The sequence below is a fragment of the Butyrivibrio sp. VCB2001 genome, assembly GCF_000423965.1.
Classification (GTDB): Bacteria; Bacillota; Clostridia; order Lachnospirales; family Lachnospiraceae; genus Butyrivibrio.
This window is the reverse complement of sequence record NZ_AUIZ01000003.1, coordinates 115,343-313,923: the sequence shown is the minus strand read 5'-3', so window position 1 is coordinate 313,923 and position 198,581 is coordinate 115,343. Positions and strand designations below refer to the sequence as shown.

Annotated in this window: 175 protein-coding genes, 7 tRNA genes, 1 rRNA gene and 2 other annotated features; of the genes, 96 read left to right on the top strand and 87 right to left on the bottom strand. The window is 44.9% G+C overall.

Annotated features, from left to right (window positions below):
* The 25 genes from G589_RS0106165 to G589_RS0106040 form a co-directional block, all read right to left on the bottom strand.
* A 16S ribosomal RNA gene (locus G589_RS0106165) occupies positions 1-452 on the bottom strand; the annotation flags it as partial.
* A gap of 492 nt (positions 453-944) precedes the next feature.
* Positions 945-1,032 (bottom strand) — tRNA-Ser (locus G589_RS0106155).
* Between the two features lie 99 nt (positions 1,033-1,131).
* Positions 1,132-1,689 (bottom strand): Fe-S-containing hydro-lyase, encoded by a 558-nt coding sequence (locus tag G589_RS0106150; protein ID WP_026521470.1) that lies wholly within the window; start codon positions 1,687-1,689, stop codon positions 1,132-1,134.
* A gap of 62 nt (positions 1,690-1,751) precedes the next feature.
* Entirely contained in the window at positions 1,752-2,594 is an 843-nt protein-coding gene (locus G589_RS0106145) for a fumarate hydratase (RefSeq protein WP_026521469.1), read from the bottom strand.
* A 12-nt stretch (positions 2,595-2,606) separates the two neighbouring features.
* Positions 2,607-3,014, bottom strand: a complete 408-nt coding sequence (locus G589_RS0106140) for an HIT family protein (protein WP_026521468.1) — start codon at positions 3,012-3,014, stop codon at positions 2,607-2,609.
* On the bottom strand, positions 3,014-3,661 hold the full coding sequence (locus G589_RS20990; RefSeq protein ID WP_051192215.1) for a rhomboid family intramembrane serine protease: 648 nt from the start codon (positions 3,659-3,661) through the stop codon (positions 3,014-3,016). The genes G589_RS0106140 and G589_RS20990 overlap by 1 nt, the downstream gene beginning before the upstream one ends.
* Before the next feature lie 15 nt (positions 3,662-3,676).
* A complete protein-coding gene (locus tag G589_RS0106130) occupies positions 3,677-4,684 on the bottom strand; it encodes an SCP2 sterol-binding domain-containing protein (protein WP_026521467.1) in 1,008 nt (335 codons plus the stop codon).
* A 47-nt stretch (positions 4,685-4,731) separates the two neighbouring features.
* Complete coding sequence (locus G589_RS0106125; RefSeq protein WP_081668947.1) at positions 4,732-6,111, bottom strand: DUF6382 domain-containing protein; 1,380 nt, start codon at positions 6,109-6,111, stop codon at positions 4,732-4,734.
* Positions 6,108-6,575, bottom strand: a complete 468-nt coding sequence (locus tag G589_RS0106120) for a hypothetical protein (protein ID WP_155832504.1) — start codon at positions 6,573-6,575, stop codon at positions 6,108-6,110. Before G589_RS0106120 ends, G589_RS0106125 begins: the two co-directional genes overlap by 4 nt.
* Positions 6,562-7,011: a hypothetical protein gene (locus tag G589_RS0106115; protein ID WP_155832503.1), complete on the bottom strand. Its 450-nt coding sequence runs from the start codon at positions 7,009-7,011 to the stop codon at positions 6,562-6,564. Before G589_RS0106115 ends, G589_RS0106120 begins: the two co-directional genes overlap by 14 nt.
* A 5-nt stretch (positions 7,012-7,016) precedes the next feature.
* Complete coding sequence (locus G589_RS19055; protein ID WP_155832502.1) at positions 7,017-7,835, bottom strand: TadE/TadG family type IV pilus assembly protein; 819 nt, start codon at positions 7,833-7,835, stop codon at positions 7,017-7,019.
* Positions 7,825-9,153 (bottom strand): DUF5702 domain-containing protein, encoded by a 1,329-nt coding sequence (locus tag G589_RS0106105; protein WP_026521463.1) that lies wholly within the window; start codon positions 9,151-9,153, stop codon positions 7,825-7,827. The genes G589_RS19055 and G589_RS0106105 overlap by 11 nt, the downstream gene beginning before the upstream one ends.
* A gap of 94 nt (positions 9,154-9,247) precedes the next feature.
* Entirely contained in the window at positions 9,248-9,457 is a 210-nt protein-coding gene (locus tag G589_RS0106100) for a Flp1 family type IVb pilin (protein WP_022769412.1), read from the bottom strand.
* Positions 9,458-9,493: 36 nt separating this feature from the next.
* Complete coding sequence (locus G589_RS0106095) at positions 9,494-10,960, bottom strand: type II secretion system F family protein (RefSeq protein ID WP_026521462.1); 1,467 nt, start codon at positions 10,958-10,960, stop codon at positions 9,494-9,496.
* On the bottom strand, positions 10,953-11,717 hold the full coding sequence (locus tag G589_RS19050) for a type II secretion system F family protein (protein WP_155832501.1): 765 nt from the start codon (positions 11,715-11,717) through the stop codon (positions 10,953-10,955). Before G589_RS19050 ends, G589_RS0106095 begins: the two co-directional genes overlap by 8 nt.
* Positions 11,653-12,879: a CpaF family protein gene (locus tag G589_RS0106085; protein ID WP_035775507.1), complete on the bottom strand. Its 1,227-nt coding sequence runs from the start codon at positions 12,877-12,879 to the stop codon at positions 11,653-11,655. The genes G589_RS19050 and G589_RS0106085 overlap by 65 nt, the downstream gene beginning before the upstream one ends.
* Before the next feature lie 10 nt (positions 12,880-12,889).
* A complete protein-coding gene (locus G589_RS0106080; RefSeq protein ID WP_026521460.1) occupies positions 12,890-13,921 on the bottom strand; it encodes a hypothetical protein in 1,032 nt (343 codons plus the stop codon).
* Positions 13,918-14,310, bottom strand: a complete 393-nt coding sequence (locus G589_RS20985; RefSeq protein ID WP_196811849.1) for a prepilin peptidase — start codon at positions 14,308-14,310, stop codon at positions 13,918-13,920. Before G589_RS20985 ends, G589_RS0106080 begins: the two co-directional genes overlap by 4 nt.
* A 253-nt stretch (positions 14,311-14,563) precedes the next feature.
* Positions 14,564-15,040 (bottom strand): flagellar export chaperone FliS, encoded by a 477-nt coding sequence (locus tag G589_RS0106070; RefSeq protein ID WP_022769366.1) that lies wholly within the window; start codon positions 15,038-15,040, stop codon positions 14,564-14,566.
* A gap of 21 nt (positions 15,041-15,061) precedes the next feature.
* Positions 15,062-16,249, bottom strand: a complete 1,188-nt coding sequence (locus G589_RS0106065; protein WP_026521459.1) for a flagellin N-terminal helical domain-containing protein — start codon at positions 16,247-16,249, stop codon at positions 15,062-15,064.
* A 29-nt stretch (positions 16,250-16,278) separates the two neighbouring features.
* The gene (locus G589_RS0106060) at positions 16,279-19,368 is read right to left on the bottom strand and encodes a DUF6240 domain-containing protein (protein ID WP_026521458.1); all 3,090 of its coding nucleotides are present in this window, start codon (positions 19,366-19,368) and stop codon (positions 16,279-16,281) included.
* A gap of 85 nt (positions 19,369-19,453) precedes the next feature.
* Positions 19,454-21,379 carry a 1,4-alpha-glucan branching protein GlgB gene (gene glgB / locus G589_RS0106055; RefSeq protein WP_026521457.1) on the bottom strand — a complete coding sequence of 642 codons (1,926 nt, stop codon included), beginning with the start codon at positions 21,377-21,379 and terminating at the stop codon, positions 19,454-19,456.
* Between the two features lie 20 nt (positions 21,380-21,399).
* Positions 21,400-24,438, bottom strand: a complete 3,039-nt coding sequence (locus tag G589_RS0106050) for a hypothetical protein (protein WP_026521456.1) — start codon at positions 24,436-24,438, stop codon at positions 21,400-21,402.
* Between the two features lie 59 nt (positions 24,439-24,497).
* A complete protein-coding gene (gene rsmA, locus G589_RS0106045; protein WP_022769359.1) occupies positions 24,498-25,358 on the bottom strand; it encodes a 16S rRNA (adenine(1518)-N(6)/adenine(1519)-N(6))-dimethyltransferase RsmA in 861 nt (286 codons plus the stop codon).
* Positions 25,359-25,369: 11 nt separating this feature from the next.
* Positions 25,370-26,140: a TatD family hydrolase gene (locus G589_RS0106040; protein WP_026521455.1), complete on the bottom strand. Its 771-nt coding sequence runs from the start codon at positions 26,138-26,140 to the stop codon at positions 25,370-25,372.
* Between the two features lie 146 nt (positions 26,141-26,286).
* Here G589_RS0106040 and G589_RS0106035 point away from each other — a divergent pair.
* A tRNA-Lys gene (locus G589_RS0106035) sits at positions 26,287-26,359 on the top strand.
* Positions 26,360-26,680: 321 nt separating this feature from the next.
* Here G589_RS0106035 and sufU read toward each other — a convergent pair.
* Genes sufU through sufC form a run of 5 tightly spaced genes read right to left on the bottom strand, consistent with a single transcriptional unit; the run spans position 26,681 to position 31,704 of the window.
* Entirely contained in the window at positions 26,681-27,124 is a 444-nt protein-coding gene (gene sufU / locus G589_RS0106030; protein WP_026521454.1) for a Fe-S cluster assembly sulfur transfer protein SufU, read from the bottom strand.
* Positions 27,114-28,334 (bottom strand): aminotransferase class V-fold PLP-dependent enzyme, encoded by a 1,221-nt coding sequence (locus G589_RS0106025; protein ID WP_026521453.1) that lies wholly within the window; start codon positions 28,332-28,334, stop codon positions 27,114-27,116. Before G589_RS0106025 ends, sufU begins: the two co-directional genes overlap by 11 nt.
* A 10-nt stretch (positions 28,335-28,344) precedes the next feature.
* Positions 28,345-29,514: a SufB/SufD family protein gene (locus tag G589_RS19040; RefSeq protein WP_051192211.1), complete on the bottom strand. Its 1,170-nt coding sequence runs from the start codon at positions 29,512-29,514 to the stop codon at positions 28,345-28,347.
* 14 nt (positions 29,515-29,528) lie between these two features.
* Complete coding sequence (sufB, locus tag G589_RS0106015; RefSeq protein ID WP_026521452.1) at positions 29,529-30,947, bottom strand: Fe-S cluster assembly protein SufB; 1,419 nt, start codon at positions 30,945-30,947, stop codon at positions 29,529-29,531.
* A 1-nt stretch (position 30,948) separates the two neighbouring features.
* Positions 30,949-31,704 carry a Fe-S cluster assembly ATPase SufC gene (gene sufC / locus G589_RS0106010; RefSeq protein ID WP_022769350.1) on the bottom strand — a complete coding sequence of 252 codons (756 nt, stop codon included), beginning with the start codon at positions 31,702-31,704 and terminating at the stop codon, positions 30,949-30,951.
* A 155-nt stretch (positions 31,705-31,859) separates the two neighbouring features.
* Here sufC and G589_RS0106005 point away from each other — a divergent pair.
* The 3 genes from G589_RS0106005 (at position 31,860) to G589_RS0105995 (ending at position 33,408) form a co-directional block, all read left to right on the top strand.
* Positions 31,860-31,930, top strand: a tRNA-Gly gene (locus tag G589_RS0106005).
* A 95-nt stretch (positions 31,931-32,025) separates the two neighbouring features.
* Positions 32,026-32,922 (top strand): putative manganese transporter, encoded by an 897-nt coding sequence (locus G589_RS0106000; RefSeq protein ID WP_026521451.1) that lies wholly within the window; start codon positions 32,026-32,028, stop codon positions 32,920-32,922.
* A 21-nt stretch (positions 32,923-32,943) separates the two neighbouring features.
* A complete protein-coding gene (locus G589_RS0105995) occupies positions 32,944-33,408 on the top strand; it encodes a Fur family transcriptional regulator (protein ID WP_051192210.1) in 465 nt (154 codons plus the stop codon).
* A gap of 79 nt (positions 33,409-33,487) precedes the next feature.
* Here G589_RS0105995 and G589_RS0105990 read toward each other — a convergent pair whose 3' ends face one another.
* The 4 genes from G589_RS0105990 to G589_RS0105975 form a co-directional block, all read right to left on the bottom strand.
* Entirely contained in the window at positions 33,488-34,258 is a 771-nt protein-coding gene (locus G589_RS0105990; protein ID WP_026521449.1) for a hypothetical protein, read from the bottom strand.
* Positions 34,259-34,291: 33 nt separating this feature from the next.
* Entirely contained in the window at positions 34,292-35,377 is a 1,086-nt protein-coding gene (locus G589_RS0105985) for a DUF3810 domain-containing protein (protein ID WP_035775470.1), read from the bottom strand.
* A 9-nt stretch (positions 35,378-35,386) separates the two neighbouring features.
* On the bottom strand, positions 35,387-35,740 hold the full coding sequence (locus G589_RS0105980; protein WP_026521447.1) for a hypothetical protein: 354 nt from the start codon (positions 35,738-35,740) through the stop codon (positions 35,387-35,389).
* A 76-nt stretch (positions 35,741-35,816) separates the two neighbouring features.
* Positions 35,817-36,593 (bottom strand): Cof-type HAD-IIB family hydrolase, encoded by a 777-nt coding sequence (locus tag G589_RS0105975; protein ID WP_035775468.1) that lies wholly within the window; start codon positions 36,591-36,593, stop codon positions 35,817-35,819.
* 64 nt (positions 36,594-36,657) lie between these two features.
* On the opposite strand from G589_RS0105975, the gene G589_RS0105970 reads away from it, so the two are divergent.
* The 3 genes from G589_RS0105970 to G589_RS19035 are packed head-to-tail and all read left to right on the top strand — an operon-like array spanning position 36,658 to position 40,110.
* Positions 36,658-38,079, top strand: coding sequence for an MATE family efflux transporter (locus tag G589_RS0105970; RefSeq protein WP_051192208.1), 1,422 nt, complete (start codon positions 36,658-36,660; stop codon positions 38,077-38,079).
* A gap of 36 nt (positions 38,080-38,115) precedes the next feature.
* Complete coding sequence (locus G589_RS0105965) at positions 38,116-38,790, top strand: response regulator transcription factor (protein WP_026521444.1); 675 nt, start codon at positions 38,116-38,118, stop codon at positions 38,788-38,790.
* A 21-nt stretch (positions 38,791-38,811) separates the two neighbouring features.
* Positions 38,812-40,110: a sensor histidine kinase gene (locus G589_RS19035; RefSeq protein WP_051192207.1), complete on the top strand. Its 1,299-nt coding sequence runs from the start codon at positions 38,812-38,814 to the stop codon at positions 40,108-40,110.
* A 78-nt stretch (positions 40,111-40,188) separates the two neighbouring features.
* Here the strand turns inward: G589_RS19035 and G589_RS0105955 are convergent, their stop codons facing one another.
* Together G589_RS0105955 and G589_RS0105950 are read right to left on the bottom strand one after the other, a co-directional pair.
* Complete coding sequence (locus G589_RS0105955) at positions 40,189-40,878, bottom strand: DUF4956 domain-containing protein (RefSeq protein ID WP_022769336.1); 690 nt, start codon at positions 40,876-40,878, stop codon at positions 40,189-40,191.
* Positions 40,879-40,913: 35 nt separating this feature from the next.
* Positions 40,914-41,663, bottom strand: a complete 750-nt coding sequence (locus G589_RS0105950; RefSeq protein ID WP_026521443.1) for a polyphosphate polymerase domain-containing protein — start codon at positions 41,661-41,663, stop codon at positions 40,914-40,916.
* 165 nt (positions 41,664-41,828) lie between these two features.
* Between G589_RS0105950 and G589_RS0105945 the strand changes: the two genes are divergently transcribed.
* Complete coding sequence (locus G589_RS0105945; RefSeq protein WP_026521442.1) at positions 41,829-42,314, top strand: hypothetical protein; 486 nt, start codon at positions 41,829-41,831, stop codon at positions 42,312-42,314.
* Here the strand turns inward: G589_RS0105945 and G589_RS0105940 are convergent.
* Genes G589_RS0105940 through G589_RS0105925 form a run of 4 tightly spaced genes read right to left on the bottom strand, consistent with a single transcriptional unit; the run spans position 42,307 to position 46,698 of the window.
* On the bottom strand, positions 42,307-43,737 hold the full coding sequence (locus G589_RS0105940) for an O-antigen ligase family protein (protein WP_026521441.1): 1,431 nt from the start codon (positions 43,735-43,737) through the stop codon (positions 42,307-42,309). The genes G589_RS0105945 and G589_RS0105940 overlap by 8 nt on opposite strands.
* Positions 43,722-44,468, bottom strand: a complete 747-nt coding sequence (locus G589_RS19030; RefSeq protein ID WP_035775466.1) for an RluA family pseudouridine synthase — start codon at positions 44,466-44,468, stop codon at positions 43,722-43,724. The genes G589_RS0105940 and G589_RS19030 overlap by 16 nt, the downstream gene beginning before the upstream one ends.
* 3 nt (positions 44,469-44,471) lie before the next feature.
* On the bottom strand, positions 44,472-45,161 hold the full coding sequence (locus G589_RS0105930; RefSeq protein ID WP_022769330.1) for a response regulator transcription factor: 690 nt from the start codon (positions 45,159-45,161) through the stop codon (positions 44,472-44,474).
* A 22-nt stretch (positions 45,162-45,183) separates the two neighbouring features.
* Complete coding sequence (locus tag G589_RS0105925) at positions 45,184-46,698, bottom strand: sensor histidine kinase (RefSeq protein ID WP_026521440.1); 1,515 nt, start codon at positions 46,696-46,698, stop codon at positions 45,184-45,186.
* 153 nt (positions 46,699-46,851) lie between these two features.
* Here G589_RS0105925 and G589_RS0105920 point away from each other — a divergent pair, with 153 nt between their 5' ends.
* Positions 46,852-48,432, top strand: a complete 1,581-nt coding sequence (locus G589_RS0105920) for a glucose-6-phosphate isomerase (RefSeq protein ID WP_026521439.1) — start codon at positions 46,852-46,854, stop codon at positions 48,430-48,432.
* Between the two features lie 78 nt (positions 48,433-48,510).
* Here G589_RS0105920 and G589_RS0105915 read toward each other — a convergent pair whose 3' ends face one another.
* The 3 genes from G589_RS0105915 to G589_RS0105905 are packed head-to-tail and all read right to left on the bottom strand — an operon-like array spanning position 48,511 to position 50,589.
* Complete coding sequence (locus G589_RS0105915) at positions 48,511-49,206, bottom strand: 5'-methylthioadenosine/adenosylhomocysteine nucleosidase (RefSeq protein WP_081668945.1); 696 nt, start codon at positions 49,204-49,206, stop codon at positions 48,511-48,513.
* Between the two features lie 15 nt (positions 49,207-49,221).
* Entirely contained in the window at positions 49,222-49,701 is a 480-nt protein-coding gene (locus G589_RS0105910) for an S-ribosylhomocysteine lyase (RefSeq protein ID WP_026521437.1), read from the bottom strand.
* Between the two features lie 18 nt (positions 49,702-49,719).
* Positions 49,720-50,589: a MurR/RpiR family transcriptional regulator gene (locus G589_RS0105905; protein ID WP_026521436.1), complete on the bottom strand. Its 870-nt coding sequence runs from the start codon at positions 50,587-50,589 to the stop codon at positions 49,720-49,722.
* A 210-nt stretch (positions 50,590-50,799) separates the two neighbouring features.
* Between G589_RS0105905 and G589_RS0105900 the strand changes: the two genes are divergently transcribed.
* From G589_RS0105900 to G589_RS19020, 4 genes are all read left to right on the top strand, one after another.
* Positions 50,800-51,342, top strand: a complete 543-nt coding sequence (locus G589_RS0105900) for an NADH peroxidase (protein WP_026512544.1) — start codon at positions 50,800-50,802, stop codon at positions 51,340-51,342.
* A gap of 232 nt (positions 51,343-51,574) precedes the next feature.
* Positions 51,575-52,105 carry a hypothetical protein gene (locus G589_RS20980; protein WP_051192206.1) on the top strand — a complete coding sequence of 177 codons (531 nt, stop codon included), beginning with the start codon at positions 51,575-51,577 and terminating at the stop codon, positions 52,103-52,105.
* A gap of 3 nt (positions 52,106-52,108) precedes the next feature.
* Positions 52,109-52,300, top strand: a complete 192-nt coding sequence (locus G589_RS0105890; protein WP_022769319.1) for a helix-turn-helix transcriptional regulator — start codon at positions 52,109-52,111, stop codon at positions 52,298-52,300.
* Positions 52,301-52,360: 60 nt separating this feature from the next.
* Positions 52,361-52,735 carry a LysM peptidoglycan-binding domain-containing protein gene (locus G589_RS19020; RefSeq protein WP_051192205.1) on the top strand — a complete coding sequence of 125 codons (375 nt, stop codon included), beginning with the start codon at positions 52,361-52,363 and terminating at the stop codon, positions 52,733-52,735.
* A 1-nt stretch (position 52,736) separates the two neighbouring features.
* On the opposite strand, the gene G589_RS19015 is transcribed toward G589_RS19020, so the two are convergent.
* From G589_RS19015 to G589_RS0105820, 13 genes are all read right to left on the bottom strand, one after another.
* Complete coding sequence (locus G589_RS19015) at positions 52,737-54,716, bottom strand: methyltransferase (protein WP_051192204.1); 1,980 nt, start codon at positions 54,714-54,716, stop codon at positions 52,737-52,739.
* Between the two features lie 101 nt (positions 54,717-54,817).
* Entirely contained in the window at positions 54,818-56,668 is a 1,851-nt protein-coding gene (locus G589_RS0105875; protein ID WP_026521435.1) for a carboxylesterase family protein, read from the bottom strand.
* 17 nt (positions 56,669-56,685) lie between these two features.
* Positions 56,686-57,498: a nitroreductase family protein gene (locus G589_RS0105870; protein ID WP_026521434.1), complete on the bottom strand. Its 813-nt coding sequence runs from the start codon at positions 57,496-57,498 to the stop codon at positions 56,686-56,688.
* Between the two features lie 109 nt (positions 57,499-57,607).
* The gene (locus G589_RS0105865; protein WP_026521433.1) at positions 57,608-58,231 is read right to left on the bottom strand and encodes a hypothetical protein; all 624 of its coding nucleotides are present in this window, start codon (positions 58,229-58,231) and stop codon (positions 57,608-57,610) included.
* A gap of 21 nt (positions 58,232-58,252) precedes the next feature.
* Positions 58,253-58,999, bottom strand: coding sequence for a peroxide stress protein YaaA (gene yaaA / locus G589_RS0105860; protein WP_026521432.1), 747 nt, complete (start codon positions 58,997-58,999; stop codon positions 58,253-58,255).
* Positions 58,996-59,451, bottom strand: a complete 456-nt coding sequence (gene bcp / locus G589_RS0105855; protein ID WP_026521431.1) for a thioredoxin-dependent thiol peroxidase — start codon at positions 59,449-59,451, stop codon at positions 58,996-58,998. The genes yaaA and bcp overlap by 4 nt, the downstream gene beginning before the upstream one ends.
* Positions 59,452-59,466: 15 nt before the next feature.
* Positions 59,467-60,399, bottom strand: a complete 933-nt coding sequence (locus tag G589_RS0105850; protein WP_026521430.1) for a sugar kinase — start codon at positions 60,397-60,399, stop codon at positions 59,467-59,469.
* Between the two features lie 16 nt (positions 60,400-60,415).
* The gene (locus G589_RS0105845) at positions 60,416-61,654 is read right to left on the bottom strand and encodes an SPFH domain-containing protein (RefSeq protein WP_026521429.1); all 1,239 of its coding nucleotides are present in this window, start codon (positions 61,652-61,654) and stop codon (positions 60,416-60,418) included.
* Positions 61,655-61,805: 151 nt separating this feature from the next.
* A complete protein-coding gene (locus tag G589_RS19010; protein WP_035775463.1) occupies positions 61,806-62,612 on the bottom strand; it encodes an NUDIX domain-containing protein in 807 nt (268 codons plus the stop codon).
* A gap of 15 nt (positions 62,613-62,627) precedes the next feature.
* The gene (locus G589_RS0105835) at positions 62,628-62,870 is read right to left on the bottom strand and encodes a TIGR03905 family TSCPD domain-containing protein (RefSeq protein WP_022769305.1); all 243 of its coding nucleotides are present in this window, start codon (positions 62,868-62,870) and stop codon (positions 62,628-62,630) included.
* A 13-nt stretch (positions 62,871-62,883) separates the two neighbouring features.
* Positions 62,884-63,963, bottom strand: a complete 1,080-nt coding sequence (locus G589_RS0105830) for an undecaprenyldiphospho-muramoylpentapeptide beta-N-acetylglucosaminyltransferase (protein ID WP_026521428.1) — start codon at positions 63,961-63,963, stop codon at positions 62,884-62,886.
* Positions 63,964-64,028: 65 nt separating this feature from the next.
* On the bottom strand, positions 64,029-65,126 hold the full coding sequence (locus tag G589_RS0105825) for a hypothetical protein (RefSeq protein WP_026521427.1): 1,098 nt from the start codon (positions 65,124-65,126) through the stop codon (positions 64,029-64,031).
* Positions 65,127-65,146: 20 nt separating this feature from the next.
* Positions 65,147-66,676, bottom strand: coding sequence for an MBOAT family O-acyltransferase (locus G589_RS0105820; RefSeq protein WP_026521426.1), 1,530 nt, complete (start codon positions 66,674-66,676; stop codon positions 65,147-65,149).
* A 107-nt stretch (positions 66,677-66,783) separates the two neighbouring features.
* Between G589_RS0105820 and G589_RS19005 the strand changes: the two genes are divergently transcribed.
* Complete coding sequence (locus tag G589_RS19005; protein ID WP_051192203.1) at positions 66,784-67,710, top strand: alpha/beta hydrolase; 927 nt, start codon at positions 66,784-66,786, stop codon at positions 67,708-67,710.
* Positions 67,711-67,766: 56 nt separating this feature from the next.
* On the opposite strand, the gene G589_RS0105810 is transcribed toward G589_RS19005, so the two are convergent.
* From G589_RS0105810 to dnaA, 8 genes are all read right to left on the bottom strand, one after another.
* Complete coding sequence (locus G589_RS0105810; protein ID WP_026521425.1) at positions 67,767-68,528, bottom strand: exodeoxyribonuclease III; 762 nt, start codon at positions 68,526-68,528, stop codon at positions 67,767-67,769.
* Between the two features lie 4 nt (positions 68,529-68,532).
* Complete coding sequence (locus G589_RS0105805; protein ID WP_026521424.1) at positions 68,533-69,987, bottom strand: GGDEF domain-containing protein; 1,455 nt, start codon at positions 69,985-69,987, stop codon at positions 68,533-68,535.
* An 11-nt stretch (positions 69,988-69,998) separates the two neighbouring features.
* Positions 69,999-72,518 carry a DNA gyrase subunit A gene (gene gyrA / locus G589_RS0105800; protein WP_026521423.1) on the bottom strand — a complete coding sequence of 840 codons (2,520 nt, stop codon included), beginning with the start codon at positions 72,516-72,518 and terminating at the stop codon, positions 69,999-70,001.
* A gap of 48 nt (positions 72,519-72,566) precedes the next feature.
* Positions 72,567-74,504: a DNA topoisomerase (ATP-hydrolyzing) subunit B gene (gene gyrB / locus G589_RS0105795; RefSeq protein ID WP_022769294.1), complete on the bottom strand. Its 1,938-nt coding sequence runs from the start codon at positions 74,502-74,504 to the stop codon at positions 72,567-72,569.
* Positions 74,505-74,514: 10 nt separating this feature from the next.
* The gene (recF, locus tag G589_RS0105790) at positions 74,515-75,624 is read right to left on the bottom strand and encodes a DNA replication/repair protein RecF (RefSeq protein WP_026521422.1); all 1,110 of its coding nucleotides are present in this window, start codon (positions 75,622-75,624) and stop codon (positions 74,515-74,517) included.
* The gene (locus tag G589_RS0105785; protein ID WP_022764924.1) at positions 75,621-75,836 is read right to left on the bottom strand and encodes an RNA-binding S4 domain-containing protein; all 216 of its coding nucleotides are present in this window, start codon (positions 75,834-75,836) and stop codon (positions 75,621-75,623) included. Before G589_RS0105785 ends, recF begins: the two co-directional genes overlap by 4 nt.
* Before the next feature lie 12 nt (positions 75,837-75,848).
* Positions 75,849-76,958 (bottom strand): DNA polymerase III subunit beta, encoded by a 1,110-nt coding sequence (gene dnaN / locus G589_RS0105780; RefSeq protein ID WP_026521421.1) that lies wholly within the window; start codon positions 76,956-76,958, stop codon positions 75,849-75,851.
* A 300-nt stretch (positions 76,959-77,258) separates the two neighbouring features.
* Complete coding sequence (gene dnaA, locus G589_RS0105775; protein WP_022769289.1) at positions 77,259-78,659, bottom strand: chromosomal replication initiator protein DnaA; 1,401 nt, start codon at positions 78,657-78,659, stop codon at positions 77,259-77,261.
* Between the two features lie 548 nt (positions 78,660-79,207).
* Here dnaA and rpmH point away from each other — a divergent pair.
* The 18 genes from rpmH (at position 79,208) to G589_RS0105690 (ending at position 93,961) form a co-directional block, all read left to right on the top strand.
* Positions 79,208-79,342, top strand: coding sequence for a 50S ribosomal protein L34 (gene rpmH, locus G589_RS0105770; protein ID WP_013282343.1), 135 nt, complete (start codon positions 79,208-79,210; stop codon positions 79,340-79,342).
* Between the two features lie 57 nt (positions 79,343-79,399).
* Positions 79,400-79,747 (top strand): ribonuclease P protein component, encoded by a 348-nt coding sequence (gene rnpA, locus G589_RS0105765; protein ID WP_026519182.1) that lies wholly within the window; start codon positions 79,400-79,402, stop codon positions 79,745-79,747.
* A gap of 1 nt (position 79,748) precedes the next feature.
* On the top strand, positions 79,749-79,958 hold the full coding sequence (yidD, locus tag G589_RS19000) for a membrane protein insertion efficiency factor YidD (protein WP_022769286.1): 210 nt from the start codon (positions 79,749-79,751) through the stop codon (positions 79,956-79,958).
* 18 nt (positions 79,959-79,976) lie between these two features.
* On the top strand, positions 79,977-81,287 hold the full coding sequence (locus G589_RS0105760) for a YidC/Oxa1 family membrane protein insertase (protein WP_026521420.1): 1,311 nt from the start codon (positions 79,977-79,979) through the stop codon (positions 81,285-81,287).
* Between the two features lie 23 nt (positions 81,288-81,310).
* Positions 81,311-82,084 (top strand): RNA-binding cell elongation regulator Jag/EloR, encoded by a 774-nt coding sequence (jag, locus tag G589_RS0105755; protein ID WP_026521419.1) that lies wholly within the window; start codon positions 81,311-81,313, stop codon positions 82,082-82,084.
* A gap of 66 nt (positions 82,085-82,150) precedes the next feature.
* Positions 82,151-83,575, top strand: coding sequence for a tRNA uridine-5-carboxymethylaminomethyl(34) synthesis GTPase MnmE (mnmE, locus tag G589_RS0105750; protein WP_026521418.1), 1,425 nt, complete (start codon positions 82,151-82,153; stop codon positions 83,573-83,575).
* Between the two features lie 3 nt (positions 83,576-83,578).
* Positions 83,579-85,510, top strand: coding sequence for a tRNA uridine-5-carboxymethylaminomethyl(34) synthesis enzyme MnmG (mnmG, locus tag G589_RS0105745; protein ID WP_026521417.1), 1,932 nt, complete (start codon positions 83,579-83,581; stop codon positions 85,508-85,510).
* A complete protein-coding gene (gene rsmG, locus G589_RS0105740; RefSeq protein ID WP_026521416.1) occupies positions 85,500-86,240 on the top strand; it encodes a 16S rRNA (guanine(527)-N(7))-methyltransferase RsmG in 741 nt (246 codons plus the stop codon). Before mnmG ends, rsmG begins: the two co-directional genes overlap by 11 nt.
* Before the next feature lie 273 nt (positions 86,241-86,513).
* The gene (locus tag G589_RS0105735) at positions 86,514-87,281 is read left to right on the top strand and encodes a ParA family protein (RefSeq protein WP_026521415.1); all 768 of its coding nucleotides are present in this window, start codon (positions 86,514-86,516) and stop codon (positions 87,279-87,281) included.
* 19 nt (positions 87,282-87,300) lie between these two features.
* Positions 87,301-88,197: a ParB/RepB/Spo0J family partition protein gene (locus G589_RS0105730; protein WP_026521414.1), complete on the top strand. Its 897-nt coding sequence runs from the start codon at positions 87,301-87,303 to the stop codon at positions 88,195-88,197.
* 18 nt (positions 88,198-88,215) lie between these two features.
* A complete protein-coding gene (locus G589_RS0105725; protein ID WP_026521413.1) occupies positions 88,216-88,740 on the top strand; it encodes a DUF4446 family protein in 525 nt (174 codons plus the stop codon).
* 51 nt (positions 88,741-88,791) lie between these two features.
* Positions 88,792-90,084 (top strand): serine--tRNA ligase, encoded by a 1,293-nt coding sequence (gene serS, locus G589_RS0105720; RefSeq protein ID WP_026521412.1) that lies wholly within the window; start codon positions 88,792-88,794, stop codon positions 90,082-90,084.
* A 33-nt stretch (positions 90,085-90,117) separates the two neighbouring features.
* The gene (locus G589_RS0105715; protein WP_022769274.1) at positions 90,118-91,002 is read left to right on the top strand and encodes a DUF3881 family protein; all 885 of its coding nucleotides are present in this window, start codon (positions 90,118-90,120) and stop codon (positions 91,000-91,002) included.
* A 21-nt stretch (positions 91,003-91,023) separates the two neighbouring features.
* The gene (deoD, locus tag G589_RS0105710; RefSeq protein ID WP_026521411.1) at positions 91,024-91,731 is read left to right on the top strand and encodes a purine-nucleoside phosphorylase; all 708 of its coding nucleotides are present in this window, start codon (positions 91,024-91,026) and stop codon (positions 91,729-91,731) included.
* A 171-nt stretch (positions 91,732-91,902) separates the two neighbouring features.
* Complete coding sequence (locus tag G589_RS0105705) at positions 91,903-92,382, top strand: hypothetical protein (RefSeq protein WP_026521410.1); 480 nt, start codon at positions 91,903-91,905, stop codon at positions 92,380-92,382.
* On the top strand, positions 92,354-92,611 hold the full coding sequence (locus G589_RS22480; RefSeq protein ID WP_079484333.1) for a helix-turn-helix transcriptional regulator: 258 nt from the start codon (positions 92,354-92,356) through the stop codon (positions 92,609-92,611). The genes G589_RS0105705 and G589_RS22480 overlap by 29 nt, the downstream gene beginning before the upstream one ends.
* Before the next feature lie 5 nt (positions 92,612-92,616).
* Positions 92,617-93,306 carry a hypothetical protein gene (locus G589_RS0105695; RefSeq protein WP_026521409.1) on the top strand — a complete coding sequence of 230 codons (690 nt, stop codon included), beginning with the start codon at positions 92,617-92,619 and terminating at the stop codon, positions 93,304-93,306.
* Between the two features lie 28 nt (positions 93,307-93,334).
* Positions 93,335-93,961, top strand: coding sequence for a methylated-DNA--[protein]-cysteine S-methyltransferase (locus tag G589_RS0105690; RefSeq protein WP_026521408.1), 627 nt, complete (start codon positions 93,335-93,337; stop codon positions 93,959-93,961).
* Positions 93,962-94,001: 40 nt separating this feature from the next.
* Here the strand turns inward: G589_RS0105690 and G589_RS0105685 are convergent, their stop codons facing one another.
* The 4 genes from G589_RS0105685 to G589_RS0105670 all read right to left on the bottom strand — a co-directional run bounded on the left by G589_RS0105685 (position 94,002) and on the right by G589_RS0105670 (position 99,578).
* Complete coding sequence (locus G589_RS0105685) at positions 94,002-95,354, bottom strand: MATE family efflux transporter (protein WP_026521407.1); 1,353 nt, start codon at positions 95,352-95,354, stop codon at positions 94,002-94,004.
* Positions 95,347-96,807: a ribosomal protection-like ABC-F family protein gene (abc-f, locus tag G589_RS18990; RefSeq protein WP_051192202.1), complete on the bottom strand. Its 1,461-nt coding sequence runs from the start codon at positions 96,805-96,807 to the stop codon at positions 95,347-95,349. Before abc-f ends, G589_RS0105685 begins: the two co-directional genes overlap by 8 nt.
* 20 nt (positions 96,808-96,827) lie before the next feature.
* Positions 96,828-98,102, bottom strand: coding sequence for an MFS transporter (locus G589_RS0105675; RefSeq protein ID WP_026521406.1), 1,275 nt, complete (start codon positions 98,100-98,102; stop codon positions 96,828-96,830).
* A gap of 345 nt (positions 98,103-98,447) precedes the next feature.
* Entirely contained in the window at positions 98,448-99,578 is a 1,131-nt protein-coding gene (locus G589_RS0105670; RefSeq protein ID WP_026521405.1) for an SLC13 family permease, read from the bottom strand.
* A 107-nt stretch (positions 99,579-99,685) separates the two neighbouring features.
* On the opposite strand from G589_RS0105670, the gene G589_RS0105665 reads away from it, so the two are divergent.
* From G589_RS0105665 to G589_RS0105645, 5 genes are all read left to right on the top strand, one after another.
* Positions 99,686-100,126 carry a LytTR family DNA-binding domain-containing protein gene (locus G589_RS0105665; RefSeq protein ID WP_026521404.1) on the top strand — a complete coding sequence of 147 codons (441 nt, stop codon included), beginning with the start codon at positions 99,686-99,688 and terminating at the stop codon, positions 100,124-100,126.
* 1 nt (position 100,127) lies between these two features.
* A complete protein-coding gene (locus G589_RS0105660) occupies positions 100,128-100,601 on the top strand; it encodes a DUF3021 family protein (RefSeq protein WP_035775459.1) in 474 nt (157 codons plus the stop codon).
* 112 nt (positions 100,602-100,713) lie between these two features.
* A complete protein-coding gene (locus G589_RS18985) occupies positions 100,714-101,397 on the top strand; it encodes an ABC transporter ATP-binding protein (protein ID WP_035775457.1) in 684 nt (227 codons plus the stop codon).
* A gap of 15 nt (positions 101,398-101,412) precedes the next feature.
* A complete protein-coding gene (locus tag G589_RS0105650; RefSeq protein WP_026521402.1) occupies positions 101,413-102,204 on the top strand; it encodes an ABC transporter permease subunit in 792 nt (263 codons plus the stop codon).
* Between the two features lie 78 nt (positions 102,205-102,282).
* Entirely contained in the window at positions 102,283-103,131 is an 849-nt protein-coding gene (locus G589_RS0105645) for an AraC family transcriptional regulator (protein WP_026521401.1), read from the top strand.
* A 232-nt stretch (positions 103,132-103,363) separates the two neighbouring features.
* Here G589_RS0105645 and G589_RS0105640 read toward each other — a convergent pair.
* Positions 103,364-103,437, bottom strand: a tRNA-Arg gene (locus tag G589_RS0105640).
* 65 nt (positions 103,438-103,502) lie between these two features.
* On the opposite strand from G589_RS0105640, the gene G589_RS0105635 reads away from it, so the two are divergent.
* From G589_RS0105635 to G589_RS0105600, 8 genes are all read left to right on the top strand, one after another.
* Positions 103,503-104,567: an extracellular solute-binding protein gene (locus tag G589_RS0105635; RefSeq protein WP_026521400.1), complete on the top strand. Its 1,065-nt coding sequence runs from the start codon at positions 103,503-103,505 to the stop codon at positions 104,565-104,567.
* Between the two features lie 2 nt (positions 104,568-104,569).
* Positions 104,570-106,315, top strand: a complete 1,746-nt coding sequence (locus tag G589_RS18980; RefSeq protein ID WP_051192200.1) for a sensor histidine kinase — start codon at positions 104,570-104,572, stop codon at positions 106,313-106,315.
* Entirely contained in the window at positions 106,293-107,057 is a 765-nt protein-coding gene (locus tag G589_RS0105625; RefSeq protein ID WP_026521399.1) for a response regulator transcription factor, read from the top strand. Before G589_RS18980 ends, G589_RS0105625 begins: the two co-directional genes overlap by 23 nt.
* A 113-nt stretch (positions 107,058-107,170) precedes the next feature.
* Positions 107,171-107,383 (top strand): helix-turn-helix domain-containing protein, encoded by a 213-nt coding sequence (locus G589_RS0105620; RefSeq protein ID WP_026521398.1) that lies wholly within the window; start codon positions 107,171-107,173, stop codon positions 107,381-107,383.
* A 2-nt stretch (positions 107,384-107,385) separates the two neighbouring features.
* Complete coding sequence (locus tag G589_RS0105615; protein WP_026521397.1) at positions 107,386-108,660, top strand: HipA domain-containing protein; 1,275 nt, start codon at positions 107,386-107,388, stop codon at positions 108,658-108,660.
* Between the two features lie 155 nt (positions 108,661-108,815).
* A complete protein-coding gene (locus G589_RS0105610) occupies positions 108,816-110,222 on the top strand; it encodes a hypothetical protein (protein WP_026521396.1) in 1,407 nt (468 codons plus the stop codon).
* A gap of 172 nt (positions 110,223-110,394) precedes the next feature.
* Positions 110,395-112,221 (top strand): ABC transporter permease, encoded by a 1,827-nt coding sequence (locus tag G589_RS0105605; RefSeq protein WP_026521395.1) that lies wholly within the window; start codon positions 110,395-110,397, stop codon positions 112,219-112,221.
* Positions 112,222-112,223: 2 nt separating this feature from the next.
* Positions 112,224-113,870 carry an ABC transporter ATP-binding protein gene (locus tag G589_RS0105600; RefSeq protein ID WP_026519163.1) on the top strand — a complete coding sequence of 549 codons (1,647 nt, stop codon included), beginning with the start codon at positions 112,224-112,226 and terminating at the stop codon, positions 113,868-113,870.
* 71 nt (positions 113,871-113,941) lie between these two features.
* Here G589_RS0105600 and G589_RS0105595 read toward each other — a convergent pair whose 3' ends face one another.
* The 3 genes from G589_RS0105595 to G589_RS0105585 are packed head-to-tail and all read right to left on the bottom strand — an operon-like array spanning position 113,942 to position 118,547.
* Positions 113,942-115,138 (bottom strand): ATP-grasp domain-containing protein, encoded by a 1,197-nt coding sequence (locus tag G589_RS0105595; RefSeq protein ID WP_026521394.1) that lies wholly within the window; start codon positions 115,136-115,138, stop codon positions 113,942-113,944.
* Positions 115,135-116,502, bottom strand: coding sequence for an MATE family efflux transporter (locus G589_RS0105590; RefSeq protein ID WP_026521393.1), 1,368 nt, complete (start codon positions 116,500-116,502; stop codon positions 115,135-115,137). Before G589_RS0105590 ends, G589_RS0105595 begins: the two co-directional genes overlap by 4 nt.
* Positions 116,499-118,547, bottom strand: coding sequence for a glycogen debranching protein (locus tag G589_RS0105585; protein ID WP_035775446.1), 2,049 nt, complete (start codon positions 118,545-118,547; stop codon positions 116,499-116,501). The genes G589_RS0105590 and G589_RS0105585 overlap by 4 nt, the downstream gene beginning before the upstream one ends.
* Before the next feature lie 158 nt (positions 118,548-118,705).
* Between G589_RS0105585 and G589_RS0105580 the strand changes: the two genes are divergently transcribed.
* On the top strand, positions 118,706-121,216 hold the full coding sequence (locus G589_RS0105580; RefSeq protein ID WP_026521391.1) for a clostripain-related cysteine peptidase: 2,511 nt from the start codon (positions 118,706-118,708) through the stop codon (positions 121,214-121,216).
* 63 nt (positions 121,217-121,279) lie between these two features.
* Here G589_RS0105580 and G589_RS0105575 read toward each other — a convergent pair whose 3' ends face one another.
* The 3 genes from G589_RS0105575 to G589_RS0105565 are packed head-to-tail and all read right to left on the bottom strand — an operon-like array spanning position 121,280 to position 123,522.
* On the bottom strand, positions 121,280-122,089 hold the full coding sequence (locus tag G589_RS0105575) for a YlmH/Sll1252 family protein (protein WP_026521390.1): 810 nt from the start codon (positions 122,087-122,089) through the stop codon (positions 121,280-121,282).
* Positions 122,070-122,570: an NUDIX hydrolase gene (locus G589_RS0105570; protein WP_035775443.1), complete on the bottom strand. Its 501-nt coding sequence runs from the start codon at positions 122,568-122,570 to the stop codon at positions 122,070-122,072. The genes G589_RS0105575 and G589_RS0105570 overlap by 20 nt, the downstream gene beginning before the upstream one ends.
* Position 122,571: 1 nt before the next feature.
* A complete protein-coding gene (locus G589_RS0105565) occupies positions 122,572-123,522 on the bottom strand; it encodes a 3'-5' exonuclease (protein WP_026521388.1) in 951 nt (316 codons plus the stop codon).
* 168 nt (positions 123,523-123,690) lie between these two features.
* Between G589_RS0105565 and G589_RS0105560 the strand changes: the two genes are divergently transcribed.
* A complete protein-coding gene (locus tag G589_RS0105560) occupies positions 123,691-124,233 on the top strand; it encodes a glutathione peroxidase (RefSeq protein ID WP_022767952.1) in 543 nt (180 codons plus the stop codon).
* Here the strand turns inward: G589_RS0105560 and G589_RS0105555 are convergent, their stop codons facing one another.
* A complete protein-coding gene (locus G589_RS0105555) occupies positions 124,234-125,055 on the bottom strand; it encodes an alpha/beta hydrolase (protein WP_026521387.1) in 822 nt (273 codons plus the stop codon). It abuts the gene before it with no gap.
* 17 nt (positions 125,056-125,072) lie between these two features.
* Positions 125,073-126,524 carry a D-alanyl-D-alanine carboxypeptidase family protein gene (locus tag G589_RS0105550; protein ID WP_155832500.1) on the bottom strand — a complete coding sequence of 484 codons (1,452 nt, stop codon included), beginning with the start codon at positions 126,522-126,524 and terminating at the stop codon, positions 125,073-125,075.
* 82 nt (positions 126,525-126,606) lie between these two features.
* Here G589_RS0105550 and trmB point away from each other — a divergent pair, with 82 nt between their 5' ends.
* From trmB to G589_RS0105535, 3 genes are read left to right on the top strand one after another with little or no spacing between them, the layout of a single operon-like run.
* Entirely contained in the window at positions 126,607-127,260 is a 654-nt protein-coding gene (gene trmB, locus G589_RS0105545) for a tRNA (guanosine(46)-N7)-methyltransferase TrmB (RefSeq protein ID WP_026519157.1), read from the top strand.
* A 5-nt stretch (positions 127,261-127,265) separates the two neighbouring features.
* The gene (trxA, locus tag G589_RS0105540) at positions 127,266-127,586 is read left to right on the top strand and encodes a thioredoxin (RefSeq protein WP_022764882.1); all 321 of its coding nucleotides are present in this window, start codon (positions 127,266-127,268) and stop codon (positions 127,584-127,586) included.
* A 37-nt stretch (positions 127,587-127,623) separates the two neighbouring features.
* Positions 127,624-128,358, top strand: a complete 735-nt coding sequence (locus G589_RS0105535; protein ID WP_026521385.1) for an SH3 domain-containing protein — start codon at positions 127,624-127,626, stop codon at positions 128,356-128,358.
* A gap of 25 nt (positions 128,359-128,383) precedes the next feature.
* On the opposite strand, the gene G589_RS0105530 is transcribed toward G589_RS0105535, so the two are convergent.
* Positions 128,384-128,893 carry a hypothetical protein gene (locus G589_RS0105530; RefSeq protein ID WP_155832499.1) on the bottom strand — a complete coding sequence of 170 codons (510 nt, stop codon included), beginning with the start codon at positions 128,891-128,893 and terminating at the stop codon, positions 128,384-128,386.
* Here G589_RS0105530 and murI point away from each other — a divergent pair.
* The 5 genes from murI (at position 128,865) to proS (ending at position 135,699) form a co-directional block, all read left to right on the top strand.
* Positions 128,865-129,677 (top strand): glutamate racemase, encoded by an 813-nt coding sequence (murI, locus tag G589_RS0105525; RefSeq protein WP_026521383.1) that lies wholly within the window; start codon positions 128,865-128,867, stop codon positions 129,675-129,677. The two genes, G589_RS0105530 and murI, sit on opposite strands and share 29 nt — an antisense overlap.
* Before the next feature lie 90 nt (positions 129,678-129,767).
* Positions 129,768-132,005 (top strand): anaerobic ribonucleoside-triphosphate reductase, encoded by a 2,238-nt coding sequence (gene nrdD / locus G589_RS0105520; protein WP_026521382.1) that lies wholly within the window; start codon positions 129,768-129,770, stop codon positions 132,003-132,005.
* A 121-nt stretch (positions 132,006-132,126) separates the two neighbouring features.
* On the top strand, positions 132,127-132,675 hold the full coding sequence (nrdG, locus tag G589_RS0105515) for an anaerobic ribonucleoside-triphosphate reductase activating protein (protein ID WP_026521381.1): 549 nt from the start codon (positions 132,127-132,129) through the stop codon (positions 132,673-132,675).
* Positions 132,676-132,812: 137 nt separating this feature from the next.
* Entirely contained in the window at positions 132,813-133,835 is a 1,023-nt protein-coding gene (locus G589_RS0105510; RefSeq protein WP_026521380.1) for a sugar kinase, read from the top strand.
* Between the two features lie 138 nt (positions 133,836-133,973).
* Positions 133,974-134,189, top strand: a binding site (T-box leader).
* Between the two features lie 76 nt (positions 134,190-134,265).
* On the top strand, positions 134,266-135,699 hold the full coding sequence (proS, locus tag G589_RS0105505; RefSeq protein WP_022767942.1) for a proline--tRNA ligase: 1,434 nt from the start codon (positions 134,266-134,268) through the stop codon (positions 135,697-135,699).
* Between the two features lie 14 nt (positions 135,700-135,713).
* Here the strand turns inward: proS and G589_RS0105500 are convergent, their stop codons facing one another.
* The gene (locus G589_RS0105500; RefSeq protein ID WP_026521379.1) at positions 135,714-137,396 is read right to left on the bottom strand and encodes a sensor domain-containing diguanylate cyclase; all 1,683 of its coding nucleotides are present in this window, start codon (positions 137,394-137,396) and stop codon (positions 135,714-135,716) included.
* Complete coding sequence (locus G589_RS0105495; protein WP_026521378.1) at positions 137,389-139,110, bottom strand: GGDEF domain-containing protein; 1,722 nt, start codon at positions 139,108-139,110, stop codon at positions 137,389-137,391. Before G589_RS0105495 ends, G589_RS0105500 begins: the two co-directional genes overlap by 8 nt.
* A gap of 99 nt (positions 139,111-139,209) precedes the next feature.
* Between G589_RS0105495 and G589_RS0105490 the strand changes: the two genes are divergently transcribed.
* From G589_RS0105490 to G589_RS18970, 16 genes are all read left to right on the top strand, one after another.
* Entirely contained in the window at positions 139,210-140,583 is a 1,374-nt protein-coding gene (locus G589_RS0105490; RefSeq protein ID WP_026521377.1) for a CCA tRNA nucleotidyltransferase, read from the top strand.
* Positions 140,570-142,327 (top strand): PEGA domain-containing protein, encoded by a 1,758-nt coding sequence (locus G589_RS0105485; RefSeq protein ID WP_026521376.1) that lies wholly within the window; start codon positions 140,570-140,572, stop codon positions 142,325-142,327. Before G589_RS0105490 ends, G589_RS0105485 begins: the two co-directional genes overlap by 14 nt.
* Before the next feature lie 2 nt (positions 142,328-142,329).
* The gene (locus G589_RS0105480) at positions 142,330-142,569 is read left to right on the top strand and encodes an RNA-binding S4 domain-containing protein (protein ID WP_026512395.1); all 240 of its coding nucleotides are present in this window, start codon (positions 142,330-142,332) and stop codon (positions 142,567-142,569) included.
* Positions 142,570-142,619: 50 nt separating this feature from the next.
* Entirely contained in the window at positions 142,620-142,931 is a 312-nt protein-coding gene (locus tag G589_RS0105475; RefSeq protein ID WP_022767936.1) for a septum formation initiator family protein, read from the top strand.
* A 79-nt stretch (positions 142,932-143,010) separates the two neighbouring features.
* On the top strand, positions 143,011-144,429 hold the full coding sequence (gene tilS / locus G589_RS0105470) for a tRNA lysidine(34) synthetase TilS (protein ID WP_026521375.1): 1,419 nt from the start codon (positions 143,011-143,013) through the stop codon (positions 144,427-144,429).
* The gene (gene hpt, locus G589_RS0105465) at positions 144,422-144,946 is read left to right on the top strand and encodes a hypoxanthine phosphoribosyltransferase (RefSeq protein WP_022764867.1); all 525 of its coding nucleotides are present in this window, start codon (positions 144,422-144,424) and stop codon (positions 144,944-144,946) included. Before tilS ends, hpt begins: the two co-directional genes overlap by 8 nt.
* A 39-nt stretch (positions 144,947-144,985) precedes the next feature.
* On the top strand, positions 144,986-146,851 hold the full coding sequence (gene ftsH, locus G589_RS0105460) for an ATP-dependent zinc metalloprotease FtsH (RefSeq protein ID WP_026521374.1): 1,866 nt from the start codon (positions 144,986-144,988) through the stop codon (positions 146,849-146,851).
* A 218-nt stretch (positions 146,852-147,069) separates the two neighbouring features.
* Positions 147,070-149,163: an alpha-glycosidase gene (locus G589_RS0105455; protein ID WP_026521373.1), complete on the top strand. Its 2,094-nt coding sequence runs from the start codon at positions 147,070-147,072 to the stop codon at positions 149,161-149,163.
* A 65-nt stretch (positions 149,164-149,228) separates the two neighbouring features.
* Positions 149,229-150,092, top strand: coding sequence for a class II fructose-1,6-bisphosphate aldolase (gene fba / locus G589_RS0105450; RefSeq protein WP_022767932.1), 864 nt, complete (start codon positions 149,229-149,231; stop codon positions 150,090-150,092).
* Between the two features lie 92 nt (positions 150,093-150,184).
* Positions 150,185-150,688 carry a GreA/GreB family elongation factor gene (locus G589_RS0105445; RefSeq protein WP_026521372.1) on the top strand — a complete coding sequence of 168 codons (504 nt, stop codon included), beginning with the start codon at positions 150,185-150,187 and terminating at the stop codon, positions 150,686-150,688.
* Between the two features lie 32 nt (positions 150,689-150,720).
* Positions 150,721-151,227, top strand: a complete 507-nt coding sequence (locus G589_RS0105440) for a flavin reductase (RefSeq protein ID WP_026521371.1) — start codon at positions 150,721-150,723, stop codon at positions 151,225-151,227.
* 32 nt (positions 151,228-151,259) lie between these two features.
* Positions 151,260-152,603 (top strand): ABC transporter substrate-binding protein, encoded by a 1,344-nt coding sequence (locus G589_RS0105435; RefSeq protein ID WP_026521370.1) that lies wholly within the window; start codon positions 151,260-151,262, stop codon positions 152,601-152,603.
* A 21-nt stretch (positions 152,604-152,624) separates the two neighbouring features.
* Complete coding sequence (locus G589_RS20975; protein WP_051192199.1) at positions 152,625-155,711, top strand: ATP-binding protein; 3,087 nt, start codon at positions 152,625-152,627, stop codon at positions 155,709-155,711.
* A 24-nt stretch (positions 155,712-155,735) separates the two neighbouring features.
* Positions 155,736-156,932 (top strand): FprA family A-type flavoprotein, encoded by a 1,197-nt coding sequence (locus G589_RS0105425; protein ID WP_026521369.1) that lies wholly within the window; start codon positions 155,736-155,738, stop codon positions 156,930-156,932.
* A 32-nt stretch (positions 156,933-156,964) separates the two neighbouring features.
* Positions 156,965-158,605 (top strand): DUF5722 domain-containing protein, encoded by a 1,641-nt coding sequence (locus G589_RS0105420; RefSeq protein ID WP_242826425.1) that lies wholly within the window; start codon positions 156,965-156,967, stop codon positions 158,603-158,605.
* Between the two features lies 1 nt (position 158,606).
* Complete coding sequence (locus G589_RS18970) at positions 158,607-159,854, top strand: AAA family ATPase (RefSeq protein ID WP_081668942.1); 1,248 nt, start codon at positions 158,607-158,609, stop codon at positions 159,852-159,854.
* A 69-nt stretch (positions 159,855-159,923) separates the two neighbouring features.
* Here the strand turns inward: G589_RS18970 and G589_RS0105410 are convergent.
* A tRNA-Pro gene (locus G589_RS0105410) sits at positions 159,924-159,997 on the bottom strand.
* Positions 159,998-160,149: 152 nt separating this feature from the next.
* Here G589_RS0105410 and G589_RS20970 point away from each other — a divergent pair.
* Positions 160,150-161,241 (top strand): GGDEF domain-containing protein, encoded by a 1,092-nt coding sequence (locus G589_RS20970; RefSeq protein WP_051192198.1) that lies wholly within the window; start codon positions 160,150-160,152, stop codon positions 161,239-161,241.
* Between the two features lie 112 nt (positions 161,242-161,353).
* Here the strand turns inward: G589_RS20970 and G589_RS0105400 are convergent.
* A tRNA-Gly gene (locus tag G589_RS0105400) sits at positions 161,354-161,426 on the bottom strand.
* Positions 161,427-161,538: 112 nt separating this feature from the next.
* On the opposite strand from G589_RS0105400, the gene G589_RS0105395 reads away from it, so the two are divergent.
* The 12 genes from G589_RS0105395 (at position 161,539) to G589_RS0105330 (ending at position 178,476) form a co-directional block, all read left to right on the top strand.
* Positions 161,539-162,780 (top strand): class I SAM-dependent rRNA methyltransferase, encoded by a 1,242-nt coding sequence (locus tag G589_RS0105395; protein ID WP_035775441.1) that lies wholly within the window; start codon positions 161,539-161,541, stop codon positions 162,778-162,780.
* Between the two features lie 82 nt (positions 162,781-162,862).
* Positions 162,863-162,935 (top strand) — tRNA-Gly (locus G589_RS0105390).
* Between the two features lie 311 nt (positions 162,936-163,246).
* Positions 163,247-164,536 carry a GNAT family N-acetyltransferase gene (locus tag G589_RS18955; RefSeq protein ID WP_035775437.1) on the top strand — a complete coding sequence of 430 codons (1,290 nt, stop codon included), beginning with the start codon at positions 163,247-163,249 and terminating at the stop codon, positions 164,534-164,536.
* A 161-nt stretch (positions 164,537-164,697) separates the two neighbouring features.
* The gene (locus tag G589_RS0105370) at positions 164,698-165,165 is read left to right on the top strand and encodes a GAF domain-containing protein (protein WP_026521365.1); all 468 of its coding nucleotides are present in this window, start codon (positions 164,698-164,700) and stop codon (positions 165,163-165,165) included.
* Between the two features lie 12 nt (positions 165,166-165,177).
* Positions 165,178-166,248: a threonine aldolase family protein gene (locus G589_RS0105365; RefSeq protein ID WP_026521364.1), complete on the top strand. Its 1,071-nt coding sequence runs from the start codon at positions 165,178-165,180 to the stop codon at positions 166,246-166,248.
* Positions 166,249-166,454: 206 nt separating this feature from the next.
* A complete protein-coding gene (locus G589_RS0105360) occupies positions 166,455-168,188 on the top strand; it encodes a peptide ABC transporter substrate-binding protein (RefSeq protein ID WP_035775435.1) in 1,734 nt (577 codons plus the stop codon).
* An 84-nt stretch (positions 168,189-168,272) separates the two neighbouring features.
* Positions 168,273-169,208 (top strand): ABC transporter permease, encoded by a 936-nt coding sequence (locus G589_RS0105355; RefSeq protein ID WP_026521362.1) that lies wholly within the window; start codon positions 168,273-168,275, stop codon positions 169,206-169,208.
* 1 nt (position 169,209) lies between these two features.
* Positions 169,210-170,265 carry an ABC transporter permease gene (locus G589_RS0105350; RefSeq protein WP_026521361.1) on the top strand — a complete coding sequence of 352 codons (1,056 nt, stop codon included), beginning with the start codon at positions 169,210-169,212 and terminating at the stop codon, positions 170,263-170,265.
* A 6-nt stretch (positions 170,266-170,271) separates the two neighbouring features.
* Positions 170,272-171,408, top strand: coding sequence for an ABC transporter ATP-binding protein (locus G589_RS0105345; RefSeq protein ID WP_026521360.1), 1,137 nt, complete (start codon positions 170,272-170,274; stop codon positions 171,406-171,408).
* Positions 171,392-172,330 (top strand): ABC transporter ATP-binding protein, encoded by a 939-nt coding sequence (locus tag G589_RS0105340; protein WP_026521359.1) that lies wholly within the window; start codon positions 171,392-171,394, stop codon positions 172,328-172,330. Before G589_RS0105345 ends, G589_RS0105340 begins: the two co-directional genes overlap by 17 nt.
* Before the next feature lie 51 nt (positions 172,331-172,381).
* Positions 172,382-172,622, top strand: a binding site (T-box leader).
* Positions 172,623-172,662: 40 nt separating this feature from the next.
* A complete protein-coding gene (gene ileS / locus G589_RS0105335; RefSeq protein ID WP_026521358.1) occupies positions 172,663-175,854 on the top strand; it encodes an isoleucine--tRNA ligase in 3,192 nt (1,063 codons plus the stop codon).
* 141 nt (positions 175,855-175,995) lie between these two features.
* Entirely contained in the window at positions 175,996-178,476 is a 2,481-nt protein-coding gene (locus G589_RS0105330) for a glycogen/starch/alpha-glucan phosphorylase (RefSeq protein WP_026521357.1), read from the top strand.
* A gap of 52 nt (positions 178,477-178,528) precedes the next feature.
* On the opposite strand, the gene G589_RS0105325 is transcribed toward G589_RS0105330, so the two are convergent.
* Complete coding sequence (locus G589_RS0105325) at positions 178,529-179,443, bottom strand: AraC family transcriptional regulator (protein ID WP_026521356.1); 915 nt, start codon at positions 179,441-179,443, stop codon at positions 178,529-178,531.
* A 169-nt stretch (positions 179,444-179,612) separates the two neighbouring features.
* Between G589_RS0105325 and G589_RS20965 the strand changes: the two genes are divergently transcribed.
* The 4 genes from G589_RS20965 (at position 179,613) to galT (ending at position 184,924) form a co-directional block, all read left to right on the top strand.
* Positions 179,613-180,812 carry a 5-bromo-4-chloroindolyl phosphate hydrolysis family protein gene (locus G589_RS20965; protein ID WP_051192197.1) on the top strand — a complete coding sequence of 400 codons (1,200 nt, stop codon included), beginning with the start codon at positions 179,613-179,615 and terminating at the stop codon, positions 180,810-180,812.
* Between the two features lie 43 nt (positions 180,813-180,855).
* Complete coding sequence (locus G589_RS0105315; protein WP_022767871.1) at positions 180,856-182,028, top strand: toxic anion resistance protein; 1,173 nt, start codon at positions 180,856-180,858, stop codon at positions 182,026-182,028.
* A gap of 161 nt (positions 182,029-182,189) precedes the next feature.
* Positions 182,190-183,368 (top strand): galactokinase, encoded by a 1,179-nt coding sequence (locus tag G589_RS0105310; RefSeq protein ID WP_081668940.1) that lies wholly within the window; start codon positions 182,190-182,192, stop codon positions 183,366-183,368.
* Between the two features lie 14 nt (positions 183,369-183,382).
* Complete coding sequence (gene galT / locus G589_RS0105305; protein WP_026521354.1) at positions 183,383-184,924, top strand: UDP-glucose--hexose-1-phosphate uridylyltransferase; 1,542 nt, start codon at positions 183,383-183,385, stop codon at positions 184,922-184,924.
* Here galT and G589_RS0105300 read toward each other — a convergent pair.
* Complete coding sequence (locus G589_RS0105300; protein ID WP_026521353.1) at positions 184,893-185,522, bottom strand: hypothetical protein; 630 nt, start codon at positions 185,520-185,522, stop codon at positions 184,893-184,895. The two genes, galT and G589_RS0105300, sit on opposite strands and share 32 nt — an antisense overlap.
* A gap of 63 nt (positions 185,523-185,585) precedes the next feature.
* Here G589_RS0105300 and G589_RS0105295 point away from each other — a divergent pair, with 63 nt between their 5' ends.
* The 8 genes from G589_RS0105295 (at position 185,586) to G589_RS0105260 (ending at position 195,023) form a co-directional block, all read left to right on the top strand.
* Entirely contained in the window at positions 185,586-187,163 is a 1,578-nt protein-coding gene (locus G589_RS0105295) for a VanW family protein (RefSeq protein ID WP_026521352.1), read from the top strand.
* Positions 187,164-187,180: 17 nt separating this feature from the next.
* Entirely contained in the window at positions 187,181-188,149 is a 969-nt protein-coding gene (locus tag G589_RS0105290) for an AIR synthase-related protein (RefSeq protein WP_026521351.1), read from the top strand.
* Positions 188,150-188,199: 50 nt separating this feature from the next.
* Positions 188,200-188,688, top strand: a complete 489-nt coding sequence (locus tag G589_RS0105285; RefSeq protein WP_026521350.1) for an Lrp/AsnC family transcriptional regulator — start codon at positions 188,200-188,202, stop codon at positions 188,686-188,688.
* A complete protein-coding gene (locus G589_RS0105280; RefSeq protein ID WP_026519108.1) occupies positions 188,685-189,842 on the top strand; it encodes an aminotransferase class I/II-fold pyridoxal phosphate-dependent enzyme in 1,158 nt (385 codons plus the stop codon). The genes G589_RS0105285 and G589_RS0105280 overlap by 4 nt, the downstream gene beginning before the upstream one ends.
* A 199-nt stretch (positions 189,843-190,041) precedes the next feature.
* Positions 190,042-191,010 (top strand): glycoside hydrolase family 43 protein, encoded by a 969-nt coding sequence (locus G589_RS0105275; protein ID WP_026521349.1) that lies wholly within the window; start codon positions 190,042-190,044, stop codon positions 191,008-191,010.
* Complete coding sequence (locus G589_RS0105270) at positions 191,010-192,572, top strand: glycoside hydrolase family 43 protein (protein WP_026521348.1); 1,563 nt, start codon at positions 191,010-191,012, stop codon at positions 192,570-192,572. The genes G589_RS0105275 and G589_RS0105270 overlap by 1 nt, the downstream gene beginning before the upstream one ends.
* A complete protein-coding gene (locus tag G589_RS0105265; RefSeq protein WP_026521347.1) occupies positions 192,550-194,055 on the top strand; it encodes an alpha-N-arabinofuranosidase in 1,506 nt (501 codons plus the stop codon). Before G589_RS0105270 ends, G589_RS0105265 begins: the two co-directional genes overlap by 23 nt.
* A gap of 44 nt (positions 194,056-194,099) precedes the next feature.
* Complete coding sequence (locus tag G589_RS0105260; RefSeq protein ID WP_026521346.1) at positions 194,100-195,023, top strand: ArsR/SmtB family transcription factor; 924 nt, start codon at positions 194,100-194,102, stop codon at positions 195,021-195,023.
* Positions 195,024-195,077: 54 nt separating this feature from the next.
* Here G589_RS0105260 and G589_RS0105255 read toward each other — a convergent pair whose 3' ends face one another.
* From G589_RS0105255 to G589_RS0105245, 3 genes are all read right to left on the bottom strand, one after another.
* On the bottom strand, positions 195,078-195,974 hold the full coding sequence (locus G589_RS0105255) for a carbohydrate ABC transporter permease (RefSeq protein WP_022767859.1): 897 nt from the start codon (positions 195,972-195,974) through the stop codon (positions 195,078-195,080).
* Between the two features lie 13 nt (positions 195,975-195,987).
* Complete coding sequence (locus G589_RS0105250; RefSeq protein ID WP_022767858.1) at positions 195,988-196,905, bottom strand: carbohydrate ABC transporter permease; 918 nt, start codon at positions 196,903-196,905, stop codon at positions 195,988-195,990.
* Positions 196,906-196,986: 81 nt separating this feature from the next.
* Positions 196,987-198,468: an ABC transporter substrate-binding protein gene (locus G589_RS0105245; protein WP_026521345.1), complete on the bottom strand. Its 1,482-nt coding sequence runs from the start codon at positions 198,466-198,468 to the stop codon at positions 196,987-196,989.
* Positions 198,469-198,581: the final 113 nt, after the last annotated feature.

The following is a 198,581-nucleotide window of genomic DNA, read 5'->3' as shown; positions in this document are numbered from 1 at the left end:
GAGCTTTACATACCGAAATACTTCTTCACTCACGCGGCGTCGCTGCATCAGAGTTTCCTCCATTGTGCAATATCCCCCACTGCTGCCTCCCGTAGGAGTTTGGGCCGTGTCTCAGTCCCAATGTGGCCGTCCGACCTCTCAGTCCGGCTACAGATCGTCGCCTTGGTAAGCCGTTACCTTACCAACTAGCTAATCTGACGCGGGCCCATCTCATACCACCGGAGTTTTTCACACTGGATCATGCGATGTTGTGCGCTTATGCGGTATTATCAGTCGTTTCCAACTGCTATCCCCCAGTATGAGGCAGGTTGCCCACGCGTTACTCACCCGTCCGCCACTAAGTTTACTCAAGATTCTGCCGAAGCTTCATCAGCGAGTAAACTCCGTTCGACTTGCATGTGTTAGGCACGCCGCCAGCGTTCATCCTGAGCCAGGATCGAACTCTCACGTTAAAATAAGTTCAATTCCAGCCAGAACTAAAACGTTAGCTTTTCGTTCTGTCCGTTATTACTTTTGGTTTGTTACTTCTGAATAATTCTCTTGGAATTTTTCAGGGTTGCATTACTGTTTATTTGTCAAGGTGCTTTGTTGTTGCTCCGTATTGCCGCAACTCATTTAGAATATCATGTTCAGCAATCTTTGTCAACAACTTTTTTAAAATATTTTTTGGAACTTTTTGGAAACGGCTTGTTTCCTAGGTTCCATGCCCCTCTTCAAACGGGCAAAAGTTATTATAGCAAAGCCAAATCTTAAATGCAACACCTTTTTTTGGAAATTTTTATAAATCTTATTTTCCACAAAATGTTGTACTTTGAAGAGGATTTTCCTTCTATTTATAGTGGTCATTTAAACCGGTTATCTGATCCGGCCACCAGGGTGATTCAAAATTACACCCCGGAAGGAATAAAAAAGGAAGTCCATTGGACTTCCATTTCTTTGCTAAACGGAGAAAGCGGGATTTGAACCCGCGCGCCGCGTAAACGACCTACACCCTTAGCAGGGGCGCCTCTTCAGCCACTTGAGTATTTCTCCATGCCTGAATCCCACTACCAATATGTGAGTTTCATGCGTCCGTTAAAACCTAAGACGCAAATGTAATTATACAAAGCCATACAGTCTTTGTCAATTGTTTTATTCCAACTCCCTCCTGTAAGCAGCACCGGCAGTCTCGTAGAGATTGTTTCCTTCTGAATCAATTACTACTATTGCAGGGAATCTCTCCACTGTAAGCTTTCTGATTGCCTCAGTACCAAGATCATTATAGGCAATAACTTCAGAAGCAGTAATAGCCTTGGAAAGAAGAGCTCCTGCTCCGCCGATAGCTGCAAAGTAAACAGCTCCGTTTCTCACCATGGCATCTATAACCTCTTTGCTCCTCTTGCCCTTGCCTATCATTCCGCCAAGCCCGAGGTCAAGGAGTTTTGGGGCATACTTATCCATACGGCTTGCTGTGGTTGGTCCGGCAGAGCCGATGGGTCTTCCCTCTCTTGCAGGGGATGGCCCCATATAATAGATGAGATTTCCCCTTATATCAAAAGGAAGTTCCTCACCCTTCGAGAGAGCTTCATCCATTCTCTTGTGCGCAGCATCTCTGGCTGTATATATGGTTCCGGTTATGTATACCATATCGCCGGCCTTTAGCTCTTTTGCCAAAGCAGGATCGATAGGGGCCTGTAATTCTCTGTCCATTCTCTAATTCCTTCTATCGTAAGTTCTCTTATTCTTATATTAGAAGAGTTTCTGCAAAACTGTCAGATTGTCGCGAATGCATGTCTGTTTACATGGCAGCATATATTCACAGCCACAGGAAGTCCTGCGATATGCGTTGCGTAGGTGTTGATGTTGACTGCAAGAGCTGTTATTCTTCCGCCAAGTCCTGCCGGACCTATTCCACTTGCGTTGATCCTATCAAGCACCTCTTTTTCCATATCAGCGATGTAGGGTATGTCTGAATGCTCTCCGGCCTTTCTGGTAAGAGCCTGCTTAGCCATGATGGCGCACTTCTCGAAGGTTCCTCCGATGCCTACACCTACAACCATAGGTGGGCAGGCATTGGGGCCGGCGTCCATAACAGCCTGAACGATGGCATTCTTAACACCCTCTTCACCATCGGCGGGCTTGAGCATGAAGACTCTGCTCATGTTCTCGCTTCCAAAGCCCTTGGGAGCACAGGTTATCTCTACCTTATCTCCGGGAACTATCTCATAATGTATGATCGCAGGAGTGTTATCTCCTGTGTTCTTTCTTATAAGAGGGTCCGATACAACGCTCTTTCTGAGGAAGCCTTCTGTATATCCACGGCGCACGCCTTCGTTTATGGCTTCTGTCAGATCTCCACCCACAAAGTGCACATCCTGACCAACCTTTACAAACAGGACTGCCATTCCGGTATCCTGGCAGATTGGTATCATGTCTTTTCCGGCGATATCGAGGTTCTCACGGAGCTGGGCAAATATCTTTTTACCAAGCTCTGACTCCTCGGCGCTTTGAGCCTTCACAAGAGCGTCCTCCATATCCTTAGAGAGGAAATGATTAGCGTCGATGCACAGCTTCTTAACCGCCTCTGTAATTTGCTTAACTTCTATTTCACGCATAGCTTCTCCCGATCAGGCTCCCACAATTGTGTCTTTGATTGCTGCAAGCTCCTCAGGTGAAGGGCTTGTGGGCTTCCATAAAATGTGCTGCCCGTCGTTTGCATATCTTGGAATGATATGAAGATGGAAATGCATAACAGTCTGTCCTGCTGCCTCTCCGTTGTTCTGTACGAGGTTAAGACCGTCGCATGATAGCTTCTCCTTCATAGTTCCTGCCACCTTCTTGGCAACCTTGGCTGCATCAGCCAAAACGTCCTCAGGGAGCTCAAAAAGATCCGCATAGTGGTTCTTGGGAAGAACCAGGGCATGTCCCTTTGTTGCAGGGCCAAGGTCAAGGATAACCCTGAAGGAATCGTCCTCGTATATAGTATTTGACGGAATCTCTCCCGCTGCGATTTTACAAAAGATACAGTTTTCCATTATGCAAGTCCCTCCATATTCTTGTTGTTCTTTAAAACAATGATATTTATAACGCCTAAAACAGCTCCCGTTAAAAAGCCTCCGGTGTGAGCCGCGGTGTTTGCACCCTTCTGGAAAAAGCAGGCCTCAATAACAAAGACTCCCAAAAGCGCAAGTCTTATCATAAGGTTTCTGCTTCTTATAAAAGTCTTTCTGTTTACCAAAATCCATACTACAACAAAGCCAACCAGCCCCATAATGGCGCCGCTTGCCCCGACCGAGACCCAGCTGAGTCTGTTCTGGATTTCATAAGCCATGGATATCATGTTGCCAAAGAGCCCCGACAACATATAAAGGAAAAAGTAGAACGCATGCCCTGTGTAGTGCTCAACTATAGCGCCGCCAATGGCAAGCATCAGCATGTTATTTATGAGGTGCTGAGGATCAGCGTGAAGGAACATGGCTGTAAAGAGCCTGTAATACTGGCCGTCCCTAAGGACAACTTCAGTGATCATGGCCCCCTTTTCATACATCCAGCCAAAGGCAAAACTGCACAGCAAGAAAACGACCACGTTAATGGCCAGCAGTGCCAGTGTTATATAAGAGCTCTTGTATATCTGCTCCTGTCTTTGCCAATAATCTCCCTCAGAGACGTAAGTATCCTGCATCCGGATTTCCCCAACTTAATCTGCCATAAGGTCAAAGAACTGATCCATGCTTCTAAGAAGCTTGAAGTCTCCCTTCATCTTAATGCTTCCTGCCATAAAGGCTCTCTGGAAGCTAAGTCTCCCCCCAAGGATGTCTTCAAAGGTTCTCTGATCTGAAGTAAGTGAAACATCGCAACCTTCCTCGTCTCCCACGTGGCAGTCGCACTTACTGTTATCTACATCTATGATGATAGGCTTAAGCTTACCGTTATCGGAAAAAGAAATCTTGTACTTAGCCACAACTCCTGCAACAGGAGTGAATTTCTTGTTAAGAGTCTTAGCATATTCCTCGGAACTTCCAAGGGCATCTTCCTGTCCCATCTTGTCCCTGAATATGCTGGCAAGCTCCTGAAGGTCTTCCTTCTGCTTGCGAACGTACTTGTCATCCGAAGCATACTCCGAGAGCTGCTCAGATTCCTGCGGAGTAAGGTCTATGCTCTTGGCAACGCCGACCTTGTTGATGACCGCCTGATTACTTGCAGGGAATACCGGCATCTTCTGATTGATGGTCCTGTAGATGTTCTCCGCCTTCTTATCTATTATCTTGCCGTACTCCGAGCTGTTCTCAAGCTTGGTGGTATCCGCAATATATCCGCACATTCCGTCACACGGAAGTCCGCCCAACATCTCCCAGGCAGCTGCAAGGCTCATCATGCCTTCTCTCTCACCGTGAGTTGTGCTCATGACAACAGGCGCCATGTAGATCTGTCTGATCTTGTCCTTGTCACCGTAGAGCCAGCAGGCATCAAGAAACTGCATCATGTATCCGCCGATTCCGTACCACTCAACCGTTGATGCCAGAATGATTCCGTCCGCATCCTTAAGAGTGTTGGGCAGAGCTGTGATGCCATTTCTCTGTTCATAGAGATTGTACTGCTGTACCTTTACATTAAGTTCCTGTAAAACCGCTGTGATCTGTGAGATGACGAAAAGCGTTGGATCATCGATGATTCCGCGTCCGCCGTAATAGATATTTACCTTCATGAACTCCCCTCCGCTTAATAATCGTATTATATCACACAATCTCCTATTTATCTGCAATCAAAACAAACTCTGCCAAGCCTTATCTCGTCCCCTTCATCGATGTAGGTCTTTTGCTGGGGAAGGAGCTTAAGACCGTTTTTGTAGGTTCCATTCGTTGAGCCGAGGTCAATCACGGCAACCCTTCCCCCGTCGCTTACAAACCTGCAATGCATCCTTGAGATGCTCATATCGCTCAGCACCTTATCAACGCATCCTTCCATTTTCCCGACAGTCAGCGGCAGTTTGTCAAAGGCAATCCTTACCGTCTTGTCCAGATTCCTGCTAAAGAGTGCGATGCCTTCACTTCTTACCTCATCAAGAACAACTGTCTCTCCGCACAGGGCTGTTTCTTTGGTAAAAGAGCTTTCGGCCCTTGCAGGTTTTACGAAATCATAATCTTCTTCGTATCCAAAATCATCTTCTTCGCCCCCATAGCTAATATCCGCCTCAGGATACATCTCATCCTCATTGAGCTCTTTGGTCTTCTTGCCTTTGCCGGGCGCTTCCACACCGCCTCTAAGCTCCTTAAATCCGCCGACAAGTGCCACCACTCCCGTTACAACCGATACAAGCATTACAAAGATTGACAGCATATTCTCCTCGTTTGAAAGGATGTAGTTCATTCTTATATAAACCATAGCTCCCACTACGCAGAAGAACAGTAAAGAAAAGAGCAGCTGGAGCTTTCCGCCAAGTCTCTTTCCGGAGCGCTTAAGCCTTCTCTCACCTTCATCTTCCTCGTATTCGTCAAAAGAGTCTGCGACATCCTCTGCATCTGTCATGTCAAAGCTTTCAGTAAAGTTTGCCTCATACTTTTCCTTATAAACAGTCTCCTCTGTCTCACAAGTTCCTTCTGTCAGCGTCTTTTCCAGTGCCTCATAAATAAAATCACCAAAGGCAGCACTCTGCTCGCAAAGCCTGTAGACCAGCTCGGTAGCCTCTCTGTCATTTTCATCCACCAGCTCCAAAAGCTCCATGGCAAACTCGGGAAAGCTCTTCCCCTCATCATAAAAAGGACAGTAAATAAATCTGCACGCTCCGCTTGTAAGGTCCGTATATATGCTCCTGCTGTTAAAGACGATTCCTTCTTCTCCCAGCAGAAATTCAGACAAGCCCTCGAGAACATTCTTTATATCAGTAAGAAGGCTCTTTACCTGGGCGGCATTCATCCCGCTTGATGCGAATCTGTCCCCAAGGCTCTGCATGGAATTTATCTCGTAATAAAGAAACTTATCTCCGTTTATGCTCCTCTCGGTCAGAGGCACAAGGCCCTTTATCCTGCCACTTTCTGCGATCTTATACTGATACCTGCTCTCGCCCTCTTTGCTCTTATCCTCAAACACAAGGTAGTTATGCTTTAATTCTCTGTAATACTTGTACTCCATCATTCATCTCCTATTGTTTCCAAAATCTCTTTTCCCAAATCCTGAAGTCTCGTGAACTTTCTGATGTGCTCTGCATAGCCAAAACTCTTAGCCCTTCCGGCTGCTTCATATTCCCAGCCGCTTTGAGGCTTTAAAAAGTACCTTCCCATGGCTGAGTGCCTGGCTGTTGAGTACCCATGTACCCGGATTTCTTTTCCCGACGATGCTGCTTCAAATCTTGGAGTCGCACTGCCAAAATACTTTTTGCCCACAACCTGCGATGACTTTTCGTATACATAATTCTCAGGGCTTCCATATATTTCCTCATCTGCAACGCTTGCCCTGAAAGCCAGTATATATGCGTCCTGCGACAGAATACATCTGCCATAGAGGTAGTACGAGAAGTAGATGAGCAGCGCAAAGACGCAGATGACCATCGGCACAATGAAGGAAGCCTCCAGCGTCATATAACCTTTAAATCTGCGCAAACATCATCACCCCCATCCCTAAGGTCAGGAATGGAACAAAAGGCATTTTGGCCTTTTTCCCAACCTTTTTAAGCACCAGAAGAATCCCCGATATCAGTCCGCAGGCGAAAACTCCTGCGATCATCCCCATAACTGCTACTCCCGCTCCAAGAGCAGGACCAGCGCACAAAATCAGCAGACCATCTCCGTAGCCAACGCTCTGTCCACTGACAAAGGACAAAAGCAGGAGAAACACTCCCGGCATCAGCGACATCAGAACATCCGAAGCATCGAAGTTTCCCCCGTATATACTTACTGCCACTTTGGCAAAAGACATACCAAAGCATCCCAGTATCTCCCACAAAAACACGTCTCTGCTCCTTATATCCCCGATAGATGAAATTATCATTATTAGCAAAACACCTAGTCCAAAAAACACTTTTAACTCCTTATCCATAACGCTCATCCGCAGGTGCTGCAGGCTCTGCGCCCGCCCACTTCGGAAATCGGTATCGTATAAATCTTTCTCTTTAGTGCCAGGCAGTTAATACTGCTGTGATACCTCTCGCCATATCCTGTGATAAAAACGTTGCCTCCTCCGATGTTCTCTCCGCAGTATTCACAGGCGTAGTATATCTTCCTGTCGTTGTTGCGAAGGTGCTTTAGATCCTCGAAGGGAACGCTTTGCACCTTAAGCCTAAGATGCTCGCAGTCAATGCTCCTGTGGTAAACCTCTCCGTGCTCCGTGACATAGACCATCTCCTCTTCGACACCCTCCATATCAAGACCGGCCGAGATGTCATAACCGGTCCATGCACGTCCGAAGTATCTGGATTCCACGCCAAATTCATTAAACCCGATGACCGGAATCAGGGGATGGACCTTGTAATCCACCACAAGGTCGATGATGTCATTTCCAAAAAGAACTTTTGACTGGATAAAGCTCATGCCCTCAAATCCGTCCATGACAACGCTTTTATTTATGCCATCTCCGAGGTACTGTCTCACCTTCTCTTTTGCATAAAAAACGCCTGCTGCCCCGGCCAGTGTATCCACAGCTCCTCCGCCTTCTGCCCCGAGACTCTCCTCTCCAAACCTAAGGTCAAACGCCATAAGCGACATCTCGCTCCCCGTCTGGTGAAGCGCAGCCTCCATATCAGATTGGACCTTCACAATATTGAACATGGTCATTATGTTTGCGAAGAAGAAGATAAACAGCGGAAGCGCAAGCGAAGCCTCTACCGTCATGGAGCCAGGCAGCCTGTGGTGCCTACATCTCATATCCGTATATCCTTTCTATCTTGCAGTCGTACCCAAACCTTGTCCTTACATGGATCTCCGCACAGAAGGTATCCAGGCAGTGATCCATCTTAAAGGCCGTATTTCCTGCAGTCTTTCTCACATCCATCTCAATTATGTCCGCAAGGCGCATGGTCTTCTCCGGAAGGCTCACCATAAAGAGCCTTGCCCTTACGTAGTCTTCATAGTACATGCCCTCTCCGAGATCCCCGCCGTTTAGGAAATCCCTGAAGCCGAACATATTTGTAAGGCTTAGCCTCCAGGTGGCATCGCTCTTAAAAAGAGGAACCCTTCCACCACTGAACAATATGTTTAAGTCCGACACAGTCTCAGCAAACGTCCATGCAAAAAGTATTGAGTATTTCACAAGGTCTGCCAGCTCCGGAATACAGAACAGCGCAGTGACGACCTCAGCAATAAACTCCGCCTCCGCGACCTTGGCATCACACCCAAAGAGGTAGATCATGTTTGATGCCTCTCTCCAGAAAAGCAGATTCTCAGTCATTCTCTCAAGATTTCCCCAGTCGCTCTTCTGTCCGTAGATCATGTACTCCAGCTGATATTTCAAAAGAGATTTATCAAGCTCGCCGCCGTACCTTGAGCACTTCTCGTAGTAGTACTGCTCAAGTAAAAGCCTTTCGCCGGCGGAGATATCCTCTTGGTCATAAAGCCCTGTCCCCTTATTTAGCTGTCTGTGAGACGCATACTGATCAAGGTCTACGGTTACCTTTGATATCCTTGACTTGTCCTTGATCGCCAGGTTCAAAGCACCAATGCCCCTTTGTGAATTCACCACATCCGCAGGGTTGGCAAGACTCATCTCCTCTTCTTCTCCGTCCTCGTTTATGATGGGCGGAAGCTCAATGGCATCAATTGCCGCCTGATTTTCTGCAGCCATAGCCGCCACATCCGTGGTATCGAGGGCTCCATCGTGAATTAGCTGTGCATTGGTCTGAACATCAGCAAGAAGTCCCTCGACAGGCTCGGCGCCCATATATGAAATTATCTGCCTGTTTAGCACCGCACCTTTATTGTCCAGGGCAAAAGAGCTTCCGGTGATACTTACGCCATCGCAGTACGCAGAGAATATTGAATCATTTCCGGCAAGTCGACTCGGAACAGTCCTGCTAAAGTTCTTTTGCGCATAATATCTTAGATGCTCCTGTGTGTTTATGATGGAGGGGTTCTCGCACCCGTAAGAAGTATCCACAAACAGGAGCCCATACTGCTCATAGAGCGCTCTGCTGTACTCGGCAAGTACTGAATTCATGGAGATATCCGCAACACATTCCGTCTTCATTTTGACTGCCCCTATCCTGGCCCCCTGAAAAAGGACCAGGATAAGTGACAGGATTATCATTATGGACAGCGACAGAAATACCGTCACATAACCCTTAGTTCGTGATAACACGTGTATCCTGTCTGATTGCCTTAAAGACATCCTCAACGATTCCGGAGATCTGCTCTTTAAATACGATAACAAGTCCAATGAGCACCACTATGATAAGTATTACCTCGACGGTACCCATTCCGTTCTCGTCCTTCCAGAAGCTCTTTACTGCTCCCCCTACCTTTTTTCCTAAATTCTTTACTGCTTCGATCATTTTGTTTTCCTCCCTTTTTATTCAAAATTTGTTTGATCAAAATGCCATGTAAGCCGGTATCATTATCACTATCATTACGATCACCAGCATGATTATCATGGGCAGAAGAAGCCTTGTTCCGGCTTCCTCTCCCGCTTTGCGAACCCTGTCCATCCTCTCGTCGAAGGCCTTTTTGGACTCCTCCTGTAAAAGAGCCAGAAGCTCGCTGTTACCTTTTCTCAGGTTCTGAGACAGTAGCGTTGACAGCCTTGTGTACTGCTGCCCCGAGCACCTGAGGCCAAAGTGCTCATAGACACTCCCTTCAGATGCTCCGGCTGAGAGCTCTCTTCCCGCCCTTAAGACCTCTTCGTAGAGATATTTCTTTTCTCCTATCTCTTTCTTTTTCCGTAGGTACCCGTTTCCAAGCTTTTCAAAGATATTCCTCATGGTCATTCCGGCTCCCATATACAGAACGATCTGCGATACGAACTGTGGATAATCCCCCAGCATCTGCTGCCCTCGCTCCTCCATGGCCTTCTTCAGCTCCTTGTCCTTAAGAACGTACGAGGCTGCACTTCCGATAAGAGTCAGCATCAGAAGCAGCATGCTGTTGTCGGTTACTTTCTCTGACCAGTGGATCTCCCCCTCATCAAAGCTCTCCGGCAGAATGATCTCCTGCTTCTCTTTGGAATCCTCATCGGCTTTGTCCAAAAGCTCTTTTATCTCCAGAAAAGTTCTCTCCACAGGTGTTAGATCCCTTGGCCTTATCCGGGCGCAGAAGGACTGCTGCCACCGAAGGTCTCTGTAGCTGTAGATGGCGCTAAGGTTTACCAGCGCGCCTTCCTTTGGGATCATTTCCTCAATGAGCTCACCGTCGAAGTGGATCACCTCCAGATTGTCTATCTTCCAGCGGATATCAAAGGGATATCCCGGAATCCTCTCCGGCAGACTTAAGTCTTTCGTCACATCATCAAAGCTCTCATTCTCCTTAAGGACAATCCTCTCAAGGACCTCAGACGCCTCCTCAAACAGGGCATTTGCTTCTTCATCCGTATACTGCCTTGTCTCAACAGGAAGCGTGTACTCGCCGATCTCTTCACCGTTTTCATCAGTGGCCACCAGGTCAACTTCGTATTCCTTCTCACCAAAGGAGTTTCTCTCAATAACTCTCCCATTGTTTATCTTGGAACTCTGCCCGGCGCCGATGGCCATCATGAAGGCCAAAAAGCATCCCGCGCTGGCCATAAGGAGCACAACGCTTATCTTCCTGATAAAGTATTCGGTCTCTGCACTGTCCAGATCCTTTTTCTGCTCAAGTGTCCCCAGATACATACGTATTTTTTCCGAGGAAAAAGACCTTACTCTCCCCCTTATGTTCCTGAAGATAAAAAGAGAGATCTTCAGATAAGCCCTGCTTATCCCGGTGTCCTCAATCCCCTGCGGAAGCTCGAGATCTTTTGAGAAAAACCACAAAATGAGCATTGCAAGCGGAAATATCAAATATGTAAATGCAAGCTTAGACATTGATGTTTACTATCCTTTCCGACATAAAATATGCAAAGGCATAAAATCCCATGCAGATGCTCATGAGCACGATCCCGAACAGGTTGTGATAGAGCGGGTCAAAAAAGCCGGGGCTTGTTAGGCTTATGTAAAAGATAATGAAGAAGGGCACCATGTTCATGATCCTTGCCTCCATCCTCTTTGCGCTGATAAGCACGTCGATCTCTTTTTCCACATCCATCTTCTGGGAGATTACCGTTATAGTCCTTGAAATTATCTGAGTCATGTTTCCACCACTCCTTTTGGCCACAGCAAAGACTTCCGCAAAATCCCTGATGTCGCTGTTGCCCGACTCCTTGCCGAGCCTGTAGATGAGCTTTTCCAAGGGAATGTTGTTCTTTATCCCCTTGCCGATCTTAGAAAGTGCTGCGCAGATAAGGCTCTTTTTCCCATAGAGAAGTTCCATGTCATGGATAGCCTCAAGAAAAGCATTCTCCGGAGAGTATCCGGCCTTGAGATTTGTCAGGACCGAGCTTATCGCATCCCTGAACTGTATCCCTATAAGCCTTGTATTTCTCTCTATCTGGCGCTTTTTCTGATACACGTACCACGGGAACACAACAGGTAAAAGAGCTGCCACAGCAATCCAGGAATCGTAGAAGAGCCTGCCAAAGGCCAGTGCAATCAGCACTCCCTGCAAAAGTATCGGGATGTCATTTATCCCCCTCGGGTAAGCTAAGGCCTGCTGCCATAAGCTTTTCAGTCGCTTTAAGTTCACTTACTTTCCTCCATTTTCCTATGATTTTTCCTCTTTCATCCTCGCCCTCCTCTTCAAACCTGAAGAGGGTATTCACCTTTATCCTTCCGCTTTCGGGATCAAGCTCCTTTTCCAGCTCGCATATCTCCAGCACTTTTCTGGTCCTGTCCCTTAGCCTTCCCAGATGCACCACGATATCTATTCCCGATGCAATCTGTCCTCTTACTGCCGGGAGCGGAATCTCCATTCCCATCAGCACCATGGTCTCAATTCTCGAGAGCATATCCTCTGCACTGTTGGCGTGTCCTGTGGACATGGCCATATGACCCGTGTTCATCGCCTGTAACATATCGACACACTCATCGCCTCGGACCTCACCAACCACGATCCAGTCAGGCCTCATACGAAGTGATGACTTAATAAGGTCCCTGATGGTTATTGGCTTGCAGCCCTCCACATTTGCGTTTCTTGCTTCCATCCTCACAAGGTTTGGAACCCCCAGGATCTGGAGCTCTGCGTTGTCCTCTATGCTTATTAGTCTTTGATCCTTTGGAATAAAATCCGAAAGAGCATTCAGAAAGGTGGTTTTACCGGAACCCGTACCACCGGAAATAAAGATGTTATATCCGGCCTTTATAAGGACCTCGATATAATTTTTCAGATATTCGGATATTGAGCCCAGCTCTATGAGCCGCCTCATTGTGATGGGCTTTTCGGGAAATCTTCTTATGGTCACGATCGGACCGTTTAATGCAACAGGGCTAAGTACAATGTTTACTCGTGACCCGTTATCGAGCCTTGCATCCACAATAGGCGATGACTCGTTGACCACTCTGTTGCAGGAAGATACGATCTGCTGGACCACATCCTCAAGGCGCTGCCTTGACTCAAACCTGCAATCCGACTCCATGATCACACCGTTTTTCTCGATAAAGATGTTGTCAGTGCCATTGACCATTATCTCAGTGATGGTCGGATCATCCACCAGATGCTGCAGTACATCGAGTTTTCTAATCGAGTGAAACACCTGCTGCCTAAGGCTCTTTCTCTCCTCGAGAGTAACTGCCCTGTGCCTTAGCTGCATTGAGATCTCTCTGTCGATAATCTCAAACATCTCCCGGTCCGTGATCTCCCTGGAGAAGTCCAGTGAGTTCATGACCCGGTCCTTGACCACCGCCCTCATCTCCTGCAGCTTACGCTCCAACGCCTGTTACCTCCCTGCTTCTTATCAGGATGTCCTCAATAAATCTGTTGTAAGCAGTGATATCCCGTCCATCCGGAAGCAGACATTTCATGGTCTTTGTAAGTACCCTCTCATAGTCATTTTCCAAAAGAGCTTTATCATACCTTCCAAGTCTGTAATGGTCAGCTGAGTTGTTTCTCATAACGGTATAGACGATGTCGCACATATCAAGGATCTCAAAGAAGCCGTCAGGATAATCTTTTAAGTCAAAAAGAATGTATTGGTATCCCGCCTCTCTTGCTAAGAGCTCCACCAGCTCCCTTATCTTTTCATAGCTGATCTCCTTGACCTGCATGGCAGTCTTGGCCGGTGCTATGAAATCAAGGCCGTTCCTGGTTCTCTTTATCTTTTCAAGGTAAAGGCAGAACTTATCTCTCTCGCAATCCGCAAAATACAGAAGGTCCGTAATATCCTCTTCAGCCTCCTGTTCAAAGAGACTTGTGATGGCCGAAAAGCTCTCAAAACTCAAAAGAATTGTCCTGCCCTTTCTGGCAAGAGCCTCTCCCATCTTGATGGAAAAAGAAGTCTGTCCGCATCTCGAAACGGGAGTGTAAAAGCCCAGTAGTTTAGAGGTGCTGTCAAGCGCCTTTACCTTCAGTCCTGAAAAGCCCTCTGCTCCGCTTATACAGAGCTCTAAAACCCTGTCCACGATCTCTGCTGCCGGCAGATACTTGCTAACATGAAAGATCCCGATGCCATAACTTATGGATAATTCTTCCAACTCTTCATTTTTCCCATCTTCATCAAGGATCATAATGTTTCTGCAATTTCTGCCAAAGGTTTCTCTATTAAGCCCGCGGGCATCACTCTCCGAAACCACAAGAAGCGCTATTTCATTTTCATCAAGGTACTCTAAAAGCTTTCCGCCCTCAGTGAATGACATTATTTCAAAAGAGAGCTTAAGATGACTTCGCAGGTATTCCGAAAGCCTCTCACAGTAAAGAGCATCGCTGTCAAAAACAGCCATTGTCACACAGTTCATAACATGCCTCCTGCCACAAATAGAACACTCATAAGAATCGGCACTGCGAAATGAATGTATCTTTGTTTATTTCTCTTTAGGATTATGACCGCGACCGAGATTACTCCGGCGATCAGGAATGAGATCAGAATACAGGAAAGAGTATCCTGCACAGTTAGAAAAGATGCTGCAGACATAAAGAGTTTGACGTCGCCTGCTGCGATACCTTTAAAGAAGTACACGGGAAGCAGTATCAGAAGTGCTGCCCCTGTTGCAAGGATGGATTCGAAAAAGAACTCCTGCCCCCGGATAAGATTTGCTCCTATTCCAAGTAGCAGTCCCGGAACCACCCAGGCGTTGTATATTTTGTCTTTGAACAGATCCGTGAATACCGCGCCTGTCAAAAACAATATTAAAACTACGGCTATAACAATCTACCCCTTTCGTGATGTTTTATCGAGCTCGCGAAAAAGAATTTAACATGGAGAAAAAACTTTGTAAACCCCGGGCAAAATCGAAAAAGCGACAAATCTTAAGAATTTTGCTTTCGCTTAGTTCTTAGGGTTTGTCGCTTAATTTTGTCGCAAATACGTTTCTCTATGAAGGAAATTAATAAATTTCCCCGGCAAAAATTAATATCTTAAGATTCTCTTAAGATGTCTTTTACGCCATAAGTCCTCTGTTGTAGGAAGCTGCCGAAACATCCTCGTTTAAGCTGTATTTTCCGTAGGTAAGACCTGCATAAACCTTCTGGGTATTACCCATAAGCTTATCCGATGTGTCCTCTTTTTCAAGTTCTGCGTAAGCCTCGTGGAGGTTCTTAAAGTTCTTTAAAACTCTCCAGATGCGGTTGATACTGTAGGTTGCAGATGCTACCACCAGCTCCTTTTTGGAGAAAATATAAATCTGAAACAGATTCCTTGCCAGCTCATACTCCATGTTCAGGGAGTGGATGAGCTCGTCGATACAGTTCTGGGCACGCAACAAGCTCTTTTGCGCATCTTCCTTCTTGCCGATGCCGATATTCTCAATGGCCTCATCAAGATAGTACATCACCATTTCATAGATGATGGTGATCATCTGAGTCTTGTTGGCCTCTGAAATCTTAAGTGTAAATTCCTGTTTCTTTTCCAGTGTCATACATTATCCCTCTCTTAGCGATTACTGAAGAAGCTGAAGTACCTGTGACGGTCTCTCGTTTGCCTGGGCCATCATTGAGATTCCTGCCTGTGAGAGAACCTGCTGTGTTGAATAGGTTGTCATCTCCTCGGCCATATCTACATCCATGATCCTGGAATAAGCTGCTGTCATGTTCTCAACTGAGATATCGAGGTTACTTACTGTATGCTCAAGTCTGTTCTGATAAGCACCAAGTCTTGATCTGATTCCGCTGATCTCTGAGATGGCGTTCTTTACGCTCTCGATTGCCTCTCTTGCTCCAACCTCATTTGAAACGTCCAGGTTGTAGAGTCCAAGAGTTGTGAGAGAAACCTTCTGGATCCTGATATCAAGGGTCTGTCCCTCGTTTGCTCCAACCTGCATGGTCATTGCACCTGTGCCTGTAAGCTCAAGGTTTACAGTGCCACTGAAGGTCTCATCGATCTGAAGCTGGATCTTCTTGCCGGTTGCATCCTGAAGTGTGAGCACGTCTTCATTAACGGTTGCTGTCATACCGTTTGGCATGTAGTCAACCATTGAACCGTCCTCGAGGATCTTCTTAACGCTGATGTTTGTCTCACTGCCGTTCTCAAGGAAGATTCCCTTCTTATCAACACCGGTTGTACCTGTGAGGTTCATGAAACTTACATCAATTCCTGTTATCTGGTAATTTCCTGCCTCAACTACATCTGAGTAGGAAACCATCTTTACATTGGGATTTGTCTCTGCTGTTGAAGGATCATTGCCAACTGTTGCATATCCACGGTAATCAAAGGATCCGTCGAGAATAGTCTGGCCGTTGAACTGTGTAGTCTGCGCCATTCTTTCGATCTCTTCCTTCAGAAGTGTTACCTCTGACTGGATTGCCTCTCTGTCGCTGTCTGTGAGAGTTCCGTTGCTGGCCTGAACTGCCAGCTCGCTCATTCTCTGGAGCACCTCGTGGATCTCTGAAAGGCTTCCGTCTGCTACCTGAACGATTGAGATCGCATCCTTTGATGTGTTATTTGCTACTCCAAGTCCTTCAATCTGGGAATTCATTCTTCTTGACATGGCAAGACCGGAAGGATTGTCTTTTGCGTTTGTGATCTTTAAACCGCTGGACAATCTTCCGAGAGATTCTGAAAGAAGCTTATCATTTCTCTGAAGTGCGTTGTTTGCTACCATTGCGGATACGTTATAATTTACTTTCATCTCTACCTCGTTTCTTTAGTCGCAACTTGTCAAAGCGCCTCAACAAAGGCCTTTGCCATAGTAAGGAGTGTTTTAGTATCTGTTTGTAAGTTATTACTGCCTTCCCTGGCTCCTGAAGAAACGGTGGCTAAAGCGCCTCCGCCCTGTGCGTGATAGAGAATTGCTATATTCTCTGCCGCTGCAACGGCTCCCTCTATCTTCTCTGATAGCTTTCCGCACAATCTACTTCTTACACTTTCCAGATATTCAGACTCTTCCTGATTGCTGCTGTTCGTTGTTGTAAGCATTCCTCTTATCACATCCGCTTCCTTGTAGAGGCTTACAGTGATAAGTCCGTACATATCAGTCTGAACACTGGCATCCATCCTTGAATTTGTGCCTGCTTCGCTCTTTAGCGTCACATGCATTGAAACTACCTGACCTTCAACCTCAACAGGCACTTCGTAAGAATCTCTCTCTGCGCTCTTTGTCATCACTGAGATCTGCCTCTGCAAAAGAGATATTGCTCTTACATCAATGTAGCTGTCATTGTCAGTCATTAGCTCTTCAGATAATTTATCGGAAACATCTCCCAAAATCTTAACGTAGTTTTCCTGATAATCATCATCTTCCATTTTTTCTGTTAAAAGAGCTTTTTCTTTTATGTCACCCATCTTCTCCCAGAGGCTTCCGTTTCTGCGATCGCGCCTTACGCCGATCATCGCCTCCATATTGTTGAAGGTGGTCTCAACTTCTGCTGCCTTAAGCTCATCAAGGGCAGGCTCTGCTGCCTTTAGCTGGGCAGTCTGTCTCATTCTTGTGACCTGCTCTTTTACATATTCTCTCTCAAGCGCCTCATCTGTATCGGCTGCCTGAAGATTATCTGCAAGTTCCGGTAAAAGAGTCTCCTGCGTAGGAGCAGCCTGTAACAGCTTTTCAGGTTCGAGGTTCTCATATACGACCTCTGCCTTGGCGCTGTAGAATCTGAACGCTGCACTTATCTGTGCATCTATCTTTACTCCGGCTGATCTCTCTTCAAGACCGCCAAACTCATCATCCACCTTAAAGTCCATTCCGTGTCTTGCAGCCTTTTGATTTCTTGTAGCTTCAAGAAGGTTTCCGATGGTCATATCACGTCCCGTCTTAAGAAGTGAGCCTATGGCCTGGTAATCGGTGGTCTTAAGGGTGTGGAAAAGTCTGTATATTCCTATGAACGAGCTTCTCTCCTCACTGCTTATTCCGTTCTTTTTCTCAAGCTTATAGAGGAACTTGGCGTACTTCTCTTCGCTCTTTCCTCTCTGGTCCTCTGAATTTGATGAATGTCTGTCCAGGTTCTGTGAGAGCTCTTCGATGGTCATTGAAAGAGGGTTCTGACCGTCTCTTATAAGATCAAGGACCGCACCGGGCTTGATTCTTGAAATAACTGCCTGAAGCTTAGCATCCCAGCTTCTGACCTTTTCAAGGTTCTCCTCATTTATCTCCATCCTGTTGTATCCAAGGATTCGGATAGCGCGGCGGTTCTCATCTGTGAGTTCCTCATTAAGATCCTCTAAAATGTCGTCTGCATTTCTAAAGGCCTTCTTTATGCTATCGCCCAGGTCTGCTCTGGGAGCTGTCATGAGCTTTTCATAGCCTTCTCCGGCCTTGGCAAACTTCGCTGCTATGGTCTCTGACCTCTGGCTGATCTTAAAGATGCTGGCGCTCTCAAACTCATCTGCCATATCGCCCACGATATCGACAGGGCCGTTTGCGATCACGGAAACCCTTGTCATAGTCATGCGCATCATATAAGAAGTACCGACGCTCTTTACATCTGTTATCTCATCGATGGCCTTCCCGGCAGTTTCATCCGCCATCTGTCCCATTGTGCTCTTAAGTCTCTCAATGAGCTCCTCAATGGGTGCTGTGTCTATCGAAAAGCCTCTGTCAAGGAGCTGCTTGTTGGCTTCTGTTGTCATGCGAAGACGAACTTCTTCCATCTGGATCCTTGCAAGGACCAGTCTGTTGTCGTTCTCCGGAAGAGCCTGAACTTCTGCGAAAGTTCCCGCACCTGAAAGATTTCTGATGGTGAAATCTTTCCCTGAAATTATGGCACCCTTTATATCGTCGTCCGAGATCTCTTTTACCTTATGATCTATATCTATGGCCTTCTCAAGGTTTGAAGTCGGGTCAGAGAGATTGCCGTCGATTGCGCGCTTGCCATCAGCTATGGCTGCTGCCGTTGCCTTTGCTCCGAGCTCTTCAGTTACAGGGAGCTTTGCTGCCTTTATGGTGGTAACTGCCTCGAGATTATCTGCTGTAAGCGGAATTCCCTGAGATACCATCCACTTGGCATTTTCCTTGGTGGCCTCATCCTTAGGGTCAAGACCTGACTCCTCAATGACTTTGTCGATCTGGGGACCGAGCTGTTCCCAGTCAAAAGAGTCTGCTGTCTGCGCATAGTATCCGCCGGCTTCCTGAGCATAGAAACCTCTGCCCATGACATTTAATCCATTTGTGCTGTGGGAAGCAAAATAGATATTTTCAATGGTGGGCTTCATATTGTTTTGCACCATGTATTTGACAGCACTGTCATCAAGAGCCTTGATGTCGGCTACCTGGTCAACAGCTGTCTTGGCTGCCTTAACATTCTCTGCCGTAACAGGAATATCATTCTCATGAAAACTATCCTGCAAAGCCTTGGCAAAAGCATCGCTTCCGGTGATCTTCTTAAGCTTTTCAAAGCTGAGGTCATCGTTGTAGCCTGCGACCTCTACTCCTGACTCAAGGAGGACACTCTTTATCTTGTCCACGATGTTTACAGTCTCTGCAGAGTTTATATCTTTGATATCAAATCCGTCCTTAAGGGCCTTTTCATAGTCCTCCTCGGACATGGTATTTGATAAAAGAGCCATGAAATTATGACGGTTCTGAACATCCGTGTTCTGAGCCATATTGGAAATGTCTTCTACTGATCTGGAATGTCCTGCGTATGCGTTGTCGGTAAATCCCGATGCATCTATGTCCAGAGCATAGCCTGCCTTTGAAAGATTTGATGACTTTGAGGGCCCTGACACTATCCTTTCTTCCGCCTCCATGCCTGAAAGAATTTTGTCGCCGCCGGTTTTCTGACCGGTAATAGTCTGAAAGTTAATGTTCATATGCGCCTCATATAGTTGAGAAAAAACATTTGTGACATGCAAAAAGGTGATGGACTTATCATCCATCACCTTCTATTTCGGCAGGTCAATTCTTTTTCTTTAGCTTGGGAGTCTGGAAAACAAATACCTCGGCTCCGTAAGGCGGAAGATCAAAGGTTATGCTGTAGTCTTTGTAATCACAAAGGCCCTTTACAGCTTTGATCTTGGGCGCGATATTACTTCCCGATCCTCCGAATCTCACCTCAGCGCTGTCAAGGATGTGGGTGTAGGTTCCGGCAAACGGAACACCTACCATGAATCCCTTTCTCTCCATCGGTGTCATGTTAAGTACAAAGAGAACGTTGTCTTTGCCGTTTGATGCTCTTCTGTAGAAGCTGTAGGTGCTTCTCTCTTTGTCATCGGCATTGATCCATTCAAATCCGCCCCAGTCATCATCGACTTCGTAGAGGGCAGGATACTTTCTGTACATCTCAAGAAGCTCTGCAACATAGTCCTTCATACCTCTGTTGAGGTCATTCTCAAGAAGGAACCAGTCAAGCTCTCTCTTTTCGCTCCACTCTCTCTCCTGACCAAACTCCTGTCCCATGAAGAGGAGCTTCTTGCCGGAGTGTCCGAACATGTATGTGTAGCCAACTCTGAGGTTTGCGTACTTATCAACCTTGTATCCCGGCATCTTCTCAACCATTGAACACTTAAGGTGAACAACCTCATCGTGAGAAAGAGGCAGGATATAGTTCTCTGCGTTGTTATAGCTCATGGCAAAGGTCATCATGTAATGAGCTCCCTGCCTGAAGTAAGGATCCAGCTTCATGTATTCGCAGAAGTCATGCATCCAACCCATATTCCACTTAAAGGCAAAGCCAAGTCCGTCATCCTCGGGACGAGCTGTAACCTTAGGCCATGCTGTTGATTCCTCGGCAATTGTCAGAACCTCAGGATATGTTCCTCTTACAACGCTGTTGAAGTGCTTGAAGAATTCAATGGCCTCAAGATTCTTGTTGTCACCGTACTTGTTGGGAACCCACTGTCCGTCCTTCTTGCCATAGTCGAGATAGAGCATGGAAGCAACGGCGTCAACTCTAAGTCCGTCTACATGGAACTTGCGGATCCAGAAAAGAGCATTTGCAATAAGGAAGTTCTTGACCTCGGGCTTCTCAAGATTGAATATCTTGGTTCCCCAGTCAGGATGCTCTCCCTTCCTTGGGTCCGGATGCTCGTAGATGCAGGTTCCATCGAAGCATGCAAGACCGAACTCATCCGGGCAGAAGTGCGCCGGTACCCAGTCAAGGATTACTCCGATTCCGTTTTTATGAAGCTTGTTAACAAGATACATAAAGTCTGTAGGCTCGCCGTATCTTGAAGTTGGTGCATAGTAGCCGGTTACCTGATATCCCCAGGAACCATCAAAAGGATGCTCAGCGATACCGATGAGCTCGATGTGGGTATACTTCATCTCCTGTAAGTATTCCACGATCCTGTCTGCGAACTCTCTGTAGGTATAAAAACCGTCCTCTGTTCCGTCAGGATGTTTCATCCAGGAACCTATGTGACACTCGTAAATGGAAATGGGCATGCGCTTCATTTCCTTACCCTTTAGATTGTCGTACCACTTTTTATCAGACCACTTAAAGCCGGTCAGATCCGTTGTCCTTGATGCGTTGCCGGGACGAAGCTCAGCAAAGTTTGCATAAGGATCTGCCTTGTAGATCTTTCTTCCGTCCTGAGCTGTGATGAGGTACTTATAAAGTTCGCCTATCCCAACTCCGGGAATAAAGAGCATCCAGATGTTACCGGTCTTTGACCTGTGCATCTGATGGGCATTCTCATCCCATCCGTTGAAGTCTCCGACTACGTGAACATCTGCTGCATTGGGTGCCCATACAGCGAAAAAGTATCCCTTTTTGCCGTTCTCCTCTGAAGGATGAGCTCCCAGTTTATCGTATATTTCGTAATGTGTACCCTGTCCAAATAAATACTCGTCGTCTTCTGAAATAAATACCTTTTGACTCATTCGTGCCCCCTAAAGAAATTTTAGTCATGCATAAAGTCTTTTTCTCTAAGTATTATCATATCATTTTCATCGTACCTTTTGTGAACTATTACATCAACAAAATGGCCAACGCTTTTTTTTTCGGCATAGTATATGGCATCGTCCACGATATCTCTTACTTCTGCTACTGTAACGTCGTGGTCCAGGGTCTGTCTCTCGGAAATTCTTGTGTGGAGAGCCAGGATTCCAAGGTTATCGATTGCATACTCTTTCTCAAGGGCATACTGTCTTGCGTACGCCACAAGAGTGTCGTCATCAAGAGCTTCGATATCAACTCTTACGTTGAAACTCTGCTTAAGTGACGGGTTCTTATCAAGGAATCTGTCCATATCTTCCTTGGTGTCTTCCATGACGATCACAAGGCCCTTGTTCTCCTGCTGAAGGATCTTGAGGAGTTCGCTGACTGTCTCCTGCGTCAGATCTGCTGCCCTCTGGATGATCAGAGCACCGTTTGCAAGCTTTTCAAAGATGTTTGCTGTGCTCTTCTTGTTCAGAGTGTTGGCTGTGATCTTGGCAACCTTACCGCTGAAGTTAGAGTCTGAGGCCTGCATAGCCTTTATAAGACCCTTCGCAAGACTTACTGTGCCAGCACCCTCATCACCTGTAACGATGGCGTTTCCGGAGAACGGATCCATGCTGAGATTATCAATGGCATTGATGATCTGTCTTCTTGATTTCTTGTGATGTATATATGGTCCAAAGAGCTCTTTCTCCTCGGGAGTCATGGTTCTTACACGCTCTTCGAGCTCTCTGTTTCCGATGTGATGCTTCTTTTTCTCTGTAGGAGCAGGAGCTTTCTTGGGAGCAGGCGCAGGTGCCGGTTCTGTCTTGGCTGCCGGCTCTTCCTTTTCCTCTTCACCATCTTCGTCATCATCCTCATCTTCAGCTTCATCTGATTCTGAAGGCTCTTTTACCTCTTCTTCTGAAGGCACTTCGGCAGATTCTTCCTCTGAAGGCTCTGCTTCTTCCTCGTCAGATGTTTCTGCTGCCACCATCTCTGCATCGATTGTGGCTGTATCTGCATCAACTTCCTCCGGGAGCTCTTCCGGTATCTCCTCTAAAAGCTGCTCCTCTGAAGGCTCAGGACGGGACTCCTCGTCCATGACTTCCTCTACAGCTGCATTTATAACGTCTTCTCTCTTGACGCTCCAGTCGCCTCTTCCGGATGCCTTCTCATAGCTGTCCTTGTTGATGGCATCTGTGATGGCCTTTTCAAGCTTCTCCTGAAGGCCTTCTCTGGTCTTGGAGTCAAACTCGGCGAACATGTCGCCGGTCTCGTCAAGGACTCTCTTCTTTACACTCTCGAGCTGTTTCTGTTGCTGGGCCTTCTTAAAGGCCTCCCAGTTGTCCAGATACTCCTGTATGCTGATCTGGCCTGTGATCTGCTTCTCAACCTCAGGCTCGGGCTCAACAGCCATACTGATCTGACCGTCAGGCTCCTGTGCCAGCATTGTCTCGAACTGGCTGTGCATCTGGTAGCTTGCGTTTGGATGTATTACAGCACCGGGAACTTCATCCTCGAGTGGTTTCTCTTCATAATTGAAGGCCTTAAAAGGCTGAATAACGGGATTTTCTTCCTTAACCTCTTCTTCCTCTTCGGGCTCCTCATAGTTTTCAGGCTCCGGCTCTGAAGCTGTTGCCATGATGGCAGGCTCCTCGGGAGTTATAACCTTCTCCTCGCCAAGGATTGGTCCGTTTCCGCCATACTTGATCTCGATTCCCATCTTGGGATCAGTATCGAAAAAGACCTCCTGCATGCCGGAAGCTACAGGCTCAAATACTCTTGTATCGCTGTCAATATCAGCAGCACTCTCAGGATTTTCTTCCTGTGCTGCCTCTTCCGAAGCCACAGCATCAGGATCAACAGGCTGATAGATTATTGTAGCCTCAGCCTCTTCTGCTGCCTTTACGATCTCATCCTCAGGAAGCTCCTCTGAGATCTCCTCAGGAAGCACATATTCAGGCTCTTCCAGCTCTTCATCCTCATAGATTTCCTCTGTGATGGGCTGAACTGTGTTCTGGGCAGGCTCTGCCTCTACAGGCTCAAAGATCTTGGTGATCTCTTCCTTGGATTCATCATCCTTATCTCCGATGATCTCCTGAAGACCTGCAGCGATTGCCTTTTGAAGGTTAACTGTGTTGTATGAGCTGACATCTACCGAAGGCTCTTTTATCTCGCTGATACTTGGGTAGACGATCCTGTCGAACTCTCTGGTCTCTCCAAGGTCCTCCTCCACAGGCTGCTTGAGCTCCTCGGGAAGAGTTCCCTCGTTGTAAGAATTTATAACGGACTCGGTTACGGGAGGCATCTCCTTGGTGGGCTGCTTGATCTCAACAGTCCTGGTCTCGTCCTTGCCCACTTCGTCCTTCTCGGAAACGATGGATGGATCCACTGCTCCACCGTGCTTTTCTTTATATCTGAGGTATCTGTCCTGCTGCTCCGGTGAAAGTGGCTCATGAAGTGCCTTGAGCTCAAGTGCCTTCATGACATATCTGCCGTCACCAAACCAGAGGAACATCTCGTCACATTCCTCAATACATTCAGTGGTAAGCCCTACTCTGTGGTAGAGGTAAGCAAGTTCGTATGCCCATCTCTCCCTGTAGTCATGCTTTTTAAACTCCTCAAGTACAGCGATCCTCTCCTCAAGGCTTACTTCCTGTGCCTCGTAGAGCTTGTACTGAAGGATGTATCTACCTGTATCCCTTGGCGCGATCCTTACAAACTCTTTGTAATACTCAACCGCCTGAACAAACTCACCCATCTTGATGGCAAGCTCGCACAGTGAGTAAACGATCGCCCTTCCTGTAGGGTATCTGTCATAAGCCATCAGGAGAACGTCCTTACTCTCTTGAAAACGCCTGTTTATCTTGTACAGGTCACTGATGGTGCAGAGCATCTGAACGCTCTTAACACGCTTCCAGTCTATAGTATCTGCAATCTTAACTGCTTCGGCAAATCTGCCTTCCCCTATCAAAGCCTTGATTTCATCGGCCCTGATTCTATACTCAACTTTATCCAAAATATCCACCTCTTTGGAACCAACAATACAATATCTAGTAGTAAGTTTAACATAGCGCCCTAGCTTTGTAAAATGTCAGAAAGCTCTGCAAACTGCTCAAGTGTGAGCGTTTCACCCCTCGCTCTTTCATCGATCCCCATCTTTACAAGAGCAGCACTGACCTTATCCCTTGAAACACCCAGCGATGCGTTATTTGAAAGGGAGTTTGAGAGTGTCTTTCTCCTCTGGTTAAAAGAGGTCCTGATGATCTCAAACAGGTACTTGGCATCCTTAACATTTACCTTTGGCTCAGGGTACTTGGTGAGCTTAACCACCGCCGATCCCACATTCGGCTGCGGTATAAAGCTGCTGGGTGGAACATCTATCACGGTATTTGCTTCCGCATAGAACCCAACTGCCAGTGATAAAGAGCCGTAGTCCTTATTCCCCGGACCTGCTGCCATTCTGTCGGCAACTTCCTTCTGGACCATAACCGTGATGCTCTCTATAAGAGCCCCACTCTCAAAGAGCTTCATTATTATCGGAGTGGTTATGTAATATGGAAGGTTGGCCACCACCTTGATGGGACGTCCCTCGTTGTACTCCTCAATGATCCTGTCTATGTCAACCTTGAGTACGTCTTCGTTTATAACAGTAACGTTGTCATATTCAGATAGCGTATCAGCAAGAACTGGTAAAAGAGTCTTATCAATCTCCACAGCAACGACTCTGCCTGCTGCCTCTGCAAGATACTGGGTAAGTGTTCCGATACCCGGTCCGATTTCCAGAACGCAGTCCTTATCAGTAACTCCTGCAGCCTCTACAATTCCTTCAAGGACACCTCCGTCTATCAGGAAGTTCTGTCCAAACTTCTTCTTGGCGCTCATGTTGTACCTGGCAAGTACTTCCTTGGTACGGGCGCTGTTTCCCAAATATGCCATATGATCCTCTCTTAGGCCTTTAGCCTGTACATCTCTCTTGCGTTAGCTTCTGTGATGCTTATTACTTCTTCCTCTGAAATGCCTTTTATCTGCGCCATGGCGCTTACAACATAAGGCAGGTATAAAGAGCTGTTGCGCTTTCCTCTAAATGGCTCCGGGGCAAGATACGGACAATCCGTCTCTAAAATGATCCTCTCCATCGGAATAGTCTCAGCAACTTCCTTCATCTTTCGACCGTTCTTAAAGGTAAGAACTCCGCCGATGCCTATATAAAAGCCCATCTTAACGCACTCTTCCGCAACTTCCTTCGAATAGGAGAAGCAGTGGACAACGCCTCCAAGTTCTGCTGCATTCTCACTCTTCAAAATGTCAACCGTATCGGCAGCAGCATCTCTTGAGTGAACAATGATCGGAAGCTCCACTTCTCTGGCAAGGGCGATCTGTCTTTTAAACCACATCTTCTGTAGCTCATGTTCCGGCTCCGGCCAGTAATAATCAAGACCTATCTCTCCGATTGCTACGCACTTGGGAAAAGAGCTCATCTCTTTCAGCTTCTCAATCTTCTCATCGTCGAGCTCTGCACAGTCGCTGGGGTGTACTCCCACAGCTGCGTACATAAAGTCGTATTCCGCTGCCAGATCCAGAGACCTCTGGGAGCTTGCCATATTAGCTCCGATATTTACTATATTTCCAATGCCCGATTCCTTCATGGACCTTAAAAGGGCATCTCTATCCTCATCAAATCGCTCATCATCATAGTGAGCATGGGTATCAAAAATCATGTCAAACCCGCTCCTTTTATACCAATTCAAACTATTTTATCATATTTCACAAAAATTTTTTTGAAAAATTTAAAAAAAGTACTTGCATTTTATTTTGGGCCGTAGTAAGATATCACTTGTCGTTAAGAGCGACACAAATAAAAAATGCACCGCTAGCTCAGTTGGTAGAGCACCTGACTCTTAATCAGGTTGTCCAGGGTTCGAGACCCTGGCGGTGCACGCCGAGTACTGTTTTCGTGGGTATATCCCATGGGGATGGTACTTTTTCTTTGCGCGTAAAGTGAACCATGCGAATAAAAATAAGAGGTGTCAGATGGGAGCGCTCTTTGCTCACATTCTGATACCTCTTTTTTTATTCATACGGCGAACGCCGCGACAACGAGGAATTCGCAAAGCGAATTTCGAGTCTGTCGGCATGGTTCACTTTTTCATGTCCCGGGGTCCGAATAGTACGCTTCTGCCACAAATCCTTACAGGAAACTTATTCTTCTTGAATACAAAAAAGCACCTGCACCACGTTGGTGCAGATGCTCTGATCACTTATCCTTTTGCCTTCTCAGGGTTCTCGATCATCTCTTTCATGGTTCTCCACCCCAGCACAGCACATTTTACTCTGGCCGGCATGTGAGCCACATCCTGAAGCGCTGCTGCCTCATCGAGGCTCTCTATACTCTCCTCATCCGTAACTTCGCCCTTTATCATTCCCATAAAGATCTCGGCAAGTTTGATTGCTTCATCTGTTTTCTTGCCGATGATCTGATCCACCATCATATCCACAGAAGCCTGTGAAATAGCGCATCCTGATCCCTCATAGCCGCCGTCTTCAATGACACCGTCCTTGACCTTAAGGCTGAGTGTAATGTCATCTCCGCAGCTGGGATTGACACCTCTGAGTACCAGATCGGGGTTCTCAATGACCTTTTTGTGTACCGGATGAAGATTGTGTTCGTTAACTATCTCGCGATAAAGCTGTTTAAGCTCCATATCCCATGACCTCCCTTACCTTAGACAGTCTGTCAAGGAACTGCTTAACCTCGTCCTCGGTGTTGTAGAAATATACGCTTGCTCTTGCTGTAGAGCCAGCTCCGATAAACTGCATAAGGGGCTGAGCACAGTGGTGTCCTGCTCTGATGCATACCCTGTCGTCGTTAAGAACCGATGCCAGGTCATGAGGATGAACTCCGTCCATGGTAAAGGTTACGATTCCGCAGTGCTTCTTAGGGTCTTTTGAGCCATATACCTTGATATAAGGCATTTTAGCAAGGCCATCCATAAGGAGAGTTGTAAGCTTAACTTCCTGGGCTTCAATGGTCTCAAATCCGACATTTTGAATATACTTAATAGCTGCCTCAAGTCCCACAGCATCTCCGGCATTAACGGTTCCTGCCTCGAACTTGTGAGGAAGCTCTGCGTAGGTTGCATCTTCCCTTGTTACATATTCTATCATTTCACCGCCGCGCAGGAAAGGCTGCATGTTATCAAGAAGCTCTCTCTTTCCATAGAGTGCTCCGATTCCCATGGGTGCCAGCATCTTGTGTCCTGAAAGTGCAAAGAAATCACAGCCAAGTTCCTTAACATCAACTGCCATGTGAGGCGCTGACTGGGCTCCGTCAACAACTACAACGGCTCCCTTGGAATGGGCATACTCCGCAATCTCTTTTACCGGATTGGTAACGCCAAATACATTGGATACATGGCCTATTGCCACGATCTTGGTCTTGTCTGTTATCTTGGAAGTGTATTCTTCTCTGGAGATAACGCCTTCTTCATCGGGCTCAAGGTAAATGAGCTTGGCGCCATTCTTCTTTGCAACCATCTGCCATGGAAGCATGTTGCTGTGGTGCTCCATAACGGTGATCACGATCTCATCTCCCTCATGAACATTCTCAAGTCCGTAGCTGTATGCTACAAGGTTTAAAGACTCTGTGGTGTTCCTTGTAAAGATGATCTCCTCGGTAGAATCTGCGCCGATAAAGTCTGCAACTGCCTTTCTGGCACTCTCGTAGGCATCTGTTGCTGCCATACTCCAGTCGTAGAGTCCTCTTAAAGGATTGGCGTTGGCTGTGTTATAAAAGTTTGTTACAGCCTCAAGTACCTGCCTTGGGCGCTGTGAAGTTGCAGCATTGTCAAAGTATATGTACTCGCCGGACTTTAAAATCTCAAAGTCCTTGCGAAAATCGCTAGGTGCGCTCATGATTATCCCCTTAAACTATGTTCTGAATATAATAAAGTGTTCTCTGTTTGATCTCGGGATCCGGAATCAGGCCTGCTACGCTGTCCAGTCTTGCCTTGATCATGATCTTCTTGGCTTCTAACTCATCAATACCACGGGTCTGCATGTAGAACAGAAGATCCTCACCAAGCTCACCTATGGTTGCTCCGTGTCTTCCTTCAACATCTTCTTCCTGGCAAAGGATCACGGGCATTGTCTTATTTACAACGCCCTCACTAAGAAGGAGTGCGTCTTCCTGCTCATCGCCAACTGACCCTGAGCTTCCCTTCTTGAAATCAATGGTTCCTCTGAAGGTCTTGGAAGCATTGTCCATCAGGACTCCCTTAAACTGCATTCCTGCTTCTGTCTTTTTGCCCCTGTGATCAGCAACGTAGTTGATATCAAGGTTGTGGTCACCTCTTACAAGGTAGCCCATATTGCTGGTAAATACTGTATTCTTCTCGGCAAGGTTGACGTAAGCTCCTGTCAGGGTCTTGCATCCGCCAAGCTCCAAAGTCACAAGATCGATCTTTCCATCAGAAAGACATGCTCCGCCGATATCATCGAAGTGAACAAAGCCTTCACCAAGGAGCTGGGTCTTAACCAGATTGATCTTAGCGCCGTCCTCTGCAAAGAGTCTTGTGCTGACTCCTACAAAGCCTGAAGCGTCATTATCTGATGTGTAGGCAATGACAACAGTTACTTCTGAATTCTTCCTAGCATGGATGATCTGTCCGGAAAGAGAAGCATCTCCATTCTTCATGTCATAGCTTATGACGATTGGCTTATCTGCCTTAACACCCTCTTCTACAGTGTAGATATCAACTGTAGCACCAAGGCTTGTCATAAGGCCGTCAACATCTGCGCCCATTCCGGTACGAAGCGCCTGGTCCTTGTCCCTTGCGGAAGTATCACCGTTTGGCTCAACGTGTCCGTCAATAGGAGCCAGGATCCTGTCATTGTTTTTTCTGAATATCTCTCCCGCTTCTGCAAATGGAACTGCCTTTTCTACAGTTACGCCTGCCGGCAGCTCTTTTGCCAAAGGAGCGTTCCCACCTGTAATATTAAAATCACTTATCTGAAGGGTACTGTCGTTTACATGCAGGAAATTGTATGTAAGAACGGGCAGCACATTGACCTTCATGTTCAAATCATTACTCATCTGCTCTCCCCTTATCAGCCGTTTCCGCTCATCTCGAGCTTGATCAGGTTATTCATCTCTACCGCATACTCAAGAGGAAGCTCTTTTGATACGGGATTTGCAAAGCCGCTTACGATCATGGCCTTGGCGTCCTCTTCGCTTATTCCTCTGCTCATCAGGTAGAAGATCGCTTCATCACTGATTCTTCCGATCTTAGCCTCGTGTCCTACATCTGCATCGTTGGTACGGATGTCCATTCCGGGGATAGTATCTGCCCTGGAAATTGAATCCAGCATAAGAGAGTCACAGGAAACAGATGCCTTGGCTTTCTTAGCAGTCTTCTGGATGATGACACTACTTCTGTAGGTTCCGATTCCGCCGTCCTTGGAGATGGACTTGGTATTTATAACTGAGCTTGTGTGCTGGCCTTGATGTACTACCTTGGCTCCGGTATCGAGGTTCTGTCCCTTGCCGGCGAAGGTGATTCCTGTAAATTCCATCTTGGAATTATCACCCTTGAGGATTGTCATAGGATACAGGTATGAAGTGTGTGAGCCAAAAGAGCCTGAAACCCACTCCATGATACCGTTCTCCTCAACGATCGCTCTCTTGGTGTTGAGGTTGTACATATTCTTGGACCAGTTCTCAATGGTTGAATATCTGAGTCTTGCGTTCTTGGCAACGTAGAGCTCAACGCATCCGGCATGGAGGTTGGCCACGTTGTATTTAGGAGCTGAGCAGCCTTCTATGAAGTGGAGGTCTGCACCCTCATCAACGATGATAAGTGTGTGCTCGAACTGTCCGGCTCCGGCAGCATTAAGTCTGAAGTATGACTGCAGAGGGATATCAACCTTAACTCCCTTGGGAACGTAAACAAAGGATCCGCCTGACCATACAGCGCCGTGAAGTGCTGCAAACTTGTGGTCTGTGGGAGGTACGAGCTTCATGAAGTGAGACTTTATCATGTCTGCATACTCACCTCGGAGTGCGCTCTCAAGGTCAGTGTAGATAACGCCCTGGGCTGCAACCTCGTCTTTTACATTGTGATATACGAGCTCTGAGTCGTACTGAGCTCCTACACCTGCAAGGGATTCTCTCTCAGCCTGAGGGATACCAAGTCTCTCGAATGTGTTCTTGATATCCTCGGGAACGTCTTCCCACTTGCCCTTCATATCGGATTTATGTCTTACATAGGAAGAAATCTTGTCCATGTCGAGGCCTTCAATGCTTGGGCCCCAGTCAGGTACCTTAATATCGTTGTAGAGCTTAAGACATTCAAGTCTGAAATCGCGCATCCACTCAGGGTCGTTCTTCTCCTCGGAAACCTTAAGAACAGTCTCTTCGGTAAGACCCTCGGCCATACGGTAGAAGTCTTTTTCGCTCTCTACGTCTTTAAAATCGTATAGGCTGCGGTCAATATCGGCCACAACCTGCTTGTTGTTAGTATCAGCCATTTTAATCCTCTTTCACAAATCTCTCGAATCCGTTTGCATTGATCTCATCTACAAGACTTCCGTCGCCTGTGTGAACAATGTTTCCCTTAACGAGAACGTGTGTGTAATCTACATGAAGTGACTCCAAGATCTTGGTGCTGTGGGTGATGATAAGAAGAGCTCCGTCCTTTTTCTTCTGGTACTCCTCGATACCCTTTGAAACTGTACGAACAGCATCAACGTCAAGTCCTGAGTCTGTCTCATCCAGAATAGCGAACTTAGGCTTTAACATAAGAAGCTGAAGGATCTCAGCCTTCTTTTTCTCACCGCCGGAAAATCCTACGTTTAAGTCTCTGTCTGCATAGGACTCATCCATTGAAAGGATGTCCATAGCTGCCTTGAGTGACTTCTTAAATGCAAGAAGCTTAACAGGCTCACCTGTCTGGTTGTGATATGCGTTTCTGATAAAGCTTCCAAGAGAAATGCCGGGAACCTCGTATGGGTTCTGGAATGATAAGAACATTCCTGCCTTGGCTCTCTTATCAGCTGAAATATCTGTGATATCCTGGCCCTCAAAGAGGATGTTTCCCTGTGTTACACAGTAATGAGGATTGCCCATGAGAGTAAAGCCAAGTGTTGACTTACCTGCTCCGTTGGGTCCCATAAGTACGTGTGTCTCGCCGGGCTTAATATCAAGATTAATATTATGAAGGATCGGCAATTCGTTGTCGATTGATACTGAGAGGTCTTTTACCTGCAATAATGAATTCTCAGACATAGTTAAAATCTTCCTTTCGTAATTCCTACTAACTTGGTAGGAAAAATAATAACACCTCTATTATATGCTTGTCAAACTAAATAGGAAGTAATTAATAATAAAAGCGCTTGACATACCATGCAAAGTTAGTTATTATAATTTCTTGTCAGCACCATGCGGGTGTAGTTCAATGGTAGAACACCAGCCTTCCAAGCTGGATACGTGGGTTCGATTCCCATCACCCGCTTTTTGATAAACCAGCAATGAGCTGGTATTTTTTTGCAGATATTCTAAATGCAAATGATTTGCATTTGCATTTACCGGATCAGAAAGGAGTCTGTAATGGACGTAATTATCGATATAGTACTTGATGCAGTGATCGACTCTGTCAAGATCCTGCCTTTCCTTTATTTAACATATCTTGCTATGGAGTACTTAGAGCACAGAACAGCTGAGTTCACGGAGAACGTTGTTCAGAAGACCGAGCACTTCGGACCGCTCCTTGGCGGCGTTATCGGTATCTTCCCTCAGTGCGGATTCTCGGCAGCAGCTTCAAACCTCTACGCCGGACGTGTCATCACCCTGGGAACTCTGATCGCGATCTATCTCTCAACTTCAGATGAGATGATACCTCTTCTTATCTCTGAGCACTTCCCTGTGGGCACAATGGTCAAGATCCTGGCCCTCAAGGCAGTTATCGGTATCATCGCCGGCTTTATCATCGACTTCGCTGTCCATGCTTATCACAAGGCTCGCGGAAAAAGAGCTGAGGATCCGGTAAGGATTAACGAACTCTGCGAAAAAGAGCACTGCCACTGCGATGACGAAGAGGATGCAACCTTAAAGGGCATGGCTAAGTCAGCCTTTGTGCACACCCTTCACATCTTCCTGTTCGTGCTTGTACTCACTCTTTTACTTAATATAATTATCACCCTGATCGGCGAGGATCACCTGTCAATGCTCCTTAAGACAAACCCTGTTGTGAGCCACATTCTGGCAGGACTCATCGGACTTATCCCCAACTGTGCACCTTCAGTTATCATCACTACGCTCTACCTTGATCAGATGATAACCCTGGGAACCATGATGTCAGGACTTCTTGTCGGCGCAGGAATAGGCCTTATGGTGCTCTTTAGAGTAAACCCGGAGAAGAAGGTAAACTTCAACGTAGCTATCCTGCTGTTTTTGATCGGAACTCTCTCAGGACTTCTTATTGATGTCCTTGGGATCACCCTCTGATAGTAATTTGGGGTAAAAGATATGACACACAAAATCCATTCACATTCATTTGATGAAACAATAGAAAAGAACTGGCCCGAGGGCGTAAAAAAGACCAAGCAGAGAATTGATATCTACAAAGTTCTCTACCTGGCAGATGAGCCCCTCTCAGCAGCGCAGATCTACAGCGCTCTTAATGAGAAGGCGTCAAAAGAGATGTATGCTTTTTCCACAGTTTACAGAAATCTCCTTGCCTTTGAGAAGGCCGGAATGATCGAGAAATCCGTCCTCACAACTGAGGACAATGCAGTTTACGAACTCAAGAAGCAGACCCACAGACACTACGCAGTATGCCTTGGCTGCCACGAGAAATTCACTATCTCGACCTGTCCGCTTCACGAGATTTCAAAAGACCTTGAGACCACCCTTCCGGGTTTTGAAATAACAGGTCATCACCTTGAAATATACGGATACTGTAATAAATGCAAAAAGACCCTGGCGCATTGAGCGTCAAGGTCTTTTTTTGAGTCATTGGGGACGTTTCAGATTGACTCAAAATGAGTCAATCTGAAACGTCCCCGGTGACTCATTCTGATGTTGATTCTGTGGCAGCTTCAGTGCTAGCACCCTCTGCAGCCTCTTCTGGTTCAGGTTCCGGTTGCGGGAAGTATCCACCAAGGGTTGCCTGTCCAGTAGCAGTAGCGGAGTCGTAGTTAAGCACAATGGATGCTCCCTTTAGGTCCTCTCCCTTTAAGCTCTCGCAGCTTAAGGTGTACTCTGTGTCAACATCATTCGTGATCACAAACTCCCACTCGCTGCTGTCAGAATAGATATCAAGCGAAACTCCCATCAGGGTGTATCCGTTTTGGAGCACTATTCCGTCTCCGATGAAATTATCACTATATGTGTTCGCGGAAATATCGTGAAGAACGATCTTTGAAAGATTCATTCCCGTCTTATTTATAAAGTAGACTTCAAGCCCGGAGTGCTTTGCCTTCTCTTCCTTAATCTGAGTCTCACTTGTAAGGACGCCCGAAAGCTCTTTTCCAATATTCTGATAGCTCTCTGTTAGCTCTGTGATAGTCGGCAGGACTTCGTCAATCTTCTTGTCATTCATCTTGGTGAAATCCAGCTGCTCGATCTCAGCTTCCTTATCAGCGAGTGAATCAAGAAGGCTTCGCTGTGATGTATCTGACACATCAAGGTAAGTATCCTCTGCTGTCTGCTTAGCCTGAGCAAGTAGGTTTCTTGCTTCCTCTGCCTCGGCAAGCTTCTCATCGGATGGTCCGCAGGCCACCAGTAATACAGCCATAAGTGCTGCAATTAAGGGAATGATTTTCTTCTTGTTATTCTTCATGTTCTCTCCCAACTAAATTTACATATTTCGAAATCAATTATACGAATTTGCCTTGTAATAGTCCAGAAGCAGCGCCACTACGTGGGTGTAGCTCACCTTACCGGAAGATACTCCGTTGACCTTCAGGTTCGTGTCGATGAAAGTATCTGCTGCCTTCTTAACCGTCTTTGTCTCCAGGATCGCTCTCTTTTCAACCAACTCCCAAGCCTGCTCGGTAAGGAACTGATCATCATAGCGAACCTTATCCGATATCTTCACATGGGACTTGTACTCATCCTCATCAACTGCCTTGTAGAAATCGTTGTTTACATAATTAAGAACTCCCAGATATCCGCTGTAAACAAACACCGGATCATCTGATTTAATGCAGGACAAAAATCCCAGGAAGTTCGCCTCATCCTCATAAATGTACCCGTGAGTATGCGCCAGTTCATGGCACATGGTAAAAGGCTTGTTCATTATGTACATCATATCGTTGTAGTTGGCTTCCATTGAAAACGGGAAGTAATAACCCTGCATATACTGCTGGCTCATAAATCCCGAGAAAGTCAGCGCCTTGGGCCTTACATAATACCCATCAAGTCTCTTGTACTCTCCGGCAATTCCTGCCATGGCCACCCTTGCAGTCTCATTCATGTCGCCGTCGTAGACAACATTTCCGTCAGCATCCCTTGGCATGAGCTCCGCCATCTCATTACACTTAGACACTATGTAATCTCTTAGCGTCGCCAGGTCCTCAAGATAGTACTCCTCACCTTCTGTCTCCGTAACGCCTAGTGGCGTGCAGTGATAGAGCACGAAGCAGTTTAAAGACATTACGGCTACCACAACAGAAAGCACCAGCGCCAGCACACGTCTGTACCCCTTTGCGAAATCTCTTTTAATGAAAAAAGATATCACTAAAAGAATCAGCAGAATGGGAAGCAGCACCAATAGCCTCTCCCCCACAGACACGCGAAAAAGACTGGTAAATCTCCCGTAAATACCAGTGATCTTCGGGAAGATATTATCAGTGTAATAATCAGAAAAAGACCTGCTCATCCACGCAGCGACATTGAAGATCGCACTGCCTATGAGCAGGACACAAATTAAAAGTCTTCTTAAACTGAATTTATTCATGTCAATTCATTATAACATGGCCTCGAGCGCATTGTTCATAGCGCTGCTTACCTTTTCTGTCATATCATCGGAAATCTGGATATGAAGCATATCGATAACTCTGTTATCTATGGAATATCCAAGGCGATTTGCATGGAACTTAAGATCGTCAGAATGAGTAACCTCATAGCTGTGGCGCATGTTTTCGCTCAGCATTTTAGTAGCTATCATGGAATCATACGCTTCAGCAAACTGCTCTCCGAACTTCTTCTTGGTCTCGTCATCAAGCGCACCTATTGCGGATACTGCGCTGTTTGCTGAATTCTGATTAAGGTATGTATTTGTTATGCTATCGGCTGCTGCCAAGAAACCAAAATCCATCATAATAATAGGAATCCTTTCCTCTACCAAATCTGCATTTATAATATCGGCAGGCAGAAAAGAATCTTAACCCCTATTTTCAAAATAAATTTAGTTTCTCGCAAGCCCTCCAAATACCGTCATCTTCGAGGTTTTCCGTCACAATAGTTCCCAGATTTTTAACTTCCTCCGGAGCTCTTCCCATGACTACTGAAGTACCTGCTACTTCGAGCATTTCTTTGTCATTTATGGAGTCGCCAAACGCCACGGTTTCAGACACATCGCACCCCAAAAGCTCGCACACTTCCTTGATTCCTGTGCCCTTGTTAAAGCCCTTTGGCACCATTTCTACGATTGTATCCGTATGGAGCATGAAATCATAGATATCCGAAAGCTCTTCAAAGCACTCATCCCTTGTCGGACTGTCGCAGATACAGGAGAGTTTGTTCATCTCCCACTCTCCCCACATATCAGTGATGCCAAGAAGTCTTTCTCCCATCTCCCTGATGACCTTCTGTCCAAACATATCGTCTGCAAAGTCCGGTTTATCCATATACAGGTATGTCGGACCCTCAAGGATAGCCTTAAAGTCATGCTTTTTCACGGCTTCCATTGTCCTTATGCCCTCATCTCTGGTCATGAGCTTATTGAAAAGAACTTTATCCTCATATTCGATCATGCAGCCACAGGCAGAAACTATACCGTCAAACCCGATTCCCAAAAGCTCCTTATTATATACAAAAGCCCTTGCTCTTCCTGTATTGATAAAGCACTTGTGCCCGTTCTCCTGGGCAAGCTTAATAGCCTTTTTTGTACTCTCCGGGATATAGTTCTTGTAATCCCACAAAGTTCCGTCAACATCAAAAAATAAAATCATTGTTTCCACTTCCCATTTTTTTAATATAATACCATTTTTCCCCGCGTATGCTATACTAATTCCGATGAAACGAGATTATTTTGAACAAATACGAAACGGCAGTGAAATTACTCTGAGGGACCAGCTCTATATCATAGCAATGCTGAGTATCCCGGCCATACTTTCCCAGATTTCAACCGTAATAATGGAATATGTAGACCAGTCAATGGTAGGGCGTCTTGGCCCCACATCATCGGCAGCCATAGGACTTGTATCCTCAACAACATGGCTCATCGGTGGTCTTTGCAGATCAGTGACCATGGGCTTTACTGTCCAGGTGGCTCACAATATCGGCGCCAAGAAGTTCCCACAGGCAAGGGCTATCAACAAGCACGGCATTATATCCGTCCTTATCTTCAGCTCTTTGATCGGTCTTATTTGCTTTGCCATAAGCGGGCATCTCCCACATTGGCTCGGCGGATCAGAGGACATCGTAAGAGAAGCAACCATCTATTTTGCAATCTTTGCCCTCGCGCTCCCCATCACGAACCTAAACGGCGTAGCCTCAGGAATGCTCCAGTGCAGCGGAAATATCAGAACTCCCAGCATCTTAAATGTTGTGGGGTGTTTTCTCAATGTCTTTTTCAACTTCCTGCTGATCTTCCCCTCAAGATACATTTCACTCTTTGGTGCAAGGGTCTTTTTCCCGGGCTTTAACCTGGGCGTTGCAGGAGCTGCGCTTGGTACAGCCTTTTCCCAGGGCATAGTTGCACTTACATTTCTGTTCTTCCTTCTTATCAAGTCCCCGATACTTCATCTTCGCACCGAGGACAAGATTCCTTTCTCAGTAAAAGAGCTGAAGGCAGCCCTCCACATCGCGATCCCCTTTGCAATCGAGCAGGGAATCATGGGCTGGGGATATGTCTTTTGCACAAGGATCGTATCGCCCCTGGGTGTTACAGCACTTGCTGCCAATTCCTTCTCGGTATCGGCTGAGAGCCTTTGCTATATGCCGGGCTACGGAATCGCCAGTGCAGCTACAGCTCTCATAGGGCAGAGCCTTGGCGCCGGCAGAAACAAGCTTGCAGAGCGCCTCGGGTGGCTTGCAACCATTCTTGGAATGCTGGTCATGACCTGCACCGGAATTCTGATGTACATCTTTGCTCCTTCAATACTTGGCTTCCTCACACCGGATCCCGAGATTCAGGCTCTTGGTGCACAGGTCCTTAGGATAGAAGCCTTCGCAGAACCGCTATTTGCCGCATCAATTGTAGCAACAGGTGTGTTCAGAGGAGCCGGCGATACACTTGGTCCATCCATAATAAACTTTATCAGTATGTGGGCAGTTCGACTTACCATGGCGTTTTTCCTCGCACCCATCCTCGGGCTTCCGGGAGTTTGGATCGCCATGTGCTCAGACCTGTGCGTTCGCGGAACACTCTTCCTCATACGTCTTTGGAGAAAGCCTATCAGTAAAGCTCATTCCATCGCAGGCGCTGCGGGTTAACTTGTGATAAAATTAATGTAATTGGAGGAACATGCTATGAAACTACTTCTGGCCGATGACGAAAAAGAACTGGTAAGCGCCCTTGTAGCTATCCTTAAACACAGCAATTACACCGTAGATGCAGTATATAACGGAACCGATGCCCTGGACTATGCCCTCGCAGGAGACTATGACGGCATAATCCTCGATATCATGATGCCCGGAATGGACGGCATGGAAGTCCTTAAGAAAATAAGAGAAAAAGGTCTTCCAACCCCTGTCTTATTCCTGACTGCCAAGACTGAAGTTGATGACCGCATTAAGGGTCTTGATCTTGGAGCCGACGACTACCTTCCAAAGCCCTTCGATATGGGCGAGCTCCTTGCAAGAGTAAGAGCAATGCTCAGAAGAAAAGAGGACTTCGCGCCCGCTAACCTCACCTGCGGAAACCTTACTCTGGACAGAGCAGGGTACGATCTTTGCACAGAGGGGCACGATAAGATCCATCTCTCAGGAAGGGAATTCCAGATGATGGAGATGCTGATGACTTCTCCCGGAAGGATCATCTCCGTTGACAACTTCATGGACAGGATCTGGTCCGACGGCGAAGCAGACGTAAACGTAGTCTGGGTATATATTTCAAACCTTCGAAAGAAACTCTCATCCCTTGAAGCCACGTGCGAGATCAAGGCATCAAGAGGTGTTGGCTATTCCATAAACGAGATTTCCTAAGCCCTAAATCGAGGAATAATTATGGTAAATAAACTTCGGAAGAAATTCGTGATAACAGCCATGTTATCTCTTTTGGTGATCCTGGTGATCATGATCGCCGTCATTAACATTGCCAATATTTCCCAAAGCGTACGGGATGCGGATAATCTGTTGCAGATCCTGACAACCAACAACGGCTTTTTCCCGGGAATGCTGAAAGATAATAACAATCAGCAGCCACCAAGGCCGGATCGACCCCTTGGCTTTGAGCACTTAAACAACATGCGTTCCATGGAGATGCCCTACCAGACCAGATATTTCTGGGTGCGCTACGACTCATCCGGGAACATCCTTGAAGTTGACGTAAACCATATCGCCTCAGTCACTGAGGATGCGGCAAAAGAGGCTGCCACGGAGGTTATCTCCCGAGGAAAGGAAAAGGGGTTCTATCGCTCCTTCAGATACAGGCTGGGAAACAACGCTGACGGCACACAGATACTGGTCTTCAGCGACCTGAGCACCTCGCTTGTAAATGTGTATAAGCTTCTTCTACAATCCCTGCTCATCGGTCTTTTCACTCTTATTGCAATGTTCATCCTGGTTTTCCTCTTTTCCGGAAGGGCTGTTGCCCCGGCTGTGGAATCCATGGAAAAGCAAAAGAGATTCATCACTGATGCAGGTCATGAGCTAAAGACACCACTTGCCATCATCTCAGCAAACATCGATGTCCTTGAGCTTGAAGCCGGAAAGAGCGAGTGGACCTCCAGCATCAGAAACCAGGTAAAGAGAATGAACTCCCTGGTCAAGAACCTTCTTACACTCTCCAGAATGGATGAGGAGAGAATGCACGTTGTCTACAGCGACTTCGATATGAGTGCCACCATAAAAGAGACTGCTGCTTCCTTTGGAGCCGTGGCTGAATCTACTTCCAAGAAATATGTCACAGACATAGAAGACGGCATTCACATAACCGGAGACAAGAACGCCATCAACCAGCTGACATCGCTGCTCCTGGACAACGCCATGAAATACTCCGATGAAAAGGGCAGCATCAACGTTCATTTATCAAAAGAAAAGAACATCACTTTAGAGGTATCAAATACCACAGACTATATGCCTTCAGGAAATCTGGACAGATTATTTGACCGTTTCTACAGAGCAGATTCCTCAAGAAGCCGCGAAAAGGGCGGCTACGGAATAGGTCTTTCGGTGGCAAGAGCCATCGCCCAGTCCCACGGAGGCGACATACAGGCACTTAAGGACGGGGACAGGATAATCAGATTTGTAGTAACTCTTCCTACCCAGCTCCCTAAGAATCTTCAGAAAATAGCAGCAAAATGACATAGCTAAAGGCCGTTAGACAACTTATTCGGATCTAACGGCCTTTTATATTCAAAATATTAGGTAATAGCTTTTTTATCAGAGTTCCTCAGCCTTAACTGCTACAGGTCTTGAGCAGCTTATCTCGAGATTTCCGTTCCTCTGTCTCATCTCATCGATCATTCCCTTTGTGGATGCTCTGTTTCTCATAACGATGCTGTAGTTAAGCTTGTAAAGGCTTCCCATTCCTGATGTCTTTACTTCGCAGAGCTCAGCCTTTGTTGTGTATCTTGCAAAAATGTCATCAAAGATCCCTTCAAAATCAAGTCCTTCAGGTACAGTGATCTTAAGTGTCTTTTCCTCAGCTGCTCCGCTTCCAAAGCCGCTTCCCATGAGGATAAGATTTGCCACTGTGATGATGACCGCAAAGATTGCTGCGATACCGATGTATCCCATTCCTGTTGCAAGGCCTACTGCCATAGCAAGGAAGATGCTTGTGATCTCTTTACCTGTTCCGGGTGCTGATCTGAATCTTACCAGTGAGAAGGCTCCGGCTACAGCCACACCTGCTCCGATGTTACCGTTTACCAGCATGATGACCATCTGGACGATAGCAGGAAGAAGTGCCAGTGTAATGATGTAGCTTCTTGAGTAGCTGCTCTTTATGGTGTACATAAAAGCTATAAAGAGGCCGATGGCCAGTGAGCAAACAGTGGCGATCAAAAATGACGCCCCTGTGATAGTACCGTTTGTGATGATGCTTCCAAAAATCAAATCTGATGTAGACATTTTATTTTCTCCTTTTTTCTCAAATAATATTTTCTTTAAACTGCTCTGCGAAAGTTTTTGATGTTGCTTTTGTTTCTCTCTGTGGCGTCTTCGCCGTACATATAATCAACGTATCCTTTTCCATACTTGGAAAAAGAGGTTTTTCTGATGTTAAGTTCATCGAGTATCTTTGCAAGTTCGATTGACATTGCTCCTGCGATCTTAAGTTCCATCAGGTGCTGGCCGGGAAGAAGGATGTCTTTTCCCACATTGCCTTCAGATAAGCTAAGCTTATCCGTGCGCCATCTGATGTTGGTGTCGAAGGTGATGCGCAGGTCCGGATCCTCGATTCCTGCCATTGCTATGCGGTCATAAGAGATTGCCATTGCAGGTCTTATTCCTTTGTAATACTTAAGGAAATAATCGATCTCATCTGAAATCTGGCTTCTTTCTTCAGGTCTTTTACCATCTACCAGATATTCCATGGCCTTCTTGTATGGCATTGAGATTCTTCTCTTATAGACAACGCCCTTGTACTTTTTCTTGATCTCGATAAAAGCATTGGTGTCATCATTTGCAACGCCGTATGTCCTTAGCCTTAGCTTTTCCTTGTAGACGGGCTTTTCAAGTGACCTTTCGATCAGCTTATAATCCGGCGTGTCAAAATATATATTTAAGATGGATGTTTTTCCGTAGCTGTCAACTTCTGCCATGCCTTCCAGTCGTTTTCTCAGCTCCGTATACTGCATATCATCCAACAGATATTTCACTTCGATTCTCTGAAATACATCCTTAAATCCTGCCATTTTTTCTCTCTCCGTTTTTGTGCGTTTTTGTTACCTTATAGACACATCATAAAAGCCTTGCCTAAAAATAACTTAAAACAGATATAAAGAAAAAATAATTCGCAATTATGTTATACTAGAGGTAGGGGAACACCGCTAAAAATACAAAGTTTCTAGGAGGTGTAAATGTACAAAAAAGGGGATAAGGTTATAATCCTGGATTACAGTGGCAAGCCACTTGATCCGCCTGTGGTAGCAGAGATCGAGGAAGTCTACGGAGATGACAGAGTAAGGCTCCTTCTGCCGGACCACGCATGCTGTATGGAGTTCGTTGATCGTTTTGAAAAAATAGATGACGAGAAATACGAAGAAATTCTTCACAGTGTAAGAAAAAGGGAGAAAGCCCTTGCAGTCGATCTTCAGCTGGATATCAGGAAGTTCGCTTCCAAACATCCAAGAAGAAGGAAAGATGAGATCTTCAATGTATTTAACCAGGACAAGCACTATGTGTCCGTCCTGAATGCTTATGCCGGCAGATGCCAGATGTACGGCGAGGAAAACATAAGCGAGCGCTTCTTATATGAATATAAGGACGCACTGGCAGGAATCATCAGGACCAGAACCTTCTTCCATGATCTGGATGAGAGCATTCCGGTTCCTACTTTTAACTAACCTCGCTCCTGCAGCTTGAGAGCCCGATTCCTATGGCCAGCATCAGGTAGGGCGTTGAAGTTACAGTTGAGAAAGAGACAAGAGAATTAAGAAAATATGCAATGACAGGGAGTGCGCAGATAGTTGCTGCGCGCTCCTTTTTGTTCTTAATAAATGCGCAGAGGATCGTTCCCATAAAGAAAAGATAAGTGACAACTCCAAGAAGTCCTCTTTCTATCAGCATTGTCAAAAGCTCGCAGTGAGCATTGGTAAGCTTATTGCCGGGGAACGTGTTAAGCAGGGAATCTGCGATCTCAGGCACGGAGTAGGCATAAGAATAAAAGCCGTCCTGGCCGACGCCCACAAGCTTCCTCCAGGGCGATAGAGTATGGAACATATCTGCGCTGATGCTCCAGATAAGCCCTCTTCCGTTTCCAAAGCTATACCCGAAGCTGCTGCGCAGTTTATAAACCGCTACCGCTGCTCCAAGTCCCAGCGCAAACAGCAGAACCTCCGTAAAGAGCTTACCCCTCCACTTTCCGCTGATTTCCTCAAACAGCCTTGATAATCTGTACAGGAAAAAGGCGGATGCCATGAGGATAAGTCCCTTAAATCCGCTGCAGGCCTGAACAAGGAGATTATCCTGGTAATTATAGAGGTTTCCAAAGGCCAGCATAAGGATATCCACTATCTCCATGGAAAGTCCTAAGATAAAGAGCTGAGCTGACATCTTCAAAAAGCTCTTTCTACTGCCAAGGCTCCTGAAGAGCAGCAGCAAAAATGCGCCTATTATCACCAGTGCTCCGCTCTCGCTCCCCTGGGTAAGAAGAGCTACCAGTCCCAGAATCTCGTAGAGGGCAAGAAGAAAGAACTCTTTGGAAAAGAGCTTTTCAGTATAGCAAAGGCCTATCCCCAGCGAAACAAACACTGAAAGAAAGCCCACGTACCAGTTGATGTTACCGATGGTGGCCACAAATGAATTATTCTGATGAGCGATGGCAATTGGGTATATTCCGAATCTCCCGAGAATCCCAAGAACAAACTCAAAGGCGGGAGTCAGCAGCAGAGCAGCTGTGATATATTTTGAAAAAAGTTCCTGCCCGGAAAAGACAAGTGTAAAAAACAGCATAAGGATTACAGTAAGAAAGCCTCCTCTCCAGCCCTCAAGGCCAAAGAAGGAAACGGACTTATTTATGGAAAAGACAAAGCTTATGATGTTGGAGAACAAAAAGGCCATGAGTCCGAAAAAAGCAAAGCTCTCTTTATCTATTCCTGACAAAAGCTTTTTTCTCTCAAACAGCACAAGTACAAGGGCAAAAGCCGCGCTCACTCCCAGGTACAAAAGGCCCTTACTCTCTCCCAGCATATAGTAACCATCCTTCATATATAAAGGAAGGATGGTGCATATTATTATCAGATAACCCCAGGTTATGTATTTTCGCAATTTAGTAATTCTCCTATGGCAGCATTCTTTGGCGTTATCTCAAACTCCACTTTCTTTTTGGTGCTCGGGTGCTTAAAGACATACTTATAAGCGACCAGGCAGACATTCTCTATTCCGGCTTTTTCTGCATATTCCCGGCTTTTCTCATTTCCATACTTATCATCACCAATGATTGGATAGCCTCTGCTGGCCAGCTGGATCCTAATCTGATGGAAGCGCCCTGTAAGAAGATGGATTTTCAAAAGAGCTGTCTCACCCTTTGTAGCTATGACCTCGTATTCCAGTTCTGCCTTCTTGGCTTCTCCTCCGATGGTCTCTATCTTCTCATCTTCCTTATAAATATCGGCAAGTCCGTTGTCCGCGCGCCTTATGAGAAGGTCTGCCAGATGCCCCTTTGATTCCGCAGGAATTCCAAGACACAGGGCATAGTAGTATTTCTCTGTCTTGTGAAGCTTAATCTGCTGTGCCAGATCTGATGCAGCCTTTTTATTTTTAGCCAGCACGATAACACCCTCAACAGGCTGATCCAGTCTGTTCACAGTAGCAACATAGGGCGGCAAATTTCTTTGCCGCCCTTTGGTATTCATCTTATCTTTGCGGGCAAGATAATTTCTTGCTGCGCTCACAAGGTCCATCCTTCCGGCCTTAGCGCCTTCTGTTGCCATACCTGCCATCTTGTGGCAGACCAGGATGTCCTCGTCCTCATAAAGATAATCTATGCTGTTAGTCATTCATCATACCTTGAATCTGTAACCTACGCCCCAGATAGTCTCAATGTACTGAGGATTGGAGGTATCATATTCGATCTTCTCACGGATCTTCTTGATATGTACTGTTACAGTAGCGATATCACCGATGGAATCCATGTTCCAGATCTTGCGGAAGAGCTCTTCTTTTGTGAACACGTGGTTAGGGTTCTCAGCAAGGAAGGTAAGAAGATCAAATTCCTTGGTTGTAAAGCTCTTTTCCTGATCATCGACATATACACGTCTTGCTGTCTTGTCGATCTTAAGGCCTCTGATCTCAACGAAGTCATTGTTCTCATGGCCTGAGCCTACAAGTCTTGAGTATCTTGCCATGTGTGCCTTAACACGGGCAACCAGCTCTGAAGGGCTGAAAGGCTTTGTGATGTAGTCATCTGCACCAAGTCCCAGTCCTCTTATCTTATCAATGTCGTCCTTCTTGGCTGAAACCATAAGGATCGGCACGTCTTTCTTTTCTCTGATGCGCTTACATACTTCAAAGCCATCCATTCCGGGAAGCATAAGATCAAGTATTATAAGATCAAAGTCCTCCGCAAGTGCAGTTGCAAGTCCAGCATCCCCAGTGTTCTCAATTGCAACCTCAAAATCGCTAAGCTCAAGATAATCCTTCTCAAGGTCAGCAATCGCCTCTTCATCCTCAACAATAAGTATTCTACTCATACACTCTCTGCCTTTCTATGGATTATTGTGTTTCATTAGCTACAGTTACTGTATCAGAGTTATCCGCATACTCTACGTACTTCCTCAGTACGAAATGCATGCAGGTACCTTCGTTCTCGTGGCTGGTAGCCCAAATATATCCGCCGTGGTCCTCAATGATCTTCTTGACGATCGAAAGACCGATTCCGCTTCCGCCCTGCTTGGAGTTACGGGAGGAATCCGTTCTGTAGAACCTGTCGAAGATATTGGGGATATCCTTCTGGGCAATACCCTTACCGTTGTCCTCAATCTCGACTCTCACCGAATCGATCTCATCCAGGATCCTGATATCGATCTGTCCGGTTCCGTCGTCTCTTCCCAGGTACTTAACACTATTGTTAACAATGTTGTTTATTACTCTCTTGATCTGCTCAGCATCGGCTACTATCAATGTATCCGGCGCTATCAGATTGGAGTAGTTGAGCTTGATGTTCTTGCTCTCGAGATCAGCACCGATCTCATCTATACAATCCCCGAAATAATCAGCCACATTGATCTTGGTGAAGTTATAGGGAATTCTGTTGTTATCAATACTTGAATACAATGTAAGCTCATTAATAAGGTTGTTCATGTCGTTGGCCTTGCTATTAATGATCTTAATGTATTTCTTCTGCTTGTCGGGACTGTCTGCAACGCCTTCCAAAAGGCCCTGTGAGTATCCCTTTATAGCAGTGATAGGTGTCTTTAGGTCATGGGAGATATTACTGATAAGCTCTTTGTTCTGCTTCTCCCTCTCTATCTTCTCTTCCGCAGATTCCTTAAGACGAAGTCTCATGTCCTCGTAGTTTCGGTACATGGCTCCGATCTCACCCTTTTCCTTGACATCCGTCGGAAGTACAAAGTCGAAATTTCCATCCTTGATGTGCTGCATCGCGATGTTCAGCTGATTGATTGGCCTGAAGAAACTTCGCCCCAGCCACATGGTCAGAAGAAGGCTGGTCACGAGCAATATGAAGATTATCGCAACGCACATGTAAATGACAAGCGATGTAGTGACTGCAGTTCGAATGGTTGAGATGAAATACAGACTACCCCTTGCGCCATCGGAAAACAGAAAGTCTACCTGTCTTACCAGATGCTTGGACGAGGTGTAATAAATACCCTCGATACTGTTACCATAGCCCGGAAGCTCATTGATAACTGCCTTGGCCTTGTCTCTGCTGGCAGCATAATAAAGCTCATTGCCCTTTTTGACTATGATGAAGGAATATCTTGATTCCACCTGCGCATCCAGATCTGAAAGGAACTGTTCATTCTCCAGGATAAACGGATTGGATAACATATTGATGGCGATTTCTTTTACCAGCTCATCGGTCATCTCCGCAAAGGTACCACCCGGATCTGAGATCATACCGTAATCAAACGCGGTGGTATGCTGCTGCAGCTGCTGTTTGTAAGCCATATAGCGGCCAAAGGCCATAAATGTGCCCACTGCCAGGATAAGCGGAATGACAACAATCGCCAAGGACGTAATTAAGAGTTTTGTACGAAATCTCATTGTGTCCCCCTAAGCCATAATTAAGTATATCATATTTTGGGCAAACTTAAGATATTTTTTATAGTAGTTTTGCTTGATATGCGACTTTTACCATGCTACACTTTAATGCGGATAAAAAAACGTTTTCCACACGATTATACGGAGGCTTTGATAATGATCAATTGGAACAATCTTGATACCCTTAATTCCTTTAAGGAACTCTCTAATGTTTCTAAGGTTAACCTTCAGGAGGTTATGTCAGGCGAGAGCGGCGCTGAGAGAGTTAAAAACTACTCAGTACCTATGGCAGCCGGTCTTTCTTACAACTACGCAGCAAAAGAGGTTAACGACGAAATCCTTGCAGCACTCAAGAAGCTCGCTGAGGAAGCTCAGCTTGCCGAGAAGTTTGAGGCTCTCTACAACGGAGAAGTTATCAACACAGGTGAGAAGCGCCTTGTTCTTCACCAGCTCACAAGAGGCCAGCTTGGCGATAAGGTAGTTGCTGACGGCGTAGATAAGAGAGAATTCTATGTTAAGGAGCAGAACAGAATCGCTGAATTTGCAAAGAAGGTTCACTCAGGCGAGATCGTAAACGAGAAGGGCGAGAAGTTCACAACAGTTGTTCAGATCGGTATCGGCGGATCAGACCTTGGTCCAAGAGCTATGTACCTTGCTCTTGAGAACTGGGCACACAGAACAGGCAACTTCAAGATGGAAGCCAAGTTCATCAGTAACGTTGATCCCGACGATGCATCAGCCGTACTTAATCAGATAGATGCAGCTCATTCAATCTTTATTCTTGTATCTAAGTCAGGTACAACACTTGAGACCCTCACCAATGAGTCTTTTGTTATAAATGCTCTTAAGAACGCAGGTCTTGATGCTTCCAAGCACATGATCGCAGTTACATCAGAGACATCACCTCTTGCAAAGAGCGACAACTACCTTGAAGCTTTCTTCATGGATGACTTCATCGGCGGACGTTACTCATCAACATCAGGTGTTGGCGGAGCAGTTCTTTCTCTTGCATTCGGTCCTGAAGTATTTGCTCAGTTCCTTGACGGCGCAGCTGAGGAAGACAAGCTCGCAGCAGGAAAAGACCTTATGACAAACCCTGCAATGCTTGATGCCCTCATCGGTGTATTTGAGAGAAACGTTCTCGGATACGAGAGCACAGCAGTTCTTCCTTACTCACAGGGACTTAGCCGTTTCCCTGCACACCTCCAGCAGCTTGATATGGAGTCAAACGGAAAGAGCGTTAACCGCTTCGGCGATCCTATAGACTATGTGACAGGACCTGTTATCTTCGGTGAGCCCGGTACAAACGGACAGCACTCCTTCTACCAGCTCCTCCACCAGGGAACTGACATCATTCCTCTTCAGTTCATCGGCTTTAGAAACAGCCAGCTCAGGAACGATGTAGATATCCAGGGCAGCACAAGCCAGCAGAAGCTCTGCGCTAACGTTGCAGCTCAGATTGTAGCATTTGCCTGCGGCAAGAAGGATGAGAACCTCAACAAGAACTTCAAGGGCGGACGTCCTTCAAGCATCATCATCGGTGATGAGCTTGATCCTAAGTCTCTTGGTGCTCTTCTTTCACACTTCGAGAACAAGGTTATGTTCCAGGGCTTTGTATGGAACATCAACAGCTTCGACCAGGAAGGTGTACAGCTCGGTAAAGTCCTTGCCAAGAAGGTTCTTGCTCACGATACAGACGGAGCACTTGCAGAGTACAGTAAGCTTCTGAACATCTGATATAACTTAAGTAAATGAAGACAAAAATTAAGGGAGCTGATTTTCAGCTCCCTTTTGTTATATGTATTTATGCTGTTATTACATGGACTTCATCATTTCCATTACAAGTGCCGCGCAGTCTTTTGCTGCCTTCTTCTCAAACTCCGGATAGTCCATTACGTCAGATCCGTCAGCCTTATCTGAGATTGCTCTGATGATAACGAACGGGATCTTGTTGAGATAGCACGCCTGAGCGATTCCGGCGCCTTCCATCTCGCAGCACATTCCGCCGAGATCTTTTATAATGGCGTCCTTGACGTCCTTCTCAGCAATGAACTGATCACCGCTGCATACCCTTCCTTCAAATACTCCAAGGTCAGGTGCTGCTGTCTTTATTGCAGCCTTTGCCTTCTCAATAAGCTCTTTATCTGCAGGGAAAGACAGTACTCCCATCTGTGGGATCTCGCCCTTCTTATAACCAAAGATAGTAGCATCTACATCGTGATAAGCTGCATCGGTTGAAAGTACGATGTCGCCGATGTTGATCCTTGCATCTAAAGATCCTGCAACTCCTGTGTTGAGTACATGTGTTACTCCGAAGGTGTCTACCAGGATCTGTACGCAGATACCTGCGTTAACCTTACAGATTCCGCTTCTTACTACTACAACCTCTGTAGTTCCGATGGTTCCTTCAAAGAACTCCATGGATGCCTTATTTACTGTGTTTTTAATAGTCATGGCAGCCTTAAGAGATTCTACCTCAACCTCCATGGCGCCAATAATGCCGATTTTCACTATAGATTCTCCTTCTTATTCCGGATAAACAAGATGCTTTTCATCTATTCCGTACAATGTATTGTCCAGATATCTCTTTGAAATGAACTTAGCCATTCCAAGGTTCATGTCCAGATAATTGCCGCAGTCTCTGGGGCTTGCTCCGGGAACTTCGCCCTCAAAATCTCTTGCGAACTCAAACATTCTTGTGATAAGAGGGACAATGTCCTTTGAATCAAGGTCTCCTGCAAGAACTACATAGAAGCCGGTTCTGCAGCCCATAGGTCCGAAGTAGATGGTTTTATCCTTGTACTCAGGATCGTTTCTTAAAAATGTTGCACCCAGATGCTCAAGAGTATGGATCTCTGCTGTATTCATAACAGGCTCTTTATTGGGAGCAGTCATTCTAAGATCAAAGGTCGTTAAGGTCTCCTGTCCAACCTTATCTTTCCTTGATACATAGATTCCGGGCTCAAGATCCAAATGATTGACGGTAAAGCTAGCGATTTTTTCCATTTTAAACCATTCCTTTTATTATTCTCTGGCTGTCTTGTGGAATACATCATAGGAGTCTTTTAAATACTCTTTGATATTCTCGTAGTCCCTGTTTGCAATAGCCGTGTAGAGCGTATCTACGATATAGAGCTGAGCAAACCTTGAACTGTTCAGTCCGCTCTTTTTATCAATCTCGGGAGAGGTTGCAAAAAGAACCTGATCACAGCCGGTGGTCAAAGCATTGTTACCAAGCTTTGTAACTGCTATTGTAGCAGCTTTACGCTCTTTTGCAATATTGTAAAGCTGCATAATTTCAGTATTTTTAGCATTGTCTGCAAAAAAGATTGCCACATCATCAGGTGCTATCTGGGAAACTGTCATGAGGTTCATGTGATGATCCTGATTGAAAACTACATTGTAGTGTATTCTAAGAAGCTTGCAGTAAAGATCGTATGCAGCTATTCCCGCAGTTCCTACGCCGAATACCTGTATCTGCTTTGCTCCGATGATTGCTTCAACCGCATCATTGAAAGCTTCTGCAGCAAAGAGTCTGTATGTAGTCTGTATGGCCTGAACACTGGTTGCACAGATATTGTCGGCAATTGACTGAAGCGAAGTATATTCGTTTACATCCTTGAAGGCAATCTTAGGCGCATTCTCACCCACCTTTTCAAGGTTTGTGTTAGCCTCAGCGTAATATGCGTTTTTAAGGTCCTTGAGACCATCATAGCCTATGGCCTGTGCAAATCTTGTCCAGGCAGCCTGAGTAGTCCCCGACATTTCCGCCAGCTCTTTTATGGGATGTTTAAAGAGTGCATCCTTATGTTCCAGAACATAATCTGCCACCAGCTTCTCGGAAGAGGGCAGCTCATCATAACTACTTCTAATTTTTTCACTTACGATATTCATGTGCAGCCTCCATACATAAAATTCTCCCACTTACTAGTATATCGCATTTTTGATAACGAAATGAAATTAATTTTCAAACAATTACGAATCTGTTTCTTAAATATTTATAAAATAAAGAGTATTTTCTGTCTCTTTGTGATATTCTGAATTTACGGCAGTTATTTGTGTATTTATGCACTTAAGCGCAATGCGCAGGAAAGGAGATTTCTTATTATGAAATGGGTATGTCAGGTATGTGGTTATGTTCATGAAGGCGACACTCCTCCGGAGGCTTGTCCTGTATGTAAGGCACCGGCTGAGAAGTTCACCAAACAGGAAGGCGAAATGGTTTGGGCTGCTGAGCATGTAGTTGGCGTTGCTAAGGGCGTTCCGGAAGACATTATTGAGGATCTTCGTCAGAACTTCAACGCAGAGTGTACTGAAGTTGGTATGTACCTTGCTATGAGCCGCCAGGCATATAGAGAAGGTTATCCCGAGATCGGTGATTATTACGCAAAGGCAGGCTGGGAAGAGGCAGAGCATGCTGCTAAGTTCGCAGAGCTTCTTGGTGAGGTATTAACTGACTCCACAAAGAAGAATCTTCAGATGCGTGTAGATGCTGAGAACGGCGCTACAGCAGGAAAGACAGACCTTGCAAAGAGAGCTAAAGCTCTTGATCTTGATGCGATTCATGACACAGTCCATGAGATGGCAAGAGACGAAGCAAGACATGGTAAAGCTTTCGCAGGTCTCCTTAAGAGATATTTTGGATAATTATTCATTTTTATGCATAAAGCAGATTTTGAGGATTGCCATTTCCCGTGGCAGTCCTCTTTTTTTGTGCCAAATTTTTCCTGATATTTATATGAATTTTGATATTCTGAAAAGATTTTTGTAAAATATACTTGACATTATTCTATTGTGGTTTTACTATATGATTATCAGCTGACAGATAAGTAGTTAACATATAAACATTGTTTCATTCTTTATTAGGAGGAGAAATATAATGAACGCAGTTGCATCATATGGAATGGTATTTGGTTTAATGATTGGTCTTGTTATTGCAGTAATACTTCTTAAGTTTGCAAACAAAGATCACAGGTTTAAGACACAGTACGACGAGAGACAGGAATCTATTAAGGGTCGCGGATACAAGTACAGCTTCTACACTCTTGCTTGCCTGGAAGCAGCTCTCGCAATTCTCGAGATCGGTAATATCTCATTTGGAATTGAGAGATATCTGGTACATTTTATTGTATTACTCATCTCTTTCGCAGTTCTGTGTGTACACAGCATCTGGAACGGAACCTACTGGGGACTTAACAACAACCGCAAGCGCTATACTGCAATCATAGTTATAGCAATAGCTTTAAACCTCATCCCGGTTATTGCTTCAATCGCAAACGGAACACTTGCAAAAGAAGGCTTTAATTCACTTCCGCTTCTGAATGTGATCGTTCTTATTTGGATGGCAGTGATCGGCATTTGTGCCCTTGTTAAGAAAGCCTTCGATGCAAAAGAAAATGAGGAGGACTGATCTATGAAGAATCTGAGACTAAAAGCCGCAAGGGCCGGCAAGGATCTCTCCCAGGATCAGCTTGCCAGCCTCTGCGGAGTATCAAGACAGACCATAAGTGCCATTGAAAAGGGTGACTACAACCCCACCATCAACCTCTGCATCGCAATATGCAAGGCTTTGGACAAGACTTTGGACGAGCTCTTTTGGGAATAAGTACAGTATATGGGACACCTCTTTTGCGACAATCTAATCATCGCAAAGGAGGTGTTTTTTATGGATGCAGCATATTCAGCTTACAGAGAGATCAGAATTGAAGAGAACAGAAAGAGACGTCTTCGCATAGTAAGACGCCAGAGAATCATCCTCGGTCTTGTGATAGCACTTGTAGTTTTTAGTTTTGCATTTCTGTGTTCCAAGCTGGTGCTGTCAGCTCATTCCGAGAACGAAAGGTTTAAATACTACACAACTATAACCGTTCACAGTGGTGACAGTCTTGGAAGCATTGCAGGGGATTACATCTCCTCAGAATACAAAGACGCAGACTCCTACATAAGAGAAGTCTGCGCAATTAACAATCTGGGTGAAGACGGACGTATCAATGCCGGCGAGAGTCTTGTAGTGCCCTACTATTCAGATGAATTTAAGTAATTTATTTCTCAGCGATGATTATGCAGTTGGAGTCCGGATATTCTGCCGGATTACCCTTTTCATCAAGGAGTTCTACAAGTTTTCCGAGATTATCAGGATATCCCGGCTCAAGGAGCTCTTCTGCAAATATGATCTTAGCCCCCAGTTCGTTAAAGAACTCTTTATACTCGTTTAATGTAAAGTATCCAAACTGCTCCTGTACCTCATGGGCATAGCTCTCAGCACCCCAGGTATAAGTGTAGAGGAACTCTCTGATAAAGTTCACATCTCCGGTTACAGTAAGGGTTTTCTCATCAATAGAGGAAACCTTTTTCTCTTCCGGAATATCTTTAAGTCCCTTGAAATCATTCATATAGTTTTTAAAGAAATCAAGACCGGCTGCGGTCTTAAACCTGATGCTAAGGGGGTATGAGCCTTTTGTCTTAACACCGTCTCTTATTATTATCCTTCCGCCCTTATTTAAGCTGTCATAGGCATTTCTCAGAGCTTTTTTGACACTGTCGATCTCAAACCTTCCGCCATCCGTCTCAGTATAGGAATAAATTTCATGCAGTATTGAGGAAAAGATAATGCTGCCAACCTTAGGGTCCATGGTATCATCGACAAAGTTGTGGACCTGAACTTCCCATTTGTGGCCATCGCGGTTTTTCTTCTGGTTAAGAGTTTCAATGACATTAGCTGATATGTCTGTTCCGATTACCTTCTTGTCGGGATAGCTCTTTTCCAGCTTATCAAGAAGGATTCCTCCGCCGGATCCAACATCTACAACGCTCTCTCCGACCACGTAGTCGATGATGCTGTCCTTGGTGCTGGAAGTTACATCATTCATGGTCTTAAGATATTTATCCTCATTGTTAAGCCTGTCAAAGGCATCACGCCTGAAACCGAACATGTCATAGAGAACGATTATGCTCTTCTCAAAGGTGAGAAGTCCGCTCCTTTCTGCTTCCACGCAGAAGTCTATGAGCTTCTCACAGACAGGAGAGAACTTAAAGTCAACAAAGGCAGATCCATTTTCTATCTTCACATCTATGTCCACGTTCTGGACCGAAGAGTCGAGAATGTATTTCTCTATGATCCTCTTCTTGTAGATGTTTACGTGCTTTTTGCCCTCGTAGTCGTAGTAGAGACTATCTGAGAGAGGCTTGAAGTTAAGGTGTCTTACTTCTTTTCCTGATCTGTTTATAGCATCTAAAGTGTTTGAAAGAATTGTTCTTATCTGACCCATGTTGAAATCAGAGAGCGCTGATTCAAAATACCACAACTCGAATTTCGGGAAGATGTTTTTCTCAAAGAACTTTACATCATTTTCGAAGAATTCTATTTCTCTGGGGCACAGTTTCTGTAGTCTGTACTGGGCAGTAAACTCAGATAAGTCTCCGGCGATGATCCTGTCAATCAATGACTCAACGCTTTTCTTAATGTTGTTCCAGATATTCTCACTGGCTGCTCTGATAATGCACTCATTGAGAGACATGAGGATTTCTTTCTTCTCATCATCTTTGATCTCAAGAAGTGGAGCATTGGCGGATACGGAGATCTCGCCTCTGATGCATTGGCCCACAATTCCGTGAGTCTTTATGAGAGTATAGATTGTACCTGCATCTCCGGTAACGTCTTTGTAAATTTCAGCTGAGGCAATATTGTGGATATCCAGTGGATAACCCTTTTCAATCCAGGTTTCCCTCTCCTTGGAAAGACCTCCCTTGGCTACTTCCGACCATTTTAGGGTTGTCTCCACAATTTCTTTTACCCTGCTGCCAAGCTTATCCCTCTTGGCTACTTCATCCAGAATATCAAGGGTTCTGATGACATACATGAGAGTCTCTCTGCCGGAAAGGCTTCCCATGCTCTCAAGTCTCTCTGCATTTACATAGACATTGTCAGTGCAGGTGAGAAAGCGAAGCCATACGTGTTCTTCTAAAACTCCCTGTTTAAGGCTTCCGCCATTCTCAAAGTATTTATAAAAATTACTGCTCATTATATGCTCCTTAAAAATTTTTCAGTTCATATCATAGCACAAAAAAAGAAGGAATCAACTTCTGCCTAAGGGCAGCGTTTATTGATTCCTTCTAAATGATGTTAATTGGATTCTCTTGTTTCCATAAACTCATCAATGACTTTATAGATTTCAAGGTTTGGATCATCAGTCATCTTTATCTGTGCGCCAAGCTCAAGGAGCTGATCCTGGCCGGCTTCTCTCTTCTCCCAAACCGGAAGTATCTCTTCTGATGAAGAGCCATCAGGGTTAAGAAGATATCCGTTGGGATCGCCGTTGTAAGCAAAGTTCACCCAGTAGCTCTGCATGATCTCGGATAGTTTATAGTCTTCATCCTTGTATAGTCCAGGATGTCTCCAGAGATTGCCATAGGCATAGGGAAGCTCACCTGCGTGGTAATTGGAGAGAATATTGTTGGTCTTGGTGAAGTAATACTCGTAGGCCGGTCTGTTCTGAGAGACCATGTAATTGTTCCACACATAGTGGGAATAGCTAAACCACATGGCGCTGTACGCCGTATTCAGAGCACCCTTGGCTTCTCCCTTGGCATCAACAATAAATGACTGATCCCTTTGAGGAAGGTCCCAGGGCACAACCTCTGCCATGTCATCGCCGTATTCAGGCATATCTTCTGCAATCAGGTCCTCATAGTTCTCTCTGGTTGCCTCAGTTCCCAGCAGGAAGGCATCAGCCTCTTTTGCATTAAAGCCGTTAAGCAGAGCCTGCTCGTGATTTGCGCCTCTCTCATAGGTGAGGTAGGGCTGTTCTGTTATTGCATATCCATCAACAGTCATTGATGAATTCTGAGTATGAGTCTTAACCAGCTCCGTGGCAGGGATGTTTCTCAGTTCAGCTGATGATGATACACCAAACTCATCTCTGACCTCGTCGCCTGTTGCAACAGCATCCTCGTAATACCTGAAGGTGTGGAAAGGCTCTTTTGCCACAATACCACTGGACTCGGCTATCGCATATCTAAAAAGTCCCTCGGTAAGTGGCGATACGCACAGTGCGTTTACTGAGGATGCACCGGCTGATTCTCCGGCGATGGTGATCTTGTTCTTATCACCGCCGAAGGCTTCGATATTATCATAAACCCACTGAAGGGCTGCTACCTGGTCAAGAAGTCCATAGTTACCGGTAGTTCCGTTGGGAGATTCTGCCTTTAAGTCATCGGCTGCATAATATCCGAACACGCCAAGTCTGTAAGCAAAGTCGACAAATACTACTCCCTTGGCTGCCAGGTTCTCTCCCCTGTACTCGGAATACGAGGAATGACCTGTGGTAAGGGATCCTCCATGGACATAGAAGATGACAGGAAGGAGTTCAGCTCTGTCGTCTCCCGGTGTAAAGACATTTAAGTAAAGGCAGTCTTCACTAACTTCCTCTGTGTATTCATCCCCGAACTTCACCTGATAATCATGCCAGCCAAGGATGTGCGAAAGAGAATCGTAAAAGACCGAGCCTTGAGTCTGCATAGCTCTTGGTCCGAAGTGGTCGAATGCTCTTACGCCATCCCATCCGTCAGCCTTCTGGGGCTCCTTAAATCTGAGCTCTCCTACAGGGGGCTTGGCATAAGGAATTCCGGCATAAACTCTAGCTGAGTGGTCCTTGTTATAGACACCTGTGAGCTGTCCCTGCTCTACCTCAACAACTTCCGTAACGTCGGGATTTCTGTTATCTACAGCAGGAACTCTTTTAACAGGGGGCCTTGTCAGAAACAGATTAAGCACCAGAATTATCGCAAATATCAGAAAGGCCAGAAGCGTATTCTTTTTGCTTCCGATCTTTTTGTAAAAGACATTTCGGTAAAGAAGCAGAGCAATGGTAGCAAGTATTCCCACTACCCAGCCGATGATCATGTTCTTAGAAAGTTCAAGGACTGCTATATAAAGCAGTCCTGTCAAAATCACAAAAATATTAAATAAAACCATTACAAGATCCTCATGAATCAGAAGCTATAGGTTGCTACAAAGTCCATTCCCTCAGGAGCAGCAACATCCGGCTTGTCGCATGAAAGCACGGGCTTTCTTCCCTCTGAAAGAAGCTGAGCCTCAAAGTTATAAAGGGCAATTCCTATATCTATTTTCTGAAGGTCATAGTCAGGAGTAATGTATCCCTTGTCGTGTGCCTCAAAGAAGTGAGCCTTATTATCCTCTATCACAATTCTCCAGGGCTGCTTGTTTACAGCTGAAGGTGCAAGACGAACTACTTCAAGAGCGTCATGAAGTCCCATTCCCATGGATGCACTCTCGGTTATAGGTGTTGCAAAACTTCCGTTGTAAAAGAGCTCTTCAAAAGACTTTCTGGTATCAGCCTTAACGCCCTTTCTCATAAGGACTTCCTTGACTGACATCTTAGCTGCTGTAACTCCAAGAGGACTCATACATGGCATGAATTCTCCGTCCTTAAGGCCTGAAGCTGTCTCAAACTTATCTCTTGGCATTGTTCCGCCGATCCATACTGTACCAAGTCCCAGCTGATGTGCCTTCATAAGAAGCTTCTGGAAAGCGTATCCGTAAGCCTCTTCCATATGCTCTTCTTTCTTAACCACAGCTGATACATATAACTTCTCGCCGCTGAGCACCGGGCTTGAAAGGTTATTCTCCTTAGCATCAAGGAAAACAAATCTTACATTTACTCCGTAAGGATTTGTGATGTTCTCAGCATACTCTTTTAACTCATTAATAACATCATCAGACGGGTAATTGCCGTCAAATGCTCTGACACTGCGTCTTGTCTTTACTTCCTCAAGAAAACTCATGCGTAGACCTCCATTTGAATTACATTGTGTACAATGCAATTGTATCACACATTCATCAAAACGCAAGTGTTTTTTGAGCCCTAGGGACGGAGTCAGTGGCTCATTTTTATCACGCTCTTGTAAGTGGGATGGCAGGCACTTTCATAAACCCTAATTGTGGCTCGATATTATTAGCCACCATTTTTTCTGCATCTTCCTTACTGATCGGCATATCGACTTTAGTGGGGTCTATACCGTTTGCCTCAAAGAACTCACCCAGTCTGATACCCACAAAGGAACCGCCTTCATCAAGCATGATCATCTGAGCCCCAAGATGCGCAGCTATAGTAAATACAGATAAGAAATTAAACTGATCCTTCCTGATTGCTCCGATGAGACCGTACTTCATATCCTCAGTAACAAACCCATAATGCTGCATCCAACCTGTTGCGACATTAACATCACTAAATACATAAAGCGCCGGAACACCGCCAAAGTCTTTAGTACTTATCAGCGGAACACTTGTATTATTTTCCTTATCATATTGTTCTCTGGACAATGCAAAAAAGAGAACAGGCTGCTCATATACTGCTTTCATAAGCTCAGTATACGGTGTTTTCCAGTCTCCCTGCTCCTCCTTGGCCTTATTAAGCTGCGCCTTGAACTCCTCAAGACTTGCTTTGTCATAAGCCGGCCTTTCCGAACTAACCGGCTTCTCATCTTCTTTCTTTTTTAAAAAATCAAAAATTCCCATATCTCTCTCCCAAATTTTAAATCACGATCTTCTTTCAAACACAATCTCTGTATCGCTTGAAAGATCATCTCTATATACATATCCAAGTCTGTCAAAAGACCTGATATCTTTCGGATCTTCAATTCCGCGCTCAGCCATGAACCTAACCATCTCGCCTCTGGCCATCTTGGCATAGGTACCCTTAGTTACGAATTTCCCCTTTGCCATCTCGCCAAAGGTCACCGTTACATAGTTGTCTCCTGCTCCCAGGTACTTCTCTATACACTTTGAGTACTCCTTGGAAGCCAGGTTGACTATAACCCCGGACTCATCCCTCACTTCTTCGTACAAGCGAGATCCCCACAGCTCATATAAATCTTTATGTCCGCCAATCTCCGCTTTCGCCTGCATCTCAAGCCTGTACGGTGTTACACCGTCCATGGGCTTTAGTACACCATAAAAACCTGACAGTATCCGCAGATGCTCCTGAACATAGTCAAAAGAGCTATCCTCAAAAACTGCAGGTGCCATGTATTGAAATGCGATTCCTTCATACGCCAGTATAGCAGGCGTCAGCCTTTTGCTAAGATCCATTTCCTTGATACGCCTAAAATTCTGCTCGGCTATCTTGTCATTACAGCCCCAAAGCTTTTGCAGATCTTCATAAGACTGCTCGCGTAGCCACTCAAGAATTTCCTGTGTATGCTCCAGAAACACAGGTAATCCCTGATACTCAAGCTTATCCGTATCTACATTCATTTTCTTGGCAGGGGAAAGGATTATCCTCATTCAAGTTCTCCCAACATCTTTTCCGGATCATCAGCTGCCTTAACTTTGTCATTAGCCCTTATGATGATGCCTTCTTCATCGATCAGGTATGTTGTTCTTACTACGCCCATGGATACTTTTCCATAGTTTTTCTTTTCTTTCCAGACATCATAAGCTTCTATCACTTTGCGCTCAGGGTCAGCAAGAAGCGTAAAAGCAAGACCGTATTTTTCCTCAAATTTCTTGTGTGAAGCTACCGTGTCTTTGCTTACTCCCAAAACCACAGCACCCTTCTCTGTAAACTGCGGATATCTCTCAGAAAAACCACAAGCCTGCTTGGTACATCCTGCGGTATTATCCTTGGGGTAAAAATACAGAATTACCTTCTTACCTCTGTAATCCTTAAGTGAATGCATTTCTCCGTTCTGATCCGGAAGCTCAAACTCCGGAGCCTTAGTTCCAACCTCTAACATAAGATAACCCTCCTTTTAGCTTGTTACCAGCCTTCCTCTGCGCTCTGCAACGCCTACTGTTATCTGCATACCGGCGTTGAATTCGATGACGTCATCAAGAATTCCGTCGGAAAAGACAACTCCCTTTTCACTCATGTCCGAAGTGAGTATCAGGTTCTCCTTCTCTTTGATCTGTCCGTAAACAATATCCGCCTGTGTGAAACGGCTTGGATAAGGCTCTCTTACCTGGAAGGTAAGATTTCTGCTGCTCCAGTCATATTCCGGTTCTCTGATCGCTCCCAGGCCAAAGGCCATTGCCATTCCCTTAAACTCAGCCATTACAGATTTATGCCAGCCGGTCATTCCAAAGCCTGTTGAAATAATGATACCCGAAGATGACTGATTTTCAATACGATTCCTGTAATTTATGTGATACTTGGCAGACGTATGATTCTCTACGCCTACAAAGAAATCATTTACTGCGTAAAGAACCTGTCCGTCCTTTGATGTGACCTTACCCATTGTAACATCTTTTGCACTGAATTTCTCATCTATTACTCGTGGAAGGATTCTCTCCATATCCCCTGCTTCAAAGGGGAGCAGCACCCCGTCCCATCTTTCAGGATCGGGGTTTACTCCTATGAGGGGCTGGCCATCCAGGTACTTCATGACATTTGCCACAAGACCGTCCTGGCCTACGGCGATAACGATATCCTTCTCTCCGAAGATCATGTTGGGAATATACTCCCTGTCAATCTCCTGGAGTCTTGCTACCGGGCGGACATAGCTTCTTACCTGCTCTAGGACTGCATTATAAATCTTGTCCTCTCTCTCGTAGTCGGTAAAATCCGCACCCAGATGCTCTATGTAAAATCTTGCCTGCTCTACTGTGTTGTAGCGCCTCTTAAGTTCTTCATATCTGGTGCGTCTCTTAATGAGAACTACCTTATTCATTCCTCTGTCAGCCATGTCCGCCTCCTAAAACTTATGCCTGTTTTTTTACCAGGTTTTCTCCGATTCCGTTTGCTATTGTCTGAAGAAGATCAGGTGTCATGTTGAAGGTACCGATCTTATCAGCGTTTTCTCCGATGTTCATGAATGCCCTTGCCATGAGGGTTCCGGGATCCATCTGAGCCATTGCACATGCTTCAACCAGTGCAACGTTTAGGTTGTTGTATGCTCTCACAATGCCTTCAACTGCATAGGCTTCCTGGTCCGCCTTGATCTTAGCATTCTCGGCTTCCAGAGCTGTATACTCTTTGTTTTTCTTCTCCAGTTCGATTTTTCCAAGCATCTCTTCATTGTCGATCTCCATTTTCTTTGTTGCTGCTTTTTCTCTAAGTTCCAGTTCTTTTTCCTGTTTCTCTGTATCAAGTGCAAGATTGGCCTTCAGGGCTCTGAGCCTCATAGCCTGCTCTTTTTCCTGCTTCTCATTGTTCATGGTAAGCTCTGCCTGAAGAGCCTTGAGCTTCATTGCCTGCTCTCTTTCCTGCTCTTCCTTCTTCATGTCCAGTTCACACTGCTGGACATATTTCTTCATATCCTGCTCTTTCTCTTGCTTCTCACGTTCCTTCTCTGCAACCTTGATCTCGGTGTTGATCTCATTTTCCTTGATGATCCTCTCCTGCTCGATGGCTGCATTTCTTCTCATGTAGATCGCATCATCCTGTTCCTTAAGGATTTCCTCTCTGGCTGCTGCTTCAAGAGCTTTCCTTGTCTCAGCGTTTGGATTGATGCCAAGGATATTAACTCCCACGATGCTGACACCGAGCTTTGTAATAGATTCATCAGCTTCAAGCTTATCGACGATCACCTTGGCCATCTCATCGGCACATCTTATCACTGTCCTTACATCTTTCCTGCTGACTTCCCTGATGATGATCGCCTTGATGATGTTGTTGATCCTCTTTTCCAGAAGTGCCATCGTAACAGCTATCTTCTCATATACCGCAGCTCCCTTGTTGTAAGAGAAGTCCAGCATCTGTGTTGCCTTCTCGTAATCCGTGAGCATGTAGGTCGTAACACCCTGTACACATACTCTCTGATAATCACTGGTAACAAGGTCATCAAATGCAAATGCTCCGTCAAAGGCGGTAGAAGGCGCTACCATAATATTCGTTGTCAGCTCGTTGTAAAAAAGTGAAAGACCAAGTCCCTGTTTCACTATCTTTCCGTTCTTAACCACCATTACATAATCATTTGGACTAAACTTTTTAAATTTCATATCCTGCCCCTCCTTATTTATAGGTTTTATTAGTAGCGATTTGCTACTATTTATTTCTTGATTACATATTAGTAGTAATTTACTACTTTGTCAACAGGCAAAATAAAAAAACCTCGAAAAATTTCTTTTCCAAGGTTTTCATTCGTTATTCTTATCCAATATATCTGTATTCTGCCGACATCTTATTGCTGGTCTTGGACTTTATCTTTTCCCCTGTGGCCTCGATCTTGGGCGCTACCAGTGCTCTGAAATTGGTCTTATAGAGCTTCTTGCCAAGGACCAGCTCGTACAGAGCCTGAAGATCAGGAAGAGTAAAGGTTTCCCCGGCCATGTTAAAGGCAAGGTCTGAGTTTTCAAAGAAGGTCCTGAGCTTCATTATAGATTCAATAATGATCTCCACATGGTCAAAGGCAAGCTTCTCGCCCTTACCTTTTGTGTCTGCCACCCTGTTTTCATACTCAATCCGGCCATTCTTAAATCTCTTTATGCTGACAGGATAAACAATCTCAGCTCCGGACTCATCGTTATAAAGCCTTATCTTATCATCCTCAAACTCAAGGTCAAACCACTCTCCTGTGGTCTTTATCTCTGACACATCGCCGACCAGAGCAAGGTATGCGATACTCATAACCCAGGTTCTCGGGTCACGCCCGGGCCTTGTGAAGGTATAAATCTGGTCAAGATACACATCCTTGATACCGGCTTCTTCGTAGAGCTTCCTGGCTGCAGCCTGATAAGCTGTCTCGTCCTTTTTGATAAATCCTCCGGGCAGAGCATAAAAGCCAAGATATGGGTGTTCATCTCTTTTTATCAAAAGAGCCTTCAAATGGGCGAAAGTCTCGTCCACACCAAGGACGAGAATATCCGTCGTAACTGAAGGCTTGTCATACACCGTATCTGTGTACTTTTCCAAAAACTCTTTTTCAGTTAATCCGTTTAAGTCTCTGCGCTCTGTCATGTGAGCCACCTTTTGTCATGCATTCATTGCCTGCTCGATTGCGTAGGAGAGCTGATCCGGACAGGATGTTGGCTTAAAGCCGCACTTTATTCCGCGGAGCTTCGCAATAGCATCTTCTGCCTTCATGCCCTCAACCAGTCTTGATACTCCCTGAAGGTTTCCGTTACAGCCGCCTGTAAATTTGACCGACTTAATTATATCTCCGTCAACCTCAATATCTATCTGGGTTGAGCAGGTTCCTCTTGTCTTGTATATCATGATATTACCTCTATTACTGAATTTCTTCGTTTATTATCTTAACGATTGTGTTTGTGGCGCTGTGAAGATTACTCTTGCTCATTGCCTCAACATATTTCTCTCTGTCGTTGTAGAGCTCTTCTATTGTCTCAACAAGAATGTCCTCATCAAGGTCGTCATTGTCGATTACCATAGAGAATCCCTGCTGTTCAAAGCTCCTTGCGTTGAGCATCTGATCTCCTCTGCTGGATTTGGTTGAGAGTGGTATCAGAATGTTGGGCTTTTTCAGAGCCAGCAGTTCGCAGATTGAGTTTGCGCCTGCTCTTGATACAACTATGTCAGCCATTGCAAAGATATCTTTAAGCTCATTCTTGACGTACTCAAACTGCTTGTATCCCGGTACTGTGAGCTTGAGGTTGTCCATCTTCTCTTTTCCGCAAAGGTGCACTACGTTGAAGTTGGGAAGGAGCCTTGGAAGTGCATATCTTACTGTCTCGTTGACAGACTGCGCACCGAGAGATCCTCCGATAACCATAAGAACCGGTTTGTCATCTGTAAAGCCGCACAGCTCTTTTCCTGCCTGCTTTGATCCCTTGCCGAGCTCTTCTCTTATAGGTGTTCCTGTAAGAACCGCCTTATCTGCGGGAAGAAGTCTCATGGTCTCAGGGAAGTTGCAACAGATCTTGCTTGCTCCTGACATGCTCAGTCTATTGGCAAGTCCGGGAGTCATATCCGACTCATGGACGATATACGGAATCTTAAGAAGGCCTGCAGCTCTTACTACGGGCACGCTGACATATCCGCCCTTTGAAAAGACAACGTCAGGCTGGATCTTCTTAAGAAGAGTTCTTGCTTCGGACATTCCCTTTAAAACTCTGAAGGGATCTGAGAAGTTCTTGGGATCAAAGTATCTTCTGAGCTTACCTGTTGAGATCCCAAAATACGGAATGTTGTAGTCCTCAATAAGCTTCTTCTCGATGCCTTCGTAGGAACCGATGTAGTATATTTCAAAACCTGCCTTCTTCAGGGCTGGTATCAGGGCAATGTTAGGTGTTACATGTCCTGCGCTTCCGCCGCCTGTAAGTACAATTTTCTTAGTTGCTCTCTCACTCAATTTCTTATCCTTCTTCCAAGCTTACTTGCTGTATAAGTATATCATTTTTTAGCACATGTAAAAAGTCATTCTTCCTCTGATGCGTAGTTAAGAAGGCCATCCTTCTCGTATGGAAGGATATAATCATTTACCACATCATCAGCAAAGGCGCTCACTTCATCCAGCATTTCTTCGTAGTTATCCATAGTCATCTCATACTCCCCGGCAATGATGTGATCAAGCATAAGTCTGTTGATCTCCGGAGAAAAATGAATGGTATCCATGTAGTTATCAAGGTTTGTCGTAACTTCCTTCTCGCCCTGGAAACAGAAAATCCTGACGTTGTCATAGGACAAAAGAGCCTTCGTCATCTCTTTTTCGCATCGGATAATTGCGTCTTTCTCGCCTTCCCGAAGGCTCATATCCCACCAGAGCATTGAATAGGGCGGATAAAAGAAAATGAATTCCGTCTCGGGATGAGCCTCAACCTGCGCTGTCAAAAGTTCAATGTTTGCATTTACCTTATCAAGATACGCATCCTCTGAGAGCATCTCTTTTACCTCAGTAGGTCTGAAGTACAGACCCAGAGCCATATCCGAACCAAAGTTCTTCCACTTGGCCCAGTTATAGGAGAGATTCTCATTATAGTCTCCCATGAAGGAATTGGCCACTGCATAGGGAATCTTCTCAAATAAGACATCCTTGTTATAGAGGTACTGAATGTCATTAAACGGATTGCTGTCATAGAGATACATGGGACAACCTGTGGATTCGTAGGTAGTCTCCGCCTCTCCGTAAAGCGAGGATGGATCAATATTGTAAAAGACATATTTAAGATCATGCTCTTCGTAGGCCACATCCAAAAGGTAACACAGATCCGCTGTGGCTCCATAGGACCTGATAGCCTTGATGGCTTTAACGCCATAGGCATCGTTATACCAGGAGTTGTCGTTGTTCTCCATTACTGAAGATCCCACAAGAAGAGCATCGTAATCAAAGTTCCTGAGAGTCCCGACACACTGATATTCCTTGTCATTTAAAACCGCCTTCATTCCAAACCATGGCTTATGGTAGTGATAGAAGGGATCAAAGGCATAGACTACTGCTCCGATAAAAACAAGGAGCACCAGAACTGCTATGGCAAACCTTTTTATGAAGTTTTTCGAGTTTTGTTTATCTGACATGTATTGTTACCGTTTCAAGATTAGTACTGGAAGTAAATAAATGTGCTGACATTGGAGAGTGATATAAAGGACCAGACGAAAACTATTGTCAGTCCAAGTACAGTCTTAAAGCTAAACTTCGTCTCCTCAATCATCTCCTGAGTGTTCTTCCTTGTCATGATAAAGGCGCTGACTATCAGAAGTACAATAAGTGTCGCCATATATACTATTGTATCTCCCCCTGCGATACCCAGCTGGGAAAAGAGCTGTCTCGGGATATAGTTCTCTGCAATGACCAGCTGAGATGCTGTCCTGTAGAGGAATCCCGGGTAAGTCCAGAAAAAGAACTGCTTAAACATCTGAATTGCGTAGGTCATATCCTGTGACCTGAAGAACACAAGCGATACTACAAACATAAAGAATGTCAGAGCATTTCCCACTGCCCTCGGAACCATAAATAAAGGCTTTTCCCTAAGGAGGTATCTTCTTGGCTTGGCACTGCTTTCCTCACTCTTTGAAGGCTTAACACCTACAATTCCTAGATCATCCCACACAACCAAAAGCCCCTGCATAAGGCCCCAGCAGATATAGGTCCATCCGGCGCCGTGCCAGAGTCCGCTCAGCACAAAGACTATAAGAACATTAATAACGGTTCTGAGCTTGCCTTTTCTGCTTCCGCCAAGCGGAATATAGACATACTTGATAAAGAATCTGGACAAAGTCATGTGCCATCTCTGCCACAGCTCTTTTGCACTTGATGCCTTGTAGGGTGAGTTAAAGTTTACAGGCAGCTTAAAGCCAAGCATCATGCTGACGCCGTTTGCCATATCGCAGTAGCCCGAGAAATCCAGATATATCTGGAAAGCATAGGCGAGCATTACAGCAATCACGGTTAGCGTATCCATGTAATATGTGTAGTGGAAGCCGTAGTCCACGGATTTAGCAAGAGTGTCTGCCAGGATGACCTTTTTTCCAAGACCTATGATAAAAGACATAAGTCCTTTGGCGAAGGTGTCCGTATCAAAGCGCCTAAGGCTCTTTTGCCCAAACTGGTCTATCATCTCCTTGTGGAACGCAATAGGTCCCTGGATAAGCTTGGGGAAATACACGGTATAGAGCGCATAATCGATGAAGGAATAGTGAGGAGCTTCGCCGTTTGCTCTGTCCACAATAAACGATATCTGTCCGAAGGTAAAAAAGCTGATTCCTATGGGCATTAGTATCTCTCTTGCGGAAAGGTGTGAACCCACAAGAGCATTTAAGTTATCCACAAAAAATCCCAGATATTTGAAGTAAAAAAGCAGTGAAAGATTAAATAACACGCCTATGACTTTCAAAAGCTTTTTGGAAGAAGGTGCCTTCTCCATGACAGCGCTTAAGCAGAAGTTTACGGCAATGCTGACAAGGAGTATCACAAGAAATGATACCCCGAAGGAATAGTAGAAGTATAAAGACAGGCCAATCAGAAAAACATCAGCTATCCTGAAAAGCTCTGCCCTGTTTAAAAGATGCCAGCCTATGAGCAAAATCGGCAAAAAGGCCAGTATAAATGTAAAGGAATTAAAACCCATTCATTTTCTCCACGTGTAAACTCGAAAAGAGTATAACACACTTCGCCATCTTTCTGAAAAAAATGTTAATATAGATATATCTTTTTCAGGAAAAATGGAGATTTTACATGAGTAAGAAAAATGCACTGCTTAAACTTTCAGCCTTAACGGCTTTACTTGGAGGGGCCTTTGCCTTCTCTGATTATGCATATAAGACGTCAACCGTTCCCCGCCAGCACACCGATGACAGTGAGGATCTTGACCCGGCTATCACTAAGGGAAGATCATTTGTAAGAAATCATCCGCGCAGGAGAGACGAATTTATTGAAAGTCTCGATAATCTTCGTCTTCACGCCAGCTTCATTCCGGCTGCGGAAGATACCCACAACTATTGCTTACTTATCCACGGTATCTGGGATAACCACGAATGTAACGGCATTTACGCAGAACATTATCTCGAAAAAGGCTATAACTGCCTGATGATTGACCTTAGAGGCTTTGGCAAGAGCGAGGGAAATTACATCGGATACGGCCTTGATGACAGGCTTGATACCCTCCAGTGGATAGACTGGATTGTTAAAAGAGATCCGGAAGCTAAGATAATCCTTCACGGAATGAGCATGGGCGCTGCCACAACACTTATGACTACAGGTGAAACTCTTCCCGGAAATGTTAAGGGTGCCATTGCAGACAGCTCATTTACAACACTTCCCGAGCAGTTTGCTTCAGCCTATAAGAAATTCAAAGGCTCTTTTGTTCCGACACCACTTGCTATCATCATCTTAAGACTCAGCATTTTGTTAAGAGCCGGATATGACATCAATGACGTAAGACCAATAGATGCTGTTGCAAGATCGACAACACCTACTTTGTTCATCCACGGAGATGACGATACTTTCGTTGATCCCCACATGTGCTCAAGACTGTATGAAGCAGCTAAATGTCCCAAGCAGTACTGTATGATCCTTGGCGCAAGCCATATCTTAGGAGTCGTAAAAGACCCTGTAAACTATTGGAACAAGGTTGATACCTTTATCGGTAAGCTCTTTAGCTAAGCACTATGACCTTAAAAAGAAACCTTCCCATCCGAAGAAGAATGGGAAGGATTTTTTTATTTCAGTATAAGTCCTACAGGACAGTGATCAGAACCCAGGGCATCTGAATATATCTTGGCATCCTCAAGCTTCGGTAAAAGAGACTGTGATACCACAAAGTAATCTATACGCCATCCGGCATTCTTGGCTCTTGCCTGGAATCTGTATGACCACCAGGAATATGCTCCCTCAAGGTCAGGATAGAAATGTCTGAAGGTATCTACAAGTCCGGAAGAAACCACATTGTCAAACTTCTCCCTCTCCTCGTCTGTAAATCCCGCATGTCCTCTGTTGGGCTTTGGATTCTTAAGGTCTATTTCCTTGTGAGCTACATTTAAATCGCCGCAGTAGATAACAGGCTTTTTCTCTTCAAGGCCTTTTATAAATTTCAGGAAATCATCTTCCCAACGCTGGCGATACTCAAGTCTTGATAAGTCTTCCTTGGCATTTGGAACATAAACCGTAACAAGATAGTAGTCGGGATACTCTGCCGTTATGACTCTTCCCTCGTGGTCGTGTTCCTCGATACCCAGTCCGTAGCTGACTGATAGGGGCTTTTCTTTTGTAAAGATAGCTGTTCCGGAATAGCCCTTTTTCTCAGCATAGTTCCAGTACTCCTCGTACCCGGGCAGATCAACTTCAATCTGTCCCTCCTGGAGCTTGGTCTCCTGAAGGCAGATCACATCAGGGTTTTCCTTATCCATAAATTCCTGAAAGCATCCCTTTGAAACGCATGCCCTAAGGCCGTTTACATTCCATGATACTAGCTTTTTGCTCATAAATTTATAAGTTTCCTTTTATTCTCTGAAGGTTTTCGTCAGTTTCTTTTAACATCTCTCTAAGGGATAGATTCTCCTCATGACTGAACTCGCAGATGGAATACTGAAGATGATTCAAATATCTGCTGCGCTCAGATAAAAGCTTGGCATTCTGCTCAGACATCTCTTCTCTTAAGGATTCTGCTTTGCCTTCTTCATCTGCTACCACGATAACGGCAAATTCATCGCCTCTTATTCTGCCATAAACACCGTCACTGAAGACCTCTTCAAGGATCTGGGCTACTCTCTTAACTGCCCTGTCACCCTCTTCATGGCCGTAGAGGCTGTTGATATTCTTAAGTGACTCCATGTGGATATAGGCAACAAGAGCACTCTTTCCCGGAACAAACTTCTCCTTCAAAAGGTCATAAGCCCTGGAGAAGAATCCTCTTCTGTTAAGACCTCCTGTGAGATAGTCGTTCTCTCCGATGTGATCGAGAACTGAGTCATCTCTTGCAAGCTCTTCCTGAACCTCATAGAGTTCTTCTGTGGTCTTCTGAAGCTCTTTTTCAAGAGATGAAAGTCTGCATGCTCCGGTAACAAGAGCCATTATATTATCAAAGCAATAATCGATAAGTATACCCTCTGTAAGCTCGGAAACCATGATTCCAAGCTGATATTCTCCGGCATAAATATCTCCGAGAATATAGGACCTTCCGGGGTTCTTGGCAAAGGTGGATATTACCTTATTGGTTGAAAGAGTCATTCCCTCATCCTTAAAGGAAATATTATTGCCATCGATGATAGCACTCTTTACGCTGATCTCTTCAGGTCTTGTCCATGGATACTTTATGGTATTTCTGGCATTTTTCTCATAGAGAAGAATTCCGCAGGTGGAAATTCCGGCATTCGCAGCCATCTGTGAAAAAGCTTCCGACAATTTGTCATCCGCATATTTCTTGTGAAGGAAAATATCACTTACTCCAAGTACTGCTCTTAGTGCATCAGCTTCAGAACCATTAACAAAAGTAAAATCCTGAGCAGGCTCAAGCGGAGGAAGGACCTGATTCTTGGCATAAAATACAGCATCGCTTACTGCTTCATATCCCAGCTGCTCAAACTGATTCTTAACAGTGTTAACAGGATTAACGCTCTTGTAGCCATCTGTTTCAGTAAGAGTAAGCACAGGAATGCCTTCAAACTTTTTGAGGAAGGCCTCCTTCTTGAGGATAGTTGTCTTAGATCCGATTCGCTCGATATCAATGACAAGCGCATCAAAATCTGAGGTTACAGCATAGTCAAAAAGAGCAGAATACTGGTATTCAAAGCCTGCATTAATATCACCGGCATCTGAAATAAGATACTTACCGGGGATGACGACAAGGGATACCCCCTTGTCCTTCGCCGCCTGGTTTGCACCTATTATGATCTTTTTAACTTCTTTATCCTCAATCTCAGATATAAGCAGTCCGATGTTCATAAGCCCCTCATTTATTCTTCACTGGATTCTTCAATATCGTCGATATTGTCGATCTCTTTTTCACCGTCAGATATCTTTTCTCTTACCTTGGCAATCTTGGCAACGGTTACGCCCTTATCAAGGTTGATCATCTTAACACCTGAGGTTACTCTTCCGTGTACGGAAATGTCATTCATTCTAAGCTGAATAATGATTCCGGCATTTGTGATCATCATGATCTCATTGTCATCGTTAACAGCTTTTACACCTACAACGCTACCGGTCTTCTCGGTGATCTTATAGCACTTAACTCCCTTTCCGCCTCTGAACTGTGAGTGGAATTCTGAGAGTGTTGTTCTCTTTCCGTAGCCGTTCTCAGATACGATAAGCAGTGAATCTCCCTGAGTATCTATCTGCATTCCTACGATCTCATCGGTGTCATCGAGCATCATTCCTCTTACACCGATAGATGATCTTCCGGTTGAACGAACGTCGGATTCATCAAAGTGAATGCACATACCGTTCTTGGTAACCAGGAATATCTCTGATTTTTTCTTTACAGTCTTAACTTCGATGAGCTCATCATCATCACGAAGGTTGATGGCTGCAAGTCCTGTCTTTCTAACATTTGAGAACTCTGTGATAGGAGTCTTCTTAACAGTACCCTTCTTGGTTACCATAAACAGAGACTTATCCTCATCCTCAAAGCCTGTAACAGGGATCATGGCAGAAATCTTCTCTCCGGGTGCAAGCTGGAGAAGGTTTACTATAGCCATTCCACGGGATGTTCTTGATGCCTCAGGAATCTGGTATGCCTTGAGCCTGTATACCCTTCCTGTATTGGTAAAGAACATTACGTAGTTGTGGGTTGTGGTCATAAGGATATCTTCCACAAAGTCATTGTCAATTGTGGTGATTCCCTTAATTCCCTTACCGCCACGGTTCTGTGACTTGAAGTTATCAATAGACATTCTCTTTATGTATCCGAGATCTGTCATTGCAATAACTGTATTTACATTCGGAATAAGATCTTCCATGTCGATATCTGAATCGTCATGACCGATCTGAGACTTTCTGTCATCGCCGTACTTATCGGAGATTTCAAGGATTTCAGTCTTTATTACTCCAAGAAGTACCTTCTTGTCTGCAAGGATAGCCTTCAACTCCTCAATTCTCTTTAAGAGCTCAGCGTGCTCCTGTTCAAGCTTGTCTCTCTCCAAACCTGTCAGAGTACGAAGTCTCATATCAACAATAGCCTGTGCCTGAGCTTCTGAGAGTCCGAAACGGCTCATCAACTGCTCTTTTGCGATAGCTACTGTCTCACTGCCTCTGATGATCTTAATAACTTCATCGATATTATCAAGGGCGATGAGCAATCCCTCTAAGATGTGGTTACGCTCTTCTGCCTTGTTGAGGTCGTATCTGGTCCTTCTTGTAACAACCTCTTCCTGATGCTTGATGTAATGAGTAAGCATCTCGGTGATGCTCATTACCTTAGGCTGGTTGTTAACAAGAGCCAGCATAATGATTCCGAAGGAATCCTGCATCTGTGTATGCTTGTAGAGCTTGTTCAGCATGATGTTAGGGTTAACATCGCTTCTGAGTTCGATTACAACACGCATACCTTCTCTGTCTGACTCATCTCTAAGTGCTGTGATTCCATCAAGCTTCTTCTGTTTAACCAGCTCAGCAATCTTAGCGATCATGTTAGCCTTGTTTACAAGGTAAGGAAGCTCTGTAACAACGATCCTGTTCTTTCCACCCTGCATGGGTTCGATGTCAGTAACCGCTCTTACGATAACTTTTCCTCTACCTGTTCTGTAAGCTTCCTCTGCTCCTCTTGTTCCGAGGATGATTCCGCCTGTAGGGAAATCAGGAGCTTTTATTATCTCAAGAATCTCATCAACTTCGGTCTCTCTGTCTTCAAGTACCTTGTTGTCGATCATCTTAACTACGGCATTTATAACCTCCCTTAAGTTGTGAGGAGGAATATTGGTTGCCATACCTACGGCAATACCTGTTGTTCCGTTTACCAGAAGGTTAGGATAACGGCTGGGAAGAACTACAGGCTCTTTCTCTGTCTCATCAAAGTTTGGAGTGAAATCAACAGTGTCTTTTCCGATATCTGCTGTCATCTCCATGGAAATCTTGGTAAGACGAGCCTCAGTGTATCGCATGGCAGCTGCGCCATCGCCATCCACAGAACCGAAGTTTCCGTGTCCGTCAACAAGGCAGTATCTCATGGACCAGGGCTGAGCCATGTTAACCAATGCTCCGTAGATTGAGCTGTCACCGTGTGGGTGATATTTACCCATTGTGTCACCGACAATACGCGCACACTTACGATGTGGCTTATCGGGACCGTTGTTGAGCTCTATCATGGAGTAGAGTATTCTTCTCTGAACCGGCTTAAGTCCATCTCGTACATCAGGAAGGGCACGGGATGCGATTACGCTCATTGCATAATCGATGTAGTCCGCTTCCATGGTCTTTTGGAGATCGACCTCTTTTATTCTGTCGGTGGTTGTTTTATCAAAAACATCCTCCGGCATTTCGTTGTTGTTATTATTATTATTCTCGGCCATTTAATCGTCCTTCTTTTAGATATCTAAGTTTTTAACGAATTTAGCGTTCTTCTCGATGAACTCTCTTCTTGGTTCAACCTTATCACCCATGAGAGTTGTGAATGTAACGTCAATATCGGACTCGGATTCCTCGTCGATGTTGACTCTAAGGAGTACTCTTCTCTCAGGATCCATGGTTGTCTCCCAAAGCTGTTCGGGATCCATCTCACCAAGACCTTTGTAACGCTGGATCTTATTGTTCTGGTCTCTTCCTACATCTGTGAGGATCTTGTTGAGCTCCTCATCACTGTATGCATACCACACCTTCTTGTTCTTCTCGAGTTTGTAAAGAGGTGGCTGAGCCAGATAAACATGACCTTCTTTGATAAGCTGTGGCATAAATCTGTAGAGGAATGTCAGCATCAGTGTTGCGATGTGAGCACCGTCTACGTCGGCATCGGTCATGATGATGATCTTGTCATAACGGAGCTTGCTGATATCGAAATCATCGTGGATACCTGTACCGAAGGCAGTTATCATAGCCTTGATCTCGGCATTTCCGTAGATTCTGTCTACTCTTGCCTTTTCAACGTTGAGGATCTTACCTCTAAGAGGAAGGATAGCCTGTGTTGCACGGCTTCTTGCTGTCTTAGCTGATCCGCCGGCGGAATCTCCCTCAACGATGAAGATTTCACAGTTCTTAGGATCCTTGTCGGAACAGTCTGCAAGCTTACCGGGAAGTCCAAGTCCGTCAAGAGCTGACTTACGTCTTGTGAGATCTCTTGCCTTTCTTGCAGCATCTCTTGCTCTCTGAGCAAGGATAGCCTTATCCAAGATCTGCTTGGCAATACTAGGATTCTGCTCAAGGAAGTATGTGAGCTGCTCGCCTACAACGCTGTTAACAGCTCCTCTTGCTTCTGAGTTACCGAGCTTTTGCTTGGTCTGTCCCTCAAACTGAGGATCTTCTATCTTTACGCTTATGATAGCTGTAAGTCCCTCACGGATATCTTCTCCGGAGAGGTTCTCCTCGTTATCCTTAAGCATCTTGTTAGCTCTTGCATAATCGTTGAAGGTCTTGGTAAGTGCTGCTTTGAAACCTTCAAGATGTGTTCCTCCTTCAGGAGTATTGATGTTGTTAACGAAGGTATAAATACTCTCTGTGTAGGAATCGTTGTGCTGGAGAGATACCTCAACAGCAACGTTGTTCTTGTTTCCTTCAAAGTACATGATGTCAGGATAAAGAGATGTCTTAGACTTGTTAAGGTACTGAACAAACTCTTTTATTCCGCCCTCGTAGTGGAAGGTCTGGCATATAGGATCCTCGCCTTCTTCTACTCTCATATCTGTAAGTGTGATGCGAAGTCCCTTTGTAAGGAATGCCATCTCACGCAGTCTCTGCTTTAAAATGTTGTAATCATAGACGGTTGTCTCTTTGAATATAAGTGCATCCGGCTTGAAGTAAACTCTTGTACCTGTCACTCCTTCAGGAGCAGTGCCTACTTCCTTAAGGGCATAGCAAACCTTACCTCTTTCGTAGCGCTGCTGATAAACCTTACCGTCTCTTGTTACCTGAACCTCCAGCCACTCAGAAAGAGCGTTAACTACTGAAGCGCCAACACCGTGAAGTCCGCCTGATACCTTGTATCCTCCACCGCCGAATTTTCCGCCGGCGTGAAGAATTGTAAATACTACCTCTACTCCGGTAAGACCTGACTTGTGGTTTACATCAACGGGAATTCCACGTCCGTTATCCTTGACGATAATGGTGTTGTCCTCATTGATGGTAACTTCAATATGATCACAAAAACCTGCAAGCGCTTCATCTACTGAGTTATCAACAATCTCATAAACCAGGTGATGAAGTCCCCTGCTTGCTGTAGTACCAATGTACATACCGGGTCTTTTTCTTACCGCTTCTAGTCCTTCAAGAATTTGGATTTGATCGGCGCCATACTGTACTTCTTCGTTACTCATTCTCTACTCCTTAATTCTCGCTGCTTACTGTTCCTTCTGTAACCTTAAACAGCTTATCTATTTCAAATCTGTTATTTACAAATTCATCAAGTCCGGTACATGTGATGATGGTCTGAATATCACCTATGGTGTTTAAAAGATAATTCTGCCTGTTGCTGTCAAGTTCTGACAAAACATCATCCAGAAGAAGCACCGGATTGTCTTTTTTGGATTTCTTTACAATCTCAATCTCAGATAATTTTAGTGAAAGAGATGCTGTTCTTTGCTGACCCTGAGAGCCATACTTTCTGATATCGATTCCTTCTTGTTCCGGATCCTGTGCCTTTTTTACAATGAATGAAAAATCATCCTTGTGAGGACCAATGGTGGTCTGCTTGGCATACATATCCTTTTTTCTGGAAGCTGAAAGCTTCTTCTCGAATTCTTCAAAGCTTACATTGGGCTCATAATAAACAGAGAGAAGTTCTTTTCCTCCCGTAAGCTTCTCATGAATAGGACTGATTATTTCATTAAGCTCTTTGATGAATTTTTCTCTGGCCTTGATAATGACGGATCCATACTCACAAAGCTGCTTATCCTGAACATCCAAAAGTACACTGTTTTCAGGCTTCTCGAATAGATCCTTAAGAACTTTATTTCTTTCTACTACAAGCTTGTTGTACTTAGAAAGGCTGTTTAGATATATATGATCTAACTGACACAGCTCCATATCCATGAATCTGCGCCTTTCGGACGGACCATTCTTAATAATGCTAAGATCTTCAGGAGAAAAGAAGACCACGTTAAGTCTTCCGATCAGATCTGAAGCTCTTTTTATCTTTTGACCATCAATTGCTATGCCTTTGGATTTGTTCTTTCGAAGGTGCATATCTACGCGGTATTCAGCGTTATCTTTCTCTAAAATGGTTCTGATATGAGCCTCTTCTTTACCAAAGTTAATTATTTCTTTGTCCTTGCTGCCCTTGTGTGACTTAGTGGTTGCTGAGACATAAATAGCTTCCAGGATATTGGTCTTACCCTGGGCATTGTCGCCGTATAAAATATTGGTTCCGCTGCTAAAATCTATTTTAAGATTGTCGTAGTTCCTGAAATCGGCCAGCTCTAATGATTTGATTATCATTTTTCTACTTTTACCTGTTTGCCGTCAAATTCAAAGATGTCTCCGTCGTAAAGCTTACGGCCTCTTCTTTCTTCTATTTCTCCGTTTACTTTAACAAGCCCTGACTGGATATCCATCTTGGCATCTACACCGGAGCTCTCAAGGCCGGCCTTTTTAAGGGCCTGGCCAAGTTTTATAAATTCATCTGTTTCTCTAAGTTTAATAGTTTCCATTAGTGTCCTTTGTTAATCAACTGTTGTAAAGTTAACAGGAAGTACGAGATAGATATAAGTTGAATCCTTATCTCTGATAAAGCATGGAGCCTTAGGATTAACAAAATACATATCAATAGTCTCGTTCTCTATAACTCTTAAAGCATCAATAAGGAACTTAGGATTGAAGCCAATCATAATGTCTTTTCCCTGCTTCTCGATTGTAATTTCCTCATCCATGCTACCTATAGCGGAATTGATCTTGAGTTCCATTGTCTCGTCTGTTACTGACATGATGACAGGCTTCTTGTCGCCCTCTTTTACAAGGAGAGTTGCTCTGTCGATACACTCAAGAAGCTCTTTCCTGTTGATGCTCATCTTGGTCTCATAGTCACTTGAGAGCATCTGATCAATGCTGAAATACTCGCCCTCGATAAGTCTTGATACAACGGTTGTCTTATCAAACTCAAAGAGTACGTGCTTGTCTGTAAAGTAGATGCTGACCATCTTGTCTGTGCTGTCACTGAGGATCTTACTGATCTCGCCCAGTGTCTTACCGGGAACTATAACTTTCTTGTATGGATAGCTTCCTGAAAGCTTAACCTTCCTGATGGAAATTCTGTGTCCGTCAAGAGATACAAGCTTTAAATTCTCTCCGTCAACCTCAAAGAGCTCGCCACCCATCATCTTGTTGGCATCATTCTCTGCAATAGAGAAAATAGTCTGCTGGATAACACTGCGAAGTGTAAAGTGAGAAACGCTGACACCATCGATCTTCTCAATGGAAGGAAGATAAGTAAAATCATCACCCTTTCTTCCGGGGAGATTAAACTTAGCCTTTTCACAGCTGATAGTAACTTTGTTAGATGCATCTGTTTCAATGGTTACATCATTGTCAGGAAGCTTTCTTACAATATCAACAAAGATCTTGGCATCTATTGCAATGAAACCTCTCTCTATAATGTTACCTTCAACAACGGTCTGGATACCAAGTTCCATATCGTTGGCAATAAACTTAATAACTCCTTCTGTTGCATCAACAAGGATACACTCCAATATAGACATTGTTGTCTTAGAAGGTACTGCTTTTGATACAATCTGTAATCCGCTTACCAGATTAGATTTTGAGCAAACAAATTTCATTTAATCCTCGACTCCCTTCAACACAAAACTATAATATAAAATATTTATTAATTAATAATAAAAACAGTATTAATAGATGTTGATAAGTGTAAAACCTATTCTATTATACAATTTTAAAGGCTTTTTTACAAATTTTTAGGTGTTGAAAACAAAAAAATTGATGTTGAAAATTCTAAAGTTATAAACAAGGCAAATATTAGTAAAAAAGGGTGGAAAAACTTATCCACCCTCAATCAACAATCAATCCTCTTTTAAATCACATTATTTTTAAAAAGTTATCCACAAAATGTGGTCTATTTTTTATAAAGAAGGATTCAATTTTTTAACTATAACATCCAAATTCCTGTTAAGGTCATCATCATAAGCAATAAGTTGCTTGATTTTATTGATTCCGCTCATAACAGTTGTGTGATCTTTCTTACCAAGGATCCTTCCGATTTCTTCCAGGGAAGCATCTGTGTGTTCTCTGCAAAGGTACATGATGATCTGTCTTGGAAGAACAATCTCTGCATTTCTCTTTTTAGATACAATGTCTTCTTTCTTGGTTCCGTACTGTTCACAGACGGTATCCATGATAAGAGCAGGAGTAATAACCTTGGTCTTGTCAGGATAAATGATATCCTTAAGAGCTTCCATTGCATTCTCAAGTGTGATATCAACATTGTTAAGTCTTGAGTATGCGATGATCTTGGTGAAAGCACCTTCAAGCTCTCTGATGTTTGACTTGATGTTGGTAGCGATATAGTCGATTACATCATCGCCGATCCTTCTGCCATAGTCTTCAGCGTTCTTACGAAGAATTGCAACTCTTGTCTCATAGTCAGGAGACTGGATATCAGCGATAAGTCCCATCTCGAAACGAGATCTGAATCTCTCTTCCAGAGTAGCCATTTCCTTGGGTGGCTTATCGGATGAAAGGATTATCTGTTTACCTGCCTGATGAAGAGCATTGAAAGTGTGGAAAAACTCTTCCTGTGTTGCATCCTTACCTATAATAAACTGTACGTCATCGACCATAAGAACATCTACAGTTCTGTATTTTTCTCTGAGTTTACTCATGTTCTCAGGTCTATTACTTCTGATTGATTCAATAACTTCATTGGTGAACTGCTCAGATGTTACATAGATAACCTTGGCCTGTGGATTATGCTCAATAATAAAGTGACCTATTGAATGCATAAGGTGAGTCTTACCAAGTCCCGGTCCTCCATAAAGGAAAAGAGGGTTGTAAGCTGTTCCCGGAGATTCAGCAACTGCAAGAGCAGCTGAATGAGCAAACTTGTTGTTACTTCCTACGACGAAGGTATCAAATCTGTATTTAGGAATGAGATTTGAATTCTCGTGTGAAATACCTGATGAATACTGAGGTGAATTATTTTCTTCAGTTACATTTTCATGTGTTTCTTCATTATTAATAATATCTTTGTTTAAAATAAAAGATACTTCTATAACTGTCTCAAGCAGTTCCGAAATTGTTACCTGAAAGAATCCAACATAATGATTTACTATGTATGAAAGAGCAATGGAATTATCCGAAGGAATTAGGATCTTAACTGTATTGTTTTCAAATCCGTATACAGTAAGAGGATCAATCCAGGTTTTATAAGAAATATCAGTAATACCGGCTTCATTCTTGATGGTATTCTTGATAGATTCCCAATTTGTTCTTAATATTTCGGTGATTTCAGTAGATGATTGCATATAAGATTTCCCCAAACAAAGCATAAATTTAGACTTTTTCTATTTTATATTAAATGACTTTAAATATCAATCAGACGAAAATTGTGGATAACTTTTTTTAAAAATGTGAGAAAAACTTACGAAAAAAATCTCTGTGGAAAAATAGGTGTTTATCCACTATAAGCTATCTACTGTTATAAATGGCTTAAATAAGGCATTTCTAGGATGTTAACCACTAAAGAATAACTATCTTTTCCACAAAAATTAAAAAAAATGTGGATATCTTTTTTAAAAAAATATTAATTCACAAGTTATCCACAAAATCAACATTTTGATGTGGATAATTTTTTATGGCACTACATATTGGTGGAAAAATTTTGAAAAAAATATTTAAAATACAATAGGATAAAAAAACGTCCATTAATGGCTTGACCAAGCGGATTTTATTTATTATAATTATAAAGATTTTTTCCACACTGGATGTAATCATTGATAATTGTGAGAAGTTTCTTCTCATTTAACGGACCTTTAAATAGGTTAGTTTGTTTAAGAAGGAGGTGTTTCCGAATATGAAGATGACATTTCAGCCTCATAAGCTTCAGAGAGCCAGAGTACACGGCTTCAGAGCAAGAATGGCTACAAAGGGCGGTAGAAAAGTTTTAGCTGCCAGAAGAGCTAAAGGAAGAAAGAGACTATCAGCATGATTTTAAAGGTCACATAATAATGTGACCTTTTTTCATCTGTAATAAAGGAATTAGAAAATGCTTTTTTCAGATTCAATGAAAAAGACAGAAGAGTTTCGAAACTGTTATGAGAACGGCAAGAGTTATGCCAATAAATTCGTTGTTGTCTATGTGTGGGAAAATGGCGGTTCTAATAATAAGATCGGAATCTCATGTAGCAAAAAAATAGGGAACAGTATTGTAAGGCACAGATTTGCAAGACTGGTTCGAGAAGCGTACCGACTACATGAAAATGTATTCAATAGTGGTTTGGATATAGTAGTCGTTGCCAGAGCCTGTGCGAGAGATGCTAGTTATTTTGATATAGAAGAATCTCTTTTAAGCCTGGCAGGTAAGGCCCGCATAATAAAAAATGGCGGTGAATGAGATGAAAGAGATATTAATCTTTTTGATCAAACTTTATAGGAAGTATATTTCTCCATTAAAGAGAACAAAATGTCCATACATACCAACATGTTCCGAGTATGGACTAGAAGCAATAGAAAAATATGGAGCTATCAAAGGGGGATTACTTGCTGCCTGGAGGATTCTAAGATGCAATCCTTTTTCCAGCGGTGGATATGATCCGGTTCCATAATTCGTTAGGAGGTATGATTTGAAGGGAGTTTTACTTACCCAGTATCAGGGTAAAATTGTAGGACCGGTTGCATGGCTTCTCGGTCATCTTATGAATGGTATTTTCAATGTTTTAAATGCTATTGGTATTCCAAACATTGGTCTTGCCATCATTATCTTTACTATTGTTATTTACTTATGTCTTTTACCTTTGACATACAAGCAGCAGAAGTTTTCCAAGCTTCAGGCTAAGATGAGCCCAGAGCTTCAGGCTATTCAGGCTAAGTACAAAGGTAAGAAAGACAACGATTCAATGCTTGCAATGCAGCAGGAGACAAAAGAGGTTTATGCTAAGTATGGCGTATCTCAGACAGGTAGCTGTCTTCAGCTTCTTATCCAGATGCCTATCCTCTTTGCACTTTACCGTGTTATTTACCAGATTCCTGCTTACGTAACTATCGTTAAGAATGCATTCTCGCCTCTTGTAGAAGATCTTTTAGCAACAACAGGTGCTGCTGATTTCTTACAGACACTTTCAAGTGCTTCAGTGTTCAAGAATCAGTTTACAAATGAAGCATTCACATCAGGTGATCCTACTTATATTAAGAACACATTTATCGATGTTCTCAATAAAGCATCAACAGCTGACTGGAACAGCTTAACAGCTCAGTTCCCATCACTTTCAGCATCAATTGAAAACACACATTCAGCACTTACCAGATTCAACTACTTCCTTGGTCTTAACATCAGTGATACTCCTATGTACATGATCAAGACAGGTTTTGCTGATAAGGCATTCCTTCTGATGCTCGGTGGTGTAATGGTTCCTGTTCTTGCAGCACTCACACAGTGGATCAACACTAAGCTTATGCCTCAGCCTGCTTCGGATAACAGCAAGGCAAATGCTGATGATCCTACAGCTCAGATGCAGCAGTCAATGAAGACTATGAACCTCATGATGCCTATCATGTCAGCAGTATTCTGCTTAAGTCTTCCTGCAGGTATGGGTATTTACTGGATCGCCGGTGCTGTTGTCAGATCAATCCAGCAGGTTGTTATTAACAGACACATCGACAAGATTGATATCGATGCTGAGATTGCCAAGAACACAGCTAAGTATAAAGAGAAGCTTGAGAAGAACAAGACAACCAAGCAGATGAGTCTTTATGCTAACCTTTCAACCAAGAACAACGATCTCTCTTCAGCTAAGGATTCAAGCATTTCAGAAGCTGAGAAGGAAGAGAAGCTTGAGAAGGTTAAATCTGTTTACAACAATAAGGAGATCCGTAAGGATTCACTTCTTGCAAAAGCAAACATGGTAAAAGACTTTAATGAAAAGAATAATAAGTAATCTTTCCGGGAGGTTATATTATAATGGAATATAGAGAGTTTACAGCAAAAAACCTTGATGATGCCATCACAGAAGCTTGTGAGACATTAATGGTTACCAGCGACAGACTTGATTATGAAGTAGTATCAAGCGGATCTTCAGGATTTTTAGGAATCGCTTCAAAGCCTGCTGTTATAAAAGCCAGGATCAAAGAAGAAGCTCCTGAAGTTGAGGAAGTAAAAGCAGAGCCTAAAAAAGAAGAGAAGCCCGAAGTAAAGAAAGAAGTTAAAAAGGAAGAAAAGAAGGAAGCTCCTAAGGAAGAAGTTAAAACTGAGAAAAAAGCTTCTTCAAACATCAACGGAGATGAGCTTGTAGCTAAGGCTAATGCATTCCTTAAGGATGTGTTCGGCGCAATGAATATGGAAGTTAACTTAAACTCCAAATTCAATGACAAAGAGAACATCCTTGATGTAGAGCTTTCAGGAGATGAGATGGGAGTTCTCATCGGTAAGAGAGGACAGACTCTTGACTCACTCCAGTACCTCATTTCTCTTGTAGTTAACAGAGAGACAGAAGAGTACATTCATGTAAAAGTTGATACAGAGAATTATCGTGAAAGAAGAAAGGCTACTCTTGAGAACCTTGCAAAGAATATTTCTATAAAGGTTAAGAAAACAAGACAGTCAGTTGCTCTTGAGCCAATGAATCCTTATGAGAGAAGGATCATCCACTCAGCTCTTCAGAACGACAGATTTGTTACAACTCACAGTGAAGGTGATGAGCCATTCAGAAGAGTAGTTGTTACTTTAAAGAAATAATCTTTGGATGAAGATTAGATTGCCCCTCAAGCCTTGGTCTTGAGGGGTTTTATTTAGGGAAAAATTATGAGCAGTGTTTTAAACAACTTTAATGATGATACAATCTGCGCAATAGCTACTGCCATGTCCGATGCCGGAATTGGTATTATAAGAGTCAGTGGAAAAGATGCTCTTACAATCTGTGATAAGATTTATGTTTCTTCAAAGAAGGAGCACACTCTTTTAACCCACAAACCCAATACCATAAAGTACGGATACATCTGCAATGATCAGGGAGATATTGTTGATGAAGTCATGATCTCTTTTATGAAAGGTCCTCACAGTTATACCAGGGAAGATGTAATTGAGATCAATTCCCATGGCGGAATGCTGGTGATGAATGAGATATTATCTCTACTTCTGTCAAAAGGTTGCAGACTTGCTGAACCGGGTGAGTTTACAAAAAGAGCTTTCCTTAGCGGAAGAATTGACCTTACCAAGGCAGAAGCAGTAATGGACATCATCGGAGCACAGAACAAATTTGCTCTGGACAGCTCCAGAGCCCAGCTACAGGGAAGTATCTACAAAGAAGTTAAGGCCCTGAGGGAAGACATTCTCTATCAGATGGCCTATATTGAATCTGCAATTGATGACCCCGAGAGCTACGATCTTACAGGATATTCTGATAAGCTGAAAGAAAAAGTGACTGCAATGTCAGAAAAAATAAGAAAACTTTTAAAGACAGCAGATGAAGGTAAGATCAGAAAAGACGGAATAAAAACTGTAATTATTGGAAAACCAAACGCCGGTAAGTCGTCTCTTTTAAATGCACTCTCCGGAAATGAAAGGGCGATTGTAACTGATATCGCCGGAACAACCAGAGATGTCATTGAAGAGACAGTAAGACTTGATGATATAATTCTCAATCTTATAGACACTGCAGGAATCAGAGACACTGAGGATCTCATTGAGAAGATCGGAGTTGATAAGGCAAAAGAAAAAGTTGAAGAAGCTGATCTTTGTCTTTATATAATTGACTCCACATCTGAGATTGATGATGAAGATAAGCAGATAAGCAGTCTCTGTGCGGACAAGAAAACCATTGTAATTCTTAATAAGAACGACCTGACTGGTGATATAAAAATATCAAAAGATATCCTTCCTATGCTGTTTTCAGGAAGTGATTCTGTAGATTTTCCTGTCATCACCACTTCATTATTGAATGGAGAAGGTATAGAGGAGCTAAAGCGCGCCATTACTGAGCTTTTCCTTGATGGTGAGATTGCTCCCAAGCAGGAAATCTATATTACTAACTTAAGACATAAGGAGCTTCTTTCAAAAACTGTTGAAAGTCTTGCTCTTGTAATAGATAGTATTGAAAAAGATCTTTCGGAGGATTTTTATACCGTTGATCTGACAAACGCTTATGTATATCTTGGTGAAATAATAGGAGAAGAAATAGGTGATGACCTGGCAGAAGAAATCTTCTCCAAATTCTGTATGGGTAAATAATTTATGATCGAAGTAAGAGAAAAAATTGATGTAGCAATTATCGGAGCCGGTCACGCCGGTTGTGAAGCAGCACTTGCATGTGCAAGACTAGGGCTAGAGACTGTTATGTTTACAATGAGTGCTGACAATATTGCTTTTATGCCTTGTAATCCACATATCGGTGGATCATCTAAAGGACATCTTGTCAGAGAGATCGATGCTCTTGGCGGAGAGATGGGAAAGAACATTGATAAGACTTTCCTTCAGTCCAAGATGCTGAACACCTCTAAGGGTCCGGCTGTACATTCACTCAGATGTCAGGCTGATAAGATGGAATATTCCAAAGCTATGAGAAAAGTTTTGGAGGAGCAAGAACACCTTTACATCAAGCAGGCAGAAGTTACTGAACTTCTTTTTGAAGATACTGATGATGAGGAACTTAAGAAAGAAGGATACACAAAAGTAATAACCGGTGTAAAGATCTTTTCCGGAATTGTCTATGAGGCCAAAGCTGTAATCATCTGTACCGGAACTTATCTTAAGAGCAGATGTCTTACAGGTGAAGCGATTACTTACAGTGGTCCTAATGGTCTTTTACCATCTAACTATTTATCTGATTCTCTTATTAAAGCAGGTATTGAACTTAGAAGATTTAAGACAGGAACTCCTGCCAGAATGGATGGCAATTCAATTGACTATTCCAAGATGAGTGAGCAGTTTGGAGATACTCCTGTTATCCCTTTCTCATTTGATACAGATCCTGCTGATGTGCAGAGACCTCAGGTTTCATGCTATCTCACATATACAAATGAAAAAACACATGAAATAATACGAAATAACATAGATAGATCACCTATATATGCAGGCATCATAGAAGGTGTCGGCCCAAGATATTGTCCATCTATAGAAGATAAGGTTGTCAAGTTCCCTGACCATGACAGACATCATGTATTTGTTGAGCCGGAAGGAACTTATACCAATGAAGTGTATATTGATGGCATGAGTTCTTCACTTCCTGAAGATGTTCAGATTGCAATGTATAGAACAGTTCCGGGTCTTGAGAATTGTAAGATTGTAAAGTCTGCTTATGCAATTGAGTATGATTGCCTTTGTCCCGGACAACTTCATCCTACACTTGAGATTAAAAATGTAAGAGGTCTCTTTAGTGCCGGACAGGTTAACGGAAGTAGCGGTTATGAAGAAGCTGCTGCTCAGGGACTTTATGCCGGAATAAATGCTTCGATGCAGATTCTCGGAAAAGAGTATCTGACCATCGACAGGTCTGAAGGATATATTGGTGTTCTTGTAGATGACCTTGTTACAAAGGAAAACTTTGAACCATACAGAATGATGACTTCCCGTGCTGAGTACAGATTGTTGCTCAGACAGGACAATGCTGATATTCGTCTCAGAGGAAAAGGTCATGAAGTAGGACTTATAAGCGATGAAAAATATGAAAAGCTTCTTAAGAAAGAGGAGATGATAAACGCTGAAGTCAAGAGATTGAAAGAGACAACAGTCGGAGCTAACGCAAGGATTCAGGAGTTCATGGAGAAGTGTGGAAGCTCATCACTTAAGACTGCAACATCTCTTGCTGAACTTATATGCAGACCGGAGCTTAATTATGATCTGATTGCTGAAATAGATCCTGACAGAAAAGAGCTTCCGACAGATGTAATTGAACAGGTTGAGATTACCATCAGATATGAAGGATACATAGAAAGACAGCAGAGACAGGTTGATCAGTTCAGAAAGCTTGAAAAGAAATTGATACCTGCGGATATTAATTATGATGATGTATCCAGCTTAAGGTTAGAGGCCAGACAAAAACTTGAAAAGTTCAGACCAACTAATATTGGTCAGGCTTCCAGAATCGGTGGAGTTAATCCTGCCGATGTTTCAGTGCTGATCATATACCTTGATTCACTTCATAGAGGTACAGAGAATGACAAATGATTACAGTCAGATGATAAAGGATTTTTCTTCCTTTGATATTGAACTTACAGATAAACAGCTTGATCAGTTTGACCAGTATTATCAACTGCTTATTAAATGGAATGAGGTTATGAACCTTACAGCTATAACAGAGTTTAACGACGTATGTAAGTTACACTTTGTTGATAGTATTTCAGGAAGTAAGTATTTTGATTTTTCAAAGAAGGATTATTCACTGGTAGATATTGGAACCGGAGCCGGCTTTCCCGGAATTCCACTTAAGATAGTTTTTCCTGATCTGCACATTACCCTTTTGGATTCTCTTAATAAGAGACTCAATTTCCTTAATGAAGTAATAGATCAGCTTGGACTTAATGAGAGAGGATCAATCGAGACTCTTCATGGTAGAGCAGAAGATTATTGTCTTGCTAAGGAAGGTTCACTGAGGGAGACTTTTGACATTGCTGTTTCAAGAGCTGTAGCTAATATGGCAACTCTTTCTGAGTATTGTCTTCCATATGTTAAGGTTGGCGGATCCTTCATTGCATACAAGAGTGAGAAAGCTCAGGAAGAACTTAAGAATGCAAAAGGAGCTATTCACTTACTTGGTGGTAAACTTGTAGCTGCTGAAGAATTTCTTTTACCGGATTCAGATGTTAGTAGGACAATATGTATTGTTGAGAAGAAGGAGAATACTTCTAAGAAATATCCAAGAAAAGCTGGAGTACCTTCGAAGCAGCCATTACAGTAAACACAAATACTAGTATTCTAATCTTATAGTTTCACGTGAAACATTCAAACGAGGTACAATTCTCATCACAAAAAATTGTTTCACGTGAAACATTTTTATACTAGATATTGTGTTGTTTCACGTGAAACATTAATACAGATGGATATTGTTCTGTAAATAGAGACAATTTCAGACACAAGATATAGTTTATAGTCAAAAAGTTTACATGTTGTGCTCTATAAATAAGAAATTGTGTTACAATCAATATAGCGTTTTGAAAAAGGTGGAGGAATAATGGGAAGAGTTATAGCTATTGCGAACCAAAAAGGTGGCGTTGGTAAAACCACCACTTCTATTAACTTATCTGCTGCACTTGGTGAAGCAGGAAAGAAAGTCCTGGTAATCGATACCGATCCCCAGGGAAATACAACCAGTGGACTTGGTCTTGATAAGAACGAGTTGGAAAACACTATCTACGAATTACTCATAGGTGAGATTACAACTGACGAAGCTATTACAAAAGAAGTAGCTAAGAATGTTGATATCATACCATCTAATGTAGATCTTGCAGCGGTAGAGATAGAACTTATCGATGCCGAAGACAAGGAATTCATTCTTAGAAATGCAATCAGTAATGTAAAAGATAATTATGATTTTATCATAATAGATTGTCCGCCATCTCTTAGTATGCTGACAATCAATGCTATGACAACTGCCAACACAGTATTGGTTCCAATCCAGTGTGAGTATTATGCACTCGAGGGACTTAGTCAGTTGGTTCGCACAGTAAATCTTGTGAAAGACAGACTTAATCCTGAGCTTGAGATGGAAGGTGTAGTATTTACCATGTTCGATTCCAGAACAAATCTTTCTCTTCAGGTAGTTGAGAATGTTAAGGATCACATTGAGGAGAACGTCTATAAGACAATCATCCCAAGAAATATCAGACTTGCTGAAGCTCCCAGTTATGGTATGCCAATAAATCAGTACGAACCAAAGTCAGCCGGAGCTGAGGCATACAGACTTCTTGCCAAGGAAGTTATCGCTAGAAAATTTGATTAATAAGTTTTGGAGGAAAGACATGGCACCAAAGAATGCAAAGAGAGGACTTGGCAAGGGACTGGATGCAATGATCCCGGCTAAGGTTACTCCAAAGAAAGAAGATAAAAATACAGCAGCTCAGCCTGAGGGAGCAGTAGTTACCCTCAAGACAACAGAGCTCGAACCAAACAGAAATCAGCCAAGAAAGACATTTGATGAAGATAAGATTCTTGAGCTTGCAGACTCTATTAAACAGCATGGAGTTATTACTCCATTACTTGTTACTAAGAGAGGTGACAGCTTCCTTATCGTAGCAGGTGAGAGAAGATGGAGAGCAGCTAAGAAAGCAGGACTTAAAGAAGTACCTGTCGTAATTAAAGATTTAACTGATGAGGAAATCGCTGAGCTTGCAATTATTGAGAACTTACAGCGTGAAGACATCAATTCTATTGAAGAGGCATTTGCTTTTAAGCAGCTCATCGAACAGTATTCTTATACTCAGGATCAGGTAGCTGAAAAGATCTCTAAGAGTAGAGTATATGTTACTAACTCTCTCAGACTTTTGAAGCTGACAGAAAAAGTTCAGGAAATGGTAATTCAGGAGCTGCTTACTGCAGGACATGCGAGAGCTCTTTTAGCAATTACAGATCCTAATCAGCAGGAAGAAGTTGCGCAGCAGGTATTCGACGGAAACCTTAGTGTAAGAGAAACAGAAAAGCTTGTAAAGAATCTTGGTAAGACACCTAAGAAGAAAGCATCTTCTAAGTCTAATCCAAGCATCGATGCAGTTTATGCAGAAGTTTCCGAGAAGTGCAAACAGGCACTTGGAACCAAGGTCGAAGTTACATCCAAGGGAGATGGTGTAGGACTTATACAGATTGAGTTCTATAACAACGATGACCTCGAGAAGATCATCGATAGAATCTGCAGAGAATAAAACTTATTTGGGGGAAATATGAACAGCAATATTTTTAATGCTATAGGGCTAGGCGCATTGGATCCGGGAATTCTTTTTCTGGTTTTGATTCTTCTGGTAATTGTTCTTATTGTACTGGTTATTCTTCAGGGGAAGAAATTCAAAAAGCTGGAAAGAAAATACAATAAGTTCATGCAGGGAAAAGAAGCTGACTCACTAGAAGATGAGATCATAGGTCTTTTCCATGATAACAGACTCATTAGAAGTGAGAACGAGAAGAACCGAAAAGATATTATTGATATCAACAGAAGAATGGCAAGAACCTTCCAGAAGGTTGGACTTCATAAGTATGATGCATTCAATCAGAGCGGAGGAAAGCTAAGCTTTGCACTTTGCCTTTTGGATGAAAGCGACAATGGAGTTCTTCTTAACTCGGTTCATAGCACAGACGGATTAAACTATTCTTATTCAAAAGATATAAAAGCCGGAATCGCTGACGTGGAACTTAGCGGTGAAGAAAAGAAAGCTCTTGATATGGCACTTGATAGTGTAAACAGAAGATAAGAATTACAAAATATAATTGCATAAAATATATTTAAGTGGAGGAGATCACAAATGATCGACATTAAATTTTTAAGAGAGAATCCTGACGTAGTTAGGGAGAACATCAAGAAGAAATTCCAGGATGAGAAGCTTCCTCTTGTTGATGAGGTTATTGCACTTGACGAGCAGAGAAGAACCAATCAGCAGGAAGCAGATGAGATAAGAGCTCACAGAAACAAGATCTCAAAAGAGATCGGTGGACTTATGGCTCAGGGCAAGAAGGACGAAGCTATGGCACTTAAGGATGAAGTTGCCAAGGAAGCTAAGCGTCTTGAAGAGCTTGAGGCTAAGCAGAAAGAGCTTGATGAGCAGGTAACAAATAAGATGATGATCATTCCTCAGATCATCGATGAGTCAGTTCCTATCGGTAAGGATGATTCACAGAACGTTGAGATCCAGAAGTATGGTGATCCGTTTGTTCCTGATTTTGAGATTCCATACCACACTGATATTATGGAGAGCTTTAACGGAATCGATCTTGATGCTGCAAGAAGAGTAGCAGGAAATGGTTTCTACTATCTCATGGGTGACATCGCAAGACTTCACTCAGCAGTTATCAGCTATGCAAGAGACTTCATGATCGACAGAGGTTTCACTTACTGTGTTCCTCCTTTCATGATCCACGGAAATGTTGTTGCAGGTGTTATGAGCTTCCCTGAGATGGAGGCCATGATGTATAAGATTGAAGGTGAGGATCTTTACCTCATCGGAACCAGTGAGCATTCAATGATCGGTAAGTTCATAGATCAGATTATTCCTGAAGATCAGATGCCTATGGCTCTTACCAGCTATTCACCTTGCTTTAGAAAAGAGAAAGGTGCACACGGTATCGAGGAGAGAGGTGTTTACAGAATCCATCAGTTTGAGAAGCAGGAGATGGTAGTTATCTGTAAGCCCGAGGATTCAAAGACCTGGTATGACAAGCTTTGGCAGAACACAGTTGATCTGTTCAGATCACTGGATATTCCTGTCAGAACTCTTGAGTGCTGTTCAGGAGACCTTGCAGATCTTAAGTGCAAGAGCTGCGACGTAGAAGCATGGTCACCAAGACAGAAGAAGTACTTCGAGGTTGGAAGCTGCTCAAATCTTGGCGATGCTCAGGCAAGAAGACTTCGTATCAGAATCAAGGGCAAGGATGGAAATTATCTTGCTCATACACTTAACAATACAGTTGTTGCTCCTCCAAGAATGCTCATCGCATTCCTTGAGAACAACCTTCAGGCTGACGGAACAGTTAAGATTCCTGAGGTTCTTCGTCCTTACATGGGTGGCAAGGAAGTTCTTGTTCCCAATGCTAAGGCATGAGATCAATGTAATCGGAAATGAGGTAAAATCTTTTTGCACAAGTTTTTAAGAGCTGTTGGTTTTTCAAAAATTAAAGATAGAAAAGAACTGACTGCGCTTATCACGAGTTCTATTCAGAATGCTCAGAAGAGGTCCTATGTGACCAATAATGAGAACGTGATCCTGGCGGAGTTTGCCAGGGACTTTGCTGACAGGATCGGAGTAGCAGTATGCGGTGAATTTGATGATGAAGATAAGTTCATCTACGAGTACTACTACCCGTACCTTATTCCATCTGCTGTAAGTACCGAAGAAGATATCAATATTGAGAGACATGCAGCCACATATTCATACGCAGGAGTCTGCAATGAACCAAGGCTTGGCGTGACACTTATTTTCTATCTTCAGAACATGGTTCCTTACATCAAGTATGAGAACGAAAACAAGTTTCCTATCAAGGGGACTACACTTTCTCTTTCAGCTCTTTCAATCAAGGGTCAGATCATGATGCCGATTGCAAAGACCGAAGAAGAGAAAGAGGTCGCAAAGAAAAAACTAAACTACAGAAATAAACTTATAAACAATGCAAGACGAGGGGACGAAACAGCCATTGAGTCCCTGACTCTTGATGACATGGATCTTTACACGACCCTTTCCAAGAAGATCAGGAAGCAGGATATCTACAGCCTGGTTGATACTTACTTTATGCCCTATGGTGTTGAGTGCGATCAGTATTCTGTTTTGGGAGAGGTGGTCGATAGTCAGAAGGTCATCAATCGTTTTACGGATGAAGCTGTCTACATTATGAGGATCCTTTGCAACGAGATTGAGTTTGACGTATGCATCAACGAGGCAGACCTTCTCGGAGAGCCGGCTGTAGGCAGAAGATTTAAAGGAAATATCTGGATGCAGGGAATGATAAACTATCCGGATAATTAAAAAAGAAAAAAGGAGGTAGTTATGGCAACACCACACAATCAAGCAGAAAAAGGCGATTTCGCCAAGACCGTTCTTATGCCCGGGGATCCACTCAGGGCGAAATTTATTGCAGAGAACTTCCTTACAGATATTAAGTGCGTAAATGAAGTAAGAGGAATGCTGGGCTTTACCGGTAAGTACGAGGGAAAAGAGGTGTCTGTAATGGGACACGGAATGGGAATTCCTTCAATCGGTATCTATACCTATGAGCTCTTTAACTTCTACGATGTAGACAACATCATCAGAGTCGGCAGCGCAGGCGGACTTCAGGACGATGTAAATGTTATGGATATCATCTTTGCTCAGGGAGCACATACAGATTCCAATTACGGATTCCAGTTCGGACTTCCGGGAACATTCGCTCCTACTTGCAGCTACAACATTCTTGAGAAGGCAGTTGCTATCGCTAAGGAGAAAGGCGTTAAGTATCACGTAGGTGATGTTCTTTCTTCAGATGCATTCTACAAGAAGTGCAATGAAAGTGAGCTCTACAGAAACATGGGCGCTCTTGCAGTAGAGATGGAGACACCTGCTCTTTATATGAACGCAGCAGAAGCGGGGAAAAATGCTCTTACAATCCTTACATGTTCTGATCATCTCTTCAAGACAGAAGAGCTTACAGCAAAAGAGCGTGAGACCGGATTTACAGATATGATGGAGATTGCTCTTAAGACTGCAATTCAGCTCTGATCAGACAAATATGGAGTTAAAAAAATTAAGAAGTCCTGACCTTTTGGTCAAGGACTTCTTTTTATGCGCCGGACAAAAAAAGGTACTATATATTTCTTTTCGTGTATATGATAACGTCATATTAAGAACATCTGTTACAATTAATGTGAAGAATAATAAAGGAGTATGTCAATGAAAAAGAATATACGTACCGTTTTACTTGGAGAGCTTATACTTTTCCTTGTAGTATTTTTTATCAGTACCCTCGGAACAGACTTTGGTTTTTCTGCTGTAGCTTGGTTTCTTGATGTGCCGTCGCTGATTCTCGTTTTGCTTATTCTGATCCCCGGCCTCATTATCATGGGTGAGTGGAAAGATTTTTTGAAGTCATTCTCGGTAGGGATAAAAGATTACAGACTTCTTGAACTTAAAAATATTATAGAAGCAGTAGGAGCTGCTCAGAAACTTACTATTTTTGGAGCTCTTTTTGCAATCATAACCTCAGCAATAATCCTTATGGGACATTTATCTGAACCTGAGACCTTTGGACCAAGCCTTGCTGTCTGCTTCCTGTCAGGTTTTTATGCAGTTATAATTGAGTTTTTCCTTCTGCCGCTTAAGTTAAATGCCGAGCGTAAGATGAATGAAGAGATGGACATGGAAGATGAATGATCCCGGAATTACTAAGGAGCAATATCTTAATATAGCTCGTAAATTCGGATTTACAAAAAGAGAGCTTGAACTCGGATACCTTAAAGTGTCGGGGTTTTCAAACCATAGAATTGCTTATATGCTTGGGATTTCTGAACAGACAGTAAAGAATCATTTCACTCACATTTATGAAAAGGCGTGGGTTCCCGGAAGAAAGGAATTCCAAGAGTTGTTTACACAGGATGGATAGTGATCATGAAGAGATCAGTTAAAAGAGCTATCATAATAATCTTAATTGTAAATGTCATCCTGATAGCTGCTGCTATTTGCGGAAAAATACTAAGCAGATTTGTTTACGAAGACCATCTTGATGAGCCTTTGATCACAGTTGATGATACCGAGATAACTTTAAGAGAGTTTGGCTATTACATATATGAAATAGAAGAGTTTGTCCAGAACCAGGCTCTTTTGTATGATCCTGAGAATCCAAAGCACTGGTGGAATACCCACTTTTCAGCCGGCATGGATTCTCAGTTTGTTTGCGATTATGCCAAGAAGGTGGCAGTAAACACTTGTATATCTGATGAGATTTATTTTAAAAGAGCTCTTTTAGAAGGAGTCGTATTAAGTAGCGCGGAAGAAAAACAAGCTATGGTCGAAGCAAAGATGATCCTAAGTAGTATGACTGGGGATCAGCTTGAAAGGACAGGGCTGGATGAAAGCATCCTCACTAATATGAGGATAAAACAGGCTCTTGCAAAAAAGTACTCCGACAATCTGGCAAAAACTCAGAGCTTTACCGTATACAGCGATGAGCCGGAAAAACTTGTTAACTGGGACGGAGCGTACTATCAGGAAAAAATACTGCCTGAACATACAGTAAAGACCAATGATAAAGTTCTTAATAGAATAACGCTGGGAAAAATAACAGTGAATTATGAGTAATTCTATTAGAATGTGTTAGAATTATTTCATGAAAACAAGAGAAGAAGCATTAAAATACGGATTATCTTTTCCGGATACTTATCAGGAAGCGCCCTTCCATGATCCTAACTGGCAGCTGGTGCGATATAAGTATAATAAAAAAGCATTCCTGTGGACTTATGAACGAGAGGACTTTATAAATCTCAATGTGAAGGTTGATCCCGAGACGGCTTTTTTCTGGAGAAAGGCTTACAGCTCAGTTATCCCCGGATACCATCAGAATAAGGAGCATTGGAATACAATCATCCTCGATGGAAGTATCCCGGATAAAGACATAAAGATCATGATTGCTGAGAGCTACGACCTGATAGCAGACTCTCCAACCAAGAGAATTTATGATGCTGTTGCGAGAATCCCAAAAGGCTGCGTTGCAACTTATGCCCAGGTTGCGGAAGAAGCCGGGGATAGAAAGATGGCAAGAGCCGTAGGAAATGCTCTTCACAAAAACCCTGACCCAAGCACAATTCCCTGCCATCGTGTAGTAAATTCAAAAGGCGAACTTGCCGGCAACTATGCATTTGGCGGAGCCTGGAAGCAGGGAGAAATCCTGCAATCTGAAGGCGTCGAAGTCAAAGACGGAGTTGTTGATCTGAAAAAATATCAATGGAAAAAATAAGAAGAACCCGGAAGCTGTCTGATCAGCATCCGGGTTTTATTTAGTCCATCTCATCTCTTGTAATATTCCTTGCCCACTTGTGACTGTAGAAGTGCTTAAGTACCCAGGGCCATTTCACAAACTCATCAGTGCATAGCAGGAAGAACACTACTTTTACCGGGAGCTTAAAGACAAAGGCTGCAAGGAGTCCCAGTGGTACAGCGTAGCACCACATGTCTATGGTGTCGCAGATAAATCCGAATTTGCTATCACCCCCTGCTCTGAAGATACCGGCGATAAGGCAGGTATTTACTGCAGTTCCCATGATGTAGTAGGTGCTGATAAGGAGCATGAACTTCAGATAATCAAGAGCCTGTGGAGTGAGGGAAGCGTGGGTAAGGGCAAAGGGCATTACGAGAGCAACAACTATTCCGCCTAAGATTCCTGCCAGGATAGTCAGGCGAAAGAGCGTGTGTGCTGCCTTTATGCCTTCATCTCTTTGGCCGCTTCCAAGGATCTGACCTACTATGATGCCTGTAGCAGAAGCCATTCCGAAGCAGAAGACTGTTCCGAGGTTTCGCACGACATTTGTAATGGAATAGGCTGCAACCATATCATTTCCAAGGTGACCGATTATCACGGAGTACATGGAAAAAGCCAGTGACCAGGACAGGTCATTTCCTATAGCCGGCAGAGCCATGGAAAAGAAATCCTTCTCCAAAAGCCTGTGTCTTTCAAACATGGGCTTTAGTGACAGCTTCACTTCGGCACCGGATATAGAAACTACGATGCAGAATATTAGCTGTATCAGGCGGCTCAATGTAGTTGCGATGGCAACACCGATAACACCAAGCTTTGGTGCACCAAGAAGTCCGAAGATAAACACAGCGTTTAAGCAGACATTAACTATTAGTGCAGTAGTTTCAATAACTGTACTTGTTCCGACTCTTCCGATACATCGTAGGATGGCCATGTACACTGCACTTATGGCCCAGAACAACAGGCCCGGTGCGATGAAGCGAAGATACCTGGCACCAAGTTCTATAAGTACCGGATCTGAAGTGTAGATGTACATCAGCTTCTGAGGTATCGTCATGCAGAAAAATGCACCCAGGGCAGCAACCGACAAGGAGAATTTCAGTCCGATTCCCTCGATCTTTTCAATAGTCACAAGATCGCCTTTGCCATAATACTGGGCTGCCAGCATCGCTATTCCTGTACCTATCCCGTAGAGGAGCATAAACAGAATTCCCACAAGAGAGTTTGCAAGGGACACGGCACTTATGGCATCCTGGCCAACATAGTTAAGCATCAGTACATCCGCGCTGTTAACGGATGCGTCGATGATATTCTGAAATATGATGGGCAGAGCAACTACCCATATTTTCCTGTATAAAGATTCTTTGTTATTCACTTTTTATTATCTTTCCGTCTTGAATCAAAAGCTTTTCAGTAGCAACATGTTCCACGAAAGTCTTATCGTGGGAAACGAAGATAAGAGTTCCCTCATATTCCATAAGTAGCTTTTCCAGTGCTTCAATTGATGGGATATCAAGGTAGTTGGTGGGCTCATCCAGTATCAGGAAATTAACATCCGACACAAAGAGCATTGCAAAGGACAGCTTCATCCTTTCGCCGCCGGATAAGTCCGATGCCTTCTTTTGGATATCTCTTTCTGTTAAAAGAAGTCTCGCAAGAATTATACGTGCGATGCTTTCCTTCTGGATACTGACATCCCTGACATTTTCAAGGACCGTTTTGTCCATATCGATCTGGCTCATGTTCTGCCTTGCGTAGCCGATCTTGGCACCCGGGACAACATAGATGCCTTCTCTCTTATTGATGAGTTCAATAAGCGTTGTTTTTCCTGCGCCGTTATCTCCGACAAGAGCTACCTTAGCTCCATTTTTAATTATAAAGTCTGCATCATCAAAAATCAGCTTTTCATCATATCCAAAGGAAAGGTGCTCTCCTCTTATGACAATAGGATTTCTCGGAGGATTGGTGAGGCGAAAGTCAGGACGGGCAACCGGCTCTTCCTTGGGCTTTTCCTTAATCTCCATGTGCTCGATTCTCTTGAGTACGTTCTCTGCACTCTTTTCAAGACTGCGTGCCTTATCCTCGGGCTTTCTGTTTCCGCAAAGAGCAATGGCTTTAGCCTCGCTGGAAGTCAGATTCTTTGGCTTTTTCACAACGCTTTTTGCCTTGGCTTTTTTCTGAAGATAAACACCCTGGAGTCTTTTCTTCTCGGCCTGGTAATTCTCATACTCCGCATACTGGCTCTTTTTCAAAAGAGCTTTCTGCTCAAGATAGTCATCGTAGTTACCGTCAAAGAAATTCAGCTCCCCGAAGGAAACTTCTACAATCCGGTCACAGACTGCGTTTAAGAGTGCTCTGTCATGGCTTATCAGAACCAGAGTCTCGATTTCGGAAAGTCTCTTTTTCAGAAGTTCGACCCCTGAGCTGTCCAGGTTAGAGGTTGGCTCATCGAGAAAGGCGACAGCTCTTTGACTGGAAAAGAGCTGTGAAAGCCTTATCCTTGTATTCTCGCCGCCGCTGACATTCTCCTGCCAGAGCTGATCTGATACGCCGAGTTTACCGGCTTCTGAGTAGTCGGCATCGTCATAGCTTAGCCCGTCACCAAACTGCTCAAAATAAAAGGGAGTACAGTACTGGGAAACCTTGCCTCGTGTGGGCTCAATGCTTCCGGATAATACCTTGAGCAAAGTGGTTTTACCTGCACCGTTTATTCCGACAAGCCCGACCTTCTCGCCTTCGTAGAGGTAGAACCTCTCAAAGTTGAGAACTGTCTGCTCGCCGTAAGTTACTTCTATATTTTCTGCTTCAATCAGTAGTTTTTTAGACATTAACGCCTCCTTTCGAAGGATTACATATTTCTGTTGTAGATCTTTTTAACGTGTTCTCTGTTTCCGCCGATGATCAGGATGGCAGCAACAACACTGGCAAGTTCAAACAGCAGCAGAACTGCTCGTTGATCCATAACCAGTGTAAGAGACCCGGCAAGAAGTTCGGCGATAAGTGAGCCTGAAGTTGAAAGCACCTGGAATGCGCCGTTGAACCTTCCTTTGTTTTCATCGGGAACATAGCTCTGTGTGGAAGAAATCCTTATGGTATAGCTCGTAACTCCACCGACGCCCACGAAGAAGCTCAGTATCATCGCAACACGTAATGGGGTATAGAGATAGAGCCCTTCAAATATTCCGATCATGATGTAAACAAAAAGCGCGATATAAAACTTATTGCCGGCATCAAGCTTTTTCTTGTAATGGAAAGCGCCGCCCAGAGCCCTTCCCACAAAGCTCATACCGAATACCAGCATGAACAGATACTCGCCGTTTTCAAAATTCCCCTTAAAGTAGGGAAGGCAGATTACATTTGATGCGCCTCCTGCCATGGAACTGAACAGGAAATAAATAGCAATCGCCATAAGACCTTTTTCGGAAAAGAGATATCTAAAGCCTTCCTTAATGTCGACAAGGACGCGGGAGACTTTTGAAAGATCTTCACCTTCAATGCTTTTCTTTTGTTTCTCAATGTATTTTTCTTCAGCTCTGATCCGGGTTTCCAGCGTTGCGGCAACTAAAAAGCAGACAGCGTTGATCATAAGAAGTGGTCCCATACCAAAGAGCTTATAGAAAAAGGTCGCTACCGGTACCATGAATATCGCAAATGTTTCAAGGACGCTGGCGATGGAATATGCCTTTGAATAATTTCCCTCTGATATAAGCAGCGGATAAAAGCTGTCGTAAGCAACCATGTAGATACTGTTTACTGATCCTACAGTTAAACTAAACAGCGCAAAGAGCGGGAAATTAAACCATCCGTGGGAGAGCAGTATTCCAAGTAGCAGATATAAGCCGCCCATCATAAAGTCCAGAGTGTAGATCATCTTTTTTCTCGAGAACCTGTCCAGTATTGCGCCTGAAATGATAGGAACGATGAGCTGCGGAACAGTGTAGGTCATAAGGTAGATCGCGTAGAGCATTGTGGATCCGGTGTAATCCAGCACCATAAGGCTTAGTGCAAATCCTGCCATGCTGTTTCCCAGCATGGAGACTACGCTGCCCACGGTTATTATTGTGAAGTCCCTTGTCCACAGGGGCTTTCTTATTTCTAAATCATTCGAATCTGTCTTTTCCATGATGTCCTCCTAAGTAAGTCGAAATATAAAACAAAAAGATCCATTTGCATTACGCAAACGGACCTTGTCTATCTCAAAATCTAATTATCCCGGTGTTTTGGTATTTAAGATATGGCACAAAAAAAGCACCTATCCGGAATTAGAAAAGATCTGAAGTAGAATGATACGATTCGCGCAACGCAAATAACACCCTTGCGGGTTAATTACTGCTATTACTTACTGAATCAATATCACCTATTCAACATCCCTCTCTACCTCCAAATTGTGCTTGGAAACTAACCACTTACATTTGTAACATGTTTATCTGACTTCGTCAACAAAAATCAGAAACAAATTTATGCAGGATCATAGATATCTGATAATTACGTATGTCAGAACCAGAGCGATCAGGAACACTACATTCACTGCGGTGAAGACCAAAAGATATTTTCCGCTCTTTTCCTGATACTCTTTGCTGTAAGCTTTATATGAAATAAGTGAAGCCATGGAAGCAATGAGTGTTCCAAGACCACCTACGTTAACTCCGATAAGGAGTGACTTGTAGTTGATAGTAAAGCCGGAGAGCATAAGAGTTGCAGGGACATTGCTGATTATCTGGCTGAGCGCAACGGATATTCCAAACTCGCGACCAATCAAGACTTCTTGTAGGAACGAACTGATAACTTCAATTCTGCCCATATTTCCGGTGAAGATGAAAAATCCGATAAAGGTCAGGAGCAGAATATAGTCTGCACGGAAAAGAATCTTGTAATCCATGCCTCCAACAATTACTAGAACGATGATCGCAAATACGTACCAGGGAAGGATCCTTACTACTGTTAAAAGAGCTATCGCAAAAAGCACAGCGTAGATGATGATCTGGCGCTTACTTTCGAAATGACTGGTGATGGAAGAATTGTTGCTCTTCTTAAGGCTCTTTTCCCTGCCTGGTATGATAAGGAGGCCGAGAACAAGGAGAACTGCAGAGACAAGAGAAAAGGGCAGCATGATCATGACAAAGTGGTCAAGGCGCATGCCTGTAAGTCCGTACAGATACAGGTTCTGGGGATTACCGATGGGAGTCAGCATGCTTCCCAGGTTTGCTGCAACTGTCTGAAGAACAACGGTTGGAATCATCATATCTTCGCGTTCGCAGTCATGAAGTATCATCAGAGCAAAGGGAACAAAGGTGATGAGCGCCACGTCATTGGTGATCAGCATACTTCCGAAAAAGCACATGAAGATCAGCATCGCTGCCAGCTGCCAGCTCTTTGTGACTTTGGATAAAAGAAATCCCGCAATCCTGTCAAATACTGAATTCTCTTTAAAGCCCTGGATGATAACCATAAGTCCCCAGAGAATTCCCAGAGACCTGAAATCTATATAGCCAAGGTACTCTTTGCCCGGGTGAACAAAGAATGCAGAGATAATAGCCAGTATCCATGCGATACACAGAACGGTGTCGATTTTACGTATATTTTTAAAAACTCTTCCCATGTTTTTTTCCTCGAATTCTAAATCTCAAAACGACGAAATAATACCACAAAAATGTGTCTTTTTGCAAGGATTACATTGTGTTATGTTAGTAATAGGGAGAAACAGCCATGAATATCGACATTCAGAAGATCACTGAAGGGGAAGAGAGCATTGTCATCAGGTACAAGGAACCGAGCCCTACAGTTGAGAGAATAATAGGAATATTGGAAGGCGGCGACGGCAAGCTCTGGGGCAGGACAGAGTCGGGGAGCGTCTCCATTGAACTGGGAGACATATTATATCTGGAAACGGTGGACGACAAGCTCTTTGCATATACGACAGATGTTGTGGCCAGGATTGAAGGGACACTGGTTTCCTTTATGAACGAAGTTAAGGATGAGACGTTTTTCAGGTGCAGCAAGTCCATGATCATAAATGTTGGAAAGGTCAGAGCACTAAAGAGCCTTTCCTCCAACAGGATCGACGCCACCATGGAAGGCGGAGAACACATCATGATCTCAAGAAGATATGCTGTGGATTTCAGAAGACTATTGAAAGGAGAAAGATGAGATGGGTGATAAAAAGAAAGACAAGTCGCGTGTTACCTTGTGGGAGCTCTATCTCACAAAAGAGATCGGCATAGAATTTAAGGCCTGTCTCTACTTCTTTGCTATACTGTTCTTCTACTGCGTGGTGAGGATTATTGGTGGCTCTTTTGTTGCGGATATGCTGCACATGCTGGAGATGATACTTGCGTGCTACGTGATAGGATACATCCAGGTTTATCTGTTATGGAACTTTGATGAGGCGGATAGTCTCGGGGGAAAAGAGCTGTTGGGAATGGTGATATGCACGGCGGTTTATAGTGTATTGTCATATGTCTTTAAGTGGTTTGACAGGAACCTTACGGCTACGTTCATATTTGCAGCGTATGTTTTGCTTTGCTATATCTGTGTCTATTTTATATATAAATCAAAGCGCTATATCGATGATAAAAGACTCAATGAGGACCTTCGGATATTCCAGTCCGAACATAAAAAGTGAATCTTAGGGGAATTAAAGTGCACCTTGCGGGAACAGCCATTGTTCCCGCTTTTTCTTTGTGTTAATCATAAATTAAGGATACGAAAATGATGATAAACAGGAGGGGAAAGATATGAGTAGTGTGGTTGAAATTAAAAACCTTACAAAGAGCTACGGAAAAAACCGCGGAGTCATAGATGTCTCTCTTGGCATTGAAGAGGGTGATATATTCGGGTTTCTTGGACCAAACGGCGCCGGGAAGTCCACGACAATCCGCTCTATGCTGGGATTTCTTAAGATCAACAGCGGAGAAATAAAGATACTTGGAATGGACAGTATTAAGCAGCATGAGGAGATTCTAAGGAATGTGGGCTACATGCCATCTGAAGCCTGGTTCTACGATTCCATGAAGGTTAAGGATGTCATTAAGTATGCAGCGGATGTCAGAGGCCTTGACTGTTCTACCGAAGCTGAGAAATTATGTGAGCGATTAAAGGTTGATAAGGATAAAAAGATCAAGCAGCTCTCTTACGGAAACAGAAAGAAAGTCAGCATAGTCTGTGCAATGCAGCATAGGCCAAAGCTCTTTATATTTGATGAGCCGACGGGAGGTCTGGATCCTTTGATGCAGAGGACATTCTTTGAACTGGTCAGCGAATACGTGGACGAGGGGGCGACATGTCTTTTGTCCACACACGTACTTACTGAGGTCAACAAGTACTGCAGGCATGCGGCCATCATGAGAGAGGGAAGGCTCACAATGCTTGAAGATGTTGGAATTGATGACGATACGTTCCTTAAGTTCTATGAAGATTAAAGAAAGGAGGCAGCTATGAAACACATATTATTTAGAGAATTAAAGCTTAACTTAAAGACATTTCTTATATGGAGTTTATCGGTAGGACTCATGGGCCTTGTCTGCATCCTTCTTTATCAGAGCATGGAAGGCGACATGAAGGACATGGCGGATATGTTCTCCAACATGGGAGCGTTTTCCGATGCTTTTGGTATGAGCACTTTGAGCATTGCGACGATTGAGGGATTTTTTGCGACGGAGGTCGGCACGGTACATGGCCTTGGAAGTGGCATGTTTGCTGCAATTCTGGCGATCGACATCCTGTCCAAGGAAGAGGATAAGCACAGCGGAGAGTTTCTGTTCTCGCTTCCGGTTTCAAGGAGCAAGGTTCTTGCAGCAAAGGGTGCATGCGTGGTTATCCTGCTCACACTGTTTACTGTAATCTGCGCTGTATTCTATATCTGCGGTTTTGTTTACCTGGGGGAAGATGTTCCGACTCAGGAATTTACTGCATTCATGCTCAGACAGTTTTTGATGAACATCGAGACTGCAGCAATATGCTTCGGAATCTCTGCATTTTCCGGAAAGAGCAAGATGGGTATGGGACTTGGAATAGTGCTGCTTTTCTATGTGTATGATCTTATGGGACGAGTTGTTCCGGACCTTAAGGATTATCTCTTTATCGGACCATACTCTTACGCGAATGCATCTGAGATTTTCTCGGGAATAGAAGTAGAAGCCTTGGCTCTTGTTATGGCAGCTATAGTCACTGTCTGCTGCGCAGCCCTGGCGTTTGTAGTCTTTAATCGCAGAGATCTCGCCAGCTGACAAAAGTGAGCACTTTTTGTCGGGAGAAGTATGTACAAGACCTCTATACTAAAGTTACAATCAAGTTGGAGGTTACGTATGAACTGGACAAAAATCATTGAAGACGCCATAAAGTTTATCGAGGAGAATATCACCGAAGATCTGACAGTTGGCAGGATTGCTAAGGAAGTGAATACATCCGCGTTTTACTTTCAAAAGGGCTTTTCTATGCTGTGCGGATACACTGTCGGAGAATACGTCCGGATGAGAAGGCTCTCTCTTGCAGGAGAAGAACTGACTTCTTCAGACATCAAGGTGATTGACCTTGCCATGAAGTATGGCTACGACTCGGCAGACAGCTTTACCAAGGCGTTTACAAGATTTCATGGAAGCACTCCAACTGATGTAAGACAAAATGGTGCAAGCATTAAAGCTTTTGCGCCGCTGCATATTAAACTGACATTAGATGGAGGGAAAACAATGGAGTACAGGATTGAGAAAAAACCGGCATTTAAAGTAATGGGCGTTTCGAAGATCATTGATTATGGTAATGGCTACAGCACAATACCTAAGTTCTGGGATGAGGTATTTGCTAATCCGGCAAACAAGATCATGGGCGTTTACGGAGTATGCCTTGATGATGAAATCAAGGGTGATCAGTTCCGCTACATGATCGCAGATGATTACGACGAAGACAAGGCAAAGTCAGAAGGCTATGAGGTAAAAGAGATCCCGGAGTACACCTGGGCTGTGTTCCCATGCAAAGGTGCAATGCCACAGGCTCTGCAGAGCGTTAATACACAGGTCTTTAATGAGTGGCTTCCTGCCAGCAGTTATGAGATAGCTGCCGGATTTAATATTGAATTCTATACGGATGAAAAGAAGTATGCTAAGGGATCGCAGAATCCTGAGTATTACTCAGAAATATGGGTTCCAGTGAAAGCTTAAGAAAAAATGAGTCAAAGTGAAACGTCCCCGTTGACTCAAAATGAGTCAAAGTGAAACGTCCCCAGTGACTCAAAACGTCCCCAGTGACTCACAAGCCATGCGCGACGAGGAAGCAGAGCTTCCTCTCCGCGGGCTGGCGCCCTATAAAAAAATAGATAATCCGACTCGATTGTGAGTAAACTCCCACGAGTCGGATTATCTATTTTTTTGCACGGCTTGTAGCCTTCGCGAGTGTTCCCGATGCGATTCGAACGCACGACCTTTCGCTTAGGAGGCGAACGCTCTATCCTGCTGAGCTACGGAAACATGCACTAAGTATATTATCACAATGCGCTTTGTAAATCAAGGCAGGTATGTAGTAGAATAGGACCATGAGACATGGTAAAAGAGATTTCGGAAAACGCCTGAAGGCCATAATGACAGCGACTTTACTAGCGGCAGTTATGCTGCTTCTTTCGGCGTGCGCAGGATCGGAGAGGAAGCAGGAGATTGAGGAGCTCTCAAGCAGCTATGCTGTACCTCAGGAGAAGCAGCTTATTGTCTACACTTCCCACAAGGAAGAGGTGTATCTTCCGATCATCCGGGAGTTTGAAAGCCGCACAGGGATATGGGTTGAGCTTCACACAGGCGGTACGACGCAGATGTTTTCCGAAGTAAAAGAGGCTTCAGAACAAGGCCGCTGCGACATTATGTTCGGCGGTGGTATCGAGAGCTATGAGGCGGCAAAAGATCTTTTCATGCCTTATGAGCCTGTCGAGAGGAGCGCTCTGGATCCTGACTATGTGGACGATGAGAACCGCTGGATTCCATTTACCGAGCTCCCCATCGTATTTGTCTACAACAAGAAACTGGTATCCTACTCAGAACTTCCCACTACCTGGGAAGAGCTCTTTGACAGCAAGTGGAAAGGGCAGATTGCCTTTGCTGATCCCAATAGTTCAGGAACCAGCTATACGATATTATCAACTATGGAGCAGCTCTTTAACGAAGAGCCCCAGAGTCTGGTACCAAGGTTTTATGAGCAGCTGGAAGGAAGGATCCTCCCTTCTTCAGGACAGGTTATTCCCGAAGTTTCGGATGGAAGTTTCCTTATAGGAATAACTCTGGAAGAGACGGCCAGGAAAGCCATGGATCAATATGAAGATATTTCCATGCTCTATCCGGAGGACGGGACCAGTGCCGTTCCCGATGGCATTGCCATGGTAAAGAACGCTCCCCACAGTTATAACGCGGGTAAGTTTATTGACTTCGTGGTTTCCTACGACACCCAGAGATACGCCACCGAGAACTTCTACAGAAGATCCGCAAGGCGTGATGTGGGCAGCAAACGTGGAAATACTGAGACCTTCATAAAATTTGATGTGGAAAAATCCGCCAGGGAAGAGGAAGAAGTCTTTTCCCTCTGGAATGCCCTAGCCGGGCAGGAAGGAGAGTGAGTATGGGCTTTGTGAGACAATCCTTCAAGCGGCAGATTTTTGTGGTGTTCCTAGCAGTAACTCTTTTCCTTGTAATATTCGGAGGCGTACTGACAATCCAGGGCTTCCAGGCCAGGATAAAGAGCGATTACGAAAAGAGAGATGCGGAGCAGGAAGCCGTAGCTATAGGCAAGATAAATGACATTTTGACAAAATCAGAGCAAACCCTGGATGCCATTGCAGACAGTGAAGTACTCATAAACTCCTTCTATAAGGGAAGGAAGAATTCTATCGCCATCTATGCCGATCTTTACGAGGCAACCAGACAGGTGCGCTCCTTTGCGCAGGTGGATCTTTACATGGGAAGTCGCTGTATGTATTCAACTGCCAGCGGCTCTAAACCCGCAGCACTTCCGGATTATTACGGTGTGATCAGACAGGCAGTTCAGGGAGGAGGCCATACAGTCTTTTCCCAGGATATAAGTAGTAGCACAGAAGACGAAGGTGATTTCCTCATAGCAAGACTGATGGTTGATAAAGAGGAGCCGGGAGTAGCCCTTATCAGGATCGATCAGCAGGTGCTCAGAAATCAGCTTTCAAGTTCCATAAACGCCAGAGACGGCTTCATGCTGACCGGAAGCTTTCTTGAACCGTACTGCCTGGTGGGCACAGCTGAGGACGGAAAAGACCTGTCAGCGATCCGCAGCAATTTGCAAGACGGAAAGCTCTACACCGATGGCTTCCAGAAGAACATTTACATAAAGCAGCTGGGCAATACAGAACTTCTCGGAATTTACGTTACGCCTCCGGTCTTCGATGAATCCGCAGTAAGAGCCAGTTATCAGATCATCATTTTCCTGGCTATCATCAGTGTCCTTATCTGCCTGATAGTTGCCAACCGAATGAGTAACTACGTGGCCAAGCCCATAGGAACACTGGCAGCAGGTATGAGGCGCTTTAGAAAGGGAGACTTCGATGCCAAGATAGAGCTGAGCAGAGAGGATGAATTCGAGCAGCTTGCTGTTGGCTTTAACAAGATGACTACCCAGTTAAAAGACACTATGGAAGAGCGAGTGGCTGCTGAGAGAAAGGTCAACGAGACCAGGATCGAGATGATGCAGGCACAGCTAAATCCGCACTTTTTGTATAACACCTTGGATACCATCAAGTGGGTTGCCAAAGCAAATCATGTGCCGGAGGTTGCGACCATGTCGGCGTCACTTGCCGGGATCCTCAGGACCAGTATTTCCCAGACTCAGTTTGTAAGGCTCTCGGAAGAGATCAAGCTGATCCAGAACTACTGCGACATCCAGAGGATAAGATTTGACGATAAGTTTGACATTACCATAGATATCCCTGAGGATGTGATGCAAGCCATCATCCCGAAGCTTATCCTGCAGCCTATCATAGAAAACGCCATTATTCACGGCATGGACGATATGGACAACGGCCATATTTATGTGGCTTCCATCAAGGAAAAAGGTAAGGACGGATCCCCTGACCTTCTTAAGATTTCCGTTCAGGACAATGGAAAAGGTATCAGCGATGAGATGCTGAATGCCCTTAACAACGATGATCCGGAAACTCTTAAGGGGCACCTGGGTCTTAACAACGTGAACACCATCATAAGACTTTACTACGGCAAGGAGTACGGAGTTATGGCCGTAAGACCGTCGGAGGGTGGAACCATCATGATAGTTACAATTCCTTATTCGGAAAAAGAGCCGGTGAAGGAAGAGGAGAGAAATGACAAGAGTACTGATAGTTGATGATGAAAAATATGTGCGTATGGGAATAAAGAGTGAGACCGACTGGGCTCTTATCGGATGCGAAGTTGTCGGAGAAGCTGCCAACGGCATTGAAGGCCTTGAAGCGGCTGAGACTCTGCGCCCGGACCTTGTGATCTCAGACATTCGCATGCCCAAGATGGACGGCATAGAGATGGCAGAGAAGATCATTGAGAAATGTCCCGGTACCAAGGTGATATTTCTTACAGCCTACAACGAGTTTGAGTATGCCAGGCAGGCTATACGAATCGGAGTATCGGATTATCTTTTAAAACCCTTTCAGGACGGTGAGCTTGAGGGCTCAATCCAAAGGCTCCTTCACCTCCATCCCAATGCGCCGGCATCAAACGCTGAGCTTGAGGAGCAGCTGATTCCGCTCAAGACGAAAGATGAGGTTTCAAACCGCTACGTTCAGACAGCCATAGAATATATTGAGAATAACTATGTTGACTCGGGATTTAGTATCACCAAACTTGCCGAGGCCATGAGCGTAAGCGAGGGGCATATTTCAAGGCTTTTCAAATCAGAGACCGATCAGTCCATAAATAACTACCTCACCAGATACAGGATAAAAAAGGCCATGGACTACCTGAAGGATGTAAACGTGAAGGTCTACGAAGTCGCAGAGAAGGTAGGTTATTCTGACATCGCCTACTTCTCCAACACCTTTAAAAAGCTGGTGGGCAAAAACCCATCAGACTATCAGACCAAAGGACTTGAATAATAACTTGACTTAGCCGTACGACGAAGATTATACTTAAATTAAGTAAATTTGTTCGTACGGCTAAATTTTTGCCTACATGTAATAACTTGTTCGTACGGCGAAGAGGAGATGCCATGAAGATAACCGATGCAAAGAGTTTTGGAAATGCATTAAGGAAGCGCAGAAAGGAACTGGGCTACACCCAGAGCTATATCTCTGAGTTTACAGGTTTCAGTGTAAGTTTTCTTTCTGACCTTGAGAACGGCAAGAGCACAGCGGAACTTGGAAAAGCACTTTATTTGGCAAGTATCCTTGGGCTGGACCTGACTATGGAAGCAAGGGGATAAAAATGAGAACATACAACGTTGGTCTTGAGATAGGCGGGAAACAGATAAAAGTAGGAACAATTGAAGGAGAGTCCTCAAATAACGCGCAGTTTAAGTATTCTGAGGAGTTTCTGTCAGGCTCCTTTGCACATCCGATATCAATATCGTTGCCCTTACAAAAGGAACCTTTTTCTCCTGAAGCAACCCGGATTTTTTTTGATGGCCTTTTACCCGAAGGTTTCATGCGCAGGGCGATTGCAGGAAATATGCACTTTGATGAAGGAGATTATCTTTCAATCCTTTATAATCTGGGAAAAGAGTGCCTTGGTGCCCTCAGGGTTTATCTGGATGAAGAAGATAAAGATATTTCCTATGAGCCGCTTTCTGCAAAACAGGTGGAAGAACTTGCTTCAGAGGGAGCGACAAAATCCACGGAACTGGTTATAAAGACTCATCTGTCACTCACCGGAGCATCAGGCAAAGTGGGGCTTTATTATGATGACAAAGAAGACTCGTGGTATCTGCCGGTGGGGCTTGCTCCCAGCACTCATATAGTAAAACAGAGTCATATAAGGCTTGATGGAATCGTAACCAATGAGCAGTTATCTATGCTTACTGCTTCAAAATGCGGAATAAAGATTCCTCAAAGTTTCATTATAAACATGGGAAAAGGTTTGGATTCCCAGGTGCTCTTTGCAACAAGAAGATATGACAGGACCTTCGAAGGGGCAGAAGAATATGTTGATGGTCTGAAGCTGCCCCATAGGATCCATCAGGAAGACTTTGCCCAGGCTATGGGAATTGCCTCTTTTGACAAATATGAAAAAGAAGGGCAAAACTATGCGCAGAGAATGTTTGAGATACTAAGGCTCTACGCAATCAATCCGCTTGAGGATCAGCTTTCTCTGTGGAGAAGAATTGTATTTAACTACGTAATAGGAAATACAGATTCTCATATCAAGAATTTTTCTTTGCTTTACAAATCTGACCTCTCCGGGGTAAAACTGGCTCCGGCCTATGATGTTATAGGGACGCTGATTTATGAAAGTGCAACCAGAGAAATGTCTTTTAACATAGGCGGAATCAGAAACATAGATGAAGTTACAAGAGACAGTTTCCGGACTATGGCGGGAATGGTCGGACTTGGAGAAAAACCTGCGATCAGGGTATATGATGAAGTGCTGGAAGGATTCGAATCTGCCATAAGGGAAGCATCGAGGGAACTTTCCGACATCGGATTTGAGAATGCCACAAGCATAGGTGACAGAATTCTTTATAGCAGGAAAAGAATAATTTAATAAAATTTGTCATTTTTTTACAAATAATATCAGAATTGTCATCTCAAAATAAATATAAACAAAATCTACAATGTACTTACAGAGCAAACAAACGCCCGTAAGTACATTTTTTTGTACAAAAAACAAAGGGTTAATGTAAAAGGAGGAAATGAAAAGTGAAAAAGAAAGTATTATCTACAATCTTAACTTTCACAATGGTAGTTTCAGCGCTGGCTGGTTGCGGAAGCGCAGCAAGTACACCTGCAGCTACAACTGACACACAGGCAACATCTGATGCAGCTCCTGCAGCAGACACAGCAGTAGCAGAGAGCGCACCTGCAGAGGAGCTCACAGGAATCGATGCCATCATCGCTGAGGCTGAGGGCATGACAATGGAAGAGCTTGCCAAGAAAGCTATCGAAGAGTCAAACGGAAAGACATTCTACGGCGTAGGAAACTCCAGCCGTGGTAAGTCAGCACTTCCTGTTTTCATCGAGTATCTTCAGTCTATCGATCCTTCATATTCAATGGAATTCGAGTGGCAGCAGCCCAAGAACAACAAGATCTTCGAGCAGCTTACATCCGATTCACTTAAGAGCGAAGGCACATTTGCCATGACTCTTATCCAGGACGGTAACCAGATCCAGTCCAAGATGGTTGACACAGATATCCTTAAGACTTTCGTTCCTAAGGAGTGGGCAGAGGCTAACGGAACAACAGCTGATGCTTACGAGGGATTCCTTCCTCTTCAGACACTTAACAAGGTATTCATGTACAACAATCAAGGAACAGCAACATACACAAACTGCTGGGACTTCGTATATGAAGGTTCACACCCTCTTTTCATGGGCGTTGACTCTGAGATCGTAGGAAAGAACTTCCTTATGATGCTCACAGAAGATAAGTACGCAACATGGCTTAAAGAAGCTTATGACAAGCTTGACGATACAAAGAAGGCATACTTCGAGCCTGAAATCCAGGCTATGCAGGCAGATGCCAGCGACCTTGGACTTGGTGCAAACGGCGCTTACGCCCTTGCATGGATCAAGCTCTGGGTTAACAACTACAACGAGCAGACCGATGACGGCCCTATCTGCAACACACTTGTTGATGCATCAGCTAAGGACCAGGCAGGCCTTCTTGTTTACTCAAAGCTCCGTTCAGTTGAGGAGTCAGCTACAGTATCAGTTAACAACATCAACGTAGCAGCTTACCAGGATGGCTACACAGGAATCGGTGGATACGGCTACTGCCACTACCTCTTCCTTACAAAGAACTCACCACTTCCTTGGACAGCATGCGCATTCATCGCATTCATGACATGCACAGAGGCAGGATTTGAGCCTTGGGGTAAGGATATGGGTGGATATTCATCAAATCCTAACGTTGCAAAAGAGGTTGAAGAGAAATTCCAGCACTCACAGGGCGGCGGAGATGAGTTCCCTGCAAAGAACGACCGTGGTTATGACTGGTGGACAACAGACGGCGAGCTCGTTCTTGAGGATCCTGCATACTGCTCAGAGGTTTCCTTCACAGTAGGAAGCTGGATTGACGTACTTGATCACTACGCTCCGGGCGAATGATAAACAACCATATGGTCACAAGGGCTTAATCAGCCCTTGTGATTTTTAAAGAGTAACTGACAATTATAATGGGATGCTGTACTAGACTCGAAAGGACCTCGTCAAGTACACACCCATGGCTCGCACTAGGTTCGTAAAAACCTCACCAAGTGCTCTGCTCAAAGGAGACAACATGCAGACAATCGCAAAACCAGACAAAAGTGCGATTTTCAAGAATAAGGTAAAGACATGGTTTTCCCAACCTCAGAATATAATACTTTTGCTGTTTGGGATTGTTCTGACCTTCAGTACTGTCGCACCTATCATCGCAATTGTAAAAGACACCTTTGCGATCCATCCCGGAACCATTGATCAGCATCTGACCAAGAGAGTATCCGGATACACAATAGTTAACTACACAGATCTTTTCACAAGTAAACTTGCAAAGACAAACCTCTGGATACCGCTTCTTAACACGGTCATCCTCTCAGTACTTACCTGCTTTATATCAATCCTGTTCGGCGGACTTTTCGCTTTCCTTGTAACAAGAACAGATATGAAGTTTAAAAAGTACTTAAGCTCCATCTTCATCTTCCCTTACATCATGCCTCAGTGGACACTGGCTGTTGTATGGCAGCACATGTTCTACTCAAACAAGGTTACGGGAACATCTGATGGACTTCTGGCAGCGATCTTTAATGTGTACTTCCCACACTGGTGGTGCCAGGGAGTATTCCCAAGTGCCATGGTACTAGGACTCCACTATGCACCCTTTGCCTATATCCTTATAGGCGGTATCTTCAAGAACATGGATGCCAACCTCGAGGAGGCAGCAACCATCCTTGATACACCGAAGTGGAAGATCATGTTCAAGGTAACGCTTCCAATGATCAAGCCGGCTATTCTTTCAACAATCCTTCTGGTATTCGGAAGTGCAATGGGAAGTTACCCGGTACCACACTATTTGAACCTTACAACACTTTCAACCAAGTACATCTCCATGAACAGTAAATACACCGGAGAAGCTTCAATCCTGGCAATCATCATGATGGTCTTCGGAGTACTGATCCTTGGAATGAACCAGCTCTCACTAAAGAGTCGCAAAAACTACACCACCGTAACCGGTAAGTCAGGTCAGCTCACAAAGCTTACGATCGGCAAAGTCGGAAAATACCTTGTGGGAATAATCTTCATCATCATCACATTCTTCACAAGTATCTGGCCCATCGTTCTGTTCGCTCTTGAGACCTTCCTTCCAAACCCGGGTGATTACAGCTTCCTTTACACAGGAAACCTTGCACACCTGACAAACAAGTGGTGGGTAACTAACGAGAACATTACAGAGAACGGTATGTACGGTCAGCCGGGTATCCTCTATAACAAGACCATCTGGCATGCGTTCTTCGGAACATTGTTCCTGGCAGTTGTCTGCGCACTTATCGCAGGAACCATCGGAACTCTGATCGGATACGCCGTAGCAAAGAAGAGAAGAAATAAGTGGGCCAACTATGTAAACAACGTAGCATTCCTGCCCTACCTTATGCCTTCGATCGCAGTTGGAGCAGCGTTCTTCATCCTCTTCTCCAACGAGCACATCAATCTGTTTAACACATACACACTTCTGATCATCGCAGGTGTTGTAAAATACATACCATTTGCTTCGAGAAGTTCACTGAACTCAATGCTCCAGATCTCCAACGAGCTCGAGGAAGCAGCGATAATCATGAACACCTCATGGATAAAGAGAATGACCAGGATCATCATTCCGATCCAGAAGTCCTCTATCATAAGCGGATATCTTCTTCCCTTCATGACATGTCTTCGTGAGTTGTCCCTGTTCCTTCTTCTCTGCACACAGGGCTTTATCCTTTCAACTACACTTGACTACTTCGATGAGATGGGTCTTTACGCATTCTCAAGTGCCATCAACCTGATCCTCATCGTAACAATTCTTGTATTTAACACATTAGTAAACAAGCTGACAGGCGCCAGCCTTGACAGCGGCATAGGAGGAAAGTAATCATGCCGGAAATCATTTTAGAAAATATAACAAAGCGTTGGGGAAAGTTCTTCGGCGTAGATAATGTAAGCCTTAATATCCCGGACAATTCCTTTATTACACTTCTCGGACCTTCAGGCTGTGGTAAGACTACAATCCTTCGTATGATCGCAGGCCTTGAGACACCAACAGAGGGAAGGATCACCATCGGAGATAAGGTTGTCTTTGATTCAAACGCAGGTATCAACGTTCCTGCCAACAAGCGTAAGGTGGGATTTCTTTTCCAGAACTACGCCCTCTGGCCTAACATGACAGTTTACGAGAACATCTCTTTTGGTCTTAAGAACATCCACGAGGAAATGCCTGTACTTGACGTTGAAGCCAAGCAGGCAGGGGACCTTATAAGAGCCCTTCAGAACGGTAATAAGGTAAAAGAGATTGTTGAGGAGTGCCGTGATAAGAATGGCAAGCTCGATGAGAACAAGGCTTACGTTAAGCTCATCGACAACTACAACCTCTCTATCTATACAGCAAAAGAGCTCTATGCTATGGGAATTCATACAGCTTCCGATGCATCGGCTGTTGCAAAGACCAAGCTTTCAGAGTATGAGAGCAAGCTCTCAGGCATTAAGAGCAGATATGAAAAAGAAGGCAAGAGCCTCAATGATAAGTACGAAGTAACAAAGAACGGAGAGCCTGTGATCGAGAACAGAAAGCTCTCCAAGGAGGAGATAGATTCAAGGGTAAGAGCATGTTCAAGGATCGTTAAGATCGGTATGTTCATGGACAGATACCCTGCAGAGTTGTCAGGCGGACAGCAGCAGAGAGTTGCTATTGCCCGTACCCTGGCTCCGGAGCCACAGGTTCTTTTCATGGATGAGCCTTTATCAAACCTTGATGCCAAGCTCCGTCTCGAGATGAGATATGAGCTCCAGAGACTCCATGTTGAGACAGGATCAACCTTCGTCTATGTAACACATGATCAGATGGAAGCTATGACACTTGCAACCAGGATCTGTCTTGTAAGCAACGGTGTGCTTCAGCAGTACGCTGCACCTCTTGAAGTTTACAACAGACCTGCAAACCTCTTTGTTGCTGACTTCGTAGGAAATCCTTCCATGAACTTTGTTGATGCAAAGGGAACTCAGGGAAGTGACGGAAGTCTTTCTCTTGATATCCTCGGCGGAATCAAGGCAAGATTTGTTCCCACAGAGAAGATGGACCTTACAGAGTGGAGAGCAGCAAGGGATAAAGAGGCAGCAGATAAGGCTGAGTTCGAGAGACAGAGACTCCTTCAGAAGGGTGCTGTAGAGAAGAGCAATAAGGACGAGGTATTTAAGTACCATGTTCAGAAGGTGGAAGAGCAGGATGATTCAATCGTTGATGAGCCTGTTATCACTGATGAGGACTTCGTTATTGGTATCCGCCCTGAGGCAATAGACATCGATCCCAACGGAAAGATCGACACAACCATCTACGGTGCGATGCCTACAGGTATGGAGTCAACTCTTAAGCTTAAAGTAGGTGAGTTCCTTCTTACCAGTGTTATCTTCGGTGGCGTGATCTATCAGATCGGCCAGGAAGAGAAGATCAATATCAATGGAAAAGACATCCTCCTTTTCGATAGAAGATCAGGTAAGCTCATCTGCGCAGGAAGTATTGAACTGTAATAAAAAGACGCCAAGTAATTCTATAACAATAAAAAGAGCGGAAGGCCAAGGCCTTTCGCTCTTTTAAAGTGTCACTCTTTTTCTTTCTTTCTGGTAGTGTCTGCCATGAACTCCCTCGCCTTTTTCATGGATCTGAACTTTGCGAGGTACATATATTTGCCCATTACCTTCCAGTCATTCTTTTCCATCAGCTTGTAGACTACGATGGATTTGCCGTACTTTTCCAGCACTTCTTCATGACTGAGGTCGTAGGTAAACCTGTCTTTCCTTCCGGTGTAAACGCAGTAGTACTGCTTCTGGATCTGAGGCTCTTCTTCCTTATTGCCGCTGACAATCTTTGCGTAGATGTTGTAGACATCGCAGGAACCGGCATAGTTCATCATGTCGAGAGTATAGCCTCCCGGCGGACGCATGTTGTGTTCAAGGATTGAGAAGTCACCTTTCTTGCCGATGCCGGGATAGTCTCTGTCAAGGCAGATGAGCTCGATGTGGGCAAAGCCGGCTTTGGCTTCCAAGGCCTTGATAAGCTTTGTACAGAGCATGCGCACGTTGTAGGGAACCTCCGGAATTGTTGTGTAAACAAGATCCTCATCGTTGGTGACAGCATCCAGTATGGGGTCGCAGTCCATAAACTGCTCAAATACGATATCGCCGCTTTGGTCAATGATGACGTTATAGGCGTCGATTCGTCCGTAGAGGAATTTCTCCATAACGTATGGAACATCGGGAAGGTTTTTAAAGAACTTCTTTACCATCTTGTCGTTTTCCAGCTTCCAGGTGGAGGAAGCACCAACACCGATATCGGGTTTTACAACAACGGGATAACCCACTTTGTTTGCAAACTTAAGGGCACTTTCAAGGTCTGTTACGTTGATCTGAGGAGCTGTAGGAAGCATCTCATGTATATAGATCCTGTGCATCAGGGACTTCCTGATGTAGCGGTAAATGCTATCTCCCTTTACACCGGTGTTTACATTAAAGTCTTCTCTGAGTTTTGCATCTGACGGAAGCCAGAACTCATTGTGGGAATCGATCCAGTCTATCTTGCCGTATTTAAAAGCAAAGAAGGCCACTGCTCTGTATACCTGGTCGTAATCCGCAAGGGAATCCACTTTGTAATACTCAGTAAGGGACTCGATGATCATAGGAGATAGCTCATCGTAAGGAGCATCCCCTATGCCAAGCACGGTCACGGACTGCTTGTTTAGACAGTTGCAGAAGTTTTCATAACACTTTGGAAAGTTGGGCGATATAAAGATATAATTCATAAGCTTCTCCTTTGGTCAGATACAGGCCCGAAACTGATCCACTCTTTTACCGGATCGTCACCTTTATTAGCGTTTAGTCTTATATCGATAGCTACCCACAGTATGCAGATGATCTCACATATCGGGAAGGCGTACCAGGCGCCGTTTATGCCCATGATACTGATGAGGATCACTGCTAGAGCTGCGATCATGAGATTCTCAGCAATGGAGAGGATGTTTACAAGAGTTATCCTCTTCTGGCACTGATAGACTCTGAGCAGGATCGTCAGTACCGTGTTAAATACCAGAAATGACGGGAAGATAAGAAGCATGTCCCTGGTCATCAAAAAGGCCGGATCGCTCTTGTCAAAATAGAAGGAGGATATCAGGTAAGATCCCGCCATAAGGAGAATTGCAAGAAAGGCGGACAGGATGATCCCTATTTCCATGGCAAACTTAAAGGCCTCTGAAAAGGTCTTTTTATCCCTGCTTCCAAAATACAAACTTCCAAGGACCAAAAAGGTTCCGCCACATCCCTGTGGCACAGCTCCAAGGAAGCTGCAAAGAGAGTTCTGTACATTAGCTGTAGCGATGGCAGAAACACCGAAGCTCTTCATGAGAGCCCAGTTGAGCACGTAGGCCTTTATTACAGTGCCAAGAGTAAACATGAGATTCGGAGAACCAAGCTTAACAGCTTCTGCCACGGGCTTAAAGCTAAGGAGCTTAAAATCTATTCGAAGCATTTTTTCAGAATTTATAAAGCCCGGCACAAGGAGAAGCGCCGATAAAATATAGCTTACGGAGGATGCAAGGCCCATTCCGAATACGCCCATATCAAAGAAGATGACAGTTATGAGGTCAAGAGCTACATTCGATACGATAAGGGCTGCAATGCCGACATAAGATCTTTTTGTGTCGCCGTTTAGCGGAAGGAAGATCATCATTATCGCCATCAGCACATCGCCGATAAAGCCCGGTGAGTACCCGAGAATATAATCAGCAAGAAGGACTTCTGTTGCCGGATCGGCTCCAAGCAGGCGTGATAATGGGAACCTGAAAACGACGCAGATAAGCGTGGTCAGGATACATAAGAGCCCCGCGATAAAGATACAGGTGGAAAAGAGTGAGCTGGATTTCTCCTTATCTTCTTCTCCCAGAGCAGTACTGCACAGGATCTCAAACCCGGTTATCAGGATCATAAAAAATCCTACAGCCGAGATGATGGGGGCAAACAGACCAATTGCGCCAAGGGCCTCTGACCCTATGTACCTTCCGGTGATGATGCTGTCTATAAGAGAATTTGTGGCAGATACCACAATGCCCAGAATCTGGATGGGAAGGAGCTTTAGATATTTATTTATGACCTCTTTTGAGATATGTTTCATTTCTTCTTAGGCCTTTCTGCAGGCTCTGCAACTAGTACGATAAGGCTCCGGGATTCGATATCAATATAGCCGCCGTCGCCGATTCCGGGTTCTTCTTCATCGGCTGTATAGGCATATACGCTCCAGGTCAGGCCTTCAGGTATGATGGGAAGTCTAAGGCTTTGTCTCTCCCAGAAGGCATTTACTCCGCAGTAGATAAAAGAGTCTTCTGAAGGTTCACAGTACATGAATCCGAAAGTCAGGAACGGAGCGTTTTCATCAAGGCTCCAGGGCTCTGTCCCGTGGAAGGACAGGTCGGGATAGCCGCCTTCTTTCAGGCTTCTTTCAGGAGCTTCTTTTCTGATGATGGGATGGGCGTTCCTAAGAGCCGTCATCTTTTTATAAAAGTCCAACACGTCTTTGTGCTTTTCCATGTTTTCCCAGTTGATCCAGGAAATCTTGCCGTCACGGCTAAAGACGTTGTTGTTCCCCTGCTGGCTATTTCTTATTTCATCTCCTGCGAGCATCATGGGAGTTCCGCGGCTTAGCATCAGGAGGGCAAAGAAGTTTTTTACCTGTCTGTTTCGAAGTGCTTCTGTTTCAGGGTCATCTGTAGGCCCTTCTACTCCACAGTTCCAGCTGTAGTTCTCAGCGATTCCGTCGCTGTTGTCCCACCCGTTTTCAAGGTTGTGCCTCTCGTTGTAGGAGACAAGGTCGTTCATGGTAAAGCCGTCATGGCAGGTGACATAGTTAACGGGACTGTGAGGGCATGTGCCTCCAAATATATCCGGAGAGCCCTTGATCCGTCTTATCAGCTCAGGGCCGGCATCAGCATCGCCCTTGATAAATTTCCGGACACAGTGTGAGAACTTGTCGTTCCATTCGCCCCAGTGACCGGGAGCAGGATAGGAGCCCACCTGGTAGAGGCCTGAAGCATCGATTGCCTCTGCAATAAGATAAGATGAAGACAGGATGGGATCCAGGGAAATAGCTTCAAGAACCGGAGGGTGCTCCATAGGGGTTCCGTCAACTGATCTTGAAAGCACAGCGCCTTCATCAAATCTGAAGCCATCGATGTGGTACTCGGTTTTCCAATACCGCAGGCAGTCCAGGATAAAACCGATAACTATAGGGTCATTACATTTAAAGGTGTTTCCGCAGGCGGTAAAGTCCTTGTACTCCCCGTTTTCTCCAAGGATGTAGTAGGTTCTGTTATCAATTCCCCTGAAGTTGTAGGTATCTCCCAAAGGCGGAACATATTCGGCAGTGTGATTAAAGACCACATCAAGGATTATCCTGATGTCGTTTTGATGCAGCTTTTGCACCATGGTCTTAAACTCTGAAACGGCCTTGGTGGCAGCGCCTCCCTTGGCGTAGGCAGCTTTGGGGGCAAAAAATCCTACAGTGTTATAGCCCCAGTAGTTGTATAAAGTCTTTCCTTCAAAGGTTCCGTTGTATTCAAGGTCATCAAATTCAAAGGTTGGCAGCAGCTCAATGCAGTTGATGCCCAGCTCCTTTAAGTAAGGAATCATCTCAACAATCCCGGCGTAGGTTCCTTTGTTTTTTATCATGGAGCCACAGTCCATGGTAAAGCCTCTTACGTGAAGCTCATAGATCAAAAGGTCATCAAAAGAAAGCTCTTTTAGAGCATCATCCTTCCACTCAAACTCCTGCGTCAGGATCTTGCCCCGAAGAGGCTTCGATATGTCTTTTTGCCAGATCTCTCTTCCGGTGATTATTTTGGCGTAGGGATCCAGAAGACAAAAAGAGGGGTCAAATCGAAGTCCCAAGGACTCATCGAATTTCCCCCCAAAGCGATACGTATATGATATTTTTTCAGGATCAAGTCCGTAGATGGTTATCGAGTAGTTACTTCCGCTTTTAAACTCCCCCGGAATCTCAATACTTGCGAAAGCTTTTCCGCTGTCCTTATAAAGCTCTAGCGTGCAGGACGTAGCGTCTCTTGAATTTACGGAGAAGTTGATCCCGCCGTCATTTGTGAGACTGACACCGAACGGAAGCGGATTTCCGCGCTTACACCTGATCCCGTCTATTGTTTTATACATAGGCAGATCTGCCTTTCTTTTAAAGTGCGACCACTATAATTTTATCAAGCTATGGTAATTTTATCCACGAATAAACAGTAAAGTTTATAGTATGTTTATATATCGCGAATGTGATAAAATAGCTATGTACGACAATCTTTGACAAACGGGAGGCTATTATGGAAAACAGACCTGTAGGTAGAAAGAAAAATGTCACCGAAGGCGGTTCCGGAGTTCATAAAAGAGGCGAAGGACTGGGCACAGGCCCTGTCGGTAACAGTTCAGGTTATTCATCGGGATCATCAGGATCAGGCGGAAGCGGAGGCCCCCAGAGATCCGGCGGCAGAAGTCCGCTGTTTATGATCATCATCGTTTTATTTCTGGTACTCGGAGGCGGCGGAGGACTTACGTCTTTCCTTGGAGGCGGAGGCAGCAGCATAAGTGATACTTCTCAGTACACAGCTCCTGCTCAGACGACTCAGACGACGCCGGCCACAACTACGACCACAACACCATCAACATCCACCGGAACAGGACTTGGTTCATCCGGATCATCCGGAATGTCCATTTTGGGATCTCTTCTTGGCGGCGGATATGGGTCCTATTCAGGCGCAAGTTCAGGTTCATCAGCAGCCTGGAGTTCAGATGCCAACACAGGAAGACTCAACACATCTGTATCTCCCAAGGCCCGCGCTAAGAGAACAGTAATCAAGGGCAACGGTGATGACGTAGTAACCATCATGGTTTATATGTGCGGAGCAGATCTTGAGTCCAGAAGCGCAATGGCCAGCAAGGACCTTCAGGAGATGATCGGCGCAAACCTCGGCGATAACATCAACCTCATCGTATATACAGGCGGAGCAAGGCAGTGGCAGAACAACGTTGTATCAAGCTCCACCAACCAGATATATCAGATAAAGAACGGCAACATGAAACTCCTTAAGGACAACCTTGGAAATGTTGCCATGACCAAGCCTGAGACACTCTCAAGCTATATCAGCTGGGCATCCAAGAACTTCCCGGCAAACAGAAATATCCTTATCTTCTGGGATCACGGCGGAGGATCCACCGGAGGATACGGCTATGATGAGAAATTCCCTCAGGCAGGAGCAATGTCTCTTGGCGGAATAAATAAGGCCCTGAAGGACGGCGGAGTAACCTTTGACATGGTGGGCTTTGATACCTGCCTTATGGCAACAGTAGAAAATGCCCTTGTTGTTTCAAATTATGCAGATTACCTCGTAGCTTCCGAGGAGACTGAGCCCGGTATCGGCTGGTATTACACAAACTGGCTTTCAGCTCTTGGCAAGAACACATCCATGGAGACCACTCAGATCGGTAAGAATATCATCGATGACTTTACCGATGCCTGCGCAAGGAACTGCCCGGGACAGAAGACCACTCTTTCTCTCATAGACCTCTCAGAGCTCTCAGAAACAGTGCCCCAGGAACTGGCAGATTTCTCCAGGGATACATCGGAGATGATAAACGGAAATGACTTCCAGACCGTATCAGGTGCAAGAAGCAGTACAAGAGAGTTTGCTCAGGCAAGGATCGACCAGGTTGACCTTGTGGATTTTGCAACCCGCATGGATACTGCTGAGTCAAAAGAGCTTGCATCAGCCTTAAGGGATGCTATTAAGTACAACAGAACCAGCTCCAACATGACAAATGCATACGGCCTTTCAATCTACTTCCCTTACAAGAAGTCAGGAAGCGTCCAGAACATGCTCCACGAGTATGACGACATCGGAATGGATGAGGACTATGCTAAGTGCATCAGTAGCTTTGCTTCAATGGGTACAGCAGGTCAGGTGGCAGCAGGCGGAAGTGCTACAGGAACTCCTGTAGGATCGATCTTCGGAGACTTCTCGGGAAGCGCAAGCAGTAACGGAGCAGGTTCAGCAGAGCTTATAACTCAGCTTCTTACCAGCTTCTTATCCAGCGACTTTAGCAGTGTATCGGGACTTACTCCTTCCAGCGGAGCATTCATCGGCAAGAGCCTTGATGTTGAGAAGGCAGCAAGCTACATCGCGGAGCATAAATTTAATTCATCAGCTCTTTTCTGGAGCACAAATGATGCAGGCGAGGATGTCATAAAGCTCTCGGAAGATCAGTGGGGATTGGTTCAGGATCTGGCCCTCAACGTATTTTACGATGATGGCGAAGGCTATGTGGATCTTGGACTTGATAACATATTTGATTTTGATGAGGACGGCAATCTTAAGACCCAGAACGATAAGACCTGGATCTCAATAGACGGACAGGTTGTTGCTTACTACGTTATCGACATTCAGGGAACAGAAGACAGTTATGCAATAACAGGCCGTGTTCCATGCTACATCAACGATGTAAGAAGTAACCTCATCCTGGTATTTGATTCTGAGAATGAGGACGGATATGTGGCAGGTGCTTGCTACGACTACGTAGATGGCGAGACAGAGACAATAGCCAAGAACACAACAGAGCTTGCAGAGGGAGATGTCATCGACTTCGTATGTGACTACTACGGATATGACAAGACCTATCAGGACAGCTACTATCTTGGTGAGCCCATGACCGTTAAGGGCAGCATGTCTGACATGAAGATCAGCAACACCTACCTTGGCGACGGAAAGGCACTCGTAACCTACAGATTCACTGATATCTATGGTCAGGATTACTGGTCAGAGGCCTTTGAAGTAGAGTAAATTAGACCATAATAAAAGCCATCACTTCAGTTTTGAAGTGGTGGCTTTATTTTGCTTTTAGTATTATACGAATTTCCTTACGTTTACAAATAGTCTTCCTTTTCTGGTGGTTCCGGATGATCCGTCGTAGATGAACTTTCCGTGACCTCTTACTGAAACCCTGCTCCCGGGCTTTAAGTCGTAACCTCCGCTGTAAGCTGTCCTTCCATCTATAAAGACTGATTCTGCCTCAATGAGCTTCTGGGCTTCACTTCTCGATAAGTGGTATACAAAAGCAATGATGGCATCGCACCTCTCAGAGGCAACACTTCCGCCAATCTCTTCAAAGGTAGGTCTTATGTCGCAGTCAGCTGAGCTGACCTTTTCACATTTTACGGAGGTGTGTCTTATCCTGACCAGCTCTTTGCAGATCATTTCTGCAATCTCAGTGGTGGCAAAGACAAAAGCCTCTTTGTCTCCGGTCAGTATATCGCCGATCTGATCACGCTCTATTCCTAAGTTCATAAGAGAACCAAGATAATCCCTGTGATTTAAGTCATCGGAGAACTTGCTGTTAAGTGGTGTTATGTGTACGCAGGATAAAACCGATGGCTCAGCCTTTTCCGATAACAAAAACGTTTCCTCATCCATATAATCCGGAAGGAAACATATCATTGCCCTCTCGGCGTCGTCGAAGCCTCCGTAGATCACGTAGTGAGAGCCGCAGTATTCATGGACATTTGACGATACACCCTCGGATGCGAGCATCTTATAAAAGTGAGATAGCTCAGAGAGCGATAGGAAATCCGTGTGGGTCACAAAACCGTTCTGGTAAGCTCTGTTTGCCAGATCCCTGACTCTTCCTGCAAGAAATTCAAAGCTCTTTTCTTCCAAGTGTAAGCTCCTTCCCGTTTAAGATTGCGAGCCTTAGATTGTCCTCTTTATCGTAGGCCATTTTCAGGGAAAAGAAATCTCTGCTCTCTTCAAGCTGTTTAAAGAAAATCTTATCTCCTTCCCAAAGGTTGAGATCATAAATATCCTTCTTATTAACCCATTCGAGCTTACCTTCGCTGCACTCTTTGGGCTTGCCATCAGGACACTTTGCAGTAAAAAGACTCATCAGCTCATAATCGCCCTTGTCGGAAACAAAGGTGATCACTGCTCTGTAGGCAAAATCCTCTAAGGGAATATCAAAGCCTGTCTCCTCAAAAACTTCTCTTTTAACGCATTCTTCAGGGCTCTCGGTGCCTTCAAAATGACCGCCTACACCGATCCATTTGTCCTTGTTTATATCATTCTTTTTGGAAATCCTGTGCATCATGAGGTACTTATCATCGCGCTCGAGATAGCACAGGGTTGTAAGCTGAAAATCCATATCAGTCGTCATTGTCCTTGCTTTTTAGTCTCTTTTTTATTTTCCTGTGTTTCTTTTTAAGATCGTCCATGTCCTCGCCTGAGATGAACCGGCAGGTCTTGACCACATAGAGCTTGTCGTTTTCTGCCTTCTTGATGCGCACCTTGGCCTTCATATAGCCGTGCTTTTCGCAGTAGGCGACGGAGTAGTAGTGCTTGCCGTTGGGGGAGAACCACTTAACGACTCTCTTAAGGTTCTTTTTACAGAGGTAGCACTTGGTGCTCATGATCTCGATATTCTCAAGGATATCCTCCTTGTTGGCAAACTCACGGGAGATGTACTTCTCGTAGTTGTCGAAGGTTATCCGTATTTCCTGCTTCTTGGTCTTGGGGGTTACATAGGTGTCAAAAGAGATCCTGGTAAGGGCTTTTTCTCCAAGGCGCCCGAAGATCTTGGCCGTGTACTCAGCATCTGCAAGTGCTCTGTGGAAGGGAATGTCCTTTTCAATTCCAAGCTCGTCGATGGCAGACTCGAGTCCCCTTCTGGATTTGCCATTGTCAAAGGCCAGGCTGTAGAGCTTCTGTACATCATAGAAGGCTAGTGGCCTGTCGGATAAAAGAGGCATGCCAAAGAAATCCAGATTGCGCTGGAATTCCGTAAGATCAAGTGGTCCCCAGGTGCAGAATTTGGGATCATCCCCGCACCACTCCAAAAACTCTTTTGCTACATCCTGAAAAAGCTCTCCCTGTTCAAGGTCCTCCATAGAGAGGTGGATGAGCTTACCGGTGATACGGTGCATGTGCTTGTGGACCTGAGGTTTAATGAGTCTTGCGAACTCATCAATTTTTTCTCTTTTTTCATTTAGTTTAACAGCGCCGATCTCAACGATCTCAAAGACCAGTGTCTTGTTATCCTTCGTCACCGGCGCATCACCCTGATTCCACTCAAGGTCAAAGACAATATAGTTACTCATGGATTAATCATAAGAGGAGAAAAAAATATTTGCAACAGGTATTGACAAAATAGATTGTGCACAATATGATTGTATACAGAGACAAGCAGATATATATGCAAATAAATATATCGAGCCTTTGGATACAGTAGATACAGTTGTTTATGGAATTCAAAAGGAGGATTTACCATGAGCTTTTATGATTATTCAGTAACAGATGCACAGGGAAATGAAGTTTCAATGGAGAACTTCAAGGGCAAGGTAGTGCTTGTAGTAAACACAGCAACAGGCTGCGGATTCACACCACACTATAAAGATATCGAGGCTATGTATGAGAAGCTTCATGACAAGGGACTTGAGATCCTTGACATCCCTTGCAACCAGTTCGCAGGACAGACACCCGGAACAGACGAAGAGATCCACGAGTTCTGCCAGCTTCATTACAACACAATGTTCCCTCAGATGAAGAAGTCTGAAGTTAATGGTGAGGGAGCACTTCCTCTTTACAAGTTCTTAAAGAGCCAGAAGGGCTTTGAGGGATTTGGAAAAGGCCCTGCAGCCCTTGCTATGGGTGTAATGCTCAAGAAGATCGACAAGGATTACAAGAACAATCCTGAGATCAAGTGGAACTTCACAAAGTTCGTTGTAGACAGAGAGGGAAATGTTGTTGCCCGCTTTGAGCCTACAGCTGATATGAAGAAGGTAGCAGAATTCGTAGAAGGAATTATGTAATTACCAGTACTTTTTCATCCAGGTAGCAGCAAGATCGATCCACGGCTCAGCACAAGGAGCAATCTCCTTCATCTCCTGACTTGCTGTAAGCTCATTAGCCAGAGCGAGGCCGTGACAGCCATCCGGGAATATATGGAGCTCAGTGTTAATATCATGTGCCCTGAGGGCAGTTGCAAATAGCAGTGAGTTTTCTACCGGAACGGCAGCATCAGTAAATGTGTGCCATATGAATGTCCTTGGAACATGCTCATTAACAGCATTTTCCAGGGACATCATTTCTTTCAGCTCATGGTAGTTGTCTCCAAGAAGATTCTTAATGGAGTCATGATGAGCAAATTTCCCCGAAGTAATAACAGGATAGCAGAGCATAAGACCGTTGGGACGAAGCTTTATTCTGTCAGCATAGGTGATGTTCATTCCGTCTGCCAAAAAGTCGTTCATCCAGTTGCAGGCATAGCTTGCAGCAAGGTGTCCGCCGGCGGAGCATCCCTGAATGACGATGGAATCTTCCTTGACGTGCCACTCTTTTGCATGCTCTCTTATAAGAAGAATGCTCCTTCCAAGCTCCATAAGAGCAGTCGGGAAAACTGCCGGAGCACAGGAGTATCTAAGTACTGCAACGTGGTAACCCTTTGCCATAAATGCAAGGGCAATGGGTTCTGCCTCTCTGTCTGAAGTGTAGGCATAGGCTCCTCCCGGGCAGAGCAGAATAAGAGGACGATCATTGATCTTCAGCGATTCGGAATACTGCTGGATATATACTGTCAGCTTGGCTCCTTCAAGGGAGCCGTTTTCTTTAATGGTAAATTCTTCGTATATCATATTCTTCCCTCACAGTCTTAAAACTTTTTTGATTTAAACTTTGTTTTTTTGTATTCTTTTTTCCTGCGGTTGTAGCGAAGCTTATCGTTTTTGGTGTACATCTTTTTCCCTGAAACGGCCAGGGTCGTAATGGAGCCGATGATAGTCGCAAGAATAAGTATCGCGCCGGCAATCGCAAGGAGTATCTTCACATTTATAAATATGGTCTTATCAGAAGACGCCAAATCTTCAGCAGCATCTTTTGACGTCGGTGAATAGCATACGTAGGCATTACCTATAGGTGCGCCGTTAAAGGTGTAGGCAACTTTGGCAATGGCAGTGGGGATCAGACTCTTTTCCTCATCCGTCAGGTCGTAGAGGATCTCATAATCCGTATCCTCGATGGAAGAGGTCTTGGGGATTATGATCTGATCGTTTCTGCTGAGTTTTAATATGGTTCCGGATCTTCCGAACACGTCCCTGTCTGACTCAAAGAACAGTGAATCGTCGGGCATATATCTGCCATCTTCATCCGCTACGTTAACGGCCTTGAAGTTATTAAAGCCGTAGTTAAACAGTGTAACGGTATCGGTGAACTGGGAGGGTGACTCCTCCATCAGCACCACGCAGATCAGTTTAAGGCCGTCTTTTTCTGCGCAGGTTACAAGGGTCTCTCTTGCAAGGTCCGTATAACCTGTCTTACCACCTACAATACCTTCGTAGGTCATCTCTCCGCTTATTAGCTTGTGCTTGTTGTTCAGATAAAAGTCATCGGGCTGAGTATCTGTGGCTTCAAAGTGGTATCTTGCTGTGTTTCCGACTTTGCACAAAAGCTCGTTTGAGAAAAAAGCTCTTGCAATAAGGGCCAGGTCGTAGGCGCTGGTGTAGTGATCATCCGCCTGGAGACCGTTGGTGTTTGAGAAGTGTGTGTTGGTGCAGCCAAGCTCTTTTGCCCGCTCATTCATCAGGTCAACAAATGCTGAGATGCTTCCGCTTACGTGCTCAGCGACGGCATTGGCCACCTCGTTGGCACTGCCGACCATGATTCCGTAAAGAGCCTGCTCTAAGGTGATGGACTGCCCCACATCCATTCCGATGTTGGAGCCTCCCTTTGGAACGGAGAATACTGCCTCGTCGGAAAAAGAGATCTCGTCTGCAAGAGAGGCATTCTCCACCGCCAAAAGACAGGTCATGATCTTGGTGGTACTGGCGGGATAGAGCTCTTCATTTATATTCTTGGCATAGAGGATGGTTCCTGTGCCGGCTTCCATGACAATTGCAGCTTCTGCAGTGATCTCAGGGCCATGGGGCCAGGCGTTTATATCATTGGACTGAATGGGCAGTTCCTTGCGGAGCTGAGCCTCTGCCTCGTAGTCCGTTGCAGCAAAAGACACATCACAGACGGATACGCTAAGAAAGAGTATCGCAAAGAATGTGATAAATGCCTTGTATATTAAATTTCTTCTTATGTTATTATGTGTAGTCTTCATGACAAGCTTATAATACAATACTTCCAAACTTCGGGCAAATGGTGTAAAATTCTTATTAATAGATTTACAGGCAGGAAAGAAAATGCGTTTACGTAATATTGCAGGATCGAGAGAAGTAATAGCCGACTCAAGCTTTACCGTCAAGGATCCTGAGAAGAAAAAAGGCCTCTGGAAGAAAGAGGTATTTGGAAATGACAACGATATACATATTGAGATAGGCATGGGTAAGGGCAGATTCCTTATGGATATGGCAGCTCTTCATCCTGATATCAACTACGTTGGAATCGAGAAATACTCAAGTGTTCTTTTAAGGGCTATTCAGAAACAGGAGCAGCTTCTTTTGCCGAATATCATCTTCATCAGAATGGATGCGGAGACCATAACAGAAGTCTTTGCACCGGGAGAAGTTGGCAGGATATACCTGAATTTCTCGGATCCATGGCCCAAGGACAGACACGCCAAGAGAAGGCTTCCGTCAAGAGAGTTCTTAAAGCGTTATGATCAGATCCTGGTACCTGATGGAGTGGTTGAGTTCAAGACGGACAATGAGGATCTTTTCAATTTCGCTCTTGAAGAGATTGAGCCGGCCGGATGGCACCTGGATGCCGTGACACGTGACCTTCACCATGACGAAGTGATGAACGCCGGCAATGTAATGACAGAGTACGAAGAACGATTTTCGGGGCAAGGAAACCCCATCTACAAATACATAATCAGCAGAAAGAAAGGGGAGTAATCTAAATGGACTACACATTAAACAGCCAGAATTTCGAAGAAGAAGTGCTTAAGAGCAAACTGCCGGTGCTTGTTGATTTTTCAGCAGACTGGTGCGGCCCTTGCAAAATGATGGCTCCAATGATCGACGAGTTCGCAGAGGAGTACGAAGGGGAACTTAAGGTTGGTAAGATCAATGTTGACCAGTCACCTGATATCGCTCAGAAGTACAAAGTAATGTCAATTCCAATGTTCGCTTTCTTTAAGAACGGCGAGGTTGTGGAGACAGCAGTCGGAGCACTTAACAAAGCAAAATTACAGGGAATAATCGACAAAGTGCTGGCCTAAAAAGCCAGCACTTTTTAAGGAGACCGGGGGAAAAGTTTTGTCAGACAAGATCACAAGTTTTGAAGACTATAAGAATAAAGCTGTAACACCGGAGCCTGTATCTCAGGATACAATGAACATCGAGATTGAGGATCCTTATCAGTTCCTCAGCGCTGAAGAGAGAGAAGAGTACATTCGTCAGCGCCAGAAGGAGCAGGGAGAGTCTGCGCCCAAAGCGCCGGCAAGGGAGGCGGAAGAGGACAGACCACGCAAGGAGAGGCGTGAGAGAGATCCCGAGCCAAGAAGGAGACCACCAAGGGAGCAGTATGAGCCTGAGGAAGAGCCGGACTACGATGAAGAGTATGACGGTGATGAGGAGTACTATGAAGAGGATGAGGATGGCGATGACGGCGATGCGAGCATGAAGCTTGTGGTGCGCATAGCCTCAATTATTACCGGAGTTGTGATCCTTGCCTTTATCGCCATGCTTCTTAAGGTCAAGGTTTATGACAGGTACCTGGCGCCTGACCCGGATGAAGCGCCTGCTGCAAGTGTAGCTGTTGCGATTCCTGCCGGATTTGTGGAAAAGAATGACACGGTGGTAGTTACCGGTGCAAGCACCTTAAATATCCGTTCCGTGCCAAGTTCTGAGAGCAGCGAGACTGTTGTCGGAATGGTTCCGGAAGGCGATGAACTTAAGAGAATAGCTGTTTCGGAGGATGGCTCCTGGGCCCTTGTTGAAGTCGACGGGCAGCAGGTTTATGCCTCCATGAAGTATCTCAAGGAAAAATAAAAACCACTGAAGCTATTCAGTGGTTTTAACGGCTCCTTGTGTGGAGCCAGCTATAAAACTTATCAAGACCTTCAGAGAGGTTTTCGCTTGAACGTGCGAAGGTTTCTACGTGAGAGAGAACCTCTTTTTCTGTGGTGTCCTTGGCGTAATTGGCAATCCTTGCAGCGCATTCACTTTCAAGCCTGCCATAATCCATGTTGATCAGCAGGTTGTTGTGGAATGCTCCGACAGGCTCATAGAGAGTTGGATACCTTTTTCTGACAATAGCAAACTCATCAAGGATCTGCTCTCTGGACTGGAGACAAAAGAGAATATAAGCGGATTCCACGATCTCGTGAGGTTCTATCTCATCCTCGTAGGAATCATCCTCATATCCGACTCTTGTTGCGTAGTATTCGCAGATCTCCTGAACCAGCGCACCGACCTTTGAGTTGTCATACAGTTTTTGAAGTTCATCAAATATTTTTTCACTCATGAGTTTATTGTAACACAGAGGAAAAAGAAATATGAAGATAGGAATTTTTGATTCCGGCATCGGAGGCCTCTCGGTTTTGCACGAGGCGTATCACCTGCTTCCGAAACAGGAATTCATTTTTTATGCGGATACTGAAAATGTGCCCTACGGGACCAAGACCCCGGAGCAGATAGTCGGCTATGCAACCAAGATAGCGGACTTTCTTATAGAAAAGGGAGCCGGAGCAATTGTAGTTGCATGTAATACAGCCACCAGCGTTGCCATCAAGGAGCTTCGCAAGAACTACAACATTCCGATACTTGGAATGGAGCCGGCAGTTAAGCCTGCGGTAGAAGGTACTGAAGGCAAGCGAATCATGGTCATCGCAACGCCTGTCACCATAAGGCAGGATAAGCTTAAAGATCTGCTCCACAGAGTTGACGAAGATCACAGGGTTGACCTACTGGCGATGCCTAAGCTTGTGGAGTTTGCAGAGCGGGAAGAGTTTGAATCCGAGGCTGTAAGAGAGTATATAACCCAGCAGTTCGGGGCTTTTGATAAAGAGAAGTACTGCGCACTGGTTCTTGGGTGCACCCACTTTAATTACTTTAAGCCTCTCTACAGAGAGTATTTCGGGCAGGAGACTCTTTTGATAGACGGCAACAGAGGAACGGTAAGACATCTTGCAGATGTTCTTTCTCTGGATATGGCACAAGATATAGATATGTCTTTTGACAAAGATAACGAAATGTCGTGGATGAAAAACACGGAATATTATTTTTCCGGAAAAGAGATAACCGGGGGAGAAACGCTGGAACACCTGAAAAGACTGCATTTGCGCCTGGAAAAAGTTCGAAATTTTTGAGCTTGAATTATCCCATATAATGTATTATCATATTTATGTGACCACAAGATATTGTGGACGGAAGGTGTTTCGAAAGGAAAGGGGTTAGTTATGAAGATAATAAAGAGAAGCGGAAAAGAAGTTGCCTTTGACGGCAGCAAGATTATCGCTGCGATTGAAAAGGCCAACAATGAGGTTACTGAGGAGAAGAAGCTGACAGACGGTCAGATCAGTGACATCGAGAAAGCTGTTGAAAAACAGTGCGCCTCTCTTACCCGTGCAGCCAGCGTGGAGGAGATTCAGGACATGGTTGAGGATGGCCTGATGAAGTCCGGCAAGTTTGAGGTTGCAAGGAAATATATCACATATCGTTATAAACATGCTCTGGTTAGAAAGTCCAACACAACCGATGAGCAGATCATGTCTCTTATTGAGTGCAGCAACGAAGAGGTTAAGCAGGAGAATTCCAACAAGAATCCTACTGTTAACAGCGTTCAGAGAGACTATATGGCAGGCGAAGTAAGTAAGGATATCACAAAGAGATTCCTTCTTCCCGATGATGTTGTTAAGGCACACGAGGAAGGTCTTATCCACTTCCATGATGCTGACTACTTTGCACAGCACATGCACAACTGCTGTCTGGTAAACCTTGAGGATATGCTTCAGAACGGAACCGTTATCTCCGAGACCATGATCGAGCGTCCCAAGAGCTTCTCAACTGCTTGCAATATCGCAACTCAGGCAATTGCACAGATCGCAAGCTCACAGTACGGCGGACAGTCCATCACACTTTCACACCTGGTTCCTTTTGTTGATGTCAGCAGACAGAAATTCCGCAAGGAAGTTGCTCTTGAGTTCGAGACAGCCGGCATGAAGATCAACAAGAAACAGGTTGATGAGATCGCAGAGATGCGAGTTAAGAAAGAGATCGAGAGAGGATGCCAGGTTATCCAGTATCAGGTAATCACACTTATGACCACAAACGGTCAGGCTCCTTTCATTACAGTATATATGTACCTCGATGAAGTTCCTGAGGGACAGATGAGAGACGACCTTGCAATGGTAATCGAAGAGATGCTAAGGCAACGTATCTACGGTGTCAAGAACGAGAAGGGTCAGCTTATAACACCAGCATTCCCTAAGCTCATCTATGTTCTCGACGAGGACAACATCACTGAGGATTCCAAGTACTGGTACCTCACAGAGCTGGCAGCTAAGTGCACAGCCAAGAGACTGGTACCTGATTACATCTCAGCCAAGAAGATGAAAGAGCTCAAGAAGGGTGATGTTTATCCTTGCATGGGATGCAGATCATTCCTTACACCTGATAATGAAGCTCTTGCAGAGGGACTTTGCAACGCAGGAAATAAGGCTAAGGCCAAGAACTATACAGAAGGAACACACAAGTATTACGGAAGATTCAACCAGGGTGTTGTAACCCTTAACCTCGTTGATGTTGCATGTTCATCAGCTAAGGATGAGGACAGATTCTGGCAGATCCTCGATGAGAGATGTGAGCTTTGCTACAGAGCACTGATGGCAAGACACAACAGACTCCTTGGTACTCCTTCAGATGTAGCTCCTATCCTTTGGCAGAACGGAGCACTTGCAAGACTTGAGAAGGGTGAAAAGATTGATCCGCTTCTTTTCGGAAACTACTCAACAATTTCCCTTGGCTATGCAGGACTTTGCGAGTGTACCAAGTACATGAAGGGTGTATCCCACACCGATCCAAGAGGTAAGGATTTCGCACTTAAGGTTATGCAGTTCCTCAACGACAAGTGCGCAGCATGGCGTGCTAAAGAGAATGTATCCTTCTCACTTTACGGAACTCCTCTTGAGTCAACAACCTACAAGTTTGCCAAGGCTCTTCAGAAGAGATTCGGAATCATTCCTGAGGTTACTGACAAGAACTACATTACAAACAGCTATCACGTACACGTAACAGAGCAGATCGATGCTTTCACCAAGCTTAAGTTTGAAGCTGAGTTCCAGGCTCTTTCACCGGGAGGAGCTATCAGCTACGTTGAGGTTCCTGATATGAACAGCAACATTGAGGCTGTTATCTCTGTTATGAAGTACATATATGAGAACATCATGTACGCAGAGCTCAACACCAAGTCAGATTACTGCCAGTGCTGCGGATATGACGGAGAGATCAAGATTGTTACCGATACAGACGGCAAGCTCATCTGGGAATGCCCTAACTGTGGCAACCGTGATCAGAACAAGATGAACGTTGCAAGACGTACCTGCGGATATATAGGAACCCAGTTCTGGAATCAGGGACGTACTCAGGAGATCAAGGAGAGGGTTCTTCACATGTCCAATCCTAAGATTTCCTGCTGATAATTGTTTAATGGCGAACCCGTGTAAGGTATCGCTTGGGGGTTATTGAAAAAGTATGAAATACAGATACAAGCCGGGCGGATAAAGTCCGGCTTGTATTGTAATTTAGAGGATCGAAGCTATGAATTACGGACAGGTTTATTACAATGATGTTGCCAACGGAGTGGGATGCAGAACAGCCTTTTTCGTATCGGGCTGTACTCATCACTGCAAGGGGTGCTTTAATGAGATGACCTGGGACTTTAATTACGGTCAGCCTTATACAAAAGAGGTTGAGGACGACCTTGTTGAGTCCCTTAAGCCGGGATATATTGACGGCCTTACAATTCTTGGGGGAGAGCCCATGGAGATAGTAAACCAGAAAGAGATAAGACCGCTTCTTGAGAGGATCAAAAAGGAAGTCCCAAAGGCTACAATCTGGATCTATTCGGGGTATCTGTGGGAGGAGCTTACAGATTCGGACAACAAGAGGTGCCATGGGGAAGATACAGATGCAATCCTTGCATTGACTGATGTCCTGGTGGACGGAGAGTTCATGCTTGATAAGAAAGACCTGATGCTGAGATTTCGCGGCTCCTCAAACCAGAGAGTCATTGATGTAAAAGAGACATTAAAGAAGGGCGAAGTCGTGCTCTCAAAATATAATGACAGAGATACTTCCAGGGGATAAGTTTTATCCCCTGTTTTTTTGTTCAAAATAATCCATATTATCAACAATGTAAGCTCTTACACTTGCATTTCTCATATATTATCATATAGTTGTCTGCAGATAGTCTGTAGTTTTGATGGTGAATAAGGAGGCCGGCTATGGGAGATGGAAGATTTGATCTTTTGACCTTTGGAGAAATTATGCTTAGACTTTCTCCACCCAATTACGAACTAATGACAAGGGGAGATGTGTTTGATAAACGTGCCGGCGGATCCGAGCTCAATGTGGCGTCCGGTGTAGCTCTTTTGGGCCTGCGCACCGGCGTTATATCGAGGCTTCCAAAGAATGCTCTCGGAACCTTTATCAAAAACAGGATAAGGTTTGAGGGTGTTTCAGATGATTATCTTATCTATGACGATGCCCCTGAGGCTCGTCTTGGTATCTATTACTACGAAAATGGAGCTGCGCCCAGAAAGCCCTCCATTGTCTATGACCGAATGAATTCCTCTATCACAAGGATAAGCCTTGATGAAATTCCTGAGAGTGTATATTCCAATACAAGAATGTTCCATACCAGTGGTATAACGCTGGCGCTCAACAAGAATACCTGCGAAGTAACCACAGAGATGATAAAGAGATTTAAGGCAGCCGGAGCGAAGGTGTCTTTTGACTGCAACTACAGAGCAAACCTCTGGAGTGAAGAAGAGGCAAGGACAGCCATCAAGAGCATTCTGCCATATGTTGATGTTCTCTTTGTTTCCGAGGAGACTTCAAGGCGCATGATGCAAAAAGAGGGTGAGCTCTCCGATATCATGAAGAGCTACACTCAGGATTATCCGGTAGAGATTGTCTGCACAACCCAGCGCGAAGTAATAAGCCCCAAAAAGCATAACTTTACTTCAACCATCTACAGCGCCAAGGAAGATAAGTTCTATACAGAAGAGCCCTACAAAGGCATTGACGTAATCGACAGGATCGGCTCGGGAGATGCATATGTATCGGGAGTTTTGTACGGACTTCTTGAATATAATGATGTGGAGAAAGCTCTTTTCTACGGAAATGCAACCTCCAGCGTTAAGAATACAGTACCGGGCGACCTTCCTGCCTGTGACAAGCAGGTGATCGACAGCATCATCAGAAACCACCACTCTGACGGTCCCCAGAGCGAGCTGAACCGGTAATGAACCCAGGGGACGGAGTCAGCGGCTCATAATCTGACAAATCGGTCAATTGTCAGATTATGAGCCGCTGACTCCGTCCCCTGGGTTCAAAATGGCTTGACAATCTTTGGGTTTGAAACTAGAATGAGTGAAATAAATAAATCGACGTTGAAGAGGAATAGTAACTGCAATCACGTTTCAGAGAGAGGGCTGTATGGTGTGAGGCTCTTACGGAAGAACAGCGAACCCGCCTTGGAGTCCTGTATGAAAGCATCAGCATAAATACAGCGTTACCCGCGTTAAGGGCACAAATGAAGTGAAATCTGCTTTTGCGGATTTAAATAGGGTGGTACCGCCGAGCTTTCGGTCCCTGTTTTTAGGGATGCGAAGGCTTATTTTTTTAGCATAAACAACCTCGTATCCACTTCATAGACAAGAGAGAGGAGAAATTATGGCAGACAACAAGAAACTCGTTTCTGAGATCACATCCATGGATGAAGATTTCACACAATGGTACACAGACGTATGTATCAAGGCAGACCTTGTAAGCTACTCAAACATCAAGGGATGTATGGTCATCAAGCCTGCAGGCTATGCAATCTGGGAGCTTATTCAGAAGCACCTCGATGCAAGATTTAAGGAGACAGGCGTTCAGAACGCATACCTTCCTATGTTCATTCCCGAGTCACTTCTTCAGAAGGAGAAGGACCATGTAGAGGGATTTGCTCCTGAGGTAGCATGGGTAACTCACGGAGGACTTGAGCCTCTTACAGAGAGATACTGCGTACGTCCTACATCAGAGACACTGTTCTGCGATTACTACAAGGGAGAGATACACTCATACAAGGATCTTCCACAGGTTCTCAATCAGTGGTGCAGCGTAGTTCGTTGGGAGAAGGAGACAAGACCTTTCCTTAGAAGCAGAGAGTTCCTTTGGCAGGAAGGACACACAGCTCACGCAACAATGGAAGAGGCTGAGGAGAGAACACAGCAGATGCTCAATGTCTATGCTGATTTCCTTGAGAACGATATGGCTATTCCTGTTGTTAAGGGACGCAAGACAGATAAAGAGAAATTCGCTGGTGCTGAGGCTACTTATACAGTAGAGGCACTTATGCATGACGGACGTGCTCTTCAGAGCGCAACAAGCCACAACTTCGGTGACGGCTTTGCAAAGGCTTTCGGAATCCAGTACGCAGGAAAAGACAATCAGCTTCACTATGTATGTCAGACTTCCTGGGGACTTACAACACGTACAATCGGTGCCATGATCATGGTACACGGCGACAATTCTGGTCTTGTAGTACCTCCTAAGATCGCTCCTGTACAGGTTGTTGTCATTCCTATCCAGCAGAAGAAGGAAGGTGTTCTTGATGCAGCTTACGATATCGCAAAGAGCCTTTCAGATTACAGAGTAAAGACTGACGATTCTGACAGAACACCGGGATTCAAGTTCGCTGAGCAGGAGATGAGAGGTATTCCTGTTCGTGTCGAGATCGGACCTAAGGATCTTGAGGCAGGTAAGTGCGTACTTGTAAGAAGAGACACAAGAGAGAAGATCGAATGTGCTATCTCTGAGGTTTCAGCTAAGGTTGGCGAGCTTCTTGATACAATCCAGAAGGATATGTTCGAGAGAGCCAAGAAGCACCTTGCAGAGCACACCTTCGCAGCTCACAACAAAGAGGAGTTTGCAGAAGCCTTCAAGGAGACCAAGGGCTTTGTAAAGGCTATGTGGTGCGGATGCCAGGAGTGTGAGGACAAGATCAAGGAAGAGTTCTCCGCTACCAGCAGATGCATTCCTTTTGAACAAGAAAAGCTCTCCGACACATGTGTAATGTGCGGAAAGCCTGCAACCAAAATGGTATATTGGGGACGCGCGTATTAATGCGCGTCCTTTTTTTATCTCTTCATCATGTTTGCGTAGTGAGCTCTCTTGTAGTCATACATTCTCTGATCAGCAAGCATGAACACCGAATGTGTATCCCCATCTTCTACCTCTTCTCTGAAAGCGTAGCCATAGGACACACTGTGATTGACGTCAGGAACTTTTTTATCAAGCTCTAAAAGCTCCTGATCCAGTTTAACAAGTCTTTTATCAAGCTCCATTGGAGTTGTCTTTTCAATCAGAACTAAAAATTCGTCTCCGCCGATTCTGGTACAGACTCCGAGATCCCCAATAACTGCTTTAAGTGTATCCGCAAAGGACTTAAGAAGCCTATCCCCGGCCGGATGTCCGGCGTTGTCGTTGACCTCTTTAAGACCGTTAAGATCAAGGCTCAGCAGACAGAAATTCTTGTCTGACTTATTAAAGACATCAAGCCTTTCGTCACAGCTGACTCTGTTTGGAAGGCCGGTGAGATTGTCGATGTAGGCAATCTTTGTAAGGGCTGCATACTCTTTTTTCTGTGCAAAAGAGTGGGTCATATATACAAAGTAATTAAGCAGCTGCATAAATACGAAGAACATAACTCCGGTGGGCATGATGGCGGAGATGATCGGGGTGCTGGCAAAGCCAATATACTGGTGAAGCACAGCGGCTATTATGTAGCCAAACAGTGACACTGCCATGAAAGTTATGCCTATCATCAGGATCAGCCTCGAGGAATTGTGGCTTTTGCTCTTTAAGTCCATGTAGACATAGGCTACCAGTATGATCATACCCACAGTAGAAATAAAGTAGTAGGGATACTGGAAATGATTTATGTGCACAACATTCAAGAAGTGCAGGAACATGAAAGTGAGAGAAAAGGCAAGAGTCGAAAGCCCCATTACTATCAGTATTTTATTCTCCCAACGTCTGTGAAGATCAAATACAATGGCATAGATAAGCGGCGTTATCAGGTACATGGTGCAGAACTCAAGCGTTGTATTTATGTTGGGAGGCAGCACAAAGTCCGTGACATCAAAGGCGGTTAAGATCCAGCATCCAAGAACAATATTGAGGACAGAGCACAGAATCTGTGTTGTAACGCCGGCTGACCTGATATAGAAGAGCAGTGATATTATCAGGAACACCTCTCCAAACATAAGCATGAAAAGACCTATAGTGAAGGGGTAGATCATTGAATGGATCATGTCTCTGTAAATATCATCGAAGTCACCGATCAAAGGCGTGATTATATCGGCTCTTGTGGAGTTTTCGGTAACATAGAGCCTGATGGTAAGTCTTTTACCCACGTAGTTATCGGGGAGTGGGATGAAATTGTAACCGACACCGATAAACTCTTTGTTTGAAGAGCTCTCAGGGACAGTGCTGCTTATGAGTTCTTCATCCAGGAAGATCTCATAGTAGCAGTATCTTGTCTTGAAGGCGAGGTAAGGGAAATCGCAGCGAATATCAACAAGAGGTGAAGTCTGGCTTAAGTAGACAACGTCACCTCTTGAGAATGTAGCTCCAACCTGAGTGCTCATATGCTCAAGATTAGTGTTTAAGTACTGCTGGTTTCTGTAGGTTACAGTCCAGCCTTTTTCGAGTTTCATAATAGGGTGCGTGGGCTTAAAGGAGAAGAAAAATGCTGCAAATGTAAAGAACAGCGCAAGTAAAGCCAGGGCTAATGTAAGGAAAGATAAGAATTTACGCATTCTTTATCACCTCCTTACGCTTGTCTGACTGATGCTCTCTCTTCATCTCATACATTCGGCTGTCTGCCAGCATGTAGACTTCCTGAGCAGATCCGCTGGGGACTTCGTAGCTGTAGGCATAGCCGTAGGACGCACTGTATTGGAATACCTGCTCTTTGTGATTCCAGTCACTGATCATTGAGTAGAGCTCGTGTATCCTCTTGGTGGTGCTAAGGGCTCTTTCTTCTGTGAGGATTACGATAAATTCATCGCCGCCCATTCTTCCTACAAGGTTAGCATCCAAAAAGCAGTCGGAGAGTATGGTTGCAAAGCCGGACAGAAGGCGGTCGCCTTCGTGGTGGCCAAGGGTATCGTTTACCTGTTTTAGTTTGTTGAGGTCGAGACTTATTATGGTGTACTGAGTGCGCTCTTTGGTAAGCAGGTCCATAACCTGTTCGCAACGGGCTCTGTTGGCAAGACCCGTAAGGGGATCCGTGTAGGCAAGGGATGATATCTTGCTCTGCATGGACTGAAGGTTTGAGTTGTAAATGATGTATAGCAGGTAACTTATAAGGAGCGAGCAAACAAGAAGTACAGCGCCGCCGGTGAAGAATGCGATGGTAGTTGATGATTCTCCCTGCTTTGAGAGGTACTTGGTGTAGTTGTATCTGAAGATATCAACAACCGACAGAGCCGTGAAAATGATAAGACCTACGGAAAAGACATTGTCGGAGGAAATCAGACGGAAATCCGGATCCTTAAACAATTTTGCTGCAGCTCTTATGATTATTACGGTGCAGACGATTGCCTCAAAAAGGGCAAGACCCTGAAGCATCGGTGTAAATTCGAAGATCCTGCGGTTTGCAATAACAGTAAAGAAGAATACCGAAAGGAATACCAGAACATTTGCAACGAAAAGTGCTCTGAATATCTTCTTTAGCTTGTCTGTTGAGATGGACATGAAGTATCCGATGATGGCTGTCGGAATATTGTACATGGAAGAATATTCGCAAATGGTGTTAAGGCTCGGATTGTTGCACAGAAGATCGATAAGTCCGTAAAAAGAGTATATGAACAGTCCAAGAAGTAGTGATATAAGACCGCTGAAAAAGAGTCTTAAGTCATTGCTGTGGTAAATGACCATGTAGGGAGAGAGGATCATCAGGGCAAGGCCCAGGATCATCAAAAAGTCACCGATTATTATATTTGAGCGCATGTTTGAGATGTGATAGGTTAGAATGTCGCGTCTTTCTCCGACAGTTATGGGAGAGGCGCCTGAAAAAGATCTTGTTCTGGTACCCGAGATGGCAATCCTAAGCTCTTTTCCCAGATAATCCTGTCCCAGCGCAATGTAATTGTAGCGCTTGGGGACAGTCCGGTCGTTTTCGTAGTAGTCATGACCGAAGGAATAGATCATCTCATTATCAAGATAAACATCTACCAAAGCGTGGATGGAATACATGATAAGGCAGGGGTTCTCAAGCTTGAAATCAGGAAGCCTGCGGCTAAGGATCACCACATCACCTTCATCAATAAGGCCAAGGCCGGCATCAAGAAGCGAATCCGAAGAATTCGGGACACCATTTAAAGAGATCTCCCAGTCGTCGTTCAGGCTGTAGATCCCGGATCGTGGTTTAAAGAAAGTATCTGAAATAAAGAAAATTGCAATAACTGATATTATGAGCAGTAGTATTGCCGCTAATTTATCATAGCGACTATAGTCCCAAAATTTCATAAACTTTTCCTCATTATTACATATATTCAGTATATAACCTTAATGACAAAATTCCTAGCAAATATTCACAAAATCAGGCCTATAGGCTATTATGAAGGTATGAAGATTACAATACCGGAAAATGCAAAATTCATTCTCGACACCATGCACAAGGCAGGGTTTGAAGCTTATATAGTGGGTGGCTGTGTTCGTGATGCTCTTCTGGGAAGGACTCCGGAGGACTGGGACATCACCACGAATGCGCTTCCCCAGGATACCAAGAAGCTCTTTAAAAGAACCATCGACACAGGAATAGAACACGGAACCGTTACGGTGATGATGGGAAAAGAGGGGTATGAGGTAACAACTTACAGGATCGATGGAATTTACGAGGACGGCCGTCACCCCAAGGAGGTCACATTTACAAGGGACCTCTATGAAGACATGATGCGCAGGGACTTTACCATAAACGCCATGGCTTACAATGAGGAAGAGGGCCTGATCGACAGGTTTGATGGCAAGAAGGATTTAGAGGACCATATCATAAGGTGCGTAGGAAACCCAAAGGAGAGGTTTTCCGAGGACGCCCTGAGGATCATGAGAGCTGTGAGATTTGCTGCGCAGCTTGACTATGAGATTGAAGAGGAGACGAAGAAGGCCATAAAAGAGCTGGCGCCTACCCTTTCAAAGATCAGCGCCGAGAGGATTCAGACAGAGCTGGTGAAGCTCCTGCAATCTCCCCATCCCGAGAAGATCAAGATGGCTTACGAGCTGGGAATAACCGCGGTGATCCTTCCTGAGTTCGATAAATGTATGGATACGCCACAGGAGAATATCCACCACATGTACAACGTCGGGGATCACACGGTGGAAGCTATGAAGAATGTGCGTCCTGACAAGGTTTTGCGCCTTACAATGCTGATGCATGATATGGGAAAACCTGATACAATGGAGATAGATGACGAGGGAGTTCATCACTTCTACAACCATGACCTGGTCAGCGCTGAGATCGCAAAAAAGATCTTCAGGCGTCTTAAGTTTGACAGAGATACCATGGACAGGGTCTGCAACCTGGTTCTATACCACGATTACAGGTTTCCGCCAAAGGCTTCCAGTATCAGGAGAGCCATGGCTCGTGTAGGAGAAGAAGATTTCCCTCTGCTTTTTGAGGTCAGATATGCAGATACCATGGCCCAGAGCGATTATCAAAGAGATGATAAGTTGCAGGTCATTGAGCAGTGTAAAGCTGTATACAAGGAGATTTTAGACAGGAAGGACTGTGTTAACCTTAAGAACCTGGCAGTCAAGGGGAAGGACCTCATTGATCTGGGGATCGCCCCAGGTAAGACGCTGGGAAACATCCTTAGTGCGATGCTGATGGATGTCATTGAACATCCCGAGCACAACACCAAGGAGTATTTGCTTAAGCCGGAGCGCCTAAGAGAAGAATACATGAAGGATCATGTGGAACGGGAGAACCATGATTACGACTAAGAGAATACTCAGGGCACTACTTGCAATTACATTATCGTTGGGCATGCTTATCTCTTCGCCGCAGAGCATAACCAGGGCGGCAGACAACGCTGATAAGATCACGGTTTCACTTATCGGCAAGTATGATTCTGCAGATACTGCGGCTATCAGAGAGATCGACACCACCAAAAAGCTCATAAGATTCAGAAATCATCAGACAGGCAAGACCTACACCCTGTCCTATGACAACACGAGCATGATGTATGATGCCAGAGGAACGGTTTTGTCAGCATCTCTTTTAGAGGTAGGCGAGATTGTTGATGTTACCTTCCTTAAGAGCAGCAAGCACATAACAACATTAAATGTTTCATCCGATGCCTGGGTTGTGGAGAACACAAGAAACCATGACCTTGTAAGGGGCGACGGCACAGCAAGGATCCAGGGAGATATCTACAAAATAGATGCAAGGACTCTGGTCATGGCTGAAGGCGAACTTGCTCTTGCTGAGGATGTACTTGATACAGACAGAATTACAGTCAGTGGTATTGGGAAAGATATTTACAGCGTAGTTGTCACAAGCGGACATGGCTATGTGAGCCTTTCCTCGGATACTGTTGAAGATCACAGCCTTGTGGGAGCATGGCTTGAGCTGGACAACGAGGTAATACACAAGATTTCTCCGAACATGATGCTCAGCGCCCCTGAGGGAGATTACAATCTTCAGATCCTTGGTAACGGCGCAAGCTATCAGACGGAGGTCAACATCAGCCGCAATCAGGAAACAGTGGTTGATACGGGAAGAGTATCCATATCTAAGCCAAAAGAGTCACTGATCACCTTTGAGATCATTCCGGAAGATGCTGAGGTCTTCGTTGACGGACAAAGAGCTCTTACGGGAGTTCCACAGAGCATCAATTACGGCTATCACACCCTGAAAGTCCTTGCAGAGGGATATGTTACTCAGAATAAGTACCTCAAGGTTGGAACAGCCAAGGCAGTTATTCAGATAGAACTGGAAAAAGACTCTGATGCAGCAGCGGATGCATCGAGCGAAGAAGCGTCTACTGCAGTCGGATCAAGCAGCAGCGCATCAACACTGACGAGCTATCCTGTCGGAACCATAGACTTTGGTGAATCAAGTTCTGCAGCTTCCAAGGCAGCCACAGTCAGCAGTAACTCTTCATCGGAAGAGGATAAGCCCAACAAAGAGATCAAGGGATACAAGATTTATTTCGATAAACCTTATGGAGCTGAGGTGTATTTCGACGGCGCCTATGTTGGCGTTGTTCCCACCAGCGTAAACAAGATTTCCGGAAATCATGAAGTCATCCTCAAGATGGACGGGTATGAGACCAAGAGCTACAGGATCAACGTGGATAAGGAAGAGGACAACAAGTCCTACTCATTCCCTGATCTTGTAAAGATTGAGACAGACGATGATTCTTCCTCTTCAAGCAGCGCATCAAGCGGAGATTCCTCCTCAAGCAGTGACTCATCCAGCACGGATGACTCATCAGACAGTGGTGACAGTGCCTCAACAGAGGATTCATCATCTTCAGGAGATGCTTCAACTACCGAGGACTCAGCACCTGCAGGAGATTCCGGATCATCATCTGACAGCGCATCCACAGGGGATTCTTCAGGGGAAGGAGACTCGGCAGCAGACGACTCCTCCAAGGAGAGCAGCTCATCCGAGGATGCATCAAAGGAAAGCAGTACAAACGAAGGAGCAAGCGATGCAGCGAGTGCCGCATCCGGTGAATGATAATGAGACTTGATAAGTATTTAAAAGTAACCAGACTGATTAAGAGAAGGACCGTGGCTAATGACGCCTGCGATGCCGGCAGAGTTTCCATAAACGGAAAGCCCGCCAAGGCAGGAACAGAGGTCAAGGTTGGAGACAAGATAACCATAGGCTTTGGCAACAAGGATGTTTCCGTGGAAGTCCTTGACGTGCAGGAAACCGTGCACAAAGAGGATGTGAGTAACCTTTACAGGTACATTTAGCTGTATTACAATAAAAATGGTGATATAGTGTTTGAAAGTAGGGGGTAATTATGGCGGCGAGAGCTCGTTATAAAAGGCGCAGGCTCACAAACAGAGCGGGTATCGTCTGGGCAAGCATCGTTGTACTTATTCTTGTGACGGTGGTTTCTGTAAAGAGTATCGGACTTATGCAGAAAGCCAGGGAATATCAGGAAAAGGAACAGCAGCTTCTGCAGCAGATCGAGTACGAGAATCAGAGAAGTGAAGATATCGCTGAGTTTGAGCGCTATACAGAGACGCGTAAGTATATAGAGGATACAGCCAAGGAAAAGCTGGGACTGGTTTATCCGGGAGAGATCATCTTTAAGAACTCGGATAACTGATAGCTAAGCAGTTAGGCGCAGACATCTATACGGGGTTCGTATGAGTCTGCGCTTTTGATATTCAAGAAGCACGATTCTAATGGACAAATTCACATCAAAGGTACTTAGTTTCATAAAGGAAAACGGGATGTTATCCCCGGGGGATAAAGTTGTGGTTGGCTTCTCAGGAGGAGCGGACTCCACAGCTCTTTTAAACGTGCTCTTTGAACTGAGAGCCGTCCTTAAGATCGAGGTTGCAGCGATCCACCTAAATCACGGGATGAGGCAGGAGGCCGGACAGGACGAGGAGTTTTCAAAGGGCTTTTGTCTTGAGAGAGATATTCCTTTTAAGCCTGTAAAGGTCGATGTCCCAAAGATGGCAAGGGAGCTGAAACTGACAGAAGAGGAAGCCGGAAGAAGAGCCAGGTACGAGGCCTTTGAGCTTTATGCAAAAGAGATCGGAGCAGGAGCAATAGCTGTTGCACATCACAAAAATGACGTGGCGGAGACTCTTCTCATGAACCTGTCGAGGGGGTGCGGTCTTCACGGGGCAGCAGCCATAAGGCCTGTCAGGGACAATATCATAAGACCTCTTCTTTGCGTAGACAGGAATGAGATTGAGAATTACCTTCGGGAAAAAGAGATTTCTTTTTGCACAGACAAAACTAATTATGAAAATATTCATACTAGAAATATCATCAGAAATCGCCTGATCCCGGAGTTTGAAGAAAATGTAAACCAGAAAGCCGTAAGTCACATGGCAAGGGCAGCAGCCTCTTTTGAAAAGGCAGATGAGTTTGTAAGGAGCTATGCCCGTAAGGTATTTGAGGACATCGCAGAGGTTTCAGAAGGATCGGTCAAGCTTGATGCAAAAAAGCTTCTTAAGGAAGCTGACATTATCAGGGAAAATGTTGTACTTATGGCATTTGAGGAGCTTGTTAAGAGCCGCAAGGATATCGGATTTGTCCACGTGGATGACGTGCTGGGGCTTACTAATGACTTATCGGGAACAGCATCGGTGGACCTTCCCTATGGTCTTAGAGCTGTAAGAACCTACAATGTCCTTTATCTGGGAGCTGCGGAAAACCAGGTGGCTTCAGATGAAGAGATAAGCTTATCCCTCGCGGACGGAGAGGAAACCGAGATTGATATTCCGGGTCTGGGAAGGGCTCAGATTGCAGTAATTTCCTACGATGAACAAAAAGAAGTGCCCACACAGACATATACGAAATGGTTCGATTATGATAGAATACAAGCAGTTTCATTTCGAAAGCGAAGACGTGGCGACATCATTCGGATAAGTCAGGGAGATATGCTCCATTCCAAGGATCTGTCCAAGTTTATGACGGATGAGAAGATCCCAAGACCTGAGAGAGTTGGCATATACATTCTCTGTGACGGGGATGAAGTTATGTGGGTTCCGGGCTATCGAATGAGTGATGCTTACAAAGTAAGTAAAGCTACAAAAAGAGTTTTAGCAATAAATATCAAGCAGACTGGAGGAAAGAGTAATGGCTGAATCTGTACGTATATTACTTTCAGAAGAGGAAGTAGACAAGAGGATCAAGGAACTTGGAGAGGCAATAAGCAGGGATTACGCGGGCGAGACCGTGCACCTTGTTTGCGTCCTTAAGGGCGGTGTTTTCTTTATGTGTGAGCTTGCAAAGAGAATCACAGTTCCGGTAACAATGGACTTTATGTCTGCATCAAGCTATGGAAGTTCAACAAAATCCAGTGGTGTAGTCAAGATCGTAAAAGACCTTGATGAGCCCTTAAAGGATAGACATGTACTTATCGTTGAGGATATTGTGGATTCAGGCAGAACCCTTTCATATCTGATCAAGATGCTTGGGGATAGAGATCCTGCCAGCATCAAGCTCTGCACACTTCTTGATAAGCCGGAGAGAAGAGTAACAGATGTAAAGGTTGATTACACAGGATTCGAGATTCCTGATGAATTCGTGGTTGGATATGGACTGGACTATGACCAGAGATACCGTAACCTTCCTTATATCGGAGTAGTTGAGTTCAACTAAATCCGAAAGAAAGTATTGTTAAGAGGGGAAAAACGCAAGTTGAATCGTTCAAGGAACTTTAATTCTATATTTATTTTTGTGATCGTGCTCCTTGTGGCCGTTGTGGCCCTGGAGTACGGAAGAGGACTGGTGGATAATTCAGGACCTGCATATAACAGGGCTTCTCTTGAGAGAGACGTTGAGGCAGACAGAGTCCTGTATGCCGTTATCACACCTAATTCCGAGACGCCGACAGGCCAGGTAAGAGTGAGCTTCAAGGATGAGACCACAGACGCAAGCTTTTACTCAACAGATGTTGTTGATATTGAGAAGTATCTCACCGAGAAGGGTGTAGGCGTTGAGGTCAAGGATGTCCCTTCGGAAAATGTACTTATAAGTGGTATCATTCCCATAATTGTGGGACTGATAGTCATGGTATTTATCTTCTCGCTATTTTCCAACATTCAGAGCCAGGGTTCAGGCAACAGCAAAATGATGAACTTTGGAAAGAGCAGAGCCAGAATGTCCACAGGTGAGGAAAACAAGGTTACCCTCAATGAAGTGGCAGGTCTTAAGGAAGAAAAGGAACAGCTCGCGGAGATAATCGAGTTTTTAAGAGATCCCGAGAAGTTTACCAAGGTTGGAGCAAGAATTCCCAAGGGAGTTCTCCTTGAAGGTGCTCCCGGAACCGGTAAGACCCTTCTTGCAAGAGCAGTTGCAGGAGAAGCGGGAGTTCCGTTCTTTAGTATTTCAGGTTCAGACTTTGTGGAGATGTTTGTAGGTGTCGGCGCATCAAGAGTAAGAGATCTCTTTGCGGATGCAAAAAAGAATGCTCCATGTATCGTGTTTATCGATGAGATCGACGCAGTAGCAAGAAGACGTGGAACAGGAATGGGCGGCGGACACGATGAGAGAGAGCAGACACTGAACCAGCTCCTTGTTGAGATGGACGGTTTTGGTGTCAACGAAGGCATCATCGTAATGGCAGCAACGAACAGAGTAGATATCCTTGATCCTGCTATCTTAAGACCGGGTCGTTTTGACAGAAAGATCACTGTTTCAAGACCTGACGTAGGCGGAAGAGAGGAAATCCTCAAGGTTCATGCCAAGAACAAGCCACTTTCCGATGACGTAGATATCAAGCAGGTGGCACAGACCACAGCAGGCTTTACCGGAGCAGATCTTGAGAACCTTCTTAACGAGTCTGCAATAAGGGCAGCCATCGATAACAGACAGTTCATCAAGCAGGAAGATATAAACAAAGCTTTTATCCAGGTTGGAATAGGTACAGAGAAGCACAGCAGGATCATCTCTGACAAGGAAAAGAAGATCACGGCTTACCATGAGACAGGACATGCGATCCTCTTCCATGTACTTCCGGAGGTTGGCCCTGTTCATACCGTATCCATTATTCCTACAGGTCTTGGGGCAGCAGGCTATACAATGCCACTTCCCGAGAACGACGATATGTTCCTTACAAAGCGCAAGATGCTTGAGGATATCATGGTTTCTCTCGGCGGAAGAATCGCTGAGGAGATCATATTCGGCGAATCGGATATCACAACAGGTGCTTCCAGTGACATAAGAAAAGCTACTCAGGAAGCCAGAAGCATGGTTACCAAGTACGGTATGTCAGGAAATATCGGTGTCGTAAACTATGACGACAACGAGGAAGACGTATTTATCGGCTATGACATCTCTCACACCAAGAAGCACTCTGAGCTTGTGGCAGGAGAGATTGACCAGGAAGTTAAGAATATCATTGATAAGTGCTACAAGAAGGCCAAGGAGATCATCCTTCAGTATGAGGACGTTCTTCATGCAAGCTCAAAGATACTGATCGAGAAAGAAAAGATCGGAAGAGAAGAGTTTGAAGCCCTCTTCGAAGGCCACACCATCACAGAGGATGTGGATGTAGAACTTTGATTGTGAAATATGCACAAAAACATGACGCTGTTTTTGACAAATTTGTGAAGTATTAGTCTTTACGTGGGTTTGAGGGGATGCTAGTATAATAGGCGTAACCCCCCAATACATTATATAGTTTTTTGCTATACCCCATAAGAAAGAAATACCTTCTCTAAAAAGACAGCTACCCCGCTGTCTTTTTTACTTTATACGAAAAAATATTTAAAGGAACTACTATGAATCAGTCGGCATTCTTTCACGACATGACCTTGGATTATCTAAGGCCTGCGGAACCAGATATCGGGCGTATTACGGATTTCAGATTCAGATGCGCTCATGGGGAGGCTTTGCAGGTCTATTTGGTGTACGGATCTGAGAGCAGAAAGATGAAGCACTCCGAGACTGATAACGGTTTTGATTACTTTGACGTTTCAATAAATATAGGCAAGGATCCATTCAGATATCACTTTGAGATCACAGGAAAAGACGGAAGCTTCTGGCGTTATGACAAAAGAGGCGCTGTTTCTGATGTGATGGAGAGCATGAGATTCCTTGTTATTCCGGGATTTTCCACACCTGAGTGGGCTAAGGGTGCAGTTATGTACCAGATATTCGTTGACAGATTCTGTAACGGTGACCCGGCTAACGATGTGATGACCGGAGAGTATTCATACAGTGGCTTTAAGGCAAAAAAGGTCGATGACTGGGGTAGCTATCCGGATCCCAAGACAGATTTTTGTGAGTTCTACGGGGGCGATCTTCAGGGCGTACTGGACAAACTTGATTATTTAAAGGACCTTGGAGTAGAAGTTATCTACTTCAATCCGTTGTTTGTTTCTCCGTCCTGTCATAAATACGATATCCAGGACTATGATCATATCGATCCTCACTTTGGTAAGATTGTTGAGGATGGTGGCGACATTCTTCCTCAGTTTGAAAAAAATAACAAGAGGGCAGAGCGCTATATTAAGCGTGTCACCAATAAAAAGAACCTAGAAGCCTCTGACAAGCTCTTTGCCAAGGTTGTTTCAGAAGCCCATAAGAGAGACATAAGAGTTATTTTGGACGGAGTCTTTAACCACTGCGGATCCTTTAACAAGTGGCTGGACAGAGAGCTCATCTACGAGGATGCAAAAGGGTATGAAAAAGGTGCCTATGTGGCAGCCACAAGCCCTTATCGAAAATATTTCTCATTTTCTCAGGACAAGTGGCCTTACAACGCAAGCTATGACGGCTGGTGGGGGTACGATACCCTGCCCAAGCTCAATTATGAAGGGTCAAAAGAGCTTGAGGACTACATCATAGGCATCGGCAAAAAATGGGTTTCAGAGCCCTATAACTGCGATGGCTGGAGACTTGATGTGGCAGCGGACCTTGGACACTCCGAGGAGTACAATCACAGATTCTGGAAGAGGTTCAGGGATGAGGTCAAAAAGGCCAATCCTGAGGCCATTATCCTTGCTGAGCACTACGGACCTGCCAGGAGCTGGCTTAATGGCCATGAGTGGGATACCGTCATGAACTATGACGCCTTCATGGAGCCTGTAACCTGGTTCCTTACGGGAATGGACAAGCACAGCGACGAGTTCAGGCCGATACGTGTGGGAAATGCCAGAGAGTTTTTTGATACCATGCTCTATGCAGGGGGCGAGAACTTCACAATGCCTTCTCTCTACACAGCAATGAACGAGCTATCAAATCACGACCACTCCAGGTTCCTTACAAGGACTAGTCAGAAGGTGGGAAGGTGCGATACTCTCATGTCCTCATCTGCTGACACAGGTATCAGAAAGCATGTGATGAGACAGGCTGTAATGATACAGATGACCTGGCCCGGAGCACCTACACTGTACTACGGAGACGAAGCAGGAGTCTGCGGATTTACCGATCCCGACAACAGAAGAACCTACCCCTGGGGCAAGGAAGATAAGCAGATGCTCGCTTTCCATAAAGAGATGATCCGCATCCACAAGGAATGTCCGGAACTTAAGACAGGTTCTGTAAGAGAGCTATATGCCGAGAACAACTTCATGGCCTATGGAAGGTTTAACAGAACCGCAGCTGTCGTGGTTGCAATAAACTTAAATGACTACGAGATCACAAGGGATATTCAGGTATGGCCCATGGGAATCCCGAAGGATGCCAAGTTCAGGCAGCTGATTGTATCTGACAGCACGGGATTTGACGTATCACCAACTACAAAGACCGTAACGGACGGAGTTTTGAGCCTTACAATGTCCAGAAATACAGGATACGTTCTTCGCTACGACAGTTTCGAAGCAACAACGGATGAAGAATTCTGGACAGATAACTTCTTTGGGTTTGATTAAACAAAACAACAAGTATATAATGGTTTTAACCATCAAAACTATCAAATATAAAGGGGAGAAACAAAATGTTAGTATCTGCAAAAGACATGCTTGTAAAAGCAAAAGAAGGCCACTATGCAGTTGGTCAGTTCAACATTAACAACCTTGAGTGGACAAAGTCAGTTCTTTTAACAGCAGAAGAACTTAAGAGCCCTGTAATCCTTGGTGTATCTGAGGGTGCAGGTAAGTACATGACAGGTTTCAGCACTGTTGCAGCTATGGTAAGAGAGATGGACAAGAACCTTGGTATCACTGTTCCTGTAGCTCTTCATCTTGACCACGGCACATACGAAGGATGCTACAAGTGCATCAAGGCCGGATTCACATCCATCATGTTCGACGGATCTCACTACGATATCGAGGAGAACGTTGCAAAGACATCAGAGCTCGTTAACGCAGCTCACATGCTTGGCCTTTCAATCGAGGCTGAGGTTGGATCAATCGGCGGCGAGGAAGACGGTGTTGTAGGAATGGGCGAGTGCGCTGATCCTGCAGAGTGCAAGAGAATCGCTGATCTCGGCGTAGATATGCTTGCAGCAGGAATCGGTAACATCCATGGTAAGTATCCTGAGGGATGGCCTGGACTTAGATTCGACGTTCTCGATGCAATCCAGCAGCAGACAGGTGTAATGCCTCTCGTTCTTCACGGCGGCACAGGAATTCCTTCAGACATGATCAAGAAGGCTATTGACCTTGGTGTATCCAAGATCAACGTAAATACAGAGTGCCAGCTTTCCTTCGCAGATGCTACTCGTAAGTACATCGAGGCAGGCAAGGATCTTGAAGGAAAGGGATTTGACCCTCGTAAGCTTCTTGCTCCAGGCGCTGAGGCTATCAAGGCTACAGTTAAGGAGAAGATGGAGCTCTTTGGATCAGTTGGCAAGGCTTGATTCAGGTAATAGACAGATTTTCCGGAAGGGTAGAGCCAAGGCTTTACCCTTCTTTTTCTTTTAAATTTAAATGATCAGGGGTATGGGTTTAAATGAACAACGAATTAACCAAAAAAGACATCGAAGATATGGAAGCTGAGATCGTACATAGAAAGGTAGTTGTAAGAAAAGAGCTTTTGGAGCACGTGAAGGAAGCAAGGGCTCAGGGCGATCTCTCAGAGAACTTCGAGTACTACGCAGCAAAAAAGGCTAAGAATCAGAATGAGAGCAGGATCAGATTCTTAGAGAGAATGATAAAGACAGCTCGCGTTATAGACGATAATACTAAAGACGACGAAGTAGGAATGAATAAGACCGTTACCATCAGAATGGAAGATGACGGCAGCCTCGAGACCTACAAGGTAGTGACAACAATGAGGAAGAATTCCTTAAAAGGCCTCATCAGTATTGAGTCTCCTTTGGGCAAACAATTACTTGGACATAAGGTAGGAGACCGTGTTACTATTATAGTGAACAGTGAAATTAGTTACGATGTAACGATAATGAACATAGAGAATACCGGATTGACCGAGGAGGATACCATAAGGGATTTCTGACTCGGGGCTCTTAAGAGAAGTGGAGGGAATGCATGCACGTTTTTCAGCCAGTTGATCCTATCGATATCGAGCAGGGAGCATATACTTTTGACGGTACCAAATTTCTTGTGACAGCAGGAAGCGGGGGCAAGGTAAACACAACCACGGCCAAATGGGGTGGCGCAGGTTATCTCTTTGATAAGAGAGTTGTTTATATTTTCCTTCGCGGTAAGAGATATACCAGGGAACTCCTTGATGAAGCCGGTGAGTTTTCACTGAGCTTTCTTAATCAGCAGGAATTTAGAGGGGCCTTCAAGTATCTTGAGGCCGTTTCCGGAAGATTAGAGGATAAGATTGCCGGTGCCCGTCTGACAGTCAATTACGACGACGGGATACCTTTTATTGACGAGGCCGACAATGTCATAACAGCAAGAGTACTCTACAAAAAGGACTTTAGGGAGGATGGTTTTGTAGATAAGAGTCTGGCAGAGGAATATGAAAAAGATGGAGAATATTATATCGTCTACGTTGGGGAAATAAAGAAGATCATGATCAGATGACGACTGAGTAAGGCTATTTGTACGAGGTACATATGAAGAGCAGGAAGCTAAGAAAGATCTTTGTAAGTGTTTTTTCCGCAGTAGCTGTTCTGACAGGTGCGCTTAGTGGCATAAATGTTGCCGGGGCGAACCTGTCTTTTGCTGCGGAAATCCCTGAAACCCACGTACTTAAAGGGGTGGAGTCTGCCCCGGCATCAGGAAAAGATGAGGATGCCACAACCATCAGGATCGGTACCTGGTACACTGAGGACAATCTAACAAATCTTAAGGCATATCTGGCCGAAGAATTTCCAAATTATAATTTTGAATTTGAATATATAGGGAAGAGCAATTACGAGCCCATTATGGATGCGAAGCTTTCGTACAAGGGAGCTCCGGATATTATTTACGTCAACCAGGAGATGGCTGAAAAGCATGCCATTACCGGCTATATTGCCAACCTTAGCGACATAACCGAGAAGTTTAATCGGGAGGCAAAGATAGCTTTTGGCTACGGAAACGCAGTTTATGCAGTGCCTAACACCTCGGAGCTGGAATGTATCTTTTACAACAAGGACATGTTCAGCGCAAAAGGAGCAAGTGTTCCAACGGATTTTGCCACATTCATAGGAGCCTGTGACTACTTCAGAGTAGTGAGAAAGATAAGACCACTGGCAGCGAGCCTTAAGGATCCATACAGCTTTGCCAACAGCGCCATGGGAGTTCTTGCAGCAGATTACTTCTCCACCGACAGAGGAAGCGGCTTTGGAGGAAGACTCCAGTACGGAAGGACCACTTTTACGGAGGAGCTTCGTCCCTACATGAAGGACTGGGAGACACTTCTTGAGCATAAGGTCCTTACACCGGAAATGTACACCATTGACGGTAAAAGAGCTGTCGAAGAATTTGTAAGTGAAAAGGCAGCCATGATCGTCGGAACCCCTGAGACATATCTGGCCATCAAGGAAGCAAGACCTGATATGAATATCGGAACGATGCCTTACTACGGGACTGATGGCGTGGGAATGGCGATAATAGGCGGATGCGACCTGGGATTTGCGCTTAACGCAAACGCCATGAACTATGATAAGGCAAAAGAAGTGCTGGCTTCTCTTTCAAGAGTTAAAGGCCAGGAGGCTCTCTGGAAGGACAGACCCGGAAGCCAGACATATCTGGAAGGGTATGCCTTTAATGTAGATGAGGCATATAAAGGGATTGAAGTCTGCTACAAAAAGGGACTGGTGTTTACTCCCTGGATGGACTGGGGAAAGGACTTAAACAGAAGAGTGCACTATACCTACGGAAGAGAACTTCAGAAAGTGCTTCTAAGGAGAGAGACGCTGGATGAGGCGCTTGCCAACGTAGATAAGCTGGTATATGAGATACTCCACGAGTGATAAATAAGGAGCGGCTAAAGAATGAGAAGGATTGGAAGGATTGGAAGGTTCGGATACGCGGACAGCATAAGGAAAACTCTTATCCGGGTATTTGCTGTGCTGATCATAGTTCCCATCTTATTGCTGGGAAGCTATTCCTATATTGTTGCCAGAAATAACCTGATCGAGCAGACTAAGATCGCCATGATAGGAAACGTGGATGTTATCTCTCACGGTATTGAGAACGGTGTCAAAAAAGAAAATGACGTCGTAAAGTTCTTTTCCTATGAAGACGAATTCAGAAAAGCGCTGGAGAGAGTAAAAAATGATCCGTATACCCTGACAGAGGAGCTCAATGATGAGATCGAGCCCCTTATCTGGTATTACCTGAGCAGCGACACAAATATTGAGTCCATAATCATATATTCGGATCTCATAGACGGCGAGCATATGGGGGACTTCCTCCTAAAGCCCACCACCGACAAACAGCTGCAGTGGTATCAGGAGACAAGTGAGGAATACAGCGCTTTTTGGGATGTTGATGATGACGGAGGAGTATATCTTATAAAAGCTCTGCTTGACTCCCCGACATCCTCAAAGCGCATAGGAATGATCGCTCTTAAGGTAAAAGACAGCGAGTTCTTTTCCATAGTAAACAAGACCGGTTACCTCAATAACGGAATCATAATCCTGGATTCCAACGGAAAGACCGTCAATCACAGGAAAATTGAAGATACAGCTCTTGAAGAGAGGATCCTGGCTGATATAAAAGACGGAGAAGTTGAGGAGTTTCATGCAACCGGTGAATACTTTATTGCAGAGTCTCAAGGTACGGCAAATGGCTGGACACTCTATTACTATGTAGACAGAAACGAGATCACAGCTGACGTATACAGCATACTTCTGTCAGTCATCGTAATTGCTGTGGTGCTCTTTTTGGCGGCATTTGTATTCGGTCAGCTGTTTGCGGATCGCTTCAGTAAGAGGCTTGGTGCCATCAATGATATGGCCCATGAGATTGAGAAGGGACATTTTGACGTCAAGAATCCGGATAACCACAATGATGAGATAGGACAGCTCTCTGAGTCAATGGAATCCATGGCTGATACCCTGAACAAGATGGTTAAGGAGATTGACAGGATGAACAAAGAGCAGCTCATGCTCAAAGACAATGATATTCATTACAGAGAGTGGCTCTTTGATTTCGTGGTTGAAAAGAACAATGATATCCTTGCAGTTATAAGCGGAGACGGGTATGAAGCGAGCTTTATCACAGCCAATGCCGAGGCTGTGCTTGGTATACCGGCAGACGAGCTGAAAGCAGACATAAGAAACCTCGATAAGGCTCAGAGAAAGGGCGAGGACAAGAGGCTTTACGAGGCTATTGAGGATGCGAGAAAGACCGGAGATACTCAGGTCTTTGATGAGATAAGGCTTAAGAATGTAAAGACAAATGAGCATCTCTACTACCGCGGAATCATCGTATGCACCATTGATGACGGCGGAAAGAGAATGGCTGTTGCGCTCTATGACAGAACTCAGGAGTTCAGGCGTAATCATCAGCTTCAGGAGGCGCTTAGTGCTGCAGAGACAGCAAACAAGGCAAAGACGAGCTTTCTTGCCAACATGTCCCATGACTTCAGGACACCTATGAATGCCATTACCGGCTTTAACCTGCTGATCGATAAGCATGCAGATGAGCCGGATAAGGTAAAAGAGTATACTCACAAGATTTCACTTGCATCGCACAACCTGCTATCGCTCCTTAATGACGTCCTTGATATGAGTAAGATCGAGTCCGGAAAGACCACGCTGGATATCCAGGAGATGGCTATAGGACTGCTTCTTGAGGAGATCAACTCTGTTATCGGATTCCAGGCAAAGGCTAAGGATCAGACTTATACTGTAAAGATTGAAAACATGCAACATGACATTTTCATGGCGGATAAGCAGAGAGTCAATGAGATTCTTATGAATATCCTTGGAAATGCTGTCAAGTATACTCCTGAAGGCGGAAAGATCGACTTTACTATTTCTGAGTCAGATTCTTCCTCGGAAGGCTTCCAGAATGTAAAGTTTGTTATAGCTGACAACGGAATCGGAATGAAGCCCGAGTATAAGGACAAGATCTTTGATGCCTTCTCTAGAGAAGAAAAAGGCGCAACCAAGACCATTCAAGGAACAGGACTTGGAATGGCTATCACTAAGAGCCTTGTAGAACTTATGGGCGGAACCATAAGGGTTGAGTCTGAAGAAGGCAAGGGAAGTACATTTATTGTAAATCTGCGACTCAAGGCAGTAGAGACTGAAAATGTGGATTTCTGGAAGGCCCATGGAATGCACACTCTCCTTACTGTCAATGGAAGTTTGTCGGATGATAAGGCTTATAAGGAAAAATACAAAAATGATCAGATGGATTCCACAGTTGCAACAGGTGGATATGAAGCCCTGAAGCTGGTGGAGGAAATGGCCGCAAAAGGCAAGGCTTACGATCTTATTATTGTAGATGAAAACTATGACGACATGGAGCCGGCTGAGGTCATAAGAAATATCAGGAAGAAAGATAAGAGTCATCACAGTGTAATTCTTGCAGTTACCGATTTCTTTGAGAAAAATGAAGATGCGCTCAGAGAAGCCGGCTGCAATGAGGTCATGCAAAAGCCGGTATTGCCTTACAACTTAAGGACTACCATAGACGAGATCACCAAGATAGAGACGTCAGCAGCAGAAGAACCAAAGAATCCTCTTGAGGGCATGAAGTTCCTGGCTGCGGAGGATAACGATATCAATGCAGACATCCTGATCGAGCTTATGGATATGTACGGGGCAAGCGTGACAAGAGGCGTCAACGGACAGCAAGTTGTTGAAATGTTCAAAGCCGCAAATGAAGGCGACTATGATATGATACTTATGGATATTCAGATGCCTGTCATGAACGGTTATGAGGCAGCAGCGGCCATCAGAGCTCTTGGAACCGACTGGGCACAGACCATACCTATCATCGCCATGACTGCAAATGCCTATGCCGATGACGTTCAACACGCCTTTGACGCCGGTATGAATGCACATGTTACAAAGCCTATTGATATAAAGGTTGTTGAAAAGACAATCAGCGAGTTTAAAAAATAAAACAGCAGAGAGGAGTTATTTGACATGAAGGGAATTAAAAAGGTTGCAGACGGAATTTTCTGGATCGGAGGGAGTGACAGAAGGCTTGAGAGATTTGAGAACATCTTTCCAATACCTGAAGGCGTCTCCTATAACAGCTATTTTATAGATGATGAGAAGACTGCAGTATTTGATACTGCCGATATCACCGTGGCTGACCAGTACATTGAGAATTTAAAAGAGGCACTTGGGGACAGAAAGCTTGACTATCTTGTAGTGCTTCATATGGAGCCGGATCACTGCTCACTTATAGATAAGGTGGTAGCTCTTTTCCCTGAAGTTACAGTAGTTGGCGGTAAGCAGACCTTTACATTTATGCAGCAGTTCTTCCCACAGTCACAGGGCTTTAATAAGCTTGAGGTCAAGGAGGGAGATACACTCTCAACCGGTGCTCACACCTTCAGCTTCGTGACAGCGCCTATGGTTCACTGGCCCGAGGTATTATTTGCTTATGATGACAAGAATAAAGCTCTTTTATCTGCGGATGCCTTCGGTACCTTCGGAGCGCTTGACGGCGGAATATTCGCGGATGAATTTGACTTTGAAAAAGATTTTCTTGCCTCAGCCAGAAGATATTATGCTAATATAGTTGGAAAGTACGGTCCTCAGGTTCAGGCGGCCCTTAAAAAGGCAGCAGGACTCGACATTCAAATGCTCCTGCCTCTGCACGGACCTGTATGGAGAAAAGACCTTGATGTGCTCCTTGGTAAATATCAGAAATGGAGCACCTATGAATCTGAGGAAGATAGTGTTATAGTAGTATATGGCAGTCTCTACGGACATACAGCCAGCGCTGCTGAGGCAGTGGCTGCATCTCTCCGTGATAAGGGTGCCAAAGGCGTTAAGGTTTTTGACGTCTCCGGAACGGATGTATCATACCTCATCGGGGAAGTATGGCGCTGCAGGAAGATCGTTCTTATGTGCCCTACCTACAATAACGGGGTATATCCTCCAATGGAGAACTTCATAAACGATATGGCAGCACTTGGTGTGCAGAACAGGGTATTTGCCCTTGCTCAGAACGGCACTTGGGCGCCTGTCACAGGAAAGCTCATGAACGATAAGCTTTCAGGCCTTAAGAACGTAACCGTTCTTGAAAATGTATTAACCATCAAGAGTGCACTTCATTCATCGGATGCCGAGGCACTCAATAACTTCACGGATGCGATCATGAACGCATAAGTGGATCAAGTTGGAGGTTTGTTGTGAAAAAAATGAATTTAATGAAAAGGATCCTTGCCGGAGCAATGGTGGCTGTGACTATGATCGCTTCAGCAAAGAGTGCAGCAGTTGTTTCAGACTTCAGCGGAGCTGTGGCTGAGGCAGCCGGAAGACCGGTAAGCATTACATCCTGCACAATTCAGGGGGACAACGTTGTTGTAAATGTTTCATGCAGTTCTGTTCCTTCTTCATCAGACGGAAAGTTCTATCTCTATGCTGATGAGGTTTATCAGGACGGCTGTGTTGGCAAGATCGTTGCCGAGACAGCAGCAGGAACCAATGCCACATTTACTTTCCCGCTCAATCATTACACTGCAGAATCTAATCTTTCAAAGAAGTTCCTGGTAGCTGTAAAGAGCGGCTCAATGGTCCAGGTAAGTGACGAGCACTACATCACAAACCCTGAGGCTAAGGCAACCAAGACCGTAGCAAGAAATGACCACGGTATGAAGGGTATCCTTCCCAACAGTGCAGATGCAGCAACATTCAAGGATCTTGGAGTTGCGCAGATGGTCTACAACCTTTACATGGGTGATATCGTAGGCCCCGGGGATGGATCAAATGTAATTCCTTTCTCATATAACGGAGTTGATTATCAGTTTAACGGTGCAGCTCTTGCGCAGTATGACGGATTTGTTCGCTGGTGTCATGCCAACAACTTCCAGCTCACCATGACCATTCTCAACAACAAGACAGAGGCAGGTGCAGACCTTATCCATCCTCTTTCAAGAGATGCTCATGTTTGTCCCGGATATGCCATGAATACCAAGGAGGACGGCGGCACACAGCACCTTAAGGCTATCGCAGCTTTCCTTGCTCAGAGATATTCAGGTGGTGCATACGGAACCGTTGATAACTGGGTAATCGGAAACGAAGTAAACGCAAGAACAGAGTGGTATTACCTTAACTCAACAAATATTGAGCTCAATGTCAGCGAGTATGTTAAGGCTTTCCGTATCTTCTACAACGAGATCAAGGCTGTAAACGCAAATGCAAGAGTTTACACATCCTTCGATCAGGAGTGGAACAGAAAGTCAAATCCCGGATGCTTCCTTTCTAAGGAGTACATGGACAGATTCAATTACTACATGAACCGTGAGGGTAATATCGACTGGTCACTTTCAGTTCACCCTTACAATGCACCACTCTTTGATCCATATGCTTGGAAGCAGCAGTCACAGTATGTAAATACAACACTTGCAACTCCATACATCACAATGGAGAACATATATATCCTTACAGATTACATGTGCCAGGCATCTTACCTCAATCCTGCCGGAGCGGTAAGAAACATCTCCCTTTCAGAGATCGGCTACACATCAAGCTTTGGTGAGGATGCTCAGCTGGCATCTATCGTATATGCCTACACAATGGCTGAGAACAATCCATACATCTCAAGCTTCATTCTCTTTAGAGAGACAGATGATGCGCACGAGATGGAGAGCAACATTGCTCAGGGTCTTAAGAACCTTGACGGCAGCAAGAAGATGTCTTATGACGCATACAAGAATCTTGGTACAGCAAACGCCGCAGCTGTTAAAGCTCAGGCATCACAGATTATAGGACAGGACGTAAACGCCCTTGTAACAACAAGAACTTTCCTGTCAAGAAAAGGTTGGTTTTTGAACGATTGATATGGAAAGAGATAAAGAATTAGAAACACTCAAGAAAATTACAAATATGCAGAAGGACCTGTTGGGAAGCCTGTACGGAGACTTTTTCTCCGCAGCAGGAACAGGTTCAAAGCCGGAAGCTCCGAGCTTTGAGCCAAAGAGTGAAGGCCCTAAGAACGGAAGCGTATACATTCCCCCTGAGGATAAGAAGAGAGCCGAGGAGGCTAAAGCTCAGGGACAGGATGCAATTACCAATGCCAATGACGCCTTAGAGGAGGCGAAAGCTCTTTTTGCAAAAGATAATAACGTAAAGCCCGCCGAGCCCGAAGAGCCCAAGGAACCTGAAGAGGACCCAATGGAGACTCTCGATAAGCTCATCGGCCTTACTACTATCAAGGATGATGTAAAAGAGCTTACGGCCTTTGTTAAAGTTCAGAAGGCAAGGCAGGAGCAGGGACTTAAGTCAGTTCCCGTTTCACTCCACCTGGTATTTACGGGTAATCCCGGAACAGGTAAGACAACTGTAGCCAGGATCATTGCTCAGATCTACAAGCAGATCGGTGTTCTTTCAAAGGGGCAGCTCGTTGAGGTTGACCGTTCGGGACTCGTTGCCGGATATGTCGGACAGACAGCGATAAAGACCCAGGAGCAGATTGCCAAGGCCAAGGGAGGAGTTCTTTTCATCGATGAGGCTTATGCCCTTGCACAGAAGGATGATGCTTTCGGTCAGGAGGCTATTGATACTATCCTTAAGGCCATGGAGGACAACAGAGATGACTTTGTTGTTATCGTAGCCGGATATACAGAGCCCATGAAGAAGTTCATCGATTCTAACCCGGGACTGAAGTCCAGGTTTAACAAGTACATCGAGTTCCCGGATTACAACATCGATGAGCTTGAAGAGATCTTTAACATGAACTGCAAGAAGTACGACTACATCGTACCTGAGGATGTTAAGCACCAGATCAGAGCTCTTATCACAGCAAGGAAGATCGAGAATATCGACAACTTCGCCAATGCCAGGGAAGTAAGAAATCTCTTTGAGGAGATTATTACAAATCAGGCTAGAAGGATCGCTGCAATGGCGGAACCCAGCGAAGAGGATATGATGACCATTCTTTTGGAGGATCTTACCGATACGGTTAAGAAGCCTGAGGAAGAGAAGAAGGAAGAGGAAACTTCCACAGAGCATACTGCAGAGGAGACTCCTGTAGAGGAAGATGTTCCTGCAGAAGAGGCCAAGCCTTCAGTTGAAGCAACAGAAGAATAATTTAGGCATAATAAAAACCAGTCTACATAAGTAGGCTGGTTTTTTGATGCAACAAATGTTGCGAAATAGTCGAGGCGACAAGATTCGAACTTGCGGCCTCTGCGTCCCGAACGCAGCGCTCTACCAAACTGAGCCACGCCTCGATAGGCATTTCTGATGCCGACTTACCTATTATAGGAGAAAATGCTGTGTTTCGCAAGGGCTATCGGCCAGACGAATATTTAATTATTTTTTAACATTCATTTCTGCCCGGATAACGTACAATTGAGGTGTGGAAAAATATAAAGGTGGGTACATGGGAGAAGAGACTTTAAGGGACAGAACTTATAAAGAAATATCCAATGGTGATTATCTGGATAACAGTCAGTACATGGTGGTGGCTGTTTCTCTTGGAGTTACGCATTTTTTGATGGAGTTCTTCTATATCTGGATTGGCTGCACTCCAATGATCATTATCAACATTTTCAGCTTTCTGTCGTATGTTGTCAGCGCGTTTTTGATATCTAAGAGAAGACATCTGATGACTGTATGGATAATGGAGGCTGAGATCTTTTTGCATGTGATTTTTGCCAGTATTTTCCTTGGGATTAAATGTGGATATCATCTGTGGCTCTTTGGTACATTCTCCAGTATATTTCTTCCTTTCTTCATTCCGAATCTGAGTAAAAGGCCCAAAAAGCAGATTGGAGTTTATGCAATTACAATAGTGCTGGGCTTCGAGATTCTTGTTTTCCTCGGAAAACACGGATACTTACCTACGAAATATAATGTTGATGAGAACTTGGCGGAAATACTTTACTACATAAATGCAGCTCTTGGTTTTATCTCCATTATGATCTACACCTCGATCTATAACCAGAGAATGGCTATGAAGAATGAAGAGATGACGTATGTGGCTGAGCATGACTCGCTTACGGGAATCTTCAACAGAAACAAGATACAGGGTATCCTTGAGGCAGAAATTCTAAGAAAAGGTGACGTCAAAGAAGGAAATCTGTCAGTTGCTATCTTGGATGTTGATCATTTTAAGCAGATCAATGATACTTACGGACATCTGACAGGCGACAGCGTCCTTAAGAGCATTACCGAATGCTTCAAAAAGTATCGTGACAAAGGCCTTATCTACGGAAGATGGGGCGGCGAAGAATTTCTTTTGATATCTCCCGAAACAATTTCCTATGATGAGTTCGGAGAAATGCTGGAGGATCTGAGGATGACCGTTGAAGCCCTGCAGCTTACTTCCGGAGGAGAGACTATTAAGGCCAGCGTATCCATAGGTGCAGCAGCCTACGAAGAGGGCATGAGCATGGATAAGTTCGTGCAGAGAGCTGATGAGAGGCTCTACGTAGCCAAGGAATCCGGCAGAAACCGGGTAATCTGCGAGTGAGTCACCGGGGACGTTTCACTTTGACTCATTTTGAGTCACCGGGGACGTTTCAACTTGACTCATTATTCAAGGCAACGAAAAAGGACATCCGATTGGATGTCCTTAATTTTAGAGCGATAGACGGGGCTCGAACCCGCGGTCTCGACCTTGGCAAGGTCGCGCGTTACCAACTACGCCACTATCGCATTTCGCTGTCATAATTATAAAGGTGACAACGAATTGATTTTAGAATAATATTGTTGTATTGTCAACATATATTTCAAAACAAATCAGCAACAAATCAGATTAGGAGCAATAATGAGCGCAAAAGTAATTCTTAGAAAAGGACAGGGAAGAGAGTTTAAGTCAGGCGGCCTTTGGATATATGACAACGAGATCGACAGAGTAGAGGGGAATTTCGAAAACGGAGATATCGTTGAACTTCATGACTTCGACGATTTCTTTTTGGGATATGGATTTATCAATGAGAACTCCAAGATCAGAGTTCGAATGATGTCCAGGAAGAAAGAAAATCCTGTCACAGATGAACTTATAGAGACAAGAGTCCGCAATGCCTGGGAGTACAGGAAGGCGGTTATGGCGGATTATTGCAGTGAGTACTTAAAGGGCGATGATGCCCTTACGAGGCTCTCCTGCAGACTGATCTTCGGCGAGGCGGATTTTCTGCCTGGAATCACAATTGATAAGTTTTCAGATGTGCTTGTTATTGAGTCTCTTGCCCTTGGAACAGACAGAATGAAGGACAAGATCCTTGATGCCTGCAAAAGAGTTCTCGCAGAAGATGGGGTTAAGGTTCGCGGAATTTACGAAAGAAGCGATGCTAAGGTTCGCGAGCTTGAAGGGCTTGAGAGAACCAAGGGCTTTATCGGAGAGTCTTTTGACACAAAGGTACTTATAGAAGAGAACGGCGTAAAATACTACGTCGATGTTGAGAACGGCCAGAAGACAGGCTTTTTCCTCGACCAGAAATTTAACAGACAGTCTATCAGAGGGCTTTGCAAGGGCAAAAAGGTTCTGGACTGTTTCACACATACAGGCTCGTTTGCGCTCAATGCAGCAGCCGGTGGCGCATCATCAGTCCTTGGTGTTGATGCATCAGACCTTGGATGCGAGCAGGCAAGAGAAAATGCAGCACTCAACGGTCTTGAGAATGTTGCAAGCTTTGAGTGTGCAGATGTATTTGAGCTTCTTCCCGATCTTGAGAAAAAGGGAGAGAAGTTTGATGTGGTCATCCTTGACCCTCCGGCTTTTACAAAGTCCAGAGCTTCCATCAAGAAGGCTACAACCGGATACAAAGAGATCAACCTTCGCGGAATGCGCCTCGTTAAGAACGGTGGATATCTTGCAACCTGCTCCTGCTCTCACTTTATGGATGAGGAGCTGTTCCTTAAGACCATTGCAGATGCAGCAAGAGATGCTCACAAGCGCCTTCGCCAGGTGGAATTCAGGCAGCAGGCTTCTGACCACCCGATCCTTTGGGGAGGAGCAGCTTCATACTATTTGAAGTTCGTGATTTTCCAGGTTTGCGATGAAATGTAAAAAAATTTAAAAAACATGTTGACAACACGCCACAAATACTTTATTATTTATTTTGCTGTCGCGAAAGCGACTTTACATATATGCGATAGTGGCGTAGTTGGTAACGCGCGACCTTGCCAAGGTCGAGACCGCGGGTTCGAGCCCCGTCTATCGCTCTGAAATTAAGGACATCCAATCGGATGTCCTTTTTTTACTCTTGACACAGAGTTGTCAGTCAATTATACTAACAACTAATATTTTTCAGAAAAAGGAAACGCTTATGATCAAATTATTCCTCATCAACCCCGATACAGCATCTGATAAGCCCGTGAATGATAATAATCAGGGGTCTGTTGGTGTTACGGTGATGAGGATGAAGACAGGTGCATAAAGAGCTATCATAAATGCATTATAGTTGTTAATTAAGCCTCATCAGACAGTAAAGTTTGATGAGGCTTTTTATATTCAGAAAACAGGAGGAGAAATTATGGAACTAATCAGAGTGCAGGATTCAGACTACAAAAAGACCTATGATCTTTACATGTCATTCCCGGAGAATGAGAACGGGTATATGAACAATGTGTATGGCTATGATTATGACAAGTTCCTCGATTGGATAGAGATGAAGCGCAACTGGTCCATGGGAAAAGAGCTACCGGAGGGCTTCGTTGCGGATACGACATATGTACTTTCAGACGAAGGCAACTACGTTGGTGTATTTAACTTAAGGCATTACCTCAACGATTTTCTGAGGGAAGGTCCGGGACATATAGGCTACTGCATATCCAAGGAATACCGTGGCAGAGGATATGCCACCAAAGGACTGGCGCTGACACTTGATAAGGCAAGGCAGCGATGCATTCATGAGGTTTATATGTCTGTGAATAAAGACAACCCGGCGAGCCTAAGGGTGCAAATCAAGAACGGAGCCTATATCCATCACGAAAACGAGACCGAATATTTCACCAGGATCAATGCAATAGAAGATGGTGCTTCGAGAAAAGAGATTGTCAGCAAATTCTATTCGCAATATGAAGAGGACGGCAGACTGGAGAGATCTGTACATGGAAGGCTTGAGTATGCAACTACCATGAACTATATTCACAGGTATGCAGAAAAAGGCTCTAAGGTATTGGAAATAGGAGCCGGAACAGGCAGATATTCTGTAGCACTTGCAAGGGAAGGCATGGATGTTACTGCCGTTGAGCTTGTGGAGGAAAACCTGAAGGTTTTAAGAGAACACAGCAAAGATATTGAGAATATAAAGTCATATCAAGGTGACGCCACGAACCTGTCTATGCTTGATGATGCTGCTTTTGATGTAACACTTGCCTTCGGACCGTTCTATCACCTGTATGAATCTGATGAGATAAGTAAAGCAATCGATGAGGCTATCAGAGTTACAAAGCCGGGCGGAGTGATCTTATTTGCTTTTATTTCAGTATTTGCGATCATGTACTCCAACTACTTTTATGGCAACTGGGCTGCAGGAGAAGAAGAGAACTTTACAGATGATCATAAGGTAAGGCATTTTAAAGAGCAGCTTTTTACCGGCTACGATATAGAGGAGTTCGAGCAGTTATTTAAAGGAAGGCCTGTGGAATGGATCACCACAACAGGTGTTGATGGCCTTCTTGAACCAATCGAGCGAAGAGCAGATTTTTCTGTATCAGATGAAGACTTCGAGAAATTGGCTAATTGGTATCTGGCATTTTGTGAAAAGAGAGAGCTTCTTGGTAACACGAACCACCTTCTCTATATTTGCAGAAAAAAGTGAGTCAAAGTGAAACGTCCCCATTGACTCAAAATGAGACAAAGTGAAACGTCCCCGGTGACTCAAAATAAAATGATTGTGCACAAGGTAAATTGATGTTAGGATAATGGGAGTGATTCCAGGAAACTGAGATCACTCCCATTTTTATTTGGAGGAAAAGATAAATGACTGACTATAAACTTCTTGCAGCGCAGATCAGGTCACTGGCTGAGGATGAACCCAATTACATCCCTGTAATGTCCAACGCATCAGCACTGTTATATGAGAATATGGAGGATCTCAACTGGGCAGGATTCTATATCATGAACAAGGGATCCCTTATGCTTGGACCATTCCAGGGCAAGGTTGCCTGCATCAGAATAGAGCTTGGAAAGGGCGTTTGCGGAACTGCAGCACAGAGCAATGAGACCCAGCTGGTAAAAGATGTTCATCAATTCCCCGGACACATCGCCTGCGATAGCGCATCAAACTCCGAGATCGTCGTTCCTATTCACTCAGAGGGCAAGGTAGTAGCTGTACTCGATATCGACAGTCCGAGCCTTAGCCGCTTTGATGAGAACGATAAAGAGGGCCTTGAACAGTTTGTAAAAGCGCTGGAAGAGACCGTAGATTTTACGGAGCTTACAAGATAACAGGAGATTACCATGGCACAGACCATTTCTTTTTCAAGTGATTACACAAAAAACGCACATCCCAATATCCTTAAAAGACTCCTTGATATGGGCATGGAGCAGAACGTGGGCTACGGCACTGATGATATCTGCAAAAGCGCCGCAGAAAAAATAAAGAAAGCCTGTGAGTGTCCTCAGGCTGAGGTCTTTTTCCTGGTGGGCGGAACCCAGACCAATCAGACCATTATAGATATGCTTCTTAAGCCCTACGAGGGTGTCGTGGCAGCACAGACAGGACACATTGCAGCACACGAAGCCGGAGCCATCGAGTTTTCCGGTCACAAGGTTCTTCCGCTTCCTGCAAAGGGAGAGGAGACAGACACAGAGAAATACGGCTCAAACATCGGTAAGATTTCTGCAAAAGAGCTAAAGGCATACCTTTGCACTTTCTTTGGCGATGATAACCATGAGCATATGGTATTTCCCGGCGCTGTGTACATTTCTCACCCCACTGAGTACGGAACTCTTTACACCAAGAAAGAGCTTCAGGACATATCCGCTGTCTGCAAGGAGTATGAGATCCCTCTTTTCCTGGACGGAGCAAGGCTCGGATACGGTCTTATGAGCAAAAGAACTGACGTCACATTGAAAGACATTGCAGAGCTGACAGATGTCTTTTACATAGGAGGAACCAAGGTTGGAGCGATGTTCGGAGAGGCGGTCGTGTTTACAAAGGGCGGAAAGCCAGCTCACCATGTCCCGATCATCAAACAGCACGGAGCGCTTCTTGCCAAGGGATGGCTTCTTGGGGTTCAGTTCGATGAGCTCTTTACCGATAACCTCTACTTTGATATAAGCAGAAACGCCATTGATATGGCAGAACTTCTGCGAGAGAACCTCAGGGAAAAGAACTATGAATTCTTCCTTGATTCACCCACAAACCAGCAGTTCATCATTATAGACAATGACAAGCTGGAAGAACTGGGCAAGAATGTAGGCTACAGTTTCTGGGAGAAATATGATGATACTCACACAGTCATAAGACTTGCCACAGACTGGGCTACAACTAAAGAAAATATCGATACTTTGATGGAGTATCTGTAAAAGTTTATCAAAAACCAAGGGCATTCGCTAAACGGCGGATGCCCTGTTTTTATGGGTTTCTGCTTTGTCCGTTAGGCGCGTTGAAGTAAATACGGTTTAAAGTGCTAAAGTTTTTGTTGACATTTACTGCAGTGAGACCTTACTATGGTTAATATACATCAATTGTATACATGTATAAGCATTAATTTCACTAGGAGGATATAAGTATGAAGAAAAAGTTTTTGTCAGTCATGCTGGCTTCAGTAATGGCCATGAGCATGATCGGATGCGGAAGCTCAGCTGTAAGCGGCGTTGCTGAACAGGCACCTGAGCAGACTCAGAGCACAGATTCCGCACAGCCTGCTGATACAGCAGCTACAGATGCTGCAGAGGCACCGGCAGGTGAGGGTTCAGGAGAGGACCTTAACGTAATGCTTGAGACACCTGTTGAGTCACTTGACCCACAGCAGGCAACAGACGGTACATCATTTGAGGTTATCGCAGATTACACAGACGGTCTTATGCAGATGGATGCAGACGGACAGGCAGTTAATGCTATAGCAGAGAGCTATGACATTTCTGAGGATGGTCTTACATATACTTTCCATCTTCGCGCAGATGCTAACTGGAGCAACGGCGAGCCTGTAACTGCAAACGACTTCGTATTTGCATGGCAGAGAGCAGTTGATCCTGAGATCGCTTCAGAGTACTCATACATGCTCAGCGATATCGGACAGATCGTTAATGCTCAGGAGATCATCGACGGAACCAAGGATAAGTCAGAGCTCGGTGTAACAGCTGTTGATGACAAGACACTTGAGGTTAAGCTCAATGTTCCTGTCAGCTACTTCCTCAGCCTTATGTATTTCCCAACTTTCTATCCTGTAAACCAGGCTTTCTATGAGAGCGTTGGCGATACATTTGCGACAAGCCCTGAGACAACTCTTTCAAACGGCGCATTCGTTCTTGATGATTATCAGCCTGCAGCAACAGCTATCCACCTTACCAAGAACGCTGATTACTACAACGCAGACAGCGTTAAGCTTGCAGGACTTAACTACCAGGTTATCCAGGATTCACAGCAGGCTCTTATGAGCTACCAGAACGGTGACCTTGATACAACTCTTGTAAACGGTGAGCAGGTTGATCAGGTTAAGGATGACCCTGCATTTACTGCAATCGGTGCAGGATATCTCTGGTACATCAGCCCTAACATCAAAGAGGTAAAAGAGCTTGACAACCTCAACATTCGTCTTGCTCTTACAATGGCACTTAACCGTGAGGCCATCACAACAGACGTACTTAAGGACGGTTCAGCTCCTACATTCACAGCAGTTCCTATGGACTTCGCAGCAGGCCCTGACGGATCGGATTTCTCAGAGGATCAGACAAGATTCCAGGATGTATGCAGATATGATGCAGCAGCTGCTGCTGATTACTGGGCAAAGGGACTTGAGGAACTCGGAATCACAGAGCTCAACCTCACAATGATCCATGATGCAGATGATGCACCTATCAAGGTTGCACAGGTTGTTAAGGAGCAGCTTGAGACTACACTTCCCGGACTTACTGTTGATCTTCAGCAGATGCCTAAGAAGGAGAGAGTTGAGCGTATGCAGGAAGGCGAGTTTGAGATCGCTCTTACACGTTGGGGACCTGACTACGCAGATCCTATGACATACCTTGGAATGTGGATCACAAACAACTCAAACAACTACGGTTTCTGGAGCAATGCTGAGTATGATTCAATCATCGCAGATTGCACAACCGGTGAGACAGCTATGGATCCTACAGCTCGTTGGGCAGCACTTTACGATGCTGAGAAGATCGTAATGGATGAGGCAGTTATCTTCCCTCTTTACACACAGTGCAATGCTGAGCTTATCTCCACCAGCGTTTCAGGAATTGAGTTCCACCCTGTAGCTCTTAACAGAGTATATAAGAACGCAGTAAAGAACTGATAGATTAAAAGAACTTTCAGCGCGGGGATGGATTATTGACAGCTATCCGTCCCCGCGTATATTTTCCTTTTTGTTGGGGTAGTCATGAAAAAATACGTACTTAAGCGAGTGGTCACAGCTATATTCACACTGCTTGCCATCACACTTATTCTCTTTATTCTGATGCAGCTGATGCCGGGTTCTCCTTTCAACGACGAGAAGCTAAACGACACACAGAGAGCTGCGCTTTATGCCAAATACGGCCTGGACAAACCAATCGTTGTCCAGTTCTTTCAGTATGTCTTTAATATGTTCAGAGGAGATCTGGGGGTTAGCTACAAGATTTCCAAGAACACACCGATCACGCAGCTTATCGCTTCAAGACTTCCTATCTCCATCGGAGTTGGTTTTGCAGCAGTAATGATAGGCGCGCTTATAGGTCTTTTGCTGGGGCTCCTTGCTGCCTTTAAGAAGGACACAATCTGGGATACTCTGGCAACAATCATATCGGTTATCGGTGTTTCAGTGCCATCCTATGTGTTCGCGCTGGCACTGTCTTACCAGTTCGGCTTCAAACTCAAATGGTTTCCAATGCTGTTCTCCGCCAAGGATGTGATAGGATCCAGTGTTCTTCCGTCAGTTTCGCTCTCAATGTTTACCATGGCCTCCATTGCCAGGTTCACAAGAGCAGAGATGATAGAGGTTCTGGGTTCAGACTATATGCTCCTTGCAGAGTCCAAGGGCCTTTCAGGCAATAAGCTGATCTTCAGCCACGCCCTGAGAAACGCTCTTATTCCCATCATAACGGTGCTGGCACCACTTATCGTTGACCTTATGACAGGTTCCCTTGTTGTGGAAAAGATCTTTTCCATCCCGGGAGTTGGGTCACTACTTGTAAACGCAATTCAGTCTAATGACTATAACGTTGTTATAGCCCTTAGCTTTATATATTCAGCAATGTACATCGGGATAATGTTGGTGGTGGACATCCTCTACGGCATAATCGATCCGAGAATCCGTGTAGCAAAGGAGGGCGACTGATATGGCAGATACAGCAGCAGTAGTAAAAGAGCCTTACGTTCCCACTGAAGCGGATTTCAAATTAAAGAACAACACTGAGGACATCCTCGTTGATTCAAACTTTGCCTCCCAGAGCTTCTGGAAGGAAGTCGTTGCCAGATTCAAAAAGAAAAAGAGCGCGGTATTTGGCCTGTTCTTCGTGCTGGTCATCACCTTCTTTGCTTTCGTCGGACCTGTGATGAACGACTACACATATTCGGGACAGGATCTTTCGAAAAAGAACCTTGCACCGAGAATCCCTATCATCGAATACACGGGAATGTTCGACGGCCATGAGAATATTTCGACGACATCAGGTACAAAGACAATAAATCTGTACTTCGAAAATAAGCTCGCAGATACCTTCTACTGGTTTGGAAGCGACAACTTCGGAAGAGATATCTGGACCAGAACCTGGTCGGGAGCGCAGGTTTCACTCATCATCGCAGTGGCAGCGGCCATCATCGATATGATCATCGGCATGAGTTATGGCCTTATTTCCGGATACTTTGGCGGAAAGGTCGATATGGTGATGCAGAGGATCCTGGAGATCGCCAACGGAATTCCAAGGCTTGTTATCGTAACACTCCTTCTTCTTGTATTTAAGCCCGGTATGCTCACCATCATCGTGGCACTGATGCTCACGGAGTGGGTTGGAATGAGCCGTATCGCCAGAGCTGAGATGCTAAAGCTTAAAGAACAGGAATTTGTTCTGGCATCAAGGACTTTGGGTGCAGGAAGCATGCACATCATTTTCAGTGAAGTACTGCCAAACATCATCGGACCTATCATAACTCAGGTTATGTTCTCTATTCCTACAGCTATTTTCACAGAGGCCTTTCTTTCCTTTGTGGGACTTGGAATACCGGTGCCTAGATGTTCTCTTGGATCTTTGATCTCAGAAGGCTTTAACAGCTTCACAACCCATCCGTACCAGATAATACCGCCAATTGTGGTTATGGCTCTCCTGATGCTGAGCTTTAACCTGGTGGCAGACGGCCTCAGAGAAGCCCTTGATCCAAAGCTTAAGGAGATGTGATCACAGATGAGTGAAGAAAAGAAACGTGAAAAAATACTTGATGTCAAAGATCTCGACATCACCTTTGAGACTACGGCAGGAAAAGTTCATGCCATCAGAGGAGTAAATATAGATCTCTACCAGGGTGAGACTGTAGCCATCGTCGGTGAGTCCGGCTCAGGAAAATCAGTAACCATGCGTGCTGCAATGGGAATCCTTGCCAAGAACGCAGTGGTAAACAAGGGGGAGATTATCTACAGATACCGTGACAATGTGGGCGGAATCGACTACAACCCTGAAGATGATGCAAATGCAGTCTGGAAGGAAGCCGATATCCTGAAGATGGACAAGAAGTGGATCAGAAAGCATATCAACGGCCGAAGGATCGCCATGGTCTTCCAGGATCCCATGACCAGTCTTGACCCTACAATGACCATCGGTAAGCAGATCATGGAAGGCATGATCTGGCACTACAAGATTGATAAAAAGGATGCCTATAACAGAGCCGTAGGACTTCTTAAGGAGGTTGGTATCGAGGATGCGGAAAAGAGAATGAAGCAGTACCCTCACCAGCTCTCAGGCGGAATGAGACAGAGGGTAGTAATTGCCATTGCTCTTTCCTGTAACCCGGATCTTCTTATCTGTGACGAGCCAACAACAGCGCTGGATGTTAATATCCAGGCCAAGATCCTTGAGCTTATCAAAAAGGTACAGAAGGAAAGAGATATCGCAGTAATCTATATCACTCACGACCTTGGCGTTGTGGCTAAGGTTGCCGACTATGTAAACGTAATGTATGCCGGCAAGATCGTAGAGGTAGGAAATATAAACGAGATATTCTACGATCCAAGACATCCGTATACCTGGGGACTTTTATCAGCTATGCCTGACCTTGGCACTGATGATGACAGGCTCTATACAATTCCCGGTTCTCCGCCAAACCTTCTCCATGAGAAGGAGGGAGATGCTTTTGCACCGAGAAATGCTTATGCTCTTGAAATTGATGATAAGCTCGAGCCTCCTATGTTCCAGATAACAGAGACTCACTCGGCAGCCACATGGCTCCTTGACCCAAGAGCACCCAAGGTAGAGATGCCTGTTGAATTAAAAAACAGGATTGAGAGAATGAAGAAGGAGGCGCAGGCAAATGGCAGCAAACTATAATGCAGAGCCTCTTTTGGAGGTAAAGGGACTTAAGCAGTTTTTCCCTGTAAGTAAGACCTATACCGTTAAGGCGGTCGACGACGTCAGCTTTAAGGTTTATCCAGGCGAGACCTACGGCCTTGTAGGTGAGTCCGGATCGGGTAAATCCACCATCGGAAGGAGCATCATAAGGCTCTATGATCCCACAGAAGGATCGATCAACTTCTGTGGAATGGATATTTCCGGCAAGATGTCCAGAGAGACCAAAAACAACCTGCGTCGCCAGATGCAGATGATATTCCAGGATCCTATGGCATCCTTAAACCCAAGAAAGAAGATCAAGGACATCATTGGCGAGGCGCTTGATATCCATAATGATTACAAGTTCAAGGCTGAGAAAGATGCCAAGATCGAGGCAATCCTTCAGAAGGTAGGACTTGCCAAAGAGCATGCTGACAGATATCCGCATCAGTTCTCCGGTGGACAAAGGCAGAGGGTAGGAATCGCAAGAGCCCTTATCCTTAATCCCAAGCTGGTCATCGCAGATGAGTGTATATCAGCTCTTGACGTATCCATTCAGGCTCAGGTAGTAAACCTGATGAAGGATATTCAGGAAGAGCTTGGAACAGCATATCTGTTCATAGCCCATGATCTTTCCATGGTAAAATACATCTCCGACAGGATCGGTGTTCTTCACCTTGGGCACCTTCTTGAGACGGGAACCACAGATGAGATCTTTTCCAATCCGGTTCATCCCTATACGAAGAGTCTTTTATCCGCGATCCCGATTCCCAATCCGGAGCTTGAGAAGAACCGCGAAGTCATAAACTATGACTACAAGACGTCGGGAATCGATTATACCAAGGGCACAGACCACCTGGTTGACGGCACACACTTTGTTAAGTGTACCGACGAAGAATTTGCTACCTGGACAGGGAAATAATCTCTTGCATATTTTTTGATAAGGTAGTAGAATGTGTGCATTAAATCGAATAAAAAAGCTATGACGAAGACAGTAGGCTCTACTGAAAGCATCCAGAGAGCTGCCGGTTGGTGAGAGGCAGTGCGAGTAAGAGATGACCGAAGATCACTTCCGAGCTTCAGGATTGAAAGCATAAGTAAGTAGAGCCTGACGTGAATCTCCACGTTAGAGAGAAGCGTATTCAACCGGATTTCCGGCGCGTATGTGTAAACAGGTGGTATAACGAGAGTACATTATTGGCCTCGTCCTTTTTACAAAGGACGGGGCTTTTTCATTATTGAAAGGAGCTCAAGATGTATAACAAAGTCGAAACCGATATGAACTTTGTCGGAAGAGAGAAAAAAGTTGAGGAGTTCTGGAAAAAAGAAGACATATTCCAGAAGAGCGTTGATACCCGCAGTCAGGGCGAGATGTATATGTTCTATGACGGACCGCCTACAGCTAACGGTAAGCCACATATCGGACACGTTTTAACACGTGCCATCAAGGATATGATCCCTCGTTACAGAACCATGAAGGGATATACTGTTCCCCGTAAGGCTGGATGGGACACACACGGTCTTCCTGTTGAGCTTGAGGTTGAGAAGATGCTTGGCCTTGACGGCAAAGAGCAGATCGAAGAGTACGGAATGGAGCCCTTCATCAAGAAGTGCAAGGAATCCGTATGGAAATATAAGGGAATGTGGGAGGATTTCTCCGGCACAGTTGGATTCTGGGCTGACATGGAGCACCCATATATCACATATGATGACAACTTTATCGAGTCTGAGTGGTGGGCTCTTAACGAGATCTGGAAGAAGGGCCTTCTTTACAAGGGATTTAAGGTAGTTCCTTACTGCCCTCGCTGTGGAACACCTCTTTCATCTCACGAGGTTGCACAGGGCTATAAGACATTAAAAGAGCGCACAGCGGTTGTTCGTTTCAAGGTTGCAGGCGAGGATGCATACTTCCTTGCATGGACAACAACACCCTGGACACTTCCTTCAAACATCGGTCTTTGCGTAAACCCTGATGAGAAGTACGTCAAGGTTAAGGCAGCAGACGGCTATACATATTATCTGGCTGAGGCCCTTGCTGATACTGTTCTTGGCTCACTTGCCAAGGAAGAGGGACAGAAGGCCTATGAAGTACTTGAGACATATGTAGGTACAGATCTTGAGTATAAAGAGTATGAGCCTCTTTACCAGTGTGCTAAGGATGAGGCTGACAAGCAGCACAAGAAGGCATTCTTCATCTACTGCGACAACTACGTAACTATGTCAGATGGTACAGGTATCGTACATATCGCTCCTGCATTCGGTGAAGACGACGCAAGAGTTGGACGTAAGTATGACGCTCCGCTTGTACAGATGGTTGATTCAGAGGGTAGACTTAAAGAAGAGACACCTTTTGCCGGATACAGATGTAAGCCCACTCAGAAGGAGATGGATGAGGGTGCGATCAGCGCAGATCCTGAGGTACTTAAAGACCTCGATAGCAGAAGCCTTCTCTTTGCAGCACCTAAGATGGAGCACGATTATCCTCACTGCTGGAGATGCTCAACTCCGCTCCTGTACTACGCTCGTTCATCATGGTTCATCAAGGTTACAGAGGTTAAGGATGACCTTATCCGCAACAATAAAGAGATCAACTGGGTTCCTGAATCAATCGGTAAGGGAAGATTCGGCGACTGGCTTGAGAACATTCAGGACTGGGGTATCTCCCGTGACAGATACTGGGGAACACCTCTTAATATCTGGGAGTGCGATGACTGCGGCCATCAGCTTTCAGTAGGTTCAAGGAAAGAGCTTGCTGAGCTTTCCGGAGATCCTGCTGCTGAGACAACAGAGCTTCACAGACCATACATCGATCAGTTCGAGATCACATGTCCTAAGTGCGGCAAGAAGATGCACAGGGTAAAAGAGGTTATCGACTGCTGGTTCGATTCAGGAGCAATGCCATTTGCACAGCTCCACTATCCATTTGAGAATAAAGAGCTCTTTGAGAAGCAGTTCCCTGCTGAGTTCATCTCAGAGGCTGTAGACCAGACAAGAGGATGGTTCTACTCACTGCATGCAGAGGCTACACTGCTCTTCAACAAGCCTGCATTTAAGAACGTTATCGTTCTTGGTCTTGTTCAGGACGAGAACGGACAGAAGATGAGTAAGAGTAAGGGTAATGCGGTAGATCCTTTCGAGGCTCTTGAGAAGTACGGTGCAGATGCGATCAGATGGTACTTCTATACAAACTCAGCTCCATGGCTTCCTTCACGTTTCTCCGGCGATGCGGTTATGGAGGGACAACGTAAGTTCCTTGGAACTCTTTGGAACACCTACGCATTCTTTGTACTTTATGCAAACATCGATGGTTTCGATGCTGCTGATTATAAGCTTGAGCTGGATAAGCTCACAGTTATGGACAAGTGGCTTCTTTCCAAGCTTAACAGCTGTGTAAAGGCTGTTGACGAGAACCTTGCTAATTACAGGATCCCTGAGGCAGGCAAGGCACTTGATAACTTCGTTGACGAGATGAGCAACTGGTATGTTCGCCGCAGCCGTGAGAGATTCTGGGCTAAGGGAATGGAGCAGGATAAGATCTCTGCTTACATGACTCTTTACACAGCTCTCGTAACCGTTGCCAAGGCAGCAGCTCCTATGGTTCCTTTCATGACAGAGGAGATCTATCAGAACCTTGTAAGAAACAGCTTTAAGGATGCGCCTGAGAGTATCCATCTCTGCGACTTCCCTGCTGTTGATGAGAGCCTTATCGACACCAAGCTTGAGAAGGACATGGAAGAAGTCCTTGATATCGTAGTTCTTGGAAGAGCAGCAAGAAACGCAGCAAACATCAAGAACCGTCAGCCTATCGGCCAGATGTACGTAAAGGCTGAGCAGACTGTAGGTGAGTTCTACACAGATATCATCAGAGAAGAGCTCAATGTAAAGAATGTAGCCTTCACAGATGACGTAAGAGACTTTACAAGCTACAGCTTCAAGCCACAGCTTAAGACACTTGGACCTAAGTACGGCAAGAACATCGGTGCTATCAAGGCATACCTTGAGGGACTTGATGGAAATGCCACAATGGACGAGCTTAATACTAACGGTAACATCAAGTTCACTGTTAATGATGTAGATGTTGAGCTTGTTAAGGACGACCTTCTTATCGAGATGGCTCAGAAAGAGGGCTTCATTTCTCAGGAGAACTGGGGAATCACTGTTGTCCTTGATACAAACCTCTCTGAGGAGCTTATCAACGAAGGATTCGTTCTCGAGGTTATCAGTAAGGTTCAGACCATGCGTAAGGACTCAGGATTTGAGGTTATGGATCACATCAAGGTTTCTCTTAATGGCAATGACAAGCTTGCTGAGATCGTCAAGGCCAATGAGAGCAGCATCTCAACCAAGGTTCTTGCAAACGAAGTTGTATACGGCTCTGATGTTGCAAATGCAAAAGAGTGGGATATCAACGGCGAAAAAGTTACAATCGGCGTAGAGAAAGTCTGATATAAAAAAGCCAATGGGGGCTGTCCGCAATGTGGACAGCCCTTATTTTGCGCTAATTTACCGAATGTTTATAGAAATGAACATTTATTTGCGGTAAAATAGAGAAGTGTGAAATAAGTAACTGTTCTTTTAGGAGGTAACATGAAGAAGAAAAAGCTTTCTTTTGACAAGGATCTTTTCAAGAGAAGTGTCCAATACAACGTAAAGACCCTTTACAGAAAGACTATGGATGAGGCTACACCTCAGGAGCTCTATCAGGCTTCCGCGTATGCCATCAAGGATGCCATAGTAGACCACTGGATGACTACTCAGAAGGCAGCAGCCGAGCAGGATCCGAAGATTGTATATTATATGTCCATGGAGTTTTTGATGGGAAGGGCATTTGGTAACAATCTTATAAATCTCCAGGCATACAAGCCTGTCAAGGAAGCCCTTGATGAACTTGGAATAGACGTAAACCTTGTGGAGGACCAGGAGCCCGATCCGGCCCTTGGAAACGGAGGCCTTGGAAGACTTGCAGCGTGCTTTTTGGATTCCCTCTCCACCTTGGGATACATGGCTTACGGCTGTGGAATCCGCTATAAATACGGCATGTTCCGCCAGAAGATCAGGGACGGATATCAGGTTGAGGCTCCCGATAACTGGCTTGAGAACGGCAATCCCTTTGAGCTTAGAAGAAATGAATATGCCAAGGAAGTTAAGTTTGGCGGCTATGTAAACATGAAGACTGACGACCGCGGAAGAACCGTGTTTGTTCAGGAAGGATATCAGGTTGTTAAGGCGATTCCTTACGATCTGCCTATTGTTGGATACGGAAACGGTGTTGTTAACACCTTAAGGATCTGGGATGCGGAGCCTGTTCAGTGCTTCCAGCTGGATTCCTTCGACAAGGGAGATTATCAGAAGGCTGTAGAGCAGGAAAACCTTGCAAGTCAGCTCTGCGAAGTCCTCTACCCCAACGATAATCATATTGCAGGAAAAGAGCTAAGACTTAAGCAGCAGTATTTCTTTATCTCTGCGTCTGTTCAGACCGCAATCAAGAGATATTTAAAGTCTCATGATGACATCAGAAAGTTCTACGAGAAGGCGGTATTCCAGCTCAACGATACACACCCGACAGTGGCTGTCGCAGAGCTTATGAGACTTCTCATGGATGAGTATTACCTCTCATGGGATGAGGCTTGGGAAGTAACCTTAAAGACCTGCTGCTACACCAACCACACCATCATGGCAGAAGCTCTTGAGAAGTGGCCGGTAGATCTTTTCCAGAGACTTCTTCCAAGAATCTATCAGATAGTAGATGAGATCAACAGAAGATTTGTTGATCAGATCATGCGTAAATACACAAATCATGCCGGAATAGATGTTCAGGCCAAGATCAGAAGCATGGCAATCCTCTATGACAACCAAGTTAAGATGGCTCACCTTGCCATTGTCGGAGGTCATTCAGTAAACGGCGTTGCCAAGCTCCACACAGAGATCCTTGAAAAGAGAGAGCTCAAGGACTTCTACGAGATGATGCCCGAGAAGTTCAACAACAAGACCAACGGTATCACTCAGAGAAGATTCCTCTTACATGCTAATCCTCTTCTGGCTGACTGGGTTACAGAGAAGATCGGCGATGGCTGGATCACAGATCTGTCCGAGATGGACAAGCTCAAAGCCTTTGTTAATGACAAGAAGGCTCTTGAGGAGTTCATGGATATCAAGTATCAGAACAAGAAGCGCCTTGCAGCCTATATCAAGGAGCACAACGGCGTTGAGGTTGATCCCAAGTCTATCTTTGATGTACAGGTAAAGAGACTTCACGAGTACAAGAGACAGCTCCTTAATATACTTCAGGTTATCCACAAATATAATGATATCAAGGCTCATCCGGGCAAGGATTTCTATCCTAAGACCTATATCTTCGGAGCAAAGGCAGCAGCCGGATATCTTACAGCCAAGCTTACGATCAAGCTTATCAACTCAGTAGCTGATGTTGTAAACAATGATCCTGATATCAAGGGCAGACTCAAGGTCGTATTTATTGAGGACTACAAGGTATCAAACGCAGAGCTTATCTTTGCTGCAGCTGACGTTTCAGAGCAGATCTCTACAGCAAGTAAAGAGGCTTCCGGAACCGGTAACATGAAGATGATGCTCAACGGAGCAGTAACACTTGGAACCATGGACGGAGCCAATGTCGAGATCGTTAACGAGGTCGGCGAAGAGAACGCAGTTATCTTCGGTCTTACTTCTCAGGAAGTTATGGACTATGAGAGAAACGGCGGATACAATCCGATGGATATCTACAACAGCAATCCTAACGTTAAATCTGTTCTGGACAAGCTTGTTGACGGTACATTCTCAGAGGACAGAGAGCTCTTCAGACCGCTCTATAACTGCCTGCTCAACACCATCAACTCCAACAAGGCAGACCAGTACTTCATTCTTAAGGACTTCGAGGCATACCTCGAGGCTCAGAGAAAGATAACTGACGCCTATGCAGACAAGAAGCGCTGGGCTAAGATGGCACTGATGAACACAGCTTGCTGCGGTAAGTTCTCATCAGACAGAACCATCCAGGAATACGTTGACGAAGTTTGGCATCTGGACAAGCTTCAGATTGAAGTTAAATAAGATCATCAGAAATAAGAAGGCCCTCCACTATAGAAGTGGAGGGCTTTTTTGATCAATTTGGATCGTTGGATTCAAGGTGCCTTTCCTCAATGAGTTTTTCTACCTGCAACAGGTGCTCCTTGTTAGCTGCCTGAGTATCGCTCTTTGGCAGGGATTTCCTGTACTGGGAGGGCGATAGTTTCTTTTCCTGGCGGAAGGCCTTGGAAAATACCAGTGGATCGGAATATCCGCAGGAGATGGCGATGGACTCTATGGGGAGCTTTGTAAGCTGCAGCAGTTCCACTGCCTTGGCTATTCGGTAGCTGGTCAGGTACTGCTGAGGGGATATCCCAAGGCTCTTTTCAAAAAGAGTGTACAGATAGCTCCTGTTGATGCAGACATAATTAGCTATATCCGAGACCTTGATGGGGTTGCAGTAGTTGCTGCGAATGTAAGCCTGTGCCTTGGTCACATAGTCGTTGGCACTTCCGGAGTCACTTTTTGCAGTAACACTGATGCCGGAGGCTATGACGGAGAGGAACATGGAGAGAAGGCCGTTTCTTCGAAGAACATCCTCTACACTGAAGGTGTTGTGGTCCATCATGTCTTTTACCAGGTCATAGATATCCTTGGAGGCTGTGCTCTTAAAGACCGGCTGGTTGACCGAAAGACCCAGCTGGGAGACGATCGCTTCTGCTCTTTTTCCGCCAAAACCAACCCAGGCATAGGTCCATGGGTCTTTTTCATCTGAGACGTAATACGCGAGCTCGTCCGGAACGATCAAAAAGCCGTATCCTTCCTTAAGGGGATAGGTCTTTCCGCCAATCTGGAACTTGCCCTTTCCGCTTAAGCAGTAGTGGATCATGAAATGCGGCTTAAGAGCAGGGCCGAAGCTGTGTCCGGGCAGAGTCTTTGAGAGTCCGCAGCAATATACGTAAAGGTCATCTGATTCTTCTGTGTTAAATAGTAGTTTATATGCTTTTTCCATAGCTTAATTGTAATATGCAAATTGTGAGCTTTTCAAGTGGGGGCAATTGTGTTTTCCGCAGTTTTACTGTACAATGAAAGGTGCATTTTGGTATTATCCATCAAAATGTGAAAGGAATTTTGTTTTGGGTAAAGATATACAGGAATTTTTACAAGCAGGAAATCAAATATTGGACAGTGTTTCCAGCGCCATTGACAGAAATGATTACAGTACGCTCCATGCTGATGTGGCAAGGGCTATCAAGTCCGTCAACATCGAGAGACGAGTAAACTACGCAAGTCAGATGGGCTCCACTGCTCAGAGAGCAGCTAAGGCTAAGCCCAGGATCATTCCGTTCTTCCAGAAGCATATCAGCAGATACCTGGGAGTTCCGCAGATGGCCTTCACAGGAGCCATCGGATCCTTCATCTTCATGAGTTTTCTGGGAGCGCTGATCACAGGATCCATAGGGGGATCAATTGCAACAGGCATTATTACTGCAGGTTGTGCATTCGGGTTCTTCAGAGGAATGAAGAAGTATGACCTGGCCAAGAAGTATTATCAGTACGGAAACATTCTTGGTGAGGCTGAGTACTTTAACATATCTGATCTTGCCAAGGTGGCACTCAAGGGCGACAAGGAAGTGCTCAAGGATATCAAGGGTATGATCAAGCTGGGATTTCTTCCAAGAGCAAGGCTTGATTCCACTGAGAAGGTCTGCATGGTAACCGACAGAGCTTACGAGCAGTACCTTGGAGCAGAGCAGGACAGAATTGCAAGAGAGCAGAGAACAGCTGAGCAGAAGAAGGCTGAGATGGAACAGCTCAAGCAGAGGAACGCCGAATATGCGAAGCTCCCTGAGGAGGCAATCGCAATCCTTGAGGAAGGTAAGGAATACATTACTTTCGTCAGAAGCATAAACGACAAGATCCCGGATACAGAAGAGCTTTCAACCAAGCTTTACAGGCTTGAAGAGATAATGAACAGGATCTTTGCTCAGGTTAAAAAAGATCCATCCAGCGCAGATGAGCTTCATAAGCTTATGAGCTACTACCTGCCCACCACCAAGAAACTCCTCAACGCTTACGTGGAGCTGGATAAAGAGCCTGAAGTTGGAAACAACATTACTCAGACCAAGCTTGAGATCGATGCAGCGATCGATACCATCAACATGGCCTTTGAAAACCTGCTGGATAGCCTTTTCCAGGATATGGCATGGGATATTTCATCTGACATTTCAGTAATGAAGACCATGATGGCTCAGGACGGACTTACAAATGAGAGCCAGGGAATCGGAGCACAGGTTATGGGAATGAGCGCCGGAGCATCACAGGCACAGGCGCAGGTTCAGGCCCAGGGCGGCGCACAGGCGCAGACAAGACCGGAATAAACAGTAACTAATATATAACGAATATAGTTTTTAGGAGGACGATATGGGAGCAGAGTTAGAATTCGGAGCAGCACCTGCTGCACCATCACTTAGTTTCGGAGCAGAGGCTCAGGCAGCAGAAGCACCTGCAGCTGCAGCAGCACAGGCAGCACCTGAGGCAGAGAAGACAAACGGAAACATCGCACTTGAGGCACAGCTCACAGCTGAAGAGCTCAAGCAGGTTGATGAATTCAGTAAGCAGATTGATATTTCCAACACCACAGGCGTTATGAACTACGGTGTAGGAACTCAGAAGAAGCTTGCAGACTTCTCCGAGAAGGCAATTGAGAATGTAAGAACCAAGGACATGGGCGAAGTTGGTAACATGATCACAGATCTTGTTACAGAGCTCAAGGGCTTTGAAATTGAAGAAGATGAGAAGGGGCTAAGAGCTCTTTTCAAGAAGAGTGCAAACAAGTTTGAAGGCATGAAGGCTAAATATGCCAAGGCTGAAGTTAACGTTCAGACAATAGCTAATGAGCTTGAGAAGCACCAGGTTACACTTCTTAAGGACGTAGATGTTCTTGATAAGATGTATGACCTCAACCTCAACTACTACAAGGAGCTTACAATGTACATCCTTGCAGGTAAGAAGAGACTTGAGGAAGAGAGAAACACAACTCTTGTAGAACTCCAGAAAAAGGCTGAGCAGTCAGGACTTCCTGAGGATGCAGAGGCTGCTAAGGACTTCGCAAATAAGTGCGACAGATTCGAGAAGAAGCTCTATGACCTTGAGCTTACAAGAACAATCGCAATGCAGACAGGTCCTCAGATCCGTATGGTACAGTCTTCAGACACCATGATGGCTGAGAAGATCCAGTCAACAATCGTAAATACCATTCCTCTGTGGAAGAACCAGATGGTTATCGCTATGGGTATCGAGCACGCTACTCAGGCAGCAAGGGCAGAGAGAGAAGTTAACGATATGACCAACAACCTTCTTAGAAAGAATGCCGATGCTCTTAAGGTTGCTACCATTGAGAGCGCTAAAGAGGCTGAGAGAGGAATTGTTGATATCGAGACTCTTAAGCACACCAATGAGTCCCTTATCTCAACACTTGATGAGGTTCTTAAGATCCAGACCGAAGGTAAGGCTAAGCGTCGTGAAGCTGAGGCTGAGCTTGCTCAGATCGAGAATCAGCTCAAGGACAAGCTTATCGAAGCAGCCAAGAACTAATACGAATTATAGACAAGAGCCCTGCGACTTTTTGGTCGCGGGGCTTTTTTTAACATTTTGACAGGTTGTGCAAACAATGTGGTATGGAAAAAGAGAGCGCTAAAGGGTATTATTAACTCACAAGAAAACGCTATTTAGTTAATTATAAACAGGAGGTTACTATGATCGATCAGGAGATGAAGAAAGCAGTCCTTGAAAACTTTGAGAAGGTTTTCGGTAAGAATGACAAGGTAAAGGCTTATTTTGCCCCGGGCAGAGTCAATCTTATCGGCGAGCACACAGATTACAACGGAGGACATGTTTTCCCCTGCGCACTCACCATCGGTACCTATGGCGCAGCTGTAAAGAGAGATGACAACAAGATCAGATTCTATTCCGTAAACCAGGATAAGCGCGGCGTTGTAGAGACAAGCCTTGACGATCTTAAGCCTTCTGATGAGGCAGGATGGACCAATTATCCCAAGGGAGTTGTATGGGCTTTTGCCAAGAGAGGAATGAACCTTGAAACCGGCTTCGACATGGTCATCTACGGAAATATCCCCAACGGTTCAGGTCTTTCATCATCGGCTTCTCTAGAGGTTCTCACAGGATTTATCTTAAGAGATCTCTACGGCTTTGATGTTTCAAATCAGGATATTGCACTTATCGGACAGTACTCAGAGAACAACTTCAACGGCTGTAACTGCGGAATCATGGATCAGTTTGCAGCAGCTATGGGAAAAGAGAATAACGCCATCTTCCTTGATACTGCCGATCTGTCTTTTGAATATGCACCGATTGCTCTTGAGGGTGCCAAGATCATAATCGCCAACACCAACAAGAAGCACAAACTCACAGATTCTCAGTACAACGCAAGAAGAAGCACCTGCGAGGCAGCTCTTGCAATTCTTCAGAAGAGCCTTGATATCAAGACTCTTGGCGATCTCTCCATCGAGGAGTTTGAGGCTAACAAGCACCTTCTTACAGATCCTGACATGCAGAAGAAGGCAAGGCACGCTGTATACGAGAACCAGCGCACAATCGAGGCTGTTAAGGCTCTTAAGGCAGGCGATATAAACCACTTCGGAGAACTTATGAGACAGTCACACGAGTCCCTCAGAGACGACTATGATGTTACAGGAATTGAGCTTGATACACTCGCCGAGGAAGCATGGAAGATTCCGGGGGTTATCGGTTCACGTATGACAGGTGGCGGCTTTGGTGGATGCACAGTTTCTATCGTCAAGGACGAGGCTATCGAGAACTTTAAGAAGACCGTTGGCGAGAACTACAAGAAGAAAATCGGTTATGATGCGACCTTCTATACAGTAGAGATCGGCGGAGGCCCTCAGGTTATCTAAGGAGAGGATTGGAAATGGAAGCAGTTAATAAACTTGTTGCGTATGCACTTGCAACTAAACTCATAGAAAAAGAAGATATCATCTATTCGGTTAATTCCCTGCTTATAGCGCTAGGACTAGATGCTGCTGAATATGAGGCTTCTGATATCGAGGCCCTTTCAAGGGAGATCTCTCTTGAGGAAAAAGACCTTGCAGCTTACCTTGAGGCTACTTTAAAGGAGCTTGATGACTTCGCTGCAGAAAAAGGCCTTATAGAAAATGACAGTGTTGTCTTTAGAGATCTGTTTGACACAAAGCTTATGGGTCTTTTAACAGAGAGACCAAGCGCTGTTATTGCTAAGTTTAACAGCCTTTATGAAAAGAGTCCTGAAGAAGCAACAAACTACTACTACAACTTCTCCAAGAATACCGATTATATAAGACGCTACAGGATTGCCAAGGATATGAAGTGGATTGCTCCCACTGAGTACGGTGATCTTGATATAACCATCAACCTCTCCAAGCCGGAGAAGGATCCAAAGGCCATTGCTGCTGCAAGAAATGCCAAGCAGAGCGGATATCCCAAGTGTCAGCTGTGCTGGGAGAATGAGGGATACTCAGGAAGGGTAGATCACCCTGCAAGAGAGAACCACAGGATAATCCCTGTAACCATACAGGATTCCAAGTGGGGATTCCAGTATTCACCTTATGTTTATTACAATGAGCACTGCATCGTGTTTAATTCAAAGCATATTCCTATGAAGATTGAGCACGGTACCTTCTGCAAGCTCTTTGATTTTGTTAAGCAGTTCCCTCATTACTTTGTTGGATCAAACGCAGATCTTCCGATAGTTGGAGGTTCTATCTTAAGTCACGACCATTTCCAGGGCGGACACTACACTTTTGCGATGGCTAAGGCTCCTGTGGAAAGGTCTTTTACCGTAAAAGGATTTGAGGATGTACAGAGCGGAGTGGTTAAGTGGCCTATGTCGGTAATAAGGCTCTCTTCTCCCGACTATGAGAGGATAATTGCTCTTGCGGATGTGATCCTTGAAAAGTGGAGAGGATACACTGATGAAGCGGCATTTGTATTTGCCGAGACTGACGGAACTCCTCACAATACCATCACTCCTATCGCCAGAAAGCGCGGAGATAACTTCGAGCTTGACCTGGTGCTCAGGAACAATATAACAACAGAGGAGCATCCTCTTGGCGTATATCATCCACACGCTGAGCTCCATCACATCAAGAAGGAGAACATCGGACTTATCGAGGTTATGGGACTTGCTGTTCTTCCTGCAAGACTTAAAGGCGAGATGGCAGAGCTTAAAGAGGCTATGCTCTCCGGGGCAGACCTTCGTGCAAACGAAGTCCTTGAAAAGCATGCTGACTGGGTGGATGCTTTTAAGACAAAGTACGAGAAGATTGATGAATCCAATATAGATGAGATAATTCAGAACGAGATCGGAGAGGTCTTCATGCATGTTCTGGAGGACGCCGGCGTATATAAGCGCACTCCTGAAGGTCAGGAAGCCTTTAACAGATTTATTCGCTCTCTGCCGGCTGAAGGAGTTTAAGGATTGTCTGACGGCTTAGAGAGTTGAGATTCTTGGCGATCGGAACAAGACCATCGAGCTTCCTTGCAATCTCTTCTTCGTTGAGACCGAGTTTGGTCTTGTAGAGATCTATGAGAAGCCTGTAGGTCGCTGTGATATCCGAGCGGGTTTTTACAGCAAATTCAAGGACCTTTGCAGCATCTTCAAATCTGCCGAGGTCATAAAGAGCCTGACCCCACTTCTGCAGTGAGCAGACCAGGGCTGTGTAGTTCTGGTCGTACTGAGTTAGGGGAGTTATGTTGGCTGTGCCATATTCGAGTTTAAGATCGGTGTTGCTGATTCCGGTGAGATTGACAATCTTTTCATCCTTGAGGGCGGTAAGCTCATTTTCCGCATCCTGAAGAGTTTTGTCATCGCCGGCAGTGCCGAAGGGAAGAAGGTCGAAGGGAATGTGGATGTATTCCAGATTCTCTAGACTTTTTTTTCTTACATTATTGGACTGCAGCTCTTTTTCCCAGAAGCTTGCCTCCTGCTCTTCCGTCTTTCTTGAGGTTCTGCGCATGAGGAGATTCATGACGATACACAGGAGTATGAAGCTTGCTAAAAAGGGGAATTTCATCTATAATATCCTTTCAGTAAAAACGTGGTGAATATATTTACATAATATCACAGAGGAAGTATTATGAAAAAATTTTTTGGGGCCATTGGAATTGCGGTTCTACTGATGGTCTTGATGCCTCAGACAGTTGCCTATGCTTCTGACGGCAGACAAATCGCAAAGGGCGTGTTCATCGGACCTGTTGACGTGTCCGGAATGAGCGTAAACGAGGCAGAAAGTGCAGTAACAGCATATGTTGATCAGGTATCGGGGCAGACTTTGACCCTCCATGTCGGTGAGGGAAAAGAGAGACAGCTCACCGGCCAGGATATCGGCCTATACTGGAGCAACACTTCAGTTGTTGAGGATGCATATTCACTGGGACATCAGGGCAATATCATCCAGAGATACAAAGCGCTTAAGGATCTTCAGCACCAGAACAAGATCTTTGATATTGAATACGGCTATGAGAAAGACATTATAGAAGGCATTGTTAATGAATGCGGAGATGCCTTTGACCAGGAAAAGATCAATTACACACTGACCAAGACAGAAAACGGATTCCAGGTATCCGACGGACAGACAGGATATCTTGTGGATCGCCCTGAGTCAGTATCTATTATAGAAGACTTTATTCAGAACAAGCTCGGTAGCGACAATAATGTCATCCAGCTCTCTGTTAAGGCTGATGAGCCTCAGGGCAGCGAAGAAGAGCTCTCTTTGGTAAAAGATGTTCTGGGAACCTTCACTACCAGCTACAAGACATCAGGTGCATCAAGAAGTGCCAACGTTGCCAACGGATGCAGACTGATAAACGGCTCAACCATCTATCCAGGAGAGGAGTTCTCTGTTCTTGATACCATAACTCCTTTCACAGAGGCAAACGGATACTTCCCGGCAGGTTCATATTTAAACGGCCTTGTTGTTGAGAGTATCGGAGGTGGTATCTGCCAGGTTTCAACAACTCTTTACAACGCAGTTCTTCTTTCGGAGCTGGAAGTTACAGAGAGACACAACCACTCCATGATCGTAACTTATGTTTCGCCTTCTGCAGACGCAGCCATTGCTGAGTCCGGAGGCAAGAACTTCAAGTTCGTTAACAGCACAGACCATCCTATCTATATAGAAGGATACACTACATCAGACAAGCACATTACATTTACCATATACGGCGTTGAGACAAGACCTTCAGGAAGAAAGGTTTCCTATGAGAGTGAGGTTCTTGAGACAACTCCTGCTTCTGCGGATGAGTTCGTAACCGATCCTTCCCAGGGTGTCGGATATGTCGGCACACAGTCAGCTCACCTTGGCTACAAGGCTCAGCTCTGGAAGGTTGTTACAGAGAACGGCGAGACCACCAAGGAAGTTGTTAATTCCAGCAATTACAAGATGGTTCCCAAGATCGTCACCGTGGGAACAGCCGGAGCGGATGAGGCGGCTATGTCACAGCTTCAGACTGCAATAGCAACAAGGGATGTTGGCACAGTCAAGGCAGTTGCCGGTGCTCTTGCAGCAGCGAGAAATGCAGCAGGAACAGAGGGAGCAGAGGCAGCTAACCAGGCAGCAGCCGATGCCGTAAACGCAGCCAACGAGCAGCTCAGAGCCCAGGCAGAAGCTGCACAGCAGCCCGAGGGCGATGCTGAGTCCATCCAGACAAACTAACCGGCGCCGGAGAGTGTATGAGAATTGGTAAGATAACTGAGAACGCTTTAAAGCGCTCGGTTTTAAAGTTACTTAGAACAGAATATAAAGATGTTAAAAGCGCAGCTGTAGGGTCAGACTGCGCTTTTTCTGCAAATAAAGAGGCCTTCAGCACAGTGGCAAGCGTTACGGCAGAAACAAGAGATCCCGGATTTTACGCAGCTGCCAAGGCGCTTATAGGTCTTTTCTCTCAGGGCATAACTCCTGACCATGTGTCGGTATCCATAATGCTTCCCGCAGATGCAGAGGAGCAGATGGTAAAAGACATTGTGAAGGGCGCGATAGCTGCTGCTAAGATGTTCGATGTTCCCTATACCGGTGGACATACTGAAGTGACAAAGGCAGTAAACAAGGCGCTTGTAACTGCAGTTGCTGTGGCAGGAAGGTCAGATAGTCCGCTCATTGGAGCAAAGCCTTCGTCGGGAGATGACCTTGTAGTCACTAAATGGATTGCCCTTGAAGGCACATCAATGCTGGCCTTAGATAAAAAGGATGAGCTTTCATCCAGATACCCGGTGCCTTTTATAGAAGAAGCGGAGCGTTTCAGAGCTCTTTTAGATATTCGAGCGGAGGCTGCAGTCGCCGTGAAGTCCGGAGTCAGAGCCATACATGATGTTTCATCGGGAGGAATTTATGCTTCTCTTTGGGAGATGTCTGAAAAGGCAGGCTGCGGACTGGAGGTAGACCTCAGGAAGATTCCCGTAAGACAGGAAACTATCGAGATCTGCGAGTTCTTTGAATTAAACCCGTATCAGCTCATGTCGGGTGGAGCTCTTTTAATAGCAACAGGCGATGGAAAAGGCCTTGTAAAAAAGCTGGAGGAGGAAGGAATTCCTGCAGCGGTGATAGGAGCTCTGAAGGAAGGGAACGATAAGATAATAGTAAACGGAGATGAAAAGAGATTTCTCGAATCTCCTCAGGCAGATGAGATACATAAGGTCTTATGACGGAATTAGTGGTATTATAGTAAATAAATCAGAAGGGGAGAATGATAAAGATGAGTACAAGAGAAGAAATTCTAGGTATTATTGAGAAAAACAGCCGTATAGATGTGCATGAACTCAGCGTTCTTTTGGGAGCGGACGAGCTTTTAGTGGCAAATGAACTTAAGAACCTTGAGGATGAGGGTATCATCTGCGGATATCACACAATGATAGACTGGTCCAAGACCGATATTGAGAAGGTTAACGCGCTTATCGAGGTTAAGGTTACACCTCAGAGGGGCCTTGGCTTTGACAGCATCGCCGAGAGAATCTACAAGTACCCGGAGGTTACCAGCGTATACCTTATGAGCGGAGGCTTTGACCTCATGGTAATCCTTGAGGGCAAGACCCTTCAGGAGGTAGCAAGCTTTGTAAGCAACAAGCTCTCTACGCTTGATACCGTTCTTAGCACAGCAACTCACTTTATTTTAAAGAAATACAAGGACCATGGAACAATCCTTGCAAAGAAATATGAAGACACAAGGGAGATAGTATCGCCATGAGAAACCCAATCGGAAAGAAAGTAGTAGATATAAAGCCATCGGGTATCAGAAAGTTCTTTGATATTGTCCTTGAGACTGAAGGCGCTATTTCTCTGGGTGTTGGTGAGCCGGACTTTGATACTCCCTGGCATATAAGAGATGAGGGTATCTACTCCCTGGAGAAGGGACGTACCTTCTATACATCCAATTCAGGACTTAAAGAGCTTAGAACTGAGATCTCCAATTACATTCAGAGGACTCAGGGCGTGAGCTACGACCCGATAAAAGAAATATTCGTTACGGTAGGAGGCTCAGAGGCCATCGACCTTGCTCTTCGCGCAATGGTTGATGAGGGAGATGAGGTTCTGATCCCACAGCCCAGCTATGTATCCTACGAGCCCTGCGCAATTTTGGCAGATGCTGTTCCTGTCATCATCGAGCTCAAGGAAGAGAATCAGTTCAGATTAACAGCTCAGGAAGTGCTTGATAAGGTTACGGACAAGACCAAGATCCTGGTTCTTCCGTTCCCCAACAATCCAACCGGAGCTATTATGGAGAAGGAAGACCTTGAGGCTATTGCCAAGGTTGTTATAGAAAAAGACCTCTATGTCATATCCGATGAGATCTACGGAGAGCTCACCTACAGTGGCAAGCACGTATCCATCGTATCTCTCCCGGGAATGAAGGAGAGGACCATCCTTATTAACGGATTCTCCAAGGCCTATGCCATGACAGGCTGGAGACTTGGATATGCCTGCGGACCACAGGCTATTATGGAGCAGATGGTCAAGATCCATCAGTTCGCCATCATGTGCGCGCCTACAACCAGCCAGTATGCTGCTGTTGAGGCTTTAAGGAACGGCGATGACGACGTCCTTATGATGAAGGAGCAGTACAACCATAGGAGGAGATTCCTTCTCAGTGAGTTTGAGAGGATCGGACTTCCCTGCTTTGAGCCCTACGGAGCATTTTATGTGTTCCCTTGCATCAAGAAGTTCGGAATGACCAGTGATGAGTTCTGTACAAGGCTTCTTAAGGAAGAGAAGCTCGCTGTTGTTCCCGGTACAGCCTTTGGTGACTGCGGAGAGGGTTACATAAGAGTTTCCTACGCATACTCACTTGAAAATCTCAAGGCTGCTATGGAGAGACTGGAGAGATTTATCAGTAAACTCTGATGCGAAACAAATTAAATATCTTTAGGTAAAACTAAAACTCCTGCTTGTTTGAGCAAATATGCACAAAAAGCAGGAGTTTTTTTGTGAAAATCCTTAGAATATCTAAAATAATTCATTTATATCTAAAATAATCGTTGACTTCATATTTCTCACATTTTAGAATTGATAATAACAAGGTGTATTAGGAGAAATTGGATAAATGACAGCGGAAAAACAGCTAAAATATAACGAACCATGGATACTTCAGAGGGCTGACCCCTATGTTTACAGACACACGGATGGGACTTATTACTTCACAGCCTCCGTTCCGGAATATGACAGGATTGTCCTAAGGAAATCCGATACTCTTGCAGGCCTCGCAGAGGCAGAAGAGACAGAAATCTGGCACAAGCATGAGTCAGGTCCCATGAGTGTACACATCTGGGCTCCTGAGCTGCACTATCTTGATGGCGCATGGTACATCTACTACGCAGGCGGAGATAAGGACAACATCTGGGAGATCAGGCCCTATGTTCTTCAGTGTAAGGATGCAGATCCGATCACCGGAACCTGGACAGAGCTTGGCAAGATCCGGAGAGCTGACGCAGACGAGTTCTCTTTTAAAGCCTTCTCTCTTGACGGTACGGTATTCGAGAACAAGGGTGAAAGATACTACGTCTGGGCTGAGAAGGTAGGAGTCGGAAGACAGATAAGTAACCTCTATATTGCCAGAATGGAGACACCATGGAAGCTCGCAACTGTTCAGGTGATGCTGACCACCCCTGATTATGACTGGGAGAGAGTGGGCTATTGGGTAAACGAAGGCCCTTCAGTCATTAAGCACGGCGGAAAGATCTTTTTAACCTACTCTGCAAGTGAGACGGGCAAGCCCTACTGTATGGGAATGCTGACTGCTGATGAGGACAGCGACCTTCTCGATCCTAAGAGCTGGACCAAGGAGAGACATCCGGTTCTTGAGTCTGATGAGAAGCTTGGCATCTACGGACCGGGGCACAACAGCTTTACAGTGGACGAGAACGGGCAGGACATCTGTGTTTACCATGCAAGAAATGAAGAGACCATAACAGGAGATCCGCTCTATAATCCCAACAGGCACGCAAGACTTATGCCGGTTGTCTGGGACGAAGAGGGAAGGCCGGTTTTCTCTTTTAACCGGGGAGATAAATGATGCGAAACAAATATATGAAATTTATCGCAGCAGGGATGAGCTTCGTCCTTGCTGCTTTGGGAAGTGGATGCTCGGCACCTTCGGGGGCAAAGAGCTCAGTTCTTCCTCAGGAGGCGAGTATGGAGGAAATAGCAAAGGGATCCGTTAATTCGGGGGCGTCTCTCCACGATCCTCAGGTCATTGTGGCAGAAGACGGCACCTATTACTGCTACGGAACCCACATGACGGCAGCTACTTCTTCGGATCTGATAAAGTGGGATACCTGGGCAGATGGGGTGAACGGCAGCAACAAGATCTATGACAATTTGCTGACTGAGCCTTTTGATGCTTTTTCTTTTGTTGGTAAGAACGAGCAGAACGGCTACTCAGTCTGGGCTCCGAGCGTTATCTACAACAAGAAGACCGGCAAATACTGGATGTACTTCTGCACCACATCTTCTTATATCAAGTCAAATATCGTATTGGCAACTTCTGATAATATCGGAGGTCCTTACCACTACGAAAAGACAATAATTTACTCAGGATTCGCAAAATCTGACCTGAATCTGACTAACTTTTGTGAGATAATGGGAGAGGATGTAGCCACAAGAAACCGCTACGTATCGGGCGGTGCTTATAACAATCAGCTCTGGCCAAACGCCATCGATCCAGCCATGTTTTATGACGCAGATGACAGGCTCTGGATGGTATATGGATCCTGGTCAGGCGGAATCTTTATATTGGAGCTCGATCAGGAAACCGGCGAGCCGATTCATCCCGTCACAGACGACGAGAATGAAGTAGATGCATACTTTGGTAAAAGACTTATCGGCGGATTCCATCACTCAATAGAAGGCCCGTATATTCATTACGACAAGGCAACAGGCTACTACTACCTGTTCCTGTCTTATGGTAACCTCCAGACAGACGGCGGATATCAGATAAGAGTCCTGAGGTCGGAGAACCCTGACGGACCTTATGTGGATGCTACGGGAAACAGCCTTGGTATCAAGGGAAATCTTGATTCCTACGCTGATTACGGCGTTAAGCTCATGGGCAACTACACACTTCCAAGCCTTAACGTCACATATATGGCGCCTGGTGGACAGTCCACCTTTGAGGGAGCAGACGGTAAATTATACATCGTCTATCATCAGAGATTTAAGAACAACGGTGAGTTCCATTCTGTAAGAGTCCATCAGATGGCCATGAATGAGGATGGCTGGCCCTGTGTTTTCCCGTTTGCCACAAACGGTGAATCCCTCTCGGAAGAGGGCTATAAGACAAAAGACATTCAGGGTACCTTCTACGTTGTTGACCACGGCCTTGAAGTGAACAACCTGGTAAATGAGCCTGTAGAGTGCAACTTTGCAGATGGAAATATCACGGGCGGAATAACAGGAACCTATGAGGTAAAAGAGGGTACTAACTTTATCACCATAAAATCCGGGGATGTAACCTATAAAGGAGTTATGGTGGAAATGACAGATGAAGCAGGAAACAACACCTTCTGCATAAGCGCAGCAGGTGACAATAATCATTCAATATGGGGAGTAAGATATGGCAAAACTAGTGATCAATGAAACAAAGAAAATGGGAGAGATAGCGCCCGAAGTATACGGACATTTCTCCGAGCATCTGGGAAGATGTATCTATGAAGGCCTCTATGTAGGTGAGAATTCAGATATTCCCAATGTTAACGGTATGAGAACAGACGTGGTTGAAGCGCTGAAGGAGATGAAGGTTCCTGTGCTTCGCTGGCCCGGCGGATGCTTTGCCGATGAATACCACTGGATGGACGGTATCGGAGATAAGTCAAAGAGAAAGAAAATGATCAACACTCACTGGGGCGGAGTTATGGAGGACAACAGCTTCGGAACAGATGAGTTTATGGAGCTCTGCAGACAGCTTGGCTGCAAGACCTATGTAAACGGAAACCTCGGAAGCGGAACAGTTCAGGAGATGAGCCAGTGGGTTGAGTATATGACCCTGGACGGAGTATCTCCCATGGCTGACCTTCGTAAGGAGAACGGACATCCCGAGCCTTATAAGCTTGACTACTTTGCAGTAGGAAACGAGAACTGGGGCTGCGGCGGAAACATGAGACCGCAGTACTACGGAGATCTCTATCGCAGATATCAGACTTACCTTCGTCAGTACAATCCTGACAAGAAGTTCAAGAAGATTGCCTGTGGTGCAAACAATGATGACTATCACTGGACAGAGGAGGTTTTAAAGACCTGCTTTGATCATTCACCTGCACATGAGCACGGCTTTATGGACCTGATCTCTCTTCACTACTATGACATGCCTTACGGCTGGGATCCTAAGGTAAGTGCAACAGAGTTTGATGATGAGTGCTACTACAGAACTCTTAGCAAGGCATACCTCATGGATGAGCTTGTATCAAGACATTGCAACGTTCTTGACCAGTACGATCCCGATAAGCATATCGGACTTGCTGTAGATGAGTGGGGAACATGGTTTGAGGTTGAGCCCGGAACAAATCCCGGATTCCTCTACCAGCAGAACACAGTAAGAGATGCCCTTGTAGCAGGCATTACTCTCAACATCTTCAACAAGCACTGTGACAGAGTTAAGATGGCATGCATCGCTCAGATGGTTAACGTTCTTCAGTCCGTTATCCTTACAGACGGCGAGAAGATGATCAAGACTCCTACTTATCATGTATTCCACATGTATCGTCATCACCAGGGCGCTGAGCTTCTTGGCAGCAGCATCACAGGAGCTACAGAGATCGGTGTTGAGGATGGCTTTAAGGTACCTGACCTCACAGAGTCTGTATCTGAAAAGGACGGAATCATCACGATCACAGTCAGCAATCAGTCTCCTTCTGAGGCAAAAGAGCTTGATGTTGTATTTGCTGAGAAGAAGAGCTTTGAAGTTGTTGAAGCAAAGTATGTAGGCGGCGCAGATGCGCACGATTACAACACCTTTGAAGATCCTGAGAAAGTTGTTGAGAAGAACTTTGAGGATTACAAGACAGAAGGCGGACTTAAGCTTAACATACCTGCAGCAAGTGTAGTTGAGATTAGACTAAAATAAAGGTATAATATTTTAATCTAATATGAAAAGGGTGGGTACGTATTATGTTACATATCAAGTCGCTTGATGAGGGGCTCGAGCTCTTTAAAGCTCTGGGTTCTGATATTCGAGTTGAGATAATCAAGATACTTCTGAATGAAAATGCCATGAACATGAACGAGCTTGCAAGCCGTCTTAATATTACCAACGGTGCACTTACAAGCCATATCAAGAAGCTGGAAGAATGCGGAGTTGTTACCGTTTCCTCCGAGGCATCGGGCCATGGAAATCAGAAGGTATGCTCAGTACATCTGGACAAGATCCTTATAGAACTTCAGGATAAGCCTGAGAGCGAGAACATCTACACTACGGATATCAAGGTTGGTCTTTTTTCAGACTACAACGTTTATCCAACCTGTGGTCTTGCAACCAGTAACAGGCTCATCGGAGAAGTGGACGACACCAGATACTTTGCTCATCCCGACAGATATGAAGCTGATATTCTCTGGTTCACCAAGGGATATGTTGAATATGCCATCCCTAACTTTGTTCCGGCCAATCAGAGGATTGACGAGATCTGCATTTCCATGGAGCTGAGTTCAGAAGCTCCCGGAGTTAATAATGTATGGCCTTCGGATATCTATTTTTACTTAAACGGAACTCTTCTTGGCACCTGGACGAGCCCCGGAGACTTCGGAGACGTAAAGGGAATCTTTACACCCGACTGGTGGTTCCCTAACTGGAATCAGTACGGACTTCTCAAGATGCTGGTTATTAACCACAAGGGAACATTTATAGATGGCCTTCAGATCTCTGATGTAACCATTGATCAGTTCAAGCTCTCAAGTAAGAGCCCCCTTAAGTTTAAGCTCGAAGTTCCCGAGAACGCAGAGCATGTAGGTGGTCTTACAATCTTCGGAAGAGGCTTTGGTAACTACAACCAGGATATAAACATAAAGATGGCATACAGCCCTATAGAGTTGCCATAATAAAGTCAAAAAATAAGAGGTTAGCTTAAACGCTAACCTCTTTTATTATGTCTTTTACTTGATTCCGCTGATTGCGATGGACTCAATGATGACTCTCTGGAACAGGAAGAACAGTATCAGTGTGGGTAGCATTGCTATTACCGAGGCTGCCATGATCAGAGCGTAATCACTTTGGATCGCGTAGTAGTGGTTAAAGGATCTGATTACTACCTGCAGGGTCCAGGTCTTTTCACTTCTAAGGAAGATCGTTGGAGCAAGGTAGTCATTCCATATTCCCATGAACCAGAGCATGAGCTGTGTACCAAGGGCACCCTTCATAAGTGGAAGGAAGATCTTCCAGTAGATTCCGAAGTAGTTGCATCCGTCAATCTTGGCTGCATCCATAAGGTCTGAAGGGATGCTGTAAAGATTCTGACGAAGGAAGAAGATCATGCTGACGTTTCCAAAGCATCCGGGAATGATAAGAGGTGCCAAGGAATTGGTCCAGTGGAGCTTGGTAAAGAGTACGTACTGAGGAATCATTACAACCGCAAAGGGAATCATGATGGTTGCAAGAAGTGCCAAAAACAGTGCGTTTTTACCTCTGAATTCCATCTTGGCAAAGGCAAAGGCTGCAAGGGATGAAGTAAAGCCTCCGATAATGAGCACGGGGATCTCAACTTTGATGGTGTTGATGATACCGCTTATGAACTGTCCCTTTTTCATAACCTCGCTGTATTTACCGATAAGGATCGGGTCAGGAATGATCGTCAGGGTTCCTGAGAGGATCTGGTTCTTGGTCATAAAGGATGTTGCCACCATGTAGATGAGGGGGAACACCATTGTTATTGCAAATAAGAACAGCAGGACAAAGATAATGATGTTGAACGTCTTTTCCTTGGGGGATGTGACGCGATCATTCATATAGTCTTTCTGGCTGCTTTTTGGTTTTGATAAAATTGCTGTAGCCATCTGTCACACCTCCTTAATCTATAGTCTTAACCCATTTATCCTGGCCCCAGAAGTTGATGGCCGTGATAATGAATATGATGGTCGCAAGAATTACCGCAACTGCACTACCGTAGCCGAGCTGGCCGTTGGTAAAGGCTTTCTCATAGAGATAGAATACAACAGTTGCTGAGCTGTAGTTTGGTCCGCCGTTTGGTGTCATGACCTGAACTTCTACGAATACCTGGAAGCCTCCGATGAGGGAAGTTATAAGTACGTAGAAGGTTACCGGTGAGAGCAGCGGGAGAGTGATATTGGTGAATTTCTTCCAGCTGTTTGCTCCGTCGATCATGGCTGCTTCATAGTAGTCTCTGGGAATATTCTGAAGTCCTGCAAGATATAGGATTACCGTTCCGCCAAGTCCCTTCCATACCATGAAGATGATGAGGGATATCTTTACCATGTGCTCATCGCCAAGCCAGTTGGGACCGTGCATTCCGGTGAGAGCTTTGTAGATACCATTCAAAAGACCGTAGTCGTAGTTAAATACCCATGCCCACAGAATAGAAACAGCAACCAGTGAAGATACCACGGGAACATAGTACATGGTGGTAAGAACTCTTTTGCCCGGAATCTTTCTGTTAAGGCCCATGGCGATGAGGATTCCCAGGATCATTCCGATGGGAATACCTATCATGTAGATTATGGTTGTTCCCATGGATCTCCAGAATTTGTAATCGCCGAAGATCTTAATGTAGTTGCCAAGGCCAACTATATTTCCCCAGAGAGAATTCATTCCTGTCCATTTACTGGTACTGGCGATCAGGGCGAATACGATCGGGTACGCCATAAAGAGCATGAAACCGATAAAGGGAGGTGCGATGAACAGCCATGCCCAGCGTTCTTCTCTTTTTGCCATGGCGGATCTGTGTACTTTGACTTTTGTTTTTGCCATTTTCTCTTTCCTCTAAATCTTATAAAACGAGCCCCTCGGCATCAGATACAGAGGGGCTCTGTTTGGTTCTAAACTGGGTTATCAGCCGTTCTTTGTAGCTGAATTCTGAAGCTCTATAGCCTCGTCAAGAAGTTCCTGCATCTCAGGCTCAACCTGCTTGAGGTAATCCTCAACAGAGATATCGCCGTTCTTGATGTTGAATACACCTGACCAGAAAGGTGTGAACCACTCTGAGTTGTATGTGTAATCTGTCTCCTGAAGAGCTGCTGCGTAGTTGTCGTTTCCATCGAAGTAACCGAAGATAACGTCTACGTTTGAAGCGTAAGGAACTTTGCCGCTGTTTACAGCATCCTTGAACTCACCATATGCAAGCTCTGTGATGTTAGGAAGCTGGATTGAAGCGCCTGTTGAGATACCTGAAACTGCTCTCTGTCCGTCAGCATCTGTTGAAAGCTTTGAAACAAGCTCTGCGCAGAGGTCAGGGTACTCTGTTGTAGCTGATACGCAGTATCCAACTGATCCCATCCATGTGTGTGATCTTCCGTCACCTGAAGGTCCTACAGGCCATCCGCAAAGGTTCCACTTGTAAGGGAATGTAGCATCATCCATGAATGCTGCAACGTCCCATGTACCACAAGCGTAGAAAGCAACCTGTCCATCGAGCCATCTCTGGTATCCGCCAAGAGCTGTATCCTGCTCAACTGAAGGTGTAAGGCCGTTCTTTGTAAGGTCTGTGTAGAATGTAAGAGCCTCTGTGAGCTGAGGGTTATTTGCAACATTAACCTTGGTCATGTCGTCATTGAGGAACTTAACGCCGTTTGAATAAAGAATAGGTGTCATGCCCCACTGATCTGCGCAGGCAACGCCCCACTGATCAATTTCTCCGTCGCCGTCCTTATCCTTTGTAAGGGCCTTGCATACTTCCTCGAACTCTGCGTATGTGTAAGGCTTGTTAGGATCGGGATATTCAAGACCTGCCTCGTCGAAGAGGTCCTGGTTGTAAGCAAATGCAAAGCAGGAAAGATCCTTAGGGAATGCGTAGAGTGAACCCTTGCCGATCTCGCTGCCGTCATAGCGGTAGATTTCCTGAGTGGTTCCCCAAATGCTGCTGATTGTTGCATCGTCCACATAGTTGTCAAGTGGAAGAATGTAACCGTTGTCTACATAAGAACGAACTGCTGCAGGTCCTACATAGAATACATCAGGCATATCGCCTGCTGTCATGTTGGCGATCATCTTCTGGTTGTACTCATCCTGTGTTGTAACTTCGAATACAACTTCCTTAACCTGATCCTTGTGCTCTTCAACGAACTCATCGATGAGCTGCTGATAGATTTCCTTCTCATGCTCCTGCATGTAAAGGAATACGTGGATTGTCTGATCACCTTCACCTGCAAGGGTCTCGGTTGATGACTCTGAGGTGGTCTCAGCTGCAGCTGTGTCTGCTGCCGGTTCTGCGGGAGTAGCTTCGCCTGCTTCCTCAACAGTTGTTGTTGAGCAGCCTGCAAGAATACCCATTGACATGCATCCGGCTAATAGAATACTCAAAACTTTCTTCTTCATAGCAAATCCTCCTAAAAAAATTGCGTTAACTAGCATCTGTTATAGCAATTTTACTAAACAGGATTATTGGGCGTCAATGGGTATTTTAGATTTTTCTTAAATATTTTAAATTT

Coding starts and splice junctions, on each gene's coding strand:
- G589_RS0105725 (WP_026521413.1), top strand. CDS start 88,216: ATGAACAGCAATATTTTTAATGCTATAGGGCTAGGCGCATTGGATCCG.
- G589_RS0105950 (WP_026521443.1), bottom strand. CDS start 41,663: ATGGCAGGATTTAAGGATGTATTTCAGAGAATCGAAGTGAAATATCTG.
- G589_RS0105265 (WP_026521347.1), top strand. CDS start 192,550: ATGGCAAAACTAGTGATCAATGAAACAAAGAAAATGGGAGAGATAGCG.
- tilS (WP_026521375.1), top strand. CDS start 143,011: ATGGACAAATTCACATCAAAGGTACTTAGTTTCATAAAGGAAAACGGG.
- rnpA (WP_026519182.1), top strand. CDS start 79,400: ATGCTTTTTTCAGATTCAATGAAAAAGACAGAAGAGTTTCGAAACTGT.
- G589_RS19015 (WP_051192204.1), bottom strand. CDS start 54,716: ATGAGCAGTAATTTTTATAAATACTTTGAGAATGGCGGAAGCCTTAAA.
- G589_RS0105820 (WP_026521426.1), bottom strand. CDS start 66,676: ATGGGTTTTAATTCCTTTACATTTATACTGGCCTTTTTGCCGATTTTG.
- G589_RS0106085 (WP_035775507.1), bottom strand. CDS start 12,879: ATGAGGGCGGTGGTCAAGGACCGGGTCATGAACTCACTGGACTTCTCC.
- G589_RS0105395 (WP_035775441.1), top strand. CDS start 161,539: ATGAGCGCAAAAGTAATTCTTAGAAAAGGACAGGGAAGAGAGTTTAAG.
- G589_RS0105530 (WP_155832499.1), bottom strand. CDS start 128,893: ATGCCGGAATCAAAAATTCCTATCTTCATATTTCTTTTTCCTCTGTGT.
- G589_RS0105560 (WP_022767952.1), top strand. CDS start 123,691: ATGAGCTTTTATGATTATTCAGTAACAGATGCACAGGGAAATGAAGTT.
- G589_RS0105280 (WP_026519108.1), top strand. CDS start 188,685: ATGAGAAACCCAATCGGAAAGAAAGTAGTAGATATAAAGCCATCGGGT.
- rsmG (WP_026521416.1), top strand. CDS start 85,500: ATGACAAATGATTACAGTCAGATGATAAAGGATTTTTCTTCCTTTGAT.
- murI (WP_026521383.1), top strand. CDS start 128,865: ATGAAGATAGGAATTTTTGATTCCGGCATCGGAGGCCTCTCGGTTTTG.
- G589_RS0105945 (WP_026521442.1), top strand. CDS start 41,829: ATGTACAAAAAAGGGGATAAGGTTATAATCCTGGATTACAGTGGCAAG.
- G589_RS0105850 (WP_026521430.1), bottom strand. CDS start 60,399: ATGGCTGACAGAGGAATGAATAAGGTAGTTCTCATTAAGAGACGCACC.
- G589_RS0106025 (WP_026521453.1), bottom strand. CDS start 28,334: ATGAGCGCACCTAGCGATTTTCGCAAGGACTTTGAGATTTTAAAGTCC.
- G589_RS0105660 (WP_035775459.1), top strand. CDS start 100,128: ATGGGTGATAAAAAGAAAGACAAGTCGCGTGTTACCTTGTGGGAGCTC.
- mnmG (WP_026521417.1), top strand. CDS start 83,579: ATGATCGAAGTAAGAGAAAAAATTGATGTAGCAATTATCGGAGCCGGT.
- G589_RS0105300 (WP_026521353.1), bottom strand. CDS start 185,522: ATGAAATTCCCCTTTTTAGCAAGCTTCATACTCCTGTGTATCGTCATG.
- galT (WP_026521354.1), top strand. CDS start 183,383: ATGGAAGCAGTTAATAAACTTGTTGCGTATGCACTTGCAACTAAACTC.
- G589_RS0105490 (WP_026521377.1), top strand. CDS start 139,210: ATGAAGATTACAATACCGGAAAATGCAAAATTCATTCTCGACACCATG.
- G589_RS0105985 (WP_035775470.1), bottom strand. CDS start 35,377: ATGAATAAATTCAGTTTAAGAAGACTTTTAATTTGTGTCCTGCTCATA.
- G589_RS0105865 (WP_026521433.1), bottom strand. CDS start 58,231: ATGGGAATTTTTGATTTTTTAAAAAAGAAAGAAGATGAGAAGCCGGTT.
- G589_RS0105570 (WP_035775443.1), bottom strand. CDS start 122,570: ATGGATTTTCAGCTTACAACCCTGTGCTATCTCGAGCGCGATGATAAG.
- G589_RS0105475 (WP_022767936.1), top strand. CDS start 142,620: ATGGCGGCGAGAGCTCGTTATAAAAGGCGCAGGCTCACAAACAGAGCG.
- proS (WP_022767942.1), top strand. CDS start 134,266: ATGGCAGACAACAAGAAACTCGTTTCTGAGATCACATCCATGGATGAA.
- G589_RS0106100 (WP_022769412.1), bottom strand. CDS start 9,457: ATGATCGAAGCAGTAAAGAATTTAGGAAAAAAGGTAGGGGGAGCAGTA.
- G589_RS0105585 (WP_035775446.1), bottom strand. CDS start 118,547: ATGTATAAAACAATAGACGGGATCAGGTGTAAGCGCGGAAATCCGCTT.
- G589_RS0105605 (WP_026521395.1), top strand. CDS start 110,395: ATGCAGACAATCGCAAAACCAGACAAAAGTGCGATTTTCAAGAATAAG.
- G589_RS0105455 (WP_026521373.1), top strand. CDS start 147,070: ATGAATCAGTCGGCATTCTTTCACGACATGACCTTGGATTATCTAAGG.
- G589_RS0106115 (WP_155832503.1), bottom strand. CDS start 7,011: ATGGATAAGGAGTTAAAAGTGTTTTTTGGACTAGGTGTTTTGCTAATA.
- trmB (WP_026519157.1), top strand. CDS start 126,607: ATGCGTTTACGTAATATTGCAGGATCGAGAGAAGTAATAGCCGACTCA.
- G589_RS0105990 (WP_026521449.1), bottom strand. CDS start 34,258: ATGAAGAATAACAAGAAGAAAATCATTCCCTTAATTGCAGCACTTATG.
- G589_RS0105785 (WP_022764924.1), bottom strand. CDS start 75,836: ATGGAAACTATTAAACTTAGAGAAACAGATGAATTTATAAAACTTGGC.
- glgB (WP_026521457.1), bottom strand. CDS start 21,379: ATGAGTCAAAAGGTATTTATTTCAGAAGACGACGAGTATTTATTTGGA.
- G589_RS18970 (WP_081668942.1), top strand. CDS start 158,607: ATGGAAAGAGATAAAGAATTAGAAACACTCAAGAAAATTACAAATATG.
- G589_RS0105810 (WP_026521425.1), bottom strand. CDS start 68,528: ATGAGCAAAAAGCTAGTATCATGGAATGTAAACGGCCTTAGGGCATGC.
- G589_RS0105665 (WP_026521404.1), top strand. CDS start 99,686: ATGAATATCGACATTCAGAAGATCACTGAAGGGGAAGAGAGCATTGTC.
- trxA (WP_022764882.1), top strand. CDS start 127,266: ATGGACTACACATTAAACAGCCAGAATTTCGAAGAAGAAGTGCTTAAG.
- G589_RS0105350 (WP_026521361.1), top strand. CDS start 169,210: ATGGCAGATACAGCAGCAGTAGTAAAAGAGCCTTACGTTCCCACTGAA.
- G589_RS0105620 (WP_026521398.1), top strand. CDS start 107,171: ATGAAGATAACCGATGCAAAGAGTTTTGGAAATGCATTAAGGAAGCGC.
- G589_RS0105910 (WP_026521437.1), bottom strand. CDS start 49,701: ATGGAAAAAATCGCTAGCTTTACCGTCAATCATTTGGATCTTGAGCCC.
- nrdG (WP_026521381.1), top strand. CDS start 132,127: ATGAATTACGGACAGGTTTATTACAATGATGTTGCCAACGGAGTGGGA.
- G589_RS0105445 (WP_026521372.1), top strand. CDS start 150,185: ATGAACAACGAATTAACCAAAAAAGACATCGAAGATATGGAAGCTGAG.
- G589_RS0105695 (WP_026521409.1), top strand. CDS start 92,617: ATGAAGAGATCAGTTAAAAGAGCTATCATAATAATCTTAATTGTAAAT.
- G589_RS0105975 (WP_035775468.1), bottom strand. CDS start 36,593: ATGATTTTATTTTTTGATGTTGACGGAACTTTGTGGGATTACAAGAAC.
- gyrB (WP_022769294.1), bottom strand. CDS start 74,504: ATGAGTAACGAAGAAGTACAGTATGGCGCCGATCAAATCCAAATTCTT.
- G589_RS0105930 (WP_022769330.1), bottom strand. CDS start 45,161: ATGAGTAGAATACTTATTGTTGAGGATGAAGAGGCGATTGCTGACCTT.
- G589_RS0105825 (WP_026521427.1), bottom strand. CDS start 65,126: ATGTCAGATAAACAAAACTCGAAAAACTTCATAAAAAGGTTTGCCATA.
- G589_RS0105440 (WP_026521371.1), top strand. CDS start 150,721: ATGCACGTTTTTCAGCCAGTTGATCCTATCGATATCGAGCAGGGAGCA.
- G589_RS0105870 (WP_026521434.1), bottom strand. CDS start 57,498: ATGAGTTTTCTTGAGGAAGTAAAGACAAGACGCAGTGTCAGAGCATTT.
- G589_RS0105325 (WP_026521356.1), bottom strand. CDS start 179,443: ATGGAAAAAGCATATAAACTACTATTTAACACAGAAGAATCAGATGAC.
- G589_RS0105590 (WP_026521393.1), bottom strand. CDS start 116,502: ATGAAACATATCTCAAAAGAGGTCATAAATAAATATCTAAAGCTCCTT.
- dnaA (WP_022769289.1), bottom strand. CDS start 78,659: ATGCAATCATCTACTGAAATCACCGAAATATTAAGAACAAATTGGGAA.
- G589_RS20980 (WP_051192206.1), top strand. CDS start 51,575: ATGAACGCAGTTGCATCATATGGAATGGTATTTGGTTTAATGATTGGT.
- G589_RS0105635 (WP_026521400.1), top strand. CDS start 103,503: ATGAGACATGGTAAAAGAGATTTCGGAAAACGCCTGAAGGCCATAATG.
- G589_RS19030 (WP_035775466.1), bottom strand. CDS start 44,468: ATGACTAACAGCATAGATTATCTTTATGAGGACGAGGACATCCTGGTC.
- G589_RS0105510 (WP_026521380.1), top strand. CDS start 132,813: ATGGGAGATGGAAGATTTGATCTTTTGACCTTTGGAGAAATTATGCTT.
- G589_RS0105315 (WP_022767871.1), top strand. CDS start 180,856: ATGGGAGCAGAGTTAGAATTCGGAGCAGCACCTGCTGCACCATCACTT.
- G589_RS0105970 (WP_051192208.1), top strand. CDS start 36,658: ATGAAACGAGATTATTTTGAACAAATACGAAACGGCAGTGAAATTACT.
- G589_RS0105625 (WP_026521399.1), top strand. CDS start 106,293: ATGACAAGAGTACTGATAGTTGATGATGAAAAATATGTGCGTATGGGA.
- rpmH (WP_013282343.1), top strand. CDS start 79,208: ATGAAGATGACATTTCAGCCTCATAAGCTTCAGAGAGCCAGAGTACAC.
- G589_RS0105565 (WP_026521388.1), bottom strand. CDS start 123,522: ATGAGTAACTATATTGTCTTTGACCTTGAGTGGAATCAGGGTGATGCG.
- G589_RS19010 (WP_035775463.1), bottom strand. CDS start 62,612: ATGACAGAGCGCAGAGACTTAAACGGATTAACTGAAAAAGAGTTTTTG.
- G589_RS0105965 (WP_026521444.1), top strand. CDS start 38,116: ATGAAACTACTTCTGGCCGATGACGAAAAAGAACTGGTAAGCGCCCTT.
- G589_RS0105890 (WP_022769319.1), top strand. CDS start 52,109: ATGAAGAATCTGAGACTAAAAGCCGCAAGGGCCGGCAAGGATCTCTCC.
- G589_RS0105425 (WP_026521369.1), top strand. CDS start 155,736: ATGAAGGGAATTAAAAAGGTTGCAGACGGAATTTTCTGGATCGGAGGG.
- G589_RS0105340 (WP_026521359.1), top strand. CDS start 171,392: ATGGCAGCAAACTATAATGCAGAGCCTCTTTTGGAGGTAAAGGGACTT.
- G589_RS0105675 (WP_026521406.1), bottom strand. CDS start 98,102: ATGGAAAAGACAGATTCGAATGATTTAGAAATAAGAAAGCCCCTGTGG.
- G589_RS0105730 (WP_026521414.1), top strand. CDS start 87,301: ATGGCACCAAAGAATGCAAAGAGAGGACTTGGCAAGGGACTGGATGCA.
- G589_RS0105360 (WP_035775435.1), top strand. CDS start 166,455: ATGAAGAAAAAGTTTTTGTCAGTCATGCTGGCTTCAGTAATGGCCATG.
- G589_RS0106000 (WP_026521451.1), top strand. CDS start 32,026: ATGGACGTAATTATCGATATAGTACTTGATGCAGTGATCGACTCTGTC.
- G589_RS22480 (WP_079484333.1), top strand. CDS start 92,354: ATGAAGAGATGGACATGGAAGATGAATGATCCCGGAATTACTAAGGAG.
- fba (WP_022767932.1), top strand. CDS start 149,229: ATGTTAGTATCTGCAAAAGACATGCTTGTAAAAGCAAAAGAAGGCCAC.
- abc-f (WP_051192202.1), bottom strand. CDS start 96,807: ATGTCTAAAAAACTACTGATTGAAGCAGAAAATATAGAAGTAACTTAC.
- G589_RS0105500 (WP_026521379.1), bottom strand. CDS start 137,396: ATGCGTAAATTCTTATCTTTCCTTACATTAGCCCTGGCTTTACTTGCG.
- G589_RS0105955 (WP_022769336.1), bottom strand. CDS start 40,878: ATGTCTACATCAGATTTGATTTTTGGAAGCATCATCACAAACGGTACT.
- G589_RS0105295 (WP_026521352.1), top strand. CDS start 185,586: ATGAAAAAATTTTTTGGGGCCATTGGAATTGCGGTTCTACTGATGGTC.
- G589_RS0105495 (WP_026521378.1), bottom strand. CDS start 139,110: ATGAAATTTTGGGACTATAGTCGCTATGATAAATTAGCGGCAATACTA.
- G589_RS20975 (WP_051192199.1), top strand. CDS start 152,625: ATGAGAAGGATTGGAAGGATTGGAAGGTTCGGATACGCGGACAGCATA.
- recF (WP_026521422.1), bottom strand. CDS start 75,624: ATGATAATCAAATCATTAGAGCTGGCCGATTTCAGGAACTACGACAAT.
- G589_RS0105555 (WP_026521387.1), bottom strand. CDS start 125,055: ATGATATACGAAGAATTTACCATTAAAGAAAACGGCTCCCTTGAAGGA.
- G589_RS0105995 (WP_051192210.1), top strand. CDS start 32,944: ATGACACACAAAATCCATTCACATTCATTTGATGAAACAATAGAAAAG.
- G589_RS0105330 (WP_026521357.1), top strand. CDS start 175,996: ATGAAGAAGAAAAAGCTTTCTTTTGACAAGGATCTTTTCAAGAGAAGT.
- G589_RS0105275 (WP_026521349.1), top strand. CDS start 190,042: ATGACAGCGGAAAAACAGCTAAAATATAACGAACCATGGATACTTCAG.
- G589_RS0105805 (WP_026521424.1), bottom strand. CDS start 69,987: ATGAACATCGGACTGCTTATATCTGAGATTGAGGATAAAGAAGTTAAA.
- G589_RS0105550 (WP_155832500.1), bottom strand. CDS start 126,524: ATGAAGACTACACATAATAACATAAGAAGAAATTTAATATACAAGGCA.
- yidD (WP_022769286.1), top strand. CDS start 79,749: ATGAAAGAGATATTAATCTTTTTGATCAAACTTTATAGGAAGTATATT.
- G589_RS0105435 (WP_026521370.1), top strand. CDS start 151,260: ATGAAGAGCAGGAAGCTAAGAAAGATCTTTGTAAGTGTTTTTTCCGCA.
- G589_RS0105290 (WP_026521351.1), top strand. CDS start 187,181: ATGAGAATTGGTAAGATAACTGAGAACGCTTTAAAGCGCTCGGTTTTA.
- G589_RS0106105 (WP_026521463.1), bottom strand. CDS start 9,153: ATGAAGACGGAATGTGTTGCGGATATCTCCATGAATTCAGTACTTGCC.
- G589_RS0105705 (WP_026521410.1), top strand. CDS start 91,903: ATGAAAAAGAATATACGTACCGTTTTACTTGGAGAGCTTATACTTTTC.
- G589_RS0105595 (WP_026521394.1), bottom strand. CDS start 115,138: ATGAATTATATCTTTATATCGCCCAACTTTCCAAAGTGTTATGAAAAC.
- rsmA (WP_022769359.1), bottom strand. CDS start 25,358: ATGGCATATTTGGGAAACAGCGCCCGTACCAAGGAAGTACTTGCCAGG.
- G589_RS18985 (WP_035775457.1), top strand. CDS start 100,714: ATGAGTAGTGTGGTTGAAATTAAAAACCTTACAAAGAGCTACGGAAAA.
- G589_RS0105485 (WP_026521376.1), top strand. CDS start 140,570: ATGATTACGACTAAGAGAATACTCAGGGCACTACTTGCAATTACATTA.
- G589_RS0105480 (WP_026512395.1), top strand. CDS start 142,330: ATGAGACTTGATAAGTATTTAAAAGTAACCAGACTGATTAAGAGAAGG.
- G589_RS0106095 (WP_026521462.1), bottom strand. CDS start 10,960: ATGTCTAAGCTTGCATTTACATATTTGATATTTCCGCTTGCAATGCTC.
- G589_RS0106070 (WP_022769366.1), bottom strand. CDS start 15,040: ATGACACTGGAAAAGAAACAGGAATTTACACTTAAGATTTCAGAGGCC.
- G589_RS0105875 (WP_026521435.1), bottom strand. CDS start 56,668: ATGGTTTTATTTAATATTTTTGTGATTTTGACAGGACTGCTTTATATA.
- G589_RS0106060 (WP_026521458.1), bottom strand. CDS start 19,368: ATGAACATTAACTTTCAGACTATTACCGGTCAGAAAACCGGCGGCGAC.
- G589_RS0105980 (WP_026521447.1), bottom strand. CDS start 35,740: ATGATGGATTTTGGTTTCTTGGCAGCAGCCGATAGCATAACAAATACA.
- G589_RS0106130 (WP_026521467.1), bottom strand. CDS start 4,684: ATGAAGGTAAATATCTATTACGGCGGACGCGGAATCATCGATGATCCA.
- G589_RS0105285 (WP_026521350.1), top strand. CDS start 188,200: ATGAGTACAAGAGAAGAAATTCTAGGTATTATTGAGAAAAACAGCCGT.
- deoD (WP_026521411.1), top strand. CDS start 91,024: ATGGCAACACCACACAATCAAGCAGAAAAAGGCGATTTCGCCAAGACC.
- G589_RS0105600 (WP_026519163.1), top strand. CDS start 112,224: ATGCCGGAAATCATTTTAGAAAATATAACAAAGCGTTGGGGAAAGTTC.
- yaaA (WP_026521432.1), bottom strand. CDS start 58,999: ATGAGGATAATCCTTTCCCCTGCCAAGAAAATGAATGTAGATACGGAT.
- gyrA (WP_026521423.1), bottom strand. CDS start 72,518: ATGCCGGAGGATGTTTTTGATAAAACAACCACCGACAGAATAAAAGAG.
- G589_RS0105690 (WP_026521408.1), top strand. CDS start 93,335: ATGAAAACAAGAGAAGAAGCATTAAAATACGGATTATCTTTTCCGGAT.
- G589_RS0106140 (WP_026521468.1), bottom strand. CDS start 3,014: ATGGAAAACTGTATCTTTTGTAAAATCGCAGCGGGAGAGATTCCGTCA.
- serS (WP_026521412.1), top strand. CDS start 88,792: ATGATCGACATTAAATTTTTAAGAGAGAATCCTGACGTAGTTAGGGAG.
- G589_RS20990 (WP_051192215.1), bottom strand. CDS start 3,661: ATGCAGGATACTTACGTCTCTGAGGGAGATTATTGGCAAAGACAGGAG.
- G589_RS19005 (WP_051192203.1), top strand. CDS start 66,784: ATGAGTAAGAAAAATGCACTGCTTAAACTTTCAGCCTTAACGGCTTTA.
- bcp (WP_026521431.1), bottom strand. CDS start 59,451: ATGTTAGAGGTTGGAACTAAGGCTCCGGAGTTTGAGCTTCCGGATCAG.
- G589_RS0106145 (WP_026521469.1), bottom strand. CDS start 2,594: ATGCGTGAAATAGAAGTTAAGCAAATTACAGAGGCGGTTAAGAAGCTG.
- G589_RS19035 (WP_051192207.1), top strand. CDS start 38,812: ATGGTAAATAAACTTCGGAAGAAATTCGTGATAACAGCCATGTTATCT.
- G589_RS0105365 (WP_026521364.1), top strand. CDS start 165,178: ATGGCACAGACCATTTCTTTTTCAAGTGATTACACAAAAAACGCACAT.
- jag (WP_026521419.1), top strand. CDS start 81,311: ATGGAATATAGAGAGTTTACAGCAAAAAACCTTGATGATGCCATCACA.
- G589_RS19055 (WP_155832502.1), bottom strand. CDS start 7,835: ATGAGATGTAGGCACCACAGGCTGCCTGGCTCCATGACGGTAGAGGCT.
- ileS (WP_026521358.1), top strand. CDS start 172,663: ATGTATAACAAAGTCGAAACCGATATGAACTTTGTCGGAAGAGAGAAA.
- G589_RS0105735 (WP_026521415.1), top strand. CDS start 86,514: ATGGGAAGAGTTATAGCTATTGCGAACCAAAAAGGTGGCGTTGGTAAA.
- G589_RS0105245 (WP_026521345.1), bottom strand. CDS start 198,468: ATGAAGAAGAAAGTTTTGAGTATTCTATTAGCCGGATGCATGTCAATG.
- G589_RS0105580 (WP_026521391.1), top strand. CDS start 118,706: ATGGAAAACAGACCTGTAGGTAGAAAGAAAAATGTCACCGAAGGCGGT.
- G589_RS18980 (WP_051192200.1), top strand. CDS start 104,570: ATGGGCTTTGTGAGACAATCCTTCAAGCGGCAGATTTTTGTGGTGTTC.
- G589_RS0105370 (WP_026521365.1), top strand. CDS start 164,698: ATGACTGACTATAAACTTCTTGCAGCGCAGATCAGGTCACTGGCTGAG.
- G589_RS0106080 (WP_026521460.1), bottom strand. CDS start 13,921: ATGAACTGTGTGACAATGGCTGTTTTTGACAGCGATGCTCTTTACTGT.
- G589_RS0106125 (WP_081668947.1), bottom strand. CDS start 6,111: ATGATGGAGTACAAGTATTACAGAGAATTAAAGCATAACTACCTTGTG.
- G589_RS0105310 (WP_081668940.1), top strand. CDS start 182,190: ATGATCGATCAGGAGATGAAGAAAGCAGTCCTTGAAAACTTTGAGAAG.
- sufC (WP_022769350.1), bottom strand. CDS start 31,704: ATGTCTGAGAATTCATTATTGCAGGTAAAAGACCTCTCAGTATCAATC.
- mnmE (WP_026521418.1), top strand. CDS start 82,151: ATGAGCAGTGTTTTAAACAACTTTAATGATGATACAATCTGCGCAATA.
- G589_RS18955 (WP_035775437.1), top strand. CDS start 163,247: ATGGAACTAATCAGAGTGCAGGATTCAGACTACAAAAAGACCTATGAT.
- G589_RS0106065 (WP_026521459.1), bottom strand. CDS start 16,249: ATGAAAGTAAATTATAACGTATCCGCAATGGTAGCAAACAACGCACTT.
- G589_RS0106040 (WP_026521455.1), bottom strand. CDS start 26,140: ATGATTTTTGATACCCATGCTCACTATGATGATGAGCGATTTGATGAG.
- G589_RS0105925 (WP_026521440.1), bottom strand. CDS start 46,698: ATGAGATTTCGTACAAAACTCTTAATTACGTCCTTGGCGATTGTTGTC.
- G589_RS0105845 (WP_026521429.1), bottom strand. CDS start 61,654: ATGAAATTTAAAAAGTTTAGTCCAAATGATTATGTAATGGTGGTTAAG.
- G589_RS0105645 (WP_026521401.1), top strand. CDS start 102,283: ATGAACTGGACAAAAATCATTGAAGACGCCATAAAGTTTATCGAGGAG.
- G589_RS0105355 (WP_026521362.1), top strand. CDS start 168,273: ATGAAAAAATACGTACTTAAGCGAGTGGTCACAGCTATATTCACACTG.
- G589_RS0105345 (WP_026521360.1), top strand. CDS start 170,272: ATGAGTGAAGAAAAGAAACGTGAAAAAATACTTGATGTCAAAGATCTC.
- G589_RS0106150 (WP_026521470.1), bottom strand. CDS start 1,689: ATGGACAGAGAATTACAGGCCCCTATCGATCCTGCTTTGGCAAAAGAG.
- G589_RS0105420 (WP_242826425.1), top strand. CDS start 156,965: ATGAATTTAATGAAAAGGATCCTTGCCGGAGCAATGGTGGCTGTGACT.
- nrdD (WP_026521382.1), top strand. CDS start 129,768: ATGAAGATAATAAAGAGAAGCGGAAAAGAAGTTGCCTTTGACGGCAGC.
- hpt (WP_022764867.1), top strand. CDS start 144,422: ATGGCTGAATCTGTACGTATATTACTTTCAGAAGAGGAAGTAGACAAG.
- G589_RS20970 (WP_051192198.1), top strand. CDS start 160,150: ATGGGAGAAGAGACTTTAAGGGACAGAACTTATAAAGAAATATCCAAT.
- dnaN (WP_026521421.1), bottom strand. CDS start 76,958: ATGAAATTTGTTTGCTCAAAATCTAATCTGGTAAGCGGATTACAGATT.
- G589_RS19040 (WP_051192211.1), bottom strand. CDS start 29,514: ATGAGTAATGATTTGAACATGAAGGTCAATGTGCTGCCCGTTCTTACA.
- G589_RS0105615 (WP_026521397.1), top strand. CDS start 107,386: ATGAGAACATACAACGTTGGTCTTGAGATAGGCGGGAAACAGATAAAA.
- G589_RS0105650 (WP_026521402.1), top strand. CDS start 101,413: ATGAAACACATATTATTTAGAGAATTAAAGCTTAACTTAAAGACATTT.
- G589_RS0105250 (WP_022767858.1), bottom strand. CDS start 196,905: ATGGCAAAAACAAAAGTCAAAGTACACAGATCCGCCATGGCAAAAAGA.
- G589_RS0105670 (WP_026521405.1), bottom strand. CDS start 99,578: ATGGGAAGAGTTTTTAAAAATATACGTAAAATCGACACCGTTCTGTGT.
- G589_RS19020 (WP_051192205.1), top strand. CDS start 52,361: ATGGATGCAGCATATTCAGCTTACAGAGAGATCAGAATTGAAGAGAAC.
- sufB (WP_026521452.1), bottom strand. CDS start 30,947: ATGGCTGATACTAACAACAAGCAGGTTGTGGCCGATATTGACCGCAGC.
- G589_RS0105920 (WP_026521439.1), top strand. CDS start 46,852: ATGATCAATTGGAACAATCTTGATACCCTTAATTCCTTTAAGGAACTC.
- G589_RS0105255 (WP_022767859.1), bottom strand. CDS start 195,974: ATGGCTACAGCAATTTTATCAAAACCAAAAAGCAGCCAGAAAGACTAT.
- G589_RS0105270 (WP_026521348.1), top strand. CDS start 191,010: ATGCGAAACAAATATATGAAATTTATCGCAGCAGGGATGAGCTTCGTC.
- G589_RS0105905 (WP_026521436.1), bottom strand. CDS start 50,589: ATGAATATCGTAAGTGAAAAAATTAGAAGTAGTTATGATGAGCTGCCC.
- G589_RS0105835 (WP_022769305.1), bottom strand. CDS start 62,870: ATGATATACAAGACAAGAGGAACCTGCTCAACCCAGATAGATATTGAG.
- G589_RS0105260 (WP_026521346.1), top strand. CDS start 194,100: ATGTTACATATCAAGTCGCTTGATGAGGGGCTCGAGCTCTTTAAAGCT.
- sufU (WP_026521454.1), bottom strand. CDS start 27,124: ATGGAGCTTAAACAGCTTTATCGCGAGATAGTTAACGAACACAATCTT.